At 72.6% G+C, this 230,686-nt stretch carries 177 protein-coding genes, 5 tRNA genes and 15 pseudogenes (2 of these 197 cut by a window edge); 88 read left to right on the top strand and 109 right to left on the bottom strand.

All coding sequences use genetic code 11. The features are described from left to right. A protein-coding gene (locus tag ACQEVS_RS10995; RefSeq protein WP_433018681.1) for a hypothetical protein crosses the window boundary here: on the bottom strand, positions 1-17 show its start. Its footprint begins 559 nt before the window's first position; 17 of the gene's 576 nt are visible here — the first part of the coding sequence; the start codon lies at positions 15-17; its stop codon lies off the left edge, out of view. 234 nt (positions 18-251) lie between these two features. Here ACQEVS_RS10995 and ACQEVS_RS11000 point away from each other — a divergent pair, with 234 nt between their 5' ends. After that, a complete protein-coding gene (locus ACQEVS_RS11000) occupies positions 252-2,120 on the top strand; it encodes an APC family permease (protein ID WP_433018684.1) in 1,869 nt (622 codons plus the stop codon). A gap of 211 nt (positions 2,121-2,331) precedes the next feature. On the opposite strand, the gene ACQEVS_RS11005 is transcribed toward ACQEVS_RS11000, so the two are convergent. Further along, positions 2,332-4,353: a glycosyltransferase family 2 protein gene (locus ACQEVS_RS11005; protein WP_433018687.1), complete on the bottom strand. Its 2,022-nt coding sequence runs from the start codon at positions 4,351-4,353 to the stop codon at positions 2,332-2,334. A gap of 306 nt (positions 4,354-4,659) precedes the next feature. Between ACQEVS_RS11005 and ACQEVS_RS11010 the strand changes: the two genes are divergently transcribed. The 3 genes from ACQEVS_RS11010 (at position 4,660) to ACQEVS_RS11020 (ending at position 7,792) form a co-directional block, all read left to right on the top strand. Further along, positions 4,660-5,919, top strand: coding sequence for an ABC transporter substrate-binding protein (locus ACQEVS_RS11010; RefSeq protein WP_433018690.1), 1,260 nt, complete (start codon positions 4,660-4,662; stop codon positions 5,917-5,919). Next, positions 5,920-6,891, top strand: a complete 972-nt coding sequence (locus ACQEVS_RS11015; RefSeq protein ID WP_433018693.1) for a carbohydrate ABC transporter permease — start codon at positions 5,920-5,922, stop codon at positions 6,889-6,891. 64 nt (positions 6,892-6,955) lie between these two features. Continuing rightward, positions 6,956-7,792, top strand: a complete 837-nt coding sequence (locus tag ACQEVS_RS11020) for a carbohydrate ABC transporter permease (RefSeq protein WP_433027431.1) — start codon at positions 6,956-6,958, stop codon at positions 7,790-7,792. Positions 7,793-7,901: 109 nt separating this feature from the next. Here ACQEVS_RS11020 and ACQEVS_RS11025 read toward each other — a convergent pair. The 4 genes and pseudogenes from ACQEVS_RS11025 to ACQEVS_RS11040 form a co-directional block, all read right to left on the bottom strand. After that, positions 7,902-8,767 (bottom strand): annotated as a pseudogene (locus tag ACQEVS_RS11025) (ArsR/SmtB family transcription factor). Between the two features lie 701 nt (positions 8,768-9,468). Continuing rightward, positions 9,469-12,186, bottom strand: a complete 2,718-nt coding sequence (gene ppdK / locus ACQEVS_RS11030) for a pyruvate, phosphate dikinase (RefSeq protein WP_433018696.1) — start codon at positions 12,184-12,186, stop codon at positions 9,469-9,471. Positions 12,187-12,724: 538 nt separating this feature from the next. After that, a complete protein-coding gene (gene dusB, locus ACQEVS_RS11035) occupies positions 12,725-13,858 on the bottom strand; it encodes a tRNA dihydrouridine synthase DusB (protein WP_433018699.1) in 1,134 nt (377 codons plus the stop codon). A gap of 249 nt (positions 13,859-14,107) precedes the next feature. Continuing rightward, complete coding sequence (locus tag ACQEVS_RS11040) at positions 14,108-15,025, bottom strand: helix-turn-helix transcriptional regulator (protein WP_433018702.1); 918 nt, start codon at positions 15,023-15,025, stop codon at positions 14,108-14,110. A gap of 265 nt (positions 15,026-15,290) precedes the next feature. Here ACQEVS_RS11040 and ACQEVS_RS11045 point away from each other — a divergent pair, with 265 nt between their 5' ends. The 8 genes from ACQEVS_RS11045 to ACQEVS_RS11080 all read left to right on the top strand — a co-directional run bounded on the left by ACQEVS_RS11045 (position 15,291) and on the right by ACQEVS_RS11080 (position 21,644). Continuing rightward, entirely contained in the window at positions 15,291-16,616 is a 1,326-nt protein-coding gene (locus ACQEVS_RS11045; protein ID WP_433027434.1) for an MFS transporter, read from the top strand. A gap of 197 nt (positions 16,617-16,813) precedes the next feature. Then, positions 16,814-17,818, top strand: a complete 1,005-nt coding sequence (locus tag ACQEVS_RS11050) for an aldo/keto reductase (protein ID WP_433018705.1) — start codon at positions 16,814-16,816, stop codon at positions 17,816-17,818. A gap of 159 nt (positions 17,819-17,977) precedes the next feature. Beyond that, entirely contained in the window at positions 17,978-18,559 is a 582-nt protein-coding gene (locus ACQEVS_RS11055; protein WP_433018708.1) for a TetR family transcriptional regulator, read from the top strand. Positions 18,560-18,677: 118 nt separating this feature from the next. Beyond that, positions 18,678-19,004 (top strand): SAV_915 family protein, encoded by a 327-nt coding sequence (locus ACQEVS_RS11060; RefSeq protein ID WP_433018711.1) that lies wholly within the window; start codon positions 18,678-18,680, stop codon positions 19,002-19,004. Continuing rightward, positions 18,997-19,302 carry a DUF6317 family protein gene (locus ACQEVS_RS11065; RefSeq protein ID WP_433018714.1) on the top strand — a complete coding sequence of 102 codons (306 nt, stop codon included), beginning with the start codon at positions 18,997-18,999 and terminating at the stop codon, positions 19,300-19,302. Before ACQEVS_RS11060 ends, ACQEVS_RS11065 begins: the two co-directional genes overlap by 8 nt. Beyond that, positions 19,299-20,570, top strand: coding sequence for a hypothetical protein (locus ACQEVS_RS11070; RefSeq protein ID WP_433018717.1), 1,272 nt, complete (start codon positions 19,299-19,301; stop codon positions 20,568-20,570). Before ACQEVS_RS11065 ends, ACQEVS_RS11070 begins: the two co-directional genes overlap by 4 nt. A 109-nt stretch (positions 20,571-20,679) precedes the next feature. Beyond that, complete coding sequence (locus tag ACQEVS_RS11075; RefSeq protein ID WP_433018720.1) at positions 20,680-21,054, top strand: hypothetical protein; 375 nt, start codon at positions 20,680-20,682, stop codon at positions 21,052-21,054. A gap of 86 nt (positions 21,055-21,140) precedes the next feature. Then, entirely contained in the window at positions 21,141-21,644 is a 504-nt protein-coding gene (locus ACQEVS_RS11080) for a hypothetical protein (RefSeq protein WP_433018723.1), read from the top strand. A 22-nt stretch (positions 21,645-21,666) separates the two neighbouring features. Here ACQEVS_RS11080 and ACQEVS_RS11085 read toward each other — a convergent pair whose 3' ends face one another. Then, positions 21,667-22,311: a response regulator transcription factor gene (locus tag ACQEVS_RS11085; protein ID WP_433018726.1), complete on the bottom strand. Its 645-nt coding sequence runs from the start codon at positions 22,309-22,311 to the stop codon at positions 21,667-21,669. Further along, positions 22,299-23,527 (bottom strand): annotated as a pseudogene (locus ACQEVS_RS11090) (sensor histidine kinase). The gene ACQEVS_RS11085 and the pseudogene ACQEVS_RS11090 overlap by 13 nt, the downstream one beginning before the upstream one ends. Before the next feature lie 171 nt (positions 23,528-23,698). On the opposite strand from ACQEVS_RS11090, the gene ACQEVS_RS11095 reads away from it, so the two are divergent. Next, positions 23,699-24,397, top strand: a complete 699-nt coding sequence (locus ACQEVS_RS11095) for a hypothetical protein (RefSeq protein WP_433018729.1) — start codon at positions 23,699-23,701, stop codon at positions 24,395-24,397. Between the two features lie 196 nt (positions 24,398-24,593). Next, positions 24,594-24,956 carry an SMI1/KNR4 family protein gene (locus ACQEVS_RS11100; RefSeq protein WP_433018732.1) on the top strand — a complete coding sequence of 121 codons (363 nt, stop codon included), beginning with the start codon at positions 24,594-24,596 and terminating at the stop codon, positions 24,954-24,956. Between the two features lie 33 nt (positions 24,957-24,989). Here the strand turns inward: ACQEVS_RS11100 and ACQEVS_RS11105 are convergent, their stop codons facing one another. Next, the gene (locus tag ACQEVS_RS11105; protein WP_433018735.1) at positions 24,990-25,388 is read right to left on the bottom strand and encodes a VOC family protein; all 399 of its coding nucleotides are present in this window, start codon (positions 25,386-25,388) and stop codon (positions 24,990-24,992) included. A 98-nt stretch (positions 25,389-25,486) separates the two neighbouring features. On the opposite strand from ACQEVS_RS11105, the gene ACQEVS_RS11110 reads away from it, so the two are divergent. Beyond that, complete coding sequence (locus ACQEVS_RS11110) at positions 25,487-26,476, top strand: helix-turn-helix transcriptional regulator (RefSeq protein ID WP_433018738.1); 990 nt, start codon at positions 25,487-25,489, stop codon at positions 26,474-26,476. Between the two features lie 241 nt (positions 26,477-26,717). Here ACQEVS_RS11110 and ACQEVS_RS11115 read toward each other — a convergent pair whose 3' ends face one another. The 5 genes from ACQEVS_RS11115 to ACQEVS_RS11135 all read right to left on the bottom strand — a co-directional run bounded on the left by ACQEVS_RS11115 (position 26,718) and on the right by ACQEVS_RS11135 (position 29,414). After that, complete coding sequence (locus ACQEVS_RS11115) at positions 26,718-27,035, bottom strand: hypothetical protein (protein ID WP_433018741.1); 318 nt, start codon at positions 27,033-27,035, stop codon at positions 26,718-26,720. Positions 27,036-27,077: 42 nt separating this feature from the next. Then, entirely contained in the window at positions 27,078-27,629 is a 552-nt protein-coding gene (locus ACQEVS_RS11120) for a hypothetical protein (RefSeq protein WP_433018744.1), read from the bottom strand. Next, on the bottom strand, positions 27,626-27,895 hold the full coding sequence (locus ACQEVS_RS11125; protein ID WP_433018747.1) for a hypothetical protein: 270 nt from the start codon (positions 27,893-27,895) through the stop codon (positions 27,626-27,628). The genes ACQEVS_RS11120 and ACQEVS_RS11125 overlap by 4 nt, the downstream gene beginning before the upstream one ends. Beyond that, positions 27,892-28,134: a hypothetical protein gene (locus ACQEVS_RS11130; RefSeq protein ID WP_433018750.1), complete on the bottom strand. Its 243-nt coding sequence runs from the start codon at positions 28,132-28,134 to the stop codon at positions 27,892-27,894. The genes ACQEVS_RS11125 and ACQEVS_RS11130 overlap by 4 nt, the downstream gene beginning before the upstream one ends. Positions 28,135-28,241: 107 nt before the next feature. After that, positions 28,242-29,414 carry a helix-turn-helix domain-containing protein gene (locus ACQEVS_RS11135; RefSeq protein ID WP_433018753.1) on the bottom strand — a complete coding sequence of 391 codons (1,173 nt, stop codon included), beginning with the start codon at positions 29,412-29,414 and terminating at the stop codon, positions 28,242-28,244. 235 nt (positions 29,415-29,649) lie between these two features. Here ACQEVS_RS11135 and ACQEVS_RS11140 point away from each other — a divergent pair, with 235 nt between their 5' ends. Both ACQEVS_RS11140 and ACQEVS_RS11145 read left to right on the top strand, forming a co-directional pair. Beyond that, complete coding sequence (locus ACQEVS_RS11140; protein WP_433018756.1) at positions 29,650-30,363, top strand: RibD family protein; 714 nt, start codon at positions 29,650-29,652, stop codon at positions 30,361-30,363. A gap of 39 nt (positions 30,364-30,402) precedes the next feature. Further along, positions 30,403-31,273: pseudogene (locus ACQEVS_RS11145) on the top strand (maleylpyruvate isomerase family mycothiol-dependent enzyme). Between the two features lie 780 nt (positions 31,274-32,053). On the opposite strand, the gene ACQEVS_RS11150 reads toward ACQEVS_RS11145, so the two are convergent. Continuing rightward, complete coding sequence (locus tag ACQEVS_RS11150; RefSeq protein WP_433018759.1) at positions 32,054-32,515, bottom strand: GNAT family N-acetyltransferase; 462 nt, start codon at positions 32,513-32,515, stop codon at positions 32,054-32,056. Between the two features lie 659 nt (positions 32,516-33,174). Between ACQEVS_RS11150 and ACQEVS_RS11155 the strand changes: the two genes are divergently transcribed. Both ACQEVS_RS11155 and ACQEVS_RS11160 read left to right on the top strand, forming a co-directional pair. Next, positions 33,175-33,786: a Uma2 family endonuclease gene (locus tag ACQEVS_RS11155; protein WP_433018762.1), complete on the top strand. Its 612-nt coding sequence runs from the start codon at positions 33,175-33,177 to the stop codon at positions 33,784-33,786. 79 nt (positions 33,787-33,865) lie between these two features. After that, entirely contained in the window at positions 33,866-34,783 is a 918-nt protein-coding gene (locus ACQEVS_RS11160; protein WP_433018765.1) for a phosphotransferase, read from the top strand. Positions 34,784-34,880: 97 nt separating this feature from the next. Here the strand turns inward: ACQEVS_RS11160 and ACQEVS_RS11165 are convergent, their stop codons facing one another. Continuing rightward, entirely contained in the window at positions 34,881-36,263 is a 1,383-nt protein-coding gene (locus ACQEVS_RS11165) for a glycine--tRNA ligase (protein WP_433018768.1), read from the bottom strand. 221 nt (positions 36,264-36,484) lie between these two features. On the opposite strand from ACQEVS_RS11165, the gene ACQEVS_RS11170 reads away from it, so the two are divergent. The 4 genes from ACQEVS_RS11170 (at position 36,485) to ACQEVS_RS11185 (ending at position 39,854) form a co-directional block, all read left to right on the top strand. Beyond that, a complete protein-coding gene (locus ACQEVS_RS11170; RefSeq protein WP_433018771.1) occupies positions 36,485-37,465 on the top strand; it encodes a metal ABC transporter substrate-binding protein in 981 nt (326 codons plus the stop codon). A gap of 68 nt (positions 37,466-37,533) precedes the next feature. Next, a complete protein-coding gene (locus ACQEVS_RS11175) occupies positions 37,534-38,319 on the top strand; it encodes a metal ABC transporter ATP-binding protein (protein WP_433018774.1) in 786 nt (261 codons plus the stop codon). Beyond that, positions 38,319-39,221, top strand: a complete 903-nt coding sequence (locus tag ACQEVS_RS11180) for a metal ABC transporter permease (RefSeq protein ID WP_433018777.1) — start codon at positions 38,319-38,321, stop codon at positions 39,219-39,221. Before ACQEVS_RS11175 ends, ACQEVS_RS11180 begins: the two co-directional genes overlap by 1 nt. Before the next feature lie 216 nt (positions 39,222-39,437). Further along, positions 39,438-39,854 (top strand): Fur family transcriptional regulator, encoded by a 417-nt coding sequence (locus tag ACQEVS_RS11185; RefSeq protein ID WP_433018780.1) that lies wholly within the window; start codon positions 39,438-39,440, stop codon positions 39,852-39,854. Between the two features lie 59 nt (positions 39,855-39,913). Here the strand turns inward: ACQEVS_RS11185 and ACQEVS_RS11190 are convergent, their stop codons facing one another. The 4 genes from ACQEVS_RS11190 to leuA form a co-directional block, all read right to left on the bottom strand. Next, positions 39,914-40,741 (bottom strand): isoprenyl transferase, encoded by an 828-nt coding sequence (locus tag ACQEVS_RS11190; RefSeq protein ID WP_433018783.1) that lies wholly within the window; start codon positions 40,739-40,741, stop codon positions 39,914-39,916. Between the two features lie 18 nt (positions 40,742-40,759). Continuing rightward, positions 40,760-41,506: a DNA repair protein RecO gene (gene recO, locus ACQEVS_RS11195; RefSeq protein WP_185945338.1), complete on the bottom strand. Its 747-nt coding sequence runs from the start codon at positions 41,504-41,506 to the stop codon at positions 40,760-40,762. A 293-nt stretch (positions 41,507-41,799) separates the two neighbouring features. Then, positions 41,800-42,546, bottom strand: a complete 747-nt coding sequence (locus ACQEVS_RS11200; protein WP_433018787.1) for a TerB family tellurite resistance protein — start codon at positions 42,544-42,546, stop codon at positions 41,800-41,802. A 213-nt stretch (positions 42,547-42,759) separates the two neighbouring features. After that, the gene (gene leuA, locus ACQEVS_RS11205; RefSeq protein WP_433018790.1) at positions 42,760-44,610 is read right to left on the bottom strand and encodes a 2-isopropylmalate synthase; all 1,851 of its coding nucleotides are present in this window, start codon (positions 44,608-44,610) and stop codon (positions 42,760-42,762) included. 400 nt (positions 44,611-45,010) lie between these two features. Here leuA and ACQEVS_RS11210 point away from each other — a divergent pair. Both ACQEVS_RS11210 and ACQEVS_RS11215 read left to right on the top strand, forming a co-directional pair. Then, positions 45,011-46,089: pseudogene (locus ACQEVS_RS11210) on the top strand (M4 family metallopeptidase). Between the two features lie 29 nt (positions 46,090-46,118). Further along, positions 46,119-46,385, top strand: a complete 267-nt coding sequence (locus ACQEVS_RS11215) for a protealysin inhibitor emfourin (protein WP_433018793.1) — start codon at positions 46,119-46,121, stop codon at positions 46,383-46,385. A 116-nt stretch (positions 46,386-46,501) separates the two neighbouring features. Here ACQEVS_RS11215 and era read toward each other — a convergent pair whose 3' ends face one another. The 3 genes from era to ACQEVS_RS11230 form a co-directional block, all read right to left on the bottom strand. Then, positions 46,502-47,443, bottom strand: coding sequence for a GTPase Era (gene era / locus ACQEVS_RS11220; RefSeq protein ID WP_433018796.1), 942 nt, complete (start codon positions 47,441-47,443; stop codon positions 46,502-46,504). A gap of 79 nt (positions 47,444-47,522) precedes the next feature. After that, entirely contained in the window at positions 47,523-47,876 is a 354-nt protein-coding gene (locus tag ACQEVS_RS11225) for a cytidine deaminase (protein ID WP_433018799.1), read from the bottom strand. A gap of 164 nt (positions 47,877-48,040) precedes the next feature. Further along, entirely contained in the window at positions 48,041-48,871 is an 831-nt protein-coding gene (locus tag ACQEVS_RS11230; protein WP_433027437.1) for a helix-turn-helix transcriptional regulator, read from the bottom strand. 179 nt (positions 48,872-49,050) lie between these two features. Between ACQEVS_RS11230 and ACQEVS_RS11235 the strand changes: the two genes are divergently transcribed. Then, entirely contained in the window at positions 49,051-50,559 is a 1,509-nt protein-coding gene (locus tag ACQEVS_RS11235) for an MFS transporter (RefSeq protein ID WP_433018802.1), read from the top strand. Positions 50,560-50,712: 153 nt separating this feature from the next. Here ACQEVS_RS11235 and ACQEVS_RS11240 read toward each other — a convergent pair whose 3' ends face one another. Further along, the gene (locus ACQEVS_RS11240) at positions 50,713-51,588 is read right to left on the bottom strand and encodes a helix-turn-helix transcriptional regulator (protein WP_433018805.1); all 876 of its coding nucleotides are present in this window, start codon (positions 51,586-51,588) and stop codon (positions 50,713-50,715) included. Positions 51,589-51,683: 95 nt separating this feature from the next. On the opposite strand from ACQEVS_RS11240, the gene ACQEVS_RS11245 reads away from it, so the two are divergent. Continuing rightward, positions 51,684-53,168 carry an MFS transporter gene (locus tag ACQEVS_RS11245; RefSeq protein ID WP_433018808.1) on the top strand — a complete coding sequence of 495 codons (1,485 nt, stop codon included), beginning with the start codon at positions 51,684-51,686 and terminating at the stop codon, positions 53,166-53,168. A 129-nt stretch (positions 53,169-53,297) separates the two neighbouring features. Here the strand turns inward: ACQEVS_RS11245 and ACQEVS_RS11250 are convergent. The 5 genes and pseudogenes from ACQEVS_RS11250 to ACQEVS_RS11270 all read right to left on the bottom strand — a co-directional run. Continuing rightward, a pseudogene (locus tag ACQEVS_RS11250) lies at positions 53,298-53,690 on the bottom strand (SRPBCC family protein); the annotation flags it as partial. A 179-nt stretch (positions 53,691-53,869) separates the two neighbouring features. Further along, a complete protein-coding gene (locus tag ACQEVS_RS11255) occupies positions 53,870-55,180 on the bottom strand; it encodes a hemolysin family protein (protein WP_433018811.1) in 1,311 nt (436 codons plus the stop codon). Next, a complete protein-coding gene (ybeY, locus tag ACQEVS_RS11260; RefSeq protein ID WP_004944344.1) occupies positions 55,177-55,674 on the bottom strand; it encodes an rRNA maturation RNase YbeY in 498 nt (165 codons plus the stop codon). Before ybeY ends, ACQEVS_RS11255 begins: the two co-directional genes overlap by 4 nt. Positions 55,675-55,687: 13 nt before the next feature. Next, on the bottom strand, positions 55,688-57,757 hold the full coding sequence (locus ACQEVS_RS11265) for a PhoH family protein (protein ID WP_433018816.1): 2,070 nt from the start codon (positions 57,755-57,757) through the stop codon (positions 55,688-55,690). A gap of 152 nt (positions 57,758-57,909) precedes the next feature. Next, complete coding sequence (locus ACQEVS_RS11270) at positions 57,910-59,157, bottom strand: carbohydrate kinase family protein (RefSeq protein WP_433018819.1); 1,248 nt, start codon at positions 59,155-59,157, stop codon at positions 57,910-57,912. A 67-nt stretch (positions 59,158-59,224) separates the two neighbouring features. Between ACQEVS_RS11270 and ACQEVS_RS11275 the strand changes: the two genes are divergently transcribed. Both ACQEVS_RS11275 and ACQEVS_RS11280 read left to right on the top strand, forming a co-directional pair. After that, on the top strand, positions 59,225-60,547 hold the full coding sequence (locus ACQEVS_RS11275) for a 6-phospho-beta-glucosidase (RefSeq protein ID WP_433018822.1): 1,323 nt from the start codon (positions 59,225-59,227) through the stop codon (positions 60,545-60,547). A gap of 274 nt (positions 60,548-60,821) precedes the next feature. After that, positions 60,822-61,583 (top strand): HAD family acid phosphatase, encoded by a 762-nt coding sequence (locus tag ACQEVS_RS11280; RefSeq protein ID WP_433027440.1) that lies wholly within the window; start codon positions 60,822-60,824, stop codon positions 61,581-61,583. Between the two features lie 10 nt (positions 61,584-61,593). Here the strand turns inward: ACQEVS_RS11280 and ACQEVS_RS11285 are convergent, their stop codons facing one another. The 8 genes from ACQEVS_RS11285 to hrcA form a co-directional block, all read right to left on the bottom strand. Then, a complete protein-coding gene (locus ACQEVS_RS11285; RefSeq protein WP_433018825.1) occupies positions 61,594-62,505 on the bottom strand; it encodes a ribonuclease Z in 912 nt (303 codons plus the stop codon). A gap of 54 nt (positions 62,506-62,559) precedes the next feature. Further along, positions 62,560-62,919 (bottom strand): histidine triad nucleotide-binding protein, encoded by a 360-nt coding sequence (locus ACQEVS_RS11290; protein ID WP_433018828.1) that lies wholly within the window; start codon positions 62,917-62,919, stop codon positions 62,560-62,562. Positions 62,920-63,017: 98 nt separating this feature from the next. Beyond that, positions 63,018-63,611, bottom strand: coding sequence for an NAD(P)H-dependent oxidoreductase (locus tag ACQEVS_RS11295; protein ID WP_433018831.1), 594 nt, complete (start codon positions 63,609-63,611; stop codon positions 63,018-63,020). Between the two features lie 122 nt (positions 63,612-63,733). Beyond that, positions 63,734-63,940 (bottom strand): bacteriocin immunity protein, encoded by a 207-nt coding sequence (locus tag ACQEVS_RS11300; protein ID WP_433018834.1) that lies wholly within the window; start codon positions 63,938-63,940, stop codon positions 63,734-63,736. 52 nt (positions 63,941-63,992) lie between these two features. Then, the gene (locus tag ACQEVS_RS11305; protein ID WP_433018837.1) at positions 63,993-64,742 is read right to left on the bottom strand and encodes a 16S rRNA (uracil(1498)-N(3))-methyltransferase; all 750 of its coding nucleotides are present in this window, start codon (positions 64,740-64,742) and stop codon (positions 63,993-63,995) included. Further along, the gene (locus ACQEVS_RS11310) at positions 64,739-65,776 is read right to left on the bottom strand and encodes a nitronate monooxygenase (protein WP_433027443.1); all 1,038 of its coding nucleotides are present in this window, start codon (positions 65,774-65,776) and stop codon (positions 64,739-64,741) included. Before ACQEVS_RS11310 ends, ACQEVS_RS11305 begins: the two co-directional genes overlap by 4 nt. A 353-nt stretch (positions 65,777-66,129) precedes the next feature. Further along, complete coding sequence (gene dnaJ / locus ACQEVS_RS11315) at positions 66,130-67,266, bottom strand: molecular chaperone DnaJ (RefSeq protein ID WP_433018840.1); 1,137 nt, start codon at positions 67,264-67,266, stop codon at positions 66,130-66,132. After that, positions 67,267-68,283 carry a heat-inducible transcriptional repressor HrcA gene (gene hrcA / locus ACQEVS_RS11320; RefSeq protein WP_185945358.1) on the bottom strand — a complete coding sequence of 339 codons (1,017 nt, stop codon included), beginning with the start codon at positions 68,281-68,283 and terminating at the stop codon, positions 67,267-67,269. Positions 68,284-68,513: 230 nt separating this feature from the next. Here hrcA and ACQEVS_RS11325 point away from each other — a divergent pair, with 230 nt between their 5' ends. Both ACQEVS_RS11325 and ACQEVS_RS11330 read left to right on the top strand, forming a co-directional pair. Next, complete coding sequence (locus ACQEVS_RS11325; RefSeq protein ID WP_433018844.1) at positions 68,514-69,260, top strand: MBL fold metallo-hydrolase; 747 nt, start codon at positions 68,514-68,516, stop codon at positions 69,258-69,260. A 123-nt stretch (positions 69,261-69,383) separates the two neighbouring features. Then, positions 69,384-70,120: pseudogene (locus ACQEVS_RS11330) on the top strand (DUF3097 domain-containing protein). A 155-nt stretch (positions 70,121-70,275) separates the two neighbouring features. Here ACQEVS_RS11330 and hemW read toward each other — a convergent pair. The 4 genes and pseudogenes from hemW to lepA all read right to left on the bottom strand — a co-directional run bounded on the left by hemW (position 70,276) and on the right by lepA (position 75,618). Next, positions 70,276-71,508 (bottom strand): radical SAM family heme chaperone HemW, encoded by a 1,233-nt coding sequence (gene hemW / locus ACQEVS_RS11335; protein ID WP_433018847.1) that lies wholly within the window; start codon positions 71,506-71,508, stop codon positions 70,276-70,278. An 80-nt stretch (positions 71,509-71,588) separates the two neighbouring features. Next, complete coding sequence (locus tag ACQEVS_RS11340) at positions 71,589-72,140, bottom strand: hypothetical protein (RefSeq protein ID WP_433027446.1); 552 nt, start codon at positions 72,138-72,140, stop codon at positions 71,589-71,591. 45 nt (positions 72,141-72,185) lie between these two features. Then, positions 72,186-73,477, bottom strand: a pseudogene (locus ACQEVS_RS11345) (AMP-dependent synthetase/ligase); the annotation flags it as partial. A gap of 275 nt (positions 73,478-73,752) precedes the next feature. Beyond that, entirely contained in the window at positions 73,753-75,618 is a 1,866-nt protein-coding gene (gene lepA / locus ACQEVS_RS11350) for a translation elongation factor 4 (protein ID WP_433018850.1), read from the bottom strand. Between the two features lie 205 nt (positions 75,619-75,823). Here lepA and rpsT point away from each other — a divergent pair, with 205 nt between their 5' ends. Further along, on the top strand, positions 75,824-76,090 hold the full coding sequence (gene rpsT / locus ACQEVS_RS11355; protein ID WP_433018853.1) for a 30S ribosomal protein S20: 267 nt from the start codon (positions 75,824-75,826) through the stop codon (positions 76,088-76,090). A 226-nt stretch (positions 76,091-76,316) separates the two neighbouring features. On the opposite strand, the gene holA is transcribed toward rpsT, so the two are convergent. Continuing rightward, a complete protein-coding gene (holA, locus tag ACQEVS_RS11360; protein ID WP_433018856.1) occupies positions 76,317-77,327 on the bottom strand; it encodes a DNA polymerase III subunit delta in 1,011 nt (336 codons plus the stop codon). 172 nt (positions 77,328-77,499) lie between these two features. On the opposite strand from holA, the gene ACQEVS_RS11365 reads away from it, so the two are divergent. Beyond that, entirely contained in the window at positions 77,500-77,727 is a 228-nt protein-coding gene (locus ACQEVS_RS11365; protein WP_433027449.1) for a hypothetical protein, read from the top strand. A 70-nt stretch (positions 77,728-77,797) separates the two neighbouring features. Here ACQEVS_RS11365 and ACQEVS_RS11370 read toward each other — a convergent pair. The 9 genes and pseudogenes from ACQEVS_RS11370 to ACQEVS_RS11410 all read right to left on the bottom strand — a co-directional run. Next, positions 77,798-80,080: pseudogene (locus tag ACQEVS_RS11370) on the bottom strand (ComEC/Rec2 family competence protein); the annotation flags it as partial. Positions 80,081-80,883: 803 nt separating this feature from the next. Continuing rightward, positions 80,884-81,354: a helix-hairpin-helix domain-containing protein gene (locus tag ACQEVS_RS11375; RefSeq protein WP_433018859.1), complete on the bottom strand. Its 471-nt coding sequence runs from the start codon at positions 81,352-81,354 to the stop codon at positions 80,884-80,886. Between the two features lie 1,023 nt (positions 81,355-82,377). Continuing rightward, complete coding sequence (locus tag ACQEVS_RS11380) at positions 82,378-83,223, bottom strand: DegV family protein (RefSeq protein WP_433018862.1); 846 nt, start codon at positions 83,221-83,223, stop codon at positions 82,378-82,380. A 96-nt stretch (positions 83,224-83,319) separates the two neighbouring features. Continuing rightward, on the bottom strand, positions 83,320-84,078 hold the full coding sequence (locus tag ACQEVS_RS11385) for a hypothetical protein (RefSeq protein WP_433018865.1): 759 nt from the start codon (positions 84,076-84,078) through the stop codon (positions 83,320-83,322). A gap of 265 nt (positions 84,079-84,343) precedes the next feature. Continuing rightward, positions 84,344-87,220, bottom strand: a complete 2,877-nt coding sequence (gene leuS / locus ACQEVS_RS11390; RefSeq protein WP_433018868.1) for a leucine--tRNA ligase — start codon at positions 87,218-87,220, stop codon at positions 84,344-84,346. A 354-nt stretch (positions 87,221-87,574) separates the two neighbouring features. Then, positions 87,575-89,551, bottom strand: coding sequence for a S53 family peptidase (locus ACQEVS_RS11395; protein WP_433018871.1), 1,977 nt, complete (start codon positions 89,549-89,551; stop codon positions 87,575-87,577). A 245-nt stretch (positions 89,552-89,796) separates the two neighbouring features. Then, a tRNA-Ala gene (locus ACQEVS_RS11400) sits at positions 89,797-89,869 on the bottom strand. A gap of 151 nt (positions 89,870-90,020) precedes the next feature. Next, positions 90,021-90,254 carry a hypothetical protein gene (locus tag ACQEVS_RS11405; RefSeq protein WP_004944425.1) on the bottom strand — a complete coding sequence of 78 codons (234 nt, stop codon included), beginning with the start codon at positions 90,252-90,254 and terminating at the stop codon, positions 90,021-90,023. Positions 90,255-90,530: 276 nt separating this feature from the next. Beyond that, positions 90,531-91,979, bottom strand: coding sequence for an MFS transporter (locus ACQEVS_RS11410; protein ID WP_433018875.1), 1,449 nt, complete (start codon positions 91,977-91,979; stop codon positions 90,531-90,533). A gap of 144 nt (positions 91,980-92,123) precedes the next feature. Between ACQEVS_RS11410 and ACQEVS_RS11415 the strand changes: the two genes are divergently transcribed. Further along, positions 92,124-93,065: a helix-turn-helix transcriptional regulator gene (locus ACQEVS_RS11415; protein WP_433027452.1), complete on the top strand. Its 942-nt coding sequence runs from the start codon at positions 92,124-92,126 to the stop codon at positions 93,063-93,065. Between the two features lie 82 nt (positions 93,066-93,147). Here the strand turns inward: ACQEVS_RS11415 and ACQEVS_RS11420 are convergent. From ACQEVS_RS11420 to ACQEVS_RS11450, 7 genes are all read right to left on the bottom strand, one after another. After that, positions 93,148-93,220 (bottom strand) — tRNA-Ala (locus tag ACQEVS_RS11420). Between the two features lie 135 nt (positions 93,221-93,355). Continuing rightward, positions 93,356-94,012 carry a histidine phosphatase family protein gene (locus tag ACQEVS_RS11425; RefSeq protein ID WP_433027455.1) on the bottom strand — a complete coding sequence of 219 codons (657 nt, stop codon included), beginning with the start codon at positions 94,010-94,012 and terminating at the stop codon, positions 93,356-93,358. Beyond that, entirely contained in the window at positions 94,009-94,449 is a 441-nt protein-coding gene (rsfS, locus tag ACQEVS_RS11430) for a ribosome silencing factor (RefSeq protein ID WP_433018878.1), read from the bottom strand. The genes ACQEVS_RS11425 and rsfS overlap by 4 nt, the downstream gene beginning before the upstream one ends. 104 nt (positions 94,450-94,553) lie before the next feature. Beyond that, a complete protein-coding gene (locus tag ACQEVS_RS11435; protein WP_433018881.1) occupies positions 94,554-96,341 on the bottom strand; it encodes an LCP family protein in 1,788 nt (595 codons plus the stop codon). A gap of 40 nt (positions 96,342-96,381) precedes the next feature. Next, the gene (gene nadD, locus ACQEVS_RS11440) at positions 96,382-96,993 is read right to left on the bottom strand and encodes a nicotinate-nucleotide adenylyltransferase (protein WP_040889678.1); all 612 of its coding nucleotides are present in this window, start codon (positions 96,991-96,993) and stop codon (positions 96,382-96,384) included. Positions 96,994-97,055: 62 nt separating this feature from the next. Next, the gene (locus tag ACQEVS_RS11445) at positions 97,056-97,217 is read right to left on the bottom strand and encodes a hypothetical protein (RefSeq protein WP_185945373.1); all 162 of its coding nucleotides are present in this window, start codon (positions 97,215-97,217) and stop codon (positions 97,056-97,058) included. Between the two features lie 111 nt (positions 97,218-97,328). Beyond that, a complete protein-coding gene (locus ACQEVS_RS11450) occupies positions 97,329-97,508 on the bottom strand; it encodes a hypothetical protein (RefSeq protein ID WP_185945374.1) in 180 nt (59 codons plus the stop codon). 92 nt (positions 97,509-97,600) lie between these two features. Between ACQEVS_RS11450 and ACQEVS_RS11455 the strand changes: the two genes are divergently transcribed. Then, the gene (locus ACQEVS_RS11455; RefSeq protein WP_433018886.1) at positions 97,601-98,776 is read left to right on the top strand and encodes a M48 family metallopeptidase; all 1,176 of its coding nucleotides are present in this window, start codon (positions 97,601-97,603) and stop codon (positions 98,774-98,776) included. A gap of 29 nt (positions 98,777-98,805) precedes the next feature. On the opposite strand, the gene ACQEVS_RS11460 is transcribed toward ACQEVS_RS11455, so the two are convergent. From ACQEVS_RS11460 to proB, 5 genes and pseudogenes are all read right to left on the bottom strand, one after another. Next, positions 98,806-99,933, bottom strand: coding sequence for a hypothetical protein (locus ACQEVS_RS11460; protein WP_433018889.1), 1,128 nt, complete (start codon positions 99,931-99,933; stop codon positions 98,806-98,808). Positions 99,934-100,104: 171 nt separating this feature from the next. Continuing rightward, positions 100,105-100,731 (bottom strand): hypothetical protein, encoded by a 627-nt coding sequence (locus tag ACQEVS_RS11465; protein ID WP_433018892.1) that lies wholly within the window; start codon positions 100,729-100,731, stop codon positions 100,105-100,107. 167 nt (positions 100,732-100,898) lie between these two features. Further along, the gene (locus tag ACQEVS_RS11470) at positions 100,899-102,203 is read right to left on the bottom strand and encodes a glutamate-5-semialdehyde dehydrogenase (RefSeq protein ID WP_433018894.1); all 1,305 of its coding nucleotides are present in this window, start codon (positions 102,201-102,203) and stop codon (positions 100,899-100,901) included. Positions 102,204-102,376: 173 nt separating this feature from the next. Continuing rightward, a pseudogene (locus tag ACQEVS_RS11475) lies at positions 102,377-102,873 on the bottom strand (hypothetical protein). 358 nt (positions 102,874-103,231) lie between these two features. Next, positions 103,232-104,368, bottom strand: coding sequence for a glutamate 5-kinase (gene proB / locus ACQEVS_RS11480; RefSeq protein WP_433018897.1), 1,137 nt, complete (start codon positions 104,366-104,368; stop codon positions 103,232-103,234). A 342-nt stretch (positions 104,369-104,710) separates the two neighbouring features. Between proB and ACQEVS_RS11485 the strand changes: the two genes are divergently transcribed. Then, positions 104,711-106,759 carry a hypothetical protein gene (locus tag ACQEVS_RS11485; RefSeq protein ID WP_433027458.1) on the top strand — a complete coding sequence of 683 codons (2,049 nt, stop codon included), beginning with the start codon at positions 104,711-104,713 and terminating at the stop codon, positions 106,757-106,759. Positions 106,760-106,999: 240 nt separating this feature from the next. On the opposite strand, the gene obgE is transcribed toward ACQEVS_RS11485, so the two are convergent. The 15 genes and pseudogenes from obgE to folC form a co-directional block, all read right to left on the bottom strand. Next, positions 107,000-108,439 (bottom strand): GTPase ObgE, encoded by a 1,440-nt coding sequence (obgE, locus tag ACQEVS_RS11490; RefSeq protein WP_433018900.1) that lies wholly within the window; start codon positions 108,437-108,439, stop codon positions 107,000-107,002. Positions 108,440-108,567: 128 nt separating this feature from the next. Continuing rightward, the gene (rpmA, locus tag ACQEVS_RS11495; RefSeq protein WP_004950923.1) at positions 108,568-108,822 is read right to left on the bottom strand and encodes a 50S ribosomal protein L27; all 255 of its coding nucleotides are present in this window, start codon (positions 108,820-108,822) and stop codon (positions 108,568-108,570) included. Positions 108,823-108,836: 14 nt separating this feature from the next. Beyond that, a complete protein-coding gene (rplU, locus tag ACQEVS_RS11500) occupies positions 108,837-109,157 on the bottom strand; it encodes a 50S ribosomal protein L21 (protein WP_004950921.1) in 321 nt (106 codons plus the stop codon). Between the two features lie 336 nt (positions 109,158-109,493). After that, positions 109,494-113,744: an Rne/Rng family ribonuclease gene (locus ACQEVS_RS11505; RefSeq protein WP_433018904.1), complete on the bottom strand. Its 4,251-nt coding sequence runs from the start codon at positions 113,742-113,744 to the stop codon at positions 109,494-109,496. Between the two features lie 219 nt (positions 113,745-113,963). Beyond that, positions 113,964-114,734 carry a TIGR03936 family radical SAM-associated protein gene (locus ACQEVS_RS11510; protein ID WP_433018907.1) on the bottom strand — a complete coding sequence of 257 codons (771 nt, stop codon included), beginning with the start codon at positions 114,732-114,734 and terminating at the stop codon, positions 113,964-113,966. Positions 114,735-115,134: 400 nt separating this feature from the next. Next, the gene (locus tag ACQEVS_RS11515; RefSeq protein ID WP_433018910.1) at positions 115,135-117,063 is read right to left on the bottom strand and encodes a TIGR03960 family B12-binding radical SAM protein; all 1,929 of its coding nucleotides are present in this window, start codon (positions 117,061-117,063) and stop codon (positions 115,135-115,137) included. A 196-nt stretch (positions 117,064-117,259) separates the two neighbouring features. Continuing rightward, positions 117,260-118,774 (bottom strand): CHAD domain-containing protein, encoded by a 1,515-nt coding sequence (locus ACQEVS_RS11520; protein WP_433018913.1) that lies wholly within the window; start codon positions 118,772-118,774, stop codon positions 117,260-117,262. Positions 118,775-118,901: 127 nt separating this feature from the next. Then, positions 118,902-120,101, bottom strand: coding sequence for a rod shape-determining protein RodA (gene rodA / locus ACQEVS_RS11525; RefSeq protein ID WP_433027469.1), 1,200 nt, complete (start codon positions 120,099-120,101; stop codon positions 118,902-118,904). 14 nt (positions 120,102-120,115) lie between these two features. Then, positions 120,116-122,260 (bottom strand): penicillin-binding protein 2, encoded by a 2,145-nt coding sequence (gene mrdA, locus ACQEVS_RS11530; protein ID WP_433018916.1) that lies wholly within the window; start codon positions 122,258-122,260, stop codon positions 120,116-120,118. Positions 122,261-122,302: 42 nt separating this feature from the next. After that, entirely contained in the window at positions 122,303-122,977 is a 675-nt protein-coding gene (gene mreD / locus ACQEVS_RS11535; RefSeq protein ID WP_433027472.1) for a rod shape-determining protein MreD, read from the bottom strand. Positions 122,978-122,987: 10 nt separating this feature from the next. Continuing rightward, positions 122,988-123,920 (bottom strand): rod shape-determining protein MreC, encoded by a 933-nt coding sequence (mreC, locus tag ACQEVS_RS11540; protein ID WP_433018919.1) that lies wholly within the window; start codon positions 123,918-123,920, stop codon positions 122,988-122,990. Between the two features lie 126 nt (positions 123,921-124,046). Further along, the gene (locus ACQEVS_RS11545) at positions 124,047-125,066 is read right to left on the bottom strand and encodes a rod shape-determining protein (RefSeq protein ID WP_004950903.1); all 1,020 of its coding nucleotides are present in this window, start codon (positions 125,064-125,066) and stop codon (positions 124,047-124,049) included. A gap of 283 nt (positions 125,067-125,349) precedes the next feature. After that, the gene (gene ndk / locus ACQEVS_RS11550; RefSeq protein WP_433018922.1) at positions 125,350-125,763 is read right to left on the bottom strand and encodes a nucleoside-diphosphate kinase; all 414 of its coding nucleotides are present in this window, start codon (positions 125,761-125,763) and stop codon (positions 125,350-125,352) included. A 106-nt stretch (positions 125,764-125,869) separates the two neighbouring features. Continuing rightward, positions 125,870-126,211, bottom strand: coding sequence for a DUF4233 domain-containing protein (locus tag ACQEVS_RS11555; protein ID WP_433018925.1), 342 nt, complete (start codon positions 126,209-126,211; stop codon positions 125,870-125,872). A 2-nt stretch (positions 126,212-126,213) separates the two neighbouring features. Continuing rightward, positions 126,214-127,751: pseudogene (gene folC, locus ACQEVS_RS11560) on the bottom strand (bifunctional tetrahydrofolate synthase/dihydrofolate synthase). 321 nt (positions 127,752-128,072) lie between these two features. Here folC and ACQEVS_RS11565 point away from each other — a divergent pair. The 5 genes and pseudogenes from ACQEVS_RS11565 to ACQEVS_RS11585 all read left to right on the top strand — a co-directional run. Next, a pseudogene (locus ACQEVS_RS11565) lies at positions 128,073-128,960 on the top strand (ATP-binding protein); the annotation flags it as partial. Positions 128,961-129,066: 106 nt separating this feature from the next. Next, positions 129,067-129,747 carry a response regulator transcription factor gene (locus ACQEVS_RS11570; protein ID WP_185946252.1) on the top strand — a complete coding sequence of 227 codons (681 nt, stop codon included), beginning with the start codon at positions 129,067-129,069 and terminating at the stop codon, positions 129,745-129,747. 379 nt (positions 129,748-130,126) lie between these two features. Next, positions 130,127-131,254: a non-hydrolyzing UDP-N-acetylglucosamine 2-epimerase gene (gene wecB, locus ACQEVS_RS11575; protein WP_433018930.1), complete on the top strand. Its 1,128-nt coding sequence runs from the start codon at positions 130,127-130,129 to the stop codon at positions 131,252-131,254. 61 nt (positions 131,255-131,315) lie between these two features. Next, positions 131,316-132,680 carry a glycosyltransferase family 2 protein gene (locus ACQEVS_RS11580; RefSeq protein WP_433018933.1) on the top strand — a complete coding sequence of 455 codons (1,365 nt, stop codon included), beginning with the start codon at positions 131,316-131,318 and terminating at the stop codon, positions 132,678-132,680. 168 nt (positions 132,681-132,848) lie between these two features. After that, on the top strand, positions 132,849-134,015 hold the full coding sequence (locus ACQEVS_RS11585) for a hypothetical protein (protein ID WP_433018936.1): 1,167 nt from the start codon (positions 132,849-132,851) through the stop codon (positions 134,013-134,015). A gap of 257 nt (positions 134,016-134,272) precedes the next feature. Here the strand turns inward: ACQEVS_RS11585 and ACQEVS_RS11590 are convergent, their stop codons facing one another. Beyond that, on the bottom strand, positions 134,273-136,894 hold the full coding sequence (locus ACQEVS_RS11590; RefSeq protein WP_433018939.1) for a valine--tRNA ligase: 2,622 nt from the start codon (positions 136,892-136,894) through the stop codon (positions 134,273-134,275). Between the two features lie 136 nt (positions 136,895-137,030). Between ACQEVS_RS11590 and ACQEVS_RS11595 the strand changes: the two genes are divergently transcribed. From ACQEVS_RS11595 to ACQEVS_RS11610, 4 genes are all read left to right on the top strand, one after another. Beyond that, entirely contained in the window at positions 137,031-137,795 is a 765-nt protein-coding gene (locus ACQEVS_RS11595; RefSeq protein ID WP_433018942.1) for a hypothetical protein, read from the top strand. 501 nt (positions 137,796-138,296) lie between these two features. Then, positions 138,297-138,995 carry a hypothetical protein gene (locus ACQEVS_RS11600; protein ID WP_433018945.1) on the top strand — a complete coding sequence of 233 codons (699 nt, stop codon included), beginning with the start codon at positions 138,297-138,299 and terminating at the stop codon, positions 138,993-138,995. A gap of 41 nt (positions 138,996-139,036) precedes the next feature. Continuing rightward, complete coding sequence (locus tag ACQEVS_RS11605; RefSeq protein ID WP_433018948.1) at positions 139,037-140,005, top strand: hypothetical protein; 969 nt, start codon at positions 139,037-139,039, stop codon at positions 140,003-140,005. A 66-nt stretch (positions 140,006-140,071) separates the two neighbouring features. Next, complete coding sequence (locus ACQEVS_RS11610) at positions 140,072-140,911, top strand: hypothetical protein (RefSeq protein ID WP_433018951.1); 840 nt, start codon at positions 140,072-140,074, stop codon at positions 140,909-140,911. A gap of 86 nt (positions 140,912-140,997) precedes the next feature. On the opposite strand, the gene clpX is transcribed toward ACQEVS_RS11610, so the two are convergent. The 5 genes from clpX to ACQEVS_RS11635 form a co-directional block, all read right to left on the bottom strand. Then, positions 140,998-142,290: an ATP-dependent Clp protease ATP-binding subunit ClpX gene (gene clpX, locus ACQEVS_RS11615; RefSeq protein ID WP_185944964.1), complete on the bottom strand. Its 1,293-nt coding sequence runs from the start codon at positions 142,288-142,290 to the stop codon at positions 140,998-141,000. Between the two features lie 191 nt (positions 142,291-142,481). Beyond that, positions 142,482-143,171 (bottom strand): ATP-dependent Clp protease proteolytic subunit, encoded by a 690-nt coding sequence (locus ACQEVS_RS11620; RefSeq protein WP_433018955.1) that lies wholly within the window; start codon positions 143,169-143,171, stop codon positions 142,482-142,484. A gap of 73 nt (positions 143,172-143,244) precedes the next feature. After that, positions 143,245-143,850 (bottom strand): ATP-dependent Clp protease proteolytic subunit, encoded by a 606-nt coding sequence (locus tag ACQEVS_RS11625; RefSeq protein ID WP_051072744.1) that lies wholly within the window; start codon positions 143,848-143,850, stop codon positions 143,245-143,247. 515 nt (positions 143,851-144,365) lie between these two features. Beyond that, positions 144,366-145,742 carry a trigger factor gene (gene tig, locus ACQEVS_RS11630; protein WP_433018958.1) on the bottom strand — a complete coding sequence of 459 codons (1,377 nt, stop codon included), beginning with the start codon at positions 145,740-145,742 and terminating at the stop codon, positions 144,366-144,368. A 142-nt stretch (positions 145,743-145,884) separates the two neighbouring features. Further along, positions 145,885-145,961 (bottom strand) — tRNA-Pro (locus ACQEVS_RS11635). Between the two features lie 254 nt (positions 145,962-146,215). On the opposite strand from ACQEVS_RS11635, the gene ACQEVS_RS11640 reads away from it, so the two are divergent. Further along, positions 146,216-146,286 (top strand) — tRNA-Gly (locus tag ACQEVS_RS11640). Positions 146,287-146,372: 86 nt separating this feature from the next. On the opposite strand, the gene ACQEVS_RS11645 is transcribed toward ACQEVS_RS11640, so the two are convergent. Continuing rightward, positions 146,373-146,567: a hypothetical protein gene (locus ACQEVS_RS11645; protein ID WP_185944962.1), complete on the bottom strand. Its 195-nt coding sequence runs from the start codon at positions 146,565-146,567 to the stop codon at positions 146,373-146,375. 257 nt (positions 146,568-146,824) lie between these two features. Between ACQEVS_RS11645 and ACQEVS_RS11650 the strand changes: the two genes are divergently transcribed. Then, positions 146,825-148,093, top strand: coding sequence for an acyltransferase family protein (locus ACQEVS_RS11650; protein ID WP_433018961.1), 1,269 nt, complete (start codon positions 146,825-146,827; stop codon positions 148,091-148,093). Here ACQEVS_RS11650 and ACQEVS_RS11655 read toward each other — a convergent pair. The 4 genes from ACQEVS_RS11655 to ACQEVS_RS11670 form a co-directional block, all read right to left on the bottom strand. Then, positions 148,011-148,781: a hypothetical protein gene (locus tag ACQEVS_RS11655; RefSeq protein ID WP_433018964.1), complete on the bottom strand. Its 771-nt coding sequence runs from the start codon at positions 148,779-148,781 to the stop codon at positions 148,011-148,013. The genes ACQEVS_RS11650 and ACQEVS_RS11655 overlap by 83 nt on opposite strands. A 411-nt stretch (positions 148,782-149,192) precedes the next feature. Beyond that, positions 149,193-150,329, bottom strand: a complete 1,137-nt coding sequence (locus ACQEVS_RS11660) for a PP2C family protein-serine/threonine phosphatase (protein ID WP_433018967.1) — start codon at positions 150,327-150,329, stop codon at positions 149,193-149,195. A 199-nt stretch (positions 150,330-150,528) separates the two neighbouring features. Further along, the gene (locus ACQEVS_RS11665; RefSeq protein WP_433018970.1) at positions 150,529-151,338 is read right to left on the bottom strand and encodes an Fpg/Nei family DNA glycosylase; all 810 of its coding nucleotides are present in this window, start codon (positions 151,336-151,338) and stop codon (positions 150,529-150,531) included. A gap of 144 nt (positions 151,339-151,482) precedes the next feature. Continuing rightward, positions 151,483-151,971 (bottom strand): ribose-5-phosphate isomerase, encoded by a 489-nt coding sequence (locus tag ACQEVS_RS11670; RefSeq protein WP_433018973.1) that lies wholly within the window; start codon positions 151,969-151,971, stop codon positions 151,483-151,485. Between the two features lie 156 nt (positions 151,972-152,127). Here ACQEVS_RS11670 and ACQEVS_RS11675 point away from each other — a divergent pair, with 156 nt between their 5' ends. Further along, on the top strand, positions 152,128-153,561 hold the full coding sequence (locus ACQEVS_RS11675; protein WP_433018976.1) for an amino acid permease: 1,434 nt from the start codon (positions 152,128-152,130) through the stop codon (positions 153,559-153,561). 246 nt (positions 153,562-153,807) lie between these two features. Then, on the top strand, positions 153,808-154,428 hold the full coding sequence (locus tag ACQEVS_RS11680; RefSeq protein ID WP_433018979.1) for a Uma2 family endonuclease: 621 nt from the start codon (positions 153,808-153,810) through the stop codon (positions 154,426-154,428). 82 nt (positions 154,429-154,510) lie between these two features. Here ACQEVS_RS11680 and ACQEVS_RS11685 read toward each other — a convergent pair whose 3' ends face one another. After that, positions 154,511-155,104: a biotin transporter BioY gene (locus ACQEVS_RS11685; RefSeq protein ID WP_433018982.1), complete on the bottom strand. Its 594-nt coding sequence runs from the start codon at positions 155,102-155,104 to the stop codon at positions 154,511-154,513. Positions 155,105-155,495: 391 nt separating this feature from the next. On the opposite strand from ACQEVS_RS11685, the gene ACQEVS_RS11690 reads away from it, so the two are divergent. The 3 genes from ACQEVS_RS11690 to ACQEVS_RS11700 all read left to right on the top strand — a co-directional run bounded on the left by ACQEVS_RS11690 (position 155,496) and on the right by ACQEVS_RS11700 (position 159,317). Next, the gene (locus tag ACQEVS_RS11690; protein WP_433018985.1) at positions 155,496-156,896 is read left to right on the top strand and encodes an amino acid permease; all 1,401 of its coding nucleotides are present in this window, start codon (positions 155,496-155,498) and stop codon (positions 156,894-156,896) included. A gap of 186 nt (positions 156,897-157,082) precedes the next feature. After that, entirely contained in the window at positions 157,083-158,498 is a 1,416-nt protein-coding gene (locus ACQEVS_RS11695; RefSeq protein ID WP_433018988.1) for an amino acid permease, read from the top strand. A 177-nt stretch (positions 158,499-158,675) separates the two neighbouring features. Next, the gene (locus ACQEVS_RS11700) at positions 158,676-159,317 is read left to right on the top strand and encodes a superoxide dismutase (protein ID WP_433018991.1); all 642 of its coding nucleotides are present in this window, start codon (positions 158,676-158,678) and stop codon (positions 159,315-159,317) included. A 200-nt stretch (positions 159,318-159,517) separates the two neighbouring features. On the opposite strand, the gene ACQEVS_RS11705 is transcribed toward ACQEVS_RS11700, so the two are convergent. Beyond that, the gene (locus ACQEVS_RS11705; RefSeq protein WP_433018994.1) at positions 159,518-160,198 is read right to left on the bottom strand and encodes a hypothetical protein; all 681 of its coding nucleotides are present in this window, start codon (positions 160,196-160,198) and stop codon (positions 159,518-159,520) included. 94 nt (positions 160,199-160,292) lie between these two features. Continuing rightward, the gene (locus tag ACQEVS_RS11710; RefSeq protein WP_433018997.1) at positions 160,293-160,928 is read right to left on the bottom strand and encodes a mycothiol-dependent nitroreductase Rv2466c family protein; all 636 of its coding nucleotides are present in this window, start codon (positions 160,926-160,928) and stop codon (positions 160,293-160,295) included. Between the two features lie 221 nt (positions 160,929-161,149). Between ACQEVS_RS11710 and pepN (ACQEVS_RS11715) the strand changes: the two genes are divergently transcribed. The 12 genes from pepN (ACQEVS_RS11715) to ACQEVS_RS11770 all read left to right on the top strand — a co-directional run bounded on the left by pepN (ACQEVS_RS11715) (position 161,150) and on the right by ACQEVS_RS11770 (position 177,784). Continuing rightward, the gene (gene pepN, locus ACQEVS_RS11715) at positions 161,150-163,747 is read left to right on the top strand and encodes an aminopeptidase N (RefSeq protein WP_433019000.1); all 2,598 of its coding nucleotides are present in this window, start codon (positions 161,150-161,152) and stop codon (positions 163,745-163,747) included. A gap of 117 nt (positions 163,748-163,864) precedes the next feature. After that, positions 163,865-164,899: a hypothetical protein gene (locus ACQEVS_RS11720; RefSeq protein WP_433019003.1), complete on the top strand. Its 1,035-nt coding sequence runs from the start codon at positions 163,865-163,867 to the stop codon at positions 164,897-164,899. A gap of 126 nt (positions 164,900-165,025) precedes the next feature. Further along, positions 165,026-165,367 (top strand): hypothetical protein, encoded by a 342-nt coding sequence (locus tag ACQEVS_RS11725; RefSeq protein ID WP_004951138.1) that lies wholly within the window; start codon positions 165,026-165,028, stop codon positions 165,365-165,367. Between the two features lie 2 nt (positions 165,368-165,369). Beyond that, on the top strand, positions 165,370-165,678 hold the full coding sequence (locus ACQEVS_RS11730) for a pore-forming ESAT-6 family protein (RefSeq protein WP_433019006.1): 309 nt from the start codon (positions 165,370-165,372) through the stop codon (positions 165,676-165,678). A gap of 25 nt (positions 165,679-165,703) precedes the next feature. Beyond that, entirely contained in the window at positions 165,704-166,120 is a 417-nt protein-coding gene (locus ACQEVS_RS11735; RefSeq protein ID WP_433019009.1) for a DUF6507 family protein, read from the top strand. Beyond that, positions 166,117-168,240 carry a hypothetical protein gene (locus ACQEVS_RS11740; RefSeq protein WP_433019012.1) on the top strand — a complete coding sequence of 708 codons (2,124 nt, stop codon included), beginning with the start codon at positions 166,117-166,119 and terminating at the stop codon, positions 168,238-168,240. The genes ACQEVS_RS11735 and ACQEVS_RS11740 overlap by 4 nt, the downstream gene beginning before the upstream one ends. Beyond that, positions 168,237-169,151: a hypothetical protein gene (locus ACQEVS_RS11745; RefSeq protein WP_433019015.1), complete on the top strand. Its 915-nt coding sequence runs from the start codon at positions 168,237-168,239 to the stop codon at positions 169,149-169,151. Before ACQEVS_RS11740 ends, ACQEVS_RS11745 begins: the two co-directional genes overlap by 4 nt. Positions 169,152-169,220: 69 nt before the next feature. Next, positions 169,221-169,727: a hypothetical protein gene (locus tag ACQEVS_RS11750; RefSeq protein WP_433019018.1), complete on the top strand. Its 507-nt coding sequence runs from the start codon at positions 169,221-169,223 to the stop codon at positions 169,725-169,727. A gap of 13 nt (positions 169,728-169,740) precedes the next feature. Beyond that, positions 169,741-171,111 (top strand): type VII secretion integral membrane protein EccD, encoded by a 1,371-nt coding sequence (gene eccD, locus ACQEVS_RS11755; protein ID WP_433019021.1) that lies wholly within the window; start codon positions 169,741-169,743, stop codon positions 171,109-171,111. 228 nt (positions 171,112-171,339) lie between these two features. After that, positions 171,340-172,407 (top strand): type VII secretion protein, encoded by a 1,068-nt coding sequence (locus tag ACQEVS_RS11760; protein ID WP_433019024.1) that lies wholly within the window; start codon positions 171,340-171,342, stop codon positions 172,405-172,407. Further along, on the top strand, positions 172,404-176,375 hold the full coding sequence (gene eccCa / locus ACQEVS_RS11765) for a type VII secretion protein EccCa (RefSeq protein ID WP_433019027.1): 3,972 nt from the start codon (positions 172,404-172,406) through the stop codon (positions 176,373-176,375). Before ACQEVS_RS11760 ends, eccCa begins: the two co-directional genes overlap by 4 nt. Beyond that, positions 176,372-177,784 carry a DUF6177 family protein gene (locus ACQEVS_RS11770; protein ID WP_433019030.1) on the top strand — a complete coding sequence of 471 codons (1,413 nt, stop codon included), beginning with the start codon at positions 176,372-176,374 and terminating at the stop codon, positions 177,782-177,784. Before eccCa ends, ACQEVS_RS11770 begins: the two co-directional genes overlap by 4 nt. Here ACQEVS_RS11770 and ACQEVS_RS11775 read toward each other — a convergent pair. Continuing rightward, positions 177,774-179,524 (bottom strand): annotated as a pseudogene (locus tag ACQEVS_RS11775) (TIGR03767 family metallophosphoesterase). The gene ACQEVS_RS11770 and the pseudogene ACQEVS_RS11775 sit on opposite strands and share 11 nt — an antisense overlap. 539 nt (positions 179,525-180,063) lie before the next feature. On the opposite strand from ACQEVS_RS11775, the gene ACQEVS_RS11780 reads away from it, so the two are divergent. The 9 genes from ACQEVS_RS11780 (at position 180,064) to ACQEVS_RS11820 (ending at position 193,629) form a co-directional block, all read left to right on the top strand. Continuing rightward, positions 180,064-183,393, top strand: coding sequence for a S8 family serine peptidase (locus ACQEVS_RS11780; RefSeq protein WP_433019033.1), 3,330 nt, complete (start codon positions 180,064-180,066; stop codon positions 183,391-183,393). 137 nt (positions 183,394-183,530) lie between these two features. Continuing rightward, positions 183,531-183,893 (top strand): hypothetical protein, encoded by a 363-nt coding sequence (locus ACQEVS_RS11785; protein ID WP_433019036.1) that lies wholly within the window; start codon positions 183,531-183,533, stop codon positions 183,891-183,893. Continuing rightward, positions 183,890-184,177 (top strand): hypothetical protein, encoded by a 288-nt coding sequence (locus tag ACQEVS_RS11790; protein WP_433019039.1) that lies wholly within the window; start codon positions 183,890-183,892, stop codon positions 184,175-184,177. Before ACQEVS_RS11785 ends, ACQEVS_RS11790 begins: the two co-directional genes overlap by 4 nt. A 182-nt stretch (positions 184,178-184,359) precedes the next feature. Continuing rightward, entirely contained in the window at positions 184,360-185,388 is a 1,029-nt protein-coding gene (locus tag ACQEVS_RS11795; RefSeq protein WP_433019042.1) for an aspartate-semialdehyde dehydrogenase, read from the top strand. A 121-nt stretch (positions 185,389-185,509) separates the two neighbouring features. After that, positions 185,510-185,764 (top strand): hypothetical protein, encoded by a 255-nt coding sequence (locus tag ACQEVS_RS11800; RefSeq protein ID WP_433019045.1) that lies wholly within the window; start codon positions 185,510-185,512, stop codon positions 185,762-185,764. Next, positions 185,707-189,105, top strand: a complete 3,399-nt coding sequence (locus tag ACQEVS_RS11805; protein ID WP_433019048.1) for a hypothetical protein — start codon at positions 185,707-185,709, stop codon at positions 189,103-189,105. Before ACQEVS_RS11800 ends, ACQEVS_RS11805 begins: the two co-directional genes overlap by 58 nt. A 90-nt stretch (positions 189,106-189,195) precedes the next feature. Further along, positions 189,196-191,766 (top strand): aminopeptidase N, encoded by a 2,571-nt coding sequence (gene pepN, locus ACQEVS_RS11810; RefSeq protein ID WP_433019051.1) that lies wholly within the window; start codon positions 189,196-189,198, stop codon positions 191,764-191,766. A 58-nt stretch (positions 191,767-191,824) separates the two neighbouring features. Beyond that, positions 191,825-192,736 carry a hypothetical protein gene (locus ACQEVS_RS11815; RefSeq protein WP_433019054.1) on the top strand — a complete coding sequence of 304 codons (912 nt, stop codon included), beginning with the start codon at positions 191,825-191,827 and terminating at the stop codon, positions 192,734-192,736. A 158-nt stretch (positions 192,737-192,894) separates the two neighbouring features. Continuing rightward, a complete protein-coding gene (locus tag ACQEVS_RS11820) occupies positions 192,895-193,629 on the top strand; it encodes a hypothetical protein (RefSeq protein WP_433019057.1) in 735 nt (244 codons plus the stop codon). Between the two features lie 154 nt (positions 193,630-193,783). Here ACQEVS_RS11820 and ACQEVS_RS11825 read toward each other — a convergent pair whose 3' ends face one another. Together ACQEVS_RS11825 and malQ are read right to left on the bottom strand one after the other, a co-directional pair. Continuing rightward, the gene (locus tag ACQEVS_RS11825) at positions 193,784-194,038 is read right to left on the bottom strand and encodes a hypothetical protein (RefSeq protein ID WP_433027477.1); all 255 of its coding nucleotides are present in this window, start codon (positions 194,036-194,038) and stop codon (positions 193,784-193,786) included. Between the two features lie 11 nt (positions 194,039-194,049). Next, the gene (gene malQ / locus ACQEVS_RS11830; RefSeq protein ID WP_433019060.1) at positions 194,050-196,248 is read right to left on the bottom strand and encodes a 4-alpha-glucanotransferase; all 2,199 of its coding nucleotides are present in this window, start codon (positions 196,246-196,248) and stop codon (positions 194,050-194,052) included. A 304-nt stretch (positions 196,249-196,552) separates the two neighbouring features. On the opposite strand from malQ, the gene ACQEVS_RS11835 reads away from it, so the two are divergent. Further along, on the top strand, positions 196,553-199,708 hold the full coding sequence (locus ACQEVS_RS11835) for a beta-N-acetylglucosaminidase domain-containing protein (RefSeq protein WP_433019063.1): 3,156 nt from the start codon (positions 196,553-196,555) through the stop codon (positions 199,706-199,708). A gap of 55 nt (positions 199,709-199,763) precedes the next feature. Here the strand turns inward: ACQEVS_RS11835 and ACQEVS_RS11840 are convergent, their stop codons facing one another. Further along, entirely contained in the window at positions 199,764-199,973 is a 210-nt protein-coding gene (locus tag ACQEVS_RS11840; protein WP_433019066.1) for a hypothetical protein, read from the bottom strand. Positions 199,974-200,450: 477 nt separating this feature from the next. After that, entirely contained in the window at positions 200,451-200,585 is a 135-nt protein-coding gene (locus tag ACQEVS_RS11845; RefSeq protein WP_398278637.1) for a hypothetical protein, read from the bottom strand. A gap of 615 nt (positions 200,586-201,200) precedes the next feature. On the opposite strand from ACQEVS_RS11845, the gene ACQEVS_RS11850 reads away from it, so the two are divergent. Continuing rightward, on the top strand, positions 201,201-202,142 hold the full coding sequence (locus ACQEVS_RS11850) for a hypothetical protein (protein WP_433019069.1): 942 nt from the start codon (positions 201,201-201,203) through the stop codon (positions 202,140-202,142). A gap of 69 nt (positions 202,143-202,211) precedes the next feature. Here the strand turns inward: ACQEVS_RS11850 and ACQEVS_RS11855 are convergent, their stop codons facing one another. Further along, positions 202,212-202,748 carry an HNH endonuclease gene (locus ACQEVS_RS11855; RefSeq protein WP_004950088.1) on the bottom strand — a complete coding sequence of 179 codons (537 nt, stop codon included), beginning with the start codon at positions 202,746-202,748 and terminating at the stop codon, positions 202,212-202,214. 258 nt (positions 202,749-203,006) lie between these two features. Here ACQEVS_RS11855 and ACQEVS_RS11860 point away from each other — a divergent pair, with 258 nt between their 5' ends. After that, positions 203,007-204,086: a mechanosensitive ion channel family protein gene (locus ACQEVS_RS11860; protein ID WP_433019073.1), complete on the top strand. Its 1,080-nt coding sequence runs from the start codon at positions 203,007-203,009 to the stop codon at positions 204,084-204,086. A gap of 91 nt (positions 204,087-204,177) precedes the next feature. Here the strand turns inward: ACQEVS_RS11860 and ACQEVS_RS11865 are convergent, their stop codons facing one another. Together ACQEVS_RS11865 and ACQEVS_RS11870 are read right to left on the bottom strand one after the other, a co-directional pair. Then, the gene (locus tag ACQEVS_RS11865) at positions 204,178-205,059 is read right to left on the bottom strand and encodes a helix-turn-helix transcriptional regulator (RefSeq protein WP_433019076.1); all 882 of its coding nucleotides are present in this window, start codon (positions 205,057-205,059) and stop codon (positions 204,178-204,180) included. A 109-nt stretch (positions 205,060-205,168) separates the two neighbouring features. Continuing rightward, the gene (locus ACQEVS_RS11870) at positions 205,169-205,672 is read right to left on the bottom strand and encodes an FBP domain-containing protein (protein WP_004950095.1); all 504 of its coding nucleotides are present in this window, start codon (positions 205,670-205,672) and stop codon (positions 205,169-205,171) included. A 143-nt stretch (positions 205,673-205,815) separates the two neighbouring features. Here ACQEVS_RS11870 and ACQEVS_RS11875 point away from each other — a divergent pair. From ACQEVS_RS11875 to ACQEVS_RS11895, 5 genes and pseudogenes are all read left to right on the top strand, one after another. Further along, positions 205,816-207,068 (top strand): annotated as a pseudogene (locus ACQEVS_RS11875) (6-phospho-beta-glucosidase). Between the two features lie 110 nt (positions 207,069-207,178). Next, positions 207,179-208,129, top strand: coding sequence for an N-acetylglucosamine kinase (locus tag ACQEVS_RS11880; RefSeq protein ID WP_433019080.1), 951 nt, complete (start codon positions 207,179-207,181; stop codon positions 208,127-208,129). A gap of 291 nt (positions 208,130-208,420) precedes the next feature. Next, positions 208,421-209,851, top strand: coding sequence for a hypothetical protein (locus tag ACQEVS_RS11885; RefSeq protein ID WP_433019083.1), 1,431 nt, complete (start codon positions 208,421-208,423; stop codon positions 209,849-209,851). 197 nt (positions 209,852-210,048) lie between these two features. After that, a complete protein-coding gene (locus ACQEVS_RS11890) occupies positions 210,049-210,981 on the top strand; it encodes a glutamate ABC transporter substrate-binding protein (RefSeq protein WP_433027480.1) in 933 nt (310 codons plus the stop codon). A gap of 214 nt (positions 210,982-211,195) precedes the next feature. Beyond that, complete coding sequence (locus ACQEVS_RS11895; protein ID WP_433019086.1) at positions 211,196-212,521, top strand: hypothetical protein; 1,326 nt, start codon at positions 211,196-211,198, stop codon at positions 212,519-212,521. 49 nt (positions 212,522-212,570) lie between these two features. Here the strand turns inward: ACQEVS_RS11895 and ACQEVS_RS11900 are convergent, their stop codons facing one another. Beyond that, complete coding sequence (locus ACQEVS_RS11900; RefSeq protein ID WP_433019089.1) at positions 212,571-212,930, bottom strand: hypothetical protein; 360 nt, start codon at positions 212,928-212,930, stop codon at positions 212,571-212,573. Between ACQEVS_RS11900 and ACQEVS_RS11905 the strand changes: the two genes are divergently transcribed. The 5 genes and pseudogenes from ACQEVS_RS11905 to ACQEVS_RS11925 all read left to right on the top strand — a co-directional run bounded on the left by ACQEVS_RS11905 (position 212,929) and on the right by ACQEVS_RS11925 (position 219,286). Beyond that, positions 212,929-215,067 (top strand): tetratricopeptide repeat protein, encoded by a 2,139-nt coding sequence (locus tag ACQEVS_RS11905; RefSeq protein ID WP_433019092.1) that lies wholly within the window; start codon positions 212,929-212,931, stop codon positions 215,065-215,067. The two genes, ACQEVS_RS11900 and ACQEVS_RS11905, sit on opposite strands and share 2 nt — an antisense overlap. 413 nt (positions 215,068-215,480) lie before the next feature. Then, positions 215,481-216,317 carry a PP2C family protein-serine/threonine phosphatase gene (locus ACQEVS_RS11910; RefSeq protein ID WP_433019095.1) on the top strand — a complete coding sequence of 279 codons (837 nt, stop codon included), beginning with the start codon at positions 215,481-215,483 and terminating at the stop codon, positions 216,315-216,317. 164 nt (positions 216,318-216,481) lie between these two features. Next, positions 216,482-217,804 (top strand): VWA domain-containing protein, encoded by a 1,323-nt coding sequence (locus ACQEVS_RS11915; protein ID WP_433019098.1) that lies wholly within the window; start codon positions 216,482-216,484, stop codon positions 217,802-217,804. A 70-nt stretch (positions 217,805-217,874) separates the two neighbouring features. Further along, positions 217,875-218,797: pseudogene (locus tag ACQEVS_RS11920) on the top strand (FHA domain-containing protein). Positions 218,798-218,881: 84 nt separating this feature from the next. Continuing rightward, a complete protein-coding gene (locus ACQEVS_RS11925) occupies positions 218,882-219,286 on the top strand; it encodes a globin (protein WP_433019101.1) in 405 nt (134 codons plus the stop codon). Between the two features lie 130 nt (positions 219,287-219,416). Here the strand turns inward: ACQEVS_RS11925 and ACQEVS_RS11930 are convergent, their stop codons facing one another. The 7 genes and pseudogenes from ACQEVS_RS11930 to ACQEVS_RS11960 form a co-directional block, all read right to left on the bottom strand. Next, a complete protein-coding gene (locus tag ACQEVS_RS11930) occupies positions 219,417-220,121 on the bottom strand; it encodes a hypothetical protein (protein ID WP_433019104.1) in 705 nt (234 codons plus the stop codon). Between the two features lie 47 nt (positions 220,122-220,168). After that, complete coding sequence (locus ACQEVS_RS11935) at positions 220,169-220,624, bottom strand: acyl-CoA thioesterase (protein ID WP_433019107.1); 456 nt, start codon at positions 220,622-220,624, stop codon at positions 220,169-220,171. A 1-nt stretch (position 220,625) separates the two neighbouring features. Beyond that, positions 220,626-222,289 (bottom strand): annotated as a pseudogene (ettA, locus tag ACQEVS_RS11940) (energy-dependent translational throttle protein EttA). Between the two features lie 179 nt (positions 222,290-222,468). Beyond that, entirely contained in the window at positions 222,469-223,971 is a 1,503-nt protein-coding gene (locus tag ACQEVS_RS11945) for a thioester domain-containing protein (RefSeq protein WP_433019110.1), read from the bottom strand. Between the two features lie 223 nt (positions 223,972-224,194). After that, on the bottom strand, positions 224,195-224,764 hold the full coding sequence (locus tag ACQEVS_RS11950; RefSeq protein WP_433019113.1) for a single-stranded DNA-binding protein: 570 nt from the start codon (positions 224,762-224,764) through the stop codon (positions 224,195-224,197). A 289-nt stretch (positions 224,765-225,053) separates the two neighbouring features. Beyond that, entirely contained in the window at positions 225,054-227,102 is a 2,049-nt protein-coding gene (locus ACQEVS_RS11955; protein ID WP_433019116.1) for a GTPase, read from the bottom strand. After that, entirely contained in the window at positions 227,099-228,766 is a 1,668-nt protein-coding gene (locus tag ACQEVS_RS11960) for an ATP-binding protein (RefSeq protein WP_433027483.1), read from the bottom strand. The genes ACQEVS_RS11955 and ACQEVS_RS11960 overlap by 4 nt, the downstream gene beginning before the upstream one ends. A 308-nt stretch (positions 228,767-229,074) precedes the next feature. On the opposite strand from ACQEVS_RS11960, the gene ACQEVS_RS11965 reads away from it, so the two are divergent. Together ACQEVS_RS11965 and ACQEVS_RS11970 are read left to right on the top strand one after the other, a co-directional pair. Continuing rightward, positions 229,075-229,147 (top strand) — tRNA-Arg (locus ACQEVS_RS11965). 147 nt (positions 229,148-229,294) lie between these two features. Further along, a complete protein-coding gene (locus ACQEVS_RS11970; RefSeq protein ID WP_224347147.1) occupies positions 229,295-229,516 on the top strand; it encodes a CarD family transcriptional regulator in 222 nt (73 codons plus the stop codon). Positions 229,517-229,956: 440 nt separating this feature from the next. On the opposite strand, the gene rfbB is transcribed toward ACQEVS_RS11970, so the two are convergent. Next, positions 229,957-230,686: the 3' portion of a dTDP-glucose 4,6-dehydratase gene (gene rfbB, locus ACQEVS_RS11975; protein ID WP_433019121.1), read on the bottom strand. Its footprint extends 323 nt past the window's final position; only the last 730 of its 1,053 coding nucleotides appear in the window; the start codon falls outside the window, past its right edge; the stop codon is at positions 229,957-229,959.

Below are 230,686 nucleotides of genomic sequence, written 5' to 3' on the forward strand. Positions count from 1 at the left end.
GTCGGTCGCCGTCCCATGGCGCGAGGTTAGGGCCGTCCGCCCGGTACTCCCGCGCGCGTTGACGCCAAGCTGACGGAAACGTGTCCGAACCTGACGGCCTCCTGATGTCCTCTTGACAGAGAGGCGGTCAACTTCCGTTAAAGAAACGCCAAGATGGCAACGCAAGGCGCCAAGAGACCGCCAAGGACCGGTGTCTTCCGGTCACCTCCGCCGCAGGCTGGGCCTCCCACGTCACGGAGGTACGAACAGAGATGTCCACGCCGGCCCACACGGAAGAACGGCCCGACGGGACCGGCGAGGAACCGCCGGATACGAAGGCCGGGCACGAGGGCCTCCGAGAAGAAGAGCACCGGCTCACCGCCCTCCAGGGCCTGGCCGCGCTGTCGCTCGACGCGATGGCCTCCGTCGCGTACGGCCCCGAGTCGATCGTCCTGGTGCTGGCCGCGGCCGGCGCCCACGGGCTGGGCTTCACCCTGCCCGTCACCCTCGCCATCGCGGCCCTGCTCGCCGTGCTCGTCGCCTCCTACCGGCAGGTCATCGCCGCCTTCCCGGACGGCGGCGGCTCGTACGCGGTGGCCGGACGCCACCTCGGCCGCCGCACCTCCCTCGTCACCGCCGCCTCACTGGTCCTGGACTACGTCCTGAACGTGGCGGTCTCCGTCACCGCCGGCGTCGCCGCCCTCACCTCCGCCTTCCCCGCCCTCCACGCCCACCGGCTGTGGATCTGCCTCGGCGTGCTGGCGCTGGTCACCGGGGTGAACCTGCGGGGCATCGCGGAGTCGGCGAAGGCGTTCATCGTCCCGACCGCCGTCTTCGTCGGCTCGATCCTCACCATGATCGCCGTCGGGCTCTTCCGTGACGCGCCCGCGAGCACCGAGGCCGCCGCCGGGCACGCGTCCGCGCTGAGCTCCGGCGCGACCTCGGTCGGCGCCCTGCTGCTGCTCAAGGCGTTCGCCGCCGGCTGCTCCGCCCTCACCGGCGTCGAGGCCGTGGCCAACGCCGTCCCCTCCTTCCGTACCCCGCGCGCCCGCCGCGCCCAGCGGACGGAGGTGGCGCTCGGCGCGCTGCTCGGCGTGATGCTGATCGGCCTGTCGGTGCTCATCGGCCGCTTCCACCTCCAGCCGGTGGAAGGCGTCACGGTCCTCGCCCAGCTCGCGGACGCCTCGCTCGGCCACAACTGGGCCTTCTACGTCGTGCAGTTCGCGACCGTCGTCCTGCTGGCGCTGGCCGCCAACACCTCCTTCGGCGGGCTGCCCGTCCTGATGGGCCTCCTCGCCCGGGACAACTACCTGCCCCACGTCTTCGCCCTCAAGGCCGACCGCCAGGTGCACCGGCACGGCGTCCTCGCGCTGGCCGCCGTCTCGGCGCTGCTGCTGGTCCTCTCCGGCGGCGACGTCAACACGCTGGTGCCGCTGTTCGCGATCGGTGTGTTCGTCGGCTTCACCGTCTGCCAGGTCGGGATGGTCCGGCACTGGCACCTGGAACGGTCGTCCGGGTGGCGCGGCAAGGCCCTGTTGAACGGTTTCGGCGCGCTGCTCACCGGGGTGTCGGCCGTCGTCGTCACCGCCACGAAGTTCACCGAGGGCGCCTGGCTCGTCGTCCTCGCGCTCCCCCTGATGGTGCTCGTCTTCGAAACGGTGCACCGCGCGTACGGCCGGATCGGCGACCGGCTGGAGCTGGGCCGGGTACCGGAACCGCCCCGCCGCTGCCACTCCGTCGTCGTCGTGCCCGTCTCGTCCCTCTCGCGCCTCACCAGCAAGGCGCTGACCGCCGCCGTTTCTCTCGGCGACGAGGTCGTCGCCGTGACCGTCGCTCCGCCCGACGCGGAGGGGCGACGTGCCGTCGAATCGCTGCGACGCGACTGGGAGCTGTGGAGGCCGGGCGTCGACCTCGTCGAACTCCCCGCCCGGGACCGGGCGCTGGGGCGCCCCATCGTCGACTACGTTCAGGAGGTCACCGACCGCCACCCCGACAACCGGGTCATCGTCCTCATCCCGGAGGTGGAACCGGCCCGGCTCTGGCAGCGGTTGCTGCAGAACCAGCGGGGCGCGGTGGTCGCGCACGCGGTGCGGCGGGATACGGACGCGGTGATCTGCCGGCTGCGGTTCAGGGTGGGCTGAGGCCGCCTGCGGCGGGCTGTGCCCCGGTCCCGCCCTTTCACCGTTTCCTGGGGCTGCGCCCCAGACCCCCTGATCGCGGCTCCGCCGCTCGTCCTCAATCGCCGGACGGGCTGCTTTTTCAGCCCGTCCGGCGATTGAGGACAAGGGGGTCTGGGGGCTCGCCCCCAGGAATCGGAGAAGGGGCGGGACCGGGGCACCAACCCCCAAGCGGCTACCGCCGCTTCAAGCGCCCCCGCACCCCCTTCAAAAGCTCCACGCGCCCCACCCGCACCACCAACACATCCCGCCCCTCAACCACCTTCGCGTACCACGGCAACCCGAACCGCTGCCACTTCGCCGCCCCCAACCGCCCCTGGGGCGGCACCGGAACGACCCACTCCCCGGCCCCGGCCGAGAGCCGCAGCTCGAAGCGCCACTCCCCCGGCACGGCAGCACAGTCGTACCGCACGGAGAAAGCCCCGTCCGAGCCCGGCACCACGGGCACCGACCGCACGACGCCGCTCGACACCTCGGTGGCCCGCAACGCCAAAGCTCCGTCCGGCCAGCCGGAAAGGGAGCAACGGCCGGTCACGGAAAGGGTGGCCGGGCCCTCCGAGGCCCACGCGGCGCCGTCCACGGCCAGGTGCGGCAGCACGCGGTGCCGCGTCTCCCCCACGTCGAGCGACAGGTTCCCGTACGGCTTGGTGGTGAAGAGGGCCGCCGCCGTCCCCTCACCCGTCACGACCGTCACCGTCTCGGCGGTGACCGTCTCCGCGCGCCGGCTGCCGAGGCGCGCTTCCTTCCTGACGCCCCGGGCGTCCACCGCGAGGGTGAAGTCCCACAGGCCCGGGCCCAGCGGTGCGCCGTCGGCCGCCGTGGCGAGGTCCACGGTCACGTCGAAGCCCGCGTCGGGGTGGCGGAACCGCCCGCCGTCCTCGTCCGCGCCGAGGTCGGGCGTGGGGACGCGCCGTACGGGGAGGCGGTGTTCGACGGCGCTGCCGCGCTTGCGCAGGAGCAGTTCCACGGCGGTATCGCCGGCTATTCGGTGCACGTAGGCGTGCCCGGCCAGCCGCAGCGCGCCGCCCTCCAGCTCCGCGGTGTCCAGGAAGTGGCGGACGCGCAGTTCGGAGGTGATGTCGTAGCAGTCGTCGGGAATGTTGAGCGTGGAGTCGCGGAAGTAGGGGTACTCCGCGTACGCGCGGCCGTCCTCGGTCAGGATGTCGGGGCCCTGGGCGGCGGTGGCGGCGAGCGTGGTGATGCCGTAGCTGGCGGCGCCCCGGTCCAGTTCCCAGCGGACGACGGTGAGGAGCTCGTCGAGGAGCCCTTCCCGGATGAGGTGGCAGCGCAGCCGGACCATGGCGGGCAGCCGGGCGGCGAGGCCCTCGTGGTAGTACGGCTCGATGAGTTCGCCGAGCTCCTTGAGGAGCGCGTCCTGGGTGTCGCGGTAGGGCTCGCGGCAGAGCTGGAGGACGGCGTCGCGCAGTTCGACGGCGAAGTGACGGTGCATCAGCACGTCGCGCCGCTCGCCCGGTTCGGTGTGCCGGGCGACCAGCTCCGTCATCATCCGGAACAGGTCCATACGCATCCGGGTGCCGTGCGGCTGCGCCGTGATGTTGTTGCCGTCCTCGCGGGCCACCCAGTACAGGCAGTCGTAGTCGGCGACGACGGAGATCGCGGCGGCCTCCAGGTAGGCGGTCGCGGTGAACGGCTGGTCCTCGCCGATGGAAAGGCCGGTCTCGAAGCGCAGGCCGAGGCGGTCGATCAGCTCGCGCCGGAAGAGCTTCATGGGGTTGAGCGTCCAGTAGACGCGGGACGAGAACACGTCGGTCTTCGGCTGGTTCCGGCCGAACATGGACGTGGGCGCGCGGCGGCCGCCCTCCCCGACGATCCGGCCGAGGACGACGTCGGAGCCGTTCTTGTCGGCGGCGGCGACCATGCGCTCCAGGGCCTCCGGCCCGAGGTGGTCGTCGGCGTCCAGGAAGAAGACGTGGCGGCCGGTGGCGCGGTCCAGGCCGAGGTTGCGCGGCCCCGCGGGGCCGCCGGAGTTCGGCTGGTGGATCACGCGCATGCACGGTGCGCCGGCCGCGAGCCGGTCCAGCTCGGCGGCGGTGCCGTCGGTGGAACCGTCGTCCACCACGATCAGCTCGATCCGGTCGGCCCCCAGGGTCTGGTCGAGCACGGACGTGACACTGCGGGTCACGTACGGCATGGCGTTGTACGCGGCGATGATGACCGTGACGTCCGGGCCGGGCATGGATGCGTGCTCCGTTCCTGCGGTCGGGGCGTGGCTCCCGGCCGGGTGGGCTGGTCGGTGCCGGCCGGGTCCCCGGCACGGGCCATTTCAGGGTATACGAGGGTGATATCCCGAACGACTGTCCGAAAATCGACCGCTCCCGCCGTGTGACCGGGCCGTTCCCGGTGGCCGGAACGATCGACATGCCCACGCAACACCCCTGTCGTGATCGCGCCGCATCGTTGATCGTTGACCTGTCGGGCCGCCGCACCGGCCGCACGAACGCAACGCCGCAGCACAGCCGACGCACCCAAGGGGGACAGCACCATGCCGATCACCCGCAGAAGACTCCTCGCCGCCGGCGGCGGCCTCGCGCTCGCCGGCGCGACCGCCGCCGCGTGCGGCTCCGACACCGGCCGCGGAGGCGGCGGTTCCGGCGGTGGCCTGTCGCACTGGTACCACCAGTACGGGGAGGCGGGCACCGAGCAGGCCGTCCGGCGCTACGCCGCCGCGTACAAGAGGACCCGGGTCTCCGTCCAGTGGCGGCCGGGCAACTACGACCAGCAGACCGCCGCCGCCCTGCTCTCCGGCTCCGGCCCGGACGTGTTCGAGGTCAACGGCCCGACCCTCGACCAGATCCTCGGCGGGCAGGTCGTCGACCTCACCGACCTGGTCAAGGACGTCAAGGACGACTTCCGGCAGTCCGTCCTGGCGCCCAAGACGCACGGCGGCCGGATCTGGGGCATCCCCCAGACCGTCGACGCCCAGCTCCTCTACTACCGCAGGAGCCTGCTCGACAAGGCGGGCGTCCGGCCGCCGCGCACGCTCGACGAGCTGGTGGACGCCGCCCGCCGGCTCACCGACCGGCGGACCAAGGGCCTCTTCCTCGGCAACGACGGCGGCGCGGGCGTCCTCGGCGCGACCCCGCTGTACGCCGCGGGCCTCTCGCCCGTCACCGACGACGGCAAGGTGGGCTTCGACGACCCGGCCGCCGCCCGTACCCTCGCCAAGGTCCGCGGGCTGTACGAGGACAAGTCGCTGCTGCTGGGCGCGCCCGCCGACTGGTCCGACCCGTCCGCCTTCGTCCAGGGCCTCACCGCCATGCAGTGGTCCGGGCTCTGGGCACTGCCGCAGATCACCAAGGCACTGGGCGACGACGTGGGGGTGCTGCCGTTCCCCGCCGACGGCCCGGCGGGCAAGCCGGCGGTGCCGGTCGGGGCGTACGCGGCGGCGGTCAGCGCGCGGAGCGGGCGGAAGGAGGAGGCCAAGGCGTACGTCCGCTGGCTGTGGGTCGAACAGACCGCGTTCCAGGAGGACTTCGCCCTCTCCTACGGCCTGCACCTCCCGGCCCGGATCTCCCTCGCCCGGAAGGCGGACCGGCTCCGGCAGGGGCCCGCGGCGGAGGCGTCCCGGTTCGCGGCCGAGCACGGCCACGCCGACCCGCTGCTGTGGACGGTCGCGAGCAAGGTGGCCTACCAGGACGCGCTGAGCCGGATCATCAAGGACGGCGCGGATCCGGAGAAGCAGCTGAAGGCCGTGGTGCGGACGACGGAGGCCGAGCTCGCACGCGTCCGGAAGAGGTCCTGAATGCCGCCGGCCGCCCTCCGGTCACCCAAGCCGAAGGCCGTCGGGCCGAGGGCCGTCACACCGAAGGCCACCCGCCGGCAGCGGAACCGTACCTTCTGGTTCTGGGTCTTCGTCGGCCCCTTCGCCGCCGGACTGGCCCTGTTCACCTACGTCCCGCTCGGCTGGAGCGTCGTCCTCAGCTTCTTCGACGCGCACAACACGGTCACCCCCACCGACTTCACCGGCCTCGACAACTACCGCCGGATCCTGTCCGATCCGGAGTTCCGCTCCTCGCTGACCACCTTCGCGGTCTTCTCCGCGATCATCGTCCCCGCCACCGTCGCGCTCTCCCTCGCCCTGGCCCTGGCGGTCAACCGGCTGCGGTGGGCGCAGGCGTTCTTCCGCTCGGTCTTCTTCCTGCCGACCGCCTGCTCCTATGTGGTCGCCGCCCTCGTCTGGAAGATGTCGGTCTTCAACGGGGTGCGCTTCGGGCTCGCCAACACCGTCCTGGGCTGGTTCGGCGCCGAGCCGGTCGCCTGGCTGGCGACCACCCATCCGCCCTGGTACTGGCTGGTCATCGGCACGGTACGGCTCTGGCTCCAGACCGGCTTCTACATGATCTTGTTTCTGGCCGGGCTGCAGCGCATCCCCGTCGGGCTGTACGAGGCGGCGGCGCTCGACGGGGCGCGCCCCGGCTGGCAGACGTTCCGGTACATCACGTTCCCCGCGCTGCGCGCCACCTCGGTGGCCGTCGCGCTGCTGCTCGTCATCAACGCGTTCCAGGCGTTCGACGAGTTCTTCAACCTGCTGTCGGACGCGCGCGGCTACCCGCCGTACGCCCGGCCGCCGTTGGTCTACCTGTACTACACCGCCCTCGGCCAGGGGCAGGACCTGGGCCTGGGCAGCGCGGGGGCGGTCGTGCTGGCGCTGGTGATCGCGGTGGTGACGGTCGTCCAGGCGCGCTGGTCCGGCCTCGGCCGGAGGGAGGAGTGACACCATGCCCACGTCCCGTGTGAATCACAAGCACCGCGAGAACCACGCGCACCGCGCGAACCCCGTGCACGACGCCCTCGTGCGCGCCGGGCGCGCGCTGCGGCTGACGCTGCTGATCGCGCTGGCCGCGCTCTTCCTGGTCCCCTTCTACCTGCTGCTGCGGAACGGGCTCGCCGCGGAGAGCGACATCACCGCCCCCGACTGGACCTTCTTCCCGCGCGCGCTGCACTGGTCGAACCTCCGGGAGCTGTTCGACGACCCGAACGTGCCGATGGCGCACGCGCTGCTCAACTCCACGCTGATCGCCGTCGCCACGACCGCCGGCACCCTCGTCCTCGCCTCCCTCGCCGGCTACGGCCTGGCCCGCATCCCGTACCGGCACGCGAACGCCGTCTTCTACGCGATCCTCGGCACCCTGATGGTCCCGGCGGCCGTCACCTTCGTGCCCTCGTTCGTGCTGGTGTCGTCGCTGGGCTGGGTCTCCACCCTGCGCGGCCTGATCGTGCCCACCCTGTTCAGCGCCTTCGCCTGCTTCGTCTTCCGGCAGTACTTCCTGGGTTTCCCACGGGAGTTGGAGGACGCGGCCCAGGTGGACGGGCTGGGGTACTGGCGGACGTACTGGCGCGTCGTCGTCCCCAACTCGCGGCCGGTCTTCGCCGCCGTCGGCACGATCGTCTTCATCGGCGCCTGGAACGCGTTCCTGTGGCCGCTGGTCATCGGCCAGGACCGGGAGGCGTGGACGGTGCAGGTGGCGCTGTCGTCGCTGAACAACGCGCAGACGGTCAACCTGCACGAGCTGTTCGTCGCGGCGGCCGTCTCGATCGTGCCGCTGCTGGTGGTGTTCCTGTTCCTCCAGCAGTACATCGTGGCGGGAGTGGAGCGGTCGGGAATCGACGACTGAGACGCGAGAGGGAACAACGGACGGCGCGCGAGGAGCACAGCGAACAACGGACTGGGCGCGAGGGGAACAACGGACACCGGCCACGTAGACCACCCGAACCACGACCCACCTAGACGGCCCAGGGCGACCGCTCCTTGAACGCCGGCCGGTCCCGGCGGGTCTGCGGCCGGTGGCCGCCGCGCAGCAGGGCCGCGCCGAGCGGGGTGAGGGTGTGGAGGACGGCGCTGCCGTGCCGCAGCGTGAGCACCAGGCCGGCCTCGCGCAGGACGCCCGCGTGCTGGCTGGCCGAGGCCGCCGACACCCCGACGCGGCGGGCGAGTTCGCTGGTGGTGCAGCCGCCGCCGATGGAGCCCAGCACCGCCGACCGGGTCTGCCCCACCAGCTTGCCCAGCGAGCGCGGCGCGTCCTGCACCGGGGGCGCGGACTCCGCGCAGTGCCGGGCGGGGTAGACGAGGACCGGCGTCAGGTCCGGGTTCCGCAGGGTGACGGGGTTGCCGCGGCAGAAGAAGGACGGCACCAACAGCAGGCCGCGCCCGTTCAGGTGCAGGTCGCGGTCGACCGGGTAGTCGCACTCCAGCACCGGCGCGTGCCAGCGCATCGTGGGCGGCAGCGAGGACAGCAGCGCGTCCGCCCCGCCGTCGAGGAGCGCCCGGCCGCGTACGGCGCGGTCGGCCTCGATCCGGGCCTGGATGTGCGCCCAGTACGGCGCGATGGCCGCCTCGTGGTAGTCGTGCAGGGCGGCGATCAGCTTGCCGAACGCCCGGGCGTCGCCCTCGGCCAGCGATCGTATCCAAGCCGGCAGGGTGCGGACCGTGGACAGCCGGCCCAGCTCGTCGTGGATCCGCTCGGCCGGAGTCGCGCGCAGCGCCTCCACGCCGTTCTCCAGTCCGAGTACGCCTTCGGCCGGTGTCAGGAAGTCCGGGAAATAGCCCGGGGCGGAACCAGCGGAGCCAGCAGCCGAGTTTCACTATTCAACCGAGTACGGGTTTCGGTGCGCCAATCGCCGTAGATCGACTCGCCTTGTTTGTCCCGCAGCCGGTGCAGACTCAATACGGTTTCCCAGAGCACGTCCGGGTCTCCGGCCAGGCGCAACCGGGCCAGATCGAGTCCAGTGAAATGGACACGCAGCACCAAACCCCCACATGAGACATCCGCCGTCACCCCCCGCCCACTGAGTATGCACACCGATACGTGCTGTTACCACGCCCTTTTGGCCACAGTTGAAAGGACTCGCGGCGAACACCCCGCAAGCGAAATCCTATTCACGCACTCAGGGCCGCCCCAGCTCGTTCCCGTGGGGGGTGGCGAGCGAAAAAGCGGTCGCTGAGTATGCGAGTTGCCGCCCGAGCCGATGCGGGCGGCAACAACTCCCGGTGGGGGAGTAAACGAGGGGCGGCGCTCCCGCACGAGCGCCGCCCCTCCGCCATGCGCCGGGGTCCGGGGCGGGCGCCCGGGACACGTGCCGTCACCCTCCGGTTCCGCTCCGGTGATCTCCCGATGGCCCTCGCGTTACACCGGGGTTAACCGCGCGCCGGACACGGACGTTCGCCTTCCGCCTCCTGACAGGCGGAAGGGGCGGCCCGTGCGTGGGGCCGCCCCTTCCCGGTACCGGAGCCGCCGTCGGTCCGAGGGTCGAGGTCATCCCATCGGCGGCTCCGGAGCTCATCCGGCCGGTGTCACCGGCTGTCGCTCGCCGCCCCGGTCAGGGCGGCGGCGCGGCCGGCCTCCAGGCGGGCGACGGGGATGCGGAACGGGGAGCAGGAGACGTAGTCCAGGCCCACCTCGTGGAAGAAGTGCACCGACTCCGGGTCGCCGCCGTGCTCGCCGCAGACACCGAGCTTGAGGTCGGGGCGGGTGGCCCGGCCGGCCTCGGCCGCGGCCCGCACCAGGGACCCGACGCCGTCCTTGTCGATCGTCTCGAACGGGCTGACGCCGAAGATGCCCTTCTCCAGGTACGCGGTGAAGAAGCTGGCCTCCACGTCGTCCCGGGAGAAGCCCCAGACCGTCTGCGTCAGGTCGTTGGTGCCGAACGAGAAGAACTCGGCGGCCTCCGCGATCTGACCGGCCGTCAGGGCGGCGCGCGGCAGCTCGATCATGGTGCCCAGGGTGAGCTTGAGGCTGGTGCCGGTGGCGGCCTCGACGTCGGCGATGACGCGCTCGGCCTCCTCACGGACGATCTCCAGCTCCTGGACGGTGCCCACCAGCGGGATCATGATCTCGGCGCGCGGGTCGCCCTTGGCGTTCCGCCGCTCGGCCGCGGCCTCGGCGATCGCCCGGACCTGCATGGCGAACAGGCCGGGGATGACGAGCCCGAGGCGGACGCCGCGCAGACCGAGCATCGGGTTCTGCTCGTGCAGCTTGTGGACGGCCTGGAGCAGGCGCAGTTCGTTCTCGTGCGCCTCCTGGCGCGCCTCGGCGAGCGCGACGCGCACCGACAGCTCGGTGATGTCCGGGAGGAACTCGTGCAGCGGCGGGTCGAGCAGCCGCACGGTGACCGGCAGGCCGTCCATGGCCTCGAACAACTCGACGAAGTCGGCCTTCTGGAGCGGCAGGAGAGCACCCAGGGCCTCGTCGCGCTCGGTCTCGGTGTCGGCCAGGATCAGCCGCTCGACCAGCTCGCGGCGCTCGCCGAGGAACATGTGCTCGGTGCGGCAGAGGCCGATGCCCTGGGCGCCGAACCGGCGGGCGCGCGCGGCGTCCTCGGCGTTGTCGGCGTTGGCGCGGACGCTCAGCCGGCGCATCCGGTCCGCGTAGGCCATCATCCGGTGCACGGCCTGGACGAGCCCGTCGGCGTCGTCGGCGCCCGCGTGCATCCGGCCCTCGAAGTACTCGACGACCGGCGACGGGACGACCGGCACCTCGCCGAGGTAGACCTTGCCGGACGAGCCGTCGATGGACACGACGTCGCCCTCCTCGATCACGACCCCGCCGGGCGCGGTCATCCGCCGCCGCTTGGTGTCGACTTCGAGCTCCTCGGCGCCGCAGACGCAGGTCTTGCCCATGCCGCGGGCGACGACGGCGGCGTGCGAGGTCTTGCCGCCGCGCGAGGTCAGGATGCCCTCGGCGGCGATCATGCCGTCGAGGTCGTCGGGGTTGGTCTCCCGGCGGATGAGGATGACCTTCTCACCCGAGCGGGACCACTTCACGGCCGTGTACGAGTCGAAGACCGCCTTGCCGACGGCGGCGCCCGGCGAGGCGGCGATGCCCCGGCCGAGGAACTCGGTCTTCGCCTTCTCGTCGAAGCGCGGGAACATCAGCTGCGCGAGCTGGCTGCCCGTCACCCGCTGGAGCGCCTCGGCCTCGCTGATCAGGCCCTGGTCCACCAGCTGCGTCGCGATGCGGAAGGCGGCACCGGCGGTGCGCTTGCCGACGCGGGTCTGGAGCATCCACAGCTTGCCGCGCTCGATCGTGAACTCGATGTCGCACAGGTCGCGGTAGTGCGTCTCCAGCGTCTCCATGATCTGCATCAGCTGGTCGTACGACGTCTTGTCGATGCGCTCCAGCTCGGCGAGCGGCATGGTGTTGCGGATGCCGGCGACGACGTCCTCGCCCTGCGCGTTCTGCAGGTAGTCGCCGTAGACGCCCTGGTGGCCGCTGGCGGGGTCACGGGTGAAGGCGACGCCGGTGCCGGAGTCCGGGCCGAGGTTGCCGAAGACCATGGAGCAGACGTTGACGGCGGTGCCCAGGTCGCCCGGGATGCGCTCCTGGCGGCGGTACAGCTTGGCGCGGTCGCCGTTCCAGGAGTCGAAGACGGCCCTTATGGCCAGGTCCATCTGCTCGCGCGGGTCCTGCGGGAACTCCCGGCCGGTCCGCTCGGCGACGATCCCCTTGAACCGCTCGACGAGCGCGCGGAGGTCGTCGGCGTCCAGCTCGACGTCGGTCGAGACGCCCTTCGCCTCCTTGGCCTCCTCCAGCGCCTCCTCGAAGAGGTCGCCGTCGACACCCAGCACCGTCTTGCCGAACATCTGGATGAGGCGGCGGTACGAGTCCCAGGCGAACCGCTCGTCCCCGGCCTGCGCGGCGAGGCCGGCCACGGACTCGTCGGAGAGCCCGATGTTGAGGACGGTGTCCATCATGCCGGGCATCGAGAACTTGGCGCCGGAGCGGACGGAGACCAGCAGCGGGTCGTCGGCCTGCCCGAGCTTCTTGCCCATCCGGGCCTCCAGCGCGTCCAGGTGCGCCGTGACCTCGTCCCGCATCGCCGGCGGCTCCTGCCCCTCGGCCAGGTAGACCTTGCACGCCTCGGTGGTGATGGTGAATCCGGGCGGCACCGGGAGGCCGAGGTTGGTCATCTCGGCGAGGTTGGCACCCTTGCCGCCGAGCAGGTCCTTGAGGTCCTTGTTGCCCTCGGTGAAGTCGTAGACGAACTTCTGCTGATCTTCGGATACCGGCACGGAACTCGACTCCTTCACTGGACCTCCCTGGGAAAAGCGCTGCCGCAGTGGGGAGGGTTGCCCTGACGGCGGGGAGCGTACCCAGATCGAAGGCTTCTGAGGAGGTCCACTCCAACGACATGAGGGCGTAACCGCCCGTCTGCCAGCAGATCGAAAGTCGCTTGGGGGGACGGGGTTTACGGGCGTCGCCTTCACATCTTGAACGCACTTTCGCGCTGCGGAGTCGCGGCAGCACGGCGCGTCGAGATTTGGGCCGTTCGGCCGTCAGCTTGTGAAGTCAGAGCGGGTGGCACTGAGTGCCACCCTTAGGAAGATGGACACCCTGACTTTGCGCTCATGTGAGCGGCACCCCTATCAGAGGTGGCGAGAATCACGCCGCCGCACTAGCCCGTCCGGCGCTTGAGGACAACCGCGCGAAGCGCGGTTTCAGGGGGTCTGGGGGCATGCCCCCAGGAATCGGCGAAGTGGGGGTCCCCCCTCTGGGGGAGGGGCAGGGGCGCAGCCCGCCGCAGGCGCCCCCCGCCGGGGCGAGGCGCCCTCACCCACCCGACGTGTCGAGCTCCGCCTCAGCCCCCACCACCGCACAGTCGTACGGATCGTCCAGCCACCCCTCCGGCAGCACCACGCGATCCCGCCCGGACGTCCGCCCCCGAGGCCCGTTCGCCCCCACCGGCCACGCCTGATCCAGATCCAGCCCGCTCAGAAGAGCGTCCAGCTCCGCCAGCGACGACGTCACGGCCAGCTGCCTCCGCAGCTCGGACCCGATCGAGAACCCCTTCGTGTACCAGGCGACGTGCTTGCGGAAGTCGATGACGCCGCGCTCCTCGCTCTCCAGCCACTCCCCCAGCAGCTCCGCGTGGCGCAGCATCACCCGCGCCACCTCCCGCAGGGTGGGCGCGGCGGGCTCGCGCGGCCCGTCGGGGTCGAAGGCGGCGACCAGGTCGCCGAAGAGCCAGGGCCGGCCGAGGCAGCCGCGCCCGACCACGACCCCGTCGCAGCCGGTCTCGCGCATCATGCGGACGGCGTCGTCGGCCGACCAGATGTCGCCGTTCCCGAGCACCGGGATCTCCGGGACGGCCTCCTTGAGGCGGGCGATGGACTCCCAGTCGGCGGTGCCGCCGTAGTGCTGGGCGGCGGTGCGGCCGTGCAGGGCGATGGCGGTGACGCCCTCCTCGACGGCGATCCGGCCGGCGTCCAGGAAGGTGATGTGGTCGTCGTCGATGCCCTTGCGCATCTTCATGGTGACGGGCAGCGACCCGGCGTTGGCGACGGCCTCGCGGAGGATGGCGCGCAGCAGGTTCCGCTTGTAGGGCAGGGCGGAGCCGCCGCCCTTGCGGGTGATCTTGGGGACGGGGCAGCCGAAGTTGAGGTCGATGTGGTCGGCCAGGTCCTCTTCCACGATCATGCGGACGGCGCGCCCGGTGTAGACCGGGTCCACGCCGTAGAGCTGGATCGAGCGCGGCTTCTCACTGCCGTCGAAGTGGATCAGCCGCATGGTCTTGGCGTCCCGCTCGACCAGCGCCCGGGTGGTGATCATCTCGCTGACGAACAGCCCCTTGCCGCCCGAGAACTCGCGGCACAGCGTGCGGAAGGGCGCGTTCGTGATCCCGGCCATCGGGGCCAGGACCACCGGCGGCTGCACGGTGTGCGGACCGATCTGGAGCTGCGTCATGGAGGGGCTTCCTCGTTCGTGCGGAGGGGGCTGAAGGGGTGTCCGGCTGCCCCACGGGCGTACCGGGCCTGTGAGGCGACCGTCCATTGTCCCTCATCCGGCGGACCGGATCCCGTGGCTCCGGTCACTCCGGCCCGCGCCCTGTGGGCACGGGGTCCAGGGGTGCTCACGGAGCTCAGGGGCCTCGCGGGGCTTACGGGCCTCGCGGAGGCTCACGGGCCTCGCGAAGGCTCACGGGCCTCGCGGGGCTTACCCCTCCTCCGCCCGCACCAGCTCCAGCAGCCGCCGCAGCCGCGCGTGCGTCTCGTCGTCGGTCGGGGTGAAGACGAGCACCCGGGTACCGGGATGCGGTCCGGTCCAGAGATTGGTGTAGTCGAGGTTCAGCAGGCCCACCCGGGCGTGCCGGAAGGTGCGCTGCCGATTGGCCGTGGGCGGGACCACCTCGTGTCGCTCCCACATCTCCCGGAATTCGGGCGACGCGTCCTGCAGCCGTTTCAGCAGGCACTTCCAGGCGGGCTCGGCGAGGTGGTCGGCCATCGCGGCCCGGAACTTCGCCGCCATGGCCCGCTTGGTCTCCTGCCGGTCGACCGCGTCGGTGTACCAGTTCACGTTGGTGAAGTACAGCCAGAGGCAGTTGCGTTCCTCGGGCGGCAGGGCGTCGAGATCACAGATCAGGTGCTTGTACGTGCGGTTGTACGCCAGGATGTCGTAGCGCGCGTTCTGTACGCAGGCGGGGATGGGTTCCAGCTGCTCCAGCATCAGGCGCAGCCCGGGCGGGACGCCGACGGGCTCGGCGTTCGGGAGCGGGTCCGCCGCGTTGGCGAGGGCGAACAGGTGGGCGCGCTCGGCGCGGTCGAGCAGCAGCGCGCGGGCGATGGCGTCCAGGACCTGGACGGAGACCTGGATGTCCCGGCCCTGTTCGAGCCAGGTGTACCAGGTGACGCCCACGGCGGCGCGCAGCGCGACCTCCTCCCGGCGCAGTCCGGGGGTCCGCCGGCGGGGACCGCGGGGCAGGCCGACCTGCTCGGGGGTGATGCGCTCGCGGCGGCTGCGGAGGAAGGCCGCGAGTTCGGCGCGGCGGACCTCGTCGTCGATGCCGCGGGGCCCGGCCCCGTCGGCCGGGGCGGCGAGCGGGACGGCCGGCGACTCCTGCGCCATCGTGGTCATGCCTCCAGCCTGCGGTACGGGAGGGCCCGCTGTCAGGGCCGTTGCCGGGTAGTCGTTGTACCAGGATAAAAACACTCTGGTACCAGGTTGTGGGTTGCGTCATCGTCGTCGTGTGAACGAAGCACGTACAGCCGACGAGATACCCGTCCTGTCCCCGACCCCCTCCCCCGCCACCCCCTCCGGCGCCTCCCCCGCCTCGCGCCCCCGCGCGGCGACGCTCGGCGCCGGCGGCCTCCTCACGGTGCTCCTCGGCGCCGCCCTGCCGATGGTGGACTTCTTCATCGTCAACGTCGCCCTGCCCGCCATCGACCGTGATCTGCACGCCGGTCCGGCCCTGCTGGAGATGGTCGTCGGCGGGTACGGCGTCGCGTACGCGGTGCTGCTGGTGCTCGGCGGGCGGCTGGGCGACATGGTGGGCCGGCGCCGGATGTTCCTCTGGGGCACGGTCGCGTTCGGTGTGACGTCCGTGGCGTGCGGTCTGGCGCCGGACGCCTGGAGCCTGGTGGCCGCCCGCATCGCCCAGGGCGCCGCCTCGGCGCTGCTGCTGCCGCAGGCCCTGGCGACGATCCAGGCGGCGACCCACGGCGAGCGGCGCACCCGGGCGATGAGCTTCTACAGCGCCACCGCCGGCGTGTCGAGCGTGATCGGCCAGATGCTGGGCGGCTTCCTGGTCTCCGCCGACATCGCGGGCTCCGGCTGGCGCCCGATCTTCCTGGTCAACGCGCCGCTCTCGGTGCTCGCGCTGCTGATGGCGGCGCGGCTGATCCCGGAGACGCGGTCGGACCGGCCGACCAGGGTGGACGGCGCGGGCACGGTCCTGCTCTCGGTGACCCTGATCTCGCTGCTGGTGCCGCTGACGGAGGGGCGTTCGACCGGCTGGCCGGTCTGGGCCTGGGTGCTGCTGGGCCTGTTCCCGTTCGCCGCGGCGGCGTTCTGGGTGGTGGAACGGCGGCTGGAGGCGGCCGGACGGACCCCGCTGGTGCCGCCGTCGCTGCTGCGGGTCCGCTCGGTCCGCACCGGCCTGGCGGTGCTGGTGCCGTTCTCGCTGGGCTGGGGCGGCTACATGTTCGTGGTGGCCGTGGTGCTCCAGGAGGGGCTGCGGCTCAACCCGACCGAGGCCGGCCTCGCCCTGGTTCCGCTGTGCGTCGCCTTCTTCGTCGGCTCCCTGCTCGGCCCGCGGCTGGGCGCCCGCTACGGCCGCCGCGCGGTGACCGCGGGAACGCTGGTGCAGGCGGCCGGCGTGCTGGGGATGGCCCTGACCTTCCTCTGGGGCTGGGGCCACCTCGGCGTCTGGGGCACGATGCCCGCACTCGCCGTCCAGGGACTGGGCCAGGGCCTGCTGCTGCCGCCCACGCTGCGGGCGGTGCTGAGCGAGGTGCCGCCGGCCCAGGCGGGGGTGGGCAGCGGGGTGATGGTCACCACGCAGCAGTCCTTCATGGCGCTGGGCGTGGCGACGCTCGGCTCGCTGTTCCTGTCACTGTCCTCGTCGATGGGCATGCGGGACGCGGTGGTGACGACGTTCGGGGTGCAGCTGGTGGCGGTGGCGGCGACGGTGGTGTTGAGCATGCGGCTGCCGAGGGCGATGAGCTGAGGGAGGCGACGGGTCGAGGGAGGCCGAGGGGGCGTCACGAAGGGGTGACCCGCACGGGGTGACACACATCGAATGACAGATATTGAAATCTGTCATTCGATGTGCCACTCTGTTGGTGTCCCCCTCCGCTCCCTCTCTCACTCCCCCTCTCCCGCTCCCCCCTCGCTTCCCCTCTCTCGAATCCCGAAGGAGTCCCCGTGCTGTACCGCACCCTCGGAACCACCGGCCCGCAGGTCTCCGCCCTCGGCCTCGGCTGCATGGGCATGTCCGCCCTCTACGGCGAGGCCGACCGGACCGAATCGATCGCCACCATCCACGCCGCCCTGGACGCGGGCGTCACCCTGCTCGACACCGGCGACTTCTACGCCATGGGCCACAACGAGATGCTCATCGGCGAGGCGCTGCGCTCCGCCCCGGCCGCCCATCGCGAACGGGCGCTCACCAGCGTCAAGTTCGGCGCCCTGCGCGACCCGGACGGCGGCTGGTCGGGCTACGACGGCCGCCCGGCGGCGGTGCGGAACTTCGCCGCGTACTCGCTGCGGCGGCTGGGTGTCGACCACATCGACGTCTACCGGATCGCCCGCGTCGACCCCGACGTGCCGATCGAGGAGACCGTCGGCGCCATCGCCGAGCTCGTCCAGGCCGGGCACGTCCGCCACATCGGCCTGTCCGAGGTCGGCGCGGACACCCTGCGCCGGGCCGCCGCCGTCGCCCCGGTCTCCGACCTCCAGATCGAGTACTCGCTGATCTCGCGCGGCATCGAGGACCGCATCCTCCCGACCGCCCGCGAGCTGGGCATCGGCGTGACCGCCTACGGCGTCCTCTCCCGCGGCCTGATCAGCGGCCACTTCGGTCGTGACCGCCGGCTCGCCGCCGACGACTTCCGCGGGGTGAGCCCCCGCTTCCAGGGCGAGAACCTCCAGCGCAACCTGGACCTGGTCGACGCCCTCCGCAAGGCCGCCGAGCAGCGGGGCGCGACCGTCGCCCAGACGGCCATCGCCTGGGTCCTCGCCCAGGGCGCCGACATCGTCCCCCTGGTGGGCGCCCGCACCCGCGAGAGGCTCGGCGAGGCGCTCGGCGCGCTGGACGTCACCCTGGGCCCCGACGACCTCGCCGCCATCGAGACGGCCATACCCGCGGACGCGGCGGCGGGCGACCGCTACCCGGCGGACCAGATGGCGCACCTGGACAGCGAGCGGTGAGGGGGGCGGGGGAGACCGCCGGGGGCCCGGGGCCGCCGCCGGGCACCCGGGGGACGCCGCCGAGTGCCCGGGGGACGGCACCGGGCGCCCCGGCCGCGCCCCCGGCCGGGTACGGTCGTCCCAGGCGCGTAGGCGCCGAAGGAAAGGATCCGTACCCACATGCCGCCCGAGCCCCTGACCCAAGACCGCATCCTCGAAGCCACCGAGGACGTCCTGCGCCGCTTCGGCCCGGCCAAGGCGACCGTCGTCGACGTCGCCCGCGCGCTCGGCGTCAGCCACGGCAGCGTCTACCGGCACTTCGGCAGCAAGTCCGCCCTCCGGGAGGCCGTCACGGAGCGCTGGCTCGACCAGTCCCACGCGGCCCTGTCCGCCATCGCCTCCGCCGACGCCCCCGCCGAACGCCGCCTGCGCGACTGGCTGACCGCCCTCTTCGCCGCCAAGCGCCGCAAGGCGGGCGACGACCCCGAGCTGTTCGCCACGTACATGGTCCTGGTCGGCGAGAACAGCTCCACGGTCGAACGGCACGTCGCGACGATGGTCGGCCAGCTCGCCGGCATCCTCCGCGACGGCACCGAGAGCGGCGAGTTCTCCCTCCCCGACCCCGACCGCACCGCCCGCGCCGTCTGGGACGCCACCAACCGCTTCCACGACCCGGCCTACGCGCCCGAGTGGTCCCACCCGGACATCGACACGGCCTTCGACACGGTCTGCGGCCTGGTGTTGCACGGGCTGCATGGCTGATACACCGATACTGACGGCTCCTTGACATCTTGATAACGGGCTCCTGATGGACCGGCGCAAGCCGCCTTCCTAGGCTGTTCTCCTGCCTCAACCGACCCGCTTGTGCAGGAGAGTTGCCATGAGTACCCCCGCACTCGCCGACGACGAGATAGTTCTCGCGCCGGCGCGGCCCCGCCCGGCGGACGGCCGGCAGAGGACCCAGAACCAGGTCGAGTTCGAGACCTGGCGCACCGCCGGTGGGAGCGACTGCGGGATGGCCTTCACCTCGGCCCGCCGTCTGGTCGCCTGCCTCGGACCGGACCAGCCGTGGCTGGCGCTGCCCGTGGGCGCGCTGCGTCTCATTCTCGGCGAGGCGGGCATACCTCGCCTGGTCGTCGATCCTCCGCCCGCCCCGGCGTCGGAGCACTCGTCCCACGCGCACCACCGGGAGAACCTCCATGGCTGACCGGCTCAACGCCACGGTGGAACACATAGAGGACGCGGGCAGGGGCTTCCACCGGGAGGCGCTGCACCTCGCCGAGTTCCGCCATCTCGCCTCGCCACCCACTCCCCGCGTCGACGATGCCGCCCTGGGCTCCGCACTCGCCCGGCTCAGCGAGGCGTTCGGCATCGGCCACCAGGCGCTCACCGCGCTGGTGACCCGACACGGCCACAACCTCCAGGCGGCGGCCGGTGATTACCGGAACCAGGACATCGACACCCGGGGCATCTTCGCCGACCTCATGGGCAAGGCGGCGAAGTGATCGAGGATGACATCGCCGGCCTCAAGAAGGTCGCCACGGACTACACGTCGGCCACCGAGAAGTACGACACGACCTCCAAGGTGCTCGACAAGAAGGTCAGCGGCGTCGTCCATGAGGCCGGCTGGGCCGGCGACGGCGCGGACGCGTTTCAGACCGTATGGGCGCACGACGGCACGATCGGCGCCGCACTGGCGGAGGCGATGTCGCGGGTTTCCGATGTCGTCACCGTCCTCTCCGAGGAGTTGGAGCGAGCGAAGCACGATCTCGGCGATGCCCAGGACATGGCACGCGCGGCCGGCTTGACACTCGACGGCCAGGGTGGCGCCAAGGGCACGACGGATCAGCAGGCCGCCCTGGACGCCTACCGGAAGGACCGTGACGCCGCGCTGCAACGCGCCCAGGACGCACGGACCTTGGCGGGAGACAGTCTCCGGTCCGTCCTGGACCAGATGCTCAACAAAGGCAACCCGAACCTGCTCAACGGCGCCGACTCTTTCACTTGGGCCGAGATCCTGCGCGGCCTCTACACCACACCCGCCGCCCTCACTCAGGAGAGCGCCCAGAAGCTGGCGAAGCTCAGGCAAGAGGTCAAGGACCTGAAGCGGCAGGCACGGAAGCTGCCCAAGAACAGCGGCGCCTGGGACAAGATGCTCGCGGACCGCCGCTCCGCCCGAGCCGCACTGAGCGAGCAGCGGCTGCGCACCGCGTCCGTCCAGGGCTGGCAGCAGCGGGTCAAGGGCAGCGCGACGGCCCGGGTCACCATCGGTGACATAGCCGAGAAGTACCGTGTCCGAGGAGCCGGCCCCGTGGTGGGCAGATTCGGTGCCGTCAGCACCGGACTGACCGGCGCCATGGTCGGCTTGCAGATGTACGACGACCATCGCACGCGGGGCTGGTCCTGGCGCGAGTCCTTCGCCAGGGACGCCACACCCGCGGCCGTGGGCATGTGGGCCGGCGCGGGTGCGGAAAGCCTGATCGTCGGGGCCTCGGCCTCGAATCCCGTGGTCGCCGTCGGCGTGCTCGGCGGAGTCGCGGTGGGGTACGGCGTCGGAACCTTCGGCTATGAACTCACCCACGCCCACTGGGGCGACAAGATCCACAAGTATGGAGTCCTCAAGGGCATCGGCTACAGCATCGGGGAGGCGGGGGGCAAGTGGATCGACAACGACCTGGTGGACATGAAAGACAAGACCGTCGAGACGGCGAAGAAGGTGGGCAGCGGCATCAAGGGCGGCGTTAAAAAGGCTTGGCATGGCATCTTCGGGTAGCCGGCGCCGCCACGAACCGCGCGTCGCGGGTGCCGTGCCCAGACGGCTCCAGTTCGTCGGCACCACCTGGATCCACCGAGGCGCGCTCTATTGGGCGCACCGCGTCCGGATGACGCTCACGTGGCTGTCCATCACCGCGCTGACGGCCGTGATGACGGTATTTGTCAGCCTGTCGGCGGTCTCCGACGGTGTCGTGGCCGTCATCTTGGCAGGTCTCTACCTCGCGCTCTGCGGCGGTGCGGTCTACATCATCACGCGGCACATCCGGACCATCGATCGCTGCGGCGTCGGAGGCGGGAAGTCGGCGCCTTTCGGCAAGCGATGGGACAGGCTCGCGACCGTGGCCGTACTGCTCGTGGGCATCTCGGTCGTCTTCTCCTTCCCCGTGGGCTTCGGCGCGGCTCTTCCCTACCTCGTGCGCAGCTTCGGCCGCTACGCACCCGGTGAGCGCTTCGAGCGCAGGCGCCTCGGTCTCGGCGACTGATCCCGCGGCAGGCCGACATGGCACACAGAACACGTCCTCGCAGGCGCGCGGTCCCACCGGCGAAGTCCGGAAACCGGGGCGCGGCGGTGCGTTTCGGCAGCGTTCTCATCGTCCTCACCGGGCTGCTCCTCGGCGCCTTCGGCGCCGGTATCTCCAGTCATGCGTCCGGGCTGCTGGGAGCGCGAGGAACATTCACGGTCGAACGATGTGAGCACCTTCCGTCCTCGCATCGCGGCGGCGCGGACACCGTGCAGTGTTCGGGCACCTTCCGCCCGTCGGACGGCGGCTCCCCGAGGGCCGGCCTCGACATCGACCGCGACTACGAGCCGGGACGCCGTGTCACCGCCTCCTGTGACTTCATCGGCATCTGCTACAAGGTCGACCGCGTCAACGCCTGCGGCTGGTTCGCCGGACTCCTGGCCGCCCTCCTCCTGGTGTGCCTCGGCGGGCCGGGCGCCCTACGCGGCAGCGCGTGGCTGACGGAACGGTACGAGCGGGGGCGCGTCATCCAATGGCAGCTGGCCAAGGGCCTGTTCTGGACGGGCCTCGGCTTCTTCACGGTGTTCCTGGTGCTGCGCAACGTACTGTGAACGGCCGTGCGGCTCCCGCCCCTCACCCCACCCCGAGGAACCGCAACACAGCCAGCACCCGCCGGTGGTCCGCGTCCGCCCTCGGCAGGTCCAGTTTGGCCAGGATGTTGTTGATGTGCTTCGCCACCGCGCTCTCGCTGACGACCAGTTGGCCGGCGATGCCCGCGTTGGAGCGCCCGGAGGCCATCAGTTCCAGCACCTCGCGTTCGCGCGGGGTGAGCCGGTCGAGGGGATCGCTGTGCCGCCGGATCAGGAGCTGGGAGACGACCTGCGGGTCCAACGCCGTGCCGCCCGCGGCCACCCGCCGCAGTGCGTCGATGAACTCCTCGACGTCGGCGACCCGCTGCTTGAGCAGGTAGCCGACGCCCCGGGTGTCGCCGGTCAGCAGGTCGGCCGCGTACCGCTCCTCCACGTACTGCGACAGCAGCAGCACCGCGACGTCCGGCCACTGCCGGCGGATCAGGAGCGCGGCCCGGACGCCCTCGTCGGTGAAGCCGGGCGGCATCCGGACGTCGCTGACCACCAGGTCCGGCCGGTGCTCCTCGACCGCCGCGAGCAGCGCCTCCGCGTCGCCGGCCTCGGCGGCCACCTCGAAGCCCGCCGCTTCCAGGACCTTCACCAGTCCCACCCGCAGCAGTACGGAATCCTCGGCGATCACGGCGCGCACGGCAGCTCCACAGTCACAACGGTCGGGCCCCCCACGGGGCTGCTGATCGAGAAGGTGCCGTCCACCGACGCGACCCGCTTGGCCAGCCCCGCCAGGCCCGTCCCGCCCGACTCGTCCGCCCCGCCCACGCCGTCGTCGGAGACGACCACGAGCAGTATCCCCCGAACCGTTCGACGGTGACCTCCGCCCGGGACGCCTGCGCGTGCTTGACGACGTTGGCGAGCGCCTCGGAGACGACGAAGTAGGCCACGGCCTCGATCGCGGGCGCCGGACGGGACTCCAGGTCGACCCGGACGCGCACGGGCAGCGGGGCGCGGTCGGCGATCCCGGACAGGGCCGCGTCCAGGCCGCGGTCCTCCAGGACGGCCGGGTGCAGGCCCCGGACGAGGTCGCTCAGTTCCTGGATCGCCGCCTTCGCCTCCCGGTGCGCCTCGTCGATGACCTTCCGCGCGTCCTCGGGCAGATCGGTCAGCGTGACCTTCGCCAGCCCGAGGTTGACGGCCATCGACACCAGCCGCTGCTGGGCACCGTCGTGCAGATCGCGTTCGATGCGCCGCCGCTCGGCGTCGGCCGCGTCCACGACCCCGGCCCTGCTCTCCGTGACCTCCTCGACCCGGCGCGCCAGCAGCTCGGCGGGGGTGGGCCCGAGGCGGCTCAGGGCGACGCGCGTGTCGAGCCGGGCGAGGGCCTTCAGCAGCCAGACCGACCCGTACAGCCCGCCCGCGCCGGCGACGGTCACATACGCGGCCGGCGTCCAGTAACCGCGGTGGGAGAGGCGGAAGTCCAGTGGCAGCGCCCCGAACCAGAGGTACACGCTCACCGCCGCCGCGGACGCCACCGCGACGGCCAGCGTCGCCAGCGCGGCGGCGGAGATGAACGGACCGATCGCCAAGTGGTACTGCACCTGCCGCCAGGTCCGCTCCGAACGGATCCCCGCCTTCCCCTCCGGCCGGGGTATGTCCACCCCCAGCCAGCCCCGGAAGCGCGCCCGCTGCAGTGTCGTCAGCAAGGGCGAGGCCGCCGCGAGCAGCGCGAACATCCCGAAGACCGCCGCGAGGACGCTCAACGCCCGCGTCGGCCCGCCGGACAGCCACGGCAGCGCGAGCACCGTCAGCCCCAGGAGATGGATCAGGCCGCCGGAGAAGTGGAAGGCGACCGGACCGCCGCTGTTCTCGAAGGGGCGCAGCAGACGGCGCAGGGTGTTGGACATGTGCATGAAAGAACCGTAGATGCGCAGGTCGGGCGCAGGCCATGGCACACGTTCCCGTCCCGGGGGTGAAGCCAGTACCACCCCGGAACGGACAGCGATGCCAGTGACCGGCGAAGCCCGGGCCGCCATCGTTGGAGACGTCACCCCGCCGCCCGCCGATCGAACCACGGAGCCCCGATGACCGTCCTCCACCTCCCCCGCGCCGCACGGTCCGGACGTGACGCGTCGGACGAGCCGGGCCCGGCGGACGGGCGAGGCCCGACGGACGGGCGGGGTGCGCGGAACGGACGGGACGCGTGGGACGAAGCGAGCGCGTCGGATGGATCGGGCGCATCGGACGGATCGGGCGGGTCAAACCGACCGGGCGCGTCAGACCGACCGGGCACGTGGGACGGACCGAGCACGACGGACCGACCGAGCGCGTCAGACCGACCGGGCACGATAGCCGAGGTCGTCCCCCTGCACCCGCCCATCACCCCCGCGCCCCGGCCGCGCCCCCGCCTCCTCGGTTACGCCCTGGCCGCCTGCGGCATAGCCCTGCTCCCCTGGCTGTTCGTCCTCGCCACGAGCCTGCCGGCCGAGACGACGGCCGCGAAGTGGTCGACTGCCTGGGTCGGGCTGGACGCGCTGGAGGCCCTCGCCCTCATCACGACGGGCGTCCTGGCCGTACGCCGGCACGCCCTCCACACGCTCACGGCCGCGGTGGCCGCGACCCTGCTCGTCGCCGACGCCTGGTTCGATGTGATGACGGCCGCCCCGGGCGCCGACCTGGCCTCGGCCCTGGTCATGGCCGCTGCGGCGGAACTCCCGCTGGCGGCGGTGTGCGCGGTGGCGGCGGCCCGCGGTCACCGAGGCGGCGCCGGCCGCAACGGCTAGCGTGTGCCCATGACGCCGACGGATGACGGCCGCGGTCCCGCTCTCCTCCAGGCCCTGGCGAGCGTCGAGTTCGGCTACGGCCCGGCGGAGGACGGCATCGATTTCGAGCTCTACCCCGAGTTCCTGTCCGCCGAGGAGACGACCGCGTGGTTCCGCGCCTGGACGGGCAACAGCGGCCTGGACGGGCAACAGCGAGGTGACGGGCGACGCGTTCCGCGTCTTCGGCCAGGACGCGTCGGGCGGTCTCACGGCCGCGTGGCTCGTCCGGCCGGCCGCACCCCTCAGCGCCCAACCCGTCGTGCACCTCGGTTCGGAGGGCGAGACGGGCGTCGTCGCCCGTGACCTGCCGGCCTTCCTCTGGCTACTGGCCGACGGCTTCGGCCCGTGCGAGGCCGTCGACCCGCTGGAACGCCACCACCCCACACGCCGCGATCCCGAACTTGTCGCGACAGCCGGCCGATTCGCCCCGGAGCGGCAGCAGTCCGCGAGGGCGGTCCTGGCGGAGGCGGCAGGGGAGTTCCCGGACTTCGAGGACACCATCCAGCGGCTCTGCGCCTGACGCCGCGCGCGCCACCGCAGTGTCACCGCAATGTCATCGCCCGAACTTCTCCCTGGCCGCCGGGGTCACGGGCGTGAAGAAGTTGACGAGGTTGCCGTCGGGGTCGCGGAACAGCAGCGACCGGTTGCCCCACGGCATCGTGGTGGGCCCGCTGACGACGTCGGTGACGAAGCCGGCCAGGTCCCGGTGCGCGCGGTCCACGTCGTCGACGAGGAACTCGGTGATCACACTGCGGTTCTCCGCCGGGCGGGCGGAACCGGGGGCGAACAGCGGAACGGTCCGGGTGCCCGCGATGGCGAGGGTCGCGCCCGCCGTTCTGACTTCCGCGAAGTCCTCGGTGGCCCACGCCGCGCGCACCCCGGTGGCCCGCTCGTAGAAGGCGACGAGACGCGCCACGTCGCCGGTGATGACGCGGATCGAGACGAAGTCCATGGAGATCTCCCTTGAGGGCCGTGCCGGAAGCGTGCACCGCGCAGGCTAGGAGCAATAGCGGACAGAATCGGTCCCGTATGGGCATTAGGTTGTGCCGCATGTCCCGACCCACCGGCCGCGTGCTGACCCTCCTGGAACTCCTGCGGTCGGGCGGCACCCGCACCGTGGCCGAACTCGCCGACCGGCTCGGCGTCGACGGACGCACGGTGCGGCGGTACGTGTCCCAGCTGGTCGACCTGGACGTGCCCGTGGAGTCGGTGCGCGGCCGGCACGGCGGCTACCGCCTCGCCCCCGGGTACCGCCTGCCTCCGCTCATGCTCGGTGACGACGAGGCCCTCGCCGTGCTCCTCGGCCTGGTCGCCGGCCGCCGGACCGGGCTGACGTCCGCCGTGCGCACGGCGGACGAGACGGCGTCCGCGAAGATCCGGCGGGTGCTGCCCCGGCACCTCGCCCGCCGGCTCGACACCCTCCTCGAAGCCCTGGACTTCACCGACCGGCCCGGCGAGTTCGCCACCCCTGACGCCGGGATCCTGCTCACCCTCGCCGACGCGGTGCGGCACCGCCGGCCGGCCTCGATCGGCTACACCGACCGCGACGGGCGGCGCGGCGAACGCACGCTGCACGCGTACGGGATCGTCGCCCACGCCGGCCGGTGGTACGTCACGGGCGAGGACCCCCGGACCGGCGAGGACCGGACCCTCCGGCTCGACCGCGTCACGGACGCGCGGACCCTGCCCGGCTCGTTCCCGGCGCCCACGGGGCCCGGCCCGGCCCAACGGGTCCTGTCGGGCTTCGCCACGGCCGCGTACCGGCATGAGGTGACCTTGCGCATCCACGCAACGGTCGAGCGGATCCGCGCCCGTCTGCCCGCCTCCGTCGCCGTCCTGGACGAGGCCGGGCCGGAGGCGGACGGGGATCGCGCGGCCGAGCGCTGGCGGCGCGTCGAGCTGCGGGTGGAGCGGCTCGACTGGCTGCCTCCGGTACTCGCCTCACTCGACCGGCCGTTCGTCGTCGAGCGCCCGGACGCACTGCGTGACCTCGTCGCCGCGCTCGCGGAGCGCCTGGGGTCGTACGCGCGCGAAGCGTGACGGCTACGGGCGGCGCGGGAACGGCAGGTACGGCGGGCGGGTACGGCGGGTACGCGGCCACCGCACCGCGCGGACCACCCCGTCCCGCACACCGCGCCGTACCCGCCGTACCCGCCCCGCCGCCACCGCGTTTCGCCCGCACCCGACGGACGACAACACGCGCGCACCGTCCCGGATGAGGCCGGGGCCGACGAGTGCAGGGCGTGCGGCACCGCGCCTGACGCCGTGCCGTGCGCGCCCTTCAATCCCCCGGCGCCCAAGTCGCGGCCGGCAGCGACAGATAGACACCGACATTCCGCGACCCGCTCGCCGACCGGACGCCGGCGCACAGCCGGTCGCCCCGCTCCTGACGGTGGGCGGCCCGGCTCGCGGACCACTTCGACCGCACCTCCACGACGGGGTCCAGCCCGCTGCCGTCCAGCGGCCCGAGCGGCCGGAAGCGCAACGCGACGTCGCCGGGCCGCAGATCGCCGTCGCACGGTTCCTCGGGACACTCCACCACCAGGAACACCAAGTGCGCCAATAAGCCCCGGAGTTCACGGAGGGTGGGTCCGGGCATGTGGGGCGCGTAGGTGATCTCCAGCAAGTGGCATCGGCCCGCCTACGCGGACGACGGCCGCACTCCCCACGTGACGGACGCCCCGCCATTCCCCGCTCTCCCGCCTGGCCGCGCGAGCAGCGCACGCACCTCCTCGCCCCCGGCCAGCACCTCGTCCGCGTGCGGCGCGGGCAGCAGCCAGAAGTCACCCGGCCCCTGGCGCCGGCCGGGGTGCGGTGTGCGCAGGTACCGCAGGTGGTCGTCGATCCCGACGGCCCGCGTCCCGTTCCCGGCGGCCCACGTCCGCGCCGTACCCGCCCGCACCAGAACGCTGTAGACGTCCCGCCGACGGGTCGCCACCACGCCGTAGGCGATCCCCGCCGCCCGGAACGCCGCCTCCACCGCGTCATCCGTCCGCACCGCGCCGATGCCGCCCTCGACCGCCTCCGCCGGCAGGTGGACCACGTCGAAGCGCCGCCCGATCTCGATCGCGGGCGTCCGGCCCTCCGCCCACTCCTCGTGGATCTCGCGCGGCCGAAGGGCCCGGGAGACGAGCCACAAGGCGCCGGGGTGGCGCTGGGTGGGGTACGTCATGGGGAGCGGCGGGTACGTCATCGGGCCGCCTCCCCGGGGACGGCGACCTCGGAGGCCGGGTCCACCCGCCAGAACGAGGTCGTCACCGCGCAGTACGTACGGTGCTCCGGGTGCAGCCGCGTGTGCTTCAGCGCCCACACCTCGGCTCCCAGGGGGTCGCCCTCGCCCGCCCGGGACGTCTTCCGGCAGGCCCGGCACTGGAACTCGTGGACCGGCTCGACGGGCAGCCCCTGCCCGCCGTCCCGCGTCAGCACGAACTCGGGCGTCACGCTGTCCACTTGCGTCACCGCCGCCTCCCGTGCGGGTGCCTGCGCAGCTCGACGTCGCAGTCGACGACGCGTGAGAAGTCACCGTCCCGCCGCGCGATGACCCGCTGCCGCGCGAGCGCTTCGCAGACGTCGCAACCGGGCGCGGGCGCGGGCCCGTTGCCGGCCGCCCCGGGCGGCTCCGCCGGAACGCCACCCACGGCGGCATCCGCCAGCGCGGCCCTGCGGGCGCGGTCCTGTGGTGTTCGTTGGTGTGGCATGTTCGACTCCACGCACAGACGATGTGTTGGCGGTCACATCGTGCTCGCGCGCAAGGGCCGGAACTGTCATGACCCGTTGATAGCCAAGGCCATGCATTGACGTTCGGTTACGCGCTCAGCCAGGCACCGAAGCTGATGAAGTCCTCCGGCATGCGCCGCTTCGCCGACTCCAGGCCGGAGTACGTCTCCCGGACGATCGGGTGGTAGCGGGTCTGCTGGGGCGCCAGCCTGCGCGCCTCCAGCAGGTTGCCGAAGGCCGCTTCCGTGCGGCCGGTCCACATCTGCGCACGCGCCACCTCGGCGTAATGGTGGGACGTCCGGGACCGCGGCCAGTCGGCGGGCAGCCGGATGCCCCGTGCCACGTCGACGGCCGCTCCGTACTCGTCCAGCTCGGCCAGCACGCTCACCCGATGTGCACCGACATTGGCCGGCCCGAACGCCAGCCAGTGGACCTTCTCGGCCGGACCCGTGTGCGAGGCGATCCGGCCCGCCTCGGCCAGGTGGCTCTCGGCCGTGTCACCGTCCTTGGCCCGGCCGGCCAGCACCGCGGCTCCCAGGTGCAGTTGCCCGGTGAGGACGTCGCGTTCGCGGCCGGGGTCCGCCTGTTGCAGCCGGGCCATCCCGAAGCGGATGAGCCGCTCTCCCGTGCGGTAGTCACTGGCCCGGAGGTACGCCAGGGCCCGCAGGTACTGCCGCATGCCGCCCAGCACCGGGTCGGAGGCGCGCTCCGCGGCCCACTCCAACCGGTCGAGGGCAATCGCCGCCAGGTCGATGAACCCCAGCTTGGTGGCGACGTCGTACGCGGTGCGGTAGCCGCTGGCCAGCGTCCGCCACGCCTCGGTCGTCCCTCCTGCGTGCGCGACCGTGGTCGCCTCGCAGATCAGGGAGGGCAGCTCGGTCGCCGCCCGCTTGATGTCGGTGGCCCGGATCAGCATGCACAACTCGTCGGCCTTGGCGGCCAGCTCGGCCGGACTGCGCGGGGTGAGGTCCGGATCCACGCCGAGGTCGTACACGTTGAGGGCCTCACGGATCGGGTTGATCAGCCCGTCGAGATGGTCCTGACGCAGCTCTTCAAGGTACGGCTGCCCCGTCAACTCGACGACGGGCACCGACAGAGCGCGCGCGAGGGCGCCGATCACGGACGGGCTGGCCGGCATCTGGCCCTGCTCGACCTTGGTGAGGGTGCTGTACGAAACGTTGCTCCGGTAGGCCAGTTCGCGCTGAGTCAGTCGGCGACGCTTCCGCGTCTTCGCGATCCGCGCACCGGTGTGCTCCGACATGCTGAACTCCGATCTGCTCTCGACACCAGGACGATACCCATCCCGATCCCCGCAGCACCCGCCTTCATCACCCGCGCATCCGGAACCACATGCGCCTCGGCGTTCCGCTCGACGCCACGCGACACGTGCGTCAAGCCGTCGCCCGGCCAGCGCACTCGGCCGACCCGTCGTGGCCGTCCCGTAGCGAAGAATGAGCACAGGGCAGTTGCCTCACCCACCCCTCCGGAGGAGACGCATGCACACGAGCGAGCTGGTCGGCGCCGACGAGTGGCACACCGTCGAGGGGCGCCCCTACGTCGTCTACAAATACGCCGCCACGCTGGACGGCCGCATCGCCGCGGCGGACGGCACCAGCCAGTGGATCATCAGCGCTAAGCCCCGCGCCGAAGTGCACGCGCTGCGCGCCGCCTGCCAGGCGACCGTCGTGGGTTCGGGCACGCAGCAAGCGGACGACCCGCACCTGGCCGTGCGCTCGGCGAAGGACGACCCGAACCTCAAGATCGCCGCACCGGCCGAGCGCCAGCCGTGGCGCGTCGTCGTGGACACCCACGCCCGTACGCCGCGAGGCGCCCGCGTACTCGACGACGCCGCGCCGACGCTGATCGCCGTGGCGGACAGCGCAGACGCGTCGCACCTGGAGGACCGGGCGACCGTCGTCCGGCTGCCGAAGGCGGCGGAGGGCCTGGACATCGCGGCGCTGTTGCGCGAACTGTACGGACGCGACGTGCGCGGCATGTTCCTGGAGGGCGGACCCACCCTCGCCGCCTCGTTCGTGTCGGTGGGGCTGGTCGACCGCGTCATCGCGTACATCGCGCCCACCCTCCTGGGCCGGGGCAAGAGCGCCCTCCAGGGCGGAACGATCGGCACGATCGCGGACACGCTGCGCTGCGATTTGATCGACGTGGCCCGCTCGGGCCCGGACGTCCGTTTGGTGGCGCGGCCGCGTTAAACAGTGGCCGGACGGGCGGCCGATCGCCACGCAGGGGCCATGGAGTTCCGCCCCGAAGACGTGCAGAACCCCGCGTGGCTCGGCGCCCCGATCGACGCCCGTCCGCTGCTCGCTCCCGAACACGCCGCGCTGACGGCCACGCTGCGCGGACTGGCGCCCTCCGAGTGGGACGAGGAAGCGGTGCCGGGCTGGACTGTGCGCGACCTCGCCGCACATCTGCTGGGCGACTGATACGGACGTCTGGCCCGCGACCGCGACCACCACGCCGGAGGCCCGGCCCCCGCCCCGGGCGAACCCCTCGAAGCGTTCACCCACCGCATCAACCGGCAATGGGTAGCCGCCTTCATCCGGGTCAGTCCCGCCGCGCTGACCGAGACCCTGAACGTGATCGGAGCGCAGACGACACGCTTCTTCGAATCCGTCGACCTCACCACACCCTCACTGGGGGTGTCCTGGGCCGGGGATCGACCCGGCGCCGATGTGGCTGGACAGCGCCCGGGAGCTCACCGAGTTCTGGACACACCGCCGGCGGATCCGCCACGCCGTCGGTCTGCCGACCGACCCGGACCCACGGTCGCTGTCGGTGGCCCTGGACACGTTCATGCGGGCTGTGCCGCACACCCTGCGCACAGTAGACGCGCCGCCCGGCACGCAGGTCCGGGTGGAGGTCGACGGTCCGGCGGGCGGCGCCTGGACGGCTACGGCCACAGCCACGGCCACCGGGACCCGCTGGTCACTTGCCGAACCGGACGCCGGCCGTCCGGCCGCGCTGCTCCGCCTGGACACGGAGACGGCCTGGCGCCTGTGCACCCGGGGCATCGAACCGGGCACGGCCCTGGCCCGCGCCCGCATCGCCGGTGACCACACCCTGGCCGAGGCCGCCTGCCGCATCGTGTCGATCGTCCACTGACGGTGTACGCCGTCTACGGGCGAGACGGTGCCGCGCCCACCTGCGCCTCGCCCGCCGGCTCGACAAGTCGGCATGCTCGTCACGCCGTCGATTGCACAGCCCCGGGCCTGGTGGCGGAGCCGCCCGGGACGCCTGACCACTCAGCGAGAAGGAGACCTTCGCAGGTGTGGCGCCGGCAGGAGGGCACATCAAGTGCGCGGGTGCGGACGAGGCGAACCGGCCACGGCAGGGGTGTGGGCGGGCGCGTCCTGAAGGAATCGGCGTTGTGCACGCCCGCCGCCGACGCGTTCGGCCTGGTCGCCGAGTGCCGTAAGGAGGTCGCCGGGTGGCCTGCCGTGACGTGCGCCAAGGCCAGTGCGATGGAAGAAAGCAACCGGCGCAATCCGGGGCGGGGGCGCCGGCGGCCCGGAAGGTCCAGGGCCTCCACCGCGCACGGGCCCGGCACTTCGCCTCCGGCCGCCGATGGACAGGGCTCGCTCACGCCCGTCGAAGACGCGAACAGGCCGCTCTTCGAGGCTGCGTTCCACGGCTCGTCGTCCGGGGCCGCCGTCCGCCTGGCAACCGCCCTGTCGATCGAGGCGAGCCGCAGGAGGTAAGGGCGCAGGCCCATTACGCGGGCGGGTGGGCCGTGCGAGCACCCCAGTGGAACCCAACTGGTCGCGATTCGCACACACTTGACCTGTCAATCACCTCATGCGCCCCGGCAGCTTCATCACACCCCACCGCTTGCGGCTCGCGCCGCATCGTCCGGACAAGGTGGCGATTTCGGATACCACCGCGCTACCGCACGGCACTCGCCCGGTCCGAGCCGGTGCGGATCCAGAACCGCAGTTTGCCCGACCGTTCGTCCTCGAAGGCGCCACCGCACGCCTCGATGACCTTGCGGGAGCCGGTATTGTCCGGGTCGCAGGTGACCAGGACCGGGTCGATGCCCAGGTCGGCGACGACGGGCAGGACGGCACGCAGCATCGCCGTGGCGTGCCCGCGCCGGCGCGCGGAGGGGCGGACGTCGTATCCGATGTGGCCTCCCCATTCCAGCAGGCGCGGGGTGGCCCGGTGGCGGACGGCGATCCGTCCGAGGTAGGCGTCACCGTCGACGTACCAGAGGGTGGTGGCGGGGACGCGGCCCTCGGGTCGCGGCGTGTCTTCGCGCGCGTCGGCGATCACCGACTCCACATAACCCGCGAAGACTTGCGGGTCCCGCCACCGTGGGTGGTACCGCAGGATGTCCCTGCCGACCATCGATTCGTCCTCGGGAACCCCCGCCCCTCCGCTCGGAACTCGGCCATGGCCTCGACGAACGAGGCGTGAACGCGCACATCGGGTCTGATCAGTTGAGGCATCCGCACAGTGTGCCCGATCACTCCGCCCCTGCGGATTCCGCCTGCCGGAAGGCGACGCGGCAGGCTTTGCCCCGCCCGGCCGCACGTTCCGTGCACCAGCACCCGGTCTCGATGTGGGATGACGCGCCCGCCCCCGCCCGCCCTCGGATGGACGACGACTCAGCCAGGCGGGTGCCCCGGACGATTCCATGGGGGGACGCGGAGCACGTCGCGCTCCGCGGGCCTCGACGTATCGACCCCGCTGTTCAGGCGCGTCGCCCACTCCGTTCAGGCGTCTCGACCGGGCCGTTCGGAAGGCAGCCGTGATTCCGGCAGAGACGCCCACCTGCGCGGCGAAGACCGTCGCCCGTGCCGACGGGTGCGCGGATGCCTCCACTCCTCTCCCCCCAGCCCCCGCTGGATCGCCCTGGCGGCGCACGCCGTACCGCTCGCGGTGCTGCCGTCGGGCCTCTGGCGGATGCACCGGGCACGAAGACCGCACGGCCTCCCTTGCCAGTGGGGCCCGCTACGGTGTGTAGTGAACGGCTTACTCGTCAGGGGAGGCGCATGATGGCAACCATGGTGGACATTCCGCACGAGGCGCTCCAGTCGATACACGGCGGTGGGGACGGGGAGGAGCCGAAGGCCGATTTCGAGCAGCTCTGCCGCGATCTGGAGCAGGTCAACGACAGCCTGCCCGACGGGTATCGCGTGGAGATCATCGGGGGGAAAATCATCATGTCGCCGTGGTCCCAGGGGCGCTATCTGCGTGCCATGCGCAGCCTGGAGCGCCAGCTCAGGCCGCACGCCCCGGAAGGGCATGAAGTGGGCACCGAACCCTGCCTGTTCCGCTTCCCCGAACAAGAGCGAGGCTACGGGCCCGACCTGCACGTGGCCGACGAAGCCCTCATCGACGTCGAGAGCATCTTCTTGCCGGGCGAGGCCCTCTCCCTGGTCGGAGAAGTGACGTCATCGTCAACACGGGCGTTCGACCTCACCGACAAGGTGGAGGTCTACGGCCGGGGCGGCGTCCCCGTCTACGTCCTGATCGACATGGCCGTCAAGGCGGTCACCGTTTACCACGACCCCACGCCCGACCGCGGCTACCGGGCCCACACCCAGGTCAAGTTCGGCGACAAGGTGTACGTCCCCGCGCCCTTCGACTGCGAGGTGGACACTGCCACTTGGTGAAGACGACGGGCATCGAGGGCGGACGCCCCGCGCCGAAATCCCGTGACGGAGGCCCGCGCCCCGCCTAGGATCGGCTGCCGTGCTCTCCCGACCCTCCTTCATCGACGACCACACCGTCACCGACGTGGTCACCACGCACTGGTCCCTGCCCGGCCCGGTCGAAGTCGCCTACCTGCCCTGGGGGTTCGGCGCCTACCACTGGCGTGTGACGGCCGGCGACGGTACGGCGCTGTTCGTCACGCTCGACCGGTTGGAGCCGCGTCATACCGCCGGGTCGCTGGAGGCCGCCTACGCGGGGGCCGCCGCGCTGGCCGGTGGCGGGCTGGAGGTGGTGTGCGCGCCGCTGCGGGCCCGTGGCGGGCGGTTCACCGTGGGCGTGGGCGGCGGGGCGCTGAGCGTGACGCCGTGGCTGGACGGCCGGTCGCCCGGCGAGGAGGAGGCCGGGCGCCCGGAGCACGTCGGCAGGGTCGTCGAGGCGCTCGCCGCGCTGCACGGTGCCGCGCCTCCGGAAGGACTGCGGTCCTGGGCCCCGCGGGTGGGGCCGGGGTTCGCCGAGGACGTGCGGGACCGTACGGCCCGGCCGTGGACGTCCGGGCCGCTGGCGGAGGAGGCCAGGACGGCGATCGGGGCGCGCTCGGCCGCCATCGCGCGCTGGACGGCCCGCTACCACGAGCTGGCGGACCTGGCCCGTTCCCGCCGGGACAGCTGGGTGCCGACCCACGGCGAGCCGCACCACGACAACCAGCTCGTCGGCGCGTTCGGCCTCCGCCTGGTCGACTGGGAGTCGCTGGCCCTCGCCCCGCGCGAGCGGGACCACACGGACCTGCCGCCGACGCGCCGCGCGGGCGCCGACCCGGCCATGCTCGAACTCTTCACCCTCGACTGGCGCCTCTCCGAGATCGACGAGTACCTCCGCTGGTTCACCGCCCCGCACACCGGCACCGAGGACGACCACACCGCCCTCGCCGATCTTCACGAGGAACTCGCGGCGGAGTGATCGAGAGCGGGCGAGCAGCGGAGCGCGGACAGCCCGGAGGCCCCGTCCCCGCGCCGAGCGCGCGGGGGACGGGGCCTCCGGGTACGGACCGGCGACGTCAGCAGCCGAGGAGGCGGCCGCCCAGGTAGCTCTCGATCTGGTCGAGGGAGACGCGCTCCTGCTTCATCGTGTCGCGCTCGCGCACGGTCACCGCGTTGTCGTCCAGGGTGTCGAAGTCGACGGTGACGCAGAACGGCGTGCCGATCTCGTCCTGGCGGCGGTAGCGGCGGCCGATGGCGCCGGCGTCGTCGAACTCGATGTTCCAGTGCTTGCGCAGGTCCGCCGCGAGGCCCTTGGCCTTCGGGGAGAGCTGCGGGTTGCGGGACAGCGGGAGGACGGCGACCTTGACCGGGGCCAGGCGCGGGTCGAGGCGCATGACGACGCGCTTCTCCATGACGCCCTTGGCGTTGGGCGCCTCGTCCTCGACGTACGCGTCGAGCATGAAGGCGAGCATGGCGCGGTTCAGACCGGCCGCCGGCTCGATGACGTACGGGAAGTAGCGCTCGCCGGCCTCCTGGTCGAAGTACGACAGGTCCTGGCCGGAGGCGGCGGAGTGGGCCTTGAGGTCGTAGTCGGTGCGGTTGGCGAGGCCCTCCAGCTCCGAGAACTCGGTGCCGCCGAAGTTGAAGCGGTACTCGATGTCAACGGTGCGCTTGGAGTAGTGCGAGAGCTTCTCGGCGGCGTGCTCGTACCACCGCATGTTCTCCTCGCGCATGCCGAGGCCGGTGTACCAGCTCCAGCGCTGCTCCATCCAGTACTCGTGCCACTGCTCGTCCTCGCCCGGCTTGACGAAGAACTCCATCTCCATCTGCTCGAACTCGCGGGTGCGGAAGATGAAGTTGCCCGGCGTGATCTCGTTGCGGAACGACTTGCCGGTCTGGGCGATGCCGAACGGCGGCTTGCGGCGCGACGTCTGCTGCACCTGGGCGAAGTTGGTGAAGATGCCCTGCGCGGTCTCGGGGCGCAGGTAGCTCACCGAGCCGCTGTCCTGCGTCGGGCCGAGGTGGGTGGAGAGCAGGCCGGAGAACTGCTTGGGCTCGGTGAAACCGCCCTTGTTGCCGCAGTGCGGGCAGTTGAGGTCGGCGAGGCCGTTCTCGGGGAGGCGGCCGTGCTTGGCCTCGTACGCCTCCTCCAGGTGGTCGGCACGGAAGCGCTTGTGGCAGGAGGTGCACTCGGTCAGCGGGTCGGTGAAGGTGGCGACGTGACCGGACGCCTCCCACACCTCGCGGGCCAGGATCACCGACGAGTCGAGACCGACCACGTCGTCGCGCGAGGTGACCATGGAACGCCACCACTGGCGCTTGATGTTCTCCTTGAGCTCCACACCGAGCGGCCCGTAGTCCCAGGCGGCACGCTGACCGCCGTAGATCTCACTGCACGGATAGACGAAGCCACGGCGCTTGCTCAGGCTGACGATGGTGTCGATCTTCTCGGCGGCCACGGTGCTCTCTTCATTGCGACGATGAACAGCGAATGCTTCAGGTTACCGGCGCGGCACCCCCTCTCATCAAATCGGTCCCGCCCCGACCGCTCGTCAACCGGCCACCGGCCCGCCGGCCCGTCCCCCGGCCCATCCCCCGGGCCGTCCTACGACCACTCTCCGGACCATCCCGCGACCGCTCTTGTTGACAATCGTTTCCATTTTCGTTGAAAATGAGTGTCATGAACGACAACCCTCGTCGCCCCGCCTCCCGGTCCCCCCGAATATCCGGGATCGCCGTCGCCCTGGCGGCGGCGCTCGGTCTCGGCACGCTCTCCGCCTGTGCCTCCGACGAGCAGACGGGGGCGAAGAACGGCAAGCTGGACGTCGTGGCGTCGTTCTACCCGATGGAGTTCCTCGTCCGGCAGATCGGCGGGGACCACGTCCACGTCACCGGCCTCACCAAGCCCGGACAGGAACCGCACGACCTGGAGCTCAAGCCCCGGCAGGTCGCCTCCCTGGAGAAGGCGGACGCCGTGGTCTACCTCAAGGGGCTCCAGCCCGCCGTGGACGAGGCGATCAAGCAGTCCGGCGCGAAGAACGTCGCCGACGCGGCCTCCCTCACCACCATGGAGTCCCACGGCGACGAGGTCGACGGCCACGACCACGGCGCCCACGCCGACCACGGGGGCCACGAGGGCACCGCCGACCCGCACATCTGGCTCGACCCCGTGAAGTACGCCGAGGTCGCCCAGGGCGTGAACAAGACCCTCGCCAAGGCCGCCCCGGACCACCGGGAGATCTTCCAGAAGAACACCGACATCCTGGTGTCCCGCCTCAAGGACCTGAACACGAAGTTCGCGGACGGCCTGCGGAACCGCGCCTCCGACACCTTCATCACCACCCACGCCGCCTTCGGCTACCTCGCCGAGCGCTACGGGCTCACCGAGGAGGCCGTCAGCGGCGTCGACCCGGAGGCCGAGCCCAGCGCGGCGCGGATCAAGGACCTGCACAAGCTGGCGAAGGACCACCACGTCAACACGGTCTTCTTCGAGACCATCGCCAGCCCGGCCACCGCCAGGACCATCGCCGGCGACCTCAACCTGCGGACCGACGTCCTCGACCCGCTGGAGGGCATCACGGACCACTCCAAGGGACACGATTACTTCGAGGTCATGGAGTCCAACCTGGCGGCCCTGCGGAAAGCGCTCGGTGCGAAGTGAGCACGCGGACGGAGACCGGCACCCAGAGCACGTCGGCGCCCGACGCGCGCACCCCCGAGGAGGCGGACATGGAACAGACCGAACGGCCCGAGCAGCCCGTCATATCCCTGCGCGGGGCGACCGCGTCGCTCGGCGCGCGGCCCGTCCTGCGCGGGGTCGACCTGGAGGTCCGGCGCGGCGAGGTCGTCGCGCTGCTCGGCGCCAACGGCTCCGGGAAGTCCACGGCGGTCCGGGCGATCGTCGGCCAGGTCCCGCTGACCGGCGGTGAGCTGGAGCTGTTCGGCACGCCGAAGCGCCGCTTCCGCGACTGGGCGCGGATCGGGTACGTACCGCAGCGCACCACCGCCGCGGCCGGCGTCCCCGCGACCGTGCGCGAGGTGGTCTCCGCCGGACGGCTGGCCCGGACGAAGCTCGGGTTCAGCCGCCGCGCCGACCGCGACGCCGTGGTGAAGGCGCTGGAGCTGGTCGGCATGGCGGACCGGCTCAAGGACTCGGTGAACGCCCTCTCCGGCGGCCAGCACCAGCGGGTGCTGATCGCCCGCGCGCTCGCCGTCGAACCCGAACTGCTGATCATGGACGAGCCGATGGCCGGCGTGGACCTCGCCAGCCAGGAGGTGCTGGCCAACGCCCTCCGCGAGGAGGTCGCCCGCGGCACCACCGTCCTGCTCGTCCTGCACGAACTGGGGCCGCTGGAGCCCCTCATCGACCGGGCGGTCGTCCTCCGGGACGGCTGCGTCGTCCACGACGGGCCGCCGCCCGAGGCCGTGGGCCAGCACGCGCTCCCCGGCCACGACCACGTACACCCGCACGCCGACCCGGCCGCGGAACCGACTCGGACAGGTTTGCTGAGCTGATGGAGATCCTCGACGCCGCGTTCATGCAACGCGCACTGCTCGCCGCGCTCCTCGTGGGCATCACCGCCCCCGCGATCGGCATCTACCTCGTCCAGCGCCACCAGGCGCTGATGGGCGACGGCATCGGCCACGTCGCCCTCACCGGCGTGGGCCTGGGCTTCCTGCTCCACACCAGTCCGGTGTGGGTGGCCGCGACGGTGTGCGTGGTGGGCGCCGTCGTGATGGAGCTGATCCGCTCCTACGGCAAGGCCCGCGGCGACATCGCCCTCGCCATGCTGTTCTACGGCGGCATGGCCGGCGGCGTGATGCTGATCAACCTCTCGGACAACGGCTCCAACGCCAACCTGGTCACCTACCTCTTCGGTTCGCTGACCACGGTCTCGCGGCAGGACATCGTCGCGATCTGCGTCCTGGGCGCCTTTGTGATCCTCGCCACGCTGGGCCTGCGACGGCAGCTTTTCGCCATCTGCCAGGACGAGGAGTTCGCCCGCGTCACCGGCCTCCCGGTGCGCCTGCTCAACCTGCTGGTCGCCGTCACGGCCGCGCTGACGGTCACCGTCGCCATGCGGGTGGTCGGGCTGCTGCTGGTAAGCGCCCTGATGGTGATCCCGGTGGCCGCGTCGCAGCAGATCGCCCGCAGCTTCGCCAGCACGCTGGCGCTGTCCATGGGCATCGGGGTGCTGGTCACCCTGTCCGGCACCACGACCTCGTACTACGTGGACGTGCCGCCGGGCGCCACCATCGTCCTGATGGCCATCGGCGTCTTCGTCGCCCTCACGGCCGTCGCCGCGCCCCTGGCCGGATCCCGCGCCCGGAGGAAGGCCCTCGACGAGGAGCGGTGCACGCTGACGGACCCCGGCACTCCGGGCACTTCGGGCTCCACGGACGACGTACGCGTCTGAGGCCCCGGCGCCCCTCGTGCGACGGCGGTCACATCGGCGATCACAACTGCTGCGGCGACAGCGGGGTGCAGGTTAGGCTAACCAAACCTGCACCCCGCAGGACGTCCGGAACGCATGGATCATGGCAGACGACCGGTGCGCGGGGCCTGGCACAATTGGCCCGCACGCCGCCGAAATCCGTGCGTGGGTGTGTCAGCCGAGCTTGAGGAGGCAACTGTGGCGACCGCGGGTCCCCCGGTACGCGGCCGAGCCACCAAGCAGCGTGCCGCCGTCGCGGCGGCGCTCGACGAGGTGGACGAGTTCCGCAGCGCTCAGGAACTCCACGACATGCTCAGGCACCGCGGCGCGTCCGTGGGACTGACCACGGTCTACCGCACCCTCCAGTCCCTCGCCGACGCCGGCGAGGTGGACGTCCTGCGCACCAGCGAGGGCGAGGCGGTCTACCGCCGCTGCTCCAGCGGACACCACCACCACCTGGTCTGCCGGATGTGCGGCAAGGCGGTCGAGGTCGAGGGACCGGCCGTGGAGACGTGGGCGGACACCATCGCCCGCGAACACGGCTTCGTGGACGTGGCCCACACGGTCGAGGTCTTCGGCACCTGCGGGGACTGCGCCCGCACCGCCGCCTCCTGAGACCTCCCGCCGTACGGCGAACGCCCGGCCCGCGAAGGCCGGGCGTTTCCCTTGCCCGCTCAGGCCGACGCGCCGTCGCCCTCCACCGCGTTGGGGATCGCCCCGCCGAACCGCCGGTCCCGCTGCGCGTACTCCAGGCAGGCGCGCCACAGGTCGCGGCGGTCGAAGTCCGGCCACAGCACGTCCTGGAACACCATCTCCGCGTAGGCGCTCTGCCAGAGCAGGTAGTTGGACGTGCGCTGCTCGCCGGACGGGCGCAGGAACAGGTCCACGTCCGGCATGTCCGGGTAGTAGAGGTACTTCGCGAAGGTCTTCTCGCTGACCTTCGACGGGTCCAGCCGGCCGGCCCGGACGTCCTCGGCCAGCGCCTGGGCGGCATCCGCGATCTCGGCACGCCCGCCGTAGTTCATGCAGAAGTACAGCGTGAGCAGGTCGTTGTCCTTGGTCTGCTCCTGGGCGATCTGGAGCTCCTTGGCGACCGAACGCCACAGCTTGGGCATCCGGCCCACCCAGCGCACCCGGATGCCGAGCGCGTCGAGCTGGTCGCGGGTCTTGCGGATGAAGTCCCGGTTGAAGTTCATCAGGAAGCGCACCTCGTCCGGGGAGCGCCGCCAGTTCTCGGTGGAGAAGGCGTACAGGGAGATGCTCCCGACGCCCATCTCGATCGCGCCCTGGAGGACGTCCAGCACCCGCTCGGCACCGACCTTGTGCCCCTCGGTGCGCGGCAGCCCGCGCTCCTTGGCCCACCGGCCGTTGCCGTCCATGACGATCGCGACGTGCCCGGGGACGAGCTCACCGGGAATCTTCGGCGGCCGCGCGCCCGAGGGGTGCGGCTCGGGGGTGCGGTACTCGCGACGGGAACGGCCCAGAAGCCCACGTCGTGCCATGGCTGCCACTACTCCTATTTACTTCTCCACGTAGCGGAGCGAACGAAGCCCCCGCTCGAGGTGCCAGTGCAGATATGCGGCGACGAGGCCGCTGCCCTCCCGGACGTGCCGCGCCTCGCACGCGTCCGCCGTGGCCCAGTCCCCGGACAGCAGGGCGGCGAGGAGCCCGATCGCCTCCGAGGAGGGTACGACGCTTCCGGGCACCCGGCAGTCACCGCAGACCACGCCGCCGGCCGCCGTCGAGAAGAACCGGTTGGGGCCCGGCATCCCGCAGCGCGCGCACGCGTCGAAGCTCGGCGCGTACCCGTTGACGGCGAGCGAGCGCAGCAGGAACGCGTCGAGGATCAGATGCGGCGCGTGCTCCCCGGCCGCGAGCGTCCGCAGCCCCCCGACGAGCAGCAGGTACTGCTGGACGGCCGGCTCCCCCTCGTGGTCCGTGAACCGCTCCGCGGTCTCCAGCATGGCCGTCCCGGCGGTGTACCGGGCGTAGTCCATGACGATCGGCCCGCCGTACGCCGCGATCGTCTCGCTCTGCGTGCACAGCGGCAGGCTGCGCCCCACCAGCTCGCCGCCGCGGGCGAAGAACTGCACGTCCACGTGCGAGAACGGTTCGAGGCGAGCCCCGAACTTGGACTTCGTCCGCCGCACACCGCGGGCCACGGCGCGGACGCGGCCGTGGGCGCGGGTGAGGAGGGTGATGATGCGGTCGGCTTCGCCGAGTTTCTGGGTTCTGAGGACGATGCCATCGTCACGGAACAGGGTCATCGCCCGCCGCCGAGCCTTTGCGTGCGGAGCACGGTGACTGCGTCGCGGGAGAGGGTCATGGGGCCATTGTCCCGCACGGTGGGGGTGCCCCGGTCCCTCCCTTTCACCGTTTCTTGCGGGGGTAAGCCCCCGCACCCCCAAGCGCCCTGCGGGCGCTGTCCTCAAACGCCGGACGGGCTGAATATCAGCCCGTCCGGCGTTTGAGGACGAGCGGCGAAGCCGCGAAAAGGGGGGTCTGGGGCGCAGCCCCAGGAAGCGGCGAAGGGGTGGGACCGGGGCAAACCCCCCGCCGTCTACGACGGCGTCCGCGCCGCCGCCGCCAGCAACCGGTCCGTATCCTCCGGACAGATCATCAACGCCCGCCCCACCGTCGCCAGAACCTCCCGCTCCGCGGGCCGGTACGGCCCGTCCGCGAGCGCGATCCGAGCCCCCTGCAGCAGGATCGACTCCCGCCCGGCGGGAGCGAGATGCGGAGCCAGCGGCTCCAGCGCCTCGTGCAGCTCGATGGCGAGCGCCGTGCCGCACGGATCGAATCCGTCACGCCCGGACACCGCGGGACCGGCGGGGAACCTGCCGGGGCCGGGCAGCCGGCCCGTGTCGGCGGCCAGCGCCTCGATCAGCGTGACGAGCTGCTCCTCGCTGCAGTCCGCGAAGCCCGCAGCCCGCACCGCGCCCACCGCCGCCCGGCGGACCGTACGGGCCTCCGTGCCGCCCGCCGCGAGGACCGCGAGCGCGACCGTGTGCACGGCGTCCCGCAGCATCGCGGAGAACCGGGTGGTCGTGGGGTGGTCGAGGACGTCCATCGGGTACTGCTCGCGGCACGCCGTGCATTCGACCACCGGCCCCACCGGCCCGCGCGGCAGCAGTGGCAGCCCCAGGACGACGAGGCGCCGGCGGCCGGTGCGCCGGTGGTAGTTGCGGTCGCCGCCGCAGCCGGGGCAGAAGAACTCGCCGTCGCCGACGGTGCGCCATACGGTGCGCACGCCCAGCACACACCGGTCGGGGTTCGGTCGGCCTTGCGCATGCTTCACGGCGCACACCTCCTGACGCCACGGCCTCGTCGCCGCGTTGACGTGATGTTAGCCACATCGTCGACGTGGCGTCAGCACCCCGTGCGCAGTCTCGGGCCGGTCCGGGGCGTCCGGGTACCGGTCGCGCCCCCGAGCCCACCGGATGCGGTGGTTTCGGAGGCGCGCCGTTGACGACCGGGGTGCAGCGTCCGGCTCGCCGCCGGACGCCAACTCCCGTCTCTGTCAGGGACGGTACGCGCGGTTCACCGCGGACACGACCGCCTTGATGGAGGCGCGGGTGGTGTTGGGGTCGATGCCGATGCCCCACAGCACCTTGCCGTCGATCACGCACTCGATGTACGAGGCGGCCTGGGCGCTGGCGCCCTCGCTCATGGTGTGCTCGGTGTAGTCGAGCAGGCGGGCGTCGATGCCGGTGGCGGCGAGCGCGTCGAAGAAGGCGGAGATCGGACCGTTGCCGGTGCCGGTCAGGACCGTCTCCTCGCCGTCCACGACGGCCTCGACGGTGAGGACGTCGGCGCCCTCCCCGGCCGTGGTGGTCTGGGCGGCGCGCAGTTCGACGCGTCCCCAGGGGTTCTCGTCGGTGGGCAGGTACTCGTCGCGGAAGACGGACCAGATCTCCTGCGGGGTGACCTCGCCGCCGCCCGCGTCGGTCCGCGCCTGGATGATCTTCGAGAACTCGATCTGCATCCGGCGCGGCAGGTCCAGCTTGTGTTCGTTCTTCAGGACGTAGGCGATGCCGCCCTTGCCTGACTGCGAGTTGACGCGGATGACCGCCTCGTAGGACCGTCCGACGTCCTTGGGGTCGATGGGCAGGTACGGGACCGCCCACTCGATCTCGTCCACGCTCCGGCCCTCGGCGGCGGCGGTGGCCTCCATCGCCTCGAAGCCCTTCTTGATGGCGTCCTGGTGGGAGCCGGAGAAGGCGGTGTAGACCAGGTCGCCCGCGTAGGGGTGGCGCGGGTGGACCTCCATCTGGTTGCAGTACTCGGCGGTGCGGCGGATGTCGTCGATCCGCGAGAAGTCGATCTCGGGGTCGACGCCCTGGGAGAACAGGTTCATGCCCAGCGTCACCAGGTCGACGTTGCCCGTCCGCTCGCCCTGGCCGAACAGGCAGCCCTCGACGCGGTCGGCGCCGGCCATGACGGCGAGTTCGGCGGCGGCGACGGCGGTGCCGCGGTCGTTGTGCGGGTGGGCGGAGAGGCAGACGAACTCGCGGCGGGACAGGTGGCGTCCCATCCACTCGAAGCGGTCGGCATGGGTGGAGGGGGTCGAACGCTCCACCGTCGCGGGCAGGTTGAGAATGATCTCCCGGCCCGCCTCCGGCTGCCAGACGTCCATGACGCCCTCGCAGACCTCCAGGGCGAAGTCGAGCTCGGTGTCGGTGAAGATCTCCGGGCTGTACTGGTACCCGAACACGGTCTCGTCCCCGAGGACCTTCTCCGCGTACTCCATGACCAGCCGCGTCCCGTCCACCGCGATCTGTTTCACCTGCTCGCGGGAGCCGCGGAAGACGACGCGGCGGAAGACCGGCGCGGTGGCGTTGTAGAGGTGCACGGTGGCCCGGTGGGCGCCGCGCAGCGACTCCACGGTCCGTTCGATCAGCTCCTCGCGGGCCTGGGTGAGGACGGAGATCGTCACGTCCTCGGGGATCGCGCCCTCCTCGATGATCGAGCGGACGAACGCGAAGTCCGTGGCGCCGGAGGAGGGGAAGCCGACCTCGATCTCCTTGTAGCCCATGCGGACCAGCAGGTCGAACATCTCCCGCTTGCGGGCTGGAGACATGGGGTCGATCAGGGCCTGGTTGCCGTCGCGCAGGTCGGTGGAGAGCCAGCGCGGGGCCTTGGTGATGCGGCGGTCCGGCCAGGTGCGACCGGGCAGGTCCACGGCCTCGTACCGGCCGTACTTGTGCACCGGCATTCCGGAGGGGCGCTGGGTGAGGGTGGTGGCGGTGAGGGGGGTGGGACGACCGACGGAATCGGAGGCGGATTCGGAGGCGGATTCGGAGGCGGATTCGGAGGCGGAATCGGCGATCCGGGTCGTCCGGGACGGCTGCGGGGACATCTGCTGGGACATCTGCGTAGGTCTCCTCGGGTGCTCCACGTGGGTCCCGGGCTCCGTCACGGCGGAGCCGGGGGGCCGACGGGGGCGGGCGATGCTCCCAGGGCTGCCCGAGGGGCTCCCGGGCCGGGCACCGCACCACCGGTCTCCGCGGGGAGGGGGTCGGCCGACGACTACGGACCCTCGCCGCGGCAGCTAAGGAGAAGCAGCCCACAACGCATGATGCGTCGCACAGTAGCGGAGTGCGGCGGAACGCGGCCCGCCCGTATCAGCATGCGGGACGCCCGTCCGGCAGCCACGGTCCGTTACCAGAAGGGGCGCGAACCGACCGGTCAAAGAATCCGCAAGCACACTTTTTCGTTAAATCATGGCGGCAGGGAGTGACAGGTGCGTGACCCTGTGCGACATTCCGGCCATGAATGGCGACTCCACCGGGACCGTGCCCGCACGCCGTCCCTTCTGCACGATCGTCCCCCACACGTCCTGGACCGACTGGCCTCCTCCGAGGACCCCCGCCACTTCGAGCCCGCCCGCCGCACCCTGGAGCACGACGGCGCCCTCCGCGCCCGCCGCCGCGTCACCGCCCTCCGCGGCGCGGCCGCCGACGCCGGCACCCCGACCCCGTCCGACAAGCCGGACCGCACCGTCTACGACGCCGGCCACCGCACCGTACTGCCCGGCGGCAAGGTGCGCGGCGAGGGCGACGCCCCCTGCAAGGACGCCACCGTCAACCGGGCCCACGCGGGCCTCGGCGCCACCTTCGACCTCTACCTCAAGGTCTACGGCCGACACTCCATCGACGACCGCGGCCTGCCGCTGAACGCCTCCGTCCACTACGGCCAGGAGTACAACAACGCCTTCTGGGACGGCGACCAGATGGTCTTCGGCGACGGCGACGGCGAGATCTTCCTCGACTTCACCCTCCCCGTCGACGTCATCGGCCACGAACTGACCCACGGCGTCACCCAGCACACCGCCAACCTGGAGTACTACGGCCAGTCCGGCGCGCTCAACGAGTCCCTCTCGGACGTCTTCGGCTCCCTGATCAAGCAGTACGCCCTCGGCCAGTCCACCGCCCAGGCGGACTGGCTCATCGGCGAGGGCCTCCTCGGGCCGGACGTCCACGGCACCGCCCTCCGCTCCATGAAGCAGCCCGGCACCGCCTACGACGACCCCCGCCTGGGCAAGGACCCCCAGCCCGCCGTCATGGACGACTTCGTCCGCACCTCCCGCGACAACGGCGGCGTGCACATCAACTCGGGCATCCCCAACCACGCCTTCTACCTGCTGGCCACCGAACTCGGCGGCAACGCCTGGGAACGCGCCGGCAGGATCTGGTACGCCACCCTCACCGGCGGCGCCCTCCCCTCCGACGCCGACTTCGCCACGTTCGCCCGCCTCAGCGCCGCCTCGGCCCGCACCCTCTTCGGCGAGGGCGACGAGACCCGCGCCGTCATCAAGGCCTGGTCCCAGGTGGGCGTCCCCACCTCGTAAGGCGGCCGCCGGCGGGCCACAATGACGCCATGCGGATCGTCATCACACGAACCGGCGGCTTCGCCGGGATCGAGCGCCGGGCCGAACTGGACACCACAGGCCGGCCCGACGCCACCCACCTGGAAGCCCTCGCCCACCGCGCCCTCGCCCCCGGCCGTGACGCCCCGGCCCGCGGCGTCCCCGACGGCTTCCACTACGAAATCACGGTCGACAGCCGCAAGGTCCACCTCGCGGACCCCCATCTCACGGACGACCAGCGGGAACTGATCAGGACGGTGCTGCGGGAAGGGGCGTGACTGCGGGGGCATGACAGCGGGGGCTGCGCGGTAGCGGGGGGGACGGCAGGACCGTGTGCGCTCGACGGGGGCCGGGATTAACGCCCCGCCCCCGCCCGGCTCGTCCGGCCTTCGGCCTAGAAGCCCAGCTTGCGGAGCTGCTTCGGGTCGCGCTGCCAGTCCTTGGCGACCTTGACGTGCAGGTCGAGGTAGACGGGCGTGCCGAGCAGGGCCTCGATGTGCTTGCGGGACTTCATGCCGACCTGCTTCAGGCGGGCGCCCTTGGGGCCGATGATGATGCCCTTCTGGCTGGGGCGCTCGATGTAGACGTTGGCGTGGATGTCGAGCAGCGGCTTGTCGGCCGGCCGGTCCTCGCGGGGGATCATCTCCTCGACGACGACGGCGATGGAGTGCGGCAGCTCGTCGCGGACGCCTTCCAGGGCGGCCTCGCGGATCAGCTCGGCGACCATGATCTGCTCGGGCTCGTCGGTGAGGTCGCCCTCGGGGTAGAGCGGCGGGCTCTCGGGGAGCATCGGGACCAGCAGGTCGGCGAGGAGCGAGACCTGCTGGTCGCCCACCGCCGAGACCGGGACGATCTCCGCCCATTCGATGCCCAGCTCCTGGCCGAGCTGCTGGACGGCGAGCAGCTGCTCGGCGAGGGCCTTGGAGTCGACCAGGTCCGTCTTGGTGACGATGGCCACCTTGGGCGTCTTCTTGATCCCGGCCAGCTCGCCCGCGATGAAGCGGTCGCCGGGGCCCAGCTTCTGGTCGGCCGGCAGGCAGAAGCCGATCACGTCGACCTCGGCCCAGGTGGTCCGGACGACGTCGTTCAGCCGCTCGCCGAGCAGGGTGCGCGGCTTGTGCAGACCCGGGGTGTCGACCAGCACCAGCTGGGCGTCGGGCCGGTGCACGATGCCGCGCACGGTGTGGCGGGTGGTCTGCGGCCGGTTGGAGGTGATCGCGACCTTCGTCCCCACCAGAGCGTTGGTCAGGGTCGACTTGCCCGCGTTGGGGCGGCCGACGAAGCACGCGAAACCCGCGCGGTGGGGCGCCTGGGAGGGGGATGAAGCTCTGTCCATGGGGTTCATTCTCCCCGATCGCCCGGCCTTCGCCGACCAGCGGGCGCGGGGAGCCGGCCGGCCCGCCGTCGGGAGCCGGTCAGCCCGCCGTCACGACCGCCGACGGGGTGCCGTCCGGGCCCGCGAGCAGCACCGGGGTGTCCGGGCCGCCCAGGTCACGGACGGCCGCGCGGTCGGCGTCGGGGACAGCCGCCGCCTCGGAGACGACCGCCGCCGCCTCCAGCGAGCGGGCCCCGCTGGCCACGGCCATGGCCACGGCGGTGGCCAGGGCGCTGAGCCGGAGCGAGTCGAGGGCGACGGTGCCGGCCACGTACGTACGGCCCGTCTCGTCCCGTACGGCCGCGCCCTCGGGCACGGCGTTGCGGGCGCGGGTGGCGCGGGCGAGCGTGATGAGCTTGCGGTCCTCGGGGTCGAGCTCGGTGATCTCCGTCATGGCCCGAGGATAGTGAAGCGGTCCGGCACGCCTGCCACCGGTCAGGCCACCGGCCGGCCCGCCACCGGTCAGTCCCCCACCCGTCAGCCCGCCACCGGCCCGTCCACCTGTCAGCTCGCCACCATCCGGCCCGTCCGTCAGCCCGCCACCGGCCGGCCCACCCGTCAGCTCGCCACCGAGACGGAGTGCAGGCCGCCCCGCCGCGCCTCCGGCGAGTTCAGCCAGGCCACCCGCTCGGCGGTGTTCGTGCCCGGCACCGGGTTGTGCATCACGATCATGAGGTCCGGCCGGGCCGGCACCTGGAGCGCGGTGTTCTCGAAGGACAGCGTGCCGACCACCGGGTGCGCGTACTCCTTGACGAGCTGCCCGGCGGGCTGCACGTCGTTGCGCGCCCACAGTTCGGCGAACTCCGGGCTTTCCGCCGCCAGTTCCTCGATGATCAGCGCGAACCCCTCGTCGTCCGGGCGCTGTGCCCAGGCGGCGCGGTACTGGGCGACGACGTGCCCGGCGTTCCGTTCCCAGTTCGCCGCGCGCGAGCGGTAGACGGGGTCCGTGAAGTAGGAGATCAGGCAGTTCTGCCGGATCTCCGGTCGGAAGCCCAGAACGACGGCGGCCGCCTCGTTGTAGGCGACGATGTTCCAGTAGGGGTCCATGATGTGGGCGGGGTTGGGCAGCCAGCCGTCGATCAGCCGCAGCAGGCCGTCGCAGAGGTGTTCCGGGTCGTCGACGACGGAGTCGGGCAGCGGCGGGTTCAGCCCGGCGAGGACGTACAGGTGGCGGCGCTCGCTGCCGGTCAGGCGGAGGACGCGGGACACCGCGTCGAGGACCTGCGGGGAGACGGTGATGTCCCGCCCCTGCTCCAGCCACTGGTACCAGGAGGCGCCCACGCCCGCGAGCACGGCGACCTCCTCGCGGCGCAGCCCCGGCGTGCGGCGGCGGCCGCCGCCGTCCGGAAGGCCGGCCTCCGCCGGGGTCACGCGGGCCCGCCGGCTCATCAGGAAGTCGCGCAGTTCCGGGCGGCGGTTCGTCCCGGTGGCGTGCGGGCGTGTCGTCACGGTTCCCCCCTCGTCCGCGTGTCGTACGCGTCTCGTCGCATCCTCGTGTGTCTGGTGGTGCGGCCACCACCATAAGTACCGACTCCCCGGCCTTATTCCGGGAGCCCGAGGGTGGACGCATGCCGCTCGAAACGTCCCCTTCCCCGACCGTCACTTCCACCCCCGACGCCATTCCCGACGCATCTCCCGCCGCTTCCCCCGCCGCTTCTCCCGGCCCGGAACCGGCGGGCGCCCGGATGACCACCCGCGCGAAACTCGTCCTGCTGGTGCTGTGCGCCGCGCAGTTCATGGTCGCGCTGGACTTCTCCATCCTGAACGTCGCGCTGCCCGTCCTCGGCGACGACCTCGGCATGGGCCGGGCCGACCTCCAGTGGGCCGTCACCGCGTTCGCCCTGCCCTCCGGCGGCTTCCTGCTCCTCTTCGGCCGGATCGCCGACCTCTACGGCCGGCGCCGCCTCTTCCTCGCCGGACTGAGCCTGTTCACGGCGGCCTCCGTCCTGGCCACCCTCGCCTGGGACCCCGCCTCCTTCCTCGCCGGACGGGCCCTCCAGGGCCTCGGCGCGGCAGTCATCGTCCCGACGGGCATGTCCCTGCTGACCACCACCTTCCGCGAAGGCCCGCAGCGCGCACGCGCCCTCGGCATCAGCAGCACCCTCATGTCCCTGGGCTTCACCATCGGCATGGTGCTCGGCGGCGTCATGACGGACGGCCTCGGCTGGCGCTCCACCATGGGCCTGCTCGGCGTCGCCGGCCTCGCCGTGCTCCTGCTCGCCCCCGGCCTGCTCACCGAATCCAGGCACCCCGAACGCCCCCGGCTCGACCTGCCCGGCGCGGCGACCGTCACCGGCGGACTGCTGGCCCTGATCTACGCCCTGTCCACCGCCGCCGAGGGCGGATTCGGCCGTACGGACGTCGTCGTCGCCCTCGTCGCCGGAGTCGTGCTGCTCGGCGCGTTCGCCGTCGTGGAGTCCCGGACCGCCCAGCCGCTGGTGAACCTGTCCATGCTGCGCCGCCCGACGGTCGCCTTCGGCAACCTCGCCGGCCTGACGACGTTCGCGACGATGACCGCGGCCATCTTCCTCCTCACCCTCTACCTCCAGGACGTCCTGCACCTCTCGGCGTTCCGCACCGGCCTGATCTTCGGCGTCGAGGGCGTCGTCGCGGTGCTCTCCGGCACGGTGGCGTCCAGGGTGATCGCCCGCTTCGGCACCCGCACCACCCTCTTCGCCGGGCTGCTGAGCCAGGCGGTCTGCACCGCGCTGCTCCTCGGCATCGGCCGCTCGTCGGGCGCCTGGCTGACGCTCGTGGGCATCTCCCTCGCCGTCATCGGCCACCTGTGGGCGATCGTCGCCTACGGCGTCACCGCCACCTCCGGCCTCCCGGACGGCGAACAGGGCCTGGCCACCGGCCTGGTGACCAGCTCCCAGCAGATCGGCCTCACCATCGGCATCCCGCTGCTCAGCGCCCTCGCCTCGGCACACACCGCCGCGCTGCGGACGGACGGCGAGGACGCCGCCGGGGCCGCGCTCGGCGGGATCAGGCTGGGGCTCGGGGTCGACGCGGCCGTCCTGGCGGCGGTGGCGGTCCTGGTGGCGGTGGGGCTGCGGGCGCGGGGCGCGAAGCGGTAGCGCTGCGCGGGCTTCGGGGTGAGGCCCCAGCCCCGCTTTTTCTCCCCCGGCTACCGCTGGGAGGTGCCCCCAGTTTCTTGCGGGGGCAAGCCCCCGCACCCCCGGAACCGCGCTCCGCGCGGTTGTCCTCAAACTCCCCCAGAGGGGGCACCCTCACCCCGCGAGCAACCGCTCCACCTTCTCCGCCGTCCCCGTCCCCGGCACGGGGTTGTGCAGCGCGATCACCAGATCCGGCCGCGACGGAATCCGCAACGGACTGCTCTCGAAGCACAGCCGCCCCACGACCGGATGATCGATCTCGTACACCAACTGCCCCTCCGGATGCACATCCCCCGCCTCCCACAACCGCGCGAACTCCCCGCTGAGCGCGCACAGCCCGGCGACCGTCCCGGCCACCTCCGCCGCCGCCTCCGACCCCGGCCGCTCACTGCGCGAGGCGCGGAACTGGGCGACGAGGCGGCGGGCGTTCTCCTCCCGCCGGGCGGCCTCCGCGGGCCCGGCCGCGGCCGTCCGGTAGCCGGGGTCGGTGAAGAAGTCGGCCAGCCAGTTGCGGCGCTCGCCCGGGCGGAAGCCCCAGACGAGCGCCGCCGCCGCGTTGTGGGCCACGGTGTTCCAGCAGGGGTCCAGGATGTGCGCCGGCCAGGGCAGCCACCCGTCGATCAGCCGCCGCAGCCCCGGACACAGGTCGTCCGGCCGCTGCCCGGACTCCGGCGGCGGCGGGTTCAGCCCGGCCAGGACGTAGAGGTGGCGCCGCTCGACGGACGACAGCCGCAGCACCCGGGCGACCCCGTCGAGGACCTGCGGCGAGACGGTGATGTCCCGGCCCTGCTCCAGCCACTGGTACCAGGTGGTGCCCACCCCGGCGAGGACGGCGACCTCCTCGCGCCGCAGCCCCGGCGTCCGGCGGACGCCCCCGGCCGGCAGGCCCGCCTCCGCCGGGGTCACCCGGGCCCGCCGGGTCATGAGGAATCGGCGCAGTTCGTCACGGCGGTGCGGCCGTTCGCCGCCCGCGCGCGGTGCGGTGGTCACGGGTCCCCCCTCGCTCTGCCACCCCGGCTGGTAGTCCGACTGCCACCATAAACACGCTCTCCCCGGCGGTATTCCGGGCGGCCGAGGGTGGGGGCATGCCGCACGACACGTCCGACAACCGCGCGACCCCCTCATCGCCCTCGTCTCCCTCGTCCCCTTCGTCACCCGCGACCGCCGCCCCGCCGCACCCGGCACTAGCCCCCGATCCCGATCCCGTCCCCGCCCTGTCCGCGCGGGCCCGGCTGACGCTCTTGGTGCTGTGCACCGCGCAGTTCGTCGTCACGCTCGACTTCTCGATCCTCAACGTGGCGCTGCCCGTCCTCGGCGACGACCTCGGCATGGGCCGGGCCGACCTCCAGTGGGCCGTCACCGCGTTCGCCCTGCCCTCCGGCGGCCTCCTGCTGCTGTCCGGCCGGCTCGCCGACCGGTACGGGCGACGACGGCTGTTCCTGCTGGGGCTGACCGTGTTCACCGTGGCGTCGGTGCTCGTCACCCTCGCCTGGAACCCCGCCTCGTTCCTGGCCGGCCGCGCCCTCCAAGGCGTCGGCGCGGCCCTGATCGTCCCGACCGGCATGGCCCTGCTGACCACCACCTTCCCCGAAGGGCCCCAGCGCGAACGGGCCTTGGGGATCAGCGGCACTCTGCTCTCGCTGGGCTACACCACCGGCATGGTGCTCGGCGGGGTGCTGACGGACGGCCTCGGGTGGCGGTCCACGATGGGCCTGCTCGCGGCGGCGGGGGCCGCGGTCCTCGTGGTGGCTCCGTGGGCGCTGCCGCCGCGTGCCGGCGAGGCGGATGCCGGCCGTCGGCGCCCGATCGACCTGCCCGGCGCGCTGACCGTCACCGGCGGGCTGTTCGCCCTCGTCTACGCCCTGTCGACAGCGGCCGAGCACGGGTTCGGCGGCGCCGACGTGATCAGCTCGCTCGCCGTCGCCGCGGTCCTGCTGGGCGCCTTCGTGACCGTCGAGTCGCGGGTCGCCGACCCGCTGGTCCCGCTGCCGATGCTGTGCCGGCCGACGGTCGCCTGGGGAAATCTCGGCGGGTTGGCGACGGTCTCGACGATGACCGCCCTGATCTTCCTGCTGTCCCTCTGCTTCCAGGAGGAGCTGGGGCTCTCGCCCTTCCGCACCGGCCTGCTCTTCGGCGTGCAGGGCCTGTTCGCCGCCCTCGCCGGACTGACCGCCTCCCGCGTCATCGGCCGCCTCGGCGCCCACCGGACGCTGGTCGCCGGACTGCTGCTGCAGACCGTCTGCACCGCGCCGCTGCTGTGGCTGGGCACCGGCCCGGCCGCCGCCTGGTGGGCCCTGGCCGCGGCCTCCGCCGGCGTCGTCGGCAACCTCTGGGCCGTCGTCGCCTACGGCGTCACCGCCACGGCCGGCCTCCCGCCCGCCACGCAGGGCCTGGCGACGGGACTGGTGACCACGGCCCAGCAGCTGGGCACGACGGTCGGGATCCCCCTGCTCAGCGCGGCGGCGTCGGCATGGGGGTCGCGGGCGGCGTTCGGGGTGGACGCGGTGGCAGTGGGTGCGGCGGCGGTGGTGGTGGCGCTGGGCCTGCGAATCAGCCCGTCCGGCGTTTGAGGACGAGCGGCGAAGCCGCGAAAAGCGGGGTCTGGGGCGGAGCCCCCAGGAATCGGCGAAGGGGAGGGACCGGGGCACAGCCCGCCGCGGGCGCGCCCCGCGCTCCCCCGTCTCACCCCGGCCCCTCCCCCGCAGCCGCACCTGCTCCTCCAGCCGCTCCAGGCTCTTGTCCAGCGCCTCCTCCACCACCCCGTCGTCCGGCCGCTGCGAGCCCTGGTGGAAGGAGAGGTGCACGGTGACCTGGCTGGAGCCGCTGCCGTTGCCGGCGACCTGGAGCCAGCCGCTGTAGCGGCCGTCCTCGCGGGTCCCCCACTCCAGCCGCATCTGTTCCTTGCGCGCGCGGACGAGCGCGTCGGCGTCCTCGCCCGTCCGGTCCTCGTGCACGGTGACGGCCGGCGGGTCCTCGGGGTGGACGTGCAGGTCGCGGGGGAGCCAGCTGTCGAGCCGGTTGAGGTCGCAGACCTGGTCGAAGACCATCTCGGGCTGCGCGGGCAGGGTGCGGGTGCGTTCGAACTCGCTCATGGAGGGCGGGTAACCGGCCCCGCCCCCATCCATGCGGCGGGACGGCCCGGATTCCCCCGGACGGCCCGCCCGTCGCCGAGCGGGCCTGCCGCGCGCCGTCGGCCGCCTCACCGGGCCCGGACGGCCCGCGCGACACCGAGCGGGCCGTCCGGGACTTCCCGGTCCCGGCAGCACGCGGCCTACTCCGAGGCCGTCGCCTCCACCCGCACCGGCTCCACCAGCACCGTCACGATCCGGTTCCGCCGCCCCGCCGGCGCCTCCGCGATCAGACGCAGCGCCGTCACCGACGGGTCGGCACCGTGCTCGGGGAGCGGCACGTCGGCCGTCGCGCCCGCGATCGGCACCCGCCCCAGCGCCTTGGCGAGCAGCCCGCCGACCGTCTCCACGTCCTCGTCGTCCAGCTCCTCGATCCCGTACAGCTCGCCGAGATCGCCGATGTCCAGCCGGGCCGTGACCCGGTAGCGGCCGTCGCCCAGCTCCTCCACGGGCGGCAGCTCCCGGTCGTACTCGTCGGTGATCTCGCCGACGATCTCCTCCAGGATGTCCTCGATGGTGACGATGCCGGCCGTCCCGCCGTACTCGTCTACGACGACCGCGCAGTGGTTGCGCTGCTGCTGCATCTCGCGCAGCAGATCACCGGCGTTCTTGGTGTCGGGGACGAAGACGGCCGGCCGCATGGCCGTGGAGACCGGCTCCGACTCGGCCTCGCGATTGATGTGCGTCCGCCGGACCAGGTCCTTCAGGTACACGATGCCGACGACGTCGTCCTCGTTCTCGCCCGTCACCGGTATCCGGGAGAAACCGGAGCGCAGCGCCAGGGTGAGCGCCTGCCGGATGGTCTTGCCGCGCTCTATGACCACGAGGTCGGTGCGCGGCACCATCACCTCGCGGACGAGGGTGTCGCCGAGCTCGAAGACGGAGTGGACCATGCGCCGCTCGTCGTCCTCGATCAGCGACTCCTTCTCGGCCAGGTCGACCATCGCCCGCAGCTCCGCCTCGGAGGCGAACGGGCCCATGCGGAAGCCTCGGCCCGGGGTGAGGGCGTTACCGATGAGGATCAGCAGCCGGGGCACCGGGCCCATGATCCGGGCCAGCGGCAGCAGGACGTACGCCGCGGCGGTCGCCGTGTTCAGCGGGTGCTGGCGGCCGATGGTGCGCGGCGAGACGCCGACGGCGACGTAGGAGACGAGGACCATCACCGCGACGGCGACGGTCAGCGCCTCCCAGGTCGCGTCGAACTCGCGGAGGCAGACGTACGTGGTGAGCACCCCGGCCGCCATCTCACAGGCGACCCGCACCAGCAGCGCCACGTTGAGGTAGCGGGTGGGGTCGGAGGCGACAGCCATCAGCTTCGCGCTGCCGCGGCGGCCCGCCCGTACCGCCTCCTCGGCCCGGAACCGGGTGGTCCGGGCGAGGCCGGCCTCCGCGCAGGCGGCGAGCCAGGCGACGACGAGCAGGAGGACCGCCGCGGCGATCAGCTGGCCGGTCACGTGATCGTGGGAGCCGGGGAGGGCCCTTCGATCCCGCGCTCGGCGCGCCAGCCGTCGATGATCGCCGCCTGGAGGCCGAACATCTCGGCCTTCTCGTCGGGTTCCTCGTGGTCGTAACCGAGGAGGTGGAGCACCCCGTGCACGGTGAGGAGCTGGAGCTCCTCGTCCATCGAGTGCCGGGTGGGGGCCGCCTCGCCCTGCTGCTTGGCGACCTCCGGGCAGAGCACGATGTCACCGAGCAGCCCCTGCGGGGGCTCGTCGTCGTCCTTGGCCGGCGGACGGAGCTCGTCCATCGGGAAGGACATCACGTCGGTCGGCCCGGGCAGGTCCATCCACTGGATGTGGAGCTGCTCCATGGCCTCGGTGTCGACGACGATGACCGAGAGCTCGGAGAGCGGGTGGATGCGCATCCGGGCGAGCGCGTACCGGGCGACGTCGAGGATCGCCTTCTCGTCGACCTCGGTGCCGGATTCGTTGTTGACGTCGATCGCCATGGTGCTCAGCTTTTTACTTTCCCTCGCCGCGGCTGTCGTACTTCTCGTACGCGTCCACGATACGGCCGACCAGCTTGTGCCGGACGACGTCATTGCTGGTGAGGCGCGAGAAGTGGACGTCCTCGACGCCCTCCAGGATCTGCTGGACCTGCCGCAGACCGCTCTTGGCGCCGCCGGGCAGGTCGACCTGGGTGACGTCACCCGTGATCACGATCTTGGAGTCGAACCCGAGCCGGGTGAGGAACATCTTCATCTGCTCGGGGCTGGTGTTCTGCGCCTCGTCAAGGATGATGAACGCGTCATTCAGGGTGTTGTGCGTCAGCAGGTAGTCCTGAGTGACGTACAGCGAGTCCTCGGCCGCCACCTGAATGCAGACCGCCTCCTCCCGGCCCGCCGGCTCGATCGAGTCGATGAAGCGCATCGGACGGCCGCCGCCTCCGGCGGCGAGGTACTTGTCGAGCTTGCGGGTGAGGCGGAAGGGCTCGATGCCTTCGGGCAGACGGATGTCGACGACGTGCGAGTCGTACCGGTGGGCGCCCCGTGCGGTGCCCTGCTTGCGCCCCTTGGCCGAACGACGGCGGGCGTAGGCTACGCCGCCGAGCGACTGGACCAGAGCGATGATGTCGTCACGTAGGAGGATCGACGCAGTCGAAAACTGGATCCGGCACGTGCGGTCCTTCTGTGTCACCGGGCCGCCGTCGGAGTCGAGGAGCCCCTGAAGAACGGCAAGGCGAACCTTAGCGGTGTTGAGAAGGTAGTCGTCCGGAATGAACTTGGATACCGATCGGGTGCCGAAAAGTTCCAGCGTGCGCAGCGACGTTGCGACCGGATTCGGTACTCGGCTCCCCGGATCGCCGGGTTGCCTGTCCCGGAGGAGGAAGTAGTCGTAGCGCCCCTTGTGGCGCAGCCTCACGCCTGGAAGGGCCACTTCTAGCGCAGAGACGAGCTCTGGATCCGCTGTGGTGAACGTAGGAGTGATCTTGCCCGTGATGCACCCGTCCCCCAGCAGCAATCCCAATGCGTAGGGATCCATCGGAACCTCGCGCTCAGGAAATTCGACCGGAGCGGTGAGCAGCGGCAGCTCATACCGGCGGTAGTGCGCCGCCCGCAGGTTGCCGATCATCTCCTGAGTCTCCAGGACTCGCCACGGCTTGTTGCGGCGCGCGTCGTCGCGTGTCCTGACTGTCCACAGATGCTCGCCACAGCACAGCGTCCAGGAACCGTCTTGAGCGGTGACGCGGTAGATGTCCCGCTCCCCCTGCGGGTAGACGCCGAGAACCGGAGTCGGTTCACCGTTCGAGCCGATGACCAGGTCACCGACTTGGAGGTCTCCGATAGGGCGCCAACCGTCTGGTGTAAGCACGTTCGTAAAGACCGGTTGACTGCGACCCCGCATATATGCGAGCGGCGCCACCTCGATCGTCCCCGCCGCCATCAGCCGGGGGATGGAGTCCGGGTCGATCATGTCGTGCAGCGCGTCGTAGAGCGGGCGCAGGTACGGGTCGATCTTCTCGTAGAGGGTGCCGGGGAGGAAGCCCAGGCGTTCGCCGGCCTCGACGGCGGGGCGGGTGAGGATGATGCGGTTGACCTGCTTGGACTGGAGGGCCTGGACGGCCTTGGCCATGGCCAGGTAGGTCTTGCCGGTGCCCGCGGGGCCGATGCCGAAGACGACGGTGTGCTTGTCGATCGCGTCGACGTACCGCTTCTGGTTGAGCGTCTTGGGACGGATGGTGCGGCCGCGGTTGGAGAGGATGTTCTGGGTGAGCACCTCGGCGGGCGTCTCGGGCTGGGACTCGGCGTCCCGCAGCATGGCGATCGAGCGTTCCACCGCGTCCTCCGTCATCGGCGCACCGGTCCGGAGCACCAGCATCATCTCGTCGAACAAGCGCTGGACGAGGGCGACTTCCCGCCGGTCCCCCGTCGCGCTGACCTCATTGCCCCGTACGTGGATGTCCGTCGACGGGAACGCGTTCTCGATCACGCGCAGGAGGCTGTCCCCGGAGCCCAGCACGGTCACCATGGGGTGCTTGGCGGGGACCGTGAAGCGGGCTTGTGCCTGCGCTCGTGTGGGTGTCTGAGTCATGGGCCGGCACTGTGGCCTGCTCATCCCTCTTTCCGTGTCCGTGCGTGCGTCCGGCGGCGGGCGCTCTCGCGTCCGTCCGCCCCGTACGGTCCAGGGTACGCCGGTGGCCGGACGGGCCCGAGGGGTTTTCGACGCCCCTCCCCGGCGCGGTCTCAGACGCCTCGGAAGCCGAGCGTGGGCTGCGCGCGGCGGAGCGGCCACGGGCGGGCGGCGCCCGGCAGGAGGCCGTCGAGGAAGGCGTAGCGGCGGAGGGTGTCGCGGGACTGGTCGTCGTAGGCGCGGACGTGCTGCCACCAGGCGGCGACCTCCCGCCAGCCGGGGGCGGAGAGCGAGCCGCCGAACTCCTGGACGGAGAGGGCGGAGGTCAGGCAGGCGAAGGCGAGTCGGTCGGCCAGCGGCCAGTCGGCGAGGGTGCCGGCGACGAAGCCGGCGACGAATACGTCCCCGGCGCCGGTGGGGTCGAGGGCCTCGACGACGATGGCGGGGACCTCGGCGGTCTCGCCGGTGCGTCCGTCGGCGGCGTAGGCGCCCTTCTCGCCCATGGTGACGACGGCCAGCGGGACGCGGTCGGCGAGGGCGCGGGCGGCGGCCCGGGGGCAGTCGGCGCGGGTGTAGCGCATGGCCTCCTCGGCGTTGGGGAGGAACGCCTCGCAGTGCTCCAGGTCGGCGAGGTCGGACGGGTCCCAGCGGCCGGTGTCGTCCCAGCCGACGTCGGCGAAGACGCGGCTGCCGGAGCGGGCGGCGTTGGCGAGCCACTCCTCGCGGCGGCCGGGGACGAGCAGGGCGACGGCGGCCTTGGCCGGGACCGGGCAGACGGGGGCGGGCGGCTCGGGGGGCGGGGCCTCGTGGCCGTGCGAGACCATGGTCCGCTCGCCCTCGTAGGCCATGGAGACGGTCACCGGGGAGTGCCAGCCGGGGACCGTCCGGGAGGGGCCGAGGTCGATGCCCTCGCCGCGCGAGAGCGCCTCCCAGCAGTATTCGCCGTACATGTCGTCGCCGAAGGCGGCGGCGAGGGTGGTGCGCAGGCCCAGCCGAGCCAGGGCGGTGGCCATGTTGGCGATGCCGCCGGGGCTGGAGCCCATGCCGCGCGCCCAGGACTCGGTGCCGCGCACGGGGGCGGAGTCGAGGCCGGTGAAGATGATGTCGAGGAACACGGTGCCGGTCAGGTAGACGTCGAACTCCGGTCCGCCCTCCGCCCGTACGCCCGCCAGGGGGTCGAGCACCGGGGCCTGCCCGCCGAGGGGCGACAGGGGCCCGCCCGGGGCCGGCGCCCTGTCCGGCCGGCCTTCCGGACGGTTTCCCGGCCGGCTTTCCTGACGGCTTTCCGGGCGGCTTCCCGGCCGGCGCGGGGCGGCACCCTTGGCGGGGTCCGCGGAGGCACGGTCCGCAGAGATCGTCATGCTTTCGCTGCTCCTCTCAGGGGGTGCGGTCCGGACAGTGTGCCCGATGCTGCGGTACGTTCCGGCCATGAGGCTGACGATTCTCGGCGGTGGCGGCTTCCGGGTGCCGTTGGTGCACCGGGCCCTTCTTGACGACGCGCGGCGCGACGCGCCCGGCCGCGTCACCGAACTGGTGCTCTTCGACACGGATTCGATGCGGGCAAGAGTGATCAGATCCGTTCTGGCGGCCCAGGCGGAGGGGGTGCCGGGCGCCCCTTCCGTCCGGGTGTCCGACGACCTCGACGAGGCCGTGCGCGGCACGGACTTCGTCTTCTCCGCGATCCGCGTGGGCGGGACGGCGGGACGGGTGCGGGACGAGCGGATCGCCCTGGACGAGGGGGTGTTGGGGCAGGAGACGGTCGGCGCGGGCGGCGTGCTGTACGGGCTGCGGACGGTGCCGGTGGCCGTGGACATCGCGCGGCGGGTGGCCGAACTCGCCCCGGACGCGTGGGTCATCAACTTCACCAATCCGGCGGGCATGGTGACGGAGGCGATGTCCGCCGTCCTGGGTGACCGCGTGATCGGCATCTGCGACTCACCCGTGGGGCTGGTCCGCCGCGCGGCGCGGGCGGCGGGCGCCGACCCGGACCGGGTGGAGTACGACTACGTGGGGCTCAACCACCTCGGCTGGCTGCGCCGGTTGACGCTGGACGGCCGGGACCTGCTGCCGGGCCTGCTGGGCGACGGGGAGGCGCTGGCCTCGTTCGAGGAGGGGAAGCTGTTCGGCGCCGAGTGGCTCCGGGCGCTGGAGGCGCTGCCCAACGAGTACCTCCAGTACTACTACTTCCGGCGGGAGACGCTGCGGGCGACGAGCGACGCGGAGCACACGCGCGGTGAGTATCTCGACCGCCAGCAGGGCGACTTCTTCTCCCGGGCGGCGGGCGCCCCCGAGCGGGCGTACGAGCTGTGGCAGCGCGCCCGGCTGGAGCGCGAGGAGACGTACGGCGCCGCGAGCCGGGCGGCGAGCGGGGGCTGGCAGCGGGACTCGTGCGACCTGGAGGGCGGCGGCTACGAGCGGGTGGCGCTGGCGCTGATGCGGGCGGTGGCCCGGGACGAGCGGGCGCGGCTGATCCTCAACGTCCGCAATATGGGCACCGTTCCGGAGATCGACCGGGAGGCGATCATCGAGACGGTGTGCGAGGTGGGCGCCAAGGGCGCGCGGCCGCTGCCGTGCGACCCGCTGCGGGCGGACCAGCTCGGGCTGATGCTCCAGCTCAAGGCGGTGGAGCGGGCGGTGATCGAGGCGGCGGTGAGCCGGGACCGGGGCGCCGCGCTCCGGGCGCTGGCGCTGCATCCGCTGGTGGACTCGCCGGCGGTGGCGGCGCGGATCCTGGAGCGGGCGGGGGCGTGAGGAGCCGGGTGCGGGCGGGGTGTGAGGAGTCGGATGTGGGTTGGGCGTGAGGAGCCGGATGTGGGTTGGGCGTGAGGAGCCGGATGAGGGCGGGGCGTGAGAGGCCCGGTACGGCCCATTCGGTGATCTTTGGGCGAGCCTTGAACGAAGGGTGATCCATCCGACATTGACCGGGTGTGGAGTGGGGCCCTAGCTTCGCGCTGCACCCGCTCATCTGTTTATCAGGAGTTCACACGTGTCGCCCTCGCTGAAGTCTTCCCCCCGGCGCGTCCGCATGGCGGTCGCCGGTGCCGCCGCCGTCGCCGTCGGCGCCGGCCTGTTCGCGACCGGCGCGGCGACCGCGGACCACTCGGTGCCCCGCTCGGACAAGGAGATCCCGAACCTCACCCTCGTCCAGGAGAAGATCAAGGCGTACTACGGCGACACGGTCGACAAGAAGGGCGAGCACTACGCCTCCCCGAAGAGCAGCTACGCCAAGCAGGTCGCCGAGATCGAGAAGAAGGCCAAGGCCCACCTCGAGGGCGTCGCGCGGAACGCGCCGCGGAAGGGCGCGAAGCCGGCCATCGTGCTGGACGTGGACGACACCACGCTGCTGACCTACAACTACGAGCTGAAGCAGGGCTTCCACTTCACGCCCGAGTCGCAGGACGCGTACCTGAAGTCGACCGACATGGCCGCCGTCTTCGGCATGCCGAAGCTGGTCAACTGGGCGCAGTCGAAGGGCATCACGGTCTTCTTCGTGACCGGCCGCGACGAGCACCAGCGCGCGTGGAGCGTGCGCAACCTGAAGAACGCCGGTTACAAGCCGGTGGCCGACCGGGCGCACTTCTTCCTGAAGGACAAGAAGAACCCGCCGTCCTACCTGAAGTGCGGCGCGAACTGCACCACGGTCGAGTACAAGTCCGGCACTCGCAAGCACATCGAGGCCCAGGGCTACCGGATCGTCGCCAACTTCGGCGACCAGTACAGCGACCTCCAGGGCGGCGCGTCGGGCCGCGAGTTCAAGCTCCCGAACCCGATGTACTACCTGCCGTAGGGCCCCTTGTTCACCGTTCCCGCTTGGGAACGGGGACGCGCGTGAGGTCCCGGGCGACGGTGAGCTCCCCGTCGAAGCCCGCCGCCCGGGCCTGCCGTTCGAAGACCTCCGGGTCCGCGTACCGCTGCGAGAAGTGCGTCAGCACCAGGTGACGCACCCCGCTCTCGGCCGCCACCCGGGCCGCCTGACCGGCCGTCAGGTGCCCGTGGTCGGCGGCCAGGGCGGCGTCCTCGTCCGTGAACGTGGACTCGATGACGAGCATGTCGCAGCCCTCCGCCAGGGCGTACACCCCGTCGCAGAGCCGGGTGTCCATCACGAACGCGAACCGCTGGCCGCGCCGCGCCTCGCTGACGTCCGCCAGCGTCACCCCGCCGAGGACTCCGTCCTTCTGGAGCCGTCCCACGTCCGGGCCGGTGATGCCGTGCTCGGCCAGCAGCGCGGGCAGCATCCGCCGCCCGTCGGGCTCCACGACCCGGTACCCGTAGGACTCGACGGGGTGGGAGAGCCGGCGCGCCTCCAGCGTGTACGACGGCGTCTCGGCCAGCACGCGGCCCTTGCCGGACACCGGCTCCTGGGCCAGCTCCACGGTCTCCCGGTAGGCGGTCGCGTAGCGCAGCCGCTCGAAGAAGCGGCGGCCGCTCGCCGGGTAGTGCGCGGTGACCGGGTGCGGCACCTGGTCCAGGTTGATCCGCTGGATCACGCCGGCGAGACCGAGCGAGTGGTCGCCGTGGAAGTGCGTGACGCAGATCCGGTTGAGGTCGTGGGCGGCCACCCCGGCCCGCACCATCTGGCGCTGCGTCCCCTCCCCCGGGTCGAAGAGCAGGCCCTCGCCGTCCCAGAGCAGGACGTAGCCGTTGTGGTTGCGGTGGCGGGTGGGCACCTGGCTGGCGGTGCCGAGGACGACGAGTTCACGTACGGACACGGTGGAGGCTCCCGTTGTGCGGTGCTGGCCGGTTCCAGCCGGTTCTGGCCGGTTCTAGCCGGGGGGCCAGTTGAGCCCACGTCCCCCGAGCACGTGCGCGTGCGCGTGGAACACGGTCTGCCCCGCCCCGGCCCCGGTGTTGAAGACGATCCGGTACCCCGAGCCGTCCACGCCCTCTCCGGCGGCCACCTCGCCCGCCTCCCGCAGTATGTCCGCGGCGATCAGCGGCTCGGCGGCGGCCAGCGACGCGGCGTCCGGGTAGTGCGCCTTGGGGATCACCAGGACGTGCGTGGGTGCCTGGGGGTTGATGTCCCGGAACGCCACGGTCGTCTCGGTCTCCCGGACGACGGTCGCGGGCACCTCCTTAGCGATGATCTTGCAGAACAGGCAGTCGGCCTGCGGTTCTCCCGCCACCGTGCACTCCCTCCGGGTCGTCGGCTGATCGTGATCGGATCGTACCGGGCGGGACTGACAACGAGGCGGGCCGCCGGCCGCGACGGGGGCGGGGACCGTCAGGCCACCAGCGCGGCGGCCGCCTCCCGCGCCTCCGCGAGCCATGCCTCGCGCTCCGCCGCCGTGGAACCCGAGACCGTCCGGAAGACCTTCCGCCGTACGTCGGTGACGCCGACGTACGGCAGCACGCAGGCGGCCCAGATCCGCTGGAGCGGATCCCCGAACTCCTCCCGCTCCCGCGCCTCCGGGGTGTCGGACGTGTTGAGCACCAGCGCCCGGCCGGCCCGGAGCAGCCCCTCGGGTTCGCCGTCCGCGTGCTCCAGCTTGTAGGCGACGCCGGGCGCGAGCACCCGCTGTATCCAGCCGACCAGCACCGCCGGGGGCATCCCCCACCAGTTGGGGTGCACGAACACCAGACCGTCCGCCCCGGCGAGCTCCGCGCGGTACCGGGCCACGAGCGCGTCGCCCGTCGCCCCGGCGTCCGTCACCGTCCCCGTCTCGTCGGCCCGCAGGAGCGGATCGAACCCCTCCGCACAGAGGTCGTGCGCGAGGACCTCACACCCGCGGGCGCTCAACTCATCGGTCACCGCTTCGAAAAGCGTGTGGTTGAAACTGCCGGGCTGGGGGTGGGCGAGGAGGGCGACGACGCGCACGGGGAACTCCCTTCAGGGGTGCGGCGCTTCCCGCGCCGCACGGTCGTGGGTGAGGAAAACCGGTTCGCCGGCGGGCGTCCGGACGCCGGGCCACGGCCGCGTCCTCGCACACCGCCCAAGGGTCACAGCGCGATTGGGCGGTATGCCAGTGCCGCGGCGACGACCTGCTCCGCCGTGGGTTCCGGGTGGGTGTGGAAGATCAGGTCGGTGATGGCCGGGTGGGGGACGTGACGCTCCAGGAGGGCGACGAGGGCGTCGTCCTCGGCTTCCGTGGCGCCGTCCGCGTCCATGACGCGCCGGACCAGTGCGACCAGTTCGTCCTCGGTCATACGGGCTCCTCTCCCCACGCCACTCCGCCGCCGGCCGGGCCTCGGGCCCGGCTCAGCTCCACCGCCCCGTCCGCCCCAGCAGCAGCGCCGTCGCCGCCGTGCCCGCCGTGGAGGTGCGGAGGACGGTGGGGCCGAGGCGGTAAGGGTGGGCGCCGGCGGCTTCGAAGGACGTCAGTTCGTCCGGGGAGACGCCGCCCTCGGGGCCGACGACGAGGACGATGTCGCCGGTCTCCGGGAGGTCGGCGGTGGCCAGGGGGGTGCTGCCCTCCTCGTGGAGGACGGCGGCGAAGGCGGCGCCGGCGAGGAGGTCGGCGACCTGGCGGGTCGTCATGAGGTCCGTGACGTCGGGGAAGCGGAGGCGGCGGGACTGCTTGCCGGCCTCTCTCGCCGTCGCCCGCCACTTGCCGAGGGACTTCAGGCCGCGGTCGCCCTTCCACTGGGTGACGCAGCGGGAGGCGGCCCAGGGGACGATCGCGTCGACGCCGGTCTCCGTCATGGTCTCGACGGCGAGTTCGCCGCGGTCGCCCTTGGGGAGGGCCTGGACGACGGTGATCCGAGGCTGGGGCAGGGGCTCGGAGCGGACGGACGTGACGGCGACGTCGAGGTGGTCCTTGCCGCTGACGGCGGCCACCGTGCCGTGCGCGCCCGTACCCCGGCCGTCCGTCAGCACGATGTCCTCGCCGACGCGCAGCCGGCGGACGGAGACGGCGTGCCGGCCCTCGGGACCGTCGAGGGGGAAGACGGTGCCGGGGAAGACGCCCGTGAGGGAGTCCTCCTCGACCAGGAAGACCGGCGCTGTCATGAGTCGCTCCCTCGGGATGGTGCTGTCAAGGACGCGCGGGCCGCGTCGAGTTCGGCGGCCAGGACCTCGACGAGGCGGGCCGCCGGGAGGTCGCGGGCCAGGCGGTGGCCCTGGCCCGCCCACAGGTTGACGGCTTGGGGGTCGCCGGCCGCGGCGGCGGCCTTGCGGAGGCCGGCCGTCAGGTAGTGGACCTGGGGGTAGGCGGCGGGGGCGTAGGGGCCGTGCTCCCGGATGAACCGGTTCACCAGGCCGCGGGCCGGGCGCCCGGAGAAGGCGCGGGTCAGCTCGGTGCCGGTGAACAGCGGGTCGGTCAGCGCCCGTTTGTGCAGCTCGCTCGCGCCGGACTCGGGGCAGGCGAGGAACGCCGTGCCGAGCTGGGCGGCACAGGCGCCCGCGGCCAGCACGGACGCTATCTGGGCGCCGCGCATCAGCCCGCCCGCGGCGACCAGCGGCAGCGGGACAGCCTCCCGGACCTCGGTGAGCAGGGCGAGCAGCCCGGCGCCGGCCCCGGCGCCGTCCAGCCGGGGATCGTCGTGGTGGGTGCCCTGGTGGCCGCCCGCCTCGACGCCCTGGACGCAGAGCGCGGCGGCACCCGCCTCGTACGCGGCCCGGGCCTCGGCGACGGAGGTGACGGTCACCGCCGTGACCGTGCCGGCCGCGGCGAGCGCCGCGAGGCCCTCGGCGGACGGGCAGCCGAAGGTGAACGAGACGACCGGGACGGGGTCGTCGAGGAGGATGGCGAGCTTGGCCTCGTACCCGTCGTCGGTGGCCCGGTCCCAGTCGCCCAGGGGCACGTCGTACCAGGTGGCCTCGCCCGCGAGTTGCTCGGCGTAGACCTCGACGGCCGCGGGGTCCGCGGCGGGCGGCTGCGGCATGAACAGGTTCACGCCGAAGGGCCGGGACGTACGGGCGCGGAGCTGCTTGATCTCCTCGTACATCGCGGCCGGCGTCTTGTAGCCGGCGGCGAGGAAGCCGAGGCCGCCGGCCTCGGAGACGGCCGCGGCGAGCGGTGGGCAGGAGCCGCCGCCCGCCATCGGGGCCTGCACGATCGGGTGCCGGAACAGGCCGGTCAGCGCGGTGTCCCCAACGGGTGCCCCTACGGATTCCCCAACGGATTCATAGGCCATGACCACATCGTGTCACGCCGTCGGAACCGCGCCGAACGGAACCCGGGCCGCGCCGGAACGGAACCACGGACGCGCCGAACGGACCACGGGGCACGCCGGACGGACGGACCGCGCCGACGGATCGCGGGCCGCGCCGGACGGAGCCGGGGCCGCCCCGGACCGGATCCGGGCGCCCCCGGATCCGTCCGTTCCGCCGGTACCCGGCGAGCCGCTGCCCCGGCGCCGCCTCAGCGTCGTCTCAGCGCCGTTTCTGCACCGCCTCAGCGCCCGTTGAACGCGTCCTTCAGCCGCGAGAACAGCCCCTGCTGCCCCGGCTTGAACTCGCCCGTCGGCCGCTCCTCGCCACGGATCTTGGCGAGCTGCCGGAGCAGCTCCTCCTGCTGCGCGTCGAGCTTGCCGGGCGTCAGCACCTCGACGTGCACGATGAGATCGCCACGCCCGCCGCCGCGCAGGTGCGTGACGCCGCGCTGGTGCAGCGGGATGGCCTGGCCGGACTGGGTGCCGGGCCGGATGTCGATCTCCTCCATGCCGTCCAGCGTCTCCAGCGGCACCTTGGTGCCCAGCGCCGCCGCGGTCATCGGGATGGTGACCGTGCAGTGCAGGTCGTCGCCGCGCCGCTGGAAGACCGGGTGCGGCTTCTCGTGGATCTCGACGTAGAGGTCGCCGGCCGGGCCGCCGCCGGGGCCGACCTCGCCCTCGCCCGCGAGCTGGATGCGGGTGCCGTTGTCGACACCGGCGGGGATCTTGACCGTCAGCGTGCGGCGCGACCGGACGCGGCCGTCGCCGGCGCACTCCGGGCACGGGGTCGGCACGACCGTGCCGAAGCCCTGGCACTGCGGGCACGGGCGGGAGGTCATGACCTGGCCCAGGAACGAGCGGGTGACCTGCGAGACCTCACCGCGGCCGCGGCACATGTCACAGGTCTGCGCGGACGTGCCGGGGGCGGCGCCCTCGCCGCTGCACGTGGTGCAGACGACGGCCGTGTCGACCTGGATCTCCTTGGTCGTGCCGAACGTCGCCTCGTCCAGGTCGACTTCCAGCCGGATCATCGCGTCCTGGCCGCGGCGGGTGCGCGAGCGCGGGCCGCGCTGCGACGCCTGGCCGAAGAAGGCGTCCATGATGTCGGAGAAGTTGCCGAACCCGGCACCGAAGCCGCCGGCGCCACCGCCGCCGCCCGAGGACGAGAGCGGGTCGCCGCCGAGGTCGTAGACCTGCTTCTTCTGCGGGTCCGAGAGCACCTCGTAAGCGGCGTTGATCTCCTTGAACCGCTCCTGCGTCTTGGGGTCCGGATTGACGTCCGGGTGCAGCTCGCGGGCGAGGCGGCGGAATGCCTTCTTGATCTCGTCCTGCGAGGCATCGCGCCGTACGCCCAGGACCGCGTAGTAGTCCGTGGCCACTTACGACTCCGCCAGGATCTGTCCGACGTAACGTGCCACTGCGCGTACCGCTCCCATCGTTCCGGGGTAATCCATGCGGGTCGGTCCGACCACGCCGAGTTTGGCGACGGCTTCGTCGCCCGAACCGTAGCCGACGGCGACGACGGATGTGGAGTTCAGGCCCTCGTGGGCGTTCTCATGACCGATGCGGACGGTCATGCCCGAGTCCGTGGCCTCGCCGAGCAGCTTGAGGAGGACGACCTGCTCCTCCAACGCCTCCAGCACGGGCCGGATCGTCAGCGGGAAGTCATGACCGAAACGGGTGAGATTGGCGGTGCCGCCGATCATCAGCCGCTCCTCGGTCTCCTCGACCAGGGTCTCCAGGAGAACGGCCAGGACCGTCGAAACGGTTCCCCGATCGTCCTGCTCGAAGGAATCGGGGAGATCCTGCACCAACTGCGGCACGTCCGTGAACCGGCGGCCCACGACGCGGCTGTTGAGCCGCGCCCGCAGATCCGCGAGCGCCACCTCGCCGACCGGCGCCGGGCAGTCGACCATCCGCTGCTCAACCCGCCCGGTGTCCGTGATCAGCACCAGCATCACCCGCGCGGGAGCGAGCGGCAGCAGCTCCACGTGCCGGACGGTCGACCGGGTCAGCGACGGGTACTGCACGACCGCCACCTGCCGGGTGAGCTGCGCCAGCAGCCGCACCGTGCGGGCCACCACGTCGTCCAGGTCGACCGCGCCGTCCAGGAAGTTCTGGATCGCGCGCCGCTCCGCGGAGGACAGCGGCTTGACGCCCGCCAGCCGGTCGACGAAGAGGCGGTAGCCCTTGTCGGTCGGGATCCGGCCGGCGCTGGTGTGGGGCTGGGCGATGAAGCCCTCCTCCTCCAGCACCGCCATGTCGTTGCGCACCGTCGCCGGGGACACACCGAGGTGGTGACGCTCGGTGAGGGCCTTGGAGCCGACGGGCTCCTCGGTGCCCACGTAGTCCTGGACGATGGCACGCAGGACCTTGAGCCTGCGTTCGCTCAGCATCCGCGCACACCTCCAGTCCAGCGGGTCCAGCCGTCTCGCGGGGTTCTCCCCGGGTCCTACCCGGGTCTCCTGCCTGGCACTCAAAGGTCACGAGTGCCAAACCCCACACGTCAGTGTACGGCGGTCCACCACGGCCACGGCAAGGCAGTCGCGCTCCGTATCCGATCCGCGTCCGATCCGCGTGCGCCGCCGGACGGGTCACCGTACCGCGCGCGCGTTAGGTTCCCGGCATGGGAAACCACGGAGGAACGGACCAGGAGCAGCACAGGGGGGCGCGCTGGGAACGGCTCGCGCCGGGGGTGGCCCGGCGCAGGCTGCCGGGCTGGGACGCGACGACGGGGGCGGTCGCCGGGGCGTCGGGCGTCCTGGTCGTGGACACGGGCTCGACGCTCCGTGAGGGCGCGGAGATCGAGCGGGAGGTACGGGAGCTCTTCGGGCGGCCCGTGACGCACATCGCACTCACGCATGGTCACTTCGACCACGTCTTCGGCACCGCCGCGTTCGCGGACGCGGCGGTGTACGGGGCGGCGGGGCTCGCGGGCCGGCTCGTCCCCGCGGAGCTGCGCGAGGACGCGGTCCGGTACGGGATGGACGCGCGCGACGCCGCCGAGGCGGCGGCCCGGCTGGTGGCCCCGGCCCACGAGGTCGCCGACGAGTCGGAACTCGACCTGGGCGGCGGGCGCCGGGTCCGGCTCGTCTCGCTCGGAGCCGCCCACAGCGCCCATGACCTGGCCGTCCTGGTGCCGGGCGACGGCGGCGCCCCGGACGTCGTCTTCTGCGGCGACCTGGTCGAGGAGTCCGGCGAGCCGCAGGCCGGCCCCGACGCCACCCCGGCCGCCTGGCCGGCGGCGCTAGACCGGCTGCTCGCCCTCGGCGGGCCGGACGCGGTGTACGTGCCGGGGCACGGCGCGGCGGTCGACGCCCGGTTTGTCCGTGAGCAACGCAACGCGCTGGCACGCCGCTTCGGCGTGTCGTAGGCCGGAAGGGCGGGTTTTTCCTATCGTCTGCGCGTGCGCAGCAGACAGTACGACCCCGACCTGACGCCTCCCTGGAAGCGGAGCGTCCCCGTCCCGGAGGTGCCGGCCGAGCCGGACCTGGTGGTGGAGGAGGTCACAACCGGCTTCTGCGGGGCGGTCGTCCGCTGCGAGAAGACCGCGCAGGGGCCGACCGTGACCCTGGAGGACCGCTTCGGCAAGCACCGCGTCTTCCCGCTGGAACCGCGCGGCTTCCTGCTGGAGGGCCGCGTCGTCACCCTCGTCCGGCCCTCCGCGGCGCCGCGCACACCGTCCGGCCCGGCCCGTACCGCCTCCGGCTCCCTCGCCGTCCCCGGTGCCCGGGCGCGCGTGGCACGGGCCGGGCGGATCTACGTCGAGGGCCGGCACGACGCGGAGCTCGTGGAACGGGTCTGGGGCGACGACCTGCGCATCGAGGGCGTCGTCGTCGAGTACCTGGAGGGCGTCGACGATCTCCCGTCCATCGTCCGCGACTTCGCCCCTGGCCCGGACGCCCGGCTGGGCGTCCTGGTGGACCACTTGGTCCCGGGCTCGAAGGAGTCGCGTATCGCGTCGGAGGTCACGGGCGAGCACGTGCTCGTCGTCGGGCATCCGTACGTGGACGTGTGGGAGGCGGTGAAGCCGTCGTCCGTGGGGATCGCCGGGTGGCCGCGGGTGCCGCGGGGGCAGGACTGGAAGACGGGGGTCTGCCGGGCGCTGGGCTGGCCGGTGAACACGGGGCCGCGTGGCAGCGGATCCTGGCGGGGGTGCGGTCGTACAAGGACCTGGAGCCGGAGCTTCTGGGGCGGGTGGAGGAGCTGATCGACTTTGTGACGTGCCCCTAACCCGCCCTTTCACCGTTTCTCGCGGGGGCTGCGCCCCGCACCCGCGAAGCGCGCTGCGCGCTCCCCCAGAGGGGGTGCCCCCAGTCCTCAATCGCCGGACGGGCTGAAATCAGCCCGTCCGGCGTTTGGAAACGGTGAAAGGGCGGGGCCGGGGCTCAGTCCACCAGATCCCGCACCACCGCGTCGGCGAGCAGCCGTCCACGCAACGTCAACACAGCCCGCCCCGCCTCGTACGGCCCCGGCTGGAGCAGCCCGTCGGCGAGAGCCTTCTCCGCCGCCCGCGCGCCCGCGGGCTTCAGCAGGGACAGCGGACACCCGTCCACCAGCCGCAGCTCCAGCAGGATCCGCTCGACGCGCCGGTCCTCGTCGCTCAGGACCTCGCGCCCCGCCCCGGGCGACCGCCCCTCGGCCAGAGCCTGCGCGTAGGCGCCCGGGTGCTTGACGTTCCACCACCGCACCCCGCCGACGTGCGAGTGGGCGCCGGGCCCCGCGCCCCACCAGTCGGCGCCCCGCCAGTACAGCTCGTTGTGGCGGCAGCGGCCGGCGTCCGTGGTGGCCCAGTTGGAGACCTCGTACCAGGCGTAACCGGCGGCCGTAAGGCGGTCCTCGGCGATCAGGTAGCGGTCGGCGTGGACGTCGTCGTCGGTCATGGGGACCTCGCCGCGGCGGATGCGGCGGGCCAGCTGGGTGCCCTCCTCGACGATCAGGGCGTAGGCCGAGACGTGGTCCGGGCCGGCGGCGATGGCGGCGTCCAGCGAGGCACGCCAGTCGTCGTCGCTCTCGCCGGGGGTGCCGTAGATCAGGTCGAGGTTGACGTGGTCGAAGCCGGCGGCGCGGGCCTCGGCGACGCACGCTTCGGGGCGGCCGGGGGTGTGCGTGCGGTCGAGGATCCTGAGGACGTGCTGCCGGGCGCTCTGCATGCCGAAGGAGACCCGGTTGAAGCCGGCGGCCCGCAGTTCCTCCAGGTAGCGGGGGTCGACGGACTCCGGGTTGGCCTCGGTGGTGATCTCGGCGCCGGGGGCGAACCCGAACTCGTCGCGGACGGCGGCGAGCATCCGGCCCAGGTCGGCGGCGGGCAGCAGGGTGGGCGTGCCGCCGCCGACGAAGACCGTCTCGACCGGGCGCGGGTCGTCGCCGAGCACCTTGCGCGCCAGCCGGATCTCCTCGGCGACGGTGTCGGCGTAGTTGTCACGGGAGGCCAGGGCGCCGCCCGAGCCGCGCAGCTCGCTCGCGGTGTAGGTGTTGAAGTCGCAGTAGCCGCAGCGGGTGGCGCAGTAGGGGACGTGCAGGTAGAAGCCGAGGGGCCGCCGGCCCGCGTCGGCGAGGGCGTGCGGGGGCAGCGCCCCGTCGTCGGGCACGGGCTCGCCGTCGGGCAGTACGGAAGGCATGGGTCCATTGTCCGGCATGACCGCCGGAGGCCGGACCGTCCCCGAGCCGCCCGGCGCCGGGGCGCGGGCAGGCGCACCGGTCAGCGCTCGCGCGTCCCCTCGTACATCTCCTCGATCAGGTCCTTGTACTCCCGCTCCACGACGGGCCGCTTCAGCTTGAGGCTGGGCGTGAGCTCCCCGTGCTCCACGTCCAGGTCGCGCGGCAGCAGCCGGAACTTCTTGATCGTCTGCCAGCGCTGGAGGCCCTCGTTGAGCCGTCGCACGTACTCCCCGACCATCTCCTCGGTCTGCGGCGCGGCGACCACCTCGGCGTAGGTGCGGCCGCCGAGCCCGTGGTCGGCCGCCCACTTGAGGAGGGAGGTCTCGTCCAGGGCGATGAGGGCGGTGCAGTAGTTCCGGTCGGCGCCGTGGACCAGGATGTTGGAGACGAAGGGACAGATGCCCTTGAAGCGGCCCTCGACCTCGGCGGGGGCGACGTACTTGCCGCCCGACGTCTTGATCAGGTCCTTCTTGCGGTCGGTGATGCGCAGGAAGCCGTCGGGCGACAGTTCGCCGATGTCGCCGGTGTGGAACCAGCCGTCCGGTTCGAGGACTTCCGCCGTGCGGTCGGGCAGGCCGTGGTAGCCCTCCATGATCCCGGGGCCGCGCAGCAGGACCTCGCCGTCGTCCGCTATCCGCACCTCGGTGCCGGGGAGCGGCTTGCCGACGGTGCCGGTGCGGTACGCCTCGCCGGGGTTGACGAAGTTGGCGGCGCTGGTCTCGGTGAGGCCGTAGCCCTCCAGGATGTGGATGCCGGCGCCGGAGAAGAAGAGGCCGATGTCGGGGGCGAGGGCGGAGGCGCCGGAGATGCAGGCGCGCAGCCGGCCGCCGAACGCCTCTCTGATCTTGGCGTAGACGAGGACGTCGGCGGCCTTGTGGCGGGCGGCGAGGGCGAAGGGGACGGAACGGCTGCCGGTGCGGCGGTAGTTGTCCTGCGAGACTCTGGCGTACTCGCGGGACACCTCGGCGGCCCACTGGAAGATCTTGTACTTGGCCCCGCCGCCCTCCCGGGCCTTGGCGACGACGCCGTTGTAGACCTTCTCGAAGACGCGGGGCACGGCCGCCATGTAGGTCGGCCGGACGACCGGCAGGTTCTCGACGATCTTGTCCGCACGGCCGTCGACGGCGGTGACGTGGCCGATGCCGATGTGGCCGGCCGTGAGCACCTTGCCGAAGACGTGGGCCAGCGGGAGCCAGAGGTACTGGACGTCGTCGGGCCGGACCAGGCCGGTGGCCTCGATGGCGCGGGCCATGTACGACCAGCTGTCCTGGCGGAGACGGACGCCCTTGGGGCGGCCGGTGGTACCGGAGGTGTAGATGAGGGTGGCGAGCTGCTCGGAGCGGATCTCGCCGACCCGGTCGCGGACCAGGTCCGGGGTCTCCTTCAGGCGGGCCGCGCCGCGTCGTTCCAGCTCGGCGAGGGAGAGCACCCAGCCGTCCGGGTCGCCCTCGGCGGGTACCGCGTCCGCTTCGTCGATCACCACGACGTGCGCCAGGCCGGGGAGGGCGCCGCGCTGCTCGCGGGCCTTGGCGAGCTGGGCGGCGTTCTCCGCGATGAGCACCTTGCTCTCGGAGTCGGCGAGCATGAACGCCGACTCCTCGGCGTTGGTGCTGGGGTAGAGGGGGTGGTGGCGGCGCCGGAGCAGAGGATGCCCAGGTCGGCGAGGATCCACTCGACGCGGGTGTCGGAGGCGAGGGCGACGCGCTCCTCGGCGGCGACGCCGAGTCCGATCAGCCCGGCGGAGATCGCGAACACCCGCTCGGCGGCCTGCTTCCAGGTGAGCGAGGCCCAGGCGGACGGGCCGCGGCCGGAGGGGGGCGGCACGGGATACCGGTACGCCTCGGCATCGGGGGTGGCGGCGACGCGTTCGAGGAAGAGCGTCGCCACGGAGGGCGGCCGGTTCTCGAGCAAAGTCCTGGTGTCGGTCACGGCATCCTCCGGGGCCCGCCTCGTTGCTGGGTGACTCGCGAGTAACCTTCAAGCAGTGATCAGCCTAGAGGCGCCGGGGCCCGCACGTAAGAGGCCCTGAGGGCCTTGTTGAAGCTGTGACCGAAAGTGATTGGTGGCGTTTACACGTACCGCGCGGGATGCCTCTCGGGGCGGCGGGAACGCCGTACGGGCCCGTGCGCCTACGGAAAACGCCCGCTCCCTCGCGGGGAGCGGGCGTCCGTGCGCCACCGGGGGCGCGGCGGGAGCGGGACCGGCTACTTCTTGCCCTTCTCGCCGCTCTCGTCCGAGGAGAGCACCGCGATGAACGCCTCCTGCGGAACTTCCACGCTGCCGACCATCTTCATTCGCTTCTTGCCCTCCTTCTGCTTCTCCAGGAGCTTCCGCTTACGGGAGATGTCACCGCCGTAGCACTTCGCGAGAACGTCCTTGCGAATGGCGCGGACGGTCTCACGGGCGATGACGCGGGCGCCGATCGCGGCCTGGATCGGCACCTCGAAGTTCTGCCGCGGGATGAGCTCGCGGAGCTTGGCGACGAGCCGGACGCCGTAGGCGTACGCCTTGTCCTTGTGGGTGATCGCCGAGAAGGCGTCGACCTTGTCGCCGTGCAGCAGGATGTCGACCTTGACCAGGTCGGAGACCTGCTCGCCGGTGGGCTCGTAGTCCAGCGAGGCGTAGCCGCGGGTCTTGGACTTGAGCTGGTCGAAGAAGTCGAAGACGACCTCGGCGAGGGGCAGCGTGTAGCGGATCTCGACGCGGTCCTCGGAGAGGTAGTCCATGCCCAGCAGGACGCCGCGGCGGGTCTGGCAGAGCTCCATGATCGCGCCGATGAACTCGCTGGGCGCCAGGATGGTGGCCCGGACGACCGGCTCGTGCACCTCGGCGATCTTGCCGGTCGGGAACTCGCTCGGGTTGGTCACCTCGTGCTCGGTCCCGTCCTCCATGAGGACGTTGTAGACCACGTTCGGCGCGGTGGCGATCAGGTCGAGACCGAACTCGCGCTCCAGGCGCTCGCGGATGACCTCCAGGTGGAGCAGGCCCAGGAAGCCGACGCGGAAGCCGAAGCCCAGCGCGGCGGACGTCTCCGGCTCGTACACCAGGGCGGCGTCGTTGAGCTGGAGCTTGTCGAGCGCCTCGCGCAGCTCCGGGTAGTCCGAGCCGTCCAGCGGGTAGAGGCCGGAGAAGACCATCGGCTTGGGGTCCTTGTACCCGCCCAGCGCCTGGGTGGCCCCGTTCTGGTACTGGGTGATGGTGTCGCCGACCTTGGACTGGCGGACGTCCTTCACACCGGTGATCAGGTAGCCGACCTCGCCGACGGACAGGCCGTCCGCGGGCAGCATCTCCGGGGAGTTGGTGCCGATCTCCAGCAGCTCGTGCTGGGCACCGGTCGACATCATCCGGATCCGCTCGCGCTTGCGCAGCGTGCCGTCGACGACCTTCACGTACGTCACGACGCCCCGGTAGGCGTCGTAGACCGAGTCGAAGATCATCGCGCGGGCCGGGGCGTCCTTGACGCCGACCGGGGCCGGGACGTCGCGGACGACGCGGTCCAGCAGCTCGGGGACGCCGACGCCGGTCTTGGCGGACACCTTGAGGACGTCGGACGGGTCGCAGCCGACGAGGTTGGCCAGCTCGGCGGCGAACTTCTCGGGCTGCGCGGCCGGCAGGTCGATCTTGTTGAGGACCGGGATGATCGTGAGGTCGTTCTCCATCGCCAGGTAGAGGTTGGCGAGGGTCTGGGCCTCGATGCCCTGGGCCGCGTCCACCAGGAGGATGCAGCCCTCGCACGCGGCGAGGGAACGGGAGACCTCGTAGGTGAAGTCGACGTGACCCGGGGTGTCGATCATGTTGAGGATGTGCGTCGTCTTCGACTCGTCCTCGGAGGGCGCCCAGGGGAGACGGACCGCCTGCGACTTGATCGTGATGCCGCGCTCGCGCTCGATGTCCATCCGGTCGAGGTACTGCGCACGCATCTGCCGCGAGTCGACCACGCCGGTCAGCTGAAGCATCCGGTCGGCGAGCGTCGACTTGCCGTGGTCGATGTGCGCGATGATGCAGAAGTTACGGATCAGAGCCGGGTCGGTACGGCTCGGCTCGGGCACGTTGGTAGGGGTCGCGGGCACGCAGGATCCATTCGGTGACTTCGGCGTTTGCACGCCAGTCTCGGCGGGAGTCGGGTATACGACTCCTCCATCGTCCCATGAGCGGCGGCCGCCGTCCGGTTTGGGACGGCCCGGGGCGGGCTGGTAGCCTGGTCCACTGTGCTTCGCGACCCTCTCACGCGCGGAGCGCACTCTCGAAATCCAACGAACCTGAAAAGGCTCTTTCGTGGCGAACATCAAGTCCCAGATCAAGCGGAACAAGACCAACGAGAAGGCGCGCCTGCGCAACAAGGCCGTCAAGTCCTCGGTCAAGACCGCTGTCCGCGCGGCCCGCGAGGCCATCGTCGCCGGTGACGCCGCCAAGGCCACCGCCGCCGTCGCCCTGGCCGGCAAGAAGCTCGACAAGGCCGCCAGCAAGGGTGTCCTGCACAAGAACGCCGCCGCCAACAAGAAGTCGGCGCTGGCCAAGCAGGTTGCCGCCCTCCAGGGCTGAAGCCTCTCCGGGGCGTGAGCCCCGGCCCCTGCCGGTACCGGAACCAGCGGCCCCTCTACCGCTCCGGAACGGCACCCCGCCGCGCTCGGTCGTTCGCCACGCGGGCGCGGCAAGAGCCTGACGGCTCACAGAACGAAACCGAGGGCCCGGGCCCGTCCTTCCCCAGGACGGACCGGGGCCTTCGGCATACCCGGGGCGCGGGAGGAGCGCCCCGGGCACGCAGCACTCAGGAGCGGCTGCGGGCCGCCCGGGCCACGGCGACCACGGCCTTCTCCAACGCGTACTCCGGATCGTCGCCACCGCCCTTGACCCCGGCGTCCGCCTCGGCGACGGCGCGCAGCGCGGCCGCGACGCCGTCCGCCGACCAGCCGCGCATCTGCTGCCGCACCCGGTCGATCTTCCACGGCGGCATGCCGAGCTCACGGGCCAGGTCACCCGGGCGGGCGCCGCGCGGCGCCGAGGCGAGCTTGCCGATCGAGCGCACCCCCTGGGCGAGGGCGCTGGTGATCAGCACCGGGGCGACGCCCGTGGACATCGCCCAGCGCAGCGCCTCCAGGGCCTCGGCGGCCCGGCCCTCCACGGCCCGGTCGGCGACGGTGAAGCTGGACGCCTCGGCCCGGCCGGTGTAGTAGCGGGCGACGACCGCCTCGTCGATCGTGCCCTCGACGTCGGCGACGAGCTGCGCGCAGGCGCTGGCCAGCTCGCGCAGGTCGCTGCCGATGGAGTCGACGAGCGCCTGGCACGCCTCCGGCGTCACGGACCGGCGCGTGGACCGGAACTCCTGCCGGACGAACGCCAGCCGGTCGGCCGGCTTGGTCATCTTGGGGCAGGCGACCTCCCGTGCCCCCGCCTTCCGGGCGGCGTCGAGCAGCCCCTTGCCCTTCGCACCGCCGGCGTGCAGCAGAACGAGGGTGATCTCCTCGGCCGGGGCGCCCAGGTAGCCCTTCACGTCCTTGATCGTGTCCGCCGAGAGGTCCTGGGCGTTGCGCACGATCACGACCTTGCGCTCCGCGAACAGCGACGGGCTGGTCAACTCGGCGAGCGTGCCCGGCTGGAGGGCGTCCGGTGCGAGGTCGCGGACGTCGGTGTCCGCGTCGGCGGCACGGGCCGCGGCCACCACCTCCTGCACGGCGCGGTCGAGGAGAAGCTCTTCCTGCCCCACGGCGAGCGTGACGGGGGCGAGCAGATCGTCGTTCGCGGCTTTGCCCGCGGTGTTCCTGGCCATCGGATCCAGCATCCCACGCGGGTCGGACACTCCTCCCACCTCGGGGCCGGACGTTCCTTCCCACTCGGGCCCGAACACTCCCCTCCGCGGTGGTGCGGGCATACCGCACAATGGGCGGGTGAGCAGCGTTCCCCCTTCTTCCCCCTCTCCTTCCTCTTCCTCCGTCGGTCGTCCTTCCCGCTTCCTGCTGGTGCTTCCGGACCGGGAGGCCGCCGAGGAGGCGGCCGAGCGGGCCGCCGAGGAACAGCCCCTGGAAGGGATGCCGCAGATCGTCCGCGAGGCGCTGGCCGGGGAGGACGACGCGGAGGACGCGCAGTGGCTGGTCGTCCTGGAGGACCCGGACGGCGTGCTGGACCGCGCGGCGCTGCACGCGCTCGCCGAGGAGTACGAGGGCTGGGTCGAGACGGACTGAACCGTCCGGTCCCCCGCTCCGTCCCCCGTTCCGGAGGTCGCGCCCCGGGGTCCGGGCCGCCCAGGACGGCTTCGGCCGCACCCGTCACCGCCACCGGCCCGTCCCGGTCGGTCCGCAGCACCACCGCGCCCTCCGCACGCAGAGCGCTGAGCGTCCGCGGCGCGGGATGCCCGTATGGGTTGCCCGTCCCCACCGAGACGACGGCCAGCCGGGGTCGCACCCGCTGGAGCAGCTCGGCGTCCTGATGGGCCGAGCCGTGGTGCGCGACCTTCAGGACGTCCACCGGCGGCAGCTCCGGATGCCGCGCCAAAAGGGCGTGCTGGGCGGGTGGTTCGAGGTCGCCGAGGAGCAGGAGGGTCAGCTCCCGGGCGTGTACGAGCAGGGTGACGCTGGCGTCGTTGGGGCCGTCCTCCGCCTCGGCGGCCTCCCCTGGCGGCGGCGGCCACAGCACCTCCCAGGACAGCGGGCCGAGCCGGCCGCGCTCGCCGGGTGCCGCGGCGACGACCGGGACGCCCACGCGGCGGGCCTCGCGGCGCACGAACGCGGCCTGGCCGGGCGGCTCTTCGAACGGACTGCCCTCGATCGTCCCCACCGCCCGGCCGCGCAGGACGCCGGGCAGTCCGTCCACGTGATCGGCGTGGTAGTGCGTCAGCAGCAGGAGCGGCACGGTCCGCACGCCCAGCGCGCGCAGGCAGTGGTCCACGGTCCGGGGCTCGGGCCCGGCGTCCACGATGACGGCCGCGCCGTCGCCCGCCGCGAGCGCCAGGGCGTCGCCCTGCCCCACGTCGCAGGCCGCGAACCGCCAGCCGGGCGGCGGCCAGCCGGTGACGATCCGGGTCAGCGGGGCCGGCCGGAGGATCGCCAGGGCGAGGAAGAGCGCGCAGAGCGCGCCGATCCATCGCCGCCGACGCCGACGGCGGGGCGGGTGCCGCTCGGAGTGCCGCTCGGGGCGCCGGGCGGCTCGGTGGGCCGCGTACCCGGTGGCCAGAAGGGCCGCGGTCATCAGCGCCGCCCCTGACCAGCCACCCGGCCAGGCGGCCTCCGCGCCGGGGAGGGCCGCGCCGGTCCGCGCCACGGCCGCCGTCCAGGAGGCGGGCCAGCCCGCGAGCCAGGCGAGGCCGTGCGCCACCGGAGTGGCGAACGGGGCGGTGACCAGGGCCGCGAAGCCCAGGACCGTGGCCGGGGCGACCGCGAGCTCCGCGAGCAGGTTGCAGGGGACACCGACCAGACTCACCCGGGACGACATCAGCACGATCACCGGCGCGCAGGCGGCCTGCGCCGCGGCGGTCGCCGCGAGGGCCTCCGCGAACCGGGCCGGCATCCCGCGCCGGCGCAGCGCCGCGCTCCAGCTCGGGGCCACCGTCAGCAGGGCACCGGTGGCCAGGACGGACAGCAGGAACCCGTAACTCCGCGCGAGCCAGGGGTCGTAGAGCACCAGCGCCAGGATGGCCGCCGCGAGGGCGGGCAGCAGGGCGCGGCGGCGGCCCGTGGCGAGGGCGAGCAGGGCGACCGAGCCGCAGGCCGCGGCCCGGAGCACGCTCGGGTCCGGCCGGCACACCACGACGAACCCCAGCACGAGCAGCCCGCCCACGACCGCCGTCCCCCGCAGGGGAATGCCCAATCGCCCGGCCAGGCCCTTGCGTTCGGCTCGCGCCGCCAGATGCGCGGGGCCGACCAGCAGGGTGAGCAGGATGGTCAGGTTGCTTCCGGAGACGGCCAGGAGGTGGGTGAGATCCGTGGTGTGGAACGCCTCGTCGAGGTCGGGTGGGATGCGGGAGGTGTCTCCGACCACCAGGCCCGGCAGCAGGGCCCGCGCGTCCGGCGCCAGTCCGTCGGTGGCCTCCCGCAGGCCCGCGCGGAGCCGCGCGGCGGCCTGCTGGAGCCCGGTGGGCTGCCCGATCACTCGGGGCGGTCCGTGCCGGACGCGGACGACGGCCGCGATCCTGTCGCCGTCGTAGGTGGGCGGCGCCAGCCGTCCGGTCACCCGGAGCCGGGTGGAGGGCAGGATGCCCAGCCAGTCGGGCCGGACGAGGAGCAGGACTGGTGTCCGTACCTCGGTCGCGGTCGCAGTCCCTCTCTTAGTGACCACGACCCGGGTCGCCTCCCCCTCCACGGTGACGGCCGGGGCGGCCTGCGCCGATCCGCGCACGCGCGGTCGGACCGCCCGGGGGTCCTTGGTCACCGTGACGTCGAGCGTCGCCTCCGCGTACTCCGCCGCCAGCCCCGGCACCGGCCCCCGCCGGCCGTCCGCGGCCCGCAGCGCACCGACCACGGCCCCGGCGGCACCGCACAGCAGCGCGGCGGCGGTGGCCGCGGCGAGTGTCGCGCCCCAGCGGCGCGTGGCGCGGCGCAGACGGGCCCGGCGCGCGGGGCCGCCGGGATGCGGCGGGCGGTCCCGGCGCGTGTCTCCATCGCCGTGCGCGAACCGTTGCGGGCGCGCCGGATCGCCGGTGGGCGCCGGACTGCGAACGGACGCGCGCCGGTTGGAGCGCGTTGCGCCGGGCGGGTGCGCGGGTCCATCGGCGTGCGCGAACCGTTGCGGGCGCGCCGGATCGCCGGTGGGCGCCGGGCTGCGAACGGACGCGGGCCGGCTGGAACGCGTTGCGCCGGGCGGGTGCGCGGGTCCATCGGCGTGCGCGGGACGTTGCGCACGCACCGGATCACCGGCGGTCGCCGCACTGCGGACGGACGTGGATCCGCCGGAGCGACCTCCGTCGCCCGGTCTCGTGGGGCTGTCGGTGGGCGCGGCTCCCTTCGGGTGTGTCGGTTTGTGGGGGTGCGCGGTCCCGTTACGGCGCGTCGAGCCGTTTGGCCGTCGCGCGTCGCCGGGGTGTGCGGGCGCTTCCGGGTGTCTCCGTTCGTCGTGGCGCGCCGGCCTGTCCGGGTGCTCGGACGCGTCGGACACCGTCCCTCTGTCGGACACCGTCCCTCTACGGCATTTCACCGCGATGCCGGCCGACGCGGCGGCGAGGAGCAGGGCCACTGCGCACAGTGCGGTGACCGTCGTCGCGTCCGCGGTCAGCGCGGCGGCGGCTCCGGCCCAGGCGGCGAGCGCCGGCGCCATCAGCCGGAGGTCGGCGGGGACGGCGGGCGGGGGCTCGGGCCGGGCCGGCGGGGTGTCCGGCGGGTCGGTCGCGGGTGGTGGGAGAGCCTTTCTCATGGCTGCACCAAAGGGCGCAGGTCGGCGAAGCGGCGGGCTCCGATGCCGTTGACCTGGCGGAGGTCGGTCACCGAGCGGAAACCGCCGTGTTCGGTGCGGTAGTCGACGATGTGCTGTGCCAGGACCGGGCCGACGCCCGGCAGCGCGTCCAGTTGCTCCACCGTTGCCGTGTTGAGGCTGAGCGGGCTGTTGGGGCCTGCCGCGGGTGTGTTTCCCGTCGCCGGCCTGGAACTGCCGCCCGGGCTTGCGCCGTTCGCTCGGGCCGGTGTGTTGGGGGGTGGCGAGCCGGCGCCCGGGGGTGCTCCGACCACGATCTGTTCGCCGTCCGCCAGCACGCGGGCCCGGTTGAGCACCGTCATGTCGACGCCGGGGCTCGCGCCGCCTGCCGCGTCCAGGGCGTCGACGACCCGGGAGCCGGCCGGCAGCCGCTGGATGCCGGGGTGACGGACCTTGCCGGAGACGTCCACCACCACTCCCCCGGTGTTCGGGGCTGGTGTGCCGCCCGGCGGGACCGATACAGCGGCCACCGGCGCGGGCGGGGGTGCGGCCGGTCGGCCGCGCACCGACGGCAGGGGTGCGGCGACAGGGGTCTCTCGGCTGGGGGCCGGAACGGTTCGCGGTCTGCCCGTCCAGAAGTGGAAGGCCGCGAAGAGGCCGACGGCGGCGAGGACGATCGCGAGGGCGGCGAGGGTTCGCGGCTCGATTCCGCAACGGAGTTGGAACCAGAGGGGCAGTTTCTCCTGGAGCGCCAGGCGCCAGCGGGTGGGGCGTGGGAGGGGGTCGGGGCTGCTCGCTGTCGGTACGGGGTCGGGGCGGGTGGCTCGGGTCGTTCCTGGACGCGGCCCGTCCGCGCATGGCCGTTCCGTCGTTCCGGAGTGCGTTCCCCGTCCCGGGCCGGATCCGGCTCGGCAGCCGCCTCGGATCCGGCGGGGGCGGCCTGGTGGGCGGTCGTTGGCGGGTGGGGGTGCGGTTCTCTTCTGGGCGGCAGGTTCCTTCGCCGTGGCTGGCTTCTTCGGGACCGGGGCTCCCATCAGTGCGGAAGCGCGGTCGCGGAGGGTGGGGTCGGGTGTGGGCGCGGGTGCGTCGAGTGCGGCCGTCGTCGTCATGGAAGTTGACGGTAGGAGTGCGCCGCACGAGTAGGGGATCTTGAGTAAAACCGGTGGATGAGTGCGGAGTTGTGGATAACTTCGTCACCCGATCGATGGACGCAAGCGGTTGCGGGCAGGGGCGCGCCGAGCGAATTCCGGCGGTTGGCGGGCAGGAGGAGTGCCCCGGCCCCGCCCTTTCACCGTTTCTTCGGGGGCTCCGCCCCCGCACCCCCGGCCCTGCACCCGCAGCCCCCTTCGGAGCTCCACCCCGAACCCCCGACCCCACGACCGCAGGCCCTCCCGCGGCTCCGCCCCCGGCACCCCCAACCCCGCGCCCACAGCGCCCCTTCAGAGCTCCACCCCAAGCCCCCGACCCCACAACCGCAAGCCTCCCCTACGTCCCTACCGCCCCGACACCACCACCCCCAGCAACCCCGGCCCCGTATGCGCCCCGATCACCGCGCCCACCTCGCTCACGTGCAACTCGCCCAGGTTCGGCACCCGTTCGCGCAGATGGTTTGCCAGTTGGGCGGCGCGGTCGGGGGTGGCCAGGTGGTGGACGGCGATGTCCACGGGGGTGGAGCCGGCGTGGGTGAGGGCGATCTCTTCCAGGCGGGCCACCGCCCGGGAGGCGGTGCGGACCTTTTCGCGCAGGTCGATGCGGCCGTCGACGAGTTGGAGCAGGGGCTTGACGGCCAGCGCGGAGCCCAGCAGGGCCTGGGCGGCGCCGATGCGGCCTCCCCTGCGCAGGTAGTCGAGGGTGTCGACGTAGAAGAAGGCGGCCGTACCCGCCGCCCGCTTCTCCGCGGCGGCCACCGCCTCGTCGAGCGTGCCGCCCGCCGAGGCCGTGTCGGCGGCGGCCAGGGCACAGAAGCCGAGGGCCATCGCCACCATGCCCGTGTCGACGACCCGGACGGGGACCGGCGCCTCCCGGGCCGCGAGCAGCGCGGCGTCGTACGTGCCGGAGAACTCGGCGGACAGGTGGAGGGAGACCACGCCCTCGGCTCCGGATTCGGCCGCCGCGCGGTAGGCGGCGGCGAAGACCTCGGGGGCGGGCCGGGACGTCGTCACCGGCCGCCGTTTCTGCAGGGCGTGGGCGACCGAGCGGGCGGAGACCTCGGTGCCTTCCTCCAGGGCCGTGTCGCCCAGCACCACCGTCAGCGGCACGGACGTGATGCCGTGCCGCTCCATCGCCTGTTGGGGCAGGTAGGCCGTGGAATCGGTGACGATCGCGACATGGCGGGACATGAACCGGAGGTTACCCGCACGGCGGCGGGACAAGCAGCCCGGGCCGGGATGGTGATCGCTTCGGATCGCGGGGGCCGCCCTCGGGGCGGCCGCCGGTCAGCTCGTGCCCTCCGGGTGTCCGTTCTTCTGCCACTTCTCCCAAGGGCGGGCGTCTTTCCGCCACATGTCCTGTCCCGCTATCGCGGGCCGTGCCCGCTCCGGCTCCGGCCGCGGTCCCGATGCCGGCTTCGATGCCGGTTCCGATGTCAATTTCGATTCCGGTTTCGTTTCCCGCTTCGGCTCATGCCGCGACGTGCCCTCCTCCGCGTCCACCGGCGTCCAGTGCCGCAGCGCCCCCGCCTCCATCCGGATCTGCTCGCTGAGATCCGCCAGGTCGTCGTCCGAGAACCGGCGGGCGCGGTCCTGGGCGGCCCAGCGCAGCGAGTCCGCCGCCTGCCGGACGCGCTCCGTGCGTTCGCGCATCTCGGGGAGGGCGGCGTCCAGCCGCTCGCGGCTGGGCTCGGTCTCCAGTCGCCGCAGGTCGTCGTCCAGCTCGTGGCCGTGGGCGCTCAGGCGCTCGAAGAGGGCGAGGGACTCGGAGAGGGACGGGTCCTCGGGGGCGCGCAGCCGCAGCGCCTCCTGCGTGGCCCGCATCGTCGTCCGCAGGGACAGCCGCAGCTGGGCCACCTCGCCCGCGGCGCCCGGCACGGTGTACTGGCGGGCCTTGAGCCGGGTGTCCTCCACCGTGCGCCGGGCCTGGGTCACCGTACGGTCCACGCCGCGCTTGACGGCTTTCACAGTGCGGACCGTCGCCACCACGGCGAGCGCGACGAGGACCGCGAAGATCAGGGCGATGATCACGGCCGCGGCTTCCATGGGCGCTCCTCGACGGGCTCTCGGTCGGACCGGCGGGCCGGTCGGTTCACGGGTTCTTGAGGCACCTCTCCACGGTAAACGGCACGGGCAGGCCGTGGGTTCCATCGGAACCCCCAACCTGCCCGTAGGGGAAACCCCCGAGTCCCGGGCGTCACACCCGGAACGAAACCGGCGTCACACCCGGGACGACCCCGACGTCACACCGGGACGACCCCGACGTCACACCGGGGACGACCCCGACGTCACACCCAAAACGGCACCGGCGTCACGCCGGGACGATGTTCACCAGCTTCGGCGCCCGCACGACGACCTTGCGGATGCCCGCCCCGCCCAGCGCCGCGATCACCGCGGGCTCGGCGAGCGCCACCCGCTCCAGCTCCTCGTCGGAGATCGACGGGGCGACCTCCAGCCGCGCCTTGACCTTGCCCTTGATCTGGACGACGCAGGTCACGGCCTCGTCGACCAGGTACGCGGGGTCGGCCACCGGGAAGTCCCGGTGCACGACCGATTCAGTGTGGCCCAGCCGGCGCCACAGCTCCTCCGCGATGTGCGGGGCCAGCGGCGCCACCAGCAGCACCAGCCGCTCCGCCACCGAGCGCGGCACCTCGGTCAGCTTGGTGACGTGGTTGTTCAGCTCGGTGATCTTGGCGATGGCGGTGTTGAAGCGCAGGTTGGCCATGTCCTGGCCGACACCGTCGATCGTCTTGTGCAGGACGCGCAGCGTCGCCTCGTCCGGCTCGGCGTCGACGACGGTGACCTCACCGGTGGCCTCGTCGACCACGTTCCGCCACAGGCGCTGCAGCAGCCGGTACTGGCCGACGACGGCGCGGGTGTCCCAGGGGCGGGAGACGTCCAGGGGGCCCATCGCCATCTCGTACAGGCGCAGGGTGTCGGCGCCGTACTCGGAGCAGATCTCGTCCGGCGTGACGGCGTTCTTCAGGGACTTGCCCATCTTGCCCAGCAGCCGGGAGACCTTCTCGCCCCGGTACCAGTAGGCGCCGTCGCGCTCCTCGACCTCGGCGGCCGGCACGGCGATGCCGCGGGCGTCGCGGTAGACGTATGCCTGGATCATGCCCTGGTTGAACAGCTTGTGGAACGGCTCGGCCGAGGAGACGTGCCCCAGGTCGAACAGCACCTTGGACCAGAAGCGGGCGTACAGCAGGTGCAGTACGGCGTGCTCGGCGCCGCCGACGTACAGGTCGACGCCGCCGTGCGGCTTGTCCTCGCGCGGGCCCATCCAGTAGCGCTCGGCCTCGGGCGAGACCAGCCGCTCGTCGTTGTGCGGGTCCAGGTAGCGCAGCTCGTACCAGCAGGAACCGGCCCAGTTGGGCATGGTGTTGGTCTCGCGGCGGTACCGCTTCACACCGTCGCCCAGGTCCAGTTCGACGTGCACCCAGTCCGCGTTGCGGGACAGCGGGGTCTCCGGCTCCGTGTCCGCGTCGTCCGGCTCGAAGGTGCGCGGGGCGTAGTCCTCGACCTCGGGCAGTTCCAGCGGCAGCATCGACTCGGGCAGCGCGTGGGCGACGCCGTCCTCGTCGTAGACGATCGGGAAGGGCTCGCCCCAGTAGCGCTGGCGGCTGAACAGCCAGTCGCGCAGCCGAAAGTTGACGGTGCCCTCGCCGATGCCCCGCTCGGTCAGCCAGGCGGCCATCCGGGCCTTGGCGTCGGGCACGACCAGCCCGTCCAGGGAGATCTCGGGGCCGGCCGAGTTGATGATCTCGGCTTCCTTGGAGTCGAAGGAGTCCGCCCACTCCGCCGGGTCGGTGCCCCGGTCGTCCGACGGCTTGACGACGCAGCGCATCGGCAGGTCGAAGGCGCGGGCGAAGGCGAAGTCGCGGCTGTCGTGCGCGGGGACGGCCATGATGGCGCCGGTGCCGTAGCCCATCAGGACGTAGTCGGCGACGAAGACGGGGATCCGGTCGCCGGTCGCCGGGTTGACGGCGTACGCGCCGGTGAAGACGCCGGTCTTCTCCTTGGCGTCGGCCTGCCGCTCGACGTCCGACTTGGCGGCGGCCTCCTTGCGGTACGCGGCGACGGCCTCGGCCGGGGTGGCGTGCCCGCCGGTCCAGTCGTCGTGGGTGCCCTCGGGCCAGCTCGCCGGAACGGCGGAGTCCTCGGTGACCAGCGGGTGCTCGGGCGCCAGCACCAGGTAGGTGGCGCCGAACAGGGTGTCGTGCCGGGTGGTGAAGACGGTGGCCTTCGCCCCCGGACGGCCGTCGATCGCGAAGTCGACGTGGGCGCCCTCGCTGCGGCCGATCCAGTTGCGCTGCTGCAGCTTGATGGCCTCGGGCCAGTCCAGCGCGTCCAGGTCGTCCAGCAGCCGGTCGCCGTAGGCGGTGATGCGCATGTTCCACTGGCGCAGCTTGGACTTGAAGACCGGGAAGTTGCCGCGCTCGGAACGGCCGTCGGCGGTGACCTCCTCGTTGGCCAGCACGGTGCCCAGGCCCGGGCACCAGTTGACCGGCGCGTCGGAGGCGTACGCCAGGCGGTATTCGCCCAGCACGTCGGCGCGCTCGACGGCGCTCAGCTCACTCCAGGAGCGCCCGTCGGGCGTCGCGCGCTCTCCGCTCTCGAACTGCGCCACCAGCTCGGCGATCGGCCGGGCCTTCTTCGCGTCCTCGTCGAACCACGAGTTGAAGATCTGCAGGAAGATCCACTGCGTCCACTTGTAGTACTCGGGGTCGATCGTCGCGAACGACCGCCGCTTGTCGTGGCCCAGGCCCAGCCGGCGCAGCTGCGCCTTCATGTTCTCCATGTTGGCCTCGGTGGACACCCGCGGGTGGGTGCCGGTCTGCACCGCGTACTGCTCGGCGGGCAGGCCGAAGGCGTCGAAGCCCAGGGTGTGCAGGACGTTGTGGCCGGTCATCCGGTGGTACCGGGCGGTGACGTCCGTGGCGATGTAGCCCAGCGGGTGGCCGACGTGCAGGCCCGCGCCCGAGGGGTACGGGAACATGTCCATGATGAACTTGCGCGGCCGGGCCACGACCTCGGGGTCACCGGCCAGTTCGCCGTCCGGGTTGGGCGCCTCGTACGTCCCGTTCGCGTCCCAGAAGTCCTGCCAGCGTGCCTCGATGTCGGCGGCCAGCGCGGCCGTGTAGCGGTGCGGGGCAGCCACCTCGGCGGCGGTAGTGGTCTCGCTCATCGTCCTCAAAGCTCCATCGATCGTCGTCTCTGCCTGCGGTCGCGCTACGGTCCCCGGGTCCCCTGCCGGATCCGGAAACGAAAAATCCCCTCGCACAGGAGGGGAGGCCGCGCCGATGCCGACCTGACCGGTCGGGATTGATCAGCGCGGCTCGCTAAGCAGGAGGCGTACGGCACGCATGGGGCCAGGTTACCGCAGGGGCCCCGAGGCCCGCACCGAGCCGGGGGCCGGTGCGGCGGCCCCCCGGCGGCCTCAGCGGGCCTCAGCGGGCTCCGGTGGGCCTCCGCCGGCCTCGGCGACCCGCGAACGGGCCGGGCGCCGCCCCCGCGAGGGCGACGGCGTCCGGCCCCGCGCTCAGCGCCGGTGCCCGGGCACGTACGAGGTGACGTAGTCACTGCCCGGCGAGCCGACGCCGGTCACGTCGTCGTAGCCGACGGTCGCCGAGAGCGAGCCGTCGTCGCCCAGGCTGCGCAGCGACACGGTGGTGCCGGCCTTGGCGTCGACGCTGTTGTTGAAGTCGACGCGGACGTTGCCGATGCCCTGCCCCTTGCCGAGCGGGTGGTCGGTGACGTCGTGGTACGCGGCGGTGCCGTAGCGGTCGTAGATGGCGGGGTTGGCGAAGCCGATCGGCACGCCGTGCCGGGCCTGCTGGGCCAGCGCCTGCACACCGGCGATGACCGGGGCGGCGAGCGAGGTGCCGCCGATGCGGTACTCGCCGTACTTCACGGACTTGTCCGGGAAGGTCTGCGTCTGGCCGACCAGGAAGCCGGTGGTGGAGTCGGCGACCGCAGCGATGTCCGGCCCGACGCGCATCGGCTTGGCCGCGCCGTCGGCCTTGGCGAGCGTGTCGGGGACCACGCCGCGCTGGTAGTACGGCTGCTCGAAGATCTTGCTGGTGCCGCCGCCGGCCCCGCCGGTGAACTCACCCGGGAAGCCGGTCCAGGTGCGCCCGTCCTTCGACAGCGGCGCCTTGTGGGTGCCCCAGCCGGTCTCCCACAGGTAGTGGTCGCCCTTGCCGACGGCCAGCGAGGTGCCGCCGACGGAGGTCGCCCACGGCGAGTTGGCGGGGGTGTCGACCGTCTTCTCGCCGTGCTTGTGGCTGTTGTCGCCGTCATCGCCGGACGAGAAGTAGAAGCCGATGCCTTCCACGGCGCCCTGCTGGAAGACGTGGTCGTAGGCGGTGGCGACGTCCGGCGTCTCGTGGGTCTCGATGTCGCTCCAGGAGTTGGAGACGATGTCGGCCAGCCGGTTGTCGACGATCTTGTGCAGCGAGTCGATCAGGTCGTCGTCCTGGCAGGAGGCCCCGGCCACGTAGACGATGTCGGACTCGGGGGCCACCGCGTGCACGGCCTCGATGTCGAGGGTCTCCTCGCCGTACCAGCCGGCCGCGTCGCACTCGTCGGGCGAGCCGTGCTTCCAGTCGGCGGGCAGCACCTGCGAGAACTGGCCCTTGCGGTACGCCTTGTCGCCGTTGCGCTTGGCGTACTGCTCGATGTCCTTGCCGATCGTCGGCGAGGCGTACGCGTCGGTGATCGCGACCGTGACGCCCTTGCCGGAGAAGTTCTTGGCACCGTACGCGGCCCGCAGCTGTTTGCCGGTGTAGCCCTTGATCGCGTACGGGGCGTGGCCGCCGTAGGCCGACGGCAGGCTCTTGTTCACGTTCGAGCCGTAGTAGGTCGAGAACGGACCGGCGTTGACGAACGCGGAGCTCGGGCCGGGCAGGGTCTCGTCCCGGTGCGCGCGCCGGGGGGCGTCGTTGAGGCCGACGACGGTGAGGACCGCGCCGTGCAGGGAGACGGGGACGGTGGCGGTCGAGGACGGCGCGTGGTACGTCCGGCCGTCCTTGACGTAGTCGTGCAGCCGGGTGCCGAACGCCTTCTGCACCGCCGCGGCGTCACCGGTGACGGTGACGTAGTGCTCGTTGGTGCCGGTCACCTTGAGGCCCGCGGACTTCAGCCATCCGGTGACCTCGGCTATCTGCCCCTTGGTCGGGCCGAAACGATCCTTCGCCTGGCGCGCCGTCAGGTACCTGCCGTAGGAGGCGGACCGGGGGTCGGAGACGGCCCGGGCGTAGTCGGCGAGCCCTTTGGCGTCCCGGCCGGCGAGGTAGACGCGGGCGGTGACGGCCTTCTTCACCGAGGTGCTGCCCCGGTCGGCGGCGGCCGTGGCCCACTCGGGTTTGGTGCCGGCCAGCGACTGCCGGGCGGGCGGCCCGCTGTCGGCGCCGGCGGTGGGCGCGCCGAGCGCCAACACTCCGGTCACCAAGGGCAGCGCGGCGGCCAGGGCCAGGCCCGCGCGGGCTCCGGAGTGACGAGAACGGCGAGATCTCATAAAACCCCCTGCGATGCGATGAGTCGCGTGCGGTCATGTGTGACGGCCGCGACGGAAGCGGCGCGCACACGGCACGTCACTCTTTCGGCGAACGGTTCATGCAGGGGACATGTGTTCGCCAACAAGCGGGCAAGGAAGGGTCATGAACATGCAAGAAGTGCGCGAACGCCCGGGAAAGGGGCCGCGAACGGCCGACCGCACAACGAAAAGCGGGCCGCCCTTTCGGACGACCCGCTCATCTCCTGTGGAGCTAAGGAGAATTGAACTCCTGACCTCCTGCATGCCATGCAGGCGCTCTACCAACTGAGCTATAGCCCCTTGTTCTCTTGTCCGCCGCCCGGGCTTTCCCGCCGTTTCCGGCCGGTTCCCCCTGGCGACATCGACTACATTACACGGACCCCCCTGCCATCTGCCAAATCGATGGTTCCCCTGACCGATTTCGCCCGGTTTGCCCGAGGGTTCGGAGCCCTCACGCGGTAGCGAACGAATAGAACCGCTTCAGGGCGCAGTGCTCGTCGAGCAACCGCCCGTAGATCGGCTCCCCCTCCAGTTCACGGTAGGTCTCGATGGGGTCCCCTTTTATGATCAGCGCCCGTGCGCACTCGACGCACCAGTACTGGTAGTCGGCGTTGATCGGTTCCATGTCGCGAACGATGGGCGTCCCGCTGCCGCACCAGTCGCATTTCCGGCTGTGTGCACCCATTCACTCAGCTCCAGCTGTGGCCGCAGGCCGTGCGGACGTACGAAACACCGCCGTTGTCGCCGAGCGCCTGGGCCGCATGAGCGGATCCACAAGCCGGGCATCGGAGGGCGGTCACTCCTGGGGATCCGGGAATTCGCATCCCGGGAACACCGGAGGCTCCGGGAACTCCGGGAAGGGCGTCGGTCGTCGCGAACACGCTCCCCGGCATGTCAGCTTCCCTCCCCTTCACCCCGTCCGCGCCCGGCCGTCCGATTCTGCCACGGGACGGGCGCCGGGTCAGCGCCGCCGACGCGGCAGGGCCGTCCCCACCGCGGCCACCGCCGTCCCCGCCAGCGCGCACGAGGTGATCCATACCCCGTGCGCCGAGGAGGCCGCCGTCCCGCCGCCGGCCTCGGCGAGGTAGCCGGCGCCGTAGACGGCCACCCCGGTGAGCAGGCCGAGCTGGCTGGTGGTGGTGAGCAGTCCACTGGCGTCGGCGGCGTGCTCCGGCCGCACCCCGGCCAGCGTACGGCCGAGCGTCGGGCTGAAGGCCAGGCCGAGCCCGCCACCGCCGCCGAGCAGCGCCGCGTACAGCCACAGGCCGCCGTCGCCGCCGTCGCGCAGGACCAGCCCGGTACCCGCGAAGGACACCGCCGCCAGCAGCAGTCCGGCCGTGGGCAGGGCGCCGTGCCAACGCTCGGGGAACCTGCGCCAGTTGAGGCCGACGCCGCCGAAGGCCACCGCCGTGGGCAGGAAGGTCAGCCCGGTGCGCAGCGGCCCGAAGCCGAGCCCGCTCTGCAGGTGCAGGGAGAGCGACAGGAGGACGCCGGCGTTCATCGCCATGGTGAGCCCGAGCCGCGCCACCGCCTGCGGCACGCCCGGCACCCGCAGCACCGCGGGGGCGATCAGCGGCGCCCCGCCGCGACGGGCCAGCCGCGCCTCGTACCCGGCGAAGGCCGCCGCGAGCACGGCGCAGAGCGCGAACGACAGCCAGGTCCACAGCGGCCAGTCCTGCTCCTCGCCCAGCACCATCGGCACCGTGAAGCACATGACGGCCGCCGCGAGGAGCACCAGGCCCGCCAGGTCGAGCCCCCGCGCGCGCTCCCCGGCGTGCGGCTCGTCGCGGGGCATCAGCCGGACGCCCAGGAGGAGGAGCAGCAGCCCGATGGGCACGTTGACCAGGAAGACCGGCCGCCAGCTCCAGCCGAACAGGTCCGCGTCGACCAGCAGGCCGCCGACGGTCATCCCGATCGCGGCGCCCGAGGCGATCACGGCCGAGAAGAGGCCGAGCGCCCGCGCCCGCGCGGGACCGTCGTAGGCGCGCTGGATCAGGCTCAGCACCTGCGGCAGCATCACGGCCGCGCCGGCGCCCTGGACGAACCGGAAGGCGATCAGCGCCCCGGTGCCGTCGGCCAGTCCGCAGCACAGCGAGGCGAGGGTGAACAGGGCGAGCCCGGCGAGGAAGACCCGCCGGTGGCCGTGGCGGGCGCCGAGCCGGGCGCCGGTGATCAGCAGCACCGCGTAGCTGATCGTGTAGCCGGCGACGACCAGTTGCAGCCCGGAACCGGAGGCGTGCAGTTCCGTCCGGATGGTGGCGGTGGCCACGTTGACGACGAACGAGTCGAGGATCGCCATGAACTGGCCGAGCAGCACGATCGGCAGCAGCAGGCCGGGCCGTACGGGCCCGCGGGGGCCGGGAGCGCCGGCGCCGTTGTCAGTGGGGTCCGCTTCACTGGTACCGGGCACTTCACCGGGGCCCGGAGCGGGCGTCGTTCGGGGGACGGGATCGTGGACATGCCCTACAGGCTGTGTGCGGACGGGTACGGGTGGCGAGAGCCCACCGCACCTATTACCAGTGGCACCTGGCGGCATTCCCGCGCCGCGACGACCATGGGGGACGTGACGACGATGGCGACGCTGAACGGACGCAGGCGAACGGAGCTGGCCGCCTTCCTGCGCGGTCGGCGGGCCAGGGTGAGACCGGCCGACGTGGGCATCCCCGAGGGCCTGCGCCGGCGCACCCCCGGCCTCCGGCGCGAGGAGGTGGCGCAGCTCTCCGGGGTCGGCATCACCTGGTACACCTGGCTGGAACAGGGCCGCCCCATCAACGCCAGCGTGCAGGTGCTGGACGCCATCGCCCGGACGCTGCGCCTGGACGAGAACGAGCGCGAGCACCTCTACCAGCTGGCCGAAGTCCCGTACGCGCCGCGGCGGGTGGCCGACGCGGACGCGGTCGGCCCGGCGGTGCAGGCGGTCATCGACGCCCTCGGCCCGAATCCGGCCGTCGTCTACAACGCCCGCTACGACGTGCTGGCCACCAACGCGTCCTACCGCGCCCTCTTCCCGCTGGTGTACCTGACGGCGGACTGGAAGGCCAACGTCCTCTGGCAGCTCTTCACCCGGCCCGAGTGCTGCGGCCCGGTCGTCGACCGGGAGGCGGAACTGCCGCTGCTGGTGGCCACGTTCCGCGGCGCGTACGGGCGGCACGTCGGCGAGCCGGCGTGGGAGGAGTTCCTGCGCCTGCTCACCGCGTCCAGCGAGGAGTTCCGCCGGCTGTGGGAGGCCGGGGACGTCATCCCGCCGGGCCGCCGCACCAAGGTCATGCGGCACGCCTCGGTGGGCGAGCTCCGGCTGGTCTCCACCTCGCTCGCGCCGGCGGAGGCGCCCGAGACGCGCGTGGTCGTCTACACGCCGGAGGACGCGGAGACCGCCCGCCTCCTGGCCAGGCTGGCCGCCCTGGAGGATCCGCTGGTGGGCTGCCCGGAGCACGGGATGAGGCTGTCGGAGATACGCGACCGGCTGGCGCGGAAGGAGCCGCGGCGGGCCTCCTGAACCCCGGTCCCGTCGCGGCGGCCGTACCGCACAAAACGAAGATCCCGCCCGGTCTTGCCGACCGGACGGGATCCCCTTTCTGTGGAGCTAAGGAGAATTGAACTCCTGACCTCCTGCATGCCATGCAGGCGCTCTACCAACTGAGCTATAGCCCCGCTGTTCTCGGCTCCCCCGGAGGTTTTCCCCCGCGTTCCCCGCGAACAAGAAGAACTTTAGCCTGCCACCTGCCCGAATGGGAAATCGGGCCCGGTGGCGGGCCCGCACCCCGGAACCCGGGGTTCCGGGAGGGCTCAGTCGTCGTCGCCGAGGACCGGCTCCGGCAGGGTGCCCGCGTTGTGCTCCAGCAGCCGCCAGCCGCGCGCGCCCTCGCCCAGGACGGACCAGCAGCAGTTGCTGAGCCCGCCCAGCGCCTCCCAGGAGAGCGGGTCCAGCCCGAGCAGCCGTCCGATGGTGGTGCGGATGGTGCCACCGTGGCTGACGACGACGAGCGTGCCGCCGTCCGGCAGCCGGTCGGCGTGGTCCAGGACGACGGGGGCCGCCCGTTCGGCGACCTCGGTCTCCAGCTCGCCGCCACCGCGCCGCACGGGCTCCCCGCGCTTCCAGGCCGCGTACTGCTCGCCGTACCGCTCGCTGATCTCCTCGTGCGTGAGGCCCTGCCAGGCCCCGGCGTACGTCTCGCGCAGCCCGGCGTCGTGGGTGATCTCCAGGCCGGTGAGCGCCGCCAGCTCGGCGGCGGTGCCGGCGGCGCGGCGGAGGTCGGAGGCGACGACGGCGTCCGGCTTCATCGCCGCCAGCAGCCGGGCCGCCCGGCGCGCCTGGGCGACGCCGGTCTCCGTCAGCTCGATGTCTGTGGTGCCCTGGAAGCGGCGCTCGACGTTCCAGGCCGTCTGGCCGTGCCGCCACAGGACGATGCGGCGGCCCCGGCCGCCTCCCCTGCTGCCGTTCAGCTCAGCTCACCGTCCAGCCCGTCGGCGGCCTCCTGGGCGCGGGCGTGTTCCGCGCCCTTGCCGCGGGTGGCCACCGCGTCGGCGGGCAGCTCCATCTCCGGGCAGTCCTTCCACAGCCGCTCCAGGGCGTAGAAGACGCGCTCCTCGCTGTGCTGGACGTGCACGACGATGTCCATGTAGTCCAGGAGGACCCAGCGCGCGTCACGGTCGCCCTCGCGCCGGACCGGCTTGGCGCCCAGCTCCTTGAGCAGCCGCTCCTCGATCTCGTCGACGATCGACTTGACCTGGCGGTCGTTGGGGGCCGAGGCCAGCAGGAAGGCGTCGGTGATCGACAGCACGTCGCTGACGTCGTACGCGACGATGTCATGCGCGAGCTTGTCGGCGGCAGCCTGGGCGGCGGCCTGAATGAGCTGTGCGGAGCGGTCCGTGGCGGTCACTGGCCATGCTTTCGGTAGAGAGCGGGTACGCCCTCAAGGGTCTCACGACCCGCCGCGGCCCCTCCCGGGCTTTCCCGGCACTCCCCGCACCGGCACGGCACCGCTCAGCCCTTGTAATTCCTGCCGAGCACCACGGTCACGTCCGCGTTGGCCGCGACGTCCGACGCCTGCCCCTTCCGAACCGCGCCGGCCGGCAGCCCCAGCGTCTTGGCGACCTCCTTGGCGTCCGCCGCCCGCTTGTCGTCCGCGTAGTACACGGTGGAGGCGCCCGCCGCGGCGGCCGTGCCCGCGTCGAGGTAGGTGTAGCCGCCGTTGACGAGGGCGACCCGGGCCGCGCCCGCGCCGGCCGCGCCGCCTGTGGCGTTCTTCACGCTGACCCGGGGCGTGCTGCCGGCGCCCGCGCTCCCCACCGCGCCCCCGAGCACCTCCTTGACCACGCCGTCCGCCTCCTCGCCGCCGAGGGTCCCGTCCGGCCGCACGGGCAGCACGGCGGTGCGGTACGCGCCCGCCTTGGCGCGGGCCGCCAGCTGGGCCAGGGAGGCGCCGAGCTGCGGGACGGAGAGCGACGGGTCGGGGATCTGCGCCAGCGCCTCGACCGTGGTCGTCGCGGCCTTGGGGTCGGTGGACATCCTCTTCAGGACGGCCTGCATGACCTGCCCGAACCGGTTGAGCTGCCGGTCGGGGGCCTCACCCGGCGCCCGGTGGGTGGCGTAGGCGACGGCCGCCTGGCCGTTGAGGCTCTGCCCGGCGCCCCGCCGCACCAGCGGGTCGTCCCCCGGCTTGGCCCCGGGGACGTCGGTGTCCGCGTCGACCGTCACACCGCCGACCAGCTGGACGAGGTTCTCCAGGTACGGGGTGTCCAGCCGCCAGCTGCCCTTGATCTGCGAGCCGAGCAGGGTGTTGAGGGCGTCGCGGGTGCCCCCGGTGCCCGCCTCCTGCACGGACTTGCCGAGGGTCGTGGACCCGCCGCCCTCCTTGGCGACGGCGAGCGCGTTGGGCAGCAGGACGGCGGTGGCCTTCTTCGTCGTCGCGTTGTCGACGAGCAGGGCCGTCGAGCTGCCGCCGCCCTTGGTCTGCCGCAGGTGCACGACGATGACGTCGCGCTTCTGCCCGACGCCCGCCGAGGCACCGCCGCCCTTGTCGTCACCGCCCGCCAGGAAGAGGTAGCCGAGCACTCCGCCCAGGACCAGCACGAACGCCACGGCGAGCGCGACGTAGCGGTTGCGGCCGCGGCGCTTGCGCTCGTCCCGGCGCTCGGTGCGGCTCTCGCTGAACTTCAGCCAGTCGATGACGTCCTCGGCGTCCTCGTCCGGCGCCTCGACGAAGGAGAACTGCTCGGTGCGGTAGTCCGGGGCCGCCGCCGGGTCGTCGTCGGGCGCCTGCCGCGGCTCGGGGACGGCACCGGCCGGCGCCGCGCCCTCCGCGCCGCCGGGGGCCTCCACGCGTCCGGCGCGGTCCGCCTGGCGGGGGATCCGCTCCTGCGGGCGCTCGTCGTCGACGGCGGGGGCTTGGGCCTGCTGCTGTGTTTGAACGTGGCCTTGGGGCTGGGCGTACCCCTGCGGCTGCTGGAACGCGGGGTACTCCTGCGCCTGCTGGTACCCGCCCTGCCCGCCGGTGCCCTGCCCCTCGACGGCGTACGGGTCGTAACCGCCGTACCCCTGTCCGTACCCTTGCCCGTACTCCTGGACGCCCCCCTGCTGCTGCACCGAGGCGTCGAATCCGGCGAGCGGCCTGCCGTAGGCGTCATACGCCATCCGCGGATCGTCCGGACGGTGGACCGGACCGCCGTAGGCGTCGTAGCCGTACACCTGCGGCTGCTGTCCGTACGGATCCCGGGCGTGGGGGTCATGCCCGTGGGGATCGTGCGCGTACGGGTCCTGGCGGTCGTTCAACGGTGCCCCTCGGTGGCGCTGGAGCCGGTTCGGCCGGTTGTCAGCCGTCGTGACGGTACAGCTTGCGCTTGGCGATATAGCGCACGACACCGTCCGGCACCAGGTACCAGACGGGCTCCCCCTCGGCCACACGCGCGCGGCAGTCGGACGAGGAGATCGCGAGGGCCGGGACCTCGACGAACGAGACCCGGTCGTCCGGCAGCCCCGGGTTGGCCAGTATGTGCCCGGGGCGGGTGACGCCGATGAAATGGGCGAGGGAGAACAACTCGTCCGTGTTGTGCCAGGTGAGGATCTGCGCGAGCGCGTCCGCGCCGGTGATGAAGAACAGGTCCGCGTCGTCGTTGAGGGCGCGCAGGTCCCGGAGCGTGTCGACGGTGTACGTCGGTCCCCCGCGGTCGATGTCGATCCTGCTGACCGAGAACTGCGGGTTGGACGCCGTGGCGATGACCGTCATCAGGTAGCGGTCCTCGGCCGGGGACACCGCCTTGTGGCTCTTCTGCCACGGGTGGCCGGTCGGGACGAACACCACCTCGTCCAGGTGGAACTGCGAGGCGACCTCACTCGCGGCGACCAGGTGGCCGTGGTGGACGGGATCGAACGTCCCGCCCATGACGCCGAGCCGCCGCTTCGCGGGCTCTGTCTGCTCTTCCATGCGTGCAGACCCTACTGGGCACGGCGGCGCGCCGGCCCTGCGGGAGGGTGCGCCCCGGCCGGTCAGCGGTCCCGGTTGAAGCGGGTCGTCACGTAGAGCAGGAGCAGCAGGATGAAGAGCGCGGCGCCGCCGGTGACGTAGGGGCTGAGGCTCTCGTGGGTGTCGACGTGCTCGCTCTCGGAAGCGAGCGTGACCAGGGCCGAGTGGGCTGAGGTGAGGGACATCGTCGGCAGGACCTCTCCGGAGGCGATCGGTTGGAGACTTCCGCCACATCGTATGCGGACGTGGTCGCCGGGCTCACGCCGACTCCGCGCGGCGGCACCGGCGCCGCGCCGTCAGCCCTTCTTGCGGTACCCGCGGAGCAGCAGCCAGGCGGTGAGCGGCACGCCGATCAGGGCGACGATGACGACGGTGCGCAGCACCGGTCCCGGTCCCTGGTCGTGGGCGGAGACGGCCAGCGTCCCGGTGAACGCCGGGGACGCCGCGAGGTGGGTGAAACCCTGGAGAGCGGACATGCCTCCACGGTAGCCCTGTCAGCGGCAGCGCCTAGGGTGGGGTCCGTCAGCCGGGGGACGGGCCACGATCGAGCCCAGTTGAGGGGGTCGCCATGAGTGACAGCAACGCCGCGAACGGCTCCGGCCGCGCGGAGGGGGACGCGGAAGGACGCGTTCCGGGCCGCGACCGGAGGCGCTTCCCGGACATCTCGTCCCGGGCGTACGAGCACCCCGCGGACCGCTCCGCCCTGGTCGCCCTGCGCAAGCTGAGCGGTTTCGACACCGTGTTCAAGGCCCTGAGCGGCCTGCTGCCGGAGCGCAGCCTGCGGCTGCTGTTCCTGTCCGACTCGGTGCGGGTGAGCGACCAGCAGTTCCCGCACCTGCACACGATGCTGCTGGACGCCTGCTACATCCTGGACCTGCCCAAGGTCCCGCCGATGTACGTCACCCAGGACCCGCAGCCCAACGCGATGTGCGTCGGCCTCGACGAGCCGGTCATCGTGGTGACGACGGGCCTGGTCGAGCTGCTGGACGACGAGGAGATGCGGGCGGTCGTGGGCCACGAGGTGGGCCACGCGCTGTCGGGCCACTCGGTTTACCGCACGATCCTGCTGTTCCTGACCAACTTCGCGCTGAAGGTGGCCTGGATCCCGCTGGGCGGCATAGCGGTCACGGCGATCGTGACGGCGCTGCGCGAGTGGTTCCGCAAGTCGGAGCTGTCGGCGGACCGGGCCGGGCTGCTGGTGGGCCAGGACCTGCGGGCGTCGCTGCGCGGCCTGATGAAGCTGGCGGGCGGCAACCACCTCCACGAGATGAACGTGGACGCCTTCCTCGCCCAGGCCGCCGAGTACGAGGCGGGCGGCGATCTGCGGGACTCCGTCCTGAAGATCATGAACGTGCTGCCGCGCAGCCACCCGTTCGCCACCGTGCGGGCGGCCGAGCTCAAGCGCTGGGCGGAGAGCCGGGACTTCCAGCGGCTGATGGACGGCCACTACCCGCGGCGCGCGGAGGACAAGGACGCCTCCATAACGGACTCCTTCCGCGAGTCGGCCGGCCATTACGCGGAGTCCGTCCGGTCGAGCAAGGACCCGCTGATGGGGCTGGTCCGGGACATCGCGGGCGGGGCCAACGACCTGGGCAGCCGGCTCCGGGACACCTTCACGGGCCGCTCCGGCGCGGCCGGCGGGCCGAAGGACGCCCCGAAGGAGGACGCCCCGAAGGACACCCCGAAGGACACGCCGCGCGACGAACCCCGGGACGAGCCACGCGACGGCGACGGCAGGGGCTGACGGGAAAGCCAGAGGGGCCGAAGCGGCGCTCAGCGTCCCGGCGGGGCCGGCCCGCCCGCCGGGGCCATGGCTCCCGGCGCCAGCACGCCGCACAGCCCGACGGACGGCCGGCCGGTCGCGTACGGGTCGGTGAGGGGCTGCCGGCTGTTGTCCGCGGTGCGGCCGGCCAGGAGGGGCCGGAGATACGCCGCGTCGTCCGCGCCGCAGGACTCGGGCCCCGCCTCGACCGTGCTCCGCAGCACCTGGACGTGGTGGTCCTGGAGATCGTCGCGGTCGAAGCGGAAGCGGACGATCCGGCGGACGGTGAACAGCGAGGTGTCCGCGCCCGGCCCGTCCCCCGCCGCCGTCCCCGCCTTCGCCGGTCCCGTGCCCGCCGGACGGACGGCGTAGACGAAGGTGTGGTCGGCGGAGACCTCCAGCGCGGCCGGGGAGACCTCGGTGAGGGAGAAGGCGCCCTCGACCCGGACGGGCGCGTCGTCCAGGGCCACCTGGGCGGGGTCGAAGCGGACCACCCAGCCGGTGATCGCGTGCTGCCCGTCGGCCGCGGGGTGCTCGAAGCTGCGGTCGTACTGCTCCACCTGCGAGGGGGCGAGCAGCACGCGCACGGCCCGGCCGTCGCCGCCGCCGAGCACCTCCCGGTCCAGCGCGGACCTGACCGTGTACTCCTTCGCGGTGGCGAGGGCGGCCATCACCAGCCCCTCGGAGAAGTTCTGGGTGCGCCGCACGTCCGGCAGCGTCACGCCCCCCGCGCCCTCCCCGAACCGCTGGGCGGGGCTGCCGTCGAAGAGCCGCGCCGCGGGCCCGCCGGGCACCGTGCCGCGCGGGGCGAGCGGTATCACGGTGGTCTGCAGCGGCTCGGCGGACGGCGGCCTGGGCTCCTTGTAGGGGTGGCGCAGCCCCATGTAGACGGCCGTGCCGAAGGCCAGCGCGATCAGCAGGACGAGGAGCAGCAGTTGGCGCGAGGCGCCGAGCCGGGCCCAGGCGTGCCGGGTGCGCACGGCGGGGGCGTGGTCGCCGAGCCGCTCCCGGGCCGAGGACTCCTGGAGGCGCGCGGCCCGGACGAACGACTCGTCGAAGACGACCGACCGGTACTCTTCGTCACCACCTCCCGGGGCACCCTCGGGCGTCCCCTCAGGCGGGTCTCCAGGCCCTTCCATACCTCAAGGGTAGGTCGCCGGGCCCCTCCGTAAACGCGCTGGTACACGACAACTTGCCGTGAGCGCCCGGGGAAACGCCGCCCGGTACCGCGGCTTCCGGGCCGGTGCCGTCACCCCAGCTCACCCCAGCCATGATCACGGAGGGTGACGAACGGGCGCGGAGAGCGGTCGTCATCCGCGCCGGACCGCCGGTGCCGTGACCGCGGCCGAGGAAGCCGCCGACGCGACCGGAGCCCTGGGGTCCGCCGCGGCGTCCGGCCGGCCCGCGTGCGGCAGGGCCTCCTGCCGCTGCGGGGGCGCGTCCACCCCGGTGGTGGCGGGCGGGGGCGCGGGCTCGCGGCGGTCGGAGGACGCCCCGCGGTAGACCGCCGCGAACGCCAGGGCCACCGCGCCGATGCCCAGCAGCACGCAGAGCAGCCAGGCCACCGGCCGGTACCAGCGCGGGCGGCCCCGGTAGGGCCGCCGGCGGGCGCCGTAGCGGCCGTAGGGACCGTAGGCGTCGTCCGGATCCAGGTCGTGGGTGAGCGCCCGCCAGGCGCCCGGCCCGCCCGTGCGGCGGCGGGTCCGCCCGTCGGCGCGCCGCTCGTACGCGTCGTAGCCGTCGTCCTCGCCCGGTCCGCCGCCCGAGCGGGCCCGGGCGGCGAGCACGCGCTCGGCCGCGCTGGGCTCGTGCACCACGGCGGCCCGCACGAACTCCTCGTCGAAGACCACCGCGGCGAACTCGTCCTCGCCTCCGCGGCGGTGGCTGTCGGGCTCCTCGCCGTCCGGGAACGGCTTGCCCCCCACGTCGTCCGGCACGCCACCAGCGTAGACCCGAAACGGTCAATCCGCGCGGGCGGTACGGGAATTAGGGCCGCCACACAGCCGCCACACAGCCGCCGCCGACCCCCGCCGAGCCGACCCGGGCCGCACCGCCACGCCTCGTACCGGCCCCGCCGCAGGTCAGCCCGGCCGGCCCGGCCCGGTCAGCCCCGGATGTGCCCGTCGCCCGTGACGATGTACTTGGTCGAGGTGAGCTCCGGCAGCCCCATCGGTCCGCGCGCGTGCAGCTTCTGGGTGGAGATCCCGATCTCGGCGCCGAAGCCGAACTGGCCGCCGTCGGTGAACCGCGTCGACGCGTTCACCGCGACCGTCGTGGAATCCACCAGCCGGGTGAACCGGCGGGCCGCCTGCTGCGAGGTGGTGACGATCGCCTCGGTGTGTCCGGAGGACCACTGCCGGATGTGCCGCACGGCGTCGTCCAGCGAGTCCACCACCGCGGCCGCGATGTCGTAGGAGAGGTACTCGGTCGCCCAGTCCTCCTCGGTGGCGGGCACCACGGTCGCCTTCGTCGCGCCGGCCAGCGCCCGCACCCGCTCGTCGGCGTGCACCGTGACCCCGGCCTCCGCCAGGGCGTCCAGCGCGGCCGGGATCAGGCGCTCGGCGATGTCCCGGTGGACGAGGAGGGTCTCGGCGGCGTTGCAGACGCTGACGCGGTGCGCCTTGGAGTTGACGAGCACCCGGACCGCCGTGTCGAGGTCGGCGTCGGCGTCCACGTACACGTGGCAGTTGCCGGTGCCCGTCTCGATCACCGGAACCGTGGACTCCTCGACGACGGTCCTGATCAGCGAGGCGCCGCCGCGCGGGATCAGCACGTCGACCAGGCCGCGGGCGCGCATCAGCTCCTTCACGGACTCCCGGCTCTCCCCCGGCACCAGCTGCACGGCGTCCGCGGGCAGCCCCGCACCCGCCACCGCGTCGCGCACGACGGCCACCAGCGCGGTGTTCGACGCGTACGCCGAGGAGGAGCCGCGCAGCAGGACCGCGTTGCCGGACTTCAGGCAGAGCGCGGCGGCGTCCACCGTCACGTTCGGCCGCGCCTCGTAGACGATCCCGACGACGCCCAGCGGCACCCGGACCTGCCGCAGGTCGATGCCGTTGGGCAGGGTGGAGCCGCGCACCACCTCGCCGACCGGGTCGGGCAGCCCGGCCACGCTGCGCACGTCCGCGGCGATGGCCAGGACCCGCTCGGGAGTGAGCGTCAGCCGGTCGACGACGCCCTCGGCGGTGCCGGCGGCGCGCGCCCGGGCGACGTCCTCGGCGTTGGCGGCGACGATGTCGGCGGTACGGGCCTCCAGGGCGTCCGCGACGGCGAGCAGCGCCGCGTCCTTGGCCGCGCGTGGCAGCGGCGCGAGCTCGGCGGCGGCGGTACGGGCGCGGACCGCGGCACGGAGCACGGGGGACTCGGGGAGAGTGCCGGAGGGGCTGGACGGGAGGGTGTCGCTGCTCATGGGCACGCAGCTTAGTTGCGGCCCGGCCGGCGTGCGCCGGCCGTTCACACCTCGGACGGACGGGCGGGACGCGCCTCGAACCGAGGGCGGGACGCGCCTCGGATCGACGGACGGGACGCGACCTCGGGCGGATGGGACGCCGTGGGGGCCGCCCGCCGCCGTCGGAGCCGCCGTCAAAACGGATGCACCCCCACCGGCGCCGCCGGCAGCGGACCGCAGCCCTCCGCCACCCGCTGGTGGTACGTCTCCCGGTCGATGACCTCGAGACCCACGATCTCCCACGGGGGCAGCCGGGCCGTCGAGCGGTGCTCGCCCCAGAGCCGCAGGGCGACGGCCGCCGCGTCGTGCAGGTCGCGGGCCTCCTCCCAGTACCGGATCTCGGCGTGGTCGTTGGCGTAGCGGCTGGTCAGGAGGAAGGGGTGGTCGTGCGCGAGCTGCTCCAGCGCCCGCCGCACCTCGCCGAGCGGCGCCTCCGCCCCGAGACGCTGAGGGTGACGTGCCACAGCCGGGACCCGCCGGCGCCGGGCCCGTCCGGGCGGTCCGTGCCGGTGTCCTTCCCCGTGCCGCACGCCCCGACGCTGGTCAGGACGGGCTCCTCCCCCGCGGCCCGCGGGATGCGGGAGACCGATCCCCCACCTCGGGGCGGGGCCCCTGGGCGCCCTCGTCTCACCGGCGGCCTCCCTGTTCTGGCCGGCCCCGTGCGCGTCTGCGGCGGAGCCGTGTCGTGCTGGTTCTCCCGCGTACCCGGATTTCCGTCCGGGGCACCGCCCGCCCGCGGCGGCCCCGGCCGGAACGGACCCGGCCCTTAAGAGTTGACCAGCCCGGGGACGGCCGCGGGGTGGTTTTCCGGAAAGGCCGGAAGAAAGGCTGGACTTACCTCGGGACGGGCCTCGGCACGCGCCCGGATGCCGTACATTCCCCCGCCGGCTCCCGCTCCGCCGTTCCGCCCGCCTGACGGCCGTCGGGAAGACGCCGGAACCAACGGTCGGGAAAACGCCGGAATCCAGCCGTCGACAAGACCCCGGAACTCAGCGGTGGAGGACGACCAGATCGTCCCGGTGCACGACCTCGCGCTCGTACTCGGGCCCGAGCTCGCGGGCCAGGTCCCGGGTGGAGCGGCCGAGCAGCTGCGGGATCTCCCCCGCGTCGTAGGCCACCAGCCCGCGGGCCACCGCGCGCCCCGCGCCGTCCCGCAGCTCGACCGGGTCGCCCGCGCTGAACTCGCCCTCGACGGCCGCGATGCCCGCCGGCAGCAGCGAGCCGGTGCCCTGGACCACCGCGCGCACCGCGCCGTCGTCCAGGGTGAGCGCGCCGCGCGGGGCGGAGGCGTGCGCCAGCCACAGCAGCCGGTCGGCGGAGCGGCGGCCGGTGCGGTGGAAGAGGGTGCCGGTGGGCCGGCCGAGGAGGGCGTCGGCGGCGCGGCTGGCGGAGGTGAGGACGACCGGGATGCCGGCGGCGGCGGCGATCCGGGCGGCCTCGACCTTGGTGACCATGCCGCCGGTGCCGACGCCGGCCTTGCCGGCGCTGCCGATGGAGACGCCTTCCAGGTCCCGCGGCCCGCTGACCTCGGCGATCCGGGAGGTGCCGGGGGTGCTGGGGTCGCCGTCGTAGAGGCCGTCGACGTCGGAGAGGAGGACGAGCAGGTCGGCGCGGACGAGGTGGGCGACGAGGGCGGCGAGCCGGTCGTTGTCGCCGAACCGGATCTCGTCCGTGGCCACCGTGTCGTTCTCGTTGACGATCGGGACCGCTCCCATGGCCAGCAGCTGGTCCAGGGTGCGGCGGGCGTTGCGGTAGTGCGCGCGCCGGCTGGTGTCGTCGGTGGTCAGCAGCACCTGCCCGACGCGGCGGCCGTAGCGCGCGAAGGACGCGGTGTAGCGGGCGACCAGCAGCCCCTGGCCGACGCTGGCGGCGGCCTGCTGGCGGGCCAGGTCCTTCGGCCGCCGGTCGAGGCCCAGCGGCGCGAGGCCGGCGGCGATGGCACCGGACGAGACGAGGACGATCTCCTTGCCGGCCGCCGGATCGCCCAGGATCCGGGCGAGGACGTCGACGAGCGCGTCAACCCGGTCGGCGTCCAGTCCCCCGCCCGCGGTGGTGAGAGAGGACGAGCCCACCTTGACCACGATCCTGCGGGCGCCGGTGACCTCCGGCCGGATCCCTCCGTCCACTCCGGTCGCCGTTTCCTCCGCCGTCCCTGCCCGCACCGTGCTCCGCACCTCTGCTCTCGCCCGCCGACGCCGTGCCGGCGCGGCCCGTCTCCGCTGGGAGCGGCCAATCTACCGCCTGGCGATTGTGGTCGTTCGACCCTAGTTTGTGACGGTTGCCGTGACCGAAGATTGCTCCTGGCCCAGCGGCCGTCATACGGTCGGTTGCGGCCGTTGTCCCGACCGTTGTCCCATGACGTGTCCGACCCGGTCCGTCCCGATCCTTCAGTTCTCCTGCCAGGAGCCCGCCCAGTGCCTGCCGGAACAGTCCCCCGCCGAGCCGTACAGGCCGCGGCGCTACTCGCGATGCTGGTGTCGTTCGTACTCCAGCTCGTGGGCGCGCTGCTGCCCAACGTGCCGCTCTTGATCGCCACCTCGGCGGCGGGCCTCGCGCTCGATCTCTATCTGCAGCACCGCGACCCCGGTCTGCTCGCCCTGCTCGGCAAGGTCCGGTTCGACGTCATGGTGCGGCAGCTGCTGCGCGACATGGTGATCATGCTGGGGCTGCTGCGGCTGCACGACGACGGCTCGCTGCGCGACTACGCGCCGGTCTTCGTCGGCGTCGTCCTCTTCTACGCGGCCCACCTCGGCTGCCAGGCCGTCGCCATCCTGGTCCGCCGCACGCGCACCCTGCCGTTCGTGACGCGCAACATCGACGCGTCCGGTCTGCACCTGACCGCCGCCCCGCCGCGCATCCTGGCCCGCCAGCACGGCCGCCGCCTGGTCCGCTTCGCCGTCCCGGCGACGGTGGGCCTGCTGGTCACCGTGGGCACCGGCAAGGCCGCGGGCGCCATGGCCGGCGTCGGCCTGGCCCTGGTGCTGGCCGTCGGCGGGCTGCTGTTCCTGGCGAGCTGGCTGCGCCCGGCCAAGCGGATCGCCACCGAGGCGCAGGCCATAGAGTGGCTCGACCGCTGGCTGGCCGACTACCGGCCGACCGTCGGCATGTACTTCTCCGGCGGCACCAGCTCCGCCTACCAGGCGAACATGTGGCTCTCCACGCTCGCCCAGCTCGACGGCAAGCCGATCATCGTGCTGCGCGAGCGCTTCATGGTGAAGAAGATCGACGCCACGGACATCCCGATCGTCTGCATCCCCAAGGTGCACCACCTGATGGCCCTGGAGCAGTCGACCCTCAAGGTGCTGCTGCACCCGTCGAACTCCGGCAAGACCTCGCAGGTCCTGCGCATGCCGTCGATCAAGCACGCGTTCATCAACCACGGCGAGAGCGACAAGCTCTCCAGCTGCAACCCGTACTCCAAGGCGTACGACGAGATCTGGGTCGCCGGCCCGGCCGCGCGCGAGCGCTACCAGCTCGCCGACATCGGTGTCGACGACCGGGACGTCGTCGAGGTCGGCCGTCCGCAGCTGGCCCCGATCCTGCCGTACACGGGCGCCCCCACGCGCCCGTTCACCACCGTCCTGTACGCCCCCACCTGGGAGGGCTGGGACGGCAACCCGGGCAACACCTCGGTCATGCTGGCCGGCGAGAACATCGTCCGCGAGCTGCTCGCCGACCCCGGCGTCCGGCTGCTCTACAAGCCGCACCCGATGACCGGCTCCGTCGACCCGCGCGCGGGCGAGGCGAACCGGCGCATCAAGGACATGATCCGCGAGGCCAACGAGCGCCGCGGGGGCCCGCGCCCCGGCCCGGAGGCCGCCGCCGAGCTGGAGCGGCTCACCGCCGAGCTCCAGGCGCTCACCACCAGCACCTTCCGCCCCAGCGTGGACGAGGCGGAGCGGATGCTCGTCCAGACCGCCCCCGAGCCGGGCCGGTCCGCGGCGGTCGAGGCCGCCACGGCCGCCTGGGAGGCCGCGTACTGGGCCTCGCTGCCCGAGTGGGAGCACCAGATCGTCACCGGCCCGCGGCCGGCCCTGTTCAGCTGCTTCAACCAGGCCGACGTGCTGATCAGCGACGTCTCCAGCGTCGTCTCGGACTACCTGATCAGCGAGAAGCCGTACGCGGTGGCCAACACCAGCGGCATGAGCGAGGAGGAGTTCCTCGCGAACTTCCCGACCGTCACCGCGGCCACCATCCTGACGCCCGACGGCTCCGGCGTCCGCGCCCTGCTCGCCGCGGTCCGCGACCCGCGCCTGGACCGCCTCGCCGAGGCCCGCGCCCAGCTCAAGGTCCAGCTCCTCGGCCCGTCCGACCCGCCGTCCCTGGTCCGCTTCAACCAGGCGGCCCTGGACCTGGCCCGGGCGGCCGACGAGCGCGCGGCGCGCGTCGCGGCGCGGGCGGCGGCGTCCGAGATCCCGGGCCAGCGGGAGGCGGCAGGCGCCGCTCTGCCGGACGACGGCGCGGCCCCCGCCGCTCCGGGCGGGGGCGACTGGTTCAGCCCGGCACAGGGCCGCTGAGGCGGTTTCCGGCGCGTAGCGCGAAGGGCGGGACCGGGGTGTGGTTGCCCCGGTCCCGCCCTTTCTCCGTTTCTTGCGGGGGCGAGCCCCCGCACCCCGGGCGGGCTGATGTCAGCCCGTCCGGCGTTTGAGGACGAGCGGCGAAGCCGCGAACAAGGGGGTCTGGGGCGCAGCCCCAGGAAACGGCGAAGGGGCGGGCCAGGGGCAGACACCCCCGAACCCGCCCCCGCAGGGCCCCGCTTACGCGAAGGGGTCGAACCCCCGGTACTCCTGCTCCGCCTCGTCCCGCTCCGCCTGCCGGTCCCGCCGCCGCTGCGCGGCGGGCCGCGGCGCCTCCATCCGGTGGTCCTCGCCACGGCGGCCGAGCATCTCCGCACCGGCGGCCATCGTCGGCTCCCAGTCGAAGACGACCGCGTTCTCCTCGGAGCCGATGGCGACGCCGTCGCCCGCGCGGGCACCGGCCTTCATCAGCTCGTCCTCGACGCCGAGGCGGTTGAGGCGGTCGGCCAGGTAGCCGACGGCCTCGTCGTTGTTGAAGTCGGTCTGCCGCACCCACCGCTCGGGCTTCTCACCGCGCACGCGGTAGATGCCGTCGTCCTCCAGGGTGACGGTGAAGCCTGCGTCGTCGACGGCCTTGGGCCGGATGACGATGCGGGTCGCCTCCTCCTTCGGCTTGGCGGCGCGCGCCTCGGCGACGATGCCGGCGAGCGCGAAGGACAGCTCCTTCAGGCCCTGCCGGGAGACGGCCGACACCTCGAAGACGCGCAGGCCGCGGGCCTCCAGGTCGGGGCGGATCATGTCGGCGAGGTCCTGGCCGTCGGGGATGTCGACCTTGTTGAGGACGACGATCCGCGGCCGGTTCTCCAGGCCGCCGTACTCCTTGAGCTCCGCCTCGATGACGTCGAGGTCGCTCAGCGGGTCGCGCTCGGACTCCAGCGTCGCCGTGTCCAGCACGTGCACCAGCACCGAGCAGCGCTCGACGTGCCGCAGGAACTCCAGGCCCAGCCCCTTGCCCTGGCTGGCGCCGGGGATCAGGCCGGGGACGTCGGCGATGGTGTAGACGGTCGAGCCGGCCGTCACGACGCCGAGGTTCGGGACGAGCGTGGTGAACGGATAGTCGGCGATCTTCGGCTTCGCGGCGGAGAGCACCGAGATCAGCGAGGACTTGCCGGCGCTCGGGTAGCCGACGAGCGCCACGTCGGCGACGGTCTTCAGCTCCAGGACGATGTCCTGCGCCTCGCCGGGCTCGCCGAGCAGCGCGAAGCCGGGCGCCTTGCGGCGGGCCGAGGCGAGCGCCGCGTTGCCGAGGCCGCCGCGGCCGCCCTGGGCGGCGATGAAGGTGGTGCCCTGGCCGACGAGGTCCGCGAGGACGTTCCCGCGCCGGTCGAGCACGACGGTGCCGTCCGGCACCGCCAGGACCAGGTCCTGGCCGTCCTTGCCGGAGCGGTTGCCGCCCTCGCCGGGCTTGCCGTTGGTGGCCTTGCGGTGCGGGCTGTGGTGGTAGTCCAGCAGCGTGGTGACGGACTGGTCGACGACCAGGATCACGTCGCCGCCGCGGCCGCCGTTGCCGCCGTCCGGGCCGCCGAGCGGCTTGAACTTCTCACGGTGCACGGAGGCGCAGCCATGGCCTCCGTTACCCGCGGCGACATGCAGCTCGACGCGGTCCACGAAGGTGGTCATAGCGGGTTGCCTCCGATACGTAGGTGGGGGTTTGTCTGTTGTAACGCAGCGAGGGCGGACCCGCTTCCCCGCCGGGGAAGGGAGGTCCGCCCTCGCTGTATCGCTCTACGGAAACCGTGATCGGAAGATCAGGCGACCGGAACGATGTTGACGACCTTGCGGCCACGGTGGGTGCCGAACTGCACCGCACCGGCGTTCAGCGCGAACAGCGTGTCGTCGCCACCGCGACCGACACCGGCACCCGGGTGGAAGTGGGTGCCACGCTGGCGGACCAGGATCTCACCGGCGCTGACGACCTGACCGCCGAAGCGCTTCACGCCGAGCCGCTGAGCGTTGGAGTCGCGACCGTTCCGGGTGGACGATGCGCCCTTCTTGTGTGCCATGTCTCCTCAGTCCCTTACTTCGCGGCCGTCGGGATGCCGGTGATCTTCAGCGCGGTGTACTGCTGGCGGTGACCAATCCGCTTGCGGTAACCGGTCTTGTTCTTGTACTTCAGGATGTCGATCTTGGCACCCTTGTGGTGGTCCACGATCTCGGCCTGAACCTTGATGCCCGCCAGGACCCACGGGTCGCTGGTGACGGACTCGCCGTCGACGACGAGCAGCGTCGAGAGCTCGACCTGGTCGCCCACCTTGCCGTCGGAAATCTTGTCAACCTCGACGATGTCGCCGACAGCAACCTTGTGCTGACGACCACCGCTACGCACGACTGCGTACACGCGGATCTCACTCTCGCTAGTAATCGGGACCTCTGATGCCAGCCGCTCAGACGGGCGCGAGCCCGTGCTCTCCGAGTGGATGAGCGGCCTCTCCCGGACGGAGCCGGGAGGGATTTGCTCAGGGGTGGGCGTACAGACGCCGAATGGCAAGGTTACGGGGCCCCAGGCAAGGGGTCAAACCGGGTCCGATGCAGCCCGTTGGGGGCGCCCCCTCTGGGGGAGTTCGAGGACAACCGCGCGCAGCGCGGTTTCGGGGCGCGGGGGCACAGCCCCCGCAAGAAACGGGAAGGGGCGGGACAGGGGCACACCCCCATCCCGCCCCCCAAGGGCGGACCCTTACTCCTCCGAAGCCACGGCCTTCTTGGCCGGCGCCTTCTTCGCAGCGGTCTTCTTCGTGGCCGCCTTCTTGGTCGTGGCCGCCTTCTTGGCGGTCGTCGACTTGGCAGCCGTCTTCTTGGCCACGGCCTTCTTGGCAGTGGTCGTCTTCTTCGCAGCCGCCTTCTTGGTGGTGGCCTTCTTGGCGGCCGTCTTACGGGCCGCCTTCTTGGCCGGAGCCGCCTCGGCAGGCTCCTCCACCTCCGCCTCGGCGGCGTCAGCCGCCTCCGGCGTCTCCGGCGTCACCATGGCCTCGGCGGTCTCGGCCACGGCGGACGCCTGGACGGCCTCCGGAGCGGACTCGACCGCCGCGGGGGCGGTGACGACGACCACGGCCGCCTCCTCGGCGCCCGCGGGCGGCCCCGCCGGAGCGGTGACCTTCCGGGTCGCGCGACGGCGCGGACGGGCGGGCGCCGCCGGAGCGGGCTCCGGCTCGGCGACGGGCTCGGCGGCGGCCTCGGCGACGGGCTCCGCCACCGGCTCGGCAGCGACCTCGGCGACCTCCGCGACCGGCTCGGCAACGGCTTCCGCCACCGGCTCGGCGACCGGCTCCACGACGGCCTCCGCCTCCGCCCGCTCGACCCGCTCCATGCGCTCGGCCCGCTCAGCCCGCTCGGCCCGCTTCGGCGCACCCGCCGGCGCGGACGCCTTCCGGGTCGCCCGGCGGCGGCCACGGCCGCCCCGGGTCGCCGCCGCGGCCTCCGCCTCGGCCGGGCTGGAGAACCACTCGTCCTCGTCCCCGCCGACCGACGGCACCAGCTCCGCCTCGGTCACCGGGGCCGGCTCCAGCTCGGGAGCCTCGGGCGCCTCCAGCGTCTCCTCGGCAGGCTCGACGGACTCGACGGACTCGGCGGTCTCGGCGGTCTCGGCCGACTCGACGGCCTCGCCCTGCGAACCGGCACCGCCCTTCCCGCCGCCCCGCTTCTTGCCGCGCTTGCCGCCGCCCCCACCGCCGCCGACCGACGTCGGCTGGTCCATGTGGACGATCACACCACGGCCGTTGCAGTGGACGCACGACTCGGAGAAGGACTCCAGCAGCCCCTGGCCGACCCGCTTGCGGGTCATCTGCACCAGACCCAGCGAGGTCACCTCGGCGACCTGGTGCTTCGTCCGGTCCCGGCCCAGGCACTCCAGCAGGCGCCGCAGCACCAGGTCCCGGTTGGACTCCAGCACCATGTCGATGAAGTCGATCACGATGATGCCGCCGAGGTCGCGCAGCCGCAGCTGGCGCACGATCTCCTCGGCCGCCTCCAGGTTGTTCCTGGTGACCGTCTCCTCCAGGTTGCCGCCCTGGCCGGTGAACTTGCCGGTGTTGACGTCGACGACGACCATCGCCTCGGTCCGGTCGATGACGAGCGAACCGCCGCTCGGCAGCCACACCTTGCGGTCCAGCGCCTTCATCAGCTGCTCGTCGATCCGGTACGTGGCGAAGACGTCGACGTCCGACGTCCACTTCTGCAGCCGGTCGACCAGGTCGGGCGCGACGTGCGAGACGTACCCGTGGATGGTCTCCCAGGCGCCCTCGCCGCTCACGATGACCTTGGAGAAGTCCTCGTTGAAGATGTCGCGGACCACCCGCACGGTCATGTCCGGCTCGCCGTACAGCAGGCTCGGCGAGCTGGTGGAGATCATCTTGGACTTCTTCTGGATGTCCTCCCACTGCGCCTGCAGCCGCTCGACGTCACGGCGCAGCTCGTCCTCGCTCGCGCCCTCGGCCGCGGTGCGCACGATGACGCCGGCGTCCTCGGGGACGATCTTCTTGAGGATCTGCTTCAGGCGCGCCCGCTCGGTGTCGGGCAGCTTCCGGCTGATGCCGGTCATCGAGCCCTCGGGCACGTAGACCAGGTAGCGGCCGGGCAGCGAGACCTGGCTGGTCAGGCGGGCGCCCTTGTGGCCGATCGGGTCCTTGGTGACCTGGACGAGCACGGACTGGCCGGACTTCAGCGCGGACTCGATGCGGCGCGGGCCGTTGCCCATGCCGAGCGCGTCGAAGTTGACCTCACCGGCGTAGAGCACGGCGTTGCGGCCCTTGCCGATGTCGACGAACGCGGCCTCCATCGACGGCAGCACGTTCTGGACCTTGCCCAGGTAGACGTTGCCGACGTAGCTGGTGGCCTGCTCCTTGTTGACGAAGTGCTCGACGAGGACGTTGTCCTCCAGCACGCCGATCTGCGTCCGGTCGCCGTTCTGGCGGACGACCATCACGCGCTCGACGGCCTCGCGGCGCGCCAGGAACTCGGCCTCGGTGATGATCGGCACCCGGCGGCGGCCCTGCTCGCGCCCCTCGCGGCGGCGCTGCTTCTTGGCCTCCATACGGGTCGAGCCCTTGATGGACTGGACCTCGTCGAAGCCGGTGCCGCCCTCCTTGAGGCGGTCGCGCGGCTCGCGGACCTTGACGACGGTGCGCTCCGGGTCATCGGCGGTGCCGTTCGCCTCCTCCATCGCCTCGCCGGACCGGCGACGACGACGGCGGCGACGGCGGCTGCCCGCGGTCGAACCGGCGAACTCGGCGCCGGACTCCTCGGCCTCGGCACCCTCGTCGTCGGCCTGCTCGGCCTCCTCGGCCTCTTCCGTCTCCTCGCCCTCGCCCTCGGCGTCCGCGGCCTCGCCGCGGCGACGGCGCCGGCCGCCCCGGCGACGACGGCGCGAGGGACGCTCGCCGTGCTCCTCGTCCTCGGCGGCGCCCTCGACGGTCTCCGCCTCCTCGGCTTCCTCGGCCTCGGACGCACCGACGGTCACGACGGCCTCGGCAGCCTCCACGGGCTCCGCGGGCTCGCCCCGACGGCGGCGACGGCGACGGCCGGACGCGGCCGACTCCGCCGGCTCGGTCTCCTCCGCGACGGGCTCCGCGACCGGCCGCTCCCCGGCCGCGTACGCGGCGGCGGCGGACTCCGGCGTCTGGAACATCGGCTCGGTGAACACCGGCGCCTGGAACACGGCGGTCGGCGGACGCACCGCGCGGCGCCGCGTACGGCCCGGGGCCGCCTCCTCGACGGGCGCGGCGGCCTCGGCCGCGGCCTGCTGCTCGGCCTCGGCGCTCACGGCCCGGCGGCGCGTACGGCGGGACCGCGGCTCCTGCTCGGCGGCGGCCGGCTCGGCGACGGGCACCTCCGCGCCCTCGACGGCACCGGCCCGACGGCGGGTGCGACGGGCGCGCGGCTCCTCGGCCACGGGCTCGGCGGCCTCGGCGGCGGCCGGCTCGGCCGTCGCGTCGGCGGCGGCGGAACCGGCGGGGCGGGTCACCCGGCGACGGCTCCGCGCGGGACGCGACGGCTCGGCGGGCGCCTCCATGGTCTCTTCCGCCTCTTCCGCCTCTACTGCTTCCTCTGCTTCTTCCTCGGGCTCCCCGGCCTCGTCCTCGACCGGGACGGGCGCCGCGACGGGACGGACCGCACGGCGGCGCGTACGCGCCGGGGCGACGGGTGCGGCCTCGGGCTCGACGGCCTCGACGTCTTCGGCGACAGGCTCGGCGCCGGCCGGCTCAACGGTCACCTCGGCCTCGGCCGCCGCACGCGGCGCACCCGCCGGAGCACTGGCCCGGCGGACGGCCCGGCGACGGGAACGAGCGGGAGCCTCCGCTTCCGCGGCGGGGGCAGGCACGGCCTCAGCCTCGGGCTCGACGGCCGGCTCGGTCTGGGCGGACACCTCACCGGTGCTCACGACGGGGCTGGTGGCCTTGCGCGTCGCACGGCGGCGCGGGCGCGCCGGGGTGGCGGGCGCCTCGGAAGACCGGTCCGGCTCGGCGGCGGCCTCGGCGTCGCTCGGCTCACCGGCGGGCTGCCGGTCGACGGCCTCGGCCGGTCCGCCGGCCTTGCGGACGGCCCGGCGACGCGGACGCGCCGGAGTGGCGGGCGCCTCGGCCGGCTCGGCGGCGGCGGTGTTCTCAGGGGTCTCGGGGGCCTCGGGGGTCGCGGCCTTCTCGGCCGCGGCCGTGGCACGGGTCGCGCGGCGGCGCGTGCGCGCCGGGGCGGCGGCCTCGGCGGCGGGCTCCGCCGGTGCGGGCTCGGCGGACGCCGTCGCCCCGGGCGCGTCGGCGGACGCGTCGGTCACCGGCGGGCCGGCCGGGCGGGAGGCCACCCGGCGACGGCGGCGCGGGGGCAGCGTGTCGCTGGGGCTCCCGGTCGCGCCGCCGGCCGGCGACGCGCTGGTGGTGTCGTTCCCGGGCGCGTCGTGCGCGTTACCGGATTCCATGGGCTCAGTGGGTTCGAGCATGCGGGCGGTTCTCCCGTCACGCTCCCGGGCGCCGCGTCGGATTCCGGCCCGCCGGCCCGCGTGATGTGCGCGGTACCGCCGTCCGGGGCGCGGTCGCCGCACGGGAGCTGTCGTCTCGCTCGCCGGGTCCGATCTGCGGCACCGGCGAAAGTCTCCTGGTCAATGCGCCGTACCGGACCGGGGAGGCTCCCTGGTGCACCGGCGGCGCGCGACGCGTCCTTACGCTGGTCCGCCCGCCGCCGTCGCCGCGCCGGCGGCCGGTGATGAAACGGCCGTGGCAGCGTCGCGATCGGGCGCGAGCGGATCGGTCACCGTTCCGGTCTCATCGTCGAGCGGCCCCTGCGCCAGCCTGGTCACCGCAGCGGGGACCGGCGGCGCCAGGTCGGCCGTGGCGCGGAGCCCGGACAGGACGTCGTCGGGTCGAACGGCGGGTGTCGAATGCCGAACAACCAGCCGCAGTATCGCACAGGCACCGGTACCGGGCCTATCGGCCGGAGCGGCCGCGGCCTCGAGTCGGCACACGGCACCCCGCGCGTCGAAGGTGCGCATCCCGTTCTTGGTGCGGCGCGCGACCTCCACGGTCTCGGCCGCGAGGAACGCCGCCACGGCCCGCTCGGCGTCGGCGACCTCCACCCCGTCCAGCCGCAGCTCCCAGAGGGAGCCCTCCAGCCGGTCGGCGAAGGAGGGCGTCCGCGCCTCCACCGCGTCGACGATGTCGAGCCCGGCGGGCAGCGACTCGTCGAGCAGCTCCCGCAGCAGCGCGGGGTCGCGCGCCTCGGCGAGCTGGATCTCCAGGTACTCGGCCTCACTGCCCGTGCCGGTGGGTGCGGCATTGGCGTACGACACCTTGGGGTGCGGCGTGAAGCCGGCCGAATACGCCATGGGCACCTCGGCCCGGCGCAGCGCCCGCTCGAAGGCGCGCTGGAAGTCACGGTGGCTGGTGAACCGGAGGCGGCCGCGCTTGGTGTAGCGGAGGCGGATGCGCTGCACCGCGGGTGCGGGCGGCGGGCCTTCGGGCTGTCGCTTGCCCAGTGGTCTGATCCTTCGTGAGAGCGGTCGTACTGCTACCTAGAGTACGTGCATCAGCGCCCTCGCAAACCCGCCAGGGCCCCTGTTCGAACTCAGGTCCCTATTTGTCACCGCCGTGGGGCGGCGGCGGACCGCTCCCGATTCCGCGTGCCGGCGGGGCTCCCCGCCCTCGCCGGACGACCCGGCCCCGCCCTGTACGGCGACCCCGGCCGGGCGGGCCGGGGCAGAGGCCGCCGGCGCTCCGGGTCCCCTCCGGCGCCGAGGAGCGCCCGACCGTCAAGCCGACGCCTTCCCGGACACCGCCCGTTGACGCCGTCGGCCCCGTCCGCAGTGGACGGGGCCGACGCGGCGTGGGGTGCCGCTACTTGTTGACGACCGAGAGCGGCAGCAGCTTCTTGCCCGTGGGGCCGATCTGAATGCTGGTGTCCATCTGCGGGCACACGCCGCAGTCGAAGCACGGCGTCCACCGGCAGTCGTCGACCTCGGTCTCGTCGAGGGCGTCCTGCCAGTCCTCCCAGAGCCAGTCCTTGTCGAGGCCCGAGTCCAGGTGGTCCCAGGGCAGGACCTCCTCGTAGGTGCGCTCGCGGGTGGTGTACCAGTCGACGTCGACGCCCTGCGGGGGCAGGGTCTCCTCGGCGCACTTCATCCACTGGTCGTAGCTGAAGTGCTCGCGCCAGCCGTCGAAGCGGCCGCCGGACTCGTAGACCGCGCGGATGACCGCGCCGACGCGGCGGTCGCCGCGCGAGAGCAGGCCCTCGACGATGCCGGGCTTGCCGTCGTGGTAGCGGAAGCCGATCGAGCGGCCGTACTTCTTGTCGCCGCGGATCTTGTCGCGCAACTTCTCCAGGCGGGCGTCGGTCTCCTCGGCGGAGAGCTGCGGCGCCCACTGGAACGGGGTGTGCGGCTTGGGCACGAAGCCGCCGATGGACACCGTGCAGCGGATGTCGTTGGAGCCGGAGACCTCGCGGCCCTTGGCGATGACGTTGACCGCCATGTCGCCGATCTGGAGGACGTCCTCGTCGGTCTCGGTCGGCAGGCCGCACATGAAGTACAGCTTCACCTGGCGCCAGCCGTTGCCGTACGCGGTGGCGACGGTCCGGATCAGGTCCTCTTCGGAGACCATCTTGTTGATGACCTTGCGCATCCGCTCGGAGCCGCCCTCGGGGGCGAAGGTCAGGCCGGAGCGGCGGCCGTTGCGGGTCAGCTCGTTGGCGAGGTCGACGTTGAACGCGTCCACGCGGGTCGACGGCAGCGAGAGGCCGATCTTGTCCTCTTCGTAGCGGTCGGCGAGGCCCTTGGCGATGTCACCGATCTCGGTGTGGTCGGCGGAGGACAGCGACAGCAGACCGACCTCCTCGAAGCCGGTCGCCTTCAGCCCCTTCTCGACCATCTCGCCGATGCCCGTGATCGAGCGCTCGCGCACCGGGCGGGTGATCATGCCCGCCTGGCAGAAGCGGCAGCCGCGGGTGCAGCCGCGGAAGATCTCGACGGACATCCGCTCGTGCACGGTCTCGGCCAGCGGGACGAGCGGCTGCTTGGGGTACGGCCACTCGTCGAGGTCCATGACGGTGTGCTTGGACACGCGCCACGGCACGCCGGAGCGGTTGGGGACGACGCGGGCGATCCGGCCGTCGGCCAGGTACTCGACGTCGTAGAACCGCGGGACGTACACGCCGCCGGTCTTCGCCAGGCGGAACAGCACCTCGTCGCGCCCGCCCGGCCAGCCCTCCGCCTTCCAGGCCCGGACGATCTCCGTCATCTCCAGGACGGCCTGCTCGCCGTCGCCGATGACCGCGCAGTCGATGAAGTCGGCGATCGGCTCCGGGTTGAACGCCGCGTGCCCGCCCGCGACGACGATCGGGTCGTCCACCGTGCGCTCGCTCGCGTCCAGCGGGATGCCCGCGAGGTCCAGCGCGGTGAGCATGTTGGTGTAGCCGAGCTCGGTGGAGAAGCTGAGGCCGAAGAGGTCGAACTCCTTGACCGGCCGGTGGGCGTCCACCGTGAACTGCGGCACGCCGTGCTCGCGCATCAGCGCTTCCAGGTCCGGCCAGACGCTGTACGTGCGCTCGGCGAGGACGCCCTCGCGCTCGTTGAGGACCTCGTACAGGATCATGACGCCCTGGTTGGGCAGCCCGACCTCGTAGGCGTCGGGGTACATGAGCGCCCAGCGGACGTCGCACGCGTCCCACGGCTTGACGGTGGAGTTGAGCTCGCCGCCGACGTACTGGATGGGCTTCTGCACATGCGGGAGCAGGGCCTCGAGCTGTGGGAAGACCGATTCGACAGGCATCTCGACGAACTTTCGTGAGCTGGCAAGGGGCGACTCTCAAGCGTAACGTGCCGCGACCACGCCCCTGGCACCACGATCTTCCGCACCCCGCGACGGCGGGGACACCGGGACACCTCCCGCGTACCGGTCGGTCCGGCCGGAACACTCGCGCCAGGGCGGGAACACCGTTCACCTCGACGGCCGCGCCGCCCTCGCGTCACCACTGCGGCACACGTTCCCACACCCCCGCCAGCGCCCGTTCCCCCTCCGCGGCCCGCGCCTCCTCGCGCCCGTACAGCAGTCCGTACGTGAACGTCGCCTCCCCGGACACCGCCGCCTGGGCGCTGATCAGGCGCAGCGCGTTCCGGGTGAGGACGCTGTCCTGGTGGTCGCCGAGGACGGTCTGGACGGCCTTGAGCCGCTTGGCGAGGCGCTTGGCGTCCTTGCCGAGCGCCGGGACCGCCGCCTCGGCCGCGTAGCGGGCGCGTTTGGCGGCCTTGCGGGCGTCGTGGAGGGCGGCGTCGCGGACCGGCCCCGGGTCGGTGGCGAGGGCGTGCGCGATCCGGGCCGCGAGCCGCTCATGGTCCCGGCGCACCGCCTTGACCAGGGCTTTCCCGGAGGCTTCGACGGCTGCCGGGCGCAGCGGCGGGTCGGTGACGAGGGCGTCGAGCCGGTCCAGCAGGGCCAGGTGGCGCTCGCTGTCGAGGGCGTCGGTGACGCGGCGGCGGGTCTCGGCGCGGCTGCGGTTGGACCAGATGCGCAGGCGGGCGCGGACCGGGCCGCGGACGAGGGGGCGCGGGAGGTCGTCGAGGTGGTGCCGGAGCCGTTCCACGACCACCTCGCGGTCGCGGTCCGCGCCCAACTCTACGGCCAGCCATCGGAGTTCGGCGCCCAGTGGGTCGGTGGCCCGGGGTTCGAGGAATCCGCCGTAGGTGCGGAGGGCGCTGCGCAGCCGCCGGGTGGCGACGCGCATCTGGTGGACGGCGTCCTCGGTGCCGAGGCGGGCGCCGGGGTCGAGGGCGACGACAGCCTCGGCCTGTTCGCGGAGGTGGGCGAGGACGACGCGGGCGGCGTCGCCGGCGTCGGGTCCGGGCGGCGGGGGCTCCGGCGCGGTCTCGCAGGCGAGGGCCCGCGCGAGCTTGCTCCCCGCTCCCGACGGGCACAGTCCGGCCTCGCGCAGGCGTGGTTCGAGGACGTCGAGGAGGCCGGGGTCGGCGCCGGGGGCGAGTTCCACCTCGACCTCGGTCCAGGCGGCCGTCGCCCCGGGGTCCTCCCCCGCCGGTCGCCCGGCGGTGACGGAGTCGGTGCTCACCTCGGCGAGGAGGGTGCCGCGCGCGTCGAGGAGGTGTCGTACGTCGCGGCGTGAGACGACGCGGGCCAGTGGGACGAGCGGGGCGCCCCGGGTGCGGGCGCGGACGAGGGAGGCGAGCCGGCGCGGGATCCCGTCCGCGAGCGGGGCGCGCACCTCGTCGCGCACTCCGGGGGCGACGGGCAGCTTGAGGTGCCATCCGGCGTCGCCTCCGGTGCGGCGGCGCAGGGTGATGCCGGCGGCGAGGAGGCAGCGGTCGGCGGTGTCGTAGTAGACGGCGTCGAGGACGTCGGTCCCCCGGTCGACGACGCGGGCGACGGGCCCGGTCCCGTCGAGGTCGGGCAGCCGCACCGGGGACGTTCCGTCACCGGCCTCGTACTTCCGCTCGATCTCCCGCGCGATCGTGCCCCGGACCCGGTCCATGCCGTCGAATCTAGCCGCCGGACGCGCCCGGCGGCAGGTCCGGTCTCGGACACGGCAGACTCACAAGCCCGGCCCCGCCCGTCACGCGCCGACCCGCCGGAGGCACCCCCCGGCGGGCCGTCCCGCGCTAGGCCGACGCCAGCGGCCGCTGCACCTTGATCGATTGAAGGAGTCCGACGGCGATCCAGGCGACGAACATCGACGTGCCGCCGTACGAGACGAACGGCAGCGGCAGTCCCGTCACGGGCATGATCCCCAGCGTCATGCCGATGTTCTCGAAGGCCTGGAAGGCGAACCAGGCGATGATCCCGGCGGCCACGACCGTCCCGTAGAGCTCGGTCGTCTCACGGGCGATGCGGCAGGCGCGCCAGAGGACGACGCCGATCAGGAAGATGATCGTGCCCGCCCCGACGAAGCCCAGCTCCTCGCCCGCGACGGTGAAGATGAAGTCCGTCTGCTGCTCGGGGACGAACTGCCCGGTGGTCTGGGAGCCGTGGAAGAGGCCGGAACCGGTCAGGCCGCCGGAGCCGATGGCGATGCGGGCCTGCTTGGTGTTGTAGCCGACGCCGGCGGGGTCGAAGGCGGGGTTGGCGAACGCGGCGAAGCGGTTGATCTGGTACTCGTCCAGTATCCCGAGCTGCCAGATCAGCACACAGCCCAGCACGCCCGCTCCCAGCAGCCCGGCGATCCAGCGGTTGGAGGCGCCGGAGGCCAGCAGCACGGCGAGCACGATGACGACGAGGACCATCACCGAGCCCAGGTCCGGCATCAGCAGGATGACGAGGATGGGCACGGCGGCGATGCCGAGCGCCTGGAGGACGGTGCGGTGGTCGGGGTGCGGCCGGTCGCCGGCGTCCACGGCCTGGGCCAGCAGCATGGCCATGCCCAGGATGATGGTGATCTTGGTGAACTCGGAGGGCTGGATGGAGAACCCGCCGCCGAGCTGGATCCACGACCGGGCGCCATTGATCGTCGCGCCCAGCGGGGTGAGCACGGAGAGGCAGCCGAGCACGGAGACCACGTAGAGCACCGGGACCGCGCCGCGCAGCGTCCGGTGGCCGGCCCAGACGGCGCCGGCGGCGAGGGCGAGCCCTATGCCGATGTTGAGGAGGTTGCGCAGCAGGAAGTAGTACGGGTCGCCGTGGGTGAGCTCGGTGCGGCCGCGGGTGGCGGAGTAGACGAGCAGGGTGCTGAAGCCCGACAGGACGAGCGCGGCGAGGAGCATCACCCAGTCGAGGCGGCGGACCACGGAGTCGCGGTCGGTGAGCCGGGCCCAGGCCGAGCGCTGCGGGGCGAAGCGGCGGATGCGGAAGCCGTCGGCGCTCATACCGCTCATGTCGCTCACTCTTCCTGCTTCTCTTCCTTGCGGGCGGGCTCGGACGGCGGCGGGTCGATGTGCGCGGCGACGATGCTGCCGTCCTTGTCGATCTTCGGCAGACCGGCCTCGGGATGCGGCAGGAGCGCCTTCTTGGCGTCGATCTTCCCCTGTTCGTCCACCCCGTACAGGGCGTTGTAGATCTTCCGGACGGCCGGTCCCGAGGCGCCGGAGCCGGTGCCGCCCTGGGAGATCGTCATGACGACGGTGAAGTCCTTGGTGTACGTGGCGAACCAGGACGTCGTCTGCTTGCCGGCGACCTCGGCGGTGCCGGTCTTGGCGTGCATCGGGATCTCCTTCTGCGGCCAGCCCTGGAAGCGCCAGGCGGCGCTGCCCTGGGTGGCGACGCCGGCCAGCGCGGCGTCGAGCTGGTCGCGGGTCTTCCCGTCGAAGGGCAGTTTCCCGTGCGCCTTCGGCCGGATCTCGCGGATCCGCTTGCCGTCGGGGCTGACGATCGCCTTGCCGACGGTCGGGTCGTGCAGGGTGCCGCCGTTGCTGATGGCCGCGTAGATGGTGGCCATCTGGACGGGGGTGACGAGGGTGTCGCCCTGCCCGATGGAGTAGTTGACGGAGTCACCGGCGCGCATCCGGGCGAACGACTCGCAGTTCTCCTTGGCGATCTCGGCCGCGTAGTCGCCCTTCCCCGCCCCCTGGCCCTGTTTGCACCAGGTGTCCTTGTTGGCCTCCCAGTACCGCTTCTTCCAGTCGCGGTCCGGGACCCGGCCGCGGACCTCGTTGGGCAGGTCGATGCCGGTGGGCTTGCCGAGGCCGAACTCGTGGGCGGTCCGGTAGAACCAGTCCTTGGGGTTCTTGGGGTTGTTGCCGCCGTCCTTCTGCCACTGCCGGTAGGCCAGGTCGTAGAAGACGGTGTCGCAGGAGACCTCCAGGGCCCGGCCGAGGTCGATCGGGCCGTATCCCTTGGACTCGAAGTTCTTGAAGACCTGGTGACCGATGTTGTACGAACTCGAACAGTTGTATTTGTCGGTGAAGGAGTACCCCGCGTTGACGGCCGCCGTGGCGGAGATGACCTTGAACACCGAACCGGGGGCCGCCTGCCCCTGGATGGCCCGGTTGAGCAGCGGGTAGTCGGAGTCCTTGCCGGTCAGGGCCTGGTAGTCCTTGGCGGAGATGCCGCCCACCCAGGCGTTGGGGTCGTAGGTGGGGTTGGAGGCCATGGCCACCACCCGGCCGGTCTTGGACTCCATGACGACGACGGCGCCCGCGTCGGCCTTGTAGGTGGTGCCGGTGTTGCGGTCCATCTCCTGCCGGGCGTCCTTCATCGCTTGGTCCAGCTCGCGTTCCGCTATGGCCTGCACACGGGCGTCGACGCTGGTGACGACGTTGGAGCCGGGCTCGGCGCGGTCGCTCCTGGCCTTGCCGATGACGCGGCCGAGGTTGTCCACCTCGTACCGGGTGACGCCGGCCCGGCCGCGCAGCTCGCCGTCGTACTGCCGCTCCAGCCCGTTGCGGCCGATCTCGTCGGAGCGCATCAGGGGCGTGCGGGAGTCCTTGGCCTTGGTGATCTCGTCGTCGGTGACGGGCGACAGATAGCCCAGCACCTGGGCGGTGTTGGAGCCGCCGGGGCCGGGGTAGCGGCGGACGGCCATCGGCTCGGCGGTGACGCCGGGGAAGTCCTCGGCGCGCTCGCGGATCTGCAGGGCCTGCTGGGTGGTGGCCTCGTCGGTGATGGGGATCGGCTGGTAGGGCGAGCCGGCCCAGCAGGGCTTGGGCGTCTTCGCGTCGCACAGCCGCACCTTGGCGGCGACGTCCTCCGGCTTCAGGCCGAGCACCCCGGCGAGCCGGGTCAGGACGCCCTTGCCCTTGTCCCTCATCTTCATCAGGTCGGTGCGGTCGGCCGAGACGACCAGCCGCGTCTGGTTGTCGGCGAGCGGGATGCCGCGCGCGTCCAGGATCGAGCCGCGGGTGGCGGGGACGATGACCTGCTGGATGTGGTTGCTGGCCGCCTCGGCGGTGTACTCGTCGCCGTTGCGGATCTGCAGGTACCACAGGCGTCCGCCCAGCGTGACCAGGAGCGAGACGACGAGGATCTGGATGACGACCAGCCGGATGGTCACCCGTGAAGTGCGGCCGGTCTCGGGGATGTTGCTCACCGGGCGGCTCCCGGGCCGAGGGGCGCGCGAACGGTTCGACTGTCACAGGTGCTTGCCGCCCTTCCACTTGCTCCGCGTCCCCCTCGACAGCCGCGTTCTGCGGATCTGCAGTCCGCCCGGCCCCTTGCCGCGCCCGCGCCCGCCGAGGCCGGACATCCGGCCGTACGCGCCCTCGCCGGCCGCGACGGCGGTGGCGCCCTCGCCGGTGAGCGGGTCGTTCTCGGCCCGCCGCGCCAGCGCCATGATCAACGGCACGGTGAAGGGGGCCAGCAGCAGGTCGTAGAGGGCGGCGGTGAGCAGCAGTCCGGTGAGGCCGACGTGCCGGGCGGCGGTGTCCCCGACCAGGGCGCCCACGCCCGCGTAGAGCAGGGTGGAGACGACGGCCGCGCCGAGGACGACGAGCAGCGGCACGGTGGCCGAGCGCAGCCGCCCGGTCTCCGGCCGGGCCAGCCCGACGAGGTAGCCGACGACGCAGAGCACCAGCGCGTAGCGGCCGGTCGCGTGGTCGGCGGGCGGGGCGAGGTCGGCGAGCAGGCCGGCGCCGAAGCCGACCAGGGCGCCGCCGGTGTGTCCGTAGACCAGGCCGAGGGCGACGACGACGAGGAGCAGCAGGTCGGGGACGGCGCCGGGCAGGTGGAGCCGGGCGAAGACGCTCACCTGGAGGACGAGGGCCACCACCACCAGCGCGGTCGAGAGCAGGATCCGGTTCAGGCGCATGGGCATGGGGTCAGTCCCTGGGTTCGGCGCTCGGCGTCGGGGTGGCCGTGACGGTCACCGTGGGCGTGGGCTTGGGGGCCTCGGGCTTGGGCGGCAGCACGCTGTCGCGCGGGTCGGTCTTGGGCGGTTCGACGACGACGCCCACGAGGTCGAGCTTGCTGAACCCGACGAAGGGGCGCACCTGGAGGGTGCGGGTGAGCCGGCCACCGGAGGGTTCGACGCGGACGACCTCGCCGACGGGGACGCCGGGGACGAACGGCTTGTCCTTGCTGGACCCGAAGGTGACCAGGCGGTCGCCGGGGCGGACCGCGGCCTTGCCGTTGAGCAGTTCGACGCGCAGGCTGCTGTCGCCCTGGCCGCCCGCGAAGCCGATCTCGCCGCTCTTCTCCAGCCGGGTGCCGACGGTGAACTTGGGGTCGGTGACGAGGAGGACGGTCGAGGTGGACGGGCCGACGGTGGTGACGCGGCCGACGAGCCCGTCGCCGTTGAGGACGGTCATGTCGCGCCGGACGCCGTCGTTGCTCCCGAGGTCGATGGTGACGGTCCAGGAGAAGCCCTGGGCCGCTCCTATGGCGATGACCTGGGCGCCCTTGATGCCGTACTGGCCGCGTCCCGCGGTGCCCAGCATCTTGTCGAGCTCGCGGACCCGGGCGTTGTTGCGGTCGTCGCTGCCGAGCCGCTGCTTGAGGGCGGTGTTCTCGCGCTCCAGCCGGGTGATCCGGTCGCTGCGGCCGCCCGAGTCGCGGACGGCGGCGGCCGCGTCGGCGACCGGGTCGACGATCCCGGCGACGCCCTTCTCCACCGGCCCGAAGGCGGTGGCGGCGGCGCGCCGGGCGCCGTCGAGCGGGGACCGGTCGCCGCCCCGGATGTCGACCGTGATCAGCGCGAACGCGACGGCGATCAGCAGTACCAACAGCAGCCGGCTCTCTCGTGTGTCCCTCACGTGCGGCGGCATGCCCTTCTCGTCGGGTCTCCTGTGACCGGCGGGCCGGGCGGACGCCGGTCACCGGCAGCAGCGTTCTGCCTGTATATCAGGTTGTTTCCGCCGGGCGGCGGCGCCGGGGGCGGGTCACCTGCGGGGCTGTGCGTCCAGCACCTGCTGGAGGGCCTCGAACTCCTCCACGCACTTGCCGGAGCCGAGCGCGACGGAGTCCAGCGGGTCCTCGGCGATGTGGATCGGCATGCCGGTCTCCCGGCGCAGCCGCTCGTCCAGGCCGCGCAGCAGGGCGCCGCCGCCGGTGAGCACGATGCCGCGGTCCATGACGTCGCCGGAGAGCTCGGGCGGGCACTTGTCGAGGGTGGTCTTGACCGCGTCGACGATGGAGTTGACCGGTTCCTCGATGGCCTTGCGGACCTCGGCGGCGGAGATGACGACGGTCTTGGGCAGGCCGCTGACCAGGTCCCGGCCGCGGATCTCGGTGTGCTCGTCCTGCTCCAGGTCGTAGGCCGACCCGATGGTGATCTTGATCTGTTCGGCGGTGCGCTCGCCCAGCAGGAGGCTGTACTCCTTCTTGATGTGCTGGATGATCGCGTTGTCCAGCTCGTCGCCCGCGACGCGGATGGACTGGGCGGTGACGATGCCGCCGAGGGAGATCACGGCGACCTCGGTGGTGCCGCCGCCGATGTCGACGACCATGTTGCCGGTGGCCTCGTGGACCGGGAGGCCCGAGCCGATCGCGGCGGCCATGGGCTCCTCGATGATGTGCACCTGCCGGGCGCCGGCCTGGGTGCTGGCCTCGATCACCGCGCGCCGCTCCACGCCGGTGATGCCGGAGGGGACGCAGACGACCACGCGGGGGCGGGCCATCCAGCGGCGCTTGTGGATTTTGAGGATGAAGTAGCGGAGCATCCGCTCGGTGATCTCGAAGTCGGCGATGACGCCGTCCTTCAGGGGGCGGACCGCCACGATGTTGCCGGGCGTCCGCCCGATCATCTTCTTCGCCTCGGCGCCGACCGCGAGGATGCCGCCCGTGTTCGTATTGATGGCGACGACGGACGGTTCGTTGAGGACGATCCCGCGGCCTCTGACGTACACCAGCGTGTTGGCGGTCCCGAGGTCGACAGCCATGTCACGGCCGATGAACGACATGTTGTTCCCCATGAGGATACGTCTGGCCTTCCCAGCTGGAGCGATTGCTTACTTGAGGTCGGCAGGTGGTGCGCTGCGGGGCGCGGAAGCTCTCATCGTAGTCTCGCCGACGGAAAGCGACGCGACAGCTGCTCCGCCATTGTCGGCGGAACGCGAGCCCGCCCCGGTAATGGTGACGTCGTGTCGGAGTGAGAGGTTCCCCCGATCGCCACGCATATGTCGGAGGGCGACCGAAAAGAAATCGGTCGCCCCTGATCAGAATGGGAGCCGGCCTGATCCGGTATCAGCCGTGGTCGGGAAAGAAAATCTTGATTTCCCGCTCGGCGGACTCCACCGAGTCCGAGGCATGGATGAGGTTCTCGCGCGTGATGGTGCCGAAGTCACCACGGATGGAACCCGGGGCGGCCGAAATCGGGTCGGTCGGACCCGCCAGCGCCCGGACGCCCTCGATGACGCGCTCGCCCTCGACGACCATGGCGACGACCGGACCGGACGACATGAACCCCATCAGCGGCTCGTAGAAGTCGCGGCCGACGTGCTCGGCGTAGTGCTGTTCGAGGACGGCACGGTCCAGGGTGCGCAGCTCCAGCGCGCTGATCGTCCAGTTCGCCTTCCGCTCGATGCGGGCGACGATCTCGCCCACGAGCTTGCGGGCGACCGCGTCGGGCTTCAAGAGGACGAGGGTGCGCTGGCTCATACTGCGGCTCCTTGCGGAAGATCGTGTGTGTGGGGCCAGAGGGTACAGGGGCGCGGGGGGCCCGCCGTCACCCGGTGGGCCGGCCACCCCGCGAGGGCACGCGCCGCTACGACGCCTCGGCCTCCGCCGCGAACCGCGCCTTCGCCGCGTCGATCTTCCGTCCGAAGTGCACCGACGCCCACCACAGGGCGCCGAAGATCAGCCCCAGGGCGAACATCAGCGGCACCACGAAGCCGCTCGCGACCAGCCCGACCTGGAGCAGCCAGCCGAGCTGCACCCCGCCGGGGCGGGTGATCATCCCGCACAGCACCACGCTGAGCAGCATCGCCGTCCCGCTGACCACCCAGACCGTCCCGGTGGACAGGTCCTCGTTCTTCATGGCCACCAGCCCGGCGAAGCCGATGATGAAGAATTCACCGATCAGGGTGCTCGCGCACAGCGTCCGCATGGTCAGTCCCTCCCGAGCAGCAGCAGGCGGGCGTCGCCCACCGTGAAGACCGAGCCGGTCACCAGGACGCCGGCGCCGGCGTACTCGCCCTCCTCCTCGGCGAGCGTGATCGCCGCCTCCAGGGCGTCGTCCAGCCGCGGCTCCACCTGGACCCGCTCCTCGCCGAAGACCTCGACGGCGAGCGCGGCCAGCTCGTCGACGTCCATCGAGCGGTCGGTGGAGTTGCGGGTGACGACGACCTCGGCGAAGACCGGTTCGAACGCTTCCAGCACCCCGCGCACGTCCTTGTCGGCGCTGGTGCCCACGACGCCGATCAGCCGGCTGAAGCCGAACGCCTCGGTGACCGCCTCGGCCGCCGCACGGGCGCCCGCCGGGTTGTGCGCGGCGTCCAGGACGACCGTGGGGCTGCGGCGGACCACCTCCAGCCGGCCCGGCGAGGTGACGGAGGCGAAGGCGCGGCGGACCACGTCGATGTCCAGGGTGCGGGCGTGCTGCGAGCCGATGCCGAAGAACGCCTCGACCGCCGCCAGCGCCACGGCGGCGTTGTGCGCCTGGTGGGCGCCGTACAGCGGCAGGAAGACCTCGGGGTACTCGCCGCCGAGACCGCGCAGGGTGAGCAGCTGGCCGCCGACCGCGACCTCGCGGGCGACGACGCCGAACTCCATGCCCTCGCGGGCGACCGTGGCGTCCACCTCGACGGCGCGCTTCAGCAGCACCTGGGCGGCGTCCACCGGCTGCTGGGCGAGGACGACGGTGGCGTCCTGCTTGATGATCCCGGCCTTCTCCAGGGCGATCTCGCCGGGGGTCGAGCCGAGCCGGTCGGTGTGGTCCAGCGCTATCGGCGTCACCACGGCGACCGTGCCGTCCACCACATTGGTGGCGTCCCAGGTGCCGCCCATGCCGACCTCGACCACCGCGACGTCCACCGGGGCGTCGGCGAAGGCGGCGAACGCCATGCCGGTGAGCACCTCGAAGAAGGACAGCCGGAAGTCCTCGCGCTCGTCGACCATCCGCACATAGGGCTCGATGTCCCGGTACGTCTCGACGAACCGCTCGGCGCTGATCGGCGCGCCGTCCAGGCTGATCCGCTCCAGGTAGGTCTGCACGTGCGGGCTGGTGTAACGGCCGGTGCGCAGGTCGAAGGCGCTCAGCAGGGCCTCGATCATGCGGGCGGTGCTGGTCTTGCCGTTGGTGCCGGTGATGTGGATGGACGGGTACGCGTGCTGGGGCTGGCCCAGGACGTCCATCAGCTTCCGGATGCGCTCCAGCGACGGGTCGAGCTTGGTCTCCCCCAGCGGCCCGCCAGCTCGGCCTCCACCTCGCGCAGCGCCCGCTCGACCTCGGGGTCGGCGGGGCGGGCGGGGATGCCGTCGCCCTGCGGCGGGCCGGCCTGGGCGCGCAGGGTGCGGCTGCCGGCCTCGATCACCGCGAGGTCGGGGTCTCGGTCGGTCTCGGCGTCGACGATCTCCTCGAACCGGTCGCTGCCGGGTCTGTTCTCGCCGAGGTCGTCGTGGTCGTCGTTCTGGGGGCGCTCGCTCACGCCGCCCAGTCTACGGAGCCGGGGCGGTGCGCCGGGGCGGGGGCCGAGGTCCGGGAAGCGCTGCGGGAGCGTTATGTTCCGCTTTGCCCTACGGTTTTAGTGCGGATTTCGATTGATTGCGGAGGGATTCACCGGAGACGTCCGTGGGAGCGGGTGAGAAACATGGCCTCCGAGGACCGTGATCTGCTCCAGGCCGTTCTGGAGGCCCTGCCCGCCGGCGCCCTGCTGCAGAGCCCCGCCGACGAGATCCTCGCCGTCAACCGCCTTTTCGCCCGCATGTTCGACCTCGAAGGGCGGGTCGACCTCTCCCGGGGCGCCCCGATGCGCCCGGTCGTCCCCCTGGTCCGCGCCCATTTCGCCCCCGGCTACACCGGCACCGGCAGCCCCGGCGAGATCCTGGCCCGCCGGCCCGTCCACCGGGAGGCCGAGATCCCGCTCGCCGACGGGCGCGTCGTCCGCCGCGAGGTGGAACCCCTGCGCCACGACGGCACCTACCTCGGCGCCCTGTGGTCCTTCACCGACATCACCGACCGCAAACGCCGCGAACACGACCTCGAACGGGACAACGTCGCCCTCACCGAGCTCGCCCGGCAGCGCAACGCCTTCACCGCCGCCGCCTCCCACGAGCTCCGCACCCCGCTCACCACCGTCATCAGCTTCGGCGAACTCCTCGTCGACCCGGCGTTCGGCGCCCTCACCGACCAGCAGCGGGCCTTCGTGGACGCCATCCGCCGCAACGGCGAACGGATGCAACGCGTCATCGCCGACCTGCTGTTCACCACCCGGATGCGGGCCACCGGGCCGGAGCTGGAGTTCGGCTGGGTGGACGTGCCGGACATGCTGCGCGACGCCGTCCTGGAATCCCTCTGCGTCCCGGCCGACGCCCCCGGGCCGGTCTTCACCGTCCTGCGCTGCACCCCCGGACCGCCCCTGCGCGGCGACCGCCACCGGCTCCGGCACGTGCTCGGGAACCTGCTGGAGAACGCCGCCAAGTTCACCCCGCCCGACGGCCGGATCACCGTCACCGCCGCGCCGCACGGCGAGCACTGGGAGATCGAGGTCGCCGACACCGGCATCGGCATACCCGAGGCCGCCCGCGAGGAGATCTTCACCGGCTTCGTCCGCGCCGCCAACGCCCGCTCCGGCGGCTACCCCGGCACCGGCCTCGGCCTGGCCATCGGCCGCACCCTCGTCGAACTGCACGGCGGCACGCTGACCGCGGGCGGTACGGAGGGCGAGGGCGCGGTCTTCCGCCTCCTGCTGCCCGTGGCGGGCCCCCGGGCGCGACCGCGTCCGGCGCCGAGGAGGACGTCCCATGACCCGCATCCTCGTCGTCGAGGACGACCCCGACCTGGCCCTCGCCCTGCGCGTCCTGCTCGAACGCGCCGGCCACACCGTGATCCCCGCCGACGACGGCCGCGAGGCGCTGCGGCTCCTCTTCGCCGAACGCCCCGCCTTGGTGATCCTCGACATCGGGCTCCCCGAACTGGACGGCTGGGAGGTCCTGGAACGCACCCGCGACCTCAGTGACCTCCCCGTCCTCCTGCTCACCGCACGCGGCGCCGAGACCGACCGCGTACGCGGCCTGCGCTCCGGCGCCGACGACTACCTCCCCAAGCCCTTCGGCAACGAGGAGCTCCTCGCCCGCGTCGAAGCCCTGCTCCGCCGCGCCGCCCCCGCCCGCTGGGCCGGCGAGTCCTTCGACGACGGCCTCCGCCTCGTCCCCGAGCGCCGCTCCGCCGTCTGGCAGGGCCAGGAGGCCCGCCTCAGCGACATCGAGTACCGCCTCCTCCAGATCCTCGTCCGCAACCGCGGCCGCGTCATCACCACCGAACAGCTCCTCGACCGCGTCTGGGACGACCACGCGGCCACGGGCCGCGAACGCGTGAAGTTCGCCGTCCTGCGGCTGCGACGCAAGCTGCGGCAGGCGGCGGGGGACGAGGCGGCGGATCCGGTGGAGGCGGTGCGGGGGCTGGGGTACCGGTACCGGACGTAGTCCGGGGGGTGCCCCGGTCCCTCCCCCAAAGGGGGCACCCCCATTCACCGTTTCTCGCGGGGGCAGGCCCCCGCACCCCCGAAGCGCCCTGCGGGCTCCCCCAGAGGGGGTGCCCCCAGAGGGGTGCCCCCAGTCCTCAAACGCCGGACGGGCTGATATTCAGCCCGTCCGGCGTCTGAGGACGAGCGGCGAAGCCGCGACAAGCGGGGGCTGGGGCGCAGCCCCAGGAAACGGTGAAAGGGAGGGACCGGGGCACCCCACCCGGGACGAAAGTCCCGATCCGAACCCGCAACCGTCGAGCAACCGGCACTCATCCGGGCCCGCAACCGACCCACCCCACTCTCGAGGCTGCCCAGTCCCCGCAGCCTCAGGAGACCCCGTGCCCGCGTCCCTGCCCACCCGCAGCATCGCCCTGGTCCTCGGCACCCGCCCAGAACTCATCAAGCTCACGGACCTGGCCCGTCTCCTCGGCCCCGCCGCCCACCTCGTCCACACCGGCCAGCACTACGACGAGAACCTCTCGGGCCGCTTCCTGACGGAACTGGGCCTCCCGCAGCCCACCCTCCTCACCGGCGTCGGCGGCAAGCCCCGCGCCGTACAGATCTCCGCCGCCCTGGAGCAGCTCGACGAGCTGTTCACCGCCGAGCCGCCGCTCGCCGTCGTCGTCCAGGGCGACACCAACGCCGCCCTGGCCGGCGCGCTGGCCGCCAACGCCCGGGGCATCCCGCTGGTGCACGTGGAGGCCGGCCTGCGCAGCCACGACCGGAACATGCCGGAGGAGCACAACCGCGTCCTCATCGACCGCGTCGCGGACGTGCTCTGCGCGGCCACCGAGGACAACCGCGCCAACCTCCTCGCCGAGGGCCTGGAGGACGCCCGGATCGCCGTCACCGGCAACACCGTCGTCGAGGCCGTCCGCAACCAGCTCCCGGCCGCCGACGCGCGCGCCGCCCTGCTGGACGCGCACGGCCTGACCGCCGACGGCTACGTCCTGGCCACCGTGCACCGCCCGGAGAACACCGACGACCCCGCCGCCCTGCGCGCGATCCTCACCGAGCTCGCCGCGCTCGTCACCGGCGACCGCCCGGTCCTGCTGCCGCTGCACCCCCGCACCCGCGCCCGGATCGAGGCGGCCGGCCTCACCGCTCTCCTCACGCCGCTGACGGTGACCGCGCCGCTCGGCTACTCCGAGTTCCTGGCGCTGGCCCGGCACGCGGCGCTGCTGGTGTCCGACTCCGGCGGCATCCAGGAGGAGTGCACGGTCCTCGGCCGCCCGCTGGTGGTCGTCCGGCGCTCCACGGAGCGGCCAGAGGCGATGACCGACTTCGCGGAGCTCGTCGTTCCGGGCCCGGCGATCGGCGCGGCCGCGCGCCGGCGGCTCGCGGAGGGCCCCGAGGGCCTCGCCCGCCTCGCCGCGCTGCCCAGCCCGTTCGGCGACGGTCTCGCCTCGGAGCGGATCACGGCGCTGCTGGCCGGGATCGCGACGCCGGTGCGCCTGGCGGCTTGAGCGCCCCAGCACCGGCCCCGCCACCACCGCCCGCTCTCCCGTCGCCCCACCAGGACTCCGCGTGTTCCAGCACCCCTTCTTCCTCATATTCCCCTTCTTCCTCCTCGCCTGCTTCCTCCTCTACTGGGCGGGCGCCCGCCACGCCTACACCCGCCGTCCGCTCGCCGAGCACGGCGACCCGAACGCCTTCGACTGGCACTTCTTCGTCCCCTGCCGGGACGAGGAGGCCGTGGTCGCGACGACCGTCGGCCGGCTGCGCGCCGACCACCCCCGGGCGCACGTCTGGGTCATCGACGACGACAGCGACGACCGCACCGGCGCGATCGTCGCCGAGCTCGCCGAGCGCGACCGCCGCGTCCACCTGGTGCGCCGACACCGCCCGGAGGCCCGGCAGGGCAAGGGCGCTGCGCTCAACGCCGCGTACGACGAGCTGAACCAGTTCCTGTCCCGGGACACCGACCGCGAGCGGGTCGTCGTCTGCGTCGTCGACGCCGACGGGCAGCTGGACCCCAACGCCCTGAACGTCGTCAGCGGCCCGCAGGGCTTCGGCGACCCCGAGACCGGCGGCGTCCAGGTCAGCGTCCGGATGCGGAACACCGAGGACGAGCGCCCGCTGCCGGACCGCGGCCGGGCGCGGAACGCCGTCGCGCGCCTCCTGGTGCGCATGCAGGACATGGAGTTCTCCGTCTCCAACGCCGGGATGCAGCTGCTCCGGGCCCGTACCGGCTCCGTCGGCCTGGGCGGCAACGGGCAGTTCACCCGCCTCGCCTCGCTCGACCGGATAGCCGCGGCCGAGCGGCGGCCCTGGAAGCGCGGCGCCCTGCTGGAGGACTACGAGCTGGGCCTGCACATGATCCTCACCGGTGACCGGATCAACCACCTTGCCGACACCTGGGTCTCCCAGGAGGGGCTGCCGCACGGCCGCCGTTTCCTCACCCAGCGCACCCGCTGGGCGCAGGGCAACCTCCAGTGCGTCCGCTACGCGCCGCGCATCATCTCCTCGCGCCACTACGGCGGCCGCGGCATCCTGGAGACCCTCTACACCTTCCTCCAGCCGGTCGCCCACCTGGTGACGCTCGCGCTGTGCGCCGTCATGTTCGCGCTGCTGGGCCTGACCGCGGCCGAGGACGGCGTGGACGCGGCGTTCGGCGGGATGCTGGCGCTGTGGCCGCTGGTCCTCGCGCTGGCCGTCGTCTCCGTGCTGCCGTTCGTGCTGTGGGGCCCGGTCTACCGCCGGGACCGCGCCGACGACCGCTCGCTGCTCACCGCCCTGCTGTGGGGGCTGGCCCTGTGGCTGTACGCCTACCACCTCTTCCCGGCGTCGGCCCGCGGTTTCGTGCGGATGCTGCGCGGCCGCAACGGCTGGGCGAAGACCCGCCGCAACGCGGAGGCGACGGACTCCGGACCGGTCGCCATCGAGGCTTGAGTTCGAACACAGTTTGGAACGCGGTGTTCCGCTGCTCACATCGGCCGCCCGGAGGGCAACCTCCGGGCGGCTTCCGCCATCTGACCGCCGGTGACAGTTGTGCCCGGACCCGACGGTGGCCGGGTGGTGGACGGGAGCGTTGTGCGGATACCGGAACTCAGCACGCGGATGCACTTGCTGTTGCTCACCGCGTGGGCCGCGCTCTGGTTCGTGGTCGTGGAACCGAGCGGCGGCTTCTCCTGGCACTACCTGCGCACGGGCGGCGAACTGATCTACGACGGCTCGTCCGGCGACGGCGGCCTCAACCTCTACGCCCGCCACCCCGAGCTTCAGATGGGGCCCATCAGCTTCCTGGTGGCCGGGCTGTTCAACCCCTTCCCCGCCGAGGTCGGGCAGGTGCTCGCCGAGGCGTTCATGTCGGTGCTCGGCCTGGTGGTCCTGGTGCTCACCGGGCGCAGCGCCGCCCGGCACTTCCTGGGCACCGGCACCAACCACCAGCGGCTGCGGCGGCGCGTCCTCATCGCCGGCCTCGCCTTCATCCCGATGTGGATCGAGGTCTCGGTCCGCTTCGCCCATCTCGACGACGTGCTGGCGCTGTTCTTCACCGCCCTCGCCGTCCGTTCCATGACGCGCTGCGACGCGGCGGCCACCGGCATCTGGATGGCCTTCGCCCTGGACTCCAAGCCCACCGCGCTGGCCTTCGTCCCGCTCCTGCTGGCGCTGCCGAAGGAACGCTGGCTGCGGGCCGGGCTCTGGTGTGCCGCCCTGGTCGCCGTCGCCTGGGTGCCGTTCTTCCTCGTCGACGCGCACTCCTTCGCCGCCGCCGAGTTCACCATCCCCAACAACCCGGCGTCCGCCCTCCGCTGGCTCGGCGCCAACGACCCCGAGACCCCGAGCTGGGCCCGCCCGGCCCAGGCCGCCCTCGGCCTCTTCCTCGGCACCGTCGCCGTCTGGCGCGGCCGCTGGGCGGCGGTCGTCCTGCTGGGCGCCAACGCGCGCATCGTCCTCGACCCGAGCGTCTACACGTACTACACGGCGTCCGTACTGCTCGGCACGCTGCTGTGGGACGTGTGCGGGCAGCGGCGGCTGGTGCCGCTGTGGAGCTGGCTGGCGTTGGTGGCGCTGTACGGGAGTGTGTTCGTCGTCCACGACGATGCGGCGCGGGGCTTCATCCGGTTGGCCTTCGTCGTCGTGTCGACGGCGTACGTTCTGTTCGCGCCGGTGCGTGACCGGCGGCGCCGCTCGCCCGATCGCGCTGAGCTGCACGACGAGCCCGTCGAGGGCCCGTGGGGGCCGATGTGGGATCCGGGGCGGTCGCGACCGTGGTCGCGGTGAGGTGCCCCGACCCCGCCCTTTCACCGTTTCCTGCGGGAGGGCCCGCGCCCCGGCATCGCGGCTTCGCCGCGAGGTCCTCAAACGCCGGACGGGCTGGATATCGCGCCCGGGCGCGCACTTCAGCCCGTCCGGCGTTTGAGGACAACCGCGCGAAGTGCGGTTTCGGGGGTGCGGGGGCGCAGCCCCCGCAAGAAACGGGAAGGGGCGGGACAGGGGCACACCCCCATCCCGCCCCAGCCAGGGCCGAACCCTAACCCCTACGCGCCCGGCAGCCCGTCGAGCTGGGCCTTGATCCGCTCGATGTCAGCCTCAGCCTTCGCAAGCCGCGTACGAATCTTCTCGACGGCCGCTTCGGCCGCCTTCGCCAGGAACGCCTCGTTCCCAAGCTTGGCCGTCGCCTGGGACTTCTCCTTCTCCGCCGCCGCCAACGCCTTGGCAAGCCGCTTCCGCTCCGCCTCGACGTCGATCGTCCCAGACAGGTCCAGGGAGACCGTCGCACCGGCGATCGTCAGGTTGGCGGTGGCCTGGAAGCCGTCTTCGGCAGGCTGGAGCCGCAGGAGCTGCCGAATGGCACCCTCATGCGCGGCCAGAGCCGTGCCTTCCAGAGCGAGCCGCGCGGGCACCCGCTGCCCCGGCTGGAGCCCCTGGTCGGCGCGGAACCGCCGGACCTCGGTGATCACCTGCTGGAGGTTCTCGATCTCCGCCTCGGCCGCCGCGTCCCGGAATCCGCTGTCGGTCGGCCAGTCGGCGACGACGAGCGACTCCTTGCCGGTGAGGGTCGTCCACAGCGCCTCGGTGACGAAGGGGACGATCGGGTGGAGCAGCTTGAGGGTGACGTCCAGGACCTCGCCGAGGACGCGCGCCGACACCTTCGCCTGCTCGCCGCCGCCCATGAACGTGGTCTTGGACAGCTCGACGTACCAGTCGAAGACCTCGTCCCACGCGAAGTGGTAGAGGGCGTCCGAGACCTTGGAGAACTGGTAGTCCTCGTAGTACGCGTCCACCTCGGCGACGGTCGCGTTCAGCCGGGAGAGGATCCACCGGTCGGTGGCCGACAGCCGCTCGGCCGCCGGGAGTTCGCCCTCGACCGTCGCGCCGTTCATCAGCGCGAACCGCGTCGCGTTCCAGATCTTGTTGGCGAAGTTGCGGGACGCCTGGACCCAGTCCTCGCCGATCGGCACGTCCGTACCGGGGTTGGCGCCCTTGGCCAGGGTGAAGCGGACGGCGTCGGAGCCGTACGCGTCCATCCAGTCCAGCGGATCGACCACGTTCCCGAAGGACTTGGACATCTTCTTGCCGCGCTCGTCGCGCACCAGGCCGGTGAGGGCGATGGTGTGGAACGGCGCGACGCCGTCCATCGCGTAGAGGCCGAACATCATCATCCGGGCGACCCAGAAGAAGATGATGTCGTGGCCGGTGAGCAGGACGTCGGTGGCGTAGAACTTCGCCAGGTCCGGCGTCTTCTCCGGCCAGCCGAGCGTGGAGAACGGCCACAGGCCGGAGGAGAACCAGGTGTCGAGGACGTCGGTCTCCTGGTGCCAGCCCTCGCCGGACGGCGGCTCCTCGTCCGGGCCGACGCAGACGACCTGGCCCTCGGGGCCGTACCAGACCGGGATGCGGTGCCCCCACCACAGCTGACGCGAGATGCACCAGTCGTGCATGTTGTCGACCCAGTCGAAGTAGCGCTTCGACATGTCCTCCGGGTGGATCTTCACCCGGCCGTCGCGGACCGCGTCGCCGGCGGCCTGCGCCAGCGGGCCGACCTTGACCCACCACTGCATGGACAGCCGCGGCTCGACGGTCGTGCTGCACCGGGAGCAGTGGCCGACGGAGTGGACGTACGGGCGCTTCTCGGCGACGATCCGGCCCTGCTCGCGCAGCGCGCCGACGATCGCCGAGCGCGCCTCGAAGCGGTCCAGGCCGAGGAACGGGCCGTGCACGGTGATGACGCCGTGCTCGTCCATGACCGTCATCGACGGCAGGCCGTGGCGCTGGCCGATGGCGAAGTCGTTGGGGTCGTGCGCCGGGGTCACCTTGACGGCGCCGGTGCCGAACTCCGGGTCGACGTGCGTGTCGGCGACGACGGGGATCGTGCGGTCCGTCAGCGGCAGCTTGATCTGCTTGCCGACGAGGTGCGCGTACCGCTCGTCCTCCGGGTGGACGGCGACGGCCGTGTCACCGAGCATCGTCTCGGCGCGGGTGGTGGCGACGACCAGCGACTCCTCGCCCTCGCCGTACCGGATGGAGACGAGCTCGCCGTCGTCCTCCTGGTACTCCACCTCGATGTCCGAGATGGCCGTGAGACAGCGGGGGCACCAGTTGATGATGCGCTCGGCGCGGTAGATCAGCTCGTCGTCGTAGAGCTTCTTGAAGATCGTCTGGACGGCCTTGGACAGGCCCTCGTCCATGGTGAAGCGCTCGCGCGACCAGTCGACGCCGTCGCCGAGCCGGCGCATCTGGCCGAGGATCTTCCCGCCGTACTCCTCCTTCCACTGCCAGACGCGCTCGGTGAACGCCTCCCGGCCGAGGTCGTGGCGGGACTTGCCCTCCTCGGCGAGCTGCTGCTCGACCTTGTTCTGCGTGGCGATGCCGGCGTGGTCCATGCCCGGCAGCCACAGCGCCTCGTAACCCTGCATCCGCTTGCGGCGGGTGAGGGCGTCCATCAGCGTGTGCTGGAAGGCGTGGCCCAGGTGGAGCGAGCCGGTGACGTTGGGCGGGGGGATGACGATCGTGTACGGCTTCTTATCGCTCGTCGCGTCGGCCGTGAAGTAGCCCCGCTCTACCCAGCGCTCGTACAGCGGCCCCTCTACTTCGGCCGGCGCGTACTGGGTCGGCAGTTCGGGGACGCTGTCGTGTTGCTGCTGAGTGTTCTCGGTCACGGGGGAAATTCTACGGGGCCCGGGCGGCCCGGCACGAACCCGTTTGCCCCTGACATGACCCGGAACCCGACCCTGAGCACGGTCGGGGGAAAATGCCACAAACGCCGCACCGGCCCCATGAAGAACGGCACGCACGATGAACACGCCCCTCCCGACCGCTCCTCCCCTGCACCAGCAGCCCCCGCCGCGCCGCGGCGGAAGGCGCCGGACGGCCCTCCTAGCCGGCAGCGCGGCCCTCCTGATCGCGGGCGCGGCCGTGGGCGGCGTCCTCTGGCTCCGGGACGGCGACGGCGGTGATGGCACGGAGCCGTACACCGTCGCCCTGCCCGACCGCCTCCTCGACGGCGCGTACAAGAAGGAGCCCGTCCGGCCCGGCGACGCCGACGGGACCGAGGACCTGACCGGCGACGCGCAGGCCGGGAAGCTGGGCATCGCCCACGGCAAGGGCTTCATGGGCGGCTACGTCAACGACAAGAAGCAGAAGCTGAACATCTACGGGGCGAGCGGCGACATCGCCGACCCACGCAAGACGCTCGACGCGCTGGTGGCCATGGCGGACGAGGGCACCGCGAAACATCCGGCCGCAGCGGCCGACGGCGGGCGCCGCACCGTCACCCCATGGACCGAGTTCCACCCGTCGGGTTCCCGCGGCGTGTTCGTGAAGTGCACGTCCTCGAAAAGCGCGAGCAGAACGGGCGCCATCTCCGTCAGGCTGGGCATCAGCCAGTGCTTGTGGGCGGACCACAGTGCCGTGGGCAGCGTGCAGCACACGGTGCTGGCCTTCGAGGGCCTGCCGTCCAACGTCCGGAACACCCCGGGTGCCACCGGTGACGTGATGTCGGCCGAGGAGCTGTCCGAGGCGACGGTTAAGGTGCGGGACGAAGCGCGCGGCAAGAAGTAGGAGCGCGCAGTAAGAAACGGCGACCGCGGGGAGCGGTCGTGACGGGGGGAGAAGACGCGATGAGTCGCATCCGGTTGCCCGGATCCGGGCGCCCACGCTCGTGTGCCGCGGCCGGCCCCACACCCCCGGCCGCCGCTCCCTCGCCTGCCCGCGCGGCGGGCGTGCCGCATCCGTACGGCTGTGCCGAAACCGTTGCCGACCCGAGGTAAAGCCGGGATAAGGCATCGGAAAAGATGACGCGGAACGCCGCCCCATCCCCCCACACGTCGAGAGAGAACACCGACACACCATGAGCTTCAACCAGCCGGGCCCTTACGGCCAGCCCCCACAGCAGCCGCACCCCCCGCAGGGCCCCAACCCCTACGGCCAGGGCGGCGCCCCCGGCCAGCCCGGTTACGGCTACCCCCGCCCCCGCAGCAGCCCGGCCCGTACGGCGCGCCCCCGCCCCAGCCGGGCCCCTACGGCCAGCCCCCGCAGCACCCCTACGGCCAGCAGCCCGGCATGCCCGGCCCGTACCCGCCGCCGATCCCCCCGCAGAGCGGCGGCAAGGGCAAGACGATCGGCATCGTCCTCGTCATCGTCCTGGTGATCGGCGCCCTCGCGGGCGGCGGTTACATGCTCCTGGGCAAGGGCGGCGGGGGTGGCTCCTACACGATCGTGCTGCCGGAGAAGCTGCTGGACGGGAAGTACACCAAGAAGTCGGGATCCGACTCCAACGGGCCCAAGAAGACCAACGACGACAAGACGCGGGAACACGGCCTCACCAACGCCGAAGCCGTGGCCGCCGCCTACACCAGTGACGCCAAGGTGAACCTCAACGTCCACGGGATCTACGGCGACGTGTCGGACCCGAAGAAGGCGGTCAACGACATGATTGCCGACCTGGACAAGAGCTCGCCCGGCTCGCGGTTCGAAACCGTGACGCCTTACACGGAGTTCCACCCCTCCGGCTTCGACGGCGCGGTGTTGAAGTGCAACCTCAAGAAGATGACCTCCAGCTACGGCTCCTACAGCAGCGAGTCGCGGATCAGCCAGTGCCTCTGGGGTGACGGCAGCACCTTGGGGATCGTGGTCAACAGCTCGTCCAAGAGCAACTCCTCCTTCAGCTCGAGCACCGGCTCCACCGCCGACGCCATGACCGCCGAGGAACTGGCCGAGGCCACCGCGAAGATCCGCAACGAGGTCCGCAAGGAGAAGTAGCAAGCGCCGCAAGGCGATCGGTCCCGAAGGGAAAGAAAGACATGAGCTCAGACCAGCCCAACCCGTACGGTCAGCCGACCCCGCCCGACCCCTACGGGCAGGGCGCCGGTGCGCCGGGCGGGCAGCCGGGCTACGGCTACCCTTCGGGACAACCGCCATACCCGCAGCAGCCGAACCCGTACGGGCAGCCCCCACAGCAGCCGCCGGTGAGCCCCTACGGGCAGCCGCCGCAGCCCGGCCCCTACGGCCCGTACGGCGGGTACGGCGCGTACCCGCCGCCCATACCCCCGCAGCGCTCCGGCAAGGGCAAGGCGATCGGGATCACCGTCGGCGTGCTGGCCGTCGTGGGCGCGCTCGTCGTCGGCATGGTGCTCTTCAGCAAGAGCAGTGGCGGCGGTTCCGTGCCCGACGACGGGAAGCGGTACACGCTGAGGGCTCCGGCCACGGTGCTCGGGGATTACAGGAAGGACCCCAGCGAAACCGCCAAGGGCTTCGGGCCCGACGGCAAGGAGAAGGCCGAGGCGTTGGGCGTCGCCGACGCGGAGAAGGCGGGCGCCGGCTACGAGTCCGGCTCGGGCTTCTCCCAGAAGTACCTGTTCTTCAACGGCGTCTACGGGAAGATCAAGAACCCGGAGAGGACCCTCGACCGGCTCTTCGACCTGATGGGCGCATCCCTCAAGGAGAAGTCCGAGGCCGAGAAGGGTGAACTCGTGGGCAGCCCCGAGAAGGTCACCCCGCAGGGGCTCGGAAACGCCGTGATGAAGTGCCAGTACGTGAGGACCGCCGGCGCCGGCGCCTCCTCCGGCGGAAGCGGAACCCCCGGAGCCCCCGGGGCCCCCTCCGGCTTCAAGGCGCCCCTCTGTGCCTGGGCCGACCACAGCACCACCGCCATCGTCATGCACGTCGATGTGACGTCCGCCTTGGGCGGCGGTGACAGCATGTCCCTCCGGCAGGCGGCCGAGCAGGCCGTGAAGCTCCGCGACGAGGTCCGGGTCGAGGCGGGCGCCTGACGTGACCGGGCCCGCATGGGACGCACTAGCGTGACGGGTGATCACCGAGCACCTCAAGGAGCCCCCATGCCGGCCCTCGCCCCGTCGTCCCCCCGCCCCCGCGTCCTCTACGTCACCGACCTCGCCTACGAGGCCAAGGGGCGCCGGTACTGCGACGAGGACATCTTCCTCACCTCCCGGCTCCGCGAGTGGTTCGACGTCGCGCTCTGCCACCCGCTGGACGCCGTCGCGCTGATGGACGGATTCGATCTCGTCGTCGTCCGCAACAGCGGACCGGTGCTCAACTACCAGGCCGCGTACGACCACTTCCGCGCCGAGGCCGCCCGCCGGGGCACGCGGGTGCACAACAAGCTCACCGGCAAGGGCGACATGGCGGGCAAGCGGTACCTGCTCGACCTCACCGCCGCGGGGTACCCGGTCATCCCGACCGTCGACCGGGCGGCGGACGTCGGCCGCCTCCCGGTCGTCGACGAGTACGCGGTCAAGCCCAAGCTGGGCGCCGACTCGATAGGTCTGGAGTTCGTGCCCCGCGAGCGGCTGACGGAAGGCATCGCGGACGGCGAGGTCCTCGTCCAGCCGCGGATCCGCTTCGCGTACGAGGTGTCGTTCTACTTCGTCGACGACACCTTCCAGTACGCGCTGTACGCCCCCGACCCGGACCGCCGCTGGGACCTGGAGCCCTACGAGGCCACCGACGCCGACCTCGCGTTCGCCCGCCGCTTCGTCGAGTGGAACGGCACCGACCACGGCATCCAGCGCGTCGACGCCTGCCGTACGCCCGAGGGCGGGCTGCTCCTCGTCGAGTTGGAGGACCTCAACCCGTACCTCTCCCTGGACCTGCTGCCGGGCGCCACCCGCGACGCGTTCGTCGACGCCCTGGCCGCTTCCCTGCGCAGGGCTCTCTAACCGCAGGGCACGGCACGGCACACGACAAAGCGCCCGGCCGCCGGTTCGGAAACCGGCGGCCGGGCGCCCGCGAAGACCGCCGAGCGCTACGCGCTCTTCTCGTGCCGCTCCCCCGAGCCCGGCTCGTTGCCCCGGGTGCGCGGCACCAGGGTGGGGTTGACGTTCGACTGCACGACGTCCGCCGTGATGACGACCCGGGCGACGTCCTTGCGGGACGGCACCTCGTACATCACCGACTGGAGGACCTCCTCCATGATGGCCCGCAGGCCCCGCGCGCCCGTGCCCCGCAGGATCGCCTGGTCGGCGATGGCCTCCAGCGCCGGGCGGTCGAAGTCCAGCTCCACGCCGTCGAGTTCGAAGAGGCGCTGGTACTGCTTGACCAGCGCGTTGCGCGGCTCGACGAGAATCTTCAGCAGGGCCGCGCGGTCCAGGTTGTGGACGCTGGTGATCACCGGCAGCCGGCCGATGAACTCGGGGATCATGCCGAACTTGACCAGGTCCTCCGGCATGACCTCCTGGAACTGGTCGCTCGCCTCGATCTCGCGCTTGGAGCGGATCGTCGCGCCGAAGCCGATGCCCTTGGCACCCGCCCGCGACTCGATGATCTTCTCCAGGCCGGAGAACGCGCCGCCCACGATGAACAGCACGTTCGTCGTGTCGATCTGGATGAACTCCTGGTGCGGGTGCTTCCGGCCGCCCTGCGGGGGCACCGACGCCGTGGTCCCTTCCAGGATCTTCAGCAGCGCCTGCTGCACACCCTCGCCGGAGACGTCCCGGGTGATCGACGGATTTTCGCTCTTTCGGGCGACCTTGTCGATCTCGTCGATGTAGATGATGCCGGTCTCGGCCTTCTTGACGTCGTAGTCGGCGGCCTGGATCAGCTTCAGCAGGATGTTCTCGACGTCCTCGCCCACGTAGCCCGCCTCGGTCAGCGCCGTGGCGTCCGCGATGGCGAACGGGACGTTCAGCATGCGGGCGAGCGTCTGCGCCAGCAGCGTCTTGCCGGACCCGGTGGGGCCGAGCAGCAGGATGTTGGACTTGGACAGCTCGATGGCGTCGTCACGGTCGCGCCCGCCGGCCTCGCCGGCCTGGACGCGCTTGTAGTGGTTGTAGACGGCCACCGAGAGGGCCTTCTTGGCGGCCTCCTGGCCGACGACGTAACCCTCGAGGAACTCGTAGATCTCCCGGGGCTTGGGCAGTTCCTCCCAGCGCACCTCGGAGGTCTCCGCGAGCTCTTCCTCGATGATCTCGTTGCAGAGGTCGATGCACTCGTCGCAGATGTACACACCAGGACCCGCGATGAGCTTCTTCACCTGCTTCTGGCTCTTCCCGCAGAACGAGCACTTGAGCAGGTCGCCGCCGTCACCGATGCGTGCCACGAGGTGCTTCCCCTTCGCCTGGGATCCGCCTTGCTCTGCGAACCCGAGTGCTTGCCTATCGACGGTACCTTGCCGGGCCCCCGTGCGGGCCCCCCTCGCACCTACTCGGCCAAGGGGGGTACCGGCGGCGCGGTGTCCGGGAGGCCCGGGAGCCCGCCGCCGGCCGGTCCCCGGACCGTCACGTCAGAACGTCAGACCGCGACGGACGACTTGCGCGTCGAGACGATCTGGTCCACGAGACCGTACGCCAGCGCGTCCTCGGCCGTGAGGATCTTGTCGCGCTCGATGTCGTCGCGGATCTTCTCGATCGGCGTGGTGGAGTGCTTGGCCAGCATCTCCTCCAGCTGCGTCCGCATCCGCATGATCTCGTTCGCCGCGATCTCCAGGTCGGAGAGCTGCTCGCGGCCCGTCTGGCTGGACGGCTGGTGGATCAGGACACGGGCGTTGGGCAGCGCCATGCGCTTGCCCGGGGTGCCGGCGGCCAGCAGGATCGCCGCGGCGGAGGCGGCCTGGCCCATGCAGACCGTCTGGATGTCCGGCTTCACGAACTGCATCGTGTCGTAGATGGCGGTCAGCGCGGTGAACGAGCCGCCGGGCGAGTTGATGTAGATCGAGATGTCCCGGTCGGGGTCCATCGACTCCAGGCACAGCAGCTGCGCCATCACGTCGTTGGCGGAGGCGTCGTCGATCTGCACGCCCAGGAAGATCACGCGCTCCTCGAAGAGCTTCGCGTACGGGTCGTACTCGCGGACGCCCTGGGAGGTGCGCTCGACGAAACGGGGGACGACGTAACGACTCTCGGCGGGCAGGCCGGAGAACTGCGCCTGCGGGCCCATGTGGAGGCCGCTGCCGGGGAAGTTGTTCATGCGGGTGTTCACCATCCTGATGGCGGTCGTTGGCTGGGATTCGACGGTCGGGCGGTACTCCCGGGGACCGGCCCCCGGGCTCCGGGGCTCAGGCCCCGGTGCCGCCGCCGCCCGGAACGCCGGAGGCGTGCGTGATGATCTCGTCGATGATCCCGTACGCCTTCGCCTCCTCCGCGCTGAACCAGCGGTCGCGGTCGCCGTCACGGATGATCGTTTCGACGGTCTGGCCGGTGTGGTGGGCGGTGATCTCCGCCATGCGCTTCTTGGTGCGGAGCAGCTGCTCGGCCTGGATCTTGATGTCCGAGGCGGTACCGCCGAGACCCGCGGAACCCTGGTGCATCAGGATGTCGGTGTTGGGCAGCGCGAAGCGCTTGCCCGGGGTGCCACCGGTCAGCAGGAACTGGCCCATCGAGGCCGCCAGGCCCATGCCGATGGTGACCACGTCGTTCGGGATGTACTGCATGGTGTCGTAGACCGCCATGCCGGCCGTCACCGAGCCGCCGGGGCTGTTGATGTAGAGGTAGATGTCCTTGTCGGGGTCGGCGGCAAGGAGCAGCAGCTGAGCCGTGATCTTGTTGGCGATGTCGTCGTCGACCTGCTGGCCCAGGAAGATGATCCGCTCGTCGAGCAGTCGGCTGTAGACCTGGTCGCCGAGGCCACCACCGATGGAAGGACCGCCGGCGGCGGAAGGCATCAGATTCGTCACGTGATCCACCTGCTCGTCTCTGACGGCAACGGGCCGTCTCCGCGTCTTCTCTCGGGGCCGGGGGGCTTCGGGCCGGTAGGGTCCGGCGCGCTCAAAGTCTCCCCTGCCCTCGTATCTACGGACCCTAACGCGCTGGTCGGCGGGCGCCATCCCGCATGAGGAACTGTTCGCTCTGAGCGCATGTTCCGGGCGGTACGGGCCCTGTCGAGTGCGGCCGGTACGGCCCCGCGGGTCCCGGTCGGTACAGCCCCGCGGCTCCGGCCGCTGTGGCCTTGCGAGTCCGGCCGGTACGACCCCGCGGAGTCACCGCCCACGGCGCCCGGGCCGCCGGGCACGCCCCCGCGTGCACGCGGTCCGGCGCCCGGAGCCAGGACGGGCCCGGACACGGCCCGCGCCGGCCGGCGGCGGGGTCATGTCCGGGCCCGTCCCGGAAGGCCGTCCCCGCGGCCGCCGCACCCGGGGGCGCGGCGGTCGCGGAGCGCGGCCGGTGGGCGTTCGGGGGCTCAGCCCTCGTTCTTCGCCTCGGCGCCCTCGGCGGCGGCCTCGGTGGCCTCGGCGGCCTCGTCCTCGCCGTCCTCCAGGTCGACGACCTCGCCGTTGGAGTCCTTGACCGTGGCGGCCTCGACGACGGTCGCGAGGGCCTTGCCGCGGGCGACCTCACCGACGAGCATCGGGACCTGGCCCTGCTCGACGACGGCCTGGGCGAACTGGTCGGGGCTCATGCCGGAGGACTGGGCACGGCGCATCAGGTGCTCGGTGAGCTCGTCCTGGCCGACCGACAGCTTCTCCTTGTTGACGATCTCGTCGAGGACGAACTGGGTGCGGATGCCCTTCTCGGCCTGCTCCTTGAGCTCGGCGTCGAACTCCTCGGCGGTCTTGCCCTGGATCTCCAGGTACTTCGCCAGGGTGAGGCCCATCTGGCCCAGCTGGTGGTGCTCCAGGTTGTGCTTCCGAGTGTTGATCTCGTCCTCGAGCAGCTTCTCCGGCATCGGGACCTCGACCAGCTTCAGGAGCTCCTCGAGCACCTTCTCCTGGGCCTGGGTGGCCTGGTCGAACTTCTTCATCCGGGCGAGGCGCTCACGGCTGTCGGCCTTGAGCTCCTCCAGCGTGTCGAACTCGCTCGCGAGCTGGGCGAACTCGTCGTCCAGGGCGGGCAGTTCGCGGGACTTCACCGCGGTGACGTCGACCTTGACCTCGGCCTCCTTGCCCTCGGCGCTGCCGCCCTTGAGCTCGGAGGTGAAGGTGGCGGAGGCGCCGGCCTCCAGGCCGGTGACGGCCTCGTCGATGCCGTCGAGCAGCTGGCCGGAGCCGATGGTGTAGTCGACGCCCTTGGCGACGCCGTCCTCCAGCACCTCGCCGTCGACCTTGGCCTCCAGGTCGAGGGTGACGATGTCGCCCTCGGCGGCGGCGCGCTCGACCGGGGAGGTGGTGGCGAAGCGCTCGCGGAGCTGCTCGACCGACTTCTCCACGTCCTCATCGGTGACCTCGACGGCGTCGACGGTGACCTCGATGCCGGAGTAGTCCGGGATCTCCAGGGCGGGACGGATGTCGACCTCGGCGGTGAAGGTCAGCAGCTCGCCGTCCTTCAGCTCCGTGATGTCCACCTCGGGCTGGCCCAGCGGGTTCAGCTCACCCTCGTTGACGGCCTCGGTGTAGAACTTCGGGAGGGCGTCGTTGACGGCCTCCTCCAGCACCGCACCGCGGCCGAAACGCTGGTCGATGACCCGGGCCGGGATCTTGCCCTTCCGGAAGCCAGGCACCGAGACCTGCTGGTTGATCTTCTTGTACGCCGCGTCGAGGCTGGGCTTGAGCTCCTCGAAGGGCACCTCGACAGTGAGCCGAACCCGGGTCGGGTTCAGGGTCTCCACGGCGCTCTTCACGGTTCGGTCTCCTTGGGGCTGACTTCGGGTTTTTCTGCCGAGGTTCTGCTGAGCCTCAGCCGATCGCGCCCGGTAGTAGAGACACAGACGCGCAACCTGCATAGTAACCGCACGCAGGATGAGCCCCACAAGGCGATCTTGCTGGTCGGGGTGGCCGGATTCGAACCGACGACCTTCCGCTCCCAAAGCGGACGCGCTACCAAGCTGCGCCACACCCCGTCGGTGCGACACGTAGGGTACATGCCCCCGGGAGCGTGGACCGACCTTTGACCGCGCCGTGACCGCGGGCATGCTCGGCCATGACCATGGCAGTGACCACGAGGGTTGCCCGTGAGGCAAACGGGGTGGAGGGGGCGGGCGTGTGCCGTCGCGGGCCCCGAGGGGCGGGGCCGGCACCGGGTGTGCGGCGAGGGGCCGGGACCCGCTACGATGCACGTCAGTGCCGCGCCCCCCTCGGGGTGAAAACGGCACGCGCGGGCGTAGCTCAATGGTAGAGCCCCAGTCTTCCAAACTGGCTACGCGGGTTCGATTCCCGTCGCCCGCTCGGACGACGCCCCCGGCCATCGGCCGGGGGCGTTTCTCGTGTGCCGAGCCGCGCCTTTCGGAGGATCTCCTCCGGAAGGCGGCGGGTCAGAGCTTGATGTTGCTGATCGTCTGGGCGAGCGAGTTGAGGAACCGGTGGATCGACGGGGCCATGCCCGACGACGCCAGGAAGAAGCCGAAGAGGGCCGCGACGGTGGCCGCCCCGGCTTTGATCTTCCCGCCGCGGATCATCATCACCAGGATGATCGCCAAGAGCAGCACCGCAGACACCGATATGGCCACAACTGATCACACCCTCGGTCGAAGAACCTGGCCCGGTCCCCGGAGCACCACCTCGTCGGGCTCCACCGCACCATCGTGCCATCAACTTGCCCTCCGTGGAGGTGATGTGACGATTCATCGACGATTTGACCGGCTCCGTCAGGGGTCGATTTCCGGCCGCCATGGCCGGTCGGCGGACCCCGCCCCTCTCGGGGCACCGGCGGGAGCCGACCGGAAGCATTGCCGCCGCTTTGCCGGACCCCGCTAGTCTGCGTCGAATGTCCCGTACCGCCACGTCCCCGGCGCGTACCGCGGCCCCCGCTCCCGGCCCGCCCCAGGCCGGTTCCGCCGCCGTACCGCGCGACCCGTTCTTCGACAACGCGAAGTACCTGGCCATCGTGCTCGTCGTGCTCGGCCACGCCTGGGAACCGCTCACCCACGGCAGCAGGGCCGCGACGGCGCTCTACCTCACCGTCTACACGTTCCACATGCCGGCGTTCATCCTGATCTCCGGCTACTTCTCGCGGGGCTTCGACCTGAGCCCGCCCAAGGTCAAGCGACTGGTCACCAGCGTCCTGGTGCCGTACCTGATCTTCCAGTTGGCCTTCGTGGAGTTCCAGCACCTGGCCGAGGACGGCGCCGACCCCGAGCCGTTCACCCTGCTGGAACCCTGGTACCTCAACTGGTTCCTGGCCGCGCTCTTCCTGTGGCGGCTGACGACGCCGCTGTGGCGGGCCGTGCGCTGGCCCGTCCCGCTGTCCTTCGCCGTCGCGATCGTGGCGATGCTGTCCCCCGAGGTGGGGAGCGAGTTCGACGTGATGCGGGTGATGCAGTTCATGCCGTTCTTCGTGATCGGCCTGCACCTGAAGCCCGCCCACTTCGAGCTGGTGCGACGGCGCTGGGTGCGGATCGCGGCGGTGCCGCTGTTCGCCTGCGCGGTCGTCACGGCGTACCTGCTCGCCCCGCGGCTGGACACCGGCTGGTTCTACCGCAACTCCACCATCCGGGACCTGCGCGAACCCGTGTGGACGGCGCCCGTGATGACCTTCGCGCTGTTCCTGTGCGCCGCCGCGCTGACCGTGGGCTTCCTGGCCTGGGTGCCGCGCCGGCGGACCTGGTTCACGGCGCTCGGCACCGGGACGATGTACGGCTTCCTGCTGCACGGCTTTGTGATCAAGCTGTCGCGCTGGTGGGAGTGGTACGACCTGTACGACTGGATCCGGCGGCCGGCGGGCGAGGTCCTGGTGTCGGTCCTCGCCGTCGCCCTGGTCACCGTGTTGTGCACGTCTCCGGTGCGGCGGGTGTTCCGCCCGGTGATCGAACCTCGAATGGACTGGGCCTTCCGCGTGCCGCCCCGGCCCGCCACGGACGCGGCGGCGGGTGCCGGTGCGGCTACGGACGCGGCCGCGGGTGCCGGTGCCGGTACGGCTACGGCTACGGCTACGGCTACGGCTACGGCTACGGCTAAAGATGCAGCGCGATCTGCGCCGCCAGCGCCACCCACCATCCCACCGGCCCGATCAGACCGATCACTCCAGGGCGGCTGAACAGCGGGGCCCCGGGGTCGGGCTGCGGCCCGTGGCCACCGGGGGCCGGGGGCGCCAGCTTCTTGAGCTTCGCGTGCACGCTCAGGTTCCAGAGCAGGGTCAGCGGCGTGAAGACGATCAGTGAGAACGGGCTCCACCACTGCCAGCAGGTCTTCGCGGTCATCTCCCGGAGCAGCGCGGTCCCGCAGGTCCGGCAGAACCGGCCCTTCTGCGAGAAGAACCGCATCAGGAAGACCAGGCCCTGGTGGCGGCGGATGGTCATCTGGGCGGCCGGGAACCCGCCGCACATCTGACAGCTGCCGTGCGCGCCCGGCATTGGCTGCGGCGCGGCGCCGTAGGGGTCGGGGCCGGGCTGCCGCGGGGCGGCGTACGGGCCGGCGTACGGACCGGTGCCCGGCTGCGGCGGGGCCGCGTAGGGGCCCGCGTTCCCGTACGGGCTCCCCTGTGGGGCGGTGGTCCCGTACGGATTCGCCTGCGGCGCGGCTCCGTACGGATCCCCTTGCGGCGGGGCCCCGTACGGGTTGCCCTGCGGCGCGGCGGGCGGGGCCGGGTACGGGCCGGGCTGCTGCTGGGCGTACGGGTTGTGCGGCTGGGGCGAAGGCGGCGGCGCGGCGCCCTGCGGCTGCTGCGGGTATCCATAGGGCGCCTGGGGATGTTGAGGCGGCTGAGGTGACTGAGGCGTGGTCATGCGAATCCCCCGTGGAAAGTCGTGAACGCGGTGAGCGTGATGAGCGTGTTGCGCCACCAGCGCGGCGGGACAACGTGAAGCGGCGGAATCGCCGGCCCGGTGGTCCCACGGCGGCGCGCATCCGCCGCCGTGCGCGGCGGGCGGACGGACATGTTTATCAACGCGCACGCGAAAACCGCAACGCCGTGACGGCGCAATGCCGTACCGCCCCACGGACTTGTGCCGAGAGGACGCCACCGACAACGAACACGGGGAAATGGCGCCGCCGGAAAGGCGGTCGAGCGGGAGCCGGAAAAGGGGACTCATGCCCGGAATTCCCACCACCCGCTCCGGGCGCGTCGCCCAGTCACGTCAGATCAGCAGCACTCGCGGCAGATCAGCAGCAGTCGTGTCAGATCAGCAGCAGCCGCGTCAGTCGCGGCAGATCAGCAGCAGCGCCCGGTCGTCGTTGACGTCCTTGGCCACGGCCTCGATCAAGTGCCAGGCGGCGCCCGCGAATCCGGTGGTGACGTACCGGTCGGCCTCGCCGGTCAGCCGGTCCATGCCCTCGGTCAGCTCGCGTTCGGCGGTCTCCACCAGGCCGTCGGTGAACAGCATCAGGACGTCGCCGGGGCGCAGCCGCCCCTTGACGGAGTCGAACTCGGCGCCGTCGTAGACCCCGAGCAGCGGCCCCTCCGCGGCCTTCTCCTCCCAGCGGCCGGACCCGGCGCTGAGCTGGAGCGCGGGCACGTGTCCGGCGGAGAAGAGCTCGTAGTCGCCGCTGTCCAGGTCCAGGACGAGGTGCACGGAGGTGGCGAAGCCCTCGTCCCAGTCCTGCCGGAGGAGGTAGCCGTTGGCGGCGGGGAGGAAGGCGTGCGGGGGCAGCGAGCCGAGCAGTCCGCCGAAGGCGCCGGAGAGGAGCAGCGCGCGGGAGGCGGCGTCCATGCCCTTGCCGGAGACGTCCGTGAGGACGACTTCGAGCGTCCGGCCGCCGTTGGTGCGGGCGGCGACGACGAAGTCGCCGGAGAAGGACTGCCCGCCGGCGGGCCGCAGGGCCATCTCGCGGTGCCAGCCGCGGGGCAGCGCGGGCAGCTTGCTCTGGACGCGGATGCGCTCGCGGAGGTCGAAGAGCATCGTTCCGCCGCGCCGCCAGGGGACGCCGACGCGGCTGCGGAACTGGGCGATGAGCAGGCCGAGGAAGCCGACGGCGGCGACGACGAGGATGGTGCCGGGGGTGACGCGGTCGGCGCCGTACGCGGCGGGGTCGAGGACCGCCGACTCGACGATGAGGGCGGTCGCGGCCGCCGCGTAGAGGCCGAGGAGGCTGGCGGGGCGGAGCAGCAGTCCGCCGGCGACGATGGGCAGCACCAGCGCGGCGGGGGCGCACCATTCGGGCTGGGCGATGGTGCCGATGGCGAGGGCGGGGACGGAGAAGAGGAGGGCGCTGAGGGCGAGCCAGTCGGAGCCGTCGCCGCGGAAGTAGTCGACCCCGGCCTTGCGCACGCTCGTGCGGGCCCGGTGCAGTGCTTTGCGCATCCGGGCCGTCGGGGTCTCCGCACCGCCAGTCATTGCTTCGGGACCTTATCCACCCATTCGGCGGCGCGTCGATTCACGCCGCGCCGACACGGCTGCCCTTGGGGCACCTGGGGTGCAACCCTATGCGAAAGACGCTCACCTGAGCGGTTATACGGCTCCTCGCATGGCTGTACAGCGGGGAATCCGGTCGTACGACCGGAGCGCGCCGGCCGGCCGCGCTCCCCCGCCGTGTTCACTTCCGCTGGCAGCCCGGGCACCAGAAGAGGTTGCGGGCGGCGAGCCCGGCCGTACGGACCTCTTCCCCGCAGACGTGGCACGGCTGTCCGGCGCGCCGGTAGACGTAGACCTCGCCGCCGTGGTCGTCCACCCGCGGCGGCCGGCCCATGGCCTCGGGGGTGTGGTCGGGCCGTACCGTGTCGATTCTGTTGTCGCGCACGCCTTCGCGCATCAGCGCCACCAGGTCGTGCCAGATCGCGTCCCATTCGGACCGGGTGAGATCGCGGCCCGCCCGGTAGGGGTCGATCCCATGGCGGAAGAGGACCTCCGCCCGGTAGACGTTGCCCACCCCGGCGATCACCTTCTGGTCCATCAGCAGGGCGGCGACGCTCGTCCTGCTGCGCGATATCCGTCGCCAGGCCGGCTCGGGGTCCTCGTCCTCGCGGAGCGGGTCGGGTCCCAGCCGGTCGTGTATCGCCTGCTTCTCACCGTCCGTCAGCAGCGCGCAGGCGGTCGGGCCGCGCAGGTCGGCGTACGCGTCGGGGCCGGCGAGCCGCAGCCGGACGGTGTCCGTGGGCGGGGGCGTGGGGGCGGTGCCGAGCGTGTACTTGCCGAAGAGGCCGAGGTGGACGTGGATCCAGCCGGTGGGCCCGAAGCCGAGGAAGAGGTGCTTGCCGTGCGCCTCCGCCTCCTCCAGCACCCGGCCGTCCACGAGCGCGGCGCCGTCCGAGAACTTGCCCTGCGGGCTCGCCGCCCGGACCGGGCGCCCCGCGAACAGGGCGCGGTGGTCCGCCGCCAGGCGGTGGATCGTGTGCCCCTCGGGCATGGCTGCGTCCTCCCGGACGGTGTCGGCGGAACGGCGAGGGGCCCGCCGCGCGACTGCGGCGGGCCCGGTGACGTCAGAAGGGGACGTCCGAAGGAGACACCGGAAGGGGCCGGCACACGGCCCGGCCCCGGTCCGTCCGGCTGGTCAGTCCTGCTGCGGGTGGTGCGCGGGGATGGCGGGCAGCTCGCCCGTCGTCTCGTAGCGGCCGAGCATCTCGATGCGGCGGGTGTGACGCTCCTCACCCGAGTACGGCGTGGCGAGGAACACCTCGACGAACCTGGTCGCCTCCTCCTCGGAGTGCATCCGGGCGCCCACCGCGATCACGTTCGCGTTGTTGTGCTCGCGGCCCAGCGCGGCCGTCTGCTCGCTCCAGGCCAGCGCGGCGCGGACGCCCTTGACCTTGTTCGCGGCGATCTGCTCGCCGTTCCCGGAGCCGCCGATCACGATGCCGAGGCTGCCCTCGTCCGCGGCGGTCCGCTCGGCGGCCCGCAGGCAGAACGGCGGGTAGTCGTCCTGGGCGTCGTAGATGTGCGGGCCGCAGTCGACGGGCTCGTGGCCGTGGGCCTTGAGCCACTCGACGAGGTGGGTCTTGAGTTCGTAACCGGCATGGTCGGAGCCGAGGTACACGCGCATGCGTCCGAGTGTGGCACGTCCCGGCGGGTACCCGTGCCGGTACCCCTGATGGGCACACCGGGTGAACACAACGATACGGATTCGGGTCTTCCGCAATACACCTTCGAAAAGTTCTAATGCGGGGACTCTCAACCCGAGAACCAAAGGAAACTGCCCATGAGCGCGATACCGCCGATCATGACGAAGGCGTCACCCGGCGATCCCGCGGACGCCGCGCCGGCGACGGGGGACGGCCTCAAGGCCGGCCTCAAGAACCGCCACCTTTCCATGATCGCCATTGGTGGCGTCATCGGCGCCGGACTCTTCGTGGGTTCCGGGTCCGGTATCGCCGCCGCCGGCCCCGGCATTCTGATCTCGTACGCCCTCGTGGGCGCGATGGTCGTCCTCGTCATGCGGATGCTCGGCGAAATGGCCGCCGCCAACCCGACGTCCGGTTCCTTCTCCGCCTACGCGGACCGCGGCCTGGGCCGCTGGGCCGGTTTCACCATCGGCTGGCTCTACTGGTTCTTCTGGGTCGTCGTGCTGGCGGTCGAGGCGACGGCGGGCGCCGCGATCCTCAACACCTGGGTGCCGGCCGTGCCCAAGTGGGCCTGGGCGCTGATCGTCATGGTCGTGCTCACCGCCACCAACCTGGCCTCGGTCAGCTCCTACGGCGAGTTCGAGTTCTGGTTCGCGGGCATCAAGGTCGTCGCCATCGCCGCGTTCGTGATCGTCGGCGGGCTCGCGGTCTTCGGCGTGCTGCCCGGCTCGAAGAACGACGGTGCGGGCCTGGCCCACCTCACCGACGCGGGCGGCTTCCTGCCGCACGGCCCCGGCGCGATCCTCACCGGCGTGCTGATGGTCGTCTTCTCCTTCATGGGCAGCGAGATCGTCACCCTCGCCGCCGGCGAGTCCGAGAACCCGCAGAAGGCCGTCCGGCAGGCGACCAACAGCGTCATCTGGCGCATCGCCGTCTTCTACCTCGGCTCGATCTTCGTCGTCATCACGCTGCTGCCCTGGAACTCCGAGGCGATCGCCAAGGACGGCAGTTACGTCGCGGCGCTGAACTCGATCGGCATCCCGCACGCCGGCCAGGTCATGAACGTCATCGTCCTGACCGCCGTCCTCTCCTGCCTCAACTCGGGCCTCTACACCGCCTCCCGCATGGCCTTCTCGCTCGGCCGGCGCGGCGACGCGCCGAAGGCGTTCGCCCGCGTCAACGGCCGGGGCGTGCCGCAGGCGGCGATCCTGGGATCGGTCGTCTTCGGCTTCCTGTCGGTCTTCTTCAACTACATGTGGCCCGACACGGTCTTCAAGTTCCTGCTCAACTCATCGGGCGCGGTCGCCCTGTTCGTGTGGCTGGTCATCTGCTTCACGCAGCTCAAGATGCGCGGCATCATCCTGCGCGAGATGCCGGAGAAGCTGGTGGTGCGGATGTGGCTGTTCCCGTACCTGACGTGGGCCACGATCGGCATGATCCTCTTCGTGCTCGGCTACATGGTCTACGACGGTGGCGACAACCGCGAGCAGGTCGCCCTCTCCGTCCTGGTGGCCGTGGTGGTCCTGGCCATCGGCCTGGTCCTGGACCGTCGCCGGCGGGCGGTCAATTAGCGAACGCACGGACGCCCGGTCCTTCGCCCTTCCGAGGGCGATGGCCGGGCGTTTGTCGTTTTGCGCCGTGAAACGGACGGATCCCCGCGCCCCGTCGGGCACAGGCGAGCGGAATACGAGCGGCTACGCGAAAAAATCCGTCCGCTCAGCAGGGAGATCACCTGGCCCCCTACCGTCGGAGTACGGCACCGGGCCGCCCCCTCCCGTCACCGGGCAGACTGGGCATCACCACGGGAAGGAGTGAGCATGTCCGCGCAGCCCGTCCACTACGAGTACCCGGACCACGAGCCCCGCAGGGACGCGCAGGTGACGCCAAGGATCACGGGGGAGCCGCGGGAGATCGCCGAACAGATCGAGCAGGCGTCCGGCCTCCGGGTCGAGATCATCCGAGGAACGCTCATGATGTCCCCCACCCCGCGGCGGCGGCACAACCTCACCATCCGCTGTCTGCGCAAGCTTCTGGCTCCGCACATCGACCCGGACCGCGACCTCTTCGAGGTCACCTCCATCCCGCTCCCCGCGGATCCGGACGATTACGCCACCCCGGACGGGGTGGTATGTCCGGTCGAGGCGATGGACTCCGATGACTGGCTGCTGCCCGGTGAGGACGTCGACCTCGCGGTCGAAGTGACCTCCCCGTCCGAACGTGCCGTCGGCACCGCGGACAAGATCGTCTGGTACGCGGAGGCCCGCGTGCCCGTGCTGCTCTATCTGCACCCGGCAACCGGCGACTGGGCCCTGTACTCACGCCCGTCCGAGGACGGCTACCGCACTGTCACCCAGGGCAAGTACGGCGACCCCGCGCCCCTCCCCGAGCACCTGGGCGGCGACCTGCCGACGGAGCACCTGCCGCGTTACACGCGGTAGCGCGTACGGGCGCGGGCCCGCACCTCCCCCGAAGGGAAGTGCGGGCCCGCGCCCGTACGGAAAGAAACGAAAAGAAGAAGCCTCAGCCCCGCCGACCCAGCAGCTTCCAAGCCGCCGGCAGCGCCCCCATCGCCAGCGCTGCCTTGAGCGCGTCGCCGATGAGGAACGGGGTCAGGCCGGCCGCGACGGCGTCGCCGAGCGGCATGTGGAGGGCGAGGGCCAGGTACGGGACGCCGACGGCGTAGATGATCGCCGTGCCGAGGGCCATCGTGCCCGCGGTGCGCAGGACCGAGCGGTCGGCGCCGCGGCGGGCGAGGGCGCCGACGACGGTGGCGGCCAGCAGCATGCCGAGGACGTAGCCGAAGGAGGGGAAGGCGGCGCCGGACTTGCCCTCGGCGAACCAGGGCAGGCCGGCGATGCCGGCGAGCGCGTAGAGGGCCAGCGAGAGGAAGCCGCGGCGGGCGCCGAGGGACGTACCGACGAGGAGGGCCGCGAAGGTCTGGCCGGAGACCGGGACGGGCGAGCCCGGAACCGGCACGGTGAGCTGGGCGGCCAGGCCGGTGAGGGCGGCGCCGCCGGCGACGAGGGCGACGTCCCGGGCCCGGGAGGAGGACGCGGGCAGGAGATCGGCGAGGACCGTACCGGTCCGGGGGACTGAAACTGCGGCGGTGGCCATCGGTACTCCGCTGGAGGAAGGGTCGGATACAGGACTCGGGACTCGGGACTCGCACGAGAACCGAGGACTTACGGGGCTCATACACAGAACACCGCGACGTTAGCCCAGCTCTCCCGAATCGGCATGAGGCAGCCGTCACAAAGGCCCCCCGCCCCCTTTGGAAGGTTCCCGAAGGCGGCGACGGGCCGAGTGATGCTCGTCACCGAACGGGCCGCTCGGCTTGGTTCACGCCGCCGCACCGGGAGAATGGTGAGACTTGCGCGCACTTTTCACGTGTCGCATGCTTTGCGCCCCCGCCGACCCGTGGGCGGCGCGGGCACCGCCGAGACGTCGCGCCACCGCATCCCGTGCGCCCCGGGCGCGCGCCGCACGAACCGAGAGTACGAGCCCCATGCACGACGCACCCCCCGCCGCCGAGCCGCTCGCCGGTGAGAGAGAGCCGCTGTCCGCGGGGCTCAAGCAGCGGCATCTGACGATGCTGGGGCTGGGCGGTGTGATCGGCGCCGGCCTGTTCGTGGGTTCGGGCGCCGGGATCTCCGTCGCGGGTCCCGGGATCATCGTTTCCTACCTGCTGGCGGGCGCCCTCGCCATGCTGGTGATGCGGATGCTGGGCGAGCTGTCGTCGGCGATGCCCGCGTCCGGTTCGTTCTCGGTGCACGCGGAGCGGGCACTCGGCCGCTGGGCCGGGTTCACGGTGGGCTGGCTCTACTGGTTCCTGCTGGTGATCGTGCTGGCAGTGGAGGCGACGGCCGCCGCGCAGATCGCGCACGGCTGGGTGCCGGGGATGCCGCAGTGGGCCTGGGTGCTGGTGTTCATGGTGGTGTTCACCACCGCCAACCTCACGGCCGTGAAGAACTTCGGCGAGTTCGAGTTCTGGTTCGCCGCCCTGAAGATCGGCGCGATCCTCCTCTTCCTCGGCCTCAGCCTGCTGGCGATCTTCGGTCTGCTCCCGGACACCGACCCCGTGGGCCTCTCCAACCTCACCGGCCAGGGCGGCTTCCTGCCCAACGGCTGGAGCGGCGTGATCTCCGGCGTGCTCGCGGTGGCCTTCGCCTTCGGCGGCCTGGAGGTCGTCACGATCGCCGCCGCCGAGTCCGAGGACCCGGAGCGCGCGGTGGGCCGCGCGGTGCGCAGCGCCGTCTGGCGCATCCTCTTCTTCTACGTGGGCTCGATGCTCGTCATCGTCACCCTCCTCCCCTGGTCGTCGCTGAAGCCCGGGCAGAGCCCGTACGTGGCGGTGCTGGACCGCATCGGGGTGCCTGCGTCCGGTCAGATCATGCAGGTCGTGATCTTCGTGGCGCTGCTGTCGGCGCTCAACGCCAACCTCTACGGCTCGTCCCGCATGGTGTTCTCGCTCGCCGAGCGCGGCGAGGCCCCGCGCTCGCTGCTGACGGTCTCGCGCGGCGGGGTGCCGCGCCGGGCGGTGTTCGCCTCCGTGGCGTTCGGTTTCGCGTCCGTCGTCCTCAATCTCGAGTGGCCGGATTCGATCTTCCGCTATCTGCTCAACTCGGTCGGCGCGGTCCTCCTCTTCGTCTGGGGCCTGATCGCCGCCTCCCAGTTGCGGCTGCGCCGCCGCATCGAACGGGAGATGCCCGAGCGGCTGACGTTGCGGATGTGGTGCTTTCCCTATCTGACCTGGGCCGCCCTGGCGGGAATGGCCGCGGTGCTGGTGCTGATGCTCACCGACGACGCCGCCCGGCCGCAGTTGCTGTGGTCGGCGGCGGCCACCGGCGCGGTGCTCGCCGTCGCCGGGATCCGGGAACTCCGAATCCGCCGTCGCGACCGCGCTTAGCGCGTAAAGACATTGATTCTGGCGATATATCAGGTGCGGAGAGTAACCCTCGCGTCTAAATATCGGACATCCGTGTGACAAGTGTTGTCCTGAGCGAACATCACCCCCACACTGAGGCAACTTTTCCGGGTTGTTGCCTGTTGTAACAACCCTTTCATCACTCATTCCACGGGGACAGACACGACCATGACTCGGACAGATGCGACCCCCGCGCCCGAGCGCGAGGTCACCGATGCGGCGCCGGGCCACGGCGCCGCCCTGTCGCACGGCCTCAAGCAGCGCCATCTCTCGATGATCGCCCTGGGCGGCGTGATCGGCGCCGGTCTCTTCGTCGGCTCGGGCACCGGCATCGCCGCCGCGGGCCCCGGCATCGTCCTCGCGTATGCGGTGTCCGGGCTTCTGGTGATGCTCGTGATGCGCATGCTGGGTGAAATGGCCGCGGCCAACCCCGCGTCCGGCACCTTCTCGGTGCACGCGGAGAAGGCCATCGGCCCGTGGGCCGGCTTCACCGCCGGCTGGATGTTCTGGATCGAGCTCTGCGTGGGCATCGCCGTCGAGGCGATCGGTGCCGCCACGATCATGGTGAAGTGGTTCCCGTCCACGGACTCCTGGATGTGGGTCCTGCTGTTCATGGCCGTCTTCTGCGGTACGAACCTGGCGGCCGTCGGAAACTTCGGCGAGTTCGAGTTCTGGTTCGCCACCCTGAAGGTCGCGGCGATCGGCGCCTTCCTGGTCCTGGGCGTGCTGGCGATCTGCGGTCTGCTGCCGGGCACCGACGCGCCGGGCTCCGACAACCTCACCGGCCACGGCGGTTTCCTCCCCAACGGCACCGACGGCCTGGTCGCGGGCCTGCTCGCGTCCGTCTTCGCGTACGGCGGCCTGGAGACGGTGACCATCGCCGCGGCCGAGTCCGAGCAGCCGGTCAAGGGCGTCGCCAAGGCGGTGCGCACCGCGATGTGGCGGATCGCCCTCTTCTACGTGGGCTCGATGCTCGTCGTCGTCACCCTGATCCCGTGGACGGACAAGTCCGTCCTGGAGGGCCCCTACGTGGCGGTCCTGAAGTACCTGGACGTCCCCGCCGCCGGCGAGATCATGAACGTGATCGTGCTGATCGCGCTGCTCTCCGCGATGAACGCCAACATCTACGGCGCGTCCCGGATGGCCCACTCGCTCGTCGAGCGCGGCGAGGGCCCCCGCTTCCTCGGCAAGGTCTCCTCCGGCGTCCCGCGCCGGACGGTCGTCGCCTCCTCCGCCTTCGGCTTCTTCGCGGTGCTGCTGAGCTACTGGTGGCCGGACACCGTCTTCAAGTGGCTGCTCTACATGACGGGCGCCGCCGTCCTCGTGGTGTGGGGCTTCATCGCCGTCACCCAGCTGATGATGCGGCACCGCCTGCAGCAGGAGCAGCCGGGGCGGCTCGTGGTGCGGATGTGGTGGTTCCCGTACCTGACCATCGCCGCGCTCCTCGGCATCCTCTGCACCCTCGGCCTGATGCTGCGTGAGAAGGACACCGCCCAGCAGCTCTACGCCACCGCCGGCCTCACCGTCGCGCTGGCCCTCGTCGGCTACCTGCGGCAGCGCGCCACGGCGCGGCGGCGGAACTGACGGCCCGTACATCCCGAGCAACCCCGAGGCGGGGTCGGTCCTGAGCTCCAGGACCGACCCCGCCTCGGTCTTTTGACGGAGAAGGCCCCTTGACCCACGGTCCGAAGGGAAAGAAGACGCACTTGCTGATAGCGTCTACCTGCAAGTTAATTGCAATAAGCAGTCGGAGGGCTCGGCATGGCCATCTACACACTTCCTGAACTTCCGTACGACTACGCGGCGCTCCAGCCGGTGATCGACGCGAAGATCATCGAGCTGCACCACGACAAGCACCACGCGGCGTACGTCAAGGGCGCCAACGACACGCTGGAGCAGCTCGCCGAGGCCCGGGACAAGGACCAGTGGGGCGCGGTCAACGGCTTGGAGAAGAACCTCGCGTTCCACCTCTCCGGCCACATCCTGCACAGCATCTACTGGCAGAACATGACCGGCGAAGGCGGCGGCGAGCCCCTGGAGAAGGACGGCGTCGGCGAGTTGGCCGACGCGATCGCCGAGTCCTTCGGCTCCTTCGCCAAGTTCAAGGCGCAGCTGTCCAAGGCGTCCGCCACCACGCAGGGCTCCGGCTGGGGCGTCCTCGCCTACGAGCCGCTCAGCGGCAAGCTGATCGTCGAGCAGGTCTACGACCACCAGGGCAACGTGGGCCAGGGCTCCACCCCGATCCTGGTCTTCGACGCCTGGGAGCACGCCTTCTACCTGCAGTACAAGAACCAGAAGGTGGACTTCATCGAGGCCATGTGGCAGGTCGTCAACTGGCAGGACGTGGCGAAGCGTTACGCCGCCGCCAAGGAGCGCGTCAACGCGCTGCTGCTCGCCCCCTGAGCCCGGCCTTCCCGAACGGGAAGCCCGGCAGGGCCCCTCGAACGGCCTGCTCGTGATCGTCTTCTCACCCGTGTCACGCGGCAGGCACGGGAAGGCCCCGCGCGGTCGATGCGCGCGGGGCCTTCCCCATGCTCTCATCCTCGGGGCGTCCTCCGGGCATCCCCGAAGTGCCCCCGGGCGTCCCCGGGCTCGCGCGGCGCTCACCCGTGCCCGAACGCCTCGCCCGTCACGGTGAACTCCCGGGCCAGACCCGTCTCGTGGAGGCGGGCGAACGGCGCGAACGGAACGCCGAGTTCCGATTTTCCCCGGTCGAAGTTCCACGCCTTGTGCACCGCGAAGCGGTAGTCGACGACCGCCCTCCCGGCCGCGTCCACCCGTACCGTGCCCGTCAGCCGGAACTCCACGCAGCGCAGGGCCAGCCACCAGTCAAGGTGCGTCCGCCGGGTGATCAGCAGGTCGCGCCAGCCGCTGTCGGCGGGGTACGCGGCGGGGGTCCGCTCCCCCAGTGGCCACCGCTCCTCCGCCGGCCACCGGCCGTCCCCCGACCACCGTTCGCCCTCGGCCCACCGGTCGAGCGCCTCCGCGCGCCAGCGGTCGAGCTGCCCGTCGACCACGGCCCGGACGGGCGGCAGGGCCAGCAGCTCGTCCGCGTCGATCCGGCGGTTGCCGCCCGTGGCGCGCAGGTAGTGCCGCAGCATGCCCGCCGCCCGGCGCAGCCGCAGCGCGGACCACAGGGCCGCCAGCGCCCGGCAGGCCCCCAGCGTGAGCAGGTCGTACGGGCGTACGGGAAGCTCGGCGAAGGCGGCGTTGCGGCAGGGCGGCTCGGCTTCGGCCCAGCCGCCGTCGCGGCCCAGCGGCCGGGAGAGGTCGGTCTGGCCCATGGTTCGGACCCTAAGGGAGGGGAGGGACGGGCGCGCGCCGACCGGGTTCGGTCGGGGGACCGCCCCTCCGGGGCCTCCCGAGGCGCTCCTCGGGTCAGTCGAAGATCGGCCCGACCGTCCGGGTCCGCTTGATCTCGAAGAAGCCCGGCGTCGAGGCGACCAGCAGCGTGCCGTCCCAGAGCCGCGCCGCCGCCTCGCCCTTGGGGGCCGGGGTGACGACCGGACCGAAGAAGGCGACCTCCGAGCCGTCCGGCCCGGGTACGGCGATCACCGGGGTGCCGACGTCCTCGCCGACCTTCTCGATGCCACCGCGGTGCGAGGCGCGCAGCTCCTCGTCGTACGCGTCCGTGTCGGCGGCGTCCGCCAGCGAGGCGGGCAGGCCGGCCTCCTCCAGCGCGGCGACGAGCGTCGCGCGCTCCTGCGGGAGGGCCTGGTTGTGGAAGCGGGTGCCGATCGCGGTGTAGAGGCGGCCGAGCACCTCCTCGCCGTGCTCCTTGGCGGCGGCGACGCACACCCGCACCGGGCCCCAGGCCCGGACCATCAGCTCGCGGTACTTCTCGTCCACCTCGTCGAGCCGGTGCTCGTTGAGCACGGCCAGGCTCATCACGTGCCAGCGCACCTCGACGGGTCTGACCTTCTCGACCTCCAGCATCCAGCGGGACGTCATCCAGGCCCAGGGGCAGAGCGGGTCGAACCAGAAGTCGGCGGTGACCTTCTCGGTCTCGGTCATGCGGGTCTCCTCGGGTCTCCACAGGGAAGCGGGACGGTCTCGGTTGCAACGACGCCGTGCGTGCCATGATTCCTGATGTTCGAAACATGTCGGAGGACGGCTTCGAACGCCGCGTCCTTCGCGATACTTCGCGCGCCGCATCCGTGGAAGACACCCATCCGCGGAATACACAGAAGACCCAGAAGACACAAACGCCGCAGACGAGACGAGGGAGCCCCGCCGTGCCCGGTGAGAACCTGACCCGTGAGGAGGCCCGGGAACGGGCCGCGCTGCTGACCGTGGACGCCTACGAGGTGGCGCTGGACCTGCGGTCCGCGGTGGGTCCGGAGAACCCGGCGGACGGCGGCCCGCGCACCTTCCGGTCGGTCTCCACCATCCGCTTCCGCTGCGCCGAGCCGGGCGCTTCCTCCTTCGCGGACCTCGTCGCCCCCTCCGTCGCCGCCGTGACCCTCAACGGCCGGGAGCTGGACCCGGCCGCGGTCTTCGACGGCACCCGGATCGCGCTGGAGGACCTGGCGGCCGAGAACGTCCTGACCGTCGACGCGCACTGCGCCTACAGCCGGACGGGCGAGGGGCTGCACCGCTTCGTCGACCCCGAGGACGGCGAGGTCTACCTCTACACGCACTACGAACCGGCCGACGCGCGCCGGGTGTTCGCCAACTTCGAGCAGCCCGACCTCAAGGCCCCCTACACCTTCACCGTGACCGCCCCCGCCGAGTGGACGGTGATCAGCAACGGTGCCCAGGACGGTCCCGTGGAGCCGGCCGACGACACGGCGGCGACCTGGCGTTTCGTCCCCACGAAGCCGATCGGCACCTACATCACGGCGGTCGTCGCGGGCCCGTACCACGTCGTCCGCGACCACTACAGCCACAAGCTTCCCGACGGCAAAACGCTGGAGATCCCGCTCTCCGCGCTCTGCCGCAAGGGGCTGGCCCCGCACTTCGACGCGGACGAGATCCTCACCGTCACCAAGCAGGGCCTGGACTTCTTCCACGAGCACTTCGACTTCCCGTACCCCTTCGGCAAGTACGACCAGGCGTTCGTCCCGGAGTACAACATCGGCGCGATGGAGAACCCGGGCTGCGTCACCTTCCGCGAGGAGTTCGTCTACCGGGGCAAGGTGACCCAGGCGGCGTACGAGCGCCGGGCCAACGTGATCCTGCACGAGATGGCGCACATGTGGTTCGGCGACCTGGTGACCATGGAGTGGTGGGACGACCTGTGGCTCAAGGAGTCGTTCGCCGACTTCATGGGCTCGTTCTCGCAGGTCGAGGCCACCCGTTACACCAGCGCCTGGGTCACCTTCGCCAACCGGCGCAAGGCGTGGGCGTACCGGGCCGACCAGCTGCCCTCCACCCACCCGGTCACGGCGGACATCCACGACCTGGAGGACGCCAAGCTCAACTTCGACGGCATCACGTACGCCAAGGGCGCGTCGGTGCTCAAGCAGCTCGTGGCCTACGCCGGGCGGGACGCCTTCCTGGAGGGCGCGCGCCGCTACTTCAAGCGCCACGCGTACGGCAACACGCGCCTGACCGACCTGCTGTCCGTCCTGGAGGAGACCTCCGGGCGCGACATGACCGCCTGGTCGCGGTCCTGGCTGCAGACCGCGGGCGTCAACTCGCTGACGCCGCAGCTGACGTACGACGCCGCCGACCGCGTCACCGAGCTGGCCGTCCTCCAGGAGGCCCCGGCCGGCCACCCCGAGCTGCGTCCGCACCGGGTGGCGGTCGGCCTCTACCGCCGGCAGGCCGGCGAGCTGGTGCGCTACGCGCGCGTCGAGGTCGACGTCGACGGGCCGCGCACGGTCGTCCCCGAGCTGCGGGGCGCCGAGCGGCCGGACCTCGTCCTCGTCAACGACGACGACCTGACGTACTGCAAGATGCGCTTCGACGAGCAGTCCCTCGCCACCCTCCGCGGCCACCTGGGCGAGCTCACCGACCCGCTGGCCCGGGCCCTGTGCTGGTCCGCGCTGTGGAACCTCACCCGCGACGGGCTGATGCCCGCCCGCGACTACCTGGACCTGGTGCTGCGCTTCGCGGGCGCCGAGACCGACATCGGCGTCCTCCAGATGCTCCAGCTCTGCGCCCGCACCGCGCTCGTCCACTACGCGGCGCCGGAGTGGCGCGAGCGCGGCGCCGCCGAGCTGGCCCGCGGCGCACTGAGCGAGCTGCGGCTGGCCGAGCCGGGCAGCGGGCACCAGCTCACCTGGGCCCGGTTCCTGGCCCAGACCGCCGGCACCGAGGCCGACCTCCAGCTGCTGCGCGGGCTGCTCGACGGCACCGCCCGGATCGACGGCCTGGACGTCGACCAGGAACTGCGCTGGACCTTCCTGGCCGCCCTGGCCTCGGCGGGCGCGGCCGACAAGGCGCTCATCGACGCCGAACTCGCCCGCGACGACACCGCGTCCGGCCGCCGTCACCACGTCCGCTGCCTGGCCTCGCGCCCGGACCCGGAGGTGAAGGCGGACGCGTGGACGACCGTCGTCGAGTCCGACACCCTGTCCAACGCGCTCACCGAGGCCACCCTCGCGGGCTTCGACCAGCCGGGGCGGCGGGACCTGCTCGCGCCCTACGTCGAGCCGTACTTCGCGGCGCTGGAGCGCGTCTGGCGGGAGCGGTCGATCGAGATCGCCATGGCGATCGTGCGCGGCCTGTTCCCGATGCTCCAGGACGACCGGCGCACCCTGGACCTCACCGACGCCTGGCTCGCGGAACACGCCGACGCGCCGCCGGCCCTGCGCCGGCTGGTGCTGGAGGCGCGGGACGACCTGGCGCGCGCCCTGAGGGCACAGGAGTGCGACGCGGCGGCGTGACCCTGTCGCTCGCCATGGCTCTTCGAACTCCCGTGCATCTGCCCGGAGTTGTCCCCACTTGTCGACGAGCCTGTAACAGGGGTTAAGGAGCGGGCGCGGCGCGGGAATGGGCGGGTCATGAGCTACGAGACCCCCCTCTCCCCGCGCCCGCTCCACCACCTCTCCGACGTCCGCCACCGCGTCCTCACCTCACGGCAGCTGCGCGAGCACGGCGTCCCCTCGTCCACGGTCAACGAGCGCTGCCGCCCCGGCGGCCCCTGGCAGCAGCTGCTGCCCGGCGTCTACCTGCTCCACACCGGACCCGCCACCAGCGAGGAGCGGCTGCACGCCGCCCTCATGTACACCCGGGCCCGCACCCAGGGCATCCCGGTCCAGGAACCGCGCGACGCCCAGGCCGGCGCCCCCTACGGGGAGGCGATGATCACCGGCCTGGCGGCGCTGGCCCTCTACCGCTTCACCAGCGCTCCCCCGCTGCTGCGCATCGACCACATCGACGTCCTCGTCCCCGGCACCCGGCGGCTCCGCGAGACCGGTTTCGTCCGTCCCGTCCGCGCGCACACCATCCCCCGGCCCCGACTGGTGACCGGCGTCCCCGTGGCCCCGGTCGCCCGCGCCGTCGCGGACGCCGTCACCCGCCTCACCGACCCCGACCGGATCCGCCGGCTCCTCACCGAGGCCGTCCGCGGCGGCCACTGCGAGGCGGCCCGCCTGGTCCGCGAACTCTCCCGGGCCCGGCTGCTGAACCGCCCGCACATCGTGGACGCCGTCGACGTCCTCCTCGCCGAGGGCCGCTCCCTGGCCGAGGACCACCTCTACGCCCTGGTCGCCGACCACGCCCTCCCCGCCCCGCTCTGGAACGTCGAACTCCGCCTCCCCGGCGGCCCGTCCCTCGGCCCGGTCGACGCCTACTGGCCCGACCACGGCGTCGTCGTCGAGATCGACACCCGCGCCCCCCGCCAGGAACCCGACGCCACCTGGACCCGCCAGGCCCAGAAGCGCCACCACCTCGAACACCTCGGCCTCACCGTCATCCACCTCACCCCCCGCAAACTCCGCGAGTCCCCCGAACAACAGGCCGCCGTCATCCGCACGGCCCTGGCGACGTCGGCGGAGCGGGGGGCGCGGGGGTATGTGGTGGTGCTGCCGCGGTGAGGGCTCGTGGCCGAATGTAATCGACAGCAACTCGCCCGGACCTCAATCCCTTTGGTCGCCCCACCGAGCGCCTGATAGAGCTGTTCGAGACACCGCGTGCCATACGAGGGTGATGGGGGTGGGTTCGTGAAGTTCGACATGGGACAGGCGACACTGTCCGGCCTGGTCTCGCGGACGCATGGTTCGCATGGCGATCTGGCTCAGCTGATCCAGCAGTTGATCGTGGCGGCCCAGCCGCTGGAAGGGAAGTTCAACGGCGCCGGGCGAGCCGCGTTCGATCAATTCAAGTCACATTCCGAACAGGTCGCCGCCGAGCTCAACGGCGCGCTCAGCGCCATCCTGGGCGGCCAGGCCGGCATGGACACCTCGTTCGGCGAGGGCGACCAGGAGCACGCCGACAACGCGCGCCGGCAGATGGCCGCCGCGAACTTCGACGCGGCGCGGTTCGCGGGCCGCCAGGGAGGCTGACGATGTCGACCACCGACCGTCGGAGCTACGACCTGGGCGCCTCCACGCAGGTGCAGACGACGCTGCACGGGATCATCTCCCGGCTGGAGGCCGTACTGAACGAGCGGGACACCGCGGTGAAGTCGGCCATGGCCGACTTCCAGGCCGACGGCGTCTCCGAGCAGTACCACGAGAAGGAACTGCGCTGGCAGCGCGCCGCCGCCGAAGTACGCCAGATCATCACGCTGCTGCGCTCGACGATGGAGCAGAACGACGCCACGGCGCAATCCACGCTGGCACGGGCGAAGGCCGCGGTGGACGGGATCGGGTAAGCCCGATCGGGGGGGGAGGTGAACCATGTCCGGTTGGGACATCGACGTGAACGGCGTGGACGGCACGCTGCGGAACACGGCCGAGGCGGCGGCCGCGTTGAAGGACGAACTGGCCGACTACGTCGCCGACATACAGCACGCGGGTACCAGCGCCGGAACGCTCGCCTACGCCGGGACACCGGAAAAGGGCGGCAACGGCGGCGCCGGGGGCAGCGCCTCGGGCATCATCGCCGGGGCGCTCGGGTACTTCGCCCAGCACACCGAGGAGGAACTGCTGTTCGTCGCGGCCCGCGCGGGCCAGTCGATCAACGGCGCGCACCAGGCGACCTCGGAGTACATCAAGGGTGACCTGACCATGGCCGCCCGCGCCCAGCACGACGCCCTCCGGGCTCCGGACATCAAGGCACTCACCGCCCGGTCCCGGAAGGGCGGAAGACCGTGAAGCTGCTCGATCCGGCCAACATCCCCGTCTTCACCGGCAACCTGGAACTCCTCGAAAGCTACATCGGCGCGCTGCGCAAGGACGCCGCCCGGCTGCGGGCCACCGGCTCGGACATCCATTCCCGCTTCCAGGGACTGGCGGCTCACTACCGGGCGCCGGAGGCGGAGCAGTTGTTCGCGACGACCCTGCCGGTACGGGAACGCGCGCACGCCTTCGCCGCGAAGCTGGACAAGGTCGCGGGCGCGCTCTCCGACTATGCGACGGAGGCCCGCCCGCTCGCCCACAAGCTGGCCGCCCTGTCCCTGGAGGCCGAGACGTTCCTGATGTCGGTCGAGGGCGACGACCGCTGGACGCACGACAGCAAGAAGACCGACCACCACAACCGCATACGGGACGACATCACGGCCGCCCAAGCGGCCTTCCAGGATGCCGAACGCCGGTGCGCCAGCAAGATCACGGCCCTGGTCGGCGGCCCCCGCTTCGTCACCGACGACGGCACCCACAAGCCGAACATGTACGGCTACGACGCCGAGACGCTCGAACACGCCAAGCTGCCGTGGGGCGACCCGGTGGAACGCGTGTACGACTGGTACGAGCCGCACTCGATCAAGAGCTTCGCCTGGGACGGCGTGGTCGTCGACGGCATCGGGGGCACCCTCAAGGGCCTGGGGACCCTGGTCGGCGTCGACGGCTGGGACCGGATGGGCCAGGCCTGGGCCGGCCTGGGCAAGACCGCCGTCGGCGCCCTCGTCTACGGCACGGGGGCGTACGAGATCCCCGACGACTACCTCCCCCAGTTCTTCAAGGACTCCAAGAACTCCGCCCGCGACACCGCCAAGGCGCTCGTCGCCTACGACGAGTGGGGCAAGGACCGCGCCCGGGCGGCGGGCGCCGCCTCCTTCAACATCCTCACGACCGCCACCGGCACGGGAGCCCTGGCGAAGGGCGGCGCCGGTGCCGCCGCGAAGGTGGTCAACGTCGTCGGGAAGGCCGGCCGGGTCATCGACCCGATGACATACGTCGGCAAGGGCGCCGGCTTCGTCATCGGCAAGTCCCTCACCAAACTCTCCTCCTCCCTCCCGGCGGCAGGCGACCTGGTCAACACCCTCCGCGACCGCCTCCCCGGCACAGAACGCCTCCCCGACGGCTCGGTCCGCCTCCCGAACGCGAGCGTCCTCCCGGGCAAGGCCCGCTACCTCCGGCCGGACGGAGCTCTGGTGGACGTGCGGGGGCGGGGGGTGCGGGGGCATGGACCGATAGTGCAGGAATCACCCGTGAGTGTGGGCTCGCCGCACACAAGCACTCAGCACACGCCTCGGACAAGCGACCCCATTCAGGAGGAAACCAGGCGGGTGCACAGTACGCACGAGCGTGAACCCATCATGGCCGGCGCGGCCAAGCAGAACTCCGTTCCCATGCATGCAGACCACTCCCCCAGGGCCTCAGGCCATCACTCGGGCAACGGTTCCCAAGCCGCCGGCCACACCGACCCGCCACAGTCGGGGCAAGGCGCGGACCACAACAGCAGCACGGGCGACCACTCGTCCCATGGTGGTCCACACTCGGCGGGAGACCAAGCACCGGATCCTCATGGCCACCACGGTGGCAACGGTTCAGGTGCCAATATGGGCAGCGGCACCGGACATCAACCCCACAGCCAGGCCACGGCGCCACAACACGGGCCGTGGCCCGTGAAGGACAACGTGCCTGGCCCGGCTGCGGGCGAAGAACTGAAACGGCCGCACTCTCGGCATTCGCCGAACGGAGCGGCCAGGGGTGAGATCAAGGAGAAGAACAGCGTCATTTTGCAGGGTTACGCGGACGATGTGGACAGGGACATCGCCGCCATCGCCGAAGGGCGTGCCAAACTCACCGCAGACGGCAATCGCTACGAAATCAACGGTCGCACCTACGGCGTCGAGCCGGGAGGGAGGGTCTACCCGGACTCCGGACCCGGTATCGCCATCCTCGACAGGAACGAATATGCCGCACTTCAACAAGTAGCCAAGGCCAAGGGTGACATCTCGGCAGCCCCGCAGCTGACGAAGAACCCACGCTTTGTAAACAACCCGCAGGCAGTCCAAAAAGCGCTGGCCATTTACCACGGGACCTATCCATGACCTACAATTTCCTCACGGCCGACCGCTTGCACCCCGAAGCCATCCGGCAAGCGCTTTCGACATGCTTTGCCGTGGAAACAAGCAGTGTCGATGTTGCCGACGCGGAGAGCGATCAAGATCGGCGCAACTGGGACGCCCTGGTTTTGTGCGATTTCTCAGGCATCAACGGGCAGTTGTCGCTGTCCTTGGACATTTACGTCCAGGAGTCGGTGATCAGTCAGCCGACTGAGGCAGAAGCCGCCCTGAGGTTTGCTGCGGCTACACGGACGGTGGTGCTCTACCCGGCGGAAGAAAACATTCCGAGTGCTTACTGGGCCATCACTCCGGACATGAAAACCACGAGAGTAAGGCTCTCGACAACGGATGACGAGAGACCCGCATACTCCATCGATGCTGCAGAATCCGAGATTCCGCAGTTCCCGGACGCCCACGTCACTCTGCTCCCCGAAGTCATCCGAGAGCATCCGGTGGCCATTCCAGCGACGGAATCTTTCCTCGCCAAGGCTGAGGCAGTCCTTTCGCCCGACAAGCGCGAAGACGCAACTCAACCGGAAAAGAATGACGCCGATAACCTATCGGATCGCGCTCGCAACTCACTGGCAGCATGGGAAAGAATGACCCGACGCATGGCTACAGGTTGGCCACCATCAGGGGGCTACCCATTCGACATGTACATGAATGACCTAAGAGCACGGGACGACCTAGCGGCCATTCTCGCAAAATACCCGGAACCGGTCCATCATTTCTTGCTCGAGTCTGTACACCTGGTCGATTCCGAATTCAAAAGACTCACCGAGCCCGACCGCGACCACGTCATCAAGCGCTTGACAGGCGCACCGCAAGGCGACGTGACCGAGTCCGACTGGTGGTGGTATCGAAAGCCCATCGCCCTGCCGTGGTCACGACAGTAATAATTGACACGGGTCCGCCGGTGTGATCGTCACGCGTACAACTCCCTTGCTGCGAAGGAGGCGGTGACAGTGAAGGACTACGACAGTCAGCTACTCGAATCCGTCTCCGTGCGGCGGCGGCGGTTGCGGGATGCGTTGTTGTTCGGGGTGGAGCGGGCGCGGCGGACCGCGGATGAGAAGTTCGGGCGGGTGTTCGCGGGGGTCGCGTTGGCCGCTGTGGTGTGTGCGGGGTGTGTGGGGTGGGGGTTTGTGCAACATATGATCGCCAAGCAGCGGGAGCAGCAGAGGCAGCAGCAACAGCAACAGCGGGAACGGGAGCGGCCGTTGCCGCAGCCGACCATGGCGCCGGTGGTGCCCGTCGTGCCGACGGCGCCTGTCACGCCGTCCTCTCCGCCTTCACCGAGCGTGGGACCGACCGTTCCGTCGGTCTCCCCCGTGCCGTCGCGGAGTTCCGGCCCGACGTTCTCCGCGAAGCCGTCGGCGACGACGAAGCCGACGCCGACGCCGGCGGCCAAGCCGAAGAAGCCGCGGCCCTCCAAGTCACCGTCGGTCAAACCCGTTGTCACACCCCGGTGATAGGTTCAGGCGAGTGGCGAACGTAGGGACGAAGACGAAACTGCGGGCCGCGCCGGGGCGGTTGAGCAGGGTGACGCTCGTCGCCGAGCACCGGCGGGTCGATGTCGTTCTGCCCGCCGACGAGCCGATCGGGCGCCTGTTGCCGGACGTCCTGCGTCTGTTGGGCGATCGGGTCGACGGTCCGCCCGCCGCGCGGCACTTGATGACCGTGGACGGAACCCTGCTGCCGCAGGAGGGGTCGCTCGCCGAGGCGGGTGTGGTCGACGGAGCGATCCTGCGACTGGTGCGGATCGAGGACGCGCCGTCGGCGCCCGTCGTGCACGACGTCACGGACGAAGTCGCGGACGACCTCGGGGTGCGGGCCTGGCGCTGGCGGCCCGCCGCCCGGCAGTGGACGGCGGGGGTGGCGGCCGGGGTACTGGCCGCCGTGGCGGCGCTGTTCGCCTGGGCCTCGACGGGAGCCACCGCCGTCGCCCCGCCCCTCGCCGGCGCGGCCGTGCTCGCCGCGCTGCTCGGAGCGGCGGCCGCCGCGCGGGGCGGGCGGCCGCTCGGCACCGCGCTGGTGCTGGTCGCCGGTGAGGTCGGCACGCTGGCCGTCTGGGCCGCCGCCGACGGGCACAGCTGGTCCTGGGAGGTGCGGCTCGCCGAGGCCGCCGCCGTCTGGGCGTGGGCGCTCGTGCTCCTCGGCCTGCCCAAGGCCCCGCTGGGCCGCGGCGGGCTGATCGGCGCCGGTGCCGTCGTCGTCACCACCGCGGTCTGGGAGGGCGTCGCCCTCGTGCAGCCGGATGCGGCCCGCGTGGGCTGCGTCCTCGTCGTCGTCTCCGCCGTCGCGCTCGGCGCGCTGCCCCGGGCCGCCCTGATGGCGGCCGGACTGACCGCACTGGACGACCGCCGCGCGGGGGGCGCCTCGGTGAGCCGGTACGAGGTGCGGACCGCCCTGGCTGCCGCGCACCGGGGCCTCGTCCTCGCCACGGCGGTCACCGCCGTGTCCGTCACCGCCGGCGGCCTGGTGGCGGTGTCCGGCCGCTTCTCCCCGTGGAGCGTCGCGCTCACCGCCGTGGCCGCCCTCGTCCTGTTCTCCCGGTCCCGGGCCTTCCCGCTGATACCCGAAGTCGTGGCGCTGTTGGCCGGAGCCTGCGTGCTCCTGGTGCGGCTGGTGCTGCTGTGGCACGACGAGGTCGGCGGCCCGCCGTACGGGCCCGTCGCCGCCCTGGCGGCGCTCGCCCTGATACCGCTCGGGGTGCTGGCGGTCCAGCCGCCGGAGCATGTGCGCGTACGGCTCCGCAGAGCCGCCGACGTGGCCGAGACGCTGGGCCTGGTCGCGCTGTTCCCCCTCGCGGTCGGCGAGTTCGGGGTGTTCGAGCGTCTGCTCCACCAGTTCTAGGAGATGTGGATGCCGGCACGGGATTGGCAGAGCGACGTCCTGCGTGAGCTCGGTGGCGCGGTGCCGAGCCGGGCACCCGGCGACCCCGCGTCCCCGGGGCCCACACCCGGCGGCCCCGCATCCGTGAGCCCCACGCCCGGCGGCCTCGCACCCGTGAGCCCCGCACCCGCAGGGCCCGCACCCGTAGGCCCTACCCCCACGGAACCTGCGCCCGCGGGGCCCCCGCCCGTGAGCCCTCCCACCCCCGGCCCCGCACCCGCCGAGCCGTCGTTCACAAGTCCCGTCGTCGCCGGCCCCGTTCCGCCCGGTACCCATCCCGTCGAGCCGTCGCACCGCGTACAGGGAGAACCTCTCGCCACCACTCCACCCGCGCCGCCGGTTCCCGCCGCCCTCCTCAAGTCCCGCCCCCGACACGGCGACCCGGCCACCCGCCGCGTCGCCCGCGCCCTCCGCCGTCTGACCGGCGCGTCCGTCGCCCGCGAGGTGGAGCGCACGGCACGGGTCGCGGAGGCGCTCCAGCAACCGGTCACCACCGGACGGCAGATCGCGGTGACGGGCATCCGCGGCGGCGCGGGCAAGACGACCGTCACGGCGCTGCTGGGCCGTACCTACGCGCACTTCCGGCAGGACCCCGTGCTGATGCTGGAGGCGGACGCCGCGCTGGGCACCCTGCCCGCCCGGCTCGGCGCGCCCGACGTGCGGTGGACCTGCGGCGACCTGGCGCGGATCATCACGCCGTCCATGCAGCTCACCGACGTCACCGGATATCTGGTGCAGCTGCCCGGCCGCGGCTGGCTGCTGCCCGGCAGCCAGGGCAGGGTGGGAGCCCGGCTGGAGCTGGCCGAATACCGCGCCGTCATGCTCGCCCTGCGACGGTACTTCGGGATCACCGTCGTCGACTGCGACTCGCTGCCGAGCGAACTGTCCCGCACCGCGCTGGTGGCCGCCCAGGCCCGGGTGCTCGTCACGCCCGCCACCGCCGAGGGCATGGCGGCCACGCGCGCCGTCCTCGACTGGATGGTGACACTGCGCCGCGGCGGGATGCTGCGGCGGACGGTGGTGGTCGTGACGGAAGGGACCCCGCATACGGCGATCGACTTCTCCGTCGCCCGCGAGGCACTGGGCGTCGACGGGGTGTCCGTGCGCGCGCTCCCCTACGACCGCCACCTCGCCGCGGGCGGCGTCGTCAGGTCGGAGCTGCTCGCCCGGCGCACCCATGACGAGGTCACGGAGCTCGCCGCGGACGTGCTGACCCGGTCCCTGACCGGAGGCGCCGGAGGCGGGCTCCCGTCATGACCACCCGGATCGTGCACCGCCCCGCCCGTGCCACCCGTCCCCCGGCGCCGTTCCCGGAACGGATCGTGGAGCCGCCGCCGAACCTCCCGGAGGGCAGGGTCGGCGGGGCGCTGCATTCGTTGATGCCGGTGGCGGGCGTGATGAGTTCGGTCGTCATGATGACGGTGATCCGCAACAGCCAGTTCGCGGCGATCGGCGCGCTCGTCCTCGCCGTCACGGTCGTCGGCTCGGTGGCGCTGCTGTTGTCGCAGCGCGGGAAGGCCCAGCGCACCCGGAGGCGCCAGCGGGAGCGGTATCTGGAGTATCTGGAGGGGCTCCGGGAGGAGCTCGTCGCCGAGGAACGGGCCCACCGGGCCGCGGCCCGGCTGCTCGACCCGACCCCGGCCGCCCTCCACGACCTGGTGCGCGACCCGGCGCGGCTGTGGGAGCGGCGGCGTACGGACCCGGACTTCCTCAAGGTGCGCATGGGAACCGGGCGGATGCCGGTGCGCACGCTCGTGATCGGCACTTCGGGGGGCGGCGTGCTGACGCCTCCGGACCCGTTCATGCTCAACGAGGCCGGCGCGCTCGCCCACCGGTTCGGGACCGCCGCGGACCTGCCGCTCACCGTTCCCCTGGACCGGGCCGGCAACGTCAGCGTCGTCGGGGAGCGCCGGGACGTCCTGCGCGTCGCCCGCGCGCTGCTCGTCCAGACGGCCGCGGCCCACGCGCCGGACGACGTCGCTCTCGCACTGGCCTGTCCTCCGGACCGGCTGCCCGACTGGGAGTGGCTCAAATGGCTGCCGCACGTCCTCGATCCGGGAACGCGCGACGGTCCGGTGCCCGCCCGCCGGATCGCCTTCGGGCCCGCCGAGCTGGCCCGGCTGCTTAGGGACGAGCTACGCGACCGCACGGCGTACGCCGCGGAGGCCCGGCGCGGCCTCGCGGGTGCGGACGCCCGGAACCTGCTCGGCCGGATGCTCGTCGTCAGCGACGGGCACGGCGCGGACGCCGTGGAGCTCCCCCAGCCCGACGAGACGGTGCCCCTCGGCGAGCTGGGCGTCACCGTCCTCCACCTGGTGGCCGAGCGGGTACAGGAGCCGGGCGAGGTGGCGCTGCGCATCACCGTCGACGGCGACCGGGTGCGGGTGGAGGACCTCCGGGCGCCGGACGCTCCCGCCGGCACCGGCGGCGTCGATCCCGTGTCCGCCGCCGAGGCCGAAGGGCTCGCCCGGACACTGGCCCCGGTCCGGCTGTCCGCCGAGTCCGTCGTCGACGCGCCGCTCGCCGGGACCGTCGACTTCACCGGCCTCCTGGGGCTCGACGATCCGGCCGCTCCCGACCCGCGCGTGCTGTGGCGGCCGCGGAGCGAGCGGGCCTTTCTGCGCGTGCCCATCGGGGTCGACGACGCCGGCGAGCCGGTGCTGCTCGACCTCAAGGAGTCGTCGGAGTTCGGCATGGGCCCGCACGGGCTCTGTGTGGGGGCGACCGGTTCGGGCAAGAGCGAACTGCTGCGCACCCTGGTGCTCGGGCTGGTCTCCTCCCATCCCCCGGAGGACCTGGCCCTGGTCCTCGTCGACTACAAGGGAGGCGCCACCTTCGCCCCGTTCGCCGGCCTGCCGCACGTCGCCGGGGTCATCACCAACCTGGAGCACCGCACGGGGCTGGTGGAGCGGGTGCACACCTCGCTCGCCGGTGAGGTGCGCCGCCGCCAGCAGGTACTGCGGGACGCGGGCAACCTGGCCGACATCGGACAGTACCGGGCGGCGCGGGTCTCCCGGCCCGGCCTGGAGCCGATGCCACACCTCTTCGTGATCATCGACGAGTTCGGGGAACTCCTCACCGAACGCCCCGATTTCGGCGACCTGTTCCTTTCCATCGGCCGCATCGGCCGGTCCATCGGCGTCCACCTGCTGCTCGCCAGCCAGCGCATCGAGAGCGGCAAACTGAAGGGGCTGGAGACCTACCTCTCCTACCGACTGGGCCTCCGTACATTCTCCGCCGAGGAGAGCCGGACCGTGCTGGACACTCCCGACGCGTTCCGGCTGCCGCCCCTCCCCGGATTCGGCTACCTCAAGGTCGACACGAGCGTGTACCGGCGGTTCAAGGCGGGCTTCGTCTCGGGCCCTTACCGCGGTCCTACCGTCCTGGACGCGGATGAGACCGGGCCGGTGGTCCGCCCCTACCCCGCCGTCAACGCTCCCGAGGAGCCGCCGGCCGCGCCGTCGGGCGAGCCTTCCGAGCGCCACCGCGCGCCCGGCCCCACCTTGATGTCGGTGCTGGTCGACCGCCTGCGGGACGCCGCACCGCCCACCCGCGCGGTCTGGCTGCCGCCCCTGCCCCGGACCGTACCGCTCGACGCCTGCGCGCCGCCGCCTTCCGAGGGCCTCCGCCTTGCCGGCCATGACGGGCCGATGAGGGTGCCACTCGGGCTGCTCGACGATCCGGCCCGGCAGTGGCAGGGCCGCTGGGTCCTCGACCTGACGGTCTCCGGCGGGCACGCCGCCGTCATCGGCGGCCCGCAGTCCGGCAAGACGACGCTGCTGCGCTCGCTGGTGCTGTCGCTGGCCCTGACACACACTCCGCGCGACGTCGCCGTGTACGGGCTCGACCTGGCGGGCGGCGGGCTGTCGGCGCTCGCCGGACTCCCCCACGTGGGCGGTGTGGCGGGGCGCGCCGACGCCGAGCGCGTCGCCCGTACGGTCGAGGAGGTGCGCCTGATGCTCGACGAGCGGGCCGACCTCTTCCGCGAGCACGGCATCGACTCCGTGGAGCACCTGCGCGAACTCCGGGCCCGGGGCGCGCTGCCCGAGCTGTCCTCCACCGAGGTCGTGCTGGTCGTCGACGGCTTCGGCGCCCTGCGCGACGGCTTCGGCGGCCCGTTCGACGCGCTTGAGGACGCGGTGACCGACATCCTCAAGCGCGGCGGCGGTTACGGCGTACACGTCGTCGCCTCGATGCTCCGCTGGAACGACGTGCGCATCGCCACCCAGGCGGCCTTCGGTACCCGGGTCGAGCTGCGGCTGAACGATCCGGGCGACAGCGGCATCGACCGGAAGCTCGCCGCGTCCCTGGCCCCGGACGAGCCGGGCCGGGCGCTCACCGACGGCAAGTTGTTCGCCCAGACCGCGTTGCCCCGCCTCGACGGGCGATCGACGACTGCCGGGCTGGCGTCCGCCGTCGAGCAGGCGGTGGCGGCGGTCCGGGCGGCGTGGCCCGGCGAGGGCGTACGGCAGGTGCGCGTCCTCCCCGCCCGCCTTCCCGCGGCGGAGCTCCCCTCCGCGGCGGAGGAACCGTTCCGGATACCCCTCGGGGTCGACCAGGCGGCGCTGCGCCCGGTCTCCCTCGACCTGTTCGGCGTCGACCAGCACCTGCTCGTCCTCGGCGACGGCGAGTGCGGGAAGACGAACCTGCTGCGGCTGGTCGCCGGGGGGCTGATGGCGCGCCGGAGCGACGAGGAGATCGTCTTCGCGGTGATGGACCCGCGCCGCGGTCTGCACGCCGTCGTCCCGGAGTCCTACCGCGGCGGGTATGCGACGAACTCCCGCGTCTGCGAAGGGCTCTCGTCCGTCATCGCCACCGAGCTGGAGAAGCGGATGCCCGACGGGACACAGCCGTCCGAGCCCGCCGGCCGGCACCCCGGGCCGAAGATCGTCGTCCTCGTGGACGACTACGACGCCCTCGCGGCGGCGGGGCAGCAACCGCTGGCGCCGTTCCTGCCGTTCGTCCCGGCGGCGGTGGACATCGGGCTGCACTTCGTCGTGGCACGGCGGGTGGCCGGTGCCTCCCGCGCCCTGTACGAGCCGTTCCTGATGGCCCTCCGGGAGAGCGGCGCCACGGCCCTGGTGATGGCGGGCGACCGGCAGGAGGGGCAGCTCTTCCCCGGGGTCCACGCCGCGCCGCAGCCCCCGGGACGGGGTTTCCTCGTGCGCCGGGGCGCGGCGGCGCGGTTGGTCCAGACGGCCCTGGCGGACGGAGAACCCGCGTGACGAAGGACGTGATCGCCCTCACCGAGCGGATGCCGGACCCGTGGAGCATCCTGGCGGCCCTGCTGGCGGGCGGGCCTGAGCCCGGGGTGCGGACGGCCGCGCAAGGGGCGGTCCTCCAGCTCTGCGACCCGGAGGGCGCCCCGCTGGTCTCGGTGGAGGCACCGCTGGAGATGCGGGTGCGGGGCGAGGCCGAGCGGCTGCTGGGGGTTCCCGTGGGGGACGGAACCGGCTGGTGGACCGAGGTCCGGGCCGCCACGGGCGTCCCCGGGGCGGCCCGGCTGGCGGGCGCGGTGGCGGCCCGGCTCACCGGGCTGCTGGGCGGCACGGTGTGGCCGCCGGACGTTTCCTCGGAGGACGGCCTCGTGGACGTCTCGGACGTCACCGCCACGGAGCCTCCGGAGCTCCCGGCCGTGGACGTGCTCACCGAACAGGCCGCCGTGATCCTCCAGGACCGCCCGCTGGTCGCCATGACCAGCCGGCTGTCCGAGGCGCTGCGCACCTCGGCGGACGCGGACCGGGGCCTCCAGATCGTCACCCCGGGCGACAGCCGCCTCTCCCTGCCCACCCGCACGCTCCTCACCGGGCCGCCGGGCCGCTGGGTGGTGCGGGACGAGCGGTGCGGCTACTACGACGGGCTGTCCGGGGCGGTGCTCCACTGGCGGGACGGCGTCTTCGCCCCCACCGCCGACGTCCAGGGGAGAACCCTGGTCGCCGAGGCGTTCCGGGAGGTCGGGCACGGCGGTGAGCGGCAGCTCGTGGTCGCGTTCCGCACCGCCCTCCCCGCGACCGAGGACCTCGTCCTCGGCGGTGGTGTGGAGGCCGCCTGGCGGGCCCTCACCGGCGCGCCCCCGGCGGGCTGGGGTTCCGCCGAGCCGGCCGGCCTCCCGTGGTCCCGCGACGAGCTGACCGCGCGGGCGCGCCACCGCAGCCCGCGCCCCACCTGGCTCGTCGTGGTGGGCACGGCGGACCGGCCGGGCATCGCCACGCTGCGCGTGGACCGCACGCCGGAGGGTGTCGCGGAGGAGGTGACCCTGGCCTTCGGGTACGGCCCGGGCGAACGGCCGCCGGTGGACGCGCTGCCGGGACTGGCCGACACCCTGGCGTCCCGGCTGGGGCTGCGCTCCCTGCTCTGTCAACTGCGGCCGGCGCGCCGTGACCTGAGCGTGCCGCCGCGGTTCGAGGCGCCGCCCGTACCCCTCGCCTTCGCGCTCGGCCCCGAGGGCGTCCGGAGCATCGGGCTCGCGCGCGCCGCCCGTCCGCCGCTGGCCGGCTCCCCGCTCCGCGTCGGCCCGCCCGGGCTACCGGGCCTGTACTACCCGCTGGGCGACGGCTCGTCGCACGGGGACGGATGGAGTGCCCTGGACCGGCTGACGCGGCACCTGCGGGGAGCCGCGCCCGTCACCGCTTGAGCAGCAGCTCCGTGTTCCGGTCCGTCGAATCGCCCACCAGAGTCGGGTCGTTGCCCGGGGCGTTGAAGGCGAGTTCGCGGTAGAGGGCGGCGAGGCCCGTCTGGGAGAGGTCGTGGTAGTCGGTGCGGTGGGGGCCGCGGACTCGATGAGGGTGGTGTAGAGGGAGATCGTGCCGTCGCGGTTGTCGGTGATCTCGATGACGCGGGCGAGCTGCGGGTAGTCGACGTGGGAGGCGGTGGCGATCTCCCAGAAGGTGCCGCGGGGGCGGATGCGGTTGCGGTGGCTGTGGCCGTTGATCCAGGCGAGGACGTTCTTGTGGCGCTGGAGGAGGGCGATCAGCTCGTCGCCGCCGTGCCGCTGTTCCTTGGGGCGGGCGGGGTCGGGGACGGTGTTGTTCATGCTCCAGCTGGGGTGATGGCTGAAGACCAGGGCGTACTCGTCGCGGTGGGCCTTGAGGGTGCGGTCCAGCCAGTCGAGCTGGGCGGTGCCGATGGAGCCCTGGTAGTGGCCGCCGGGGTCGGTGGAGTCGAGGCTGATGCCGACGACCCGGTCGGAGACGCGGAAGCTGTAGTAGAGGTTGCCGGAGTCGAGGTTGTCCTTGGTGTAGCCGTGGCCGACCGGGCCGCGGCCGGTGTACCGGCGGTCCAGGTGCATGGCGACGTACTGACGCTGCGTCAACGGCACGCGGCGGGCGTCCGGGGTGACGCTGCGGAGCTCCTTCTTGTGCTTGCGCAGCAGTTCCTCTATGCGCTTGCCCTTGGGGTCGACGCCGTGCAGCTCCCCGTCCATCAGCCACTTCGCCTCGTCGGCGGAGATGGTGTACAGCTTCTTGCCGCCCACGGCGACGTCGGAGATGAACGAGCCGGCGGCCGGGTAGCAACCGCCGGAGAGCAGGTCGTGGTTGCCGAAGGTGGAGTACCAGGGGATGTTCAGGCCGGGGCTGTTGACGCTCCGCATGGCGGCGTTGAGGTAGCCGGGGATGCGCGGGTAGCCGACGGCCTTGTCCTGGTCGCGGAGGGAGCTCTCGGGGTGCCAGTAGAGCTTGAGGCCACTGTTCTGGACGCCCTCGTAGCGGTGCGGGTCACCGGTGTTGGGGTTCATCCGGCCGCCGCTGAGGGCGGTGAGGAACCACTCGGCCTCGATCTTGGCGTTCTCGTCGCCGTTGTCGCCGGTGGTGATGACGAAGCGGAGCGGGGTGCCGGTGGCCGGGCCGCGGCGCAGCTTGTTGACGCGCTCGACGAGCGAGGCCACGCCGGGCAGGGTCAGCGCCTCGTGCGGGCGCCAGGCGCCCTCGCCGCCGGCGCGGAAGAACTCGTAGCGCAGCGGGTGTTGGACGTCCGTCAGGTGCAGGTCGGTGAACTGCACGAACGACGCGAGCGTGGTGCGCCGCCGGGTGCGGTCGGCGCGGGCGGCGGCCAGCTCCGTACGGACGACGCGGGGCCAGCCGGGGCCGTCGCCGAGCCGCTTGTACTTTCCGGTGCCGCGCGGGGTGGCGACGGAGGCGAGCGTGGTGCCGGCGCCGGTGGGGGCGGCCGCCATGGTCTCGGCGCCGGGTGTCCCCGGGGTCTGTCCGGGCGTCTCCGGGTTCTGGCCGGCCGTCCCCGGGGCGTGCGGGACGGGCTCGTCGGCGGCGGCCGAGCCGGTGGCGCCCAGGGCGAGGCCGGTGCCGACGGCGCCCGCGGCGGCCAGAAACCCGCGGCGGTCGAAGTGCGAGGCTGATCTGCCGGATCTGCTGTGCATGGCGGTCTCCCCGAGTGCGAACGCGAATGCGAGCGGAGGTGCAGGCGGTCTGCGGCTGCTGTCACCGAGGATCGTTGGCAGCGCGCATGACCTGGGCGTGAACAGGGCGGCAACGGTCGCCGCCGATCACCTCACATCGATCTTGGCTACTGCAAGCGACATAGAGGACTCGTCCCCTGGAACGCTGAACCTCACTCAGCGTTCACCCGACAGGGAAAGCATCCCCGAAAACCCTATGGCCCCGCCGGTCCCGCTGTACTCCGTTTGCACTGAATGGCTGAACCGTGGACCCCCGTCTCTCGTCCCTCAGAGGGGCCCTCGGGGAACGTTCCGCGCGCGGTTCACGGCCTCCGTCCCGCTTCCTCCCGCTGTGCCCGCTGGCGGGTTTACGCCATCTTTATTTTCCCTCCCTGGCAACTCTCCCCAAAAGCCCGTCACTTCCATAAAAGTGAGCCCCCATCCGGTTCCGATATCCGGACCTGCCGTCGGCTATCCGGACCCGCCGTCGGCAGCCGTTCACTCACCAGCCAGGGATGTCCATGAACACCCCCACATCTCGCCACGCGTCCCGCGGCGGCGCGAGACGCGCGTCCCGAATAGCCGTCGCCGCCGCCGCGGCGGTGGCACTCGCCGCCACGGGCGCGGCGCCCGCCTTCGCCGACGGCCCGCAGCCGCCGGCCGCGACGCCGGCCCCGGGGCCGGTCAAGCCGGTCAACCCCGAGAAGGACAAGCTCGGTTCGCACGGCGCGGACCTGCTCGCCAAGGCCAAGTCCGCGGGCGAGCGGACCGTCACCATGATGATCGCCACCGCCCCGGGCCAGACGGAGCAGATCGCCGGGAAGCTCGACTCCGTCCCGGGCGCCTCGGTGGGCAAGGAGTACGACAAGCTCGGTTACGTCCGGGCGACCGTACCCACCGCCAAGGCCGACGCCGTGATCGCCGAGGCGCAGAAGCTGTCGTCGGTGCACGGCATCGACCTCAAGCAGGAGATCAAGCTTCCCGACCCGACGCCGCGCGGTGACGCGGTGACGGGCGCCAAGGGGCCGAAGAGCCGCTCCTACCCGGCGCCCGGAAAGCGGACCCCCGCCAAGAACCCGTACCAGCCGGCCTTCGAGACCGGCGCCGTGGACTTCGTCGAGGACCACCCCAAGGCCGACGGCCGGGGCGTCACCATCGGCATCCTGGACTCCGGCGTGGACCTGGCGCACCCCGCGCTGCAGAAGACCACCACCGGCGAGCGCAAGATCGTCGACTGGGTGACGTCCACCGACCCGCTGACGGACGACGACGGCACCTGGCTGCCGATGACGCAGAACGTGTCCGGCCCCTCGTTCTCCTTCAACGGCCGCACCTACACCGCCCCCGCGGGCTCCTACCAGGTGGCCCTGTTCCGTGAGAGCGCGACCGCCGGCGGCGACATGAAGGGCGACCTCAACCGGGACGGCGACACCACCGACTCGTGGGCCGTCCTCTACGACAAGGCCAAGGGCACCGTCCGCGTCGACCTCGACGCCGACGGCGACTTCCGGAACGACGCCGAGATGAAGCCGTACAAGGACGGCTACCAGGTCGGCTACTTCGGCAAGGACGACCCGAAGACCCCCATCGCCGAGCGCATCCCGTTCGTCGTGCAGGTCCGCAAGGACGTCCCGATGGACCCGAAGGGCGGCAGCTGGGTCGGCAAGAAGGCCGACTTCGTCAACATCGGCGTCATCGAGTCGGAGCACGGCACGCACGTCGCGGGCATCACCGCGGCCAACGGCCTGTTCGGCGGGAAGATGAGCGGCGCCGCCCCCGGCGCGAAGATCGTCTCCTCGCGCGCCTGCACCTGGAGCGGCGGCTGCACCAACGTCGCGCTCACCGAGGGCATGATCGACCTGGTCGTCAACCACGGCGTCGACATCGTCAACATGTCGATCGGCGGCCTGCCGGCCCTCAACGACGGCAACAACGCCCGCTCCGAGCTCTACACGCGCCTCATCGACACCTACGGCGTGCAGCTCGTCATCTCCGCGGGCAACAGCGGCCCCGGCGCCAACACCATCGGCGACCCCGGCCTCGCGGACAAGGTCCTCAGCGTCGGCGCCTCCGTCTCCAAGGAGACCTGGGCCGCCAACTACGGGTCCGAGGTGCGGACGAAGTACGCGATGATGCCGTTCTCCTCCCGCGGCCCGCGCGAGGACGGCGGCTTCGCCCCGATCATCACCGCCCCCGGCGCGTCGATCAACACCACGCCGACCTGGGAGCCGGGCGCGCCCGTCGCCGAGTCCGGCTACGACCTGCCGCCGGGCTACGGCATGCTCCAGGGCACCTCGATGGCCTCCCCGCAGGCCGCGGGCGCCTCGGCGCTGCTGATCTCGGCCGCCAAGCAGAAGGGGATGAAGCTCACCCCCGCCGACCTGCGCACGGCCCTCACCAGCACCGCCAAGCAGATCAAGGGCTTCCAGGCGTACGAGCAGGGCTCCGGCCTGATCGACATCAACGAGGCGTGGAACGCGCTGCGCCACAAGGCCACCGCGCACGACTACACGGTGAAGGCCCCGGTCTCCACGGCCCTCTCCGGCTCCCTGAAGACGCCGGGCTTCGGCACCGGCATCTACGACCGCGAGGGCGGCCTCAAGGCGGGCGAGTCGAAGACGTACGACGTGACCGTCACCCGCACCTCCGGTCCGGACAAGGACGTCTGGCACGAGCTGAAGTGGCGCAACAACGACGGAACGTTCAAGCTGGCGAGCCGTGACGAGGTCCGGCTGCCGCTGAACAAGCCCGTCACCGTCAAGGTCACGGCGAAGCCGAAGTCGGCGGGCATCCACAGCGCGATCCTCACCGTGGACGACGACCGCACCGAGGGCATCGACAAGCAGATCATGACGACGGTGGTCGCCGCCGAGCCGCTGGCCGCCCCGGCCTACCGGATCGAGAAGCGCGGTACGGCCCAGCGCAACGCCACCACCTCGTACTTCGTGACCGTGCCCAAGGGCGCCAAGACGCTGGAGATCGCGATGAGCGGTCTGGCGAAGGACAGCCAGACCCGGTTCATCGCCATCAACTCCTACGGCGTCCCGGTCGACCCGACCTCCACGGTCAACTGCTACCCGAACTACGCGAACCCGGCCAACACCTGCCGTCCGGACGTGCGCTCGTACGCCAACCCGCTGCCGGGCGTCTGGGAGATCGAGGTCGAGTCTCGGCGCACCTCGCCGCTGCTGGACAACCCCTACACGGTGACCGCCACCGTGCTGGGCGCCTCCTTCGACCCGGCCGTGCAGAAGGTGAAGGAGGCGAAGGTCGGCACCCCGGCCACCGTCACCTGGAAGGCGACGAACGACTTCGCGCAGCTCGACGGCAAGCTCCAGGGCGGCCGCCTCGGCTCGTCCAAGGTCGCCCGCCAGCAGATCGGCAAGGGCCAGAAGCAGACGTCCAAGGTCACCATCGGTGAGGGCGTCACCCGCTTCGAGGCCGCCATCGGCGGCGCCGCCGACCCCAAGGCCGACCTCGACCTCACCGTCTACAAGGACGGCAAGCCGGTCGGCTCCTCCACCAGCGGCGGCTCCGACGAGCAGGTCGTCCTGACCAAGCCCGCCCCGGGCGAGTACACGGTCGAGGTCACCGGCTACGAGGTGCCCTCCGGCACCACGGCCTACGACTACCGGGACGTCTACTTCGCCCCCTCCCTCGGCGAGGTCAAGGTCCCGGCCGGCCAGGCCGTAAAGCTCGGCAACGGCCAGTCCGCCCAGGTCACGGCCGACGTCGTGGTCGCCGGCGCGGCCCCCGAGGGCCGGACGTTCTCCGGCGAGGTCCAGCTCGTCAACGAGCGCGGGACGGTCGCGGGGACCGGGAGCGTGACGATCGAGAAGGTCGTTTCCTGATCGGTCGGTGATATTCGTGGCAGGGCGGGCGTCCGGTTTCCGGGCGCCCGCCCTGTCCTTTCCGGTCGCACGGGTACCGTCGGGCATCGGCACGGCAGACTGAAGTGACGCGTGGACGTCGAAGGAGACCCAGCTTCGTGAGCGCACACCCCGTACACCACCGCGACCCGGACGAACCGCTGTTCCCCATGCCCCCACTCACCGAGGCGGCCCTCCGCGTGGCGGTGACCAGAGTCGACCTGAGCGCCGCCGTCCGTTTCGAGCAGGAGTTCCACGCCGCCTGGCAGGAAGCCGTCCAGACGGACAGCACCGTGCCCATGCACACGTTCCTGCACCGTTGGGGGGTGTTCGTGGCACTGCGCCGCCATCCCGCGCGGGCCACACGGCTCGCCGAGCTGGAGAGGGCGGTGGCCGAGGCCACCACCCGCGAGGAGGCCCGCACCAGATCCTCGGAGCTCGCGGCGCTCCTCGACGAGGCCGCGCGCGAGGTCGCCACGTGACCGACTGGACGTGGGAGTACCTGCCCGACGCGGAGCACGTCGTGGGCGGTCTGCCCCCGGACGTCCGGCGCGATGTGGAACGGCTCGCCGGCCGGCTGGCGGAAGCGGCCTCGGTCAGGCATCTCGGCGATCCGCCGGTCCACGAGTCCGGGGTCTCCCGCCTGCTCGATCATGCCGAGGGGCGGTTGATCGTCTGGTATCAGGAGCACCGCCGGCTGGCGACCGTCTTCGTCGTCCGCATCGCGCACTGGCCCCTGGACGCGGCCGCCGCCCCGGAGGAATGACGGCCACCACCGTAGTGCCGAGCACCGCACAGCGGCGGCCGCCCCCGGTGCGTCGTCCCACCCTCCGGACAATGGATTGGACTTTCGGGCCCCCGACGCGCGCATGATGGAACCGCGCCTGCCGGTCCCACCGTCGTCCGGCAGTGACGCATATGTCCTAGACGAGCAATGGGAGCCCCCCTGTGAGAGTCGGAATCGTCGGAGCCACCGGACAGGTCGGCGGAGTCATGCGCAAGATCCTCGCCGAGCGCGACTTCCCGGTGACGGAGCTGCGCCTGTTCGCCTCGGCGCGGTCCGCCGGGTCCACGATCGACTGGCAGGGCACGGACGTCACCGTCGAGGACGCGGCCACGGCCGACTACACCGGGCTGGACATCGTCCTCTTCTCGGCCGGCGGCGCCACCTCCAAGGCGCTCGCGGAGAAGGTCGCCGGGCAGGGCGCCGTCGTGATCGACAACTCGTCCGCCTGGCGCCGCGACCCCGAGGTGCCGCTCGTCGTCTCCGAGGTCAACCCGCACGCCATCGCCGATCGCCCCAAGGGCATCATCGCCAACCCCAACTGCACCACCATGGCCGCCATGCCGGCCCTGAAGGTGCTGCACCGCGAGGCCGGGCTGCGCAGCCTCGTCGCCACCACCTACCAGGCCGTCTCCGGCTCCGGCCTGGCCGGCGTCGCCGAGCTCGACGGGCAGCTGCGCAAGGTCGCCGACCACGCGACCGGGCTGACGCACGACGGCGAGGCCGTCGAGTTCCCCGAGCCCGCCGTCTACAAGCGGCCCATCGCCTTCAACGTGCTGCCGATGGCCGGCTCGATCGTGGACGACGGCCTCTTCGAGACCGACGAGGAGCAGAAGCTCCGCCACGAGTCCCGCAAGATCCTGGAGATCCCCGACCTCAAGGTCTCCGGCACCTGCGTCCGCGTCCCGGTCTTCACCGGCCACTCGGTGCAGGTCAACGCCTCCTTCGACGGTCCGCTGAGCGTCGAGCGCGCCTACGAGCTGCTCAAGGACGCCCCGGGCGTCGAGCTGTCCGAGATCCCGACGCCGCTCCAGGCGGCGGGCAAGGACGTCACCTACGTCGGCCGCGTGCGCGTGGACGAGACGGTCGAGCACGGCCTCGCGTTCTTCGTCGTCGGCGACAACCTGCGCAAGGGCGCGGCGCTGAACGCGGTGCAGATCGCGGAGCTGGTGGCCGCGGAGCTGCGCGGCTGAGCCGCTTCGGGTGATACGGCGGGGCCTTCGGGCCCCGCCCGTCGTCGTTCCGGGGCTCGTGGGCGGGCCCGGCGGGCTTATTCGGACCGCGATGTCCGACCCCCGTGGGAGAGTTCCGTTCATGAACCGGATAGCCAGAGGCGAACATCTGACCGTCCCGGCCGAGCCGTTGCACGCCGCGGTCACCTGGACCGCCGTGCCCGCACTCCCCGACGCCGGGGCCCTCACCGTCGCCGCCCTGCTCCTCGACGCGCGCGGAACCCTCCGCTCCGACGCCGACCTCGTCTCCTCCCAGCACGCCGGGCACCCCTCCGGGCCGTGCACCACCTGGGCACCTCGGAGGGCGACGCGGGCCTGGTGGCCGAGTGGCTGGTGATCGACCCCGCGCTGATCGAGCCGGACGTGACGCGGATCGTCGTGGCCGCCGCCACCAAGGGCCGCGCCCTCGGCCGCGTCCCCGGCCTCGGCCTGGCCGTGACGACGGCCACGGGCGAACCGGTCGCCCACGTCGCCGTCGAGGACGGGGTGCGGTTCGACGACGCGGACGGACGCGGCGGGCCGGGCGGCATCGGAGCCTCCGACGAGCTGGGCGGTCCCGGCGGGCGGGACGGCCAGGCCGACGCGGACCCCGGGGCGGCCGCCGTGGCCACCGCGACCGCCGCCGTCCTCGGCGAGTTCCGCCGGGACGGTGAGGGCGGCGGAGTCGGCGGCTGGCGGTTCGCGGCCGTCCTCCGGGGCTACGCCTCCGGCCTCGGCGGCGTGGTCGAGGCGCACCGCGCGGGGGCGGGAGGCGACGGGACGTACGCCGCTCCGGGACCGGTCGGCGGCCTCTCGGGGGACGACGGCACGTACGGGAACGGCCTCGGCTTCGAGGGCGGCGAGGCGTACGCGGCACCGGCGGACAGCGGCCATCTGGCGGGGGCGGAGCCGTATCCCGCGGCGGCCGGTCACGGGTTCCCCGGGGCTCCCGGGGGCCTCATGGCGGAGGCGGAGCCGCCGTATCCGGCGGAGACGGGTACCTACGTATCCGGGCCGGGCGAGTCACTGTCCGACGCAGCCGGAGCCGGTATCGGCGTACGGGTGCCCGGAGGCCCGGACGGCCATGTGCCGGAAGCCGAACCGTCGTACGGGCCGGACGCGGGGGTCCATGTGCCGACGGTGGGTGTTCACCCGGCCGCCGCCGAGGCCGGAGTCCTGGCGGCGGAAGCCGGTATGCCGCAGGCCGGCGTGCTGGGCGCTCCCGGATACGAAGGACTTGGTGACGGGGTTTCCGTCCCCGTCGCTCCGGCGCGTGTGCCGGAGATGCCCGCCTATCCACCGGGCGTGCCCGATCCCGGGCTTCCCCGGGGTGCTGCGGCCGGTCAGGAAGCGCCCGTTCCGAGCGTCTTCGATGACGCCGCCCTCGGTGTCCCCGCGTACGAGTCCGGTGCGGCGGCCGAGCCGGTCCTGAGGCCGCCCGTCCCCGGGGCCGTCCCGGAGCCGCTGTTCGCCGGGGCGCCCGCTGCGGAACCCGGGCGGCTCGTCGAGGACGCGCCGACCGTCGGCCTCGCCGTCGTCGGTACGCCCGCGCGGAAGCCGGCCGAGGCGCAGGCGCCGGTGGGGGAACGGGGCGTGGAGGAGCCGGCCGGGGCGGAGCGGGCCGTGGTCGGGCGGATCACCAACCGCCCGGTCTCGTCCGAGCCGGGAACCGAGGGTTCGGCGGCGGAAGCGTCGGCGCAGGCAGAGGCACTGTCGCAGGCGCAGGAGCCGGCAGGCGCCCGCACCGCCGACGGTCGGTCCCCCAGCGCCCAGCCGTTCATGGCCGGCCCGGCCGACGCCACGGCCCACCTCCACGGGCAGGCCGAATCCGGCGCGGAGGCCGCAGCGCACACGAACATCGCTTCCGTCCCACAAACCGCCCTCATCACCGACGCCGCTCCCACCTCGGACGTCGCTCTCATAACGGACGCCGCTCCGGCCTCCGAAGCCGCTCTCATCACAGACGTCGCTCCGGCCTCCGCAGCCGCCCCGACCGGCCCCGTCGCCGACGCGGCTCCGGCCTCGGAACCCGTCCTCATCACGGACGTCATTCCGGCCTCGGAAGCCGTCCCCATCGCTGACGCCGATCCGGCCGCGGCTCCGGCCGCCGATCCGGCCGCCGAGGCCGCTCCCCGCGCGAAGGCCGCCCCCGCCTTCACCCCCTGGGAGCAGACCGGCACCGGCGACGAGGACGTCGTCCCCGAAGGGCCGTTGCCCGAGGGGCCGGTGCTGGTCGAGTTCGCCAGCCCCGGCGGTCCGGCGGCGGTGGAGGTCGTGGAGTCGGTGGAGACCGCCGACGGGGAGCAGCGGACGGCGAGTCCGTTGCTGTCCGGGACGGGCCGGTTCCGCGGACGGGCGGTGTTCTCGCCACGGGCCGGCCGGCCCGCGATGCTGCGGGTGGCGGCGCGACGGCAGTGGAGCCTGACGTTCCTGCCGCTCGCCGAGGCCCGCGTCCTGGAGCCTGACGGCACGCTCCACGGCACCGGCCCCGACGTGCTGCGCTACGCCGGCCCCGCCGCCGACCTGCGCGTCAACCACACGGGCGGCCGGGCCGACCGCGGCAGCCTCACGCTCCGCGCCGTCTACCCGGGGGGCGACCCGGCCGACCGCGACGGTGCCGACCTGCTCGCCCAGGGCCGGGGAGCGCTCATCGACGTGACGCCCGTCGCCGGCCCCTGCCTGCTCCTCGTCGACGCCGACGGCCCCTGGTCGCTCGCCGCCCGGCCGTCCGCCGCGCCCGGGCCGGACGCCGCGGACGCCGACGGGGTGCTCGCCGAGTACGCGGGCCAGGGCCGGAACCTGGAGGTCGTCGAGATCGCCCACCCGTGCCCCGGCTCGCCGGTGATCCTGGAGTACGACCTGGAGGGCTCCGACTTCTTCGCGGTCACGGAGATCGATCCGTACGGCGACACGCGCGAGCTGATCTCGAAGGACGAGGGGTTCCAGGGCCGCCGCCTCCTCTTCACCGGACTCACGGAGGGCGAAACGGCCACCCGCCTGGAGCTCGGCGCCCTCACCCGCTGGCGTTTCCGCCTCCTCCCGCTCTCCGCCGCCCGCCCGCTGACCGACGCGACCACCGCCACGGCCACCGCCACCGGGAGCACCATCGACACCGGGACCGCCATCGGCTCGACCATCGACAACGGCACCGGCACCGGCACACCCCCCGGCACCGACGTGGTCACCGGCACCGGCTGCGACGTCCTCGTCCACCACGGCCCGCCCGCGGCGCTCACCCTGACCTCGGCGGAAGCGGGGCCCGTGCATGTCACCAGCCTGGAGCCCGGCGGGCTCGCCCGGGTGCGCGTGACCCGCGCGCACACCCCCCGCCCGGCGCACGGCCCGCTGCGCGCGCGGCCCGGCGCCCCCACGTACGTCCTCGTCACGGCGGCGGGCGACCAGTCCTGGCAGCTGACGCTCCGCCCGCCGGAGGAGATACGGTCGTTCGTCACCGCGATCGCCGGCCACGGCCATGACGTCGTCCGCTGGACCGGCGCGCCCGGGCCCGTCCGGTTCGACTACGACTTCGACGACGGTGAGCCGCTCCTCGACGAGATCCCCCGGCCGGAGCTGTGGGCGCTCGACGAGCACCTGTCGCCGTTGCACCGGGTGGCCGCGGGGACAGGTGTCCACCACGTCCCGACCGGCTGCCTCCAGGTGCGCGCGCACCGGGCCTGGCGGCTCACGGCGGGCGGCTGACGGCAGGGCACACGGCAGGCGCCCGGCGCCGCCTCCGTGGAAGGATGGCCGGGAACGTCATGACACGCGTGATGCGAAGGAGATGCCCAGGTGCCAGGCACGAATCTGACCCGCGAAGAGGCCGAGCGGCGGGCCACGCTGCTGACGGTGGAGGCGTATGAGATCGACCTCGACCTCTCCGGCGCGCAGGAGGGCGGGACGTTCCGCTCGGAGACGGTCGTGCGGTTCGACTCCGCCGAGGCCGGCGCCGAGACGTTCATCGACCTGGTGGCCCCGACCGTGCACGAGGTCGTGCTCAACGGTGAGGCGCTGGACCCGGCCGTGGTCTTCGCGGACAGCCGGATCACCCTGCCCTCGCTGCACGGCGGGGAGAACGAGCTGCGCGTCGTCGCCGACTGCGCGTACACCAACACGGGTGAAGGTCTGCACCGGTTCGTGGACCCGGTGGACGACCAGGCGTACCTGTACACGCAGTTCGAGGTGCCGGACGCCCGTCGCGTCTTCGCGTCGTTCGAGCAGCCGGACCTGAAGGCGACGTTCCGGTTCACCGTGAAGGCCCCCGAGGGCTGGACGGTCATCTCCAACTCGCCCACGCCGGAGGCCCCGGCGGACCACGTCTGGCGCTTCGAGCCCACCCCGCGCATCTCCACCTACATCACCGCGCTGATCGCCGGCCCGTACCACAGCGTGCACAGCACCTACGAGAAGGACGGCCGGACGGTCCCGCTGGGCATCTACTGCCGGCCGTCGCTCGCCGAGTACCTGGACGCGGACGCCATCTTCGAGGTCACGCGGCAGGGCTTCGACTGGTTCCAGGAGAAGTTCGACTACCACTACCCCTTCGCCAAGTACGACCAGCTGTTCGTGCCGGAGTTCAACGCGGGCGCGATGGAGAACGCGGGCGCGGTCACCATCCGCGACCAGTACGTCTTCCGGTCGAAGGTGACGGACGCGGCGTACGAGGTGCGGGCCGAGACGATCCTGCACGAGCTGGCGCACATGTGGTTCGGCGACCTCGTCACCATGAAGTGGTGGAACGACCTGTGGCTGAACGAGTCGTTCGCCACCTACACCTCGGTCGCCTGCCAGGCCGCCGCCCCCGGCTCCAAGTGGCCCCACTCCTGGACCACCTTCGCCAACTCCATGAAGACCTGGGCCTACCGGCAGGACCAGCTGCCCTCGACCCACCCGATCATGGCCGAGATCCGCGACCTGGACGACGTCCTCGTCAACTTCGACGGCATCACCTACGCCAAGGGCGCCTCGGTGCTCAAGCAGCTCGTGGCGTACGTCGGCGAGGACAAGTTCTTCCAGGGCGTGCAGGCGTACTTCAAGACCCACGCCTACGGCAACACCCGCCTCTCCGACCTGCTCGGCGCCCTGGAGCTGATGAGCGGCCGCGACCTCAAGACCTGGTCGAAGGCGTGGCTGGAGACGGCCGGCATCAACGTCCTGCGCCCCGAGATCACCACGGACGACGACGGCGTCATCACCTCCTTCGCCGTCCGCCAGGAGGCCACCCCGCTGCCCGAGGGCGCGAAGGGCGAGCCGACGCTGCGCCCGCACCGGATCGCGATCGGCGCGTACGACCTGAAGGACGGCAAGCTGGTCCGCACCGAGCGGATCGAGCTGGACGTCGACGGCCGACGCACCGAGGTCCCGGCCCTCGTCGGGCAGCGGCGCCCGGCCGTCGTCCTGCTCAACGACGACGACCTGTCGTACGCGAAGGTGCGCCTCGACGAGGAGTCGCTGCGCACCGTCACCGCCCACCTCGGCGACTTCGCCGAGTCGCTGCCGCGCGCCCTGTGCTGGGCCTCCGCCTGGGACATGACCCGCGACGGCGAGCTGGCCACCCGCGACTACCTGGAGCTGGTGCTCTCGGGCATCGCCAAGGAGTCGGACATCGGCGTCGTCCAGTCGCTCCAGCGGCAGGTCAAGCTGGCCCTCGACCTGTACGCGGCGCCCGACTGGCGCGAGACCGGCCTCCGGAAGTGGACGGACGCGGCGCTCGAACAGCTCCGCGCGGCCGAGCCCGGCAGCGACCACCAGCTGGCCTGGGCCCGCGCGTTCGCCGCCACGGCTCGCACGGACGAGCAGCTGGACTTCCTCGCCGGCCTGCTGGAGGGCACCGAGCTCGTCACCGGCCTCGCCGTCGACACCGACCTGCGCTGGGACCTCCTCACCCGCCTCGCCGCCACCGGCCGCGCCGACGAGAAGGCCATCGCCGCCGAGCTCGACCGCGACCGCACCTCGGCGGGCGAGCAGCACGCGGCCGCGGCCCGCTCGGCCCGCCCGACCGCCGGGGCCAAGGCGGAGGCGTGGGCGTCGGTCGTCGAGTCCGACCGGCTCACCAACGCCCTCCAGGAGGCCGTGATCAGCGGCTTCGTCGTCGCCGACCAGCGCGAGCTGCTGGCGCCCTACGCGGCGAAGTACTTCTCCGTCGTCAAGGGCATCTGGGAGACCCGCAGCCACGAGGTCGCGCAGCAGATCGCCGTCGGCCTCTACCCCGCGCTCCAGATCTCCCAGGAGACCCTGGACGCGACGGACGCCTGGCTCGCCTCCGCGAACCCGAGCGCGGGCCTCCGCCGCCTCGTCCTGGAGTCCCGCGCGGGCGTCGAGCGCGCCCTGAAGGCCCAGGCGGCGGACGCGGCGGCGGCCTGACGGCCCCGGGAGCGCCCCTGGCCGGAGGGCCGGGCCGGGGGCGCTCTAGGGTGCTCGGATGTTCGAAGAACCGGAGACGGCCGAGCTTCCCCGGACCGCCCTCCCCGCCGGAGGCACCACGGCCCTCCTGTACGACACCGCCGTCGTGCTCGTCCGGAAGCGGACGCGCCGCCGCGTCCCGTTCGAGGCGATCGAGCGCGTCGGCGTCCCCGGGCCGGACGGCCGCACCCTGCGGATCGAGCTGACCTCGCCCCACGCCGCGGGCGAGGTCATCACGCTGCGGAACGACGACGCGGCAGCCGTCGGAGGCTTCGCCGCCGCCCTCGCGTCGTCCCTGCCGCCCCGCACGCCGCACGGGGCGCGGCAGGACGGCCGGCGGCTGACGAGCGTGGAGCGGATCGGCCTCGCTCCGGCGCGGGAGTTGCAGGCAGCGGGAGGAAGCCCGACGCTCCGGATCCTGGCGGTCCTCTACGTGCTCGCCCTCCCCGTCGTCTTCCTGGCCTCGGAGGACCTCGGCCGTTCCACCGCCTCCTTCAACGCCCTCGGCGACTGGCTCCGCGCGGGGGTGTTCCTGCTGCCGGGCGCGGCCCTCGCCCGCGTGACGGCGTCCACCGCCCGCACCGCCTGCCTCCTGCGCCTCCGGGGTGTCACCACCACCGGTACTCTCACCGGCGTCCACCAAGGCGACGACGCCGACGAACCGGCCGTGTACCACTACACGTTCACGGACCGGGAAGGAACCGACCACCCCCACGAGAGCCACGCCTGGCCCCTGTCCGCCGACGGCCGGACGACGCCGATCCGCTACGACTCCCGGGCGCCGGAGCGGAGTTACGCGCCCGGCGACCGGATGGGCTTCCCGGCCCACGCCGCCCTCGGGGCCATCGGCCTGGCCCTGCTCTGGCTCGGGCTGGACCTCGCGGTGCCGACCGCGCTGGAGGCGGTGCGGGTGCTGCGGGAGGACTGGTGAAACGACCCTGGCCGGGGGCCGGACGGCGCTCTACTGTGAGCGTTGTGGCGGATGAACTTGCCTCAAGTGCGTCCGACTTGGTCGTTCGCGGCCGACGGGCATGGGTCCGGTTGTTCGCGGACGAAATCGTGGTGGAGCAAAAGGGAATCCGCACCAGGGTGCCCCTGGAAGCCTTGAAGCGGGTGGAGGCGAGGGGGCGGGGCCGCCGCACCCTGCGGATCGTCCTCGCCTCACCGCACGCGGGGAGCGGCACGGTGTCCGTACGCTGCCACAGCGCCCCGGCCGTCCTGGTGTTCGCGGCACGGGCGACCGCGACGGTCCCGGTACGGGACCGGGAGGAGGCGCGGACGGGTGGGGCCACGCGGGTGACCGTCGAGCCGGTCACCGGCCCGGTCCGGCTGCGGATGTCGCGGGCGGCGCGCTGGGGGTGGGCGGTCATCGCGGTCTACGCGGCCGTTCTGCCGGTGCTCGGGTTCGTCAAGGGATGGCGTTCTTCCCTGGGCCTCTGGGCGTTCGCGCCGCTCCTGCTGCTGCCCGGCGGCGGCATGACGTGGTTCGCGGTGTCCGGAGCCCGTACGAGGTGGATCATGCGTACTCGCGGCATCACCGTCGTGGCCCGGCACACCCACACGGACTGGGGTGGGGAGGACGAGTCCGCGACCTGCACCTACGAGTACACGGACACCGCCGGAACGGTGCGCGAGCACCGGGGCGAGGGTCCGCCCCGGTCCGACGACGGCGAGCACACCGAGGTCACGTACGATCCGCGCCACCCGGACCGGTCGTACGCCCGGGGGGACCAGAGTCTCGCGGAGTACGTCGCCTACTGGGTCGGGGGTCCACTGGCACTGCTGGCAGGGTTGTACTACGCGGCCGGTGCCGTGCTCGCGTGAGGTACGGGCAGCGGCGTCGCGCCCTCTGAGGGCCGGTCGCGCCGCGCTCCCGGCGGCAGCACGAACGCCGGACCGGCTCGATCAGCCGTCCGGCGCCCGGTTCAACCACGTGGCATGCGGCGGGAGCGCGCGACAGGCGCGCCCCCGCAGGGGACTAGCGCGACGTCCGCGGGTAGTGCGTGTCGTGCGTGCGCTTGTTGTCCGAGTTGCGGGCCAGGACCATCGTCAGGCCGGCGATCACGAGGAAGAGCACGATCGGCGCGGCGACGTAGAGGCCGAGCGTGTTGATCACGCTGAGGCCGGGGCCCGGGTCGTCGCCGTCGTCGCGGGTGAGCGCGAACGCGGGGGACGACATCAGCAGCATCAGCAGCGTGCCGGCGGACACGACCCCGGCGCGCTTGGCGTTCATCTTCTTATTGCTCACGGGCTCAAAATATCGGACCCCCGTGGACCGCGCGCGTCCGGGGTGGCCTTCGGGGGCACCGCCCGCGGGCGGGCGGTCAGCGCGCGGATCTCGTCCATCAGGGCGTGCAGCCGGGGTGAGGAGGCCAGCTGCTCCAGGGAGAGCGGCCGGCCGGCGGGGTCGGCGACGGGCAGGCGCCAGTTGGGGTACTCGTCTGAGGTGCCGGGGAGGTTCTGCGGCCGGCGGTCGCCGACCGTGTCGGGCAGCCAGACGCCGACCATCCGCGCGGGGGTGCGCAGCAGGAAGCGGTGGACCGCGCGGACGGCCGCCTCCTCGTCGTCCGGCCCCTCGGGCAGCAGTCCGAGCCGGCCGAAGAGGGCCAGCCACTCGGCGAGGCCCTTGGCGTCCTCGCGCTGCTCGACGGCGAGCGGGCGGCGCAGCAGGCCCAGGCGGTGGCGGAGGGCGACGTGGTCGCCGGTGAGGCGGGCGGCCGTGCTGGGCAGGTCGTGGGTGGTGGCGGTGGCGAGGCAGCCCTCGCGCCAGCGCTCGGGCGGCAGCGGCTGGGCCCGCCGGGCGCCGCGCGACCAGTCGCGTTCGAACCAGAGGACGGACGTGCCGAGCACGCCGCGCTCGGATAGCGCCTCGCGGACGCCCGGCTCGACGGTCCCCAGGTCCTCGCCGATCACGGCGGCCCCCGCGCGGTGCGCCTCGACGGCGAGGACGCCGAGCATGGCCTCGGCGTCGTATCGGACGTACGTCCCCTGTCCCGGCTCGCGGCCCTCGGGCACCCACCACAGCCGGAACAGCCCCATCACATGGTCGATCCGCAGCGCGCCCGCGTGCCGGAGGAGGCCGCGCAGCAGGTCGCGGTAGGGGGCGTAGCCGGTGGCGCGCAGGGCGTCGGGGCGCCAGGGCGGGAGTCCCCAGTCCTGGCCGCGGGAGTTGAACGCGTCGGGGGGCGCGCCGACGGACATCCCCGCGGCGAGCGACTCCTGCTGCGCCCACGCGTCGGAGCCGCCGGGGTGCACGCCCACCGCCAGGTCGTGGACGAGTCCGACGCGCATCCCGGCGTCGCGGGCGGCGCGCTGGGCGGTGGCGAGCTGGCGGTCGGTGAGCCAGGCGAGCCAGCAGTGGAAGTCGACGCGGTCGAGGAGTTCGCCGCGGGCGCGGGCCGTGCGGGCGGAGCGGGGGTCCTTGAGGCCGGCGGGCCAGGAGTGCCAGTCGGGGCCGTGTGCCTCGGCGAGGGCGCACCAGGTGGCGTGGTCGTCGAGTGCCTGTCCCTGCTCGGCGAGGAACTCGCAGTAGGAGGCGCGTCGTCCGGGCCCGAGCGGCACCGCGCGGACGAGTTCGAGGGCGCGCAGCTTCAGGGCGCGGACGGCGTCGTGGTCGATGGGTTCGCCCCGGCGGAGGACGGCCGCGTTCAGCTCGGCCGCCTCGGCGAGCAGCCGCTGGGCCTCCTCGCGGGCGGGTCCGGCGAGCCGGCCGAACTCGGTGATCTCCTCGACGCGCAGGTGCACCGGGTCGGGGAAGCGGCGGGAGGACGGCCGGTACGGGGACGGGTCGGCGGGCCGGCCGGGCGCGCCGGGGACGGCCGCGTGCAACGGGTTGACCTGGAGGAAGTCGGTGCCGAAGGCCCGGCCCGACCAGGCGGCGAGCTCGGCCAGGTCGCCGAGGTCGCCCATGCCCCAGGAGCGGGCGGACAGCAGGGAGTAGAGCTGGACGAGGAAGCCGTGGCAGCGCTCGGGCGGCTGCGGGACCCGCTCGGGGGCGACGATCAGCGGGGCGGCGGCCGACCGCCCGTCGGGGGTCCGGGCGCGCAGCAGGTGGGTGCCGAGCGGCAGTGGATCGTCCCAGGTCAGCGCCTGTCCGTCGGATGTCTCGACGCGGAGGGCGGTGTCCTCGGGCAGGTCCGGCGGCCGGGGCCGGGCGGGGCCGCGCAGGACGACGGCCGGGGGCAGCAGCCGGTTGCGGGCGGTACGGGCGTGGGCGTCCAGGGCGTCGCGGACGGCCCGCGGGGTGGAGGCGTCGACGCCGAGCGCGGCGAGGACGGCGAGGACCGTGTCCTCGGGGACGGGGACGCTCTGCCCGGGGGCGGGTTCGTAGGACGTGGCCACACCGTGCAGCGCGGCGAGGCGCGCGCGGTCGGCGCCCGTCTCGGTACGGCCTTCGAAACGACCCTCGCTGCGGCCTTCGGTACGGCCCTCCGCGCGGTCCATGCCTGCCTCCAGAGGACGGCGGGGACGGCGCCGCACCGGCCGGCGCGGGGTCGCTCGGCGGCCGGCACGGTGCTCCCCGGTGACGGCCGGGACGGTGTCAGCTTACTTACGGCGGCGTCGCCCTGACGGGGCTTTGGCACTTTCCGGCCGCCGCCGGCACCACCCCCGTCCTCGCCCTCTCCGCAACCCCCGGGCCGGGCAATACCGGCAGTTCGGTCACCCGCGTTGACACGTTCCGCCCCTGGTGATGGGCTCATCGCTCACATCACCACCATGACGTACGGCAGCGGGGCGAGGAGAAGGCTTGCGGTTCCAGGGCGACGACCCCGCGCGCGGCGATCAGGGCTCCGAGCAGCACGTTCGGGGTGCCTCCGACCGGCGCGGAGACCGGACCGCAGACCGGGCCGCAGACCGGCCCGCGGGCCGGCCCGGCCGGGCGCTCGGCACCGGCCGGTTCGGCGGCCCGTACGCCGTCCGGCCGCGCCGCGCCGGGGTGACCGTCCTGGCCGTCGCGCTCCTCGGCGGGCTGCTCGGCAGCGTCCCCGTGGCCGCCGCGCCCGCCGGACCCGCCGCCCCGGCGGCGGGCAGTCCGGACGCCGCCGACCCGGAGGGGGCCGACGCGCTGCCGCCGGTCTGGCCGCGACCGCAGTCGGCCCGTGCCCAGGGCGCGCCGGTGCCGGTGGGCGCCGAGGTCACCCTGATGGCCGAGCCGGGCACGGACCCGTACGCCCTGACGGCGCTGCGGGAGGTGCTGCGCGACGCGGGGGCCCGGACGGTCGTGGACGCGCAGCCCGGCGGCACCCCGCCGCCGCGCGGGCTGATCTTGTTCGCGGGCGGGCGGCAGGCCGAGGAGGCGCTGGCCACGCTCGGCGCCCCGGCCGCCGGCGACCTGTCCAAGGGCGGCTACCGGCTGGCGTCCGGGCAGCTCGACGGCCGGCCGGCGGTGGCGCTGGCGGGTGTCGGCGACGACGGCCTGTTCCACGCGGCGCAGACGCTGCGACAGCTGGTGGTGCGGTCCGACGGCGGGACGGCCTTCGCCGGGGCCGTGATCCGCGACTGGCCGGTGACGGCGGTGCGCGGGGTCACCGAGGGGTTCTACGGGCAGCCGTGGTCGACGCCGCAGCGCCTCGCACAGCTGGACTTCATGGGCCGGACGAAGCTGAACCGGTACCTGTACGCGCCCGGCGACGACCCGTACCGCCAGGCGAAGTGGCGCGATCCGTACCCCGCCGACCGGCGCGAGGAGTTCCGCGCGCTGGCGGACCGGGCTCGGCGCAACCATGTGACGCTGGGCTGGGCGGTGGCGCCCGGGCAGGCCATGTGCTTCTCGTCGGAGGAGGACGTACGGGCGCTGAAGCGCAAGGTGGACGCGATGTGGGCGCTGGGCGTCCGGGCGTTCCAGCTGCAGTTCCAGGACGTCAGCTACAGCGAGTGGCACTGCGGGGCCGACCGGGACGCCTTCGGCTCGGGGCCGAAGGCCGCGGCGGAGGCGCAGGCGAAGGTGGCGGGGGCGCTGTCCCGGCACCTGGCGGCGAAGGGCGGCGAGGCGGTGCCACTGTCCCTGCTGCCCACCGAATACTTCCAGGACGGCCGGACGGCCTTCCGGCGGGCGCTCGCCGACCGGCTCGACCCGCGCGTCGAGGTGGCCTGGACGGGTGTGGGCGTGGTGCCGCGGACGATCACCGGCGGCGAACTGGCCTCCGCCCGCGCGGCGTTCGGCCACCAGCTCGTCACCATGGACAACTATCCGGTGAACGACTTCGCGCAGGACCGTATCTTCCTCGGCCCCTACACCGGGCGGGAACCGGCCGTCGCCGTCGGCTCGGCCGCCCTGCTCGCCAACGCCTCGGCGCAGCCCACCGCGTCCCGCATCCCGCTGTTCACCACGGCCGACTACGCCTGGAACCCGCGCGGCTACCGCCCCGAGGAGTCCTGGAAGGCCGCGGTCGACGACCTCGCGGGGGCCGATCCGAAAGCCCGCGAGGCCCTGCGGGCGCTGGCCGGGAACGACGCGTCGTCCGTCCTCGGCGGCGAGGAGTCGGCGTACCTGCGCCCCCTGATGGACGACTTCTGGACGGCGCTCTCCGGCACGGACGCCGACCGGCTGAAGACGGCCGCGGACCGGCTGCGCGCCGCCTTCCGGACCATGGCGGACGCGCCCGGCCGGCTGACGGACGCGCTGGGCGCCGAGGTACGGCCATGGGTACGGCAGTTGGCCCGGCACGGCGAGGCCGGGCTGCGCGCCGTCGACATGCTCACCGCGCAGGCGCGCGGCGACGGCGCGGACGCCTGGCGCGCGGAACTCGACGTGCTGCGACTGCGCGACCGGATCACCTCCGAACAGGTGACCGTCGGCGACGGCGTGCTGACGCCTTTCCTCCAACAGGCCCTCGCCCGCGCCAACGGCTGGCTCGGCGTCGACCGCCCGCTGCGCACGTCCGGCGCGGCGACCGACGGCGACCCGGCGACGACCGTCCCCGCACCGGCGGACGGCCCGCTGACGGTGCGGCTCCGCGAACCCCACCCGATGACCGCCGTCACCGTGCTCACGGCCGCCGCTCCCGGCGCGCGCGGCACGGTCGAGGCACACACCCCCGACAAGGGCTGGCAGCCGCTGGGCCCGCTCTCGGCCGGCGGCTGGACGCAACTGCCCGGCAAGGGCGTCCGGGCCGACGCCCTGCGGCTGGTCTGGTCGGGCCCCACCCGCCCGGCCGCGGTCCACGAGATCACCCCCTGGTTCGCGGACACCGCCGCCACCCACTTCGAGCTCACCCACGCGGAGGCGACGGCCGAGGCGGGCGGGGCTCCCGCGGTGGTCGAGGCGCGCGTGATCAACCAGCGCCCGGGGGCGGTCAAGCAGAAGCTGACCGTCCGCGCGCCCAAGGGCGTCACCGTCAAGGCCCCCGACGAGGTGACGGCCGTCCGCGGCGGCGTGACCACCCTGCGCGTCGAGCTCTCCGTCCCGGCCGACGCGGCGTCCCGCGTCTTCACCGTCCCGATCCGCCTCGGCGACCAGGAGCGCACGGTGACCGTCCGCGCGTACCCCGCCGCCGGCGGCCCCGACCTGGCCCGCACCGGCGAGGCCACCTCCTCCGGCGACGAGGCGTCCGACTTCCCGCCCTTCGCCGCCCTCGACGGCGACCCCAAGACCCGCTGGTCCTCCCCACCCGTCGACGACGCCTGGTGGCAACTCCAACTCCCCCGCCCCACCCGCCTCGGCCGCCTCGTCCTCCACTGGCAGGAAGAACTCCACGCCACCCGCTACCGCATCCAGGTCTCCCCCGACGGCCGCACCTGGCGCGACGCGGCCACGATCACGGACGGCAAGGGCGGCACGGAGACGGTCCGCTTGGACGCCCCGGGGACGCGCTTCGTCCGCGTCCAGGGGGTGAAGCGGGCGGCGCGGTCGGCGGGGTACTCGCTGGTGGACGTGGAGGCTTACGCGGTGCGGAAGGGGTAGGCGGGGCGGCCCGCGCCGGCGCGAAGGGGCGGGCCAGGGGCCTCCCCCTCCCCGGTCACCCCACCCGCACGCCGGCCCGCCCCGCCTGCTCCCGGCTCGGGCGGCGGTAGCCGCAGTTGCAGACCCAGTCGTCGTAGCGCGAGATGGTGCCGTCGTGACCCATGTGAATCTCGCGCACCATGGTGCGGTCCATGCAGCGGGTGCACCGCACTCCCTCGCACATGGTCCTGGGGAACCTCTCCTGCTGCGCGGCCTTCTTGTTCATGTCCGCGATGATGCGCCCAAGTTGGACCGATGGCACCGGCATGTGCGACAGCCTCCCCCTAAGTGCGTACTTCCGAACTTTCTTGTCGGACGAGGGCCGGCCGTGATCACTCACGGGGAGCGGACGGCGGACGACGCGCCGGCGCCGGCGCCGGCGCCGGGCGGGGAACGGGGTGCGCCGGGGACGGATGCAGCCGAAGGGGGAAACGCTGCGGCTTGACGTTCCGAACAGGTTGACGATCCAGTGGTCAGCGGGCCGCTCGGGAGCGTGACGTCCGGGCCGGGGTTCGGGATGGGGCGGACGGCGGGCGGTGAGTGCCGCTATCGTGGAAGTGCTCAGCGGTTGGTCGCCGGGGCCTACTGGTTATAGGCCCCGTAGGCCGAGCGTAAGAGGAAAGTCCGCCACGGGGGACCGTTCCCCGTGACGGACAGGCTGACGGATGGATCGACGGGGCCTAATGGGTTTAGGCCCCGTCGATCACCCCTTGCCGATCACCACCAGGATCAGCGTGGTCACGGCGACGAACAGTTCCACCCACGGTGTCACCGCCTTCGCCCCACTCCGCACCCGGCGCCAGTCGATCGCGCTTCTCAGCCTCCTGTGACGGGCCATGTAGTCCCTCTCCCTTGGATCGGAACCCCGCCGACTGCGAGGCTCCACGAGGGGACCTCGGACAGAACGGCACATGGGCCGACCCCGCCCGAGACCCCTGGGTGGGGCCCCGAACGCGGCGAGCGAGCCGACCCGGAGGAAGGCTCACGAATGGCACGTCACGCGGCTGAGCCTAGCGCCAACCAGGCGGCTTTCCGGACGAGTTGGGGCGACGGGTATACATTCACCCTTTCGTGGCGGGTGCGAACATTCGCGTGAACGGCAGGCGAAGCGTCACCCGCGCCCGAAGCTCGACGCTCGAACCCCGGGTCCGGCCACCCCGGCTCCCCTCGCCCGGCCCACCTGCGACGATCCGCGCACCGCACCCCTGAAGCCCAAGACCCGAGCTTCGGGCCTCGGAATCCGAGCCCTCTTTCCAAGGAATGGGTGGTGTGGGTTCGATCCCACCCACCCTCCCAACCCCCGCGCCCGCACTCGCGGTTCACTTTCCGCGACCGCGTCGCGACGCAGCGCCGCGACCGTGTACCGTGCCCCGCAGACAACGAAACGGCCCCCGCTGGTGCGGCAAACACCGAGCGAGGGCCTGACCATCCAGATCGAATGAGAGTCGATCCCATGGCTGTCGCCAATCGTAGCGCCGACGCGCGCCCGTACACGCCGCCTCCGCCCCTCCCGCCCCAGCAGCCGCCCATGGCCAGGCCCGGCTACGGCAAGCGCTCCGCACCCGACCAAGCCCCGCGCACCGCCCGGGACTTCGGGCACCTCCCCACCCGCGAGGCGTACATCGCCGCGTACCTCGACCGCCTCCCCGACGGCGCGGCGATGGATCACAAGACGCTCGCCAAGGAACTCCCGTACGGCCAGCAGGCCGTGCGCACGGCGCTGCGCCTCCTCTCCGAGGCGGGCCACCTGCGCGTCTGCCGGGAACGGGTCAGCGCGGAGCGGACGCAGTGGGTCTCGCGGACGTACTTCTCCCGCACCGCGCGCGACGACGCCTGGTGGTCGGCGTTCCTGCGGGGCGACGCGCCGCAGGCCAGGGACGCGGACGAGACCACGCGCCCGCCCTCGCCCTCCCACCGCTCCCCCGCCCACGACGTCCTCGCCTCCGTCGGCCACGCCGACCCGCGCATGGCCCTGTCGGCCCACGAGTGCGCGGCCCTGGAACCGCTGGCGGCGGAGTGGCTGGCACGCGGCGCGAGCCCGGCGGCGATCAGGCACGCGCTGGTCAACGCGCTGCCGGACGTCATCACCGCACCGGGTGCGTTCGCCCGCAGGCGGCTGACGGACCGGATGCCCCCGGAGGCCGTCGCGGCACACCCGGAACAGCAGCCCGCGCCCCGCCGGATCATGGAGTGCACGAACTGCCACGACCCCGGCGCGCCGGAGGCCCTGCCGGGCGGCCTGTGCCGCGTCTGCCACGGGACGGCGCCGGACACCGGCCCGTCCCCCGAGACCGAGGACGCCGTCCGGCGCCGGGTCGACGAACTCCGCGCCGTCGTCCGCGACCGCCCCAGGGCCCCCGCCCGGCCGCCGAAGCCCCGCGGGCGCCGGGGGTGACACCCCGGCCGGACGCCTGAGCGCCAGGCCGGGGACACCGGCGCCGGGTACGAAGAAGGCCCGGTGCTCTCAGGCGGAAATGCCGTCGATCCGGGCCATCGCGTCCTCCGCGCCGTATGCCTCCAGGTAAGGCAGCCAGCGCGGATCCCTATGCCCCGTGCCGATGATCCGCCAGGCGAGGCCGGACGGCGGGGCGGGTTGGTGCCGCAGCCGCCAGCCCAGCTCGGAGACGTGCCGGTCGGCTTTGACGTGGTTGCAGCGGCGGCAGGCGGCCACCACGTTCTCCCAGGCGTGCTGCCCGCCACGGCTGCGCGGGACGACGTGGTCGACGCTGGTTGCGACGCCACCGCAGTAGGCGCAGCGCCCGCCGTCACGGGCGAAGAGGGCCCGGCGGGTGAGCGGGACGGGGCCCCGAAAGGGGACCCGCACGAAGCGCTTGAGCCTGACGACGCTGGGTGCGGGGATGGTGCAGCTGGCGCTGTGCAGGTAGGCGCCCGTGTCCTCGAGGCTGATGGCCTTCTCGTTGAGGACGAGTATGAGCGCGCGGCGGAGCGGTACGACGCCGAGCGGCTCGTACGACGCATTGAGGACCAGGACATGCGGCACGGGTGCCTCCTTGTACGCCGGCGGCGCGTGGCTCGCGCCGGGACGATCTCCTGCAAGTGTCCCCTGGCCCCTGGCCGGTGCGCCACCATCGGCGGGTAACGGGTCACAGGTGTTTTGGAACACACCTCGGTCAACTGCGCGCAGGACCTGTCCCTTCTCGAACACAACAACGGAATACCCGCTCTGCCCCGTTAGTGTGGTGATTCTGCCCGTGCCGATGTTCGGCGCCGGGCATGTCCATTACGAAGGGTTCCCGCTGTGTCCTGGTCCGCTGCCCTCGTCGCCGCTGACTCGACGCCTCGTCCCTCGTCCCTCGACGAGGCACAGAAGACCGCCAACGACGCCGCCGGCTGGCTGGAGGCGAACTGGTCCGTCTGGATCAGCAACGGTCTGCGCATCGTCCTGATCGTCACCATCGCGATCGTGCTGCGCTCGCTCGTCCGCCGGGGGATCACCAAGCTCATAGCCCGGATGAACCGCACGGCCCAGGCCGTGGACAACGCCCTGGGCGGCATCCTCGTCAACGCCGAGCGCCGCCGCCAGCGCTCCGAGGCCATCGGCTCGGTGCTGCGCAGCGTCGCCTCGTTCCTGATCATGGGAACGGCGGCGCTGACGGTGCTGTCGGTCCTGAAGATCAACCTGGCACCGCTGCTGGCGAGCGCCGGTGTGGCCGGTGTGGCCATCGGTTTCGGCGCCCGCAACCTGGTCACGGACTTCCTGTCCGGCGTCTTCATGATCCTGGAGGACCAGTACGGCGTGGGCGACGAGATCGACGCGGGCGTGGCGACGGGCACCGTCGTCGAGGTCGGACTCCGCGTGACCAAGCTGCGGGGCGCGAACGGCGCCATCTGGTACGTCCGCAACGGCGAGGTCAAGCGGATCGGCAACCTGAGCCAGGGCTGGGCCATGGCCGAGGTGGACGTCACGCTGCGTTACGACGAGGATCTGGACCGCGCCCGTCAGGTGATAGGGGAGGTGGGCGAGGAGATGTCCAAGACCGCCCCCTGGGACGAGAAGCTGTGGGAGCCCGTCGAGGTCATGGGGCTGGACTCGGTCTCCCTCGACTCCGTCGTGGTCCGGGTCCAGGCGAAGGCCGCGCCGGGCGAGGCGGCGGCCGTCGCGCGGGAGCTGCGCTGGCGGATCAAGAGGGCGCTGGACGCGGCGGGCATCCGGATGGGGCCGCCGCCGGCGGTGGCGGAGGAGACGGACCCCGCCGACCCGACCGCCGTCGTCGCACCGCCGTCCGCCCTGGCCAACCCGACGTCGCCGCAGGCGCTGGCCACGGCGCCGATACCGCCCGTGACTGCGGTGCCGCCGGGGGCGACGTTGGGGAAGTGAGCCCCGGTCCCGCCCCAGAGGGGGGACCCCCACTTCGCCGCTTCCTGGGGCTGCGCCCCAGACCCCGCTGTCGCGGCTTCGCCGCTCGTCCTCAAACGCCGGACGGGCTGAATCGTGCGCCCGGGCGCGACATCCGGCCCGTTGGGGCCCCTCTGGGGGAGTTTGAGGACAACCGCGCGGAGCGCGGTTTCGGGGGTCCGGGGGCTTGCCCCCAGGAGGGCTGGTCCGGCGGCGCCAGCGTGGTGGTGTCGAAGAACAGCTCCCCCATCTCCGGATGCCGCACCGCCTTCACCACCTGCCCCGGCACCCCCACGTCGTGCCGCGCCCACAGTGCGTCGAACTCCGGGCTCACCGCGCGCAGCCCCTCGGCTATCCGGTCGAACGCGGGGTCGTCGGGATGCCGTGCCGCGGCGGCGCGGAACGCGGCGACCACGCCGGGCGCGACGGCTTCCCAGTGGGTGTGCAGCGCCCGGTAGCGGGCGTTGGTGAAGAACGCGACGAGGCAGTTGCGGTCGGTGTCCGTGTAGCCGAACACCGCGCGGGCGGCGCCGTTGACGGCCACGATGTTCTCGTAGCGGTCCAGCAGCACGGCCGGCCGGGGCGACCAGACCTCGATCAGCCGCCGGAGCTCGGGCGTGACCTGGGCGCGGGGGACGCCGACCGGAGGCGGCGGATTGAGCCCGGTCAGCAGGTACAGGTGCTCGCGCTCCGGCTCATCCAGCCGCAACGCGCGGGCTATCGCGTCGAGGACGTCGGCGGAGACGTTGATGGGCCGGCCCTGTTCGAGCCACGTGTACCAGGAGACGCCAACCCCGGCCGGCAGCGCGACCTCCTCGCGCCGCAGCCCGGGCGTACGGCGCCGGGCCGCCGGGGGCAGCCCCACGTCCTCGGGGGCGAGGCGGGCCCGGCGGCTGCGCAGGAAGCCGCGCAGGCGCTCGCGGCGACCGGAGGCGGAAGGCGTGTCGGTGGCCATACGAGCACCGTAACGGAGGGGTCTGACAACGCCCTTAGCAGCGGCGCCCGTTCCCCGGACGACCCTCTTCGATCAGCCGGGGCCCCCGACCGTCAGGCGGCCCCGCCCGTCAGGCCGCCCCGACCTTCCGCAGGAACTCGTCCACATTCCCGAGCATCCGCGCCACCTGCTCGTCCACGCTCAGCGACTCCTTGTACCGGGGGCCGCTGAACTCCGGCACCTTCTTGCCCCGCACATACAGCGGGCAGGCCAGGTCGGCGCACATGTAGGCGCCCACCGTGTTGCCGTCGCGGCCGGAGGCGCCGACCTTGCGGGCGGCGAGCAGGGAGACGCCGGATCCGGGGTGGCCGGTCAGGCAGAACGAGCAGATGGTCGTCTTGGCGAGGCTGCGCGGGCCGCCCTGGGGGACCCGCAGGGTGATCCCCTGGGGCTTGCCGTCGCGGACGACGACCAGGTAGCCGCGATCGGGGGCGCCGGGATCGCGCCAGCCCAGGAAGTCGAGGTCTGCCCAGGGGAGTTCGGCCAGTCCCCGGGGCAGGCTGATCCTGCGCGCCTCGCCTTTCGAGCAATTGATGAAAGAGGCTCGTATCTCGTTCTCGCCGAGTGGTTCCATGGGGCGAGAAATTAACAGTGTGCCCGTTGTGACGTCATGCGAATTTCGTTCATCCCGTTCCGCTTCTCGTCCCGCTCGCTCTTCCGCTTCCTGTCCCACTTCCTGTCCGCTCCCGCACCAACGGCTCGAAGAGGTCTGATCCCGTGAAACTCGCAGTGGTCGGCGGAGGCTCGACCTACACCCCCGAACTCGTCGACGGCTTCGCCCGGTTGCGGGCCGCCCTGCCCGTCGACGAGCTCGTACTGATCGATCCGGCCGTCGACCGCCTGGAGCCGGTCGGCGGCCTGGCCCGCCGGATCTTCGCCCGCCAGGGCCACCCCGGCCGGGTGACGTGGACCACTGACCTGGACGCGGGCGTGGACGGCGCCGCGGCCGTCCTCCTGCAACTGCGGGTGGGCGGACAGGCGGCCAGGGCGCGGGACGAGACCTGGCCGCTGGAGTGCGGCTGCGTCGGCCAGGAGACCACCGGCGCCGGGGGCCTGGCCAAGGCGCTGCGTACGGTGCCGGTCGTGCTGGACATCGCCGAACGGGTCCGCCGGCGCAGCCCGGACGCCTGGATCGTGGACTTCACCAACCCCGTCGGCATCGTGACCCGGGCCCTGCTCACCGCGGGGCACCGGGCGGTCGGGCTGTGCAACGTGGCCATCGGCTTCCAGCGGAAGTTCGCGGCCCTGCTCGGCGTCACCCCCAGGAGGTCACCCTCGGCCACGTGGGCCTCAACCACCTCACCTGGGAGCGCGAGGTGCGCGTCGGGGGCGTGGACGTCCTGCCCAAGCTGCTCGCCGAGCACGGCGACGCCATCGCGGCGGACCTGCGCCTCCCCCGCGAACTGCCCGCCCGGCTGGGCGCCGTCCCCTCCTACTACCTGCGCTACTTCTACCGGCACGACGAGGTCGTCGAGGAGCTGCGCACCAAACCGTCGCGCGCGGAGGAAGTGGCCGCGATGGAACGCGAGCTGCTGGAGATGTACCGGGATCCGACGCTCGACGAGAAGCCGGCGCTGCTGGCGAAGCGCGGGGGCGCCTACTACTCGGAGGCGGCCGTCGCCCTCACCTCGGCGCTGCTCGGGGACACCGGGGAGGTGCAGGTGGTCAACACGCTGAACAACGGCACCCTGCCGTTCCTCCCGGACGACGCGGTGATCGAGGTCCCGGCGTCGGTCGACGCGCGCGGCGCGCACCCGCTTCCCGTGCGGCCGCTGGAACCCCTCTTCTCCGGCCTGGTCGCGGGCGTCACGGCGTACGAGCACCTGGCCCTGCGCGCGGCCCTGGAGGGCGGCCGGGACCGGGTGTTCCAGGCCCTGCTGGCCCACCCCCTGATCGGCCAGGACGCGACCGCGGACCGGTTGACGGACACGCTGATCGCGCACAACCGCGGGCATCTGGCGTGGGCGTGACGGCGGCCGGCGGCGGGGGCGGGGGCGCGGGAGGAGGCGCGCGGCCCGGTACACCCGCGGGCGCGCGCGGTGTCTCAAACGCCGGCCCGCGCCCCCGTACGGCACTGGCGGTGGACGCGGGCAACAGCAAGACGGACGTGGCGCTGGTGGACACCGCCGGCCGGGTCCTGGGCACGGCCCGCGGCGGCGGTTTCCGGCCGCACGCCGAGGGCGTGGAAGCGGCCGTGGCCGAGCTCGCCCGCCTGGTGGCCGCGGCGGGGGCGGGGCCGGGCGCCGCACCCGTGGACCACGTCCAGGCGTGCCTCGCCAACGCGGACCTCCCGGTGGAGGAGGAACGGCTGGCGGCGGCGATCGAACGGTACGGCTGGGGGCGGACGGTCACCGTCGTCAACGACACCTTCGCCCTGCTGCGGGCCGGGCTGCCGGACGGTTCCGCGCCCGAGGGCGTGGCCGTGGTGTGCGGGGCGGGCATCAACTGCGCCGGCCTGACGCCCGACGGCCGTACCGCCCGTTTCCCGTCCCTCGGCCGGATCTCGGGCGACTGGGGTGGCGGGAGCCACCTCGCGGGCGAGGCCCTGTGGTGGGCCGCCCGCGCCGCCGACGGCCGGGGCGGGCCCAGCGCCCTCGCGACCGCCCTGCCCGCCCACTTCGGGCTGCCGGGCATGCCGGAACTGATCGAGGCGCTGCACCTGGGCGCCGTCGCGCGGGCGCGGACGCACGAGCTGGCACCGGTCCTCTTCGCCGTCGCGGCGGCCGGCGACGCCGTCGCCCGGGCGATCGTCGCGCGGCAGGCCGAGGAGGTCGTGGTCATGGCACACACCGCGCTGACCAGGCTGGACCTGCTGGGCGAGCGGGTGCCCGTCGTCCTCGGCGGCAGCGTCCTGGCGGCCCGGCACCCGCTCCTCCACGACGACGTGCTCAAAGGGCTGGCCGCCCGCGCCCCCCGGGCCGAGCCGGTGGTGGTCACGGCCCCACCCGTCCTCGGCGCGGCCCTGCTCGCCCTGGACCTGCTGGGGGCGGAGGCCGGCGGGTACGCGGCGCTGCGGGCCCGATGGGCTTAGCGAAGAGGCCGATGGGCTTAGCGAAGAGGCCGGCGGCGGCCGGCGGGCCCACGGCCGCAGGCCCGGGCCGACCGCCCCTCCCCACCCGCCCGCGCGGAACCGCCCGGCACCCGCGTCGCGTGAACACCTGCACAGAGACCGGTCGACCGCGCCCCGCCCTGATCGCGATCCGAACAAGATCGCGAAGTACGTGGTGTCTTTGTCAGTCCCTGCCGCCATACTTCTGGCCAGGTGCCCGTCCCGCCCCGCGCCGGGTGGCGGCGGCGCACCGGCGACCAAGGGGGAGGTCTCGTGTCACAACCGCTGAGGACGGCCGCGCCGCCGGGGCCGAAGCCGGGCCCGGGGCAGGCACCGGGGCCGGCGGGGGTTCCGGCCCGCGGCTCGGAGCGCGCCGCCTGGCGCGCGCAGTTCGCCCGGATGCGGACGGCCGCGACGAGAACGGAGCCGGGCAGGCTCCGGGTGATCGGCGCCGCGCTGGCCGCGCTGCTGATCGCCTTCGGCGCGGTCACCGCCTGGCAGGTCACGGACCGGTCCCGGGCGGCCGACGCGGTCGTGGAGCGCAGCGAGCCCCTGAGCGCCGCCGCGGCGGACATCTACGCCTCGCTGGCGGACGCGGACACCACGGCGGCCACCGGCTTCCTCGCGGGATCCAAGGAGACGCACGGGGTGCGCCGGCGGTACGAGAAGGACATCGCCACCGCGTCCGAGCTGCTGGTCAAGGCGGCGGCCAACACCGGCGGTTCCCCGGCCGAGCGCGAGCAGATAGCGACGCTGAACGAGCGGCTGCCCGTCTACACGGGCCTGGTCGAGCAGGCCCGGGCCGACAACCGGCAGGGCCTGCCGCTGGGCGGCGCCTACCTGCGCTACGCCAGCGACCGCATGCGCCAGGACCTGCTGCCCGCCGCCCGCCGGCTGTACGAGGCGGAGCGTGACCGGCTGGCGGCGGACTACGCGGACGCCGAGGAACCGCCCTGGCCGGCGATAGCCGTGGGGCTGGTCGCGCTCGGGGCGCTCGTCTGGTTCCAGCGCCGCGCGTACCTGCGGACCAACCGGGTGTTCGACCGCGGCCTGCTGGCCGCGACGGCGACCACGCTGGTGGTGCTGGTGTGGCTGGGGGTGGGCCAGGGCCTGGCCCGGGCGGAGTTGCGGGACTCGTACGACCACGGCGCCAAGTCCCTCCAGGTGATCGGCATGGCCCGGATCAGCGCCCTCCAGGCGCACGGCGCCGAGAGCCTGTCACTGGTGGCGCGCGGCGCCGTCCTCACCGACGACGGCAAGGACGCCTACGAGGAGGGCTACGGGCGGGACATGCGCGACCTCTTCGGCGGCACGGGCGACTCGCCGTCCGACGAAAGCCTGCTGGGCAGGGCGGCGTCCCTCGCCGACGGCGCGGACGGCCGCGCCCCGGTCGCGGAGGCGATCGACGGGGTGCGCGACTGGAAGCGGCGGCACGACGCGGCCCGCGCGGCGGACGTCGCCGGCGACTACGACCGCGCGCTGCCGCAGGTGATCGGCGAACGGGACAGCACCGGCGAGTCGTTCGACCGCGTGGACACCGCGCTGCGGAAGGCGCTGGACCGCGAGAAGGACGACTTCCGGCAGGCCGCCGACGACGGGCGCGACGCCCTGACCGGGCTCGCGGTGGGCGCCGGCGTCCTCGCCGTGCTGGGCGCCGCCGCCGTGGTGACGGGCATCGGCCGCAGGCTCTCGGAGTACCGATGAGCGGGCCGGCGCGGAAAAACGGCACCCCACAGCGGATGAACACCGCACAGGGGAACGGCATCGCACGGACGGACGGGGGAGGGACCATGCGCGGCAACGGAAGAGCGGCCCCGGCGGCGGGGGTGGCAGCGGAAGGGGCGGGAGCGACGGCACGACGGCGCCGGACCGCCCGGACGGTGTTCGGCGCCACCGTCGCCATGCTCGTGACGTGCGCCCTGGCGGCGGTCACGGCCCTGCTCCTCCCCGGCGGCGGGCCCGGACGGGACGGCGGCCGGGGGACGGCGGCAGCGGTGCGCCCGGCCGCCGCGGCGGCGCCCGCCGCCGACTGCACGGACCCCGAGGCCAGCCTGCGCCCGTCCACCTCCGACGGCCCGGCCGTGCGCCGGATCAAGGAGCGCGGCCGGCTGATCGCGGGCGTCGACCAGAACAGCTACCGCTGGGGCTACCGCGACCCGGCCACGGGCAGGCTGGACGGCTTCGACATCGCGTTGGTGCGGGCCATCGCCAAGGCCATCCTGGGCGATCCGGACAAGGTGACGTTCCTGGCCATCCCCACCAATCAGCGCATTCCCGCCCTCAAGTCGGGCAAGGTGGATATCGTCGCGCGTACGATGAGCATCAGCTGCGACAGGATCAAGGAAGTTGCCTTCTCCACGGCCTACTTCCAGGCCGGCCAGCAACTGCTGGTACCCAAGGGATCGAAGGTCACCGGCCTCGACGACGCCTTGATGACCGGGCGGAAGATCTGCGCCGCCGCCGGCTCCACGGCCGAGGCCGAGCTGACGAAGCGGGCGGCGTCCGCGAGCGTGACCACCGTCCCCAACCAACTCGACTGCCTGGTACGGCTCCAGCTCGGCCAGGTCGACGCCATCCTCACGGACAACGCACTGGGCGCCGGACAGGCGGCGCAGGACCCGTCCGTGGTACTCGTCGGCAAACCGTTCACCACCGAGTACTACGGCGTGGCGATGAACCGCGGGGCGGAGGACCTGGTACGCCGGGTCAACGCGGTGCTGGACGACTACCGCGCGGGCGGCACGTCGAGCCCGTGGATGCAGGCGTACCGCCAGTGGCTGGCCCGCGCCGACCTCGGCATCACGGCTCCCCCGGAGCCCAAGTACCGGGACTGACGGGCGGAAACGCGGCCCCGGCCCGGCCGCCGGGCCCCGCGCACCCCGCGGGCGGCCCACCGGCACGCATCGGGCGGGCCCCGGCGAGGAAGGCGGGAACAGAGCGAGGGGAAAGGACCCGGGAGACACGGGAACGAAGCGGGAGGCCGACCGGCGGGCTCCCGGCACAGCACCGGTACGAAGCGGCGCGGGCCGCGGACAGGAGAGGGGACCGATGGCGGTCGCGGGGCCCACCGGGCCGGTCTTGAGCCGCGAGGAGGTCGACCGCGCGCTGGCGCGGCTCGGCGCGGAGCACGAGGCCGTCGAATCCTCCCTGCTCGCCCTGCAGGACCACGCCGGCCGCCGACTGCTGGAGGGCGCCGACCTGTCCGGCGTCACCAGAGCCCGGTGGGCGGTCGCCGAGCAGCTCATCAACCGGCTCTGGACGTACTTCGACGCCTACACCGACGCCCTCACCCGGGCCCGCGAGCTGCGCTCCCGCCGCCGCTGGCCGCACCAGAGCGAGCTGTCGGAGCTCACCGACCTGCTGCGCGGCGCCCGCGTCACCCTGCCGGCCGGCGACCCGTCCGCCGGACTGGCGACGCTCGGCGGCGCGGCCAAGCTGAGCGAGCGGCTGACCCTCGAAGAGCTCGTCGACCGGATGAACGGCTGGTACGCGCAGGCCCTGGACGTGGTGGTGGTCGCCGACGCCGTCTGGTCCGCGCTCCCCGCCCGCATCGACCTGCTCGCCGCCGAGCTGGGACGCACCCGCTCGCTGGCCCACTCCGTCGGCGTCCGCCCCGGCGAACACCCGTCCGGGGACGACCTGGAGGAGATCACCCGCGAACTGTCCGCCCTGCGGGCCGAGGTGATATCCGACCCGCTGGCCTTCTGGACGGGCGCCTCCCCGAGCTCCGCGCCCGGCGGCGGCCGCGCCGACACCACGCGCTACGACCGCGCCGCCCGTGCCCTGGAGGACGTCCGGCGGGAGATCGAGGCGGTGCTGACGGTCCGGCAGGACGCCGAGCAGCGGCTGATGCGGGTGCGCGACGTCCTCTCCCGGGCGGATCGCACCCTGGAGGAGGCCCGGCAGGCCCGCGCGGAGGTGCTGTCCAAGATCGCGGCCTCGGTGGTCCCCGCCGTCTCCGGCCCGCCGACCGCCCTCTACGAGCAGCTGTCCGCCGCCGCCGAGCACCGCAGACGCGCCCGCTGGCACCGGCTCTCGCCGCTCCTGGAGAGCCTGGAGCAGCGCGCCGAGGAGGAGTTGCTGCGGGCCCGCGCCTCGCTGACCGCGGTCACCGCGCCCCTGGCCGTCCGGGCGGAACTGCGCGGCCGGCTGGACGCCTACCGGGCGAAGGCGGGCCGGCACGGTCTGGCGGAGGATCCGTTCATCGGCGAACGCTACGACGTCGCCCGCCGGATGCTCTGGAGCGCTCCCTGCGATCTGACGGCCGCCGAACAGGCCGTCCTGCGCTACCAGCAGGCGGTCTCCGGGGCCCTGGCCCCGCCGGGCAACGGAAGCCCGGGCCACAGCGTCCATGACCACAGGGGGGAAAGATGAGCGGAGAGAACGGCACCACGGCCTGCCAGCGGCCGGGCTGCGGGGGCACCTACGAGGACGTCGGCGGCGGCGAGACGTACTGCGACACCTGCGGCCTCGCGCCGGTCGTCTCGCCCACGGGGACGCTCTCCTCGCCGGCCACCGGCATCGTCGCGGGCGGCACCGGAGGACGGTCCTCCGAAAGATCGACGAGCTCGACGGGGCCGACGGGTTCCACCCAGCCACCCTCCTCGACCCGTTCCACCCGGTCCTCCCGCTCCGCCCCCTCCCGCCGTTCGGTGTCCGGCCGCCTGTCCCGCTCCACCCTCGGCGACGGAAGCACGCCCTCCCGCCCGGTGTCCGTCCGCAGTTCACGCTCCGGAACCGCCGCCTCCGCCCGGAACAGGCTGGGTGCCGGCCTGGTCAGCATGCCGGGCGTGCCGCGCCCCGACCCCCGCGCGGCGGTCCTGGCCAACCCCGAGGTGCCCGAGCGCAAGCGTTTCTGCAGCAAAAGCGACTGCGGCGAGCCGGTGGGCCGCTCGCGCGGCGACCGCCCCGGCCGCACCGAGGGCTTCTGCACCAAGTGCGGCCACCCCTACTCGTTCGTCCCCAAGCTGCGCGCCGGCGACGTCGTACACGGGCAGTACGAGGTGGCGGGCTGCCTGGCCCACGGCGGCCTGGGCTGGATCTACCTGGCCATGGACCGCGCGGTCTCCGACCGCTGGGTCGTCCTCAAGGGCCTGCTCGACACGGGCGACGAGGACGCGCTCGCCGTCGCCCTCGCCGAGCGCCGCTTCCTGGCCGAGATCGAACACGCCAACATCGTCCGCATCTACAACTTCGTCGAGCACCTCGACCAGCGGACCGGCAGCCTCGACGGCTACATCGTCATGGAGTACGTCGGCGGCAAGTCCCTCAAGGACATCGCCAACGAGCGCCGGCTGCCGGACGGCCGGCGCGACCCGCTGCCCGTCGAACGGGCCTGCGCCTACGGCATCGAGGCCCTGGAGGCGCTCGGCCACCTGCACAGCCGCAACCTGCTCTACTGCGACTTCAAGGTCGACAACGCGATACAGCAGCAGGACCAGCTCAAGCTGATCGACATGGGCGCGGTCCGGCGGATGGACGACGACGAGAGCGCCATCTACGGCACGATCGGCTACCAGGCGCCCGAGGTCGCCGAGGTCGGCCCGTCCGTCGCCTCCGACCTGTACACGGTGGCCCGCACCCTCGCCGTCCTCACCTTCGACTTCCAGGGCTACACCAACGTCTTCGTCGACAGCCTGCCCGACCCGGACAACATCGAGGTCTTCAGCCGCTACGAGTCGTTCTACCGGCTGCTGGTCCGCGCCACGGACCCCGACCCGGCCCGCCGCTTCTCCTCGGCCGCGGAGATGGCCGACCAGCTCACGGGCGTCCTCCGGGAGGTGGTGTCGCTCCAGACGGGCACCCCGCGGCCCGCCCTGTCCACGCTGTTCGGGCCCGAGCCGCGGGTGGTGGACACCGTCCTGTTCGCGGACGAGGCCGGGGACGCCTCGGCGCTCGGCGCCCGCCCGTCCCGTTCCGTGCTGTCGCGGGCGCCCCGGCAGGCCCCGCCGCCCGTCGCCGCCGCGCCCCCGGCCATGCCGCCCGCCCTGGCGCCGCTCGACGTGCCCGCCGCCGCGTTCGCGCTGCCCGTCCCGATGGCCGACCCGTCCGACCCCAACGCCGGCTTCCTCGCCGGTCTGCTCTCCGCGCGCCCGGCGGAGACCTACGCGGCCCTCCAGGCGGCGCCCGTCAACTCGCTGGAGCTGCGGCTGCGCCGCTTCCGGGCCCAACTGGAGCTCGGCGAGCTCGTGCACGCCGGGAAGGCGATGGCCTCCCTGGAGGCCGAGTACCCCGACGACTGGCGGATCGTCTGGTACCGCGGCCTGCACGCGCTGGTGACCGGCGACAAGGAGACCGCCGCGCTCTCCTTCGACGCCGTCTACGACGCGTTCCCGGGCGAGCCGGCCCCCAAGCTGGCCCTCGGCGTCTGCGCGGAGGTCCTGGGCCAGCTCGACAACGCCGCCGAGTACTACCGTCTGGTGTGGAGCACCGACCCCGGCTTCGTCAGCGCCGCCTTCGGGCTGGCCCGGGTGCGGCTGGCGGCCGGGGACCGCACCGGCGCGGTGGAGGTGCTGGAGTCCGTGCCGGAGGCGTCCATCCACTTCACGGCGGCCCGCGTCGCGGCGGTCCGCGCCCGGCTGCGCCACCGGTCGCCGCACGAGCACCTGCTCGACGACCTGACGGCCGCCGCCGGGCAGGTCGAGCGGCTCTCGGAGGTCGGCCTGGACCAGGAGCGCCGCGAGCGGCTGGCCACGGAGGTGCTGGGCACCGCCCTGGACTGGGTGCTGTCCGGCCGCGCGGGCGCGCCGGTCGCGGACGGCCGGCGGACCGCCCTGCTCGGCGCCGGCACGGACGAACGGAGCCTGCGCTTCGGGCTGGAACGCTCGTACCGCGTGCTCGCACGCCTCGCCCGGGACGGCGGGGAAAGGATCGAACTGGTGGAACGGGCCAACCGCTTCCGCCCCAGGACATGGGTGTGATCGATGTCGCAACTGCCGCAATCCGCACAGCTGACGGCCTGTCCCGTCTGCCATGAGCCGTTGGACCCCGCCGACAACTTCTGCGGCGGCTGCGGCGCGGACCTCTCGGCGGCGGCCCCTGCGGCGGTCCCCCCGGCGGCGGTACGGCCGGGGACTCCCGGCGGACCGCCCGCTACCGCGAGCCGGACGGCCACCGGCCGGCCCCGCCCGGAACGCCGGCCGTCCCGGGTCAGACCGGGCTCCCACCGGCTGGCACATCCGGCGCGTACGCCACTTCCGCGGCGTCCGGCACTCCCGGCACGGCAGGCACTCCCGGCGCGTCCGCCGCTCTCGGCGCGTCCGGCACTCCCGGGGCGACCGGCACGACGAGCGCGACAGGCCGCCGGCGCGTCTGCGGGGCCTGCCGGTCCGGCATGATCGACGACGACGGGTACTGCGAGCACTGCGGGCATGCACAGCCGCGCGAACGGGATCACATGGAGCACGAGACGCCGGGCGTCGCCGCGGTCAGCGACCGCGGCCTGCGCCACCACCGCAACGAGGACGCCTTCGCGGTGTCGACCACGACCCAGCCGGACGGCGGCACGGCCGTCCTCGCCGTCGTCTGCGACGGCGTGTCGTCCGCCGCCCGGTCCGACGAGGCGTCGACCGCCGCGAGCGCCGGCGCCCTGGCCTCCCTGGAGGCCGCCCTCGCGGCCGGCACCCCGCCGCGGGAGGCCACCCACCGGGCGATCCTGGACGCCGCGCGGGCGGTCGACGCCCTGGCCTCGTCCGGCCACCGGGCCCGCGAGCACCGCCACCACCAGCAGGAGAACGCTCCCGCCTGCACCATCGTCAGCGCCGTCATCACCGGGGAACTGCTGACCGTCGGCTGGGTCGGCGACAGCCGCGCCTACTGGGTCCCCGACGACCGCGCCACCCAGCCCGCCCGGCTCACCGAGGACGACTCCTGGGCCGCCCAGATGGTGGCGGCCGGCCTGCTGTCGGAGGCGGAGGCGTACGCGGACGAGCGCGCCCACGCCATCACCGGCTGGCTGGGCGCGGACGCCTACGAAGTGGAGCCGCACACCGCGGCGTTCCAGCCGGACCGGCCCGGCGTCGTCATCGTCTGCACCGACGGCCTGTGGAACTACGCCGAGACCGCCGAGCGGATGGCCGCCGTCGTCCCCTCCGACGCCCGCGAGCGGCCCCTGGAGACCGCGCGCAGGCTGGTCGGTTACGCCCTTGACGGCGGGGGCACGACAACGTAACCGTTGCGGTACTGCCGTTCCCCGCCCGCTCCGCGGAGCCGGGGGCGGCCTGACGCCCGAGCGTCAACGGGGGGATCCGCACGCCGGTGCCGGGGGAGGCGCCGCGCGCGTCCGTCCGTCCGTCGGTCGCCATGTGACCAGGTGAGTGCGAAGGAGCGGATCGGATGTCGAACTTGTCCAAGCCGGACGTACCGCGTTTCTCGGTCGACGTGTACCAGAACGAGTTCCTGCCGGAGGGCGGGCGCGAGGTGAACGCGATCGTCACCGTGACGTCCACCGGCGGCGGGACGGCCGCCGGCGCGTCGGCCGCGTCGGCGCCGGACACCGCCGTGGTGATCATGGTGGACTGCTCCGGCTCGATGGATTACCCGCCGGCCAAGATGCGCAACGCCCGGCAGGCCACGGCCGCGGCGATAGACGTGCTGCGCGAGGGCGTCTCCTTCGCGGTGGTGGCCGGCACCCACCAGGCCAAGGAGGTCTACCCCGGGCTCGGCCGGCTGGCGGTCGCCGACGCCACCACCCGCGCCCAGGCGAAGGAGGCGCTGCGCAAGCTGACCCCCGGCGGCGGCACGGCCATCGGCACCTGGCTGCGGCTGGCCGAACGGCTGTTGGCCTCGTCCGACGCCTCCATACGCCACGGCATCCTGCTCACCGACGGCCGCAACGAGCACGAGGAGCCGGACGCCCTGCGGGCCTCCCTGGACGCATGCGCCGGAAGGTTCACCTGTGACGCGCGGGGCGTGGGGACGGACTGGGAGGTCAAGGAGGTCACCGGCATAGCCTCCGCCCTGCTGGGCAGCGCCGACATCGTCGCCGACCCGTCGGCCCTGGCGACCGACTTCACCGGGATGATGGAGAACGTCATGGGCAAGGAGCTCGCCGACGTCTCGCTCCGGCTGTGGACCCCGCAGGGCACCGAGGTGCAGTTCGTGAAGCAGGTCGCGCCCACCGTAAGGGACCTGACGGACCGTCGGACCGAGGCCGGTCCCCGCGCGGGCGACTACCCCACCGGCTCCTGGGGAGACGAGTCCCGCGACTACCACGTGTGCGTGCGGGTGCCCGACGCCGGTGTGGGCCGGGAGATGCTGGCCGCCCGGGCGTCCCTGGTGCGGCCCACGCGCGACGGCTCGGCGGAGGTCCTGGCCCAGGGCCTGGTCCGGGCGGTATGGACGGACGACCTCGCCGCCTCCACCACGATCAACCCGCAGGTCGCGCACTACACCGGCCAGGCCGAGCTGGCGCAGGCCATCCAACAGGGCCTGGAACTGCGCAAGTCCGGCGACCTGGACGGCGCCACGGCCAAGCTCGGCCGGGCCGTGCAGCTCGCCAGCCGATCCGGCAACGAGGACACCGCGAAACTGCTGGCCAAGGTGGTGGACGTGGTGGACGCCGTGAACGGTACTGTGCGGCTGAAGGCCAAGGTCTCGGCCGAGGCGGAGAAGACATTGGAGACACGCTCGACCAAAACGGTCCGCGTGAAGAAGTAGCACGCCGGCCGGGCGAACACCGCAAGGTCATGGGAACACCGGAAACGGCGCAAGAGGGGGAACGACCGACATGCCGACCTGCCCGAACGGTCACCAGTCGGTGGCCGACGACTGGTGCGAGGTGTGCGGCCACCGGATGACCGGGGTCTCCGCGCCCACGGGTGCCGTCCCTCCGCCACCACCGCCCACAGCACCCCCTTCCTACCCGGGAGGCACGGCCGAGGCCACCATGCAGGCGGAACTCTGCCCGCAGTGCCGCACGCCCCGCGAGGCCCAGGCGCCGTTCTGCGAGGAGTGCGCGTACAACTTCCTCACCGGGACCGCCTCGCCGTACGTGACCCCGCCGCAGCCGCACGGCTTCCAGTCGGCCCCTCCCCCGCCGCCGCAGCCCACCCCGCCGCACACCTTCGACTACCACGGCTCCCGCCCGTCACGGATCAACCGCGCGGCGGAACCGCTGACTCCGCAGCACACGTCGCCGGGCCCCGCCGGGGACGACGACTGGATGCTGCCCCCGCCGGCCCCCGCGCCCGACAACCCGTACGCGTACGAGCCGGGGCTTCAACAGCCGGCACAGCCGGCGCCACCGGCCGGCTGGGTCGCGGTGATAGCTCCCGACCGCGACTACTTCCGGTCGATGATGAACCGCAGCGGACCCGAGGCGGCCGGCCTCAACCTGCCCGCCTACTCTCCCGAGCAGCAGTGCCGCCTCACCGGCCCCCAGGTCACCATCGGCCGCCGCCGGCACAGCACGGGCGAGTCCCCCGACATCGACCTCTCCCGCCCCCGGAGGACCCGGGCGTCTCCCACCAGCACGCCGTGCTGGTGGAGCAGCCGGACGGCGGCTGGGCCGTGGTCGACCAGGACTCCACCAACGGCACCACGATCAACGGCTCCGAGGAGCCGATCCAGCCCTACGTCCCGGTCCCGCTGAACGACGGCGACCGGGTCCACGTGGGCGCCTGGACGACGATCACCGTCCGGCGCGGCTGAGGCGTCGCACGGGCCGGCGTCCCCTTCCGGCCGGGGAGTCCTACGACGGGAGTCCTCGGCCGGGTCGTCTGCGACCATGGAGGGGTGAAAGAGATTCCGCGCGGCACGCTTCAGGAGCAGACCTTCTTCGAGCAGGTCGGCGGCGAGGAGACCTTCCGGCGCCTGGCCCACCGCTTCTACGAGGGGGTGGCCGAGGACCCCCTGCTCCGGCCCATGTACCCCGAAGGCGACCTCGGCCCCGCCGAGGAGCGCATGGCCCTCTTCCTCATGCAGTACTGGGGCGGCCCCCGCACCTACAGCGAAAACCGCGGCCACCCCCGCCTCCGCATGCGCCACGCCCCTTTCACCGTCGACCGGGCCGCCCACGACGCCTGGCTCCGCCACATGCGGGAGGCGGTGGACAGCCTGGACCTCTCGCAAGCGCACAAGGACGAGATGTGGCGCTACTTGACGTATGCGGCGGCGTCGATGATCAACACACCGGAGTGAATCAGCCTGTCCGGCTCCCGCCCAGCCCGTCCGGCATCTGAGGACAAGCGGCGTAGCCGCTTTCGGGGGGCCGGGGCTCGGCCCCCGGGAAACGGCGAAAGGGCGGGGCCGGGGCACCCTCCCAAGACCGTCACACAGGCGTGACGGTCAACCCCCCGACCCCACCGCCACCGGTCCGCACCGCGACGGACCCGTAAGGCGTCCGCAACCGCAACCACCCGCCGGCGGCGAAGAGCGCCAAAGGCTCCGCGTCGGCGGGGCCGCCCGCGCCCGCGGCGGCGCGCACCCGCGAGGGACGCAAAAACCCGAGCGCCTGAGCCGCGTGCACCACCCGCAACGGCACCCCCGTCTCCCCGAGCGTCCGCGACCAGATCTCCCGCCCGATGCGGTCCCGCTCGGCCCTGTTCCGCCGCTGCGCGGGCAACGCCTCGTCGCGGGCCCGGAACTCCCCGACCGCCGCGGCGACGACGCCGCGTACCTCCTCGACGGAAGGCAGCCCGGGCACCCGGCGCCAGCCGCCGCGCGGCGGCAGCACGCCGGCCCACGGCGGCCCGGTGACGGTCTCGGGAACAGAGACGTCAAGCCCGCCCCCGACCGGGGAACCGGCATCGATCTCATCGGCCAGCCGCCCGGCCGACACGGTCACATCGAGCGCGCCCTCGTCACTCACCCGAGCGGTACGGATGGCGAGGACCTCGAAGGACGGCGGGCGCCCGAAAACGCCGAGCACCCCGCCCCCCGCCTGCAGCCGCACCGCGGCCGCCCGGTCGTAGTGGATCAGCCGGGCCAGGAAGGCGGCCAGGTCGGCGGCCTCCCGGGCGTCGGCGAACCGCAACCGCGGCCCCCGCGAAGAGGGGGCCGGAGGCGGAGCCGGGGACGCCGTCATACGGCGACGGCCCCCTCGACGGCGTCGGCCGGGTCGGCGTCCGGCTCGTCGTCCCGGAACTCCGCCAGCAGCTCCCGCTCCTCCTCGGAGATCCGCCGCGGCCGCCCGGTCTCCCGGTCGATCGGCACGACGACCGTGGACGCCCGGGCGTACACCCGGTCCTCGTCCTTGATCTCGTAACCGACGGTCAGCGAGGAGCGGGAGATGTGCGTCACCCAGCTCTCGATGACCACCGGCTCGGGCCGGTGGACGAGCGGCCGGAGGTAGTCGATCTCGTGCCGGGCCACCACGGACCCGTCCGAGAACGAGTGCTTCCCCTTGCCGAACGCGGAACTGAAGAGGAAGTCGATCCGGGCCTCCTCCAGGTACCGGAGGAACACGGCGTTGTTGACATGGCCGAAGGCGTCCATGTCGGACCAGCGCAGCGGGCAGGAGTAGGTATGGCGCGCCACGTCAGCCCCGGGTGAGCTTCTTGTAGGAAGCACGGTGCGGACGCGCGGCGTCCGGGCCGAGCCGCTCGATCTTGTTCTTCTCGTAGGACTCGAAGTTGCCCTCGAACCAGAACCACTTGGAGTCGCCCTCGTACGCCAGGATGTGGGTGGCGACGCGGTCGAGGAACCAGCGGTCGTGGGAGACGACCACGGCCGCGCCGGGGAAGTCCAGCAGCGCGTTCTCCAGCGAGGACAGGGTCTCGACGTCGAGGTCGTTGGTCGGCTCGTCGAGGAGCAGCAGGTTGCCGCCCTGCTTGAGGGTGAGCGCCAGGTTGAGGCGGTTGCGCTCACCGCCGGAGAGCACGCCGGCCGGCTTCTGCTGGTCCGGGCCCTTGAAGCCGAACGCGGAGACGTAGGCGCGGGACGGCATCTCGACCTGGCCGACGTTGATGTAGTCCAGCTCGTCGGAGACGACGGCCCACAGCGTCTTCTTGGGGTCGATGTTGGAGCGGCTCTGGTCGACGTAGGAGATCTTGACGGTCTCGCCGACCTTGATGGTGCCGGAGTCCGGCTTCTCCAGACCCTGGATCATCTTGAAGAGGGTCGTCTTGCCGGCGCCGTTCGGGCCGATGACGCCCACGATGCCGTTGCGCGGCAGCGTGAACGACAGGTCGTCGATGAGGACCTTGTCACCGAACGCCTTGGAGAGGTTGCTGACCTCGACGACGACGGAGCCCAGACGCGGGCCCGGCGGGATCTGGATCTCCTCGAAGTCCAGCTTCCGCATCTTGTCGGCCTCGGCGGCCATCTCCTCGTAGCGGGCCAGACGCGCCTTCGACTTGGCCTGGCGGCCCTTGGCGTTGGAGCGGACCCACTCCAGCTCTTCCTTGAGCCGCTTCTGGCGCTTGGCGTCCTTCTGGCCCTCGACCTTCAGACGGGCGGCCTTGTTCTCCAGGTAGGTGGAGTAGTTGCCCTCGTAGGGGTGGGCGCGGCCGCGGTCGAGCTCCAGGATCCACTCGGCGACGTTGTCGAGGAAGTACCGGTCGTGGGTGATCGCCACGACGGTGCCCGCGTACTTGGCGAGGTGCTGCTCCAGCCAGTTCACGGACTCGGCGTCGAGGTGGTTGGTGGGCTCGTCGAGGAGCAGCAGGTCGGGGGCCTCCAGCAGCAGCTTGCAGAGGGCGACGCGGCGCTTCTCACCACCGGAGAGGTTGACGACCGGCCAGTCGCCGGGGGGCAGCCCAGGGCGTCCATGGCCTGCTCCAGCTGGGCGTCCAGGTCCCAGGCGTTGGCGTGGTCCAGCTCCTCCTGGAGCTTGCCCATCTCCTCCAGCAGCGCGTCGGAGTAGTCGGTGGCCATCAGCTCGGCGATCTCGTTGAACCGGTCGAGCTTGCCCTTGGTCTCGGCGACGCCGTCCTGGACGTTCTCCAGCACCGTCTTGGACTCGTCGAGCTCCGGCTCCTGCATGAGGATGCCGACGCTGTAGCCGGGCGACAGGAAGGCATCGCCGTTGGAGGGCTGCTCCAGACCGGCCATGATCTTCAGGACGGTGGACTTACCGGCGCCGTTCGGGCCGACCACACCGATCTTCGCACCGGGCAGGAAGCTCAGCGTCACGTCATCGAGGATGACCTTGTCGCCGTGCGCCTTGCGCGTCTTGCGCATGGTGTAGATGTACTCAGCCAAGAGAAACCGTCCGGCATTCGAGAAGGGCCAATGTGCGGCTCCGCCGCGTGAGGGCAGACACACCCATCTTGCCGTACCGGCGGCCCGGGGCGAAAACGCGATTCGGCACGGCCCGGGGCGGTGCGCCGCCCCGTCACGCCGGGAGGCGCCGGCCGTGCCCGCCCGCGCCGGGCCCGGCGTCACTCTCCGGAAGCCTCCGAGGCGGCGTTCCTGCGCCGCCGCAGGAGGTACACCGTCGCGGCGCCGACCACCACCAGGGCCGCCCCGACGCCCACGGCCGTCGGCGTGGTGCCGCTGCCGCCGGTGTCCGCGAGGTCACGGTCCGCGGCGGCCCCTCCGGAGCCTCCGCCGCCGGGCCCGGGGCCACCACTCGGCGCACCCGACGTGCCCGGCGCTCCCGGCGTACCGGACGGGGAGGGCGGCGGGCCCGCGGCCGTCGCGTCCTTCGCCTCCAGCCCCTCCCGGCCGGCGGTGTCGCCGGTCCGGCAGTCGAGCACCCCGGAGACGGTCGTGGAGGCTCCGTCGGGCCCGTCGACGCCGATCCGGTACGCCTGGTCCTCCGCGACCTTGACCAGGACCGTCTCGGACGTGTTCGGCTTCACCGTGTGCGGCGCGCCGGCTATCCGGAAGGCGTAGGGCGCGTCACCCCGGTTGGCGACGGTGATCTCCACGCCGCCCTTGGCGCAGTCCTTCCGGGCGGACACCGCGGGGGCGGCGCCCTTGTCCGCCCACGCGGCGACGGCGCCGGCGGTGGCGGTGCTGCGGCTGGAACCGGCCAGGATCATCGTCTGGGTGCGGACCCGGTCGCCGGTGAACACCCGGCCGACCGGGACCTGGGTGTTGGCGGTGGCCATGACCCCGGCCGCTCCGGGCCGGGCGCCGGCGGGCACCCCGAAGTAGAGCTGTCCGCCGTCGCCGAGGGTGGTGACGGGTTTGCCCGCCTTGTCCACGATGCGTATGTTCCGGGCGATCGCCTCCGCGGTGGGCGTGAGGGTGACGCTGTCCGCGGTGGTCCGGACCGTGACCGGGCCGATCCGCCCGCCGGACCGGCCGGACACGGCGAGCGTGTCCAGAGAGAGGGATGCCTTGGGCTCCGCCAGGTCCTCGGCGTTCTTGTAGAGGTAGTCGGCGAGCTTCTCGGCCGCGGGGTTGTCGGCCTCGACGGTGGCGCCGTCCGAGTAGCGCCAGATGGCGACCTGGGTGCCGGCCGCGGCGAGGCCGGGGTCGAGGGTGCCGGTCCCGGCCTTCTCGGCGAGCGCGGCGAGGTCGTCGACCTGGGGGTAGGAGTTCTGCAGGATCCACCGGATCCGGCCCGCGTTCCGGTTGCGCCGCAGCGAGGACTCGCCCCAGCTCACCTCCCGGTAGTTGGCCCCGTTGACGGTCGCCGCCTCGGCGTCGACGCAATAGGTCTGCACCGTTCCGCCGCCGTCGACCTTCATCTCGTACAGCCCGGCCGCGACGGGGGTCGACGTGCCGCCCTTCTTGAGGTGCGCTCCGGATCTGGCGGGCATCTCGCTGCCCAGCACCGCGCTGACGCCCCCCGAGTGCTGCGGCGCCTCCGCCGCCACCGCGTCGGCCGCGGACGCCGCTCCGGCCGCCGACACCGCACCGGTCAGGGCGAGGGCCCAGGCCAGGACGGCCGCGGCGGGGCGCGCGGGCCACCGCCTCGTTCTAGAGCTCATGGACTTCCTTTCGGGCGCGCGCGAGCCGTCGCAGGGCCTCACGCGACACTCCGGGCAATTCAAAAGCGGCAGCCCCCGTTGGTACGTGTGGGGGATCCTATGAAGCGCCCACGACGCGAACGCCGCGCACGCCTGCCGGGCGGACGATCCGAATCGGAATCGTTATCGGAACCAGGTGTTCAGTCCGGGTTTATCGACAAATCACCCGGACAAACGCCGCACTTCAAGGGGCGCTTGGCACCAACGAGCCGTCGACCATCCCCATGCCCTCACGAACCGAGAACTCGTCAGATGGCTCACCGGCCTTCGTGGTCCGGGCCGGCAACGCCTCCGCCCCGCCCACGACCGCGCCCATCCGCGCCGCCTCCACGTCCGTGACCACCTTCCCCATGACGCCCGCCAGGCGCACCGGTTCGACCGGCAGCGGCCGCGCCGGCGACACCCTGCGGAACGCCGAGGTCCCGCGCGCGAGATCGTGCCCGATCGCCACCGCGTCGATGTCCGCCGACGTCCACCGTCTCCCGTCCCGCTCCTGGGTGTTGATGCGCAACTTGCCTTGCACCAGCACCGGTTCGCCGATCGTCACCGAGGCGACCACGTTGCTCGCCAGCGTGCGCCACGCCCACACCGAGTAGAAGCTCGTGTAGGCGTCGGCCCACTCCTCCCGCCCCCGGTCCCAGCGGCGCACCGTCGCGGCGAGCCGGAAGCGGGCGACGGCCGCCCCGTTGGCGGCTTTCCGGAAGTCGGGCTGGGTCGCCACATTGCCCACGACCGTCACCAGTGTCTCGTTCATCGCGCTGTCTCCCCCGTTTCACGACAGCCGGGACCATGCGCGCGGCACGGCACGCCCCCGGCGAGGGCGGTGAAGCCGCCCGTGACCTCATCGTGCACGCGGCGGGCAAGGGCCGCCGGGGCCTGTGGACAGCGGGCGAGCACACGGGAGAAATCCGTCACTCACAGGAGCGCACAGTCGCCCCTCTGCTCCCTCTCCTCACCCATCAAGCGATTGCCGACGGGTTTTTCCACAAGCCGGGTCCGCACCACCCTGCTGTCGCCGCCCGGATTCACCAAGTTCCTCGGACTCACCCCTCCCCCGCGGCCACCACGTACTGCCCCCGCAGCTCCCGGTACCGCAGCAACTCCGCCGCCACCGGCTCCAGCACCCGTTCCCGCCCGCAGGCCGCCGCGGCGTTCCGCAGCCGCCGTTCCGTCTCCAGTCCGTACCCCCGGGCCGGCCCCCGTGCGGCCATCCGGCAGCCCCACGACAGCAGCGGCGCCCCCGCCGCGCAGCCCGCCGTCAGCCCGGCGGGCACCCACCAGGGCACCCCCGTGCCGCCGCAGAGCGCGGTCAGGAGCCACACCAGTCCACCCAGTTGCAGCAGCACCAGCATCACCTGAGCAGCCGTGGCCAGGGCCCACCACCGGGGCCGCACCAGCCGGGGCGCGCCCCCGCCGCGCGTCCGCCCGACGCCCGTACGCCCGGCCCCCCTACGCCCGGCGCCCGTACGCCGTCCCCCGGTACGCCGGTCCCCGGCACGCCAGCCGCCGGTCCGCCGGTCCCCAGTACGCCGGCCGCCGGTGCGCCACCCGCCCGTATCCCGGCCGGCAGCACGCCGTCCGCCCGCCCTCGCGCCCTCCGCGCCACCGGACGAGGGCTTCGCCGCCCGTCGCCCGCCCACCCACCGGACGCCGGACGCGCCACGGCGTGCGGCGGGCAGGGACGCCGCCGCGCCGGCCTCGTCCAGGGCCTCGGACAGTCCCTCGGCACCGTTGACGGCGGCCTCGCGGACGGCCAGGGCCCACGGTTCCGGCAGCCCGGCGGACGCCTCGTGCACCAGCGCGCGCACGGCCTGCTCGACCAGCGGCCGGGAGGCGGTACGCCGCTGCGGCGGCGCCACGTCCGTACCACTGCCCGCACCGGCCTCACCCGTGCGCGCTCCCCGGGTCTTTCGGTAATGCCGCCAGGCGTGGCCCCAGACCGTCCCGCAGGCCCGTTCGGCGCCGCGCAGCCAGGTCCGTTCGGCACGCAGCCCGGACGCGCGGGCGCCGACCGCCTCCGCCAGCCGGTCCTCGAAGTCCAGCCGCGCCCCGTCCGTCAGCCCGGGCCGGCCCTCGGCGACGTAGACGGGCCGCAGCCGGGCCGAGGCGCCGTCGACGTCGGCGGTGAGGCGCAGTTCGGCGGCCTTCCTGCGGGTGACGAACTGACCGAGGACTTCCCGCAGTTCGCCGACTCCTTCGCCGGTCAGCGCGGACAGCGCCAGGACGGCCGCCCCGGGCTCACCGTGCTCGCCGAGGGCCAGGCCGTCCTCGTCGAGGAGCCGCCGCAGGTCGTCCAGGACCTGGTCCGCGGCGTCCCCGGAGAGCCGGTCGAGCTGGTTGAGGACGACGAAGGTGACCTCCGCGTAGCCGGCCAGCGGGCGGAGGTAGCGCTCGTGCAGCACCGCGTCGGCGTACTTCTCGGGGTCGACCACCCAGATCACCGCGTCCACCAACTCCAGCAGCCGGTCCACCTGCTCGCGGTGGCCGGCCGCCGCCGAGTCGTGGTCCGGGAGGTCGAGGAGGACGAGACCCGCGAACGCGGGGTCGCGGGGGCGCGGCGGCTTGCGGCGCGCCCCCTCCGCGATCCCGAGCCGGTCCAGCAGTCCGTCCGCGCGGTCGGTCCAGGCGCAGGCGACGGGCGCGGAAGTGGTGGGCCGGCGCACCCCGGCCTCGGAGAGCTGGGCGCGGGCGAGGGTGTTGAAGAGGGTGGACTTGCCGCTTCCGGTCGATCCGGCGATGGCCACGACCGTCAGGTCGAGGGGGTGCCGCTGGCGGACGGCGGCCTCCTCCAGCACGCGTCCGGCCTCGTCGAGCGTTCCGCCGTCGAGCCGCGCCCGGGAGAGCCCGACCAGTTGGCGGAGGGCGTCGAGGCGGGTGAGGAGGGGGCCGCCGAGAACGGTGGCGACGCTCGGCGCCGGGCGCGCGGGAGCCGCCGGGCGCTCCCGCTGTTCCTGGTGCGCCTTGTCCGGCCGCGTACGCTCCGGGCGCGCGCGGCGGGCGATGAGACCGTCGTCCCAGGAACGGTCGACGGCGTCGGACGCGGGCGGCCTCCCCGGCCCGCGGCGGCTGTCGGCTGAATGCACCGCGGTCACCTTTCCTTCTGCAACACGGATAGCGCGGCGATGAGTTCGACCTGGTGGTCGGGGGTCACGTCGAGGGCTTCCAGGGGGGCGGTCCTGCGGTCGCGCTCGGTCTCCAGCACGCGCTCCACGCACTCGTCGAGGAGCGCGCCGCCGCGTTCGCGCAACCGGAGCGCGCTCCGGGCGCCGAGCGCCTCGGCGAGCGCCTCGCTCGCGGACTGCGCCCGCCGCCCGCCCAGCAGCGCAGCGGCGAGCAGCGCGGTCACCCGGTCGGCGTCGGGAAGCCCACCGCGTTCGGAACCGTGCGCGGGACGGACCTGCCGAACCTGACGCGCCTCCCGCGTCCCACGAACCTCACGCACCTCCTCCTCCGCGTGCTCCTCCAGGCAGCGGCGCCAGTAGCGCACGGCCACCCCGATCCGGGCGGCGGCGCCGTCCGCGTCCCGCGGGGCCAGCGCGGTGGCGGCGGCCGGGTCGCCCGCGCAGGCGGTGGCGATCTCCTCGTCGGCGGCGTCGACGGCGCAGGCCAGGAGGGCGATGAAGGCGTTGGTAAGGGCGGTCAGCAGCTCGTCGGAGGTGCTGTCGCGCGGGTGGCCGCGCCAGTGCGTGAGCGCGTCGCCGGCCAGCGCCTCGCCACCGGCCGCGTCCCGCCGGACCCGGTCCGCGGCCCGGGCGTACGCGTCCTCGACCCGCTGGAGCAGCCGCACCGCCGCCGAGTGCTGCCCCGCCGCGGCCCCGGCCAGCCCCGGCAGCCGCGAACCGAGCGAGGCCAGCACGCCGTTGGCGGTACGGGCCCGCGCCACCGTCCGCGAGGCGGGGTCCTGGGCGCGCTGGATCAGCCAGGCCCGCAGCCCCGCCACGGCCGTGACCGGCAGCAGCCCGCTCCCGCCGGCCACCGACTCGGGCAGCTCGGGAATGGTGAACCGGGGGACGTCCCCCAGCCCCGCCGCCTCCAGCAGCGCCCCGAACTGCCGCGCCACCTCCCCCGTCACCTGGTGCGGCACCCGGTCCACGACGGTGGCCAGCGTGACGTCGTACTCCTTGGCCGCCCGCAGCAGGTGCCAGGGCACCGCGTCCGCGTACCGGGTGGCCGTGGTGACCAGCACCCACACGTCCGCCGCGCAGATCAGCTGCGCGGCCAGCTCCCGGTTGCGCTCCACGAGGGAGTCGATGTCGGGCGCGTCCAGCAACGCCAGCCCGCGGGGCAGCGCCCGGTCGGTCTCCAGCCGCAGCCCGGGCCGGTCGTCGTCCTCGTCACCCGAAGGGGTCACCTCTACGGGAACGTCCTCCAGCAGCCCGTCCCGTACGGGCCCCCTCACCCTCCGCAGCGCCGGCAGCACCCGCGGCCCGGCGAACCAGTGGTGATCGTCCGGATTGCAGACGAGCACCGGCACCCGCGTCGTCGGCCGCAGCACCCCCGCCTCCGTCACCCGCCGCCCCACCAGCGAGTTCACCAGCGTGGACTTCCCCGCCCCGGTGGATCCCCCGACCACCGCGAGCAACGGCGCTTCGGGGGCGCACAACCGGGGCACGAGGTAGTCGTCAAGCTGCGCCAGAAGCTCGGCCCGGTTGCGACGGGCGCGAACGGCGCCGGGAAGGGGGAGCGGAAACCGAGCGGCCTCGACGCGGTCCCGCAGTGCGGACAGCGCGTCGATCAGCCGGGGCCGTACGTCCAAGGTCGCCACATGTGCAGAATGCCCAATTCTGAGGTGTTTTTGAAGCGTATAGACCATGCCGCGCGGGGCGTGGCGAATGGGGCCCGGGCATAACGAGTACACAACACCCGCCGCAGGAGGCGTCAAAAACGGTGCACGATTCGCACTCGCCTGCGATTATCAGGACCGCTTCACCGAACCTCCACATCGTGTCACGGAGGTGAAGCAACCGGGACGAGGTACGCGGAGCCCTATCCTTGTCCCCGGCAAGGTCACGGCACCACCGAGCCCGGGGCTTCAGCCGTCCGCGACACCGCCGCACCACACCGGCCCCCGTAGCTCAGTGGATAGAGCAGGCGCCTTCTAAGCGCTTGGCCGCAGGTTCGAGTCCTGCCGGGGGCGCACGGTCAGACCCTCCCTTCGGGAGGGTCTTTTTGCTGGTCAGCGTGGGGGTGCTTGGTTCCGGGGCTGCTGTTGTTCTCGATCTGTGTCGGATCCGACGCGGACGGCGGCCGCACGAGGGGCGGTTGCGGGCGCATACTGGAGGCAATGACTAAGCCTGCTGCACTGAAGCGCCATCTGCCCACCAGCCCCTTCGCGGCCAAGGTCACACCGGCTCCCAAGGACTTCGCCGTGGGCGACCAGGTAACGCACGACATGTACGGACTCGGCCGGGTGACCGGTGTCGAGGACGGGATCGCCGTGCTCGTGGATTTCGGATCCACGGAAGAGCGGATCTTGAGTCCGTACGCCAAGATGACCAAACTCTAGGACCTCTGTGCCGTGTCTCGGCACGCCGGTCCCTCCGCGGGCCGGCAACGCAAAGGGAGACCTCTCATCGACTCGACCTCGCTGTTCTCTGCCCCGGAAGGGGCACACCACCGCTCGGCCCTCGAACTGCCGCCTCCGACGACGAACCCCTTCCAGGCCCCGGACTTCGGGGAGGACGAGGCCGTCGCGGCCGAGGATCCGGTCACGAGTACGTCGCTCTGAAGTGACGCCCCTTCTTCGATAGGAGGGGCGTTCTTTTGTCGGAGGGGCAGGTGGGTGGGCAGGTCAGGCCGCCTGCGGGTCGGGCCGGCTGCCGGTCGGGCCGCTGCGGGCCAGGCCGGTCGTCCGGCTGCTTCGGAGCCTCCCGTTCCGGGTTTCCCGTGGGGCGGGAGGCTCCGATGTCAGGACGGGTCGGGCCACGACACGTGCGGACGGACAGGTCAGCCCGTCTGCGGCAGCAGGGCCGCCCGCTGCTTGAGCGGTTCCCACCAGGCGCGGTTGTCGCGGTACCAGGCGATCGTCTCCGCCAGAGCCTCCTCGAAGTCTCGGACCGGCCGGTAGCCCAGCTCGTCGCGGATCTTGCTCCAGTCGAGCGAGTAGCGGCGGTCGTGGGCCTTGCGGTCCTCGACGTGCCGGACGAGCGACGGGTCCGCGCCGACCGCCTTCACCAGCATGTCGGTGAGCTCGCGGTTGGTCAGTTCGGCGCCGCCGCCGATGTGGTAGATCTCGCCAGCCCGGCCGCGGGTGCGGACGAGCTCGATGCCGCGGATGTGGTCGTCGATGTGCAGCCAGTCGCGGACGTTGCGCCCGTCCCCGTAGAGCGGCACCTCCAGGCCGTCCATCAGGTTGGTGACGAACAGCGGTATCAGCTTCTCGGGAAAGTGGTGGTGGCCGTAGTTGTTGGAGCAGCGGGTGACGCGTACGTCGAGGTCGTGGGTGCGGTGGCAGGCGAGGGCGAAGAGGTCGCCGGCCGCCTTGGCCGCCGCGTAGGGCGAGTTGGGGGACAGCGGCGCGTCCTCGGTCCAGGAGCCGTGGTCGATCGACCCGTAGACCTCGTCGGTGGAGATGTGCACGAAGACCCGGACACCGTTGTGCAGCGCCGCGTCCAGGAGCCTCTGGGTGCCCAGCACATTGGTGCGGACGAAGGCGTCCGCCTCCCGTACGGAACGG

Origin of the sequence: Streptomyces sp. CA-181903, from assembly GCF_050937075.1 — a bacterium.
In the GTDB taxonomy this organism is placed as follows: domain Bacteria; phylum Actinomycetota; class Actinomycetes; order Streptomycetales; family Streptomycetaceae; genus Streptomyces.

Bases quoted from the DNA above. Each gene is read 5' to 3' on its own strand.
- ACQEVS_RS11780 (WP_433019033.1), top strand. From the start codon at position 180,064: ATGAACACCCCCACATCTCGCCACGCGTCCCGCGGCGGCGCGAGACGC.
- ACQEVS_RS11970 (WP_224347147.1), top strand. From the start codon at position 229,295: ATGACTAAGCCTGCTGCACTGAAGCGCCATCTGCCCACCAGCCCCTTC.
- ACQEVS_RS11190 (WP_433018783.1), bottom strand. From the start codon at position 40,741: ATGGCACGACGTGGGCTTCTGGGCCGTTCCCGTCGCGAGTACCGCACC.
- hrcA (WP_185945358.1), bottom strand. From the start codon at position 68,283: ATGCTGAGCGAACGCAGGCTCAAGGTCCTGCGTGCCATCGTCCAGGAC.
- ACQEVS_RS11665 (WP_433018970.1), bottom strand. From the start codon at position 151,338: ATGCCCGAGGGGCACACGATCCACCGCCTGGCGGCGGACCACCGCGCC.
- obgE (WP_433018900.1), bottom strand. From the start codon at position 108,439: ATGACCACCTTCGTGGACCGCGTCGAGCTGCATGTCGCCGCGGGTAAC.
- ACQEVS_RS11170 (WP_433018771.1), top strand. From the start codon at position 36,485: ATGAACGACAACCCTCGTCGCCCCGCCTCCCGGTCCCCCCGAATATCC.
- ACQEVS_RS11705 (WP_433018994.1), bottom strand. From the start codon at position 160,198: ATGGGCCAGACCGACCTCTCCCGGCCGCTGGGCCGCGACGGCGGCTGG.
- ACQEVS_RS11915 (WP_433019098.1), top strand. From the start codon at position 216,482: ATGTCGAACTTGTCCAAGCCGGACGTACCGCGTTTCTCGGTCGACGTG.
- ACQEVS_RS11850 (WP_433019069.1), top strand. From the start codon at position 201,201: ATGGCTGTCGCCAATCGTAGCGCCGACGCGCGCCCGTACACGCCGCCT.
- ACQEVS_RS11545 (WP_004950903.1), bottom strand. From the start codon at position 125,066: ATGTCGTTCATCGGCCGTGACATGGCTGTCGACCTCGGGACCGCCAAC.
- ACQEVS_RS11470 (WP_433018894.1), bottom strand. From the start codon at position 102,203: ATGAGCAGCGACACCCTCCCGTCCAGCCCCTCCGGCACTCTCCCCGAG.
- ACQEVS_RS11555 (WP_433018925.1), bottom strand. From the start codon at position 126,211: ATGCGGACGCTGTGCGCGAGCACCCTGATCGGTGAATTCTTCATCATC.
- ACQEVS_RS11700 (WP_433018991.1), top strand. From the start codon at position 158,676: ATGGCCATCTACACACTTCCTGAACTTCCGTACGACTACGCGGCGCTC.
- ACQEVS_RS11305 (WP_433018837.1), bottom strand. From the start codon at position 64,742: ATGACAGCGCCGGTCTTCCTGGTCGAGGAGGACTCCCTCACGGGCGTC.
- ACQEVS_RS11585 (WP_433018936.1), top strand. From the start codon at position 132,849: ATGCACTTGCTGTTGCTCACCGCGTGGGCCGCGCTCTGGTTCGTGGTC.
- ACQEVS_RS11485 (WP_433027458.1), top strand. From the start codon at position 104,711: ATGCTGGTGTCGTTCGTACTCCAGCTCGTGGGCGCGCTGCTGCCCAAC.
- ACQEVS_RS11135 (WP_433018753.1), bottom strand. From the start codon at position 29,414: ATGTCGGAGCACACCGGTGCGCGGATCGCGAAGACGCGGAAGCGTCGC.
- ACQEVS_RS11405 (WP_004944425.1), bottom strand. From the start codon at position 90,254: ATGGGTGCACACAGCCGGAAATGCGACTGGTGCGGCAGCGGGACGCCC.
- ACQEVS_RS11010 (WP_433018690.1), top strand. From the start codon at position 4,660: ATGCCGATCACCCGCAGAAGACTCCTCGCCGCCGGCGGCGGCCTCGCG.
- ACQEVS_RS11385 (WP_433018865.1), bottom strand. From the start codon at position 84,078: ATGGAAGCCGCGGCCGTGATCATCGCCCTGATCTTCGCGGTCCTCGTC.
- ACQEVS_RS11900 (WP_433019089.1), bottom strand. From the start codon at position 212,930: ATGCTGACCAGGCCGGCACCCAGCCTGTTCCGGGCGGAGGCGGCGGTT.
- ACQEVS_RS11845 (WP_398278637.1), bottom strand. From the start codon at position 200,585: ATGGCCCGTCACAGGAGGCTGAGAAGCGCGATCGACTGGCGCCGGGTG.
- hemW (WP_433018847.1), bottom strand. From the start codon at position 71,508: ATGCCTTCCGTACTGCCCGACGGCGAGCCCGTGCCCGACGACGGGGCG.
- ACQEVS_RS11130 (WP_433018750.1), bottom strand. From the start codon at position 28,134: ATGCCACACCAACGAACACCACAGGACCGCGCCCGCAGGGCCGCGCTG.
- ACQEVS_RS11115 (WP_433018741.1), bottom strand. From the start codon at position 27,035: ATGCCCGGACCCACCCTCCGTGAACTCCGGGGCTTATTGGCGCACTTG.
- ACQEVS_RS11685 (WP_433018982.1), bottom strand. From the start codon at position 155,104: ATGGCCACCGCCGCAGTTTCAGTCCCCCGGACCGGTACGGTCCTCGCC.
- ACQEVS_RS11000 (WP_433018684.1), top strand. From the start codon at position 252: ATGTCCACGCCGGCCCACACGGAAGAACGGCCCGACGGGACCGGCGAG.
- ybeY (WP_004944344.1), bottom strand. From the start codon at position 55,674: ATGGCGATCGACGTCAACAACGAATCCGGCACCGAGGTCGACGAGAAG.
- nadD (WP_040889678.1), bottom strand. From the start codon at position 96,993: ATGGAAGAGCAGACAGAGCCCGCGAAGCGGCGGCTCGGCGTCATGGGC.
- ACQEVS_RS11735 (WP_433019009.1), top strand. From the start codon at position 165,704: ATGTCCGGTTGGGACATCGACGTGAACGGCGTGGACGGCACGCTGCGG.
- ACQEVS_RS11270 (WP_433018819.1), bottom strand. From the start codon at position 59,157: ATGACGATCTCTGCGGACCGTGCCTCCGCGGACCCCGCCAAGGGTGCC.
- dusB (WP_433018699.1), bottom strand. From the start codon at position 13,858: ATGACGCAGCTCCAGATCGGTCCGCACACCGTGCAGCCGCCGGTGGTC.
- recO (WP_185945338.1), bottom strand. From the start codon at position 41,506: ATGACCCTGTTCCGTGACGATGGCATCGTCCTCAGAACCCAGAAACTC.
- ACQEVS_RS11040 (WP_433018702.1), bottom strand. From the start codon at position 15,025: ATGACCACGATGGCGCAGGAGTCGCCGGCCGTCCCGCTCGCCGCCCCG.
- ACQEVS_RS11610 (WP_433018951.1), top strand. From the start codon at position 140,072: ATGCCGGCCCTCGCCCCGTCGTCCCCCCGCCCCCGCGTCCTCTACGTC.
- ACQEVS_RS11670 (WP_433018973.1), bottom strand. From the start codon at position 151,971: ATGCGCGTGTACCTCGGCTCCGACCATGCCGGTTACGAACTCAAGACC.
- ACQEVS_RS11710 (WP_433018997.1), bottom strand. From the start codon at position 160,928: ATGACCGAGACCGAGAAGGTCACCGCCGACTTCTGGTTCGACCCGCTC.
- ACQEVS_RS11075 (WP_433018720.1), top strand. From the start codon at position 20,680: ATGACGCTCACGTGGCTGTCCATCACCGCGCTGACGGCCGTGATGACG.
- ACQEVS_RS11225 (WP_433018799.1), bottom strand. From the start codon at position 47,876: ATGACGGAGATCACCGAGCTCGACCCCGAGGACCGCAAGCTCATCACG.
- ACQEVS_RS11060 (WP_433018711.1), top strand. From the start codon at position 18,678: ATGAGTACCCCCGCACTCGCCGACGACGAGATAGTTCTCGCGCCGGCG.
- ACQEVS_RS11245 (WP_433018808.1), top strand. From the start codon at position 51,684: ATGCCGCACGACACGTCCGACAACCGCGCGACCCCCTCATCGCCCTCG.
- ACQEVS_RS11395 (WP_433018871.1), bottom strand. From the start codon at position 89,551: ATGAGATCTCGCCGTTCTCGTCACTCCGGAGCCCGCGCGGGCCTGGCC.
- ACQEVS_RS11340 (WP_433027446.1), bottom strand. From the start codon at position 72,140: ATGGAGGGCTACCACGGCCTGCCCGACCGCACGGCGGAAGTCCTCGAA.
- leuS (WP_433018868.1), bottom strand. From the start codon at position 87,220: ATGAGCGAGACCACTACCGCCGCCGAGGTGGCTGCCCCGCACCGCTAC.
- ACQEVS_RS11605 (WP_433018948.1), top strand. From the start codon at position 139,037: ATGAGCTCAGACCAGCCCAACCCGTACGGTCAGCCGACCCCGCCCGAC.
- ACQEVS_RS11890 (WP_433027480.1), top strand. From the start codon at position 210,049: ATGCTCGTGACGTGCGCCCTGGCGGCGGTCACGGCCCTGCTCCTCCCC.
- ACQEVS_RS11015 (WP_433018693.1), top strand. From the start codon at position 5,920: ATGCCGCCGGCCGCCCTCCGGTCACCCAAGCCGAAGGCCGTCGGGCCG.
- ACQEVS_RS11235 (WP_433018802.1), top strand. From the start codon at position 49,051: ATGCCGCTCGAAACGTCCCCTTCCCCGACCGTCACTTCCACCCCCGAC.
- ACQEVS_RS11215 (WP_433018793.1), top strand. From the start codon at position 46,119: ATGCGGATCGTCATCACACGAACCGGCGGCTTCGCCGGGATCGAGCGC.
- ACQEVS_RS11150 (WP_433018759.1), bottom strand. From the start codon at position 32,515: ATGGTCGGCAGGGACATCCTGCGGTACCACCCACGGTGGCGGGACCCG.
- ACQEVS_RS11660 (WP_433018967.1), bottom strand. From the start codon at position 150,329: ATGACTGGCGGTGCGGAGACCCCGACGGCCCGGATGCGCAAAGCACTG.
- ACQEVS_RS11140 (WP_433018756.1), top strand. From the start codon at position 29,650: ATGCACACGAGCGAGCTGGTCGGCGCCGACGAGTGGCACACCGTCGAG.
- ACQEVS_RS11675 (WP_433018976.1), top strand. From the start codon at position 152,128: ATGAGCGCGATACCGCCGATCATGACGAAGGCGTCACCCGGCGATCCC.
- ACQEVS_RS11680 (WP_433018979.1), top strand. From the start codon at position 153,808: ATGTCCGCGCAGCCCGTCCACTACGAGTACCCGGACCACGAGCCCCGC.
- holA (WP_433018856.1), bottom strand. From the start codon at position 77,327: ATGCTGGATCCGATGGCCAGGAACACCGCGGGCAAAGCCGCGAACGAC.
- ACQEVS_RS11455 (WP_433018886.1), top strand. From the start codon at position 97,601: ATGAGTGACAGCAACGCCGCGAACGGCTCCGGCCGCGCGGAGGGGGAC.
- ACQEVS_RS11310 (WP_433027443.1), bottom strand. From the start codon at position 65,776: ATGGCGGGCGGCGGCTCCTGCCCACCGCTCGCCGCGGCCGTCTCCGAG.
- ACQEVS_RS11905 (WP_433019092.1), top strand. From the start codon at position 212,929: ATGCCGGGCGTGCCGCGCCCCGACCCCCGCGCGGCGGTCCTGGCCAAC.
- ACQEVS_RS11450 (WP_185945374.1), bottom strand. From the start codon at position 97,508: ATGTCCGCTCTCCAGGGTTTCACCCACCTCGCGGCGTCCCCGGCGTTC.
- ACQEVS_RS11650 (WP_433018961.1), top strand. From the start codon at position 146,825: ATGTCCCGTACCGCCACGTCCCCGGCGCGTACCGCGGCCCCCGCTCCC.
- ACQEVS_RS11815 (WP_433019054.1), top strand. From the start codon at position 191,825: ATGTTCGAAGAACCGGAGACGGCCGAGCTTCCCCGGACCGCCCTCCCC.
- ACQEVS_RS11570 (WP_185946252.1), top strand. From the start codon at position 129,067: ATGACCCGCATCCTCGTCGTCGAGGACGACCCCGACCTGGCCCTCGCC.
- ACQEVS_RS11515 (WP_433018910.1), bottom strand. From the start codon at position 117,063: ATGCCTGTCGAATCGGTCTTCCCACAGCTCGAGGCCCTGCTCCCGCAT.
- ACQEVS_RS11520 (WP_433018913.1), bottom strand. From the start codon at position 118,774: ATGGACCGGGTCCGGGGCACGATCGCGCGGGAGATCGAGCGGAAGTAC.
- ACQEVS_RS11095 (WP_433018729.1), top strand. From the start codon at position 23,699: ATGACCGTCCTCCACCTCCCCCGCGCCGCACGGTCCGGACGTGACGCG.
- ACQEVS_RS11595 (WP_433018942.1), top strand. From the start codon at position 137,031: ATGAACACGCCCCTCCCGACCGCTCCTCCCCTGCACCAGCAGCCCCCG.
- ACQEVS_RS11175 (WP_433018774.1), top strand. From the start codon at position 37,534: ATGGAACAGACCGAACGGCCCGAGCAGCCCGTCATATCCCTGCGCGGG.
- ACQEVS_RS11325 (WP_433018844.1), top strand. From the start codon at position 68,514: ATGGGAAACCACGGAGGAACGGACCAGGAGCAGCACAGGGGGGCGCGC.
- leuA (WP_433018790.1), bottom strand. From the start codon at position 44,610: ATGTCCCAGCAGATGTCCCCGCAGCCGTCCCGGACGACCCGGATCGCC.
- ACQEVS_RS11105 (WP_433018735.1), bottom strand. From the start codon at position 25,388: ATGGACTTCGTCTCGATCCGCGTCATCACCGGCGACGTGGCGCGTCTC.
- ACQEVS_RS11720 (WP_433019003.1), top strand. From the start codon at position 163,865: ATGAGCTACGAGACCCCCCTCTCCCCGCGCCCGCTCCACCACCTCTCC.
- ACQEVS_RS11460 (WP_433018889.1), bottom strand. From the start codon at position 99,933: ATGGAAGGGCCTGGAGACCCGCCTGAGGGGACGCCCGAGGGTGCCCCG.
- ACQEVS_RS11840 (WP_433019066.1), bottom strand. From the start codon at position 199,973: ATGAACAAGAAGGCCGCGCAGCAGGAGAGGTTCCCCAGGACCATGTGC.
- eccCa (WP_433019027.1), top strand. From the start codon at position 172,404: ATGACCACCCGGATCGTGCACCGCCCCGCCCGTGCCACCCGTCCCCCG.
- ACQEVS_RS11300 (WP_433018834.1), bottom strand. From the start codon at position 63,940: ATGACCGAGGACGAACTGGTCGCACTGGTCCGGCGCGTCATGGACGCG.
- ACQEVS_RS11620 (WP_433018955.1), bottom strand. From the start codon at position 143,171: ATGGTGAACACCCGCATGAACAACTTCCCCGGCAGCGGCCTCCACATG.
- ACQEVS_RS11870 (WP_004950095.1), bottom strand. From the start codon at position 205,672: ATGGAACCACTCGGCGAGAACGAGATACGAGCCTCTTTCATCAATTGC.
- era (WP_433018796.1), bottom strand. From the start codon at position 47,443: ATGGACAGAGCTTCATCCCCCTCCCAGGCGCCCCACCGCGCGGGTTTC.
- ACQEVS_RS11280 (WP_433027440.1), top strand. From the start codon at position 60,822: ATGGCGGTCGCCGGTGCCGCCGCCGTCGCCGTCGGCGCCGGCCTGTTC.
- ACQEVS_RS11230 (WP_433027437.1), bottom strand. From the start codon at position 48,871: ATGAGCCGGCGGGCCCGCGTGACCCCGGCGGAGGCCGGCCTTCCGGAC.
- ACQEVS_RS11910 (WP_433019095.1), top strand. From the start codon at position 215,481: ATGATCGACGACGACGGGTACTGCGAGCACTGCGGGCATGCACAGCCG.
- ACQEVS_RS11690 (WP_433018985.1), top strand. From the start codon at position 155,496: ATGCACGACGCACCCCCCGCCGCCGAGCCGCTCGCCGGTGAGAGAGAG.
- ACQEVS_RS11945 (WP_433019110.1), bottom strand. From the start codon at position 223,971: ATGAGCTCTAGAACGAGGCGGTGGCCCGCGCGCCCCGCCGCGGCCGTC.
- ndk (WP_433018922.1), bottom strand. From the start codon at position 125,763: ATGAGCCAGCGCACCCTCGTCCTCTTGAAGCCCGACGCGGTCGCCCGC.
- ACQEVS_RS11045 (WP_433027434.1), top strand. From the start codon at position 15,291: ATGGTGGACTTCTTCATCGTCAACGTCGCCCTGCCCGCCATCGACCGT.
- ACQEVS_RS11655 (WP_433018964.1), bottom strand. From the start codon at position 148,781: ATGACCACGCCTCAGTCACCTCAGCCGCCTCAACATCCCCAGGCGCCC.
- ACQEVS_RS11445 (WP_185945373.1), bottom strand. From the start codon at position 97,217: ATGTCCCTCACCTCAGCCCACTCGGCCCTGGTCACGCTCGCTTCCGAG.
- ACQEVS_RS11380 (WP_433018862.1), bottom strand. From the start codon at position 83,223: ATGTCCCGCCATGTCGCGATCGTCACCGATTCCACGGCCTACCTGCCC.
- ACQEVS_RS11110 (WP_433018738.1), top strand. From the start codon at position 25,487: ATGTCCCGACCCACCGGCCGCGTGCTGACCCTCCTGGAACTCCTGCGG.
- ACQEVS_RS11180 (WP_433018777.1), top strand. From the start codon at position 38,319: ATGGAGATCCTCGACGCCGCGTTCATGCAACGCGCACTGCTCGCCGCG.
- ACQEVS_RS11745 (WP_433019015.1), top strand. From the start codon at position 168,237: ATGACCTACAATTTCCTCACGGCCGACCGCTTGCACCCCGAAGCCATC.
- ACQEVS_RS11505 (WP_433018904.1), bottom strand. From the start codon at position 113,744: ATGCTCGAACCCACTGAGCCCATGGAATCCGGTAACGCGCACGACGCG.
- mreD (WP_433027472.1), bottom strand. From the start codon at position 122,977: ATGCGCCTGAACCGGATCCTGCTCTCGACCGCGCTGGTGGTGGTGGCC.
- ACQEVS_RS11005 (WP_433018687.1), bottom strand. From the start codon at position 4,353: ATGCCCGGCCCGGACGTCACGGTCATCATCGCCGCGTACAACGCCATG.
- ACQEVS_RS11695 (WP_433018988.1), top strand. From the start codon at position 157,083: ATGACTCGGACAGATGCGACCCCCGCGCCCGAGCGCGAGGTCACCGAT.
- ACQEVS_RS11415 (WP_433027452.1), top strand. From the start codon at position 92,124: ATGGGGGACGTGACGACGATGGCGACGCTGAACGGACGCAGGCGAACG.
- malQ (WP_433019060.1), bottom strand. From the start codon at position 196,248: ATGGACCGCGCGGAGGGCCGTACCGAAGGCCGCAGCGAGGGTCGTTTC.
- ACQEVS_RS11950 (WP_433019113.1), bottom strand. From the start codon at position 224,764: ATGAACGAGACACTGGTGACGGTCGTGGGCAATGTGGCGACCCAGCCC.
- rodA (WP_433027469.1), bottom strand. From the start codon at position 120,101: ATGAGCGCCGACGGCTTCCGCATCCGCCGCTTCGCCCCGCAGCGCTCG.
- ACQEVS_RS11265 (WP_433018816.1), bottom strand. From the start codon at position 57,757: ATGACTCAGACACCCACACGAGCGCAGGCACAAGCCCGCTTCACGGTC.
- ACQEVS_RS11600 (WP_433018945.1), top strand. From the start codon at position 138,297: ATGCCCGGCCCGTACCCGCCGCCGATCCCCCCGCAGAGCGGCGGCAAG.
- ACQEVS_RS11865 (WP_433019076.1), bottom strand. From the start codon at position 205,059: ATGGCCACCGACACGCCTTCCGCCTCCGGTCGCCGCGAGCGCCTGCGC.
- ACQEVS_RS11895 (WP_433019086.1), top strand. From the start codon at position 211,196: ATGGCGGTCGCGGGGCCCACCGGGCCGGTCTTGAGCCGCGAGGAGGTC.
- rpmA (WP_004950923.1), bottom strand. From the start codon at position 108,822: ATGGCACACAAGAAGGGCGCATCGTCCACCCGGAACGGTCGCGACTCC.
- ACQEVS_RS11625 (WP_051072744.1), bottom strand. From the start codon at position 143,850: ATGCCTTCCGCCGCCGGCGGTCCTTCCATCGGTGGTGGCCTCGGCGAC.
- ACQEVS_RS11730 (WP_433019006.1), top strand. From the start codon at position 165,370: ATGTCGACCACCGACCGTCGGAGCTACGACCTGGGCGCCTCCACGCAG.
- ACQEVS_RS11065 (WP_433018714.1), top strand. From the start codon at position 18,997: ATGGCTGACCGGCTCAACGCCACGGTGGAACACATAGAGGACGCGGGC.
- ACQEVS_RS11120 (WP_433018744.1), bottom strand. From the start codon at position 27,629: ATGACGTACCCGCCGCTCCCCATGACGTACCCCACCCAGCGCCACCCC.
- ACQEVS_RS11825 (WP_433027477.1), bottom strand. From the start codon at position 194,038: ATGAACGCCAAGCGCGCCGGGGTCGTGTCCGCCGGCACGCTGCTGATG.
- ACQEVS_RS11055 (WP_433018708.1), top strand. From the start codon at position 17,978: ATGCCGCCCGAGCCCCTGACCCAAGACCGCATCCTCGAAGCCACCGAG.
- ACQEVS_RS11800 (WP_433019045.1), top strand. From the start codon at position 185,510: ATGAACCGGATAGCCAGAGGCGAACATCTGACCGTCCCGGCCGAGCCG.
- ACQEVS_RS11155 (WP_433018762.1), top strand. From the start codon at position 33,175: ATGGTGGACATTCCGCACGAGGCGCTCCAGTCGATACACGGCGGTGGG.
- ACQEVS_RS11275 (WP_433018822.1), top strand. From the start codon at position 59,225: ATGAGGCTGACGATTCTCGGCGGTGGCGGCTTCCGGGTGCCGTTGGTG.